Origin of the sequence: Bacillus sp. 3G2 (genome assembly GCF_044324725.1) — a bacterium.
Lineage (GTDB): Bacteria > Bacillota > Bacilli > Bacillales > Bacillaceae_G > Bacillus_A > Bacillus_A mobilis.
In genome coordinates this window covers 1,121,813-1,352,498 of record NZ_CP172246.1, presented here as the reverse complement: position 1 = coordinate 1,352,498, position 230,686 = coordinate 1,121,813, and the positions used below count along the sequence as shown (strand labels likewise).

General features: G+C 36.2%; 237 protein-coding genes, 1 tRNA gene, 3 pseudogenes, 2 riboswitches and 3 other annotated features (2 of these 246 cut by a window edge). Of the genes and pseudogenes, 82 read left to right on the top strand and 159 right to left on the bottom strand.

Annotation, left to right across the window (positions count from 1 at the left end; all coding sequences use genetic code 11):
* On the top strand, positions 1 to 148 hold the final stretch of the coding sequence (locus ACHZK0_RS06875; protein ID WP_395761364.1) for a GNAT family N-acetyltransferase. It extends 431 nt beyond the left edge of the window; the window shows 148 of its 579 coding nt (coding positions 432-579); its start codon lies beyond the left edge, outside the window; it ends in the stop codon at positions 146 to 148.
* 35 nt (positions 149 to 183) lie between these two features.
* Here ACHZK0_RS06875 and ACHZK0_RS06870 read toward each other — a convergent pair whose 3' ends face one another.
* Both ACHZK0_RS06870 and ACHZK0_RS06865 read right to left on the bottom strand, forming a co-directional pair.
* On the bottom strand, positions 184 to 786 hold the full coding sequence (locus tag ACHZK0_RS06870) for a histidine phosphatase family protein (protein ID WP_262741056.1): 603 nt from the start codon (positions 784 to 786) through the stop codon (positions 184 to 186).
* Between the two features lie 88 nt (positions 787 to 874).
* Positions 875 to 1,033: a hypothetical protein gene (locus ACHZK0_RS06865; RefSeq protein WP_163097244.1), complete on the bottom strand. Its 159-nt coding sequence runs from the start codon at positions 1,031 to 1,033 to the stop codon at positions 875 to 877.
* A 260-nt stretch (positions 1,034 to 1,293) separates the two neighbouring features.
* Between ACHZK0_RS06865 and ACHZK0_RS06860 the strand changes: the two genes are divergently transcribed.
* Positions 1,294 to 1,479, top strand: coding sequence for a YkvS family protein (locus ACHZK0_RS06860; protein ID WP_001165081.1), 186 nt, complete (start codon positions 1,294 to 1,296; stop codon positions 1,477 to 1,479).
* A 55-nt stretch (positions 1,480 to 1,534) separates the two neighbouring features.
* Here the strand turns inward: ACHZK0_RS06860 and queF are convergent, their stop codons facing one another.
* Genes queF through queC form a run of 4 tightly spaced genes read right to left on the bottom strand, consistent with a single transcriptional unit; the run spans position 1,535 to position 3,913 of the window.
* On the bottom strand, positions 1,535 to 2,032 hold the full coding sequence (queF, locus tag ACHZK0_RS06855; protein ID WP_000918895.1) for a preQ(1) synthase: 498 nt from the start codon (positions 2,030 to 2,032) through the stop codon (positions 1,535 to 1,537).
* Between the two features lie 18 nt (positions 2,033 to 2,050).
* Entirely contained in the window at positions 2,051 to 2,767 is a 717-nt protein-coding gene (queE, locus tag ACHZK0_RS06850) for a 7-carboxy-7-deazaguanine synthase QueE (protein WP_073517446.1), read from the bottom strand.
* A complete protein-coding gene (gene queD, locus ACHZK0_RS06845; RefSeq protein ID WP_000368410.1) occupies positions 2,760 to 3,251 on the bottom strand; it encodes a 6-carboxytetrahydropterin synthase QueD in 492 nt (163 codons plus the stop codon). The genes queE and queD overlap by 8 nt, the downstream gene beginning before the upstream one ends.
* Positions 3,251 to 3,913, bottom strand: a complete 663-nt coding sequence (gene queC / locus ACHZK0_RS06840; RefSeq protein WP_000711596.1) for a 7-cyano-7-deazaguanine synthase QueC — start codon at positions 3,911 to 3,913, stop codon at positions 3,251 to 3,253. Before queC ends, queD begins: the two co-directional genes overlap by 1 nt.
* 93 nt (positions 3,914 to 4,006) lie before the next feature.
* A riboswitch (PreQ1 riboswitch) is annotated at positions 4,007 to 4,050 on the bottom strand.
* A 207-nt stretch (positions 4,051 to 4,257) separates the two neighbouring features.
* Here queC and ACHZK0_RS06835 point away from each other — a divergent pair.
* Positions 4,258 to 5,466: an ATP-binding protein gene (locus ACHZK0_RS06835; RefSeq protein WP_262741001.1), complete on the top strand. Its 1,209-nt coding sequence runs from the start codon at positions 4,258 to 4,260 to the stop codon at positions 5,464 to 5,466.
* 11 nt (positions 5,467 to 5,477) lie between these two features.
* Here the strand turns inward: ACHZK0_RS06835 and ACHZK0_RS06830 are convergent, their stop codons facing one another.
* The 4 genes from ACHZK0_RS06830 to ACHZK0_RS06815 all read right to left on the bottom strand — a co-directional run bounded on the left by ACHZK0_RS06830 (position 5,478) and on the right by ACHZK0_RS06815 (position 8,667).
* Complete coding sequence (locus ACHZK0_RS06830) at positions 5,478 to 5,594, bottom strand: DUF6254 family protein (RefSeq protein WP_000038254.1); 117 nt, start codon at positions 5,592 to 5,594, stop codon at positions 5,478 to 5,480.
* 100 nt (positions 5,595 to 5,694) lie between these two features.
* The gene (locus ACHZK0_RS06825; RefSeq protein WP_262741000.1) at positions 5,695 to 6,228 is read right to left on the bottom strand and encodes a DinB family protein; all 534 of its coding nucleotides are present in this window, start codon (positions 6,226 to 6,228) and stop codon (positions 5,695 to 5,697) included.
* A 137-nt stretch (positions 6,229 to 6,365) separates the two neighbouring features.
* Positions 6,366 to 8,060 (bottom strand): M3 family oligoendopeptidase, encoded by a 1,695-nt coding sequence (locus ACHZK0_RS06820; RefSeq protein WP_262740999.1) that lies wholly within the window; start codon positions 8,058 to 8,060, stop codon positions 6,366 to 6,368.
* A gap of 160 nt (positions 8,061 to 8,220) precedes the next feature.
* Positions 8,221 to 8,667 (bottom strand): MarR family winged helix-turn-helix transcriptional regulator, encoded by a 447-nt coding sequence (locus tag ACHZK0_RS06815; RefSeq protein WP_000203340.1) that lies wholly within the window; start codon positions 8,665 to 8,667, stop codon positions 8,221 to 8,223.
* 193 nt (positions 8,668 to 8,860) lie between these two features.
* Here ACHZK0_RS06815 and ACHZK0_RS06810 point away from each other — a divergent pair, with 193 nt between their 5' ends.
* Positions 8,861 to 10,357: a DUF3149 domain-containing protein gene (locus ACHZK0_RS06810; protein WP_270342318.1), complete on the top strand. Its 1,497-nt coding sequence runs from the start codon at positions 8,861 to 8,863 to the stop codon at positions 10,355 to 10,357.
* Between the two features lie 29 nt (positions 10,358 to 10,386).
* On the opposite strand, the gene ACHZK0_RS06805 is transcribed toward ACHZK0_RS06810, so the two are convergent.
* Entirely contained in the window at positions 10,387 to 10,668 is a 282-nt protein-coding gene (locus ACHZK0_RS06805) for a Spo0E family sporulation regulatory protein-aspartic acid phosphatase (RefSeq protein ID WP_395761363.1), read from the bottom strand.
* A 397-nt stretch (positions 10,669 to 11,065) separates the two neighbouring features.
* On the opposite strand from ACHZK0_RS06805, the gene ACHZK0_RS06800 reads away from it, so the two are divergent.
* On the top strand, positions 11,066 to 11,836 hold the full coding sequence (locus tag ACHZK0_RS06800; protein ID WP_262740997.1) for a divergent polysaccharide deacetylase family protein: 771 nt from the start codon (positions 11,066 to 11,068) through the stop codon (positions 11,834 to 11,836).
* 61 nt (positions 11,837 to 11,897) lie between these two features.
* On the opposite strand, the gene cbpA is transcribed toward ACHZK0_RS06800, so the two are convergent.
* The 11 genes from cbpA to ACHZK0_RS06745 all read right to left on the bottom strand — a co-directional run bounded on the left by cbpA (position 11,898) and on the right by ACHZK0_RS06745 (position 24,406).
* Positions 11,898 to 12,521: a cyclic di-AMP binding protein CbpA gene (gene cbpA / locus ACHZK0_RS06795; protein ID WP_395761362.1), complete on the bottom strand. Its 624-nt coding sequence runs from the start codon at positions 12,519 to 12,521 to the stop codon at positions 11,898 to 11,900.
* Positions 12,522 to 12,646: 125 nt separating this feature from the next.
* Positions 12,647 to 13,276 carry a class II aldolase/adducin family protein gene (locus tag ACHZK0_RS06790; protein WP_061678866.1) on the bottom strand — a complete coding sequence of 210 codons (630 nt, stop codon included), beginning with the start codon at positions 13,274 to 13,276 and terminating at the stop codon, positions 12,647 to 12,649.
* 248 nt (positions 13,277 to 13,524) lie between these two features.
* Positions 13,525 to 15,807 carry an NEAT domain-containing leucine-rich repeat protein gene (locus ACHZK0_RS06785; RefSeq protein WP_395761361.1) on the bottom strand — a complete coding sequence of 761 codons (2,283 nt, stop codon included), beginning with the start codon at positions 15,805 to 15,807 and terminating at the stop codon, positions 13,525 to 13,527.
* Positions 15,808 to 16,235: 428 nt separating this feature from the next.
* Positions 16,236 to 17,018, bottom strand: coding sequence for a DeoR/GlpR family DNA-binding transcription regulator (locus ACHZK0_RS06780; protein ID WP_097816688.1), 783 nt, complete (start codon positions 17,016 to 17,018; stop codon positions 16,236 to 16,238).
* 40 nt (positions 17,019 to 17,058) lie between these two features.
* Positions 17,059 to 18,243: a saccharopine dehydrogenase family protein gene (locus ACHZK0_RS06775; protein ID WP_270606062.1), complete on the bottom strand. Its 1,185-nt coding sequence runs from the start codon at positions 18,241 to 18,243 to the stop codon at positions 17,059 to 17,061.
* The gene (gene phnW / locus ACHZK0_RS06770; protein WP_270606061.1) at positions 18,240 to 19,337 is read right to left on the bottom strand and encodes a 2-aminoethylphosphonate--pyruvate transaminase; all 1,098 of its coding nucleotides are present in this window, start codon (positions 19,335 to 19,337) and stop codon (positions 18,240 to 18,242) included. The genes ACHZK0_RS06775 and phnW overlap by 4 nt, the downstream gene beginning before the upstream one ends.
* Before the next feature lie 15 nt (positions 19,338 to 19,352).
* Positions 19,353 to 20,147, bottom strand: coding sequence for a phosphonoacetaldehyde hydrolase (phnX, locus tag ACHZK0_RS06765; protein ID WP_262740992.1), 795 nt, complete (start codon positions 20,145 to 20,147; stop codon positions 19,353 to 19,355).
* A 21-nt stretch (positions 20,148 to 20,168) separates the two neighbouring features.
* On the bottom strand, positions 20,169 to 21,926 hold the full coding sequence (locus tag ACHZK0_RS06760) for a putative 2-aminoethylphosphonate ABC transporter permease subunit (RefSeq protein ID WP_262740991.1): 1,758 nt from the start codon (positions 21,924 to 21,926) through the stop codon (positions 20,169 to 20,171).
* The gene (locus ACHZK0_RS06755; protein ID WP_061678860.1) at positions 21,927 to 22,928 is read right to left on the bottom strand and encodes a putative 2-aminoethylphosphonate ABC transporter ATP-binding protein; all 1,002 of its coding nucleotides are present in this window, start codon (positions 22,926 to 22,928) and stop codon (positions 21,927 to 21,929) included. It abuts the gene before it with no gap.
* A 20-nt stretch (positions 22,929 to 22,948) separates the two neighbouring features.
* On the bottom strand, positions 22,949 to 24,025 hold the full coding sequence (locus ACHZK0_RS06750) for a putative 2-aminoethylphosphonate ABC transporter substrate-binding protein (protein ID WP_088095647.1): 1,077 nt from the start codon (positions 24,023 to 24,025) through the stop codon (positions 22,949 to 22,951).
* A gap of 228 nt (positions 24,026 to 24,253) precedes the next feature.
* Positions 24,254 to 24,406: a hypothetical protein gene (locus ACHZK0_RS06745; RefSeq protein ID WP_000240799.1), complete on the bottom strand. Its 153-nt coding sequence runs from the start codon at positions 24,404 to 24,406 to the stop codon at positions 24,254 to 24,256.
* Positions 24,407 to 24,554: 148 nt separating this feature from the next.
* On the opposite strand from ACHZK0_RS06745, the gene ACHZK0_RS06740 reads away from it, so the two are divergent.
* Positions 24,555 to 24,890: a DUF3905 domain-containing protein gene (locus tag ACHZK0_RS06740; RefSeq protein ID WP_262740989.1), complete on the top strand. Its 336-nt coding sequence runs from the start codon at positions 24,555 to 24,557 to the stop codon at positions 24,888 to 24,890.
* Between the two features lie 38 nt (positions 24,891 to 24,928).
* On the opposite strand, the gene ACHZK0_RS06735 is transcribed toward ACHZK0_RS06740, so the two are convergent.
* From ACHZK0_RS06735 to phaR, 5 genes are all read right to left on the bottom strand, one after another.
* Positions 24,929 to 26,278, bottom strand: coding sequence for a TrkH family potassium uptake protein (locus ACHZK0_RS06735; protein WP_063261890.1), 1,350 nt, complete (start codon positions 26,276 to 26,278; stop codon positions 24,929 to 24,931).
* A gap of 23 nt (positions 26,279 to 26,301) precedes the next feature.
* Positions 26,302 to 27,495 carry an NAD(P)/FAD-dependent oxidoreductase gene (locus ACHZK0_RS06730; protein ID WP_395761360.1) on the bottom strand — a complete coding sequence of 398 codons (1,194 nt, stop codon included), beginning with the start codon at positions 27,493 to 27,495 and terminating at the stop codon, positions 26,302 to 26,304.
* 95 nt (positions 27,496 to 27,590) lie between these two features.
* Positions 27,591 to 28,676: a class III poly(R)-hydroxyalkanoic acid synthase subunit PhaC gene (phaC, locus tag ACHZK0_RS06725; RefSeq protein WP_000206842.1), complete on the bottom strand. Its 1,086-nt coding sequence runs from the start codon at positions 28,674 to 28,676 to the stop codon at positions 27,591 to 27,593.
* Between the two features lie 83 nt (positions 28,677 to 28,759).
* Positions 28,760 to 29,503, bottom strand: coding sequence for an acetoacetyl-CoA reductase (locus tag ACHZK0_RS06720; protein ID WP_000250414.1), 744 nt, complete (start codon positions 29,501 to 29,503; stop codon positions 28,760 to 28,762).
* 152 nt (positions 29,504 to 29,655) lie between these two features.
* The gene (phaR, locus tag ACHZK0_RS06715; protein WP_395761359.1) at positions 29,656 to 30,138 is read right to left on the bottom strand and encodes a polyhydroxyalkanoic acid synthase subunit PhaR; all 483 of its coding nucleotides are present in this window, start codon (positions 30,136 to 30,138) and stop codon (positions 29,656 to 29,658) included.
* Between the two features lie 198 nt (positions 30,139 to 30,336).
* Between phaR and phaQ the strand changes: the two genes are divergently transcribed.
* The 7 genes from phaQ to ACHZK0_RS06680 all read left to right on the top strand — a co-directional run bounded on the left by phaQ (position 30,337) and on the right by ACHZK0_RS06680 (position 35,812).
* The gene (gene phaQ, locus ACHZK0_RS06710) at positions 30,337 to 30,789 is read left to right on the top strand and encodes a poly-beta-hydroxybutyrate-responsive repressor (RefSeq protein ID WP_000903018.1); all 453 of its coding nucleotides are present in this window, start codon (positions 30,337 to 30,339) and stop codon (positions 30,787 to 30,789) included.
* A 42-nt stretch (positions 30,790 to 30,831) separates the two neighbouring features.
* Entirely contained in the window at positions 30,832 to 31,356 is a 525-nt protein-coding gene (gene phaP / locus ACHZK0_RS06705) for a polyhydroxyalkanoic acid inclusion protein PhaP (RefSeq protein ID WP_061678855.1), read from the top strand.
* Positions 31,357 to 31,457: 101 nt separating this feature from the next.
* Entirely contained in the window at positions 31,458 to 31,901 is a 444-nt protein-coding gene (locus ACHZK0_RS06700) for a MaoC family dehydratase (RefSeq protein ID WP_001067916.1), read from the top strand.
* 147 nt (positions 31,902 to 32,048) lie between these two features.
* Entirely contained in the window at positions 32,049 to 32,234 is a 186-nt protein-coding gene (locus tag ACHZK0_RS06695) for an alpha/beta-type small acid-soluble spore protein (RefSeq protein ID WP_000241212.1), read from the top strand.
* Between the two features lie 114 nt (positions 32,235 to 32,348).
* Positions 32,349 to 33,668, top strand: a complete 1,320-nt coding sequence (locus ACHZK0_RS06690) for a TrkH family potassium uptake protein (RefSeq protein WP_061678854.1) — start codon at positions 32,349 to 32,351, stop codon at positions 33,666 to 33,668.
* 38 nt (positions 33,669 to 33,706) lie between these two features.
* A riboswitch (yybP-ykoY riboswitch) is annotated at positions 33,707 to 33,871 on the top strand.
* Positions 33,872 to 33,962: 91 nt separating this feature from the next.
* Positions 33,963 to 34,757, top strand: coding sequence for a TerC family protein (locus ACHZK0_RS06685; protein WP_262740987.1), 795 nt, complete (start codon positions 33,963 to 33,965; stop codon positions 34,755 to 34,757).
* 203 nt (positions 34,758 to 34,960) lie between these two features.
* On the top strand, positions 34,961 to 35,812 hold the full coding sequence (locus ACHZK0_RS06680) for a formate/nitrite transporter family protein (protein ID WP_061678852.1): 852 nt from the start codon (positions 34,961 to 34,963) through the stop codon (positions 35,810 to 35,812).
* A 26-nt stretch (positions 35,813 to 35,838) separates the two neighbouring features.
* On the opposite strand, the gene ACHZK0_RS06675 is transcribed toward ACHZK0_RS06680, so the two are convergent.
* The 9 genes from ACHZK0_RS06675 to ACHZK0_RS06635 form a co-directional block, all read right to left on the bottom strand.
* Positions 35,839 to 36,150 (bottom strand): cyclic-phosphate processing receiver domain-containing protein, encoded by a 312-nt coding sequence (locus ACHZK0_RS06675; protein ID WP_262740986.1) that lies wholly within the window; start codon positions 36,148 to 36,150, stop codon positions 35,839 to 35,841.
* A gap of 14 nt (positions 36,151 to 36,164) precedes the next feature.
* Positions 36,165 to 36,887 (bottom strand): prepilin peptidase, encoded by a 723-nt coding sequence (locus tag ACHZK0_RS06670; protein ID WP_262740985.1) that lies wholly within the window; start codon positions 36,885 to 36,887, stop codon positions 36,165 to 36,167.
* Between the two features lie 112 nt (positions 36,888 to 36,999).
* Positions 37,000 to 37,710, bottom strand: a complete 711-nt coding sequence (locus tag ACHZK0_RS06665; protein ID WP_262740984.1) for a LutC/YkgG family protein — start codon at positions 37,708 to 37,710, stop codon at positions 37,000 to 37,002.
* On the bottom strand, positions 37,710 to 39,131 hold the full coding sequence (locus ACHZK0_RS06660) for a LutB/LldF family L-lactate oxidation iron-sulfur protein (protein ID WP_000061923.1): 1,422 nt from the start codon (positions 39,129 to 39,131) through the stop codon (positions 37,710 to 37,712). The genes ACHZK0_RS06665 and ACHZK0_RS06660 overlap by 1 nt, the downstream gene beginning before the upstream one ends.
* A 16-nt stretch (positions 39,132 to 39,147) precedes the next feature.
* Positions 39,148 to 39,867, bottom strand: coding sequence for a (Fe-S)-binding protein (locus ACHZK0_RS06655; RefSeq protein ID WP_061678849.1), 720 nt, complete (start codon positions 39,865 to 39,867; stop codon positions 39,148 to 39,150).
* Between the two features lie 168 nt (positions 39,868 to 40,035).
* The gene (locus ACHZK0_RS06650) at positions 40,036 to 40,725 is read right to left on the bottom strand and encodes a FadR/GntR family transcriptional regulator (RefSeq protein ID WP_254913065.1); all 690 of its coding nucleotides are present in this window, start codon (positions 40,723 to 40,725) and stop codon (positions 40,036 to 40,038) included.
* A 210-nt stretch (positions 40,726 to 40,935) separates the two neighbouring features.
* Entirely contained in the window at positions 40,936 to 42,336 is a 1,401-nt protein-coding gene (locus ACHZK0_RS06645) for a sensor histidine kinase (RefSeq protein ID WP_270606057.1), read from the bottom strand.
* A gap of 3 nt (positions 42,337 to 42,339) precedes the next feature.
* Positions 42,340 to 43,011: a response regulator transcription factor gene (locus tag ACHZK0_RS06640; protein ID WP_262740982.1), complete on the bottom strand. Its 672-nt coding sequence runs from the start codon at positions 43,009 to 43,011 to the stop codon at positions 42,340 to 42,342.
* Entirely contained in the window at positions 43,004 to 43,978 is a 975-nt protein-coding gene (locus tag ACHZK0_RS06635; RefSeq protein WP_262740981.1) for a YncE family protein, read from the bottom strand. The genes ACHZK0_RS06640 and ACHZK0_RS06635 overlap by 8 nt, the downstream gene beginning before the upstream one ends.
* 136 nt (positions 43,979 to 44,114) lie before the next feature.
* Between ACHZK0_RS06635 and ACHZK0_RS06630 the strand changes: the two genes are divergently transcribed.
* From ACHZK0_RS06630 to ACHZK0_RS06615, 4 genes are all read left to right on the top strand, one after another.
* Complete coding sequence (locus ACHZK0_RS06630; protein WP_262740980.1) at positions 44,115 to 45,230, top strand: CdaR family transcriptional regulator; 1,116 nt, start codon at positions 44,115 to 44,117, stop codon at positions 45,228 to 45,230.
* 116 nt (positions 45,231 to 45,346) lie between these two features.
* Positions 45,347 to 46,759, top strand: coding sequence for a glycolate oxidase subunit GlcD (gene glcD, locus ACHZK0_RS06625; RefSeq protein WP_063261882.1), 1,413 nt, complete (start codon positions 45,347 to 45,349; stop codon positions 46,757 to 46,759).
* Positions 46,756 to 48,084: a (Fe-S)-binding protein gene (locus ACHZK0_RS06620; RefSeq protein ID WP_262740979.1), complete on the top strand. Its 1,329-nt coding sequence runs from the start codon at positions 46,756 to 46,758 to the stop codon at positions 48,082 to 48,084. The genes glcD and ACHZK0_RS06620 overlap by 4 nt, the downstream gene beginning before the upstream one ends.
* A 452-nt stretch (positions 48,085 to 48,536) precedes the next feature.
* Entirely contained in the window at positions 48,537 to 49,358 is an 822-nt protein-coding gene (locus tag ACHZK0_RS06615) for a CAP domain-containing protein (RefSeq protein ID WP_395761358.1), read from the top strand.
* A gap of 40 nt (positions 49,359 to 49,398) precedes the next feature.
* On the opposite strand, the gene ACHZK0_RS06610 is transcribed toward ACHZK0_RS06615, so the two are convergent.
* The 11 genes from ACHZK0_RS06610 to inhA1 form a co-directional block, all read right to left on the bottom strand.
* Entirely contained in the window at positions 49,399 to 50,004 is a 606-nt protein-coding gene (locus ACHZK0_RS06610; protein ID WP_395761357.1) for a DUF1648 domain-containing protein, read from the bottom strand.
* Positions 50,005 to 50,095: 91 nt separating this feature from the next.
* Complete coding sequence (locus tag ACHZK0_RS06605; RefSeq protein WP_395761356.1) at positions 50,096 to 51,019, bottom strand: RluA family pseudouridine synthase; 924 nt, start codon at positions 51,017 to 51,019, stop codon at positions 50,096 to 50,098.
* A 98-nt stretch (positions 51,020 to 51,117) separates the two neighbouring features.
* Positions 51,118 to 51,534, bottom strand: coding sequence for a hypothetical protein (locus tag ACHZK0_RS06600; RefSeq protein ID WP_061678834.1), 417 nt, complete (start codon positions 51,532 to 51,534; stop codon positions 51,118 to 51,120).
* 101 nt (positions 51,535 to 51,635) lie between these two features.
* A complete protein-coding gene (locus ACHZK0_RS06595; RefSeq protein ID WP_395761355.1) occupies positions 51,636 to 53,828 on the bottom strand; it encodes an MMPL family transporter in 2,193 nt (730 codons plus the stop codon).
* Positions 53,829 to 54,040: 212 nt separating this feature from the next.
* Positions 54,041 to 54,688 (bottom strand): phosphatase PAP2 family protein, encoded by a 648-nt coding sequence (locus ACHZK0_RS06590; RefSeq protein WP_395761354.1) that lies wholly within the window; start codon positions 54,686 to 54,688, stop codon positions 54,041 to 54,043.
* A gap of 59 nt (positions 54,689 to 54,747) precedes the next feature.
* Positions 54,748 to 55,797, bottom strand: coding sequence for a spermidine/putrescine ABC transporter substrate-binding protein PotD (gene potD, locus ACHZK0_RS06585; protein ID WP_395761353.1), 1,050 nt, complete (start codon positions 55,795 to 55,797; stop codon positions 54,748 to 54,750).
* A 38-nt stretch (positions 55,798 to 55,835) separates the two neighbouring features.
* Positions 55,836 to 56,636: a spermidine/putrescine ABC transporter permease PotC gene (gene potC / locus ACHZK0_RS06580; protein WP_061678819.1), complete on the bottom strand. Its 801-nt coding sequence runs from the start codon at positions 56,634 to 56,636 to the stop codon at positions 55,836 to 55,838.
* 6 nt (positions 56,637 to 56,642) lie between these two features.
* Positions 56,643 to 57,491, bottom strand: coding sequence for a spermidine/putrescine ABC transporter permease PotB (gene potB, locus ACHZK0_RS06575; protein WP_061678818.1), 849 nt, complete (start codon positions 57,489 to 57,491; stop codon positions 56,643 to 56,645).
* The gene (gene potA / locus ACHZK0_RS06570) at positions 57,488 to 58,471 is read right to left on the bottom strand and encodes a spermidine/putrescine ABC transporter ATP-binding protein PotA (RefSeq protein ID WP_262740972.1); all 984 of its coding nucleotides are present in this window, start codon (positions 58,469 to 58,471) and stop codon (positions 57,488 to 57,490) included. The genes potB and potA overlap by 4 nt, the downstream gene beginning before the upstream one ends.
* A gap of 236 nt (positions 58,472 to 58,707) precedes the next feature.
* A complete protein-coding gene (locus ACHZK0_RS06565) occupies positions 58,708 to 60,075 on the bottom strand; it encodes an aldehyde dehydrogenase (protein WP_270606050.1) in 1,368 nt (455 codons plus the stop codon).
* Positions 60,076 to 60,247: 172 nt separating this feature from the next.
* The gene (inhA1, locus tag ACHZK0_RS06560; protein ID WP_262740970.1) at positions 60,248 to 62,635 is read right to left on the bottom strand and encodes a M6 family metalloprotease immune inhibitor InhA1; all 2,388 of its coding nucleotides are present in this window, start codon (positions 62,633 to 62,635) and stop codon (positions 60,248 to 60,250) included.
* Positions 62,636 to 62,977: 342 nt separating this feature from the next.
* On the opposite strand from inhA1, the gene ACHZK0_RS06555 reads away from it, so the two are divergent.
* Together ACHZK0_RS06555 and ACHZK0_RS06550 are read left to right on the top strand one after the other, a co-directional pair.
* Positions 62,978 to 63,112, top strand: a complete 135-nt coding sequence (locus ACHZK0_RS06555) for an anti-repressor SinI family protein (RefSeq protein WP_000276217.1) — start codon at positions 62,978 to 62,980, stop codon at positions 63,110 to 63,112.
* A gap of 79 nt (positions 63,113 to 63,191) precedes the next feature.
* The gene (locus ACHZK0_RS06550; RefSeq protein ID WP_071722219.1) at positions 63,192 to 63,515 is read left to right on the top strand and encodes a helix-turn-helix domain-containing protein; all 324 of its coding nucleotides are present in this window, start codon (positions 63,192 to 63,194) and stop codon (positions 63,513 to 63,515) included.
* A 69-nt stretch (positions 63,516 to 63,584) separates the two neighbouring features.
* Here ACHZK0_RS06550 and calY read toward each other — a convergent pair whose 3' ends face one another.
* The 6 genes from calY to ACHZK0_RS06520 all read right to left on the bottom strand — a co-directional run bounded on the left by calY (position 63,585) and on the right by ACHZK0_RS06520 (position 68,803).
* The gene (gene calY, locus ACHZK0_RS06545) at positions 63,585 to 64,178 is read right to left on the bottom strand and encodes a biofilm matrix protein CalY (RefSeq protein ID WP_076536050.1); all 594 of its coding nucleotides are present in this window, start codon (positions 64,176 to 64,178) and stop codon (positions 63,585 to 63,587) included.
* Between the two features lie 572 nt (positions 64,179 to 64,750).
* Entirely contained in the window at positions 64,751 to 65,563 is an 813-nt protein-coding gene (locus ACHZK0_RS06540) for a DUF4047 domain-containing protein (RefSeq protein ID WP_270342406.1), read from the bottom strand.
* 156 nt (positions 65,564 to 65,719) lie between these two features.
* Positions 65,720 to 66,310, bottom strand: coding sequence for a TasA family protein (locus ACHZK0_RS06535; RefSeq protein ID WP_270342412.1), 591 nt, complete (start codon positions 66,308 to 66,310; stop codon positions 65,720 to 65,722).
* A gap of 62 nt (positions 66,311 to 66,372) precedes the next feature.
* Positions 66,373 to 66,942: a signal peptidase I SipW gene (sipW, locus tag ACHZK0_RS06530; RefSeq protein WP_071722212.1), complete on the bottom strand. Its 570-nt coding sequence runs from the start codon at positions 66,940 to 66,942 to the stop codon at positions 66,373 to 66,375.
* A 191-nt stretch (positions 66,943 to 67,133) separates the two neighbouring features.
* On the bottom strand, positions 67,134 to 68,420 hold the full coding sequence (locus ACHZK0_RS06525) for a D-alanyl-D-alanine carboxypeptidase family protein (RefSeq protein WP_262740966.1): 1,287 nt from the start codon (positions 68,418 to 68,420) through the stop codon (positions 67,134 to 67,136).
* Positions 68,421 to 68,575: 155 nt separating this feature from the next.
* Positions 68,576 to 68,803: a hypothetical protein gene (locus tag ACHZK0_RS06520; protein WP_149213241.1), complete on the bottom strand. Its 228-nt coding sequence runs from the start codon at positions 68,801 to 68,803 to the stop codon at positions 68,576 to 68,578.
* A 365-nt stretch (positions 68,804 to 69,168) separates the two neighbouring features.
* Here ACHZK0_RS06520 and ACHZK0_RS06515 point away from each other — a divergent pair, with 365 nt between their 5' ends.
* The 3 genes from ACHZK0_RS06515 to ACHZK0_RS06505 all read left to right on the top strand — a co-directional run bounded on the left by ACHZK0_RS06515 (position 69,169) and on the right by ACHZK0_RS06505 (position 70,707).
* Positions 69,169 to 69,924 carry a class I SAM-dependent methyltransferase gene (locus ACHZK0_RS06515; protein WP_270342426.1) on the top strand — a complete coding sequence of 252 codons (756 nt, stop codon included), beginning with the start codon at positions 69,169 to 69,171 and terminating at the stop codon, positions 69,922 to 69,924.
* 297 nt (positions 69,925 to 70,221) lie between these two features.
* Positions 70,222 to 70,446, top strand: a complete 225-nt coding sequence (locus tag ACHZK0_RS06510; RefSeq protein ID WP_262740964.1) for a hypothetical protein — start codon at positions 70,222 to 70,224, stop codon at positions 70,444 to 70,446.
* Between the two features lie 188 nt (positions 70,447 to 70,634).
* Positions 70,635 to 70,707 (top strand) — tRNA-Val (locus ACHZK0_RS06505).
* Between the two features lie 63 nt (positions 70,708 to 70,770).
* Here ACHZK0_RS06505 and ACHZK0_RS06500 read toward each other — a convergent pair.
* The 7 genes from ACHZK0_RS06500 to ACHZK0_RS06470 form a co-directional block, all read right to left on the bottom strand.
* Positions 70,771 to 71,367 (bottom strand): DUF5105 domain-containing protein, encoded by a 597-nt coding sequence (locus tag ACHZK0_RS06500; RefSeq protein ID WP_262740963.1) that lies wholly within the window; start codon positions 71,365 to 71,367, stop codon positions 70,771 to 70,773.
* 158 nt (positions 71,368 to 71,525) lie between these two features.
* Positions 71,526 to 72,071 (bottom strand): hypothetical protein, encoded by a 546-nt coding sequence (locus ACHZK0_RS06495; protein WP_262740962.1) that lies wholly within the window; start codon positions 72,069 to 72,071, stop codon positions 71,526 to 71,528.
* Positions 72,072 to 72,201: 130 nt separating this feature from the next.
* Complete coding sequence (locus ACHZK0_RS06490; RefSeq protein WP_395761352.1) at positions 72,202 to 72,474, bottom strand: hypothetical protein; 273 nt, start codon at positions 72,472 to 72,474, stop codon at positions 72,202 to 72,204.
* 18 nt (positions 72,475 to 72,492) lie between these two features.
* The gene (locus ACHZK0_RS06485; protein WP_270342452.1) at positions 72,493 to 72,849 is read right to left on the bottom strand and encodes a hypothetical protein; all 357 of its coding nucleotides are present in this window, start codon (positions 72,847 to 72,849) and stop codon (positions 72,493 to 72,495) included.
* Between the two features lie 134 nt (positions 72,850 to 72,983).
* On the bottom strand, positions 72,984 to 73,166 hold the full coding sequence (locus ACHZK0_RS06480; RefSeq protein ID WP_016088828.1) for a DUF3976 domain-containing protein: 183 nt from the start codon (positions 73,164 to 73,166) through the stop codon (positions 72,984 to 72,986).
* Positions 73,167 to 73,194: 28 nt separating this feature from the next.
* Positions 73,195 to 73,572: a permease gene (locus tag ACHZK0_RS06475; RefSeq protein ID WP_088095605.1), complete on the bottom strand. Its 378-nt coding sequence runs from the start codon at positions 73,570 to 73,572 to the stop codon at positions 73,195 to 73,197.
* 2 nt (positions 73,573 to 73,574) lie between these two features.
* Positions 73,575 to 73,784, bottom strand: coding sequence for a helix-turn-helix transcriptional regulator (locus tag ACHZK0_RS06470; RefSeq protein WP_000428506.1), 210 nt, complete (start codon positions 73,782 to 73,784; stop codon positions 73,575 to 73,577).
* 816 nt (positions 73,785 to 74,600) lie between these two features.
* Between ACHZK0_RS06470 and odhA the strand changes: the two genes are divergently transcribed.
* The 6 genes from odhA (at position 74,601) to ACHZK0_RS06440 (ending at position 85,093) form a co-directional block, all read left to right on the top strand.
* A complete protein-coding gene (gene odhA, locus ACHZK0_RS06465) occupies positions 74,601 to 77,468 on the top strand; it encodes a 2-oxoglutarate dehydrogenase E1 component (RefSeq protein WP_395761351.1) in 2,868 nt (955 codons plus the stop codon).
* Positions 77,469 to 77,602: 134 nt separating this feature from the next.
* Entirely contained in the window at positions 77,603 to 78,862 is a 1,260-nt protein-coding gene (gene odhB / locus ACHZK0_RS06460) for a 2-oxoglutarate dehydrogenase complex dihydrolipoyllysine-residue succinyltransferase (RefSeq protein ID WP_073517495.1), read from the top strand.
* Between the two features lie 125 nt (positions 78,863 to 78,987).
* Positions 78,988 to 80,907: a putative thiazole-containing bacteriocin maturation protein gene (locus ACHZK0_RS06455; RefSeq protein ID WP_395761350.1), complete on the top strand. Its 1,920-nt coding sequence runs from the start codon at positions 78,988 to 78,990 to the stop codon at positions 80,905 to 80,907.
* Positions 80,904 to 82,853 (top strand): TOMM precursor leader peptide-binding protein, encoded by a 1,950-nt coding sequence (locus ACHZK0_RS06450; RefSeq protein WP_270606428.1) that lies wholly within the window; start codon positions 80,904 to 80,906, stop codon positions 82,851 to 82,853. The genes ACHZK0_RS06455 and ACHZK0_RS06450 overlap by 4 nt, the downstream gene beginning before the upstream one ends.
* A gap of 16 nt (positions 82,854 to 82,869) precedes the next feature.
* Positions 82,870 to 84,411: a SagB family peptide dehydrogenase gene (locus ACHZK0_RS06445; protein WP_395761349.1), complete on the top strand. Its 1,542-nt coding sequence runs from the start codon at positions 82,870 to 82,872 to the stop codon at positions 84,409 to 84,411.
* A gap of 91 nt (positions 84,412 to 84,502) precedes the next feature.
* The gene (locus tag ACHZK0_RS06440) at positions 84,503 to 85,093 is read left to right on the top strand and encodes a class I SAM-dependent methyltransferase (RefSeq protein ID WP_395761348.1); all 591 of its coding nucleotides are present in this window, start codon (positions 84,503 to 84,505) and stop codon (positions 85,091 to 85,093) included.
* A 30-nt stretch (positions 85,094 to 85,123) separates the two neighbouring features.
* Here the strand turns inward: ACHZK0_RS06440 and ACHZK0_RS06435 are convergent, their stop codons facing one another.
* The 3 genes from ACHZK0_RS06435 to ACHZK0_RS06425 form a co-directional block, all read right to left on the bottom strand.
* Entirely contained in the window at positions 85,124 to 85,534 is a 411-nt protein-coding gene (locus tag ACHZK0_RS06435) for a DUF3908 family protein (protein WP_262740953.1), read from the bottom strand.
* Positions 85,535 to 85,833: 299 nt separating this feature from the next.
* On the bottom strand, positions 85,834 to 86,322 hold the full coding sequence (locus tag ACHZK0_RS06430) for a GNAT family N-acetyltransferase (protein ID WP_395761347.1): 489 nt from the start codon (positions 86,320 to 86,322) through the stop codon (positions 85,834 to 85,836).
* Positions 86,323 to 86,422: 100 nt separating this feature from the next.
* Entirely contained in the window at positions 86,423 to 87,757 is a 1,335-nt protein-coding gene (locus ACHZK0_RS06425) for an FAD-dependent oxidoreductase (protein WP_395761346.1), read from the bottom strand.
* A gap of 200 nt (positions 87,758 to 87,957) precedes the next feature.
* Here ACHZK0_RS06425 and ACHZK0_RS06420 point away from each other — a divergent pair, with 200 nt between their 5' ends.
* The gene (locus tag ACHZK0_RS06420) at positions 87,958 to 88,380 is read left to right on the top strand and encodes a hypothetical protein (RefSeq protein WP_262740950.1); all 423 of its coding nucleotides are present in this window, start codon (positions 87,958 to 87,960) and stop codon (positions 88,378 to 88,380) included.
* Between the two features lie 44 nt (positions 88,381 to 88,424).
* On the opposite strand, the gene ACHZK0_RS06415 is transcribed toward ACHZK0_RS06420, so the two are convergent.
* Both ACHZK0_RS06415 and ACHZK0_RS06410 read right to left on the bottom strand, forming a co-directional pair.
* Positions 88,425 to 89,660: a TcaA 3rd/4th domain-containing protein gene (locus ACHZK0_RS06415; protein ID WP_395761345.1), complete on the bottom strand. Its 1,236-nt coding sequence runs from the start codon at positions 89,658 to 89,660 to the stop codon at positions 88,425 to 88,427.
* A 19-nt stretch (positions 89,661 to 89,679) separates the two neighbouring features.
* Positions 89,680 to 90,465, bottom strand: a complete 786-nt coding sequence (locus ACHZK0_RS06410) for a zinc ribbon domain-containing protein (RefSeq protein WP_395761344.1) — start codon at positions 90,463 to 90,465, stop codon at positions 89,680 to 89,682.
* Between the two features lie 196 nt (positions 90,466 to 90,661).
* Here ACHZK0_RS06410 and ACHZK0_RS06405 point away from each other — a divergent pair, with 196 nt between their 5' ends.
* Positions 90,662 to 91,495: a hypothetical protein gene (locus tag ACHZK0_RS06405; protein WP_395761343.1), complete on the top strand. Its 834-nt coding sequence runs from the start codon at positions 90,662 to 90,664 to the stop codon at positions 91,493 to 91,495.
* A 14-nt stretch (positions 91,496 to 91,509) separates the two neighbouring features.
* Here ACHZK0_RS06405 and ACHZK0_RS06400 read toward each other — a convergent pair.
* The 11 genes and pseudogenes from ACHZK0_RS06400 to trpE form a co-directional block, all read right to left on the bottom strand.
* Positions 91,510 to 92,130, bottom strand: a pseudogene (locus tag ACHZK0_RS06400) (DUF2278 family protein); the annotation flags it as partial.
* Positions 92,131 to 92,265: 135 nt separating this feature from the next.
* Positions 92,266 to 93,405, bottom strand: a complete 1,140-nt coding sequence (locus tag ACHZK0_RS06395; RefSeq protein WP_050842894.1) for an RNA-guided endonuclease InsQ/TnpB family protein — start codon at positions 93,403 to 93,405, stop codon at positions 92,266 to 92,268.
* Positions 93,406 to 94,198: 793 nt separating this feature from the next.
* Complete coding sequence (locus ACHZK0_RS06390; RefSeq protein ID WP_395761342.1) at positions 94,199 to 95,698, bottom strand: L-lactate permease; 1,500 nt, start codon at positions 95,696 to 95,698, stop codon at positions 94,199 to 94,201.
* Between the two features lie 110 nt (positions 95,699 to 95,808).
* The gene (locus tag ACHZK0_RS06385) at positions 95,809 to 96,168 is read right to left on the bottom strand and encodes a DUF4029 domain-containing protein (RefSeq protein WP_262740945.1); all 360 of its coding nucleotides are present in this window, start codon (positions 96,166 to 96,168) and stop codon (positions 95,809 to 95,811) included.
* Positions 96,169 to 96,242: 74 nt separating this feature from the next.
* Positions 96,243 to 97,019: a tryptophan synthase subunit alpha gene (gene trpA, locus ACHZK0_RS06380; protein ID WP_262740944.1), complete on the bottom strand. Its 777-nt coding sequence runs from the start codon at positions 97,017 to 97,019 to the stop codon at positions 96,243 to 96,245.
* Between the two features lie 3 nt (positions 97,020 to 97,022).
* Positions 97,023 to 98,216: a tryptophan synthase subunit beta gene (trpB, locus tag ACHZK0_RS06375; protein ID WP_262740943.1), complete on the bottom strand. Its 1,194-nt coding sequence runs from the start codon at positions 98,214 to 98,216 to the stop codon at positions 97,023 to 97,025.
* Complete coding sequence (locus ACHZK0_RS06370; protein WP_270606433.1) at positions 98,213 to 98,827, bottom strand: phosphoribosylanthranilate isomerase; 615 nt, start codon at positions 98,825 to 98,827, stop codon at positions 98,213 to 98,215. The genes trpB and ACHZK0_RS06370 overlap by 4 nt, the downstream gene beginning before the upstream one ends.
* Positions 98,824 to 99,585: an indole-3-glycerol phosphate synthase TrpC gene (trpC, locus tag ACHZK0_RS06365; protein ID WP_270606434.1), complete on the bottom strand. Its 762-nt coding sequence runs from the start codon at positions 99,583 to 99,585 to the stop codon at positions 98,824 to 98,826. The genes ACHZK0_RS06370 and trpC overlap by 4 nt, the downstream gene beginning before the upstream one ends.
* A 1-nt stretch (position 99,586) precedes the next feature.
* A complete protein-coding gene (gene trpD, locus ACHZK0_RS06360) occupies positions 99,587 to 100,612 on the bottom strand; it encodes an anthranilate phosphoribosyltransferase (RefSeq protein ID WP_270342771.1) in 1,026 nt (341 codons plus the stop codon).
* Positions 100,609 to 101,196, bottom strand: a complete 588-nt coding sequence (locus tag ACHZK0_RS06355; RefSeq protein ID WP_073517514.1) for an aminodeoxychorismate/anthranilate synthase component II — start codon at positions 101,194 to 101,196, stop codon at positions 100,609 to 100,611. Before ACHZK0_RS06355 ends, trpD begins: the two co-directional genes overlap by 4 nt.
* Entirely contained in the window at positions 101,193 to 102,611 is a 1,419-nt protein-coding gene (gene trpE, locus ACHZK0_RS06350) for an anthranilate synthase component I (protein ID WP_262740939.1), read from the bottom strand. The genes ACHZK0_RS06355 and trpE overlap by 4 nt, the downstream gene beginning before the upstream one ends.
* Positions 102,612 to 102,663: 52 nt before the next feature.
* Positions 102,664 to 102,908: a binding site (T-box leader), on the bottom strand.
* A gap of 42 nt (positions 102,909 to 102,950) precedes the next feature.
* Positions 102,951 to 103,188 (bottom strand) — a binding site (T-box leader).
* 306 nt (positions 103,189 to 103,494) lie between these two features.
* Here trpE and putP point away from each other — a divergent pair.
* Both putP and ACHZK0_RS06340 read left to right on the top strand, forming a co-directional pair.
* Positions 103,495 to 104,973 carry a sodium/proline symporter PutP gene (gene putP / locus ACHZK0_RS06345; RefSeq protein WP_270342778.1) on the top strand — a complete coding sequence of 493 codons (1,479 nt, stop codon included), beginning with the start codon at positions 103,495 to 103,497 and terminating at the stop codon, positions 104,971 to 104,973.
* A 160-nt stretch (positions 104,974 to 105,133) separates the two neighbouring features.
* Positions 105,134 to 105,532, top strand: coding sequence for an Ig-like domain-containing protein (locus ACHZK0_RS06340; RefSeq protein WP_061678764.1), 399 nt, complete (start codon positions 105,134 to 105,136; stop codon positions 105,530 to 105,532).
* 24 nt (positions 105,533 to 105,556) lie between these two features.
* Here ACHZK0_RS06340 and ACHZK0_RS06335 read toward each other — a convergent pair whose 3' ends face one another.
* Positions 105,557 to 105,952 carry a PH domain-containing protein gene (locus ACHZK0_RS06335; RefSeq protein ID WP_262740937.1) on the bottom strand — a complete coding sequence of 132 codons (396 nt, stop codon included), beginning with the start codon at positions 105,950 to 105,952 and terminating at the stop codon, positions 105,557 to 105,559.
* 87 nt (positions 105,953 to 106,039) lie between these two features.
* Here ACHZK0_RS06335 and ACHZK0_RS06330 point away from each other — a divergent pair, with 87 nt between their 5' ends.
* Positions 106,040 to 106,711, top strand: coding sequence for a DUF4386 domain-containing protein (locus ACHZK0_RS06330; RefSeq protein ID WP_270342782.1), 672 nt, complete (start codon positions 106,040 to 106,042; stop codon positions 106,709 to 106,711).
* Here ACHZK0_RS06330 and ACHZK0_RS06325 read toward each other — a convergent pair.
* Positions 106,701 to 107,276 carry a Crp/Fnr family transcriptional regulator gene (locus ACHZK0_RS06325; protein ID WP_395761341.1) on the bottom strand — a complete coding sequence of 192 codons (576 nt, stop codon included), beginning with the start codon at positions 107,274 to 107,276 and terminating at the stop codon, positions 106,701 to 106,703. The genes ACHZK0_RS06330 and ACHZK0_RS06325 overlap by 11 nt on opposite strands.
* A gap of 76 nt (positions 107,277 to 107,352) precedes the next feature.
* Positions 107,353 to 108,264, bottom strand: coding sequence for a DMT family transporter (locus tag ACHZK0_RS06320; RefSeq protein ID WP_063260262.1), 912 nt, complete (start codon positions 108,262 to 108,264; stop codon positions 107,353 to 107,355).
* A gap of 203 nt (positions 108,265 to 108,467) precedes the next feature.
* Between ACHZK0_RS06320 and ACHZK0_RS06315 the strand changes: the two genes are divergently transcribed.
* The 6 genes from ACHZK0_RS06315 (at position 108,468) to exsF (ending at position 113,684) form a co-directional block, all read left to right on the top strand.
* A complete protein-coding gene (locus ACHZK0_RS06315) occupies positions 108,468 to 109,199 on the top strand; it encodes an alpha/beta hydrolase (protein WP_001076845.1) in 732 nt (243 codons plus the stop codon).
* A gap of 92 nt (positions 109,200 to 109,291) precedes the next feature.
* Positions 109,292 to 109,810 carry a YjcG family protein gene (locus tag ACHZK0_RS06310; protein WP_061678759.1) on the top strand — a complete coding sequence of 173 codons (519 nt, stop codon included), beginning with the start codon at positions 109,292 to 109,294 and terminating at the stop codon, positions 109,808 to 109,810.
* 1 nt (position 109,811) lies between these two features.
* Entirely contained in the window at positions 109,812 to 110,234 is a 423-nt protein-coding gene (locus ACHZK0_RS06305; protein ID WP_000543311.1) for a GNAT family N-acetyltransferase, read from the top strand.
* Positions 110,235 to 110,333: 99 nt separating this feature from the next.
* Positions 110,334 to 112,400 carry an ATP-dependent helicase gene (locus tag ACHZK0_RS06300; RefSeq protein WP_270342791.1) on the top strand — a complete coding sequence of 689 codons (2,067 nt, stop codon included), beginning with the start codon at positions 110,334 to 110,336 and terminating at the stop codon, positions 112,398 to 112,400.
* 142 nt (positions 112,401 to 112,542) lie between these two features.
* A complete protein-coding gene (gene cotY / locus ACHZK0_RS06295; protein WP_262740932.1) occupies positions 112,543 to 113,013 on the top strand; it encodes a spore coat protein CotY in 471 nt (156 codons plus the stop codon).
* Positions 113,014 to 113,180: 167 nt separating this feature from the next.
* Positions 113,181 to 113,684: an exosporium protein ExsF gene (gene exsF / locus ACHZK0_RS06290; RefSeq protein ID WP_000492946.1), complete on the top strand. Its 504-nt coding sequence runs from the start codon at positions 113,181 to 113,183 to the stop codon at positions 113,682 to 113,684.
* Positions 113,685 to 113,760: 76 nt separating this feature from the next.
* Here the strand turns inward: exsF and ACHZK0_RS06285 are convergent, their stop codons facing one another.
* Both ACHZK0_RS06285 and ACHZK0_RS06280 read right to left on the bottom strand, forming a co-directional pair.
* Positions 113,761 to 113,946 (bottom strand): hypothetical protein, encoded by a 186-nt coding sequence (locus ACHZK0_RS06285; protein WP_033656000.1) that lies wholly within the window; start codon positions 113,944 to 113,946, stop codon positions 113,761 to 113,763.
* 101 nt (positions 113,947 to 114,047) lie between these two features.
* Complete coding sequence (locus ACHZK0_RS06280) at positions 114,048 to 114,407, bottom strand: DUF1360 domain-containing protein (protein WP_000899662.1); 360 nt, start codon at positions 114,405 to 114,407, stop codon at positions 114,048 to 114,050.
* 125 nt (positions 114,408 to 114,532) lie between these two features.
* Here ACHZK0_RS06280 and exsY point away from each other — a divergent pair, with 125 nt between their 5' ends.
* Positions 114,533 to 114,991: an exosporium assembly protein ExsY gene (gene exsY / locus ACHZK0_RS06275; RefSeq protein WP_262742201.1), complete on the top strand. Its 459-nt coding sequence runs from the start codon at positions 114,533 to 114,535 to the stop codon at positions 114,989 to 114,991.
* Positions 114,992 to 115,051: 60 nt separating this feature from the next.
* Here the strand turns inward: exsY and ACHZK0_RS06270 are convergent, their stop codons facing one another.
* From ACHZK0_RS06270 to ACHZK0_RS06225, 10 genes are all read right to left on the bottom strand, one after another.
* Positions 115,052 to 115,612, bottom strand: a complete 561-nt coding sequence (locus ACHZK0_RS06270; RefSeq protein ID WP_395761340.1) for a spore coat CotO family protein — start codon at positions 115,610 to 115,612, stop codon at positions 115,052 to 115,054.
* 141 nt (positions 115,613 to 115,753) lie between these two features.
* Positions 115,754 to 116,524 carry an enoyl-ACP reductase FabI gene (gene fabI / locus ACHZK0_RS06265; protein WP_002158869.1) on the bottom strand — a complete coding sequence of 257 codons (771 nt, stop codon included), beginning with the start codon at positions 116,522 to 116,524 and terminating at the stop codon, positions 115,754 to 115,756.
* Between the two features lie 109 nt (positions 116,525 to 116,633).
* Positions 116,634 to 117,488, bottom strand: a complete 855-nt coding sequence (gene rfbD / locus ACHZK0_RS06260) for a dTDP-4-dehydrorhamnose reductase (protein ID WP_395761339.1) — start codon at positions 117,486 to 117,488, stop codon at positions 116,634 to 116,636.
* A gap of 11 nt (positions 117,489 to 117,499) precedes the next feature.
* Positions 117,500 to 118,471, bottom strand: coding sequence for a dTDP-glucose 4,6-dehydratase (gene rfbB, locus ACHZK0_RS06255; RefSeq protein ID WP_262742204.1), 972 nt, complete (start codon positions 118,469 to 118,471; stop codon positions 117,500 to 117,502).
* A 16-nt stretch (positions 118,472 to 118,487) separates the two neighbouring features.
* Positions 118,488 to 119,033 carry a dTDP-4-dehydrorhamnose 3,5-epimerase gene (gene rfbC / locus ACHZK0_RS06250; protein WP_061678750.1) on the bottom strand — a complete coding sequence of 182 codons (546 nt, stop codon included), beginning with the start codon at positions 119,031 to 119,033 and terminating at the stop codon, positions 118,488 to 118,490.
* An 8-nt stretch (positions 119,034 to 119,041) separates the two neighbouring features.
* Entirely contained in the window at positions 119,042 to 119,779 is a 738-nt protein-coding gene (locus ACHZK0_RS06245) for a sugar phosphate nucleotidyltransferase (RefSeq protein WP_262742205.1), read from the bottom strand.
* 14 nt (positions 119,780 to 119,793) lie between these two features.
* The gene (locus tag ACHZK0_RS06240) at positions 119,794 to 120,474 is read right to left on the bottom strand and encodes a glycosyltransferase family protein (RefSeq protein ID WP_061678748.1); all 681 of its coding nucleotides are present in this window, start codon (positions 120,472 to 120,474) and stop codon (positions 119,794 to 119,796) included.
* A 12-nt stretch (positions 120,475 to 120,486) separates the two neighbouring features.
* Complete coding sequence (locus tag ACHZK0_RS06235; RefSeq protein WP_262742207.1) at positions 120,487 to 121,173, bottom strand: glycosyltransferase family protein; 687 nt, start codon at positions 121,171 to 121,173, stop codon at positions 120,487 to 120,489.
* Positions 121,170 to 121,859: a class I SAM-dependent methyltransferase gene (locus ACHZK0_RS06230; protein WP_262742209.1), complete on the bottom strand. Its 690-nt coding sequence runs from the start codon at positions 121,857 to 121,859 to the stop codon at positions 121,170 to 121,172. Before ACHZK0_RS06230 ends, ACHZK0_RS06235 begins: the two co-directional genes overlap by 4 nt.
* A 140-nt stretch (positions 121,860 to 121,999) precedes the next feature.
* Entirely contained in the window at positions 122,000 to 123,097 is a 1,098-nt protein-coding gene (locus ACHZK0_RS06225; RefSeq protein ID WP_262742210.1) for a glycosyltransferase, read from the bottom strand.
* 165 nt (positions 123,098 to 123,262) lie between these two features.
* On the opposite strand from ACHZK0_RS06225, the gene ACHZK0_RS06220 reads away from it, so the two are divergent.
* The 7 genes from ACHZK0_RS06220 to ACHZK0_RS06190 all read left to right on the top strand — a co-directional run bounded on the left by ACHZK0_RS06220 (position 123,263) and on the right by ACHZK0_RS06190 (position 130,544).
* Positions 123,263 to 124,096, top strand: coding sequence for a BclA C-terminal domain-containing protein (locus tag ACHZK0_RS06220; protein WP_395761338.1), 834 nt, complete (start codon positions 123,263 to 123,265; stop codon positions 124,094 to 124,096).
* Between the two features lie 122 nt (positions 124,097 to 124,218).
* The gene (locus ACHZK0_RS06215; protein WP_270606442.1) at positions 124,219 to 125,064 is read left to right on the top strand and encodes a TylF/MycF family methyltransferase; all 846 of its coding nucleotides are present in this window, start codon (positions 124,219 to 124,221) and stop codon (positions 125,062 to 125,064) included.
* A 140-nt stretch (positions 125,065 to 125,204) separates the two neighbouring features.
* On the top strand, positions 125,205 to 125,963 hold the full coding sequence (locus ACHZK0_RS06210; protein WP_395761337.1) for a class I SAM-dependent methyltransferase: 759 nt from the start codon (positions 125,205 to 125,207) through the stop codon (positions 125,961 to 125,963).
* A gap of 6 nt (positions 125,964 to 125,969) precedes the next feature.
* Positions 125,970 to 126,905 (top strand): glycosyltransferase family 2 protein, encoded by a 936-nt coding sequence (locus ACHZK0_RS06205; RefSeq protein WP_395761336.1) that lies wholly within the window; start codon positions 125,970 to 125,972, stop codon positions 126,903 to 126,905.
* 146 nt (positions 126,906 to 127,051) lie between these two features.
* Positions 127,052 to 128,212, top strand: a complete 1,161-nt coding sequence (locus tag ACHZK0_RS06200; RefSeq protein WP_262742220.1) for an FtsW/RodA/SpoVE family cell cycle protein — start codon at positions 127,052 to 127,054, stop codon at positions 128,210 to 128,212.
* Between the two features lie 74 nt (positions 128,213 to 128,286).
* Positions 128,287 to 129,027: a bis(5'-nucleosyl)-tetraphosphatase PrpE gene (prpE, locus tag ACHZK0_RS06195; protein ID WP_262742222.1), complete on the top strand. Its 741-nt coding sequence runs from the start codon at positions 128,287 to 128,289 to the stop codon at positions 129,025 to 129,027.
* Positions 129,028 to 129,155: 128 nt separating this feature from the next.
* Positions 129,156 to 130,544: a peptidase G2 autoproteolytic cleavage domain-containing protein gene (locus ACHZK0_RS06190; RefSeq protein ID WP_262742223.1), complete on the top strand. Its 1,389-nt coding sequence runs from the start codon at positions 129,156 to 129,158 to the stop codon at positions 130,542 to 130,544.
* Between the two features lie 49 nt (positions 130,545 to 130,593).
* Here ACHZK0_RS06190 and ACHZK0_RS06185 read toward each other — a convergent pair whose 3' ends face one another.
* Genes ACHZK0_RS06185 through ACHZK0_RS06170 form a run of 4 tightly spaced genes read right to left on the bottom strand, consistent with a single transcriptional unit; the run spans position 130,594 to position 133,359 of the window.
* On the bottom strand, positions 130,594 to 131,487 hold the full coding sequence (locus ACHZK0_RS06185) for an RluA family pseudouridine synthase (RefSeq protein ID WP_270342805.1): 894 nt from the start codon (positions 131,485 to 131,487) through the stop codon (positions 130,594 to 130,596).
* Positions 131,488 to 131,502: 15 nt separating this feature from the next.
* Positions 131,503 to 132,300, bottom strand: coding sequence for an NAD kinase (locus ACHZK0_RS06180; RefSeq protein ID WP_000673186.1), 798 nt, complete (start codon positions 132,298 to 132,300; stop codon positions 131,503 to 131,505).
* An 18-nt stretch (positions 132,301 to 132,318) separates the two neighbouring features.
* On the bottom strand, positions 132,319 to 132,957 hold the full coding sequence (locus ACHZK0_RS06175; protein ID WP_001081480.1) for a GTP pyrophosphokinase: 639 nt from the start codon (positions 132,955 to 132,957) through the stop codon (positions 132,319 to 132,321).
* A gap of 30 nt (positions 132,958 to 132,987) precedes the next feature.
* Positions 132,988 to 133,359 (bottom strand): hypothetical protein, encoded by a 372-nt coding sequence (locus ACHZK0_RS06170; protein ID WP_016088885.1) that lies wholly within the window; start codon positions 133,357 to 133,359, stop codon positions 132,988 to 132,990.
* Positions 133,360 to 133,503: 144 nt separating this feature from the next.
* Here ACHZK0_RS06170 and ACHZK0_RS06165 point away from each other — a divergent pair, with 144 nt between their 5' ends.
* The 4 genes from ACHZK0_RS06165 (at position 133,504) to ACHZK0_RS06150 (ending at position 135,958) form a co-directional block, all read left to right on the top strand.
* A complete protein-coding gene (locus tag ACHZK0_RS06165) occupies positions 133,504 to 134,082 on the top strand; it encodes a CYTH domain-containing protein (protein ID WP_076535994.1) in 579 nt (192 codons plus the stop codon).
* A 180-nt stretch (positions 134,083 to 134,262) separates the two neighbouring features.
* Positions 134,263 to 134,661, top strand: a complete 399-nt coding sequence (locus tag ACHZK0_RS06160; protein WP_262742225.1) for a globin — start codon at positions 134,263 to 134,265, stop codon at positions 134,659 to 134,661.
* Positions 134,661 to 135,554 (top strand): ClpXP adapter SpxH family protein, encoded by an 894-nt coding sequence (locus ACHZK0_RS06155; RefSeq protein ID WP_395761335.1) that lies wholly within the window; start codon positions 134,661 to 134,663, stop codon positions 135,552 to 135,554. Before ACHZK0_RS06160 ends, ACHZK0_RS06155 begins: the two co-directional genes overlap by 1 nt.
* A 230-nt stretch (positions 135,555 to 135,784) precedes the next feature.
* On the top strand, positions 135,785 to 135,958 hold the full coding sequence (locus ACHZK0_RS06150; RefSeq protein ID WP_046957017.1) for a hypothetical protein: 174 nt from the start codon (positions 135,785 to 135,787) through the stop codon (positions 135,956 to 135,958).
* Positions 135,959 to 136,085: 127 nt separating this feature from the next.
* Here the strand turns inward: ACHZK0_RS06150 and pepF are convergent, their stop codons facing one another.
* The 4 genes from pepF to mecA all read right to left on the bottom strand — a co-directional run bounded on the left by pepF (position 136,086) and on the right by mecA (position 141,588).
* A complete protein-coding gene (gene pepF / locus ACHZK0_RS06145; RefSeq protein WP_000003387.1) occupies positions 136,086 to 137,912 on the bottom strand; it encodes an oligoendopeptidase F in 1,827 nt (608 codons plus the stop codon).
* Between the two features lie 50 nt (positions 137,913 to 137,962).
* Positions 137,963 to 139,207, bottom strand: coding sequence for a competence protein CoiA (locus ACHZK0_RS06140; protein WP_262742232.1), 1,245 nt, complete (start codon positions 139,205 to 139,207; stop codon positions 137,963 to 137,965).
* Between the two features lie 80 nt (positions 139,208 to 139,287).
* Complete coding sequence (locus tag ACHZK0_RS06135; RefSeq protein ID WP_000799208.1) at positions 139,288 to 140,832, bottom strand: cardiolipin synthase; 1,545 nt, start codon at positions 140,830 to 140,832, stop codon at positions 139,288 to 139,290.
* Between the two features lie 72 nt (positions 140,833 to 140,904).
* Entirely contained in the window at positions 140,905 to 141,588 is a 684-nt protein-coding gene (mecA, locus tag ACHZK0_RS06130; protein WP_000350711.1) for an adaptor protein MecA, read from the bottom strand.
* A gap of 340 nt (positions 141,589 to 141,928) precedes the next feature.
* On the opposite strand from mecA, the gene ACHZK0_RS06125 reads away from it, so the two are divergent.
* Positions 141,929 to 142,603 (top strand): TerC family protein, encoded by a 675-nt coding sequence (locus ACHZK0_RS06125; RefSeq protein ID WP_098596768.1) that lies wholly within the window; start codon positions 141,929 to 141,931, stop codon positions 142,601 to 142,603.
* 49 nt (positions 142,604 to 142,652) lie between these two features.
* Here ACHZK0_RS06125 and spx read toward each other — a convergent pair whose 3' ends face one another.
* Complete coding sequence (gene spx / locus ACHZK0_RS06120) at positions 142,653 to 143,048, bottom strand: transcriptional regulator Spx (RefSeq protein ID WP_000258267.1); 396 nt, start codon at positions 143,046 to 143,048, stop codon at positions 142,653 to 142,655.
* A 592-nt stretch (positions 143,049 to 143,640) separates the two neighbouring features.
* Between spx and ACHZK0_RS06115 the strand changes: the two genes are divergently transcribed.
* Positions 143,641 to 143,844, top strand: a complete 204-nt coding sequence (locus ACHZK0_RS06115) for a hypothetical protein (RefSeq protein WP_000559978.1) — start codon at positions 143,641 to 143,643, stop codon at positions 143,842 to 143,844.
* A gap of 29 nt (positions 143,845 to 143,873) precedes the next feature.
* On the opposite strand, the gene ACHZK0_RS06110 is transcribed toward ACHZK0_RS06115, so the two are convergent.
* On the bottom strand, positions 143,874 to 145,520 hold the full coding sequence (locus tag ACHZK0_RS06110; RefSeq protein WP_262742235.1) for a peptide ABC transporter substrate-binding protein: 1,647 nt from the start codon (positions 145,518 to 145,520) through the stop codon (positions 143,874 to 143,876).
* Between the two features lie 352 nt (positions 145,521 to 145,872).
* Here ACHZK0_RS06110 and ACHZK0_RS06105 point away from each other — a divergent pair, with 352 nt between their 5' ends.
* Positions 145,873 to 147,318, top strand: coding sequence for an MATE family efflux transporter (locus ACHZK0_RS06105; RefSeq protein WP_395761334.1), 1,446 nt, complete (start codon positions 145,873 to 145,875; stop codon positions 147,316 to 147,318).
* Positions 147,319 to 147,427: 109 nt separating this feature from the next.
* Here the strand turns inward: ACHZK0_RS06105 and ACHZK0_RS06100 are convergent, their stop codons facing one another.
* The 5 genes from ACHZK0_RS06100 to ACHZK0_RS06080 all read right to left on the bottom strand — a co-directional run bounded on the left by ACHZK0_RS06100 (position 147,428) and on the right by ACHZK0_RS06080 (position 153,119).
* Positions 147,428 to 148,363: an ABC transporter ATP-binding protein gene (locus tag ACHZK0_RS06100; protein WP_000166352.1), complete on the bottom strand. Its 936-nt coding sequence runs from the start codon at positions 148,361 to 148,363 to the stop codon at positions 147,428 to 147,430.
* A complete protein-coding gene (locus tag ACHZK0_RS06095; protein WP_000854348.1) occupies positions 148,356 to 149,399 on the bottom strand; it encodes an ABC transporter ATP-binding protein in 1,044 nt (347 codons plus the stop codon). Before ACHZK0_RS06095 ends, ACHZK0_RS06100 begins: the two co-directional genes overlap by 8 nt.
* A gap of 18 nt (positions 149,400 to 149,417) precedes the next feature.
* Positions 149,418 to 150,434, bottom strand: coding sequence for an oligopeptide ABC transporter permease (gene opp3C, locus ACHZK0_RS06090; RefSeq protein WP_063260237.1), 1,017 nt, complete (start codon positions 150,432 to 150,434; stop codon positions 149,418 to 149,420).
* Complete coding sequence (gene opp3b, locus ACHZK0_RS06085) at positions 150,431 to 151,360, bottom strand: oligopeptide ABC transporter permease (protein ID WP_063260236.1); 930 nt, start codon at positions 151,358 to 151,360, stop codon at positions 150,431 to 150,433. Before opp3b ends, opp3C begins: the two co-directional genes overlap by 4 nt.
* 127 nt (positions 151,361 to 151,487) lie before the next feature.
* Positions 151,488 to 153,119 carry a peptide ABC transporter substrate-binding protein gene (locus ACHZK0_RS06080; protein ID WP_098654958.1) on the bottom strand — a complete coding sequence of 544 codons (1,632 nt, stop codon included), beginning with the start codon at positions 153,117 to 153,119 and terminating at the stop codon, positions 151,488 to 151,490.
* Between the two features lie 319 nt (positions 153,120 to 153,438).
* On the opposite strand from ACHZK0_RS06080, the gene ACHZK0_RS06075 reads away from it, so the two are divergent.
* Together ACHZK0_RS06075 and trpS are read left to right on the top strand one after the other, a co-directional pair.
* On the top strand, positions 153,439 to 153,819 hold the full coding sequence (locus tag ACHZK0_RS06075; RefSeq protein ID WP_262743062.1) for a DUF3899 domain-containing protein: 381 nt from the start codon (positions 153,439 to 153,441) through the stop codon (positions 153,817 to 153,819).
* Positions 153,820 to 153,924: 105 nt separating this feature from the next.
* Positions 153,925 to 154,141, top strand: a binding site (T-box leader).
* A 75-nt stretch (positions 154,142 to 154,216) separates the two neighbouring features.
* Entirely contained in the window at positions 154,217 to 155,206 is a 990-nt protein-coding gene (gene trpS, locus ACHZK0_RS06070; RefSeq protein ID WP_061678727.1) for a tryptophan--tRNA ligase, read from the top strand.
* Between the two features lie 310 nt (positions 155,207 to 155,516).
* On the opposite strand, the gene ACHZK0_RS06065 is transcribed toward trpS, so the two are convergent.
* The 7 genes from ACHZK0_RS06065 to ACHZK0_RS06035 all read right to left on the bottom strand — a co-directional run bounded on the left by ACHZK0_RS06065 (position 155,517) and on the right by ACHZK0_RS06035 (position 161,602).
* The gene (locus tag ACHZK0_RS06065) at positions 155,517 to 156,263 is read right to left on the bottom strand and encodes a YjbA family protein (protein ID WP_000966126.1); all 747 of its coding nucleotides are present in this window, start codon (positions 156,261 to 156,263) and stop codon (positions 155,517 to 155,519) included.
* A gap of 143 nt (positions 156,264 to 156,406) precedes the next feature.
* Positions 156,407 to 157,195: a DUF2268 domain-containing protein gene (locus ACHZK0_RS06060; protein WP_262743061.1), complete on the bottom strand. Its 789-nt coding sequence runs from the start codon at positions 157,193 to 157,195 to the stop codon at positions 156,407 to 156,409.
* A gap of 106 nt (positions 157,196 to 157,301) precedes the next feature.
* Positions 157,302 to 158,540: a beta-ketoacyl-ACP synthase II gene (fabF, locus tag ACHZK0_RS06055; RefSeq protein ID WP_262743060.1), complete on the bottom strand. Its 1,239-nt coding sequence runs from the start codon at positions 158,538 to 158,540 to the stop codon at positions 157,302 to 157,304.
* Between the two features lie 31 nt (positions 158,541 to 158,571).
* Positions 158,572 to 159,504, bottom strand: a complete 933-nt coding sequence (gene fabH / locus ACHZK0_RS06050; protein WP_001100533.1) for a beta-ketoacyl-ACP synthase III — start codon at positions 159,502 to 159,504, stop codon at positions 158,572 to 158,574.
* Positions 159,505 to 159,735: 231 nt separating this feature from the next.
* Positions 159,736 to 159,912, bottom strand: a complete 177-nt coding sequence (locus ACHZK0_RS06045; protein ID WP_001986215.1) for a ComZ family protein — start codon at positions 159,910 to 159,912, stop codon at positions 159,736 to 159,738.
* A gap of 53 nt (positions 159,913 to 159,965) precedes the next feature.
* Positions 159,966 to 160,838, bottom strand: a complete 873-nt coding sequence (locus ACHZK0_RS06040; protein WP_270342834.1) for an NAD-dependent epimerase/dehydratase family protein — start codon at positions 160,836 to 160,838, stop codon at positions 159,966 to 159,968.
* Positions 160,839 to 160,867: 29 nt separating this feature from the next.
* On the bottom strand, positions 160,868 to 161,602 hold the full coding sequence (locus ACHZK0_RS06035; protein WP_061678725.1) for a hydrolase: 735 nt from the start codon (positions 161,600 to 161,602) through the stop codon (positions 160,868 to 160,870).
* Positions 161,603 to 161,758: 156 nt separating this feature from the next.
* On the opposite strand from ACHZK0_RS06035, the gene ACHZK0_RS06030 reads away from it, so the two are divergent.
* Positions 161,759 to 161,941, top strand: coding sequence for a YjzD family protein (locus ACHZK0_RS06030; protein WP_061678724.1), 183 nt, complete (start codon positions 161,759 to 161,761; stop codon positions 161,939 to 161,941).
* 37 nt (positions 161,942 to 161,978) lie between these two features.
* On the opposite strand, the gene clpB is transcribed toward ACHZK0_RS06030, so the two are convergent.
* Positions 161,979 to 164,579 (bottom strand): ATP-dependent chaperone ClpB, encoded by a 2,601-nt coding sequence (gene clpB / locus ACHZK0_RS06025; protein ID WP_270342838.1) that lies wholly within the window; start codon positions 164,577 to 164,579, stop codon positions 161,979 to 161,981.
* Between the two features lie 211 nt (positions 164,580 to 164,790).
* Entirely contained in the window at positions 164,791 to 164,970 is a 180-nt protein-coding gene (locus tag ACHZK0_RS06020; protein WP_061678721.1) for a YjzC family protein, read from the bottom strand.
* Between the two features lie 492 nt (positions 164,971 to 165,462).
* On the opposite strand from ACHZK0_RS06020, the gene ACHZK0_RS06015 reads away from it, so the two are divergent.
* The 3 genes from ACHZK0_RS06015 to ACHZK0_RS06005 all read left to right on the top strand — a co-directional run bounded on the left by ACHZK0_RS06015 (position 165,463) and on the right by ACHZK0_RS06005 (position 166,716).
* Positions 165,463 to 166,272 (top strand): Cof-type HAD-IIB family hydrolase, encoded by an 810-nt coding sequence (locus ACHZK0_RS06015; RefSeq protein WP_270342843.1) that lies wholly within the window; start codon positions 165,463 to 165,465, stop codon positions 166,270 to 166,272.
* A 105-nt stretch (positions 166,273 to 166,377) separates the two neighbouring features.
* Positions 166,378 to 166,518 (top strand): hypothetical protein, encoded by a 141-nt coding sequence (locus ACHZK0_RS06010; protein WP_000516816.1) that lies wholly within the window; start codon positions 166,378 to 166,380, stop codon positions 166,516 to 166,518.
* The gene (locus ACHZK0_RS06005; protein ID WP_000527404.1) at positions 166,519 to 166,716 is read left to right on the top strand and encodes a DUF3813 domain-containing protein; all 198 of its coding nucleotides are present in this window, start codon (positions 166,519 to 166,521) and stop codon (positions 166,714 to 166,716) included.
* Between the two features lie 25 nt (positions 166,717 to 166,741).
* On the opposite strand, the gene ACHZK0_RS06000 is transcribed toward ACHZK0_RS06005, so the two are convergent.
* Positions 166,742 to 167,599 carry a YitT family protein gene (locus tag ACHZK0_RS06000; RefSeq protein ID WP_270342851.1) on the bottom strand — a complete coding sequence of 286 codons (858 nt, stop codon included), beginning with the start codon at positions 167,597 to 167,599 and terminating at the stop codon, positions 166,742 to 166,744.
* Between the two features lie 100 nt (positions 167,600 to 167,699).
* Between ACHZK0_RS06000 and ACHZK0_RS05995 the strand changes: the two genes are divergently transcribed.
* Positions 167,700 to 167,831: a DUF3941 domain-containing protein gene (locus ACHZK0_RS05995; protein WP_001120851.1), complete on the top strand. Its 132-nt coding sequence runs from the start codon at positions 167,700 to 167,702 to the stop codon at positions 167,829 to 167,831.
* 130 nt (positions 167,832 to 167,961) lie between these two features.
* A complete protein-coding gene (gene prsA, locus ACHZK0_RS05990; RefSeq protein ID WP_262743055.1) occupies positions 167,962 to 168,819 on the top strand; it encodes a peptidylprolyl isomerase PrsA in 858 nt (285 codons plus the stop codon).
* Between the two features lie 53 nt (positions 168,820 to 168,872).
* On the opposite strand, the gene ACHZK0_RS05985 is transcribed toward prsA, so the two are convergent.
* Positions 168,873 to 169,727, bottom strand: coding sequence for a S1 RNA-binding domain-containing protein (locus ACHZK0_RS05985; RefSeq protein ID WP_000281274.1), 855 nt, complete (start codon positions 169,725 to 169,727; stop codon positions 168,873 to 168,875).
* 359 nt (positions 169,728 to 170,086) lie between these two features.
* Here ACHZK0_RS05985 and ACHZK0_RS05980 point away from each other — a divergent pair, with 359 nt between their 5' ends.
* Positions 170,087 to 170,578, top strand: a complete 492-nt coding sequence (locus ACHZK0_RS05980; protein WP_061678717.1) for a YajQ family cyclic di-GMP-binding protein — start codon at positions 170,087 to 170,089, stop codon at positions 170,576 to 170,578.
* A gap of 501 nt (positions 170,579 to 171,079) precedes the next feature.
* Here the strand turns inward: ACHZK0_RS05980 and ACHZK0_RS05975 are convergent.
* From ACHZK0_RS05975 to ACHZK0_RS05965, 3 genes are all read right to left on the bottom strand, one after another.
* Entirely contained in the window at positions 171,080 to 171,982 is a 903-nt protein-coding gene (locus ACHZK0_RS05975) for a helix-turn-helix domain-containing protein (protein ID WP_395761333.1), read from the bottom strand.
* A gap of 307 nt (positions 171,983 to 172,289) precedes the next feature.
* Complete coding sequence (locus ACHZK0_RS05970; protein ID WP_262742337.1) at positions 172,290 to 172,475, bottom strand: hypothetical protein; 186 nt, start codon at positions 172,473 to 172,475, stop codon at positions 172,290 to 172,292.
* 239 nt (positions 172,476 to 172,714) lie between these two features.
* Positions 172,715 to 174,010 carry an alpha-amylase family glycosyl hydrolase gene (locus tag ACHZK0_RS05965; protein WP_395761332.1) on the bottom strand — a complete coding sequence of 432 codons (1,296 nt, stop codon included), beginning with the start codon at positions 174,008 to 174,010 and terminating at the stop codon, positions 172,715 to 172,717.
* Positions 174,011 to 174,229: 219 nt separating this feature from the next.
* Here ACHZK0_RS05965 and ACHZK0_RS05960 point away from each other — a divergent pair, with 219 nt between their 5' ends.
* Entirely contained in the window at positions 174,230 to 175,465 is a 1,236-nt protein-coding gene (locus ACHZK0_RS05960; RefSeq protein ID WP_097863892.1) for an ammonium transporter, read from the top strand.
* 120 nt (positions 175,466 to 175,585) lie between these two features.
* On the opposite strand, the gene ACHZK0_RS05955 is transcribed toward ACHZK0_RS05960, so the two are convergent.
* The 11 genes from ACHZK0_RS05955 to asnB all read right to left on the bottom strand — a co-directional run bounded on the left by ACHZK0_RS05955 (position 175,586) and on the right by asnB (position 188,526).
* On the bottom strand, positions 175,586 to 176,227 hold the full coding sequence (locus ACHZK0_RS05955) for a DUF1232 domain-containing protein (protein ID WP_262742331.1): 642 nt from the start codon (positions 176,225 to 176,227) through the stop codon (positions 175,586 to 175,588).
* A gap of 176 nt (positions 176,228 to 176,403) precedes the next feature.
* Entirely contained in the window at positions 176,404 to 176,640 is a 237-nt protein-coding gene (locus ACHZK0_RS05950; protein ID WP_088023078.1) for a hypothetical protein, read from the bottom strand.
* A 20-nt stretch (positions 176,641 to 176,660) separates the two neighbouring features.
* Positions 176,661 to 177,341 (bottom strand): sporulation membrane protein YtaF, encoded by a 681-nt coding sequence (gene ytaF / locus ACHZK0_RS05945; protein ID WP_395761697.1) that lies wholly within the window; start codon positions 177,339 to 177,341, stop codon positions 176,661 to 176,663.
* Between the two features lie 51 nt (positions 177,342 to 177,392).
* On the bottom strand, positions 177,393 to 177,626 hold the full coding sequence (locus tag ACHZK0_RS05940; RefSeq protein WP_395761331.1) for a hypothetical protein: 234 nt from the start codon (positions 177,624 to 177,626) through the stop codon (positions 177,393 to 177,395).
* Positions 177,616 to 177,912 carry a hypothetical protein gene (locus tag ACHZK0_RS05935; RefSeq protein WP_073517563.1) on the bottom strand — a complete coding sequence of 99 codons (297 nt, stop codon included), beginning with the start codon at positions 177,910 to 177,912 and terminating at the stop codon, positions 177,616 to 177,618. The genes ACHZK0_RS05940 and ACHZK0_RS05935 overlap by 11 nt, the downstream gene beginning before the upstream one ends.
* A 13-nt stretch (positions 177,913 to 177,925) precedes the next feature.
* A complete protein-coding gene (locus tag ACHZK0_RS05930) occupies positions 177,926 to 182,464 on the bottom strand; it encodes a cation-translocating P-type ATPase (protein ID WP_395761330.1) in 4,539 nt (1,512 codons plus the stop codon).
* 45 nt (positions 182,465 to 182,509) lie between these two features.
* Complete coding sequence (locus ACHZK0_RS05925; protein ID WP_395761329.1) at positions 182,510 to 182,860, bottom strand: YtxH domain-containing protein; 351 nt, start codon at positions 182,858 to 182,860, stop codon at positions 182,510 to 182,512.
* 722 nt (positions 182,861 to 183,582) lie between these two features.
* The gene (locus tag ACHZK0_RS05920) at positions 183,583 to 183,888 is read right to left on the bottom strand and encodes a hypothetical protein (protein WP_395761328.1); all 306 of its coding nucleotides are present in this window, start codon (positions 183,886 to 183,888) and stop codon (positions 183,583 to 183,585) included.
* Positions 183,889 to 184,006: 118 nt separating this feature from the next.
* Entirely contained in the window at positions 184,007 to 185,473 is a 1,467-nt protein-coding gene (gene katB, locus ACHZK0_RS05915) for a catalase KatB (RefSeq protein ID WP_262742324.1), read from the bottom strand.
* Positions 185,474 to 185,531: 58 nt separating this feature from the next.
* Positions 185,532 to 186,491, bottom strand: a complete 960-nt coding sequence (gene hemH, locus ACHZK0_RS05910; RefSeq protein WP_395761327.1) for a ferrochelatase — start codon at positions 186,489 to 186,491, stop codon at positions 185,532 to 185,534.
* A gap of 187 nt (positions 186,492 to 186,678) precedes the next feature.
* Positions 186,679 to 188,526 (bottom strand): asparagine synthase (glutamine-hydrolyzing), encoded by a 1,848-nt coding sequence (asnB, locus tag ACHZK0_RS05905; protein WP_270342076.1) that lies wholly within the window; start codon positions 188,524 to 188,526, stop codon positions 186,679 to 186,681.
* Positions 188,527 to 188,765: 239 nt separating this feature from the next.
* Here asnB and ACHZK0_RS05900 point away from each other — a divergent pair, with 239 nt between their 5' ends.
* Entirely contained in the window at positions 188,766 to 189,320 is a 555-nt protein-coding gene (locus tag ACHZK0_RS05900) for a DUF2777 domain-containing protein (RefSeq protein WP_097816575.1), read from the top strand.
* Between the two features lie 59 nt (positions 189,321 to 189,379).
* Here the strand turns inward: ACHZK0_RS05900 and ACHZK0_RS05895 are convergent, their stop codons facing one another.
* A complete protein-coding gene (locus ACHZK0_RS05895) occupies positions 189,380 to 189,745 on the bottom strand; it encodes a YisL family protein (RefSeq protein WP_262742320.1) in 366 nt (121 codons plus the stop codon).
* Between the two features lie 150 nt (positions 189,746 to 189,895).
* On the opposite strand from ACHZK0_RS05895, the gene rocD reads away from it, so the two are divergent.
* Together rocD and ACHZK0_RS05885 are read left to right on the top strand one after the other, a co-directional pair.
* On the top strand, positions 189,896 to 191,086 hold the full coding sequence (gene rocD, locus ACHZK0_RS05890; RefSeq protein WP_395761326.1) for an ornithine aminotransferase: 1,191 nt from the start codon (positions 189,896 to 189,898) through the stop codon (positions 191,084 to 191,086).
* A gap of 110 nt (positions 191,087 to 191,196) precedes the next feature.
* Positions 191,197 to 191,481, top strand: coding sequence for a hypothetical protein (locus ACHZK0_RS05885; RefSeq protein ID WP_262742317.1), 285 nt, complete (start codon positions 191,197 to 191,199; stop codon positions 191,479 to 191,481).
* Between the two features lie 33 nt (positions 191,482 to 191,514).
* Here the strand turns inward: ACHZK0_RS05885 and ACHZK0_RS05880 are convergent, their stop codons facing one another.
* The gene (locus tag ACHZK0_RS05880) at positions 191,515 to 192,414 is read right to left on the bottom strand and encodes a fumarylacetoacetate hydrolase family protein (protein WP_262742316.1); all 900 of its coding nucleotides are present in this window, start codon (positions 192,412 to 192,414) and stop codon (positions 191,515 to 191,517) included.
* 246 nt (positions 192,415 to 192,660) lie between these two features.
* Between ACHZK0_RS05880 and ACHZK0_RS05875 the strand changes: the two genes are divergently transcribed.
* The 7 genes from ACHZK0_RS05875 (at position 192,661) to gerPF (ending at position 194,922) form a co-directional block, all read left to right on the top strand.
* On the top strand, positions 192,661 to 192,840 hold the full coding sequence (locus ACHZK0_RS05875; RefSeq protein ID WP_000462840.1) for an aspartyl-phosphate phosphatase Spo0E family protein: 180 nt from the start codon (positions 192,661 to 192,663) through the stop codon (positions 192,838 to 192,840).
* Between the two features lie 96 nt (positions 192,841 to 192,936).
* Complete coding sequence (gene gerPA, locus ACHZK0_RS05870; protein ID WP_001111187.1) at positions 192,937 to 193,158, top strand: spore germination protein GerPA; 222 nt, start codon at positions 192,937 to 192,939, stop codon at positions 193,156 to 193,158.
* Between the two features lie 14 nt (positions 193,159 to 193,172).
* The gene (gene gerPB, locus ACHZK0_RS05865; protein ID WP_001012508.1) at positions 193,173 to 193,379 is read left to right on the top strand and encodes a spore germination protein GerPB; all 207 of its coding nucleotides are present in this window, start codon (positions 193,173 to 193,175) and stop codon (positions 193,377 to 193,379) included.
* Positions 193,380 to 193,446: 67 nt separating this feature from the next.
* Complete coding sequence (gene gerPC, locus ACHZK0_RS05860; RefSeq protein WP_063263235.1) at positions 193,447 to 194,061, top strand: spore germination protein GerPC; 615 nt, start codon at positions 193,447 to 193,449, stop codon at positions 194,059 to 194,061.
* Positions 194,062 to 194,067: 6 nt separating this feature from the next.
* Complete coding sequence (gerPD, locus tag ACHZK0_RS05855; protein WP_001052807.1) at positions 194,068 to 194,262, top strand: spore germination protein GerPD; 195 nt, start codon at positions 194,068 to 194,070, stop codon at positions 194,260 to 194,262.
* Between the two features lie 15 nt (positions 194,263 to 194,277).
* Positions 194,278 to 194,664: a spore germination protein GerPE gene (locus ACHZK0_RS05850; protein WP_262742315.1), complete on the top strand. Its 387-nt coding sequence runs from the start codon at positions 194,278 to 194,280 to the stop codon at positions 194,662 to 194,664.
* 42 nt (positions 194,665 to 194,706) lie between these two features.
* The gene (gene gerPF, locus ACHZK0_RS05845) at positions 194,707 to 194,922 is read left to right on the top strand and encodes a spore germination protein GerPF (protein ID WP_001141570.1); all 216 of its coding nucleotides are present in this window, start codon (positions 194,707 to 194,709) and stop codon (positions 194,920 to 194,922) included.
* Between the two features lie 80 nt (positions 194,923 to 195,002).
* On the opposite strand, the gene ACHZK0_RS05840 is transcribed toward gerPF, so the two are convergent.
* The 6 genes from ACHZK0_RS05840 to ACHZK0_RS05815 all read right to left on the bottom strand — a co-directional run bounded on the left by ACHZK0_RS05840 (position 195,003) and on the right by ACHZK0_RS05815 (position 204,819).
* Positions 195,003 to 195,290, bottom strand: coding sequence for an RNA polymerase alpha subunit C-terminal domain-containing protein (locus tag ACHZK0_RS05840; protein ID WP_262742314.1), 288 nt, complete (start codon positions 195,288 to 195,290; stop codon positions 195,003 to 195,005).
* A gap of 12 nt (positions 195,291 to 195,302) precedes the next feature.
* Positions 195,303 to 199,028 carry a helicase-exonuclease AddAB subunit AddA gene (gene addA, locus ACHZK0_RS05835; RefSeq protein ID WP_395761325.1) on the bottom strand — a complete coding sequence of 1,242 codons (3,726 nt, stop codon included), beginning with the start codon at positions 199,026 to 199,028 and terminating at the stop codon, positions 195,303 to 195,305.
* Positions 199,025 to 202,540: a helicase-exonuclease AddAB subunit AddB gene (gene addB / locus ACHZK0_RS05830; RefSeq protein WP_262742311.1), complete on the bottom strand. Its 3,516-nt coding sequence runs from the start codon at positions 202,538 to 202,540 to the stop codon at positions 199,025 to 199,027. Before addB ends, addA begins: the two co-directional genes overlap by 4 nt.
* A gap of 116 nt (positions 202,541 to 202,656) precedes the next feature.
* Positions 202,657 to 203,220 (bottom strand): signal peptidase I, encoded by a 564-nt coding sequence (gene lepB, locus ACHZK0_RS05825; protein WP_061676503.1) that lies wholly within the window; start codon positions 203,218 to 203,220, stop codon positions 202,657 to 202,659.
* A 56-nt stretch (positions 203,221 to 203,276) separates the two neighbouring features.
* Positions 203,277 to 203,870, bottom strand: coding sequence for a TVP38/TMEM64 family protein (locus ACHZK0_RS05820; RefSeq protein ID WP_043936619.1), 594 nt, complete (start codon positions 203,868 to 203,870; stop codon positions 203,277 to 203,279).
* A 367-nt stretch (positions 203,871 to 204,237) separates the two neighbouring features.
* The gene (locus ACHZK0_RS05815; RefSeq protein WP_063263210.1) at positions 204,238 to 204,819 is read right to left on the bottom strand and encodes a competence protein ComK; all 582 of its coding nucleotides are present in this window, start codon (positions 204,817 to 204,819) and stop codon (positions 204,238 to 204,240) included.
* A gap of 285 nt (positions 204,820 to 205,104) precedes the next feature.
* Here ACHZK0_RS05815 and ACHZK0_RS05810 point away from each other — a divergent pair, with 285 nt between their 5' ends.
* Together ACHZK0_RS05810 and ACHZK0_RS05805 are read left to right on the top strand one after the other, a co-directional pair.
* Positions 205,105 to 205,290, top strand: a complete 186-nt coding sequence (locus ACHZK0_RS05810) for a hypothetical protein (RefSeq protein ID WP_262742309.1) — start codon at positions 205,105 to 205,107, stop codon at positions 205,288 to 205,290.
* 317 nt (positions 205,291 to 205,607) lie between these two features.
* Positions 205,608 to 205,808 carry a hypothetical protein gene (locus tag ACHZK0_RS05805; RefSeq protein ID WP_270342066.1) on the top strand — a complete coding sequence of 67 codons (201 nt, stop codon included), beginning with the start codon at positions 205,608 to 205,610 and terminating at the stop codon, positions 205,806 to 205,808.
* 193 nt (positions 205,809 to 206,001) lie between these two features.
* On the opposite strand, the gene cspA is transcribed toward ACHZK0_RS05805, so the two are convergent.
* On the bottom strand, positions 206,002 to 206,205 hold the full coding sequence (cspA, locus tag ACHZK0_RS05800; protein WP_000301522.1) for an RNA chaperone/antiterminator CspA: 204 nt from the start codon (positions 206,203 to 206,205) through the stop codon (positions 206,002 to 206,004).
* A gap of 365 nt (positions 206,206 to 206,570) precedes the next feature.
* On the opposite strand from cspA, the gene ACHZK0_RS05795 reads away from it, so the two are divergent.
* Entirely contained in the window at positions 206,571 to 207,362 is a 792-nt protein-coding gene (locus tag ACHZK0_RS05795) for a phosphotransferase (RefSeq protein WP_395761324.1), read from the top strand.
* Between the two features lie 121 nt (positions 207,363 to 207,483).
* On the opposite strand, the gene aceA is transcribed toward ACHZK0_RS05795, so the two are convergent.
* From aceA to ACHZK0_RS05740, 11 genes and pseudogenes are all read right to left on the bottom strand, one after another.
* Complete coding sequence (aceA, locus tag ACHZK0_RS05790; RefSeq protein WP_395761323.1) at positions 207,484 to 208,761, bottom strand: isocitrate lyase; 1,278 nt, start codon at positions 208,759 to 208,761, stop codon at positions 207,484 to 207,486.
* A 23-nt stretch (positions 208,762 to 208,784) separates the two neighbouring features.
* Entirely contained in the window at positions 208,785 to 210,374 is a 1,590-nt protein-coding gene (aceB, locus tag ACHZK0_RS05785; RefSeq protein ID WP_262742306.1) for a malate synthase A, read from the bottom strand.
* A 191-nt stretch (positions 210,375 to 210,565) separates the two neighbouring features.
* Positions 210,566 to 211,225 (bottom strand): S-layer homology domain-containing protein, encoded by a 660-nt coding sequence (locus ACHZK0_RS05780; protein ID WP_270342063.1) that lies wholly within the window; start codon positions 211,223 to 211,225, stop codon positions 210,566 to 210,568.
* Between the two features lie 467 nt (positions 211,226 to 211,692).
* Positions 211,693 to 212,349 carry an S-layer homology domain-containing protein gene (locus ACHZK0_RS05775; RefSeq protein WP_395761322.1) on the bottom strand — a complete coding sequence of 219 codons (657 nt, stop codon included), beginning with the start codon at positions 212,347 to 212,349 and terminating at the stop codon, positions 211,693 to 211,695.
* Between the two features lie 411 nt (positions 212,350 to 212,760).
* Positions 212,761 to 213,417, bottom strand: coding sequence for an S-layer homology domain-containing protein (locus ACHZK0_RS05770; protein WP_395761321.1), 657 nt, complete (start codon positions 213,415 to 213,417; stop codon positions 212,761 to 212,763).
* A gap of 135 nt (positions 213,418 to 213,552) precedes the next feature.
* Positions 213,553 to 213,980, bottom strand: a pseudogene (locus ACHZK0_RS05765) (EamA family transporter); the annotation flags it as partial.
* Positions 213,981 to 214,090: 110 nt separating this feature from the next.
* Entirely contained in the window at positions 214,091 to 215,356 is a 1,266-nt protein-coding gene (locus ACHZK0_RS05760; RefSeq protein WP_395761320.1) for a M48 family metallopeptidase, read from the bottom strand.
* A gap of 134 nt (positions 215,357 to 215,490) precedes the next feature.
* A complete protein-coding gene (locus ACHZK0_RS05755; protein ID WP_395761319.1) occupies positions 215,491 to 215,679 on the bottom strand; it encodes a hypothetical protein in 189 nt (62 codons plus the stop codon).
* An 11-nt stretch (positions 215,680 to 215,690) separates the two neighbouring features.
* Entirely contained in the window at positions 215,691 to 215,990 is a 300-nt protein-coding gene (locus ACHZK0_RS05750; protein ID WP_262741172.1) for a hypothetical protein, read from the bottom strand.
* 31 nt (positions 215,991 to 216,021) lie between these two features.
* Positions 216,022 to 216,378: a hypothetical protein gene (locus ACHZK0_RS05745; RefSeq protein ID WP_149237065.1), complete on the bottom strand. Its 357-nt coding sequence runs from the start codon at positions 216,376 to 216,378 to the stop codon at positions 216,022 to 216,024.
* A gap of 1 nt (position 216,379) precedes the next feature.
* Complete coding sequence (locus tag ACHZK0_RS05740) at positions 216,380 to 217,228, bottom strand: CPBP family intramembrane glutamic endopeptidase (RefSeq protein WP_395761318.1); 849 nt, start codon at positions 217,226 to 217,228, stop codon at positions 216,380 to 216,382.
* A gap of 139 nt (positions 217,229 to 217,367) precedes the next feature.
* On the opposite strand from ACHZK0_RS05740, the gene ACHZK0_RS05735 reads away from it, so the two are divergent.
* Positions 217,368 to 218,072: a response regulator transcription factor gene (locus ACHZK0_RS05735; protein ID WP_262741170.1), complete on the top strand. Its 705-nt coding sequence runs from the start codon at positions 217,368 to 217,370 to the stop codon at positions 218,070 to 218,072.
* A 9-nt stretch (positions 218,073 to 218,081) separates the two neighbouring features.
* Entirely contained in the window at positions 218,082 to 219,824 is a 1,743-nt protein-coding gene (locus tag ACHZK0_RS05730; RefSeq protein ID WP_395761317.1) for a sensor histidine kinase, read from the top strand.
* Positions 219,825 to 220,057: 233 nt separating this feature from the next.
* On the opposite strand, the gene ACHZK0_RS05725 is transcribed toward ACHZK0_RS05730, so the two are convergent.
* Together ACHZK0_RS05725 and ACHZK0_RS05720 are read right to left on the bottom strand one after the other, a co-directional pair.
* Positions 220,058 to 220,423 carry a VOC family protein gene (locus tag ACHZK0_RS05725; RefSeq protein ID WP_262741168.1) on the bottom strand — a complete coding sequence of 122 codons (366 nt, stop codon included), beginning with the start codon at positions 220,421 to 220,423 and terminating at the stop codon, positions 220,058 to 220,060.
* Between the two features lie 59 nt (positions 220,424 to 220,482).
* Entirely contained in the window at positions 220,483 to 221,385 is a 903-nt protein-coding gene (locus ACHZK0_RS05720) for an AraC family transcriptional regulator (RefSeq protein ID WP_395761316.1), read from the bottom strand.
* Positions 221,386 to 221,522: 137 nt separating this feature from the next.
* On the opposite strand from ACHZK0_RS05720, the gene ACHZK0_RS05715 reads away from it, so the two are divergent.
* On the top strand, positions 221,523 to 222,008 hold the full coding sequence (locus tag ACHZK0_RS05715; RefSeq protein ID WP_262741166.1) for an RNA polymerase sigma factor: 486 nt from the start codon (positions 221,523 to 221,525) through the stop codon (positions 222,006 to 222,008).
* Positions 222,009 to 222,013: 5 nt separating this feature from the next.
* Entirely contained in the window at positions 222,014 to 223,132 is a 1,119-nt protein-coding gene (locus tag ACHZK0_RS05710; protein ID WP_395761315.1) for an anti sigma factor C-terminal domain-containing protein, read from the top strand.
* A 39-nt stretch (positions 223,133 to 223,171) separates the two neighbouring features.
* On the opposite strand, the gene ACHZK0_RS05705 is transcribed toward ACHZK0_RS05710, so the two are convergent.
* A complete protein-coding gene (locus tag ACHZK0_RS05705; RefSeq protein ID WP_395761314.1) occupies positions 223,172 to 224,551 on the bottom strand; it encodes an MFS transporter in 1,380 nt (459 codons plus the stop codon).
* A gap of 135 nt (positions 224,552 to 224,686) precedes the next feature.
* Between ACHZK0_RS05705 and ACHZK0_RS05700 the strand changes: the two genes are divergently transcribed.
* Positions 224,687 to 225,019, top strand: coding sequence for a winged helix-turn-helix transcriptional regulator (locus tag ACHZK0_RS05700; protein WP_262741163.1), 333 nt, complete (start codon positions 224,687 to 224,689; stop codon positions 225,017 to 225,019).
* Between the two features lie 39 nt (positions 225,020 to 225,058).
* On the opposite strand, the gene ACHZK0_RS05695 is transcribed toward ACHZK0_RS05700, so the two are convergent.
* From ACHZK0_RS05695 to ACHZK0_RS05675, 5 genes and pseudogenes are all read right to left on the bottom strand, one after another.
* Positions 225,059 to 226,036: an HD domain-containing protein gene (locus ACHZK0_RS05695; RefSeq protein WP_395761313.1), complete on the bottom strand. Its 978-nt coding sequence runs from the start codon at positions 226,034 to 226,036 to the stop codon at positions 225,059 to 225,061.
* Positions 226,037 to 226,263: 227 nt separating this feature from the next.
* The gene (locus ACHZK0_RS05690; RefSeq protein WP_395761312.1) at positions 226,264 to 227,370 is read right to left on the bottom strand and encodes a metallophosphoesterase; all 1,107 of its coding nucleotides are present in this window, start codon (positions 227,368 to 227,370) and stop codon (positions 226,264 to 226,266) included.
* Positions 227,371 to 227,516: 146 nt separating this feature from the next.
* Positions 227,517 to 227,741 (bottom strand): annotated as a pseudogene (locus tag ACHZK0_RS05685) (alpha/beta hydrolase); the annotation flags it as partial.
* 284 nt (positions 227,742 to 228,025) lie between these two features.
* Positions 228,026 to 228,337: a hypothetical protein gene (locus tag ACHZK0_RS05680; RefSeq protein ID WP_074594671.1), complete on the bottom strand. Its 312-nt coding sequence runs from the start codon at positions 228,335 to 228,337 to the stop codon at positions 228,026 to 228,028.
* A gap of 64 nt (positions 228,338 to 228,401) precedes the next feature.
* On the bottom strand, positions 228,402 to 230,686 hold the final stretch of the coding sequence (locus tag ACHZK0_RS05675) for a DNRLRE domain-containing protein (protein ID WP_395761311.1). Its footprint extends 4,363 nt past the window's final position; only the last 2,285 of its 6,648 coding nucleotides appear in the window; its start codon lies beyond the right edge, outside the window; it ends in the stop codon at positions 228,402 to 228,404.

The window sequence follows — 230,686 nt, the reverse complement described above, 5'->3', positions numbered from 1 at the left end:
AATTGCATTACTTGTTAATTTAGAAAACAAGCGTGCCTATTCACTATATGAGAAGCTAGGTTATAAAAAAGATCAAATCGTTATGCTCGTAGGCGAACCTTATGCACATCTTGTAAAAACATTAAACATCAAAGTTTCTATATCTTAAAAAGAAAGCACACGATTTATATAAATCGTGTGCTTTTATGTTAAATTTGTATGTAATGCATTACCATCCATCGCTTCGTGGAATGTATAGGTTGTACATCCCCATGGCTTCCTATGTAAAATAGGAGAACCAGACCATCCCATCGCTCTCAGTTCCGCACCAACCATTGCATTCATGTAATTATGACCTATAAGAGCAATACTTCCGTGTATGAGAGCGTAACGATGTAATAAGTAGGCCGCTTGCCTTGCCCTCTCTCTTACTTCCTTATAAGACTCAACATCTTTATGGTAACCAAGTATCCATAATGTTCGTCCGATAAACATCCATACGTTAGGTTTACATTTCAACCATTTCGGAGCATAAAAACTCGTCGGAACTTCAGCTTCCCTAAAAAGAGCATTTTGCATAAAGGATAAAGAATCCATTAATTCAGCTGCTGACTGTACAGCACACCTTTGATCACTCGTTACAATCAATTTTGCTGCTTCAACCGCTTCCTTTGTTTCCATTGGTATAGGTGCTTGTTCAGTTGTAGTATGTAAGTCATATCCTTTCATCCATTCATGAAAAGATGTAACCGTCATTGGTTCTATAGTACGATCTAAGCGACCATGACGAATAAAAGAAATCTTCATTCTTTCCACTCTCCATTCATCACTTACGAACTCTATTATGTACTATTTTTAAATATCATACCACGCAAAAAAAGAAAGTTATACACCTTTACATATCCCCGCCACTTTCATTTGTGACCCCAGCATGGATACCATCCATCCCATCAAAATATGTAGTCGTTTCATGATGACGAATCTTTTTTAAATTTATATAAGAAAATACAAATAAAGTTAATGCTATAACACTCCCCACAAATTCAAACATCATTTTACCGCCTCTAATTTCTCCCACTTTAGTAGGTTATTGTATATTTTTTATTATACCCCTATATAAAGATGTTCGCATTTAAACCGTTCTTTTTTCTATTAACATGGAGTTCTTGCATATTTTCTTACAAAATGTGAATATTTTTCGAATTTTTACTTTGGAAACATTTACAAACTGGACAATATGGTTCAAAATAGGAGGAAATAAAAAAAAACCAAAATTATTCTTTTTTGGGAAAACTGTAACAAGGAGAGTTGCTTATGCAGATCGCAGAAACTGGAGATATCATTGAATTTAAAGGTGGAATGCAAGGCCGTGTTCAAAAAGTAAATCAAAACTCCGTTATTGTAGATATAACAATTATGGAAAATTTTAGAGAACTAGATATGGAACCTCTTACAGTTGTAAGTCATAAAAACTATACTGTCATTAATCAAAATGCATAATATAATAGAAAGAAAGGATCTGTATAACATACAGATCCTTTCTTTCTATTATATATTAACGATTATCAATAGTTTCTGGATATAGATCATGGTTCATCATGCGGTAGTCTGCCATTTGTTCATATTTCGTTCCTGGGCGACCGTAGTTGCAGTAAGGATCAATTGAAATCCCTCCACGTGGTGTGAATTTACCCCATACCTCAATATAACGTGGATCCATTAATTTAATTAAATCATTCATAATAACGTTCATGCAATCTTCGTGGAAGTCACCGTGATTGCGGAAACTAAATAAATATAGCTTTAAAGATTTACTCTCTACCATTCTTTGTTCTGGAATGTAGCTAATATAAATTGTCGCAAAATCTGGTTGGCCTGTTTTCGGACATAAGCTTGTAAATTCAGGGCAATTGAATTTCACAAAATAATCACGGTTTGGGTGATTATTATCAAATACCTCTAAAATTTCTGGGCTATATTCAAATAAATATTTTGTATTTTGATTTCCTAGTAACGTTACATCTTTTAAATCTTCATCTAATCTTCCTGCCATTTTAAACATCCCTTCTCCTTATACTCCGCGTTTATTTCCCCATACTAACGCATGAAGCTGCGGCAATACTTTTGCATCATTCATTTCTTTACAATTTACAGCTTTATCAATAAGCCACTCATACTTATCTAATAATTTTTTAATCAGCATCGCATCATCCACTGTTTTTGTATCATCATTCCCTACTTGTAAGAAAAATGGTACATCTGGATAACGTTCATGCATCTTAACTGCATACTCAAAGTCATAGTCGTCAAATACTACTACCTTTAAACTAATATCTTTTCCTGCTAGTTTCTGAATAACAGCATCTAACTTCTGAAAATCAGTATTCATTGTCGAACTTGGTGGTTTTGGAGAAATCGTTATCTCATCAATTTGAAGTAACCAATCTTGCCATTTACTCCCTTGTGTTTCGATTGCCGTCCGCATTCCATTCTCTTTTAATATAGAAAGAAGAAACTCAATATTTTTCAACAATGCTGGATTTCCACCTGAAATCGTAACATGAGAAAAATTTTCGCCACCAATTTCTACAAGCTCATTCCAAACGTCCTCTGCTGTCATCTGTCTAATTTGATCCTTAGCCGATCCATCCCACGTAAAAGCAGAATCACACCATGCACAGCTATAATCACAACCTGCTGTACGGATAAACATCGTCTTTTGTCCCACAACCATTCCTTCACCTTGAATAGTCGGACCAAATATTTCTAAGACAGGGATTTTACTCATCGAGCATCCACTCCCGTCTTACTTCCGCATAACTAGTTGGCGTCTCGAAAAGACGAACAAATTCAACGCGAGCTCCTTTATATTCGTTCGCACGATTATCTTTTATTAATGCTTCTGCCATCTTTTCGTAAATCCAAACGACCATGTTTTCAGCAGTCGTATTCATCGCTGGTAACGTTTCGTTTAAATAACGATGGTCTAAATAAATTTCTATTTCATTCTTCCAAATTTCTTTTATATCTCCAAAGTCAATCGCAAGACCTATTTCATTCACATATCCACTAATACCAAATACAACTTTATATGTGTGACCATGTAAGTTTTTACATTTCCCTTCATAACAGTGTAAATGGTGTGCTGCATCAAATGTAAATTCCTTGCTGACCATTACTCTTTTATTATGATATTTAAGCTGTTTACGCTGAATATCCTTGTCCATTTTTTGCAAATTTTCTACGATGCGAAATCCAAAGAAGTTATCCATTAGTTACTCGCTCCTTCGCGCTCTTGTAGGTACGTATCTAATCCTGCTTTACGAAGTTGACATGCTGGACATTCACCGCAACCATCCCCAATGATTCCGTTATAACATGTTAATGTTTTTTCTCGAACAAACTCGAATGCTCCAAGTTCATCTGATAATTTCCATGTTTCCGCTTTATCAATCCACATCAGTGGTGTATGAATTACGAACGGATAATCCATAGATAAATTTAAAGTAACGTTTAACGATTTCACAAACACGTCACGGCAATCTGGATAACCACTAAAATCAGTTTCACATACACCCGTTACAATATGACGTGCTCCAACTTGTTTTGCTAATACAGCAGCAAATGATAAGAATAGTAAATTTCGTCCATCTACAAACGTCGATGGCAATTCACCTTCTTCATGTGTAATCTCCATATCCGTTCTCGTTAACGCGTTTGGAGCAAGTTGATTTAATAGACTCATATCTAGTACCGTATGTTTAATTCCTAGCTCTTTTGCAATTTCCGCTGCACAATCAATTTCTAGCTTATGACGTTGATTGTAATTAAACGTTACAGCCTCTACTTCTGCAAACTGCTCTATTGCCCAAAATAAACATGTCGTACTATCTTGTCCTCCACTAAAAACAACAACTGCCTTTTCTTTTTTCATTTCACTCATTCTCCTTCTCTACTACGAATAAGAAGAAAGAACGTTCTTGAACTGTCACAATAAAAAAACAAAACAATACCTAAAGATATTGTTGTTTCCATAGTTTTTTATAGAGGGAGTTCGCGAACCTCTCCCGTGCAATGCACGGAATTCCTTCTTTCATTGACAAAGCTTATTGTAACATATTGTATACTATCAGAAAAAATTTCTGACTTTTCAGCTATTTCCCATTTCATTTCTTTCATTTTATAGTATGATTAATTTAATGTGAGAAGAGAGGAGGCATCCTACTGAAACCCTTTATTATTTATCTCTTTTTAAATATATTATTCATCCTTGTTACCATGCTCGTATACCATTTATTTTGGAATCAAAAAGGGAAACGCTCCCCTAAATTAAATTCAGCTATATTTATTACATTGTGTTGCCTCACTACCATACTATGTATTACTTTCGGAGCAAAAACAAATTATGGATTTCAATTTGATATGCGCCATATCGTATTAATTGTCGGTACATTAACAGGAGGACCTATTGCTGGTGCTTCCATCTTAGCTGTATTAAACATATACCGCTTCTTATTAGGGGGAATAGGTGTATTTCCATCCCTTATCGCTTCGGTTTTACTGTTTATTGTTCTACTATTAACGTACAAACTATTTAACCGAAGTTCTAATCGTATAAAAATAGCACTCGCTATCTTTTACAGTCTCATATTTGGCTTAGGGTGGATACCATCTTTCCTTTCAGAGATTACAAATAGTGCAGATTACATACCACATATTATCGTATACGAAATATGTACAATAATTGGAACAATCCTTACTTTATATTTGCTACATATACTTCAAATGCAAGTTCGTCTTCAAAACGAACTTATGAATGCTGAAAAATTCCATTTAATTGGCGAAATGGCCGCGTCCATCTCACATGAGATTCGCAATCCATTAACTTCAACAAAAGGATTTTTACAACTTTTGCAGTCGAATACATGTACTGAGCAAGAACGAAAATTATATATCGACATAGCCATCAACGGAATCGAACAAGCAAATCATGTTCTTACAGATTACTTAACTTTTGCGAAACCAAGTATTGAAAAAGAACAACAGTTACAAGTAGAGGAAGAATTATTGCATGCCTTATCTTTAATCACACCTCTTGCTAATTTAACAAACGTTCGTATCCACTACATCAAACAAAGTACATCTTTCTATATCGCTGGTGAAAAACAAAAACTGAACCAATGTTTATTAAATATTTTAAAAAACTGTATTGAGGCTATGCCTAAAGGCGGTGATCTCGTACTTACTTTAGTTCCAGATCATAAGCATATACAATTGTATATAAAAGATACCGGAGTTGGTATGGATCAAGAACAAGTAAAACGACTTGGATCCCCTTTCTACTCAACGAAAGAAAAAGGGACTGGTCTTGGAATGATGGTCGTATTCAGTGTTGTGCAAGCTATGAACGGAAAAATTGATATTATAAGCGAAAAAGGGACTGGGACAACCTTCTTATTAACTTTTCCACTCATACAAAAAACGTGATGAAATAATCATCACGTTTTTTCTGTTCCTTCAACTAATTCAGCAAAGGCTTTCACTTTTCCATGTGGTTTTTGATTTTCTTTACGTGCTTTCCAAGCGCGCTCTTCTTCTTTCTTTTTCTTGGACATACTTTTCAACTCCTTCTCTTCTTTCTCCATGTAGTATTCCAAAATAAGAAAGAAAACTATGCACGTATCAAAAAAGAAGTGGTCTCCCACTTCCTTCTAATTATCGCTGTAAAATTGCGTGTTTTGCCTCTTTTAACTGTGTAAGATGTCTTTGTTCATGCAAATCAAGAAATTGAACCCACTGGTACAAATTCAGATCATTAAAAACCGGATGCTTTAATCCATTTTCAAATAGATCTTTTTCATCTAGCACACTATGAAGCGCGTGTAATAGTTCTTGTCGTGAATGTTCTAGTAATTGAATTCCTTGCTGTTTTTTCATTAACGTTTCTGTTGGCTGCATTTGCTGAGGAGCTTCTCGTTTATGTGTGCGATCAAGCGTAAGTTGGAGGTCTTTAAATGGAGTCGTGTTTCTTTCATTTTTTTGTAAACCATATACAAGGGCAGACGTGACGGATTGTTCAACTAAATGTAAATGATGCAAAATTTGAATAATACTCCATTTATCACGGCGCGGTTTTACATTCACTTCTGTATCATTTAACATTTCAATTTCTGATAATAGCGTGCTTCGGGTAGACTGTAACGAGTTCAACAAACTTTCTAAACTCACATCCATATTAGATTGAAGCATACTTCTTTCCCCCCTTTTTGTTGGTGAAAAAAGGTGCTCCTATTAGAAACACCTTTTAGTATTCTGAATTTTCTTTTATTATCTCATCATTTTCTCGCTATGTCGATGTTAAACATGTGAAAAAAAGCGCATGTTTTTTACAATTTTGTGTCGTCAATCGCATGTAGCCACGCTTCTATTTCTGTAATGACACTCTTCACACAACCTTCAGCAAATGGTGATGTTAAATTTGCAACTTCTACTAATTCCAGGAATGATTTACTTCCACCTTGTTGGCACAGAGTTACATAATCCTCCCACGCCTCTTGTCTATTATCTCTTGCACGTTTCCAAAATTGCAGTGCACAAATTTGTGCTAACGTGTAGTCGATATAGTAAAACGGCGAGCTATAAATATGTCCTTGACGTTGCCAGAAACCACCGCGCTCTAAATAATCATTATCTTCATAATCACGATGCGGCAAATACTTTTTCTCTATATTACGCCATGCTGTCTTACGCTCTTCTGGTGATGCTTCTGGATTTTCATATACATAATGTTGATATTCATCAACAGATACACCATACGGTAAAAACAGAAGCGCTGAACTTAAGTGAGAGAAATAATATTTATCTGCATCTTCTTCAAAGAATGACTTCATCCATGGCCATGTAAAGAATTCCATACTCATAGAATGAATTTCACATGCTTCATACGTTGGCCAATTGTATTCTGGAATTTCAAACTTACGGCTTTCATATACTTGGAAAGCATGACCAGCTTCATGTGTTAATACATCAATGTCGCCAGATGTTCCATTGAAGTTTGAGAAAATAAATGGCGCTTTATAATTCTCAATATATGTACAATATCCGCCACCAGCTTTTCCTTTTTTCGCAACTAAATCTAATAAATCATTATCCAGCATGAAATTGAAAAATTCATCCGTTTCAGCCGATAACTCTTTATACATCGTTTTCCCATGATTAACAATCCAATCCGCATCTCCTTTTGGAGTTGGATTACCAGTAGCAAACTCAAAGTTTTCGTCGTAATACGCTAACTTCTCTACACCGATACGTGCTTGTTGTCGTTTTCTTAATTCCGTTGTAACTGGAACGATATAATCAAGTACTTGCTGACGATAATTCGCCACCATTTCCGCATTATAATCTGTACGGTACATTCTTGCATATCCAAGTTCAACAAAGTTTTTGAAACCTAAAGATTTAGCGATTTTCGTTCTCACTTTAACAAGCTCATCATAAATACGATCTAACTCTTCCTCATTCCCAGCTAAAAATCCGTAATATGCTTCACTTGCTACTTTACGTTCACTTCTTTCTTTCCCTTGCATAAATGGAATAAGCTGCGATAACGTTCTTTCTTCTCCTGCAAAGTCAATTTTTGCAGATGCTAATAACTGCGTATATTGTGAAGACAATTTATTCTCTAATTGTAAATCTTTCACGACATCATCAGAATATGTTTTTAAATCACACTCCGCTAAAGCAAATAATTGCTTCCCGTAATACGCTTCTAATTCTTCACGGAATGGAGAATGTATTAACGCATGATAATACTTTGTACCATATCCTTGTACAACTGGAGAGAATTCATCAAAGAAATCTTGCTCTTCCTTATAAAAAGCATCTGTCGTATCGACAGAATGACGAATGTAGCATAGATTCCCCATTGTACCGAAGTCGTTGCGAATTTCGTTAATTGAGTTGATGACTTGTTTTTGCTCTTCTACCGTTTTGGCGTTATCAAACTTCTCTAAAGCAACAGTAAACTTCTCTTTTAATTCTTCAATATTTGGCCGTTTATATTCATAGTCTTTAAATGACATGAACGAGCCTCCTCTCCATTATGTGCATCCTTACTATAATTCAATGCTTACTTACAAATCTCCTCTTATTCTTCAGCAAAATACGGCAGATCTTGCCATAATTACATATAAACAAAAAAGCCTTGGATTTCATTATCCAAAGCTCCTTTGGAACATACTATTACTTTTCATACTTTCCAATCTTTTTTAATAGATCAAGTAATTCATCCTTTTCCTCTTTCGTTAACATTTCAAAAGACTGATGTATAACTTGTTCATGCCCTGGAAAAATAGAAGCAATAAAGTTCTCTCCAGACTCAGTTAATTGTGCATAAATAACACGTCTGTCATTCGGGCACGGAATTCTTTTTACTAGTCCCTTTTTCTCTAGCTTATCTACAACATATGTAATGCTGCCACTCGCTATTAAAATACGCTCACCAATTTGCTGAAGTGGTTGACCACCTTTATGATATAGCAGTTCTAATACAGCAAATTCAGTTGGATTTAACCCGTTACTTTGTATAGATTTATTTGTAGTATCCATAACAGAACGATGTACACGAGATAATGCAATAAATACTTTTAGAGATTGAGAAATATCTTCTCGTTCATTATTTGATGTCATACAACTTTCAACCCTTCACTTAAATTCTCAGTAATAAAAAGAAAAACAGTTTAGTACTTCATGTAAATTCCGAATGAGTATTCACTCATTCATTACCTCTCCCCAAATATATTATGAATGATTCTTGAATAAAAACATGACAATTTTAACATAGTTTATATATAATGATAATAAAAAAGAAGGAGTACCAAATTTGAAAGTCAAATTTCACAGCATAGTTTTATATATATTGCTTGTTATCCTACCAACGATAGGGATTGGTGCTACATTTTATTCATATCATTCTTATAAAATGAAACAGGAAAACAAACTATCTGCTCACACGGTTCTCTTTTTATATAGAGACTATTTAGATCATCACCTTGGTGAAGCAATTTCCGCATTAGAAATGCTCTCAAAGGTCGTAGGAACCGAGACTGGGAATATAAATGGAGTAAAACAAATTGTACATGATACTGATGAAAACGATGCACGCTTTTCTGGTTTATATTACGCTACACCAGGAGGTATCATTACAGTCGCATCCGAAGGCGACCGACCACCTGTTGATGTCTCAGATCGTAAATATATTCAAGACGCGTTACAAACGAAGAAAACAACTATATCATCAGTCATTACGGATCGTGTTCTTGGACATCAAGCTATTATAATTGCTTCTCCCATTTTCAATAAACAGAAGGAAATCTCAGGCTTATTGTTAGCAAGTTTACGCTTTGACTACATTTCAGCATCTTTAAATGCCATTAAGCCACAATACCACTTTGAAGTAACTGATAAGTATGATGTAGTTTTTCTCACCGATGATAATAACGAAACAAGTGATGCGCATTCTAATATGCTTACTACCCCACTCCAAAGATTAAATTGGAAGGTCTCTGTTTCTCCATTGCCTATCCATCAAAAAACATTATATCAGTGGGTTTCAATAGAGTGTATAGCTACTTTATTTTTAATGTCTATTTTATTTTTACTTGCTCAATATATGTTGTTAAAACGTCAAACAAAACTGGAAAGACAACAAAATGAACTACAAAAAATTGAATTGGTTGGCACTTTTGCAGCTAGTACAGCTCACGAAATCCGCAATCCCCTTACCGGAATTAAAGGACTCGTTGCTCTATTAAAAGAGAAATATAAAGATGAACAAGATCAGTTCTATTTTTCCGTCATCGAACAAGAAATAGAACGGATTAATGAAATTGTAAGCGAATTTCTTATTCTTGGAAAGCCAACTGCTATCATTGAACAAACATATGATGTGAGAAACATTCTAAATGAGGTAGCATTAATTATTCAATCTGAGGCGAATCTACATAACATTGTATTCCATTTACATTTACCAGACCATCCTGTTCATATCCGTTGCTCAAAAGACCATATGAAACAAGTGGTTTTAAACATTACAAAAAATGCAATTGAAGCCATGACTTCTGGTGACACACTAACTATTTCCGTAACGAACAATGAAACACACGCACAATTGCAAATTATAGATACTGGAAAAGGGATTCCAAAACATATTCAAAAACACCTCTTTCATCCGTTCTTTACTAATAAAGATACTGGAACAGGTCTTGGACTTGTCATATGTAAACGAATTGTAGAGATGTACAATGGGCATATTTTTATCGACAGTATAGAAAACGAAGGAACGACCGTTCATATCGAAATTCCGTTACACCTAGTATAATTATCCTTCTCCCAAAAGGGTAATTATACTTATTTCATAAAACCAGCTACAAGCATTCGCCAAAAATTACTCGATTTCCCTTCATACCCAATTTGAAAAATAGGTACCTTTATAATTGATAACAATTTTGGTGTTTGTTTTTCTTTATAACACTGGTACTGTAAAATAAGCTTGTCCAATTCTTGACTCACTTGAATCGTCTCCATACTATTTAACCCACTCGTTAAACCTAATTGAATCATTTCTTCACGTTTCATATGAATATCACGTGAAAGCTTTTCTAATGTGTACTTCCTTTTTACAGTAAACATTCATATCCCCCTTATTATACTTCCATGCTCTCTACTTCACTTCTCCATCGGCCTTTTAAATACTTAATCATATTTGAATTTGAAGAATCAGAAAATTTAACATTTTCTCCCTGTAATTTACAAATCTTTACCCTCACTTTGAGAATTATTACAAATTATTCTATCTTTGTAAATACATTCGCAATAATAGACATTTTTTTCATCTTCTTTTTTTACAAATACCAATTAAATAGCGGATTCTCTATTTTCCATATACTTTTCTTCGACATTTTTTGTTTAATTTATATAAAAACGCAAAACATAATGATGATTGATAAAGTGAAATTTAATCATTGGGGATTTTGTTCATTCCTCACTGCTCGCAAATAGCGGGATAAAATAGAAAGGAAATATTTATATGCGCAAATATACGATTGCATTGCTTATGTTTACGATGTTCTTACCATCCTTCTTGTTTCCTGTTCAAGCAAAGGCACATACAAACAAAGTAGCTATTGTCATTGATGACTTCGGTAATAATATGAAGGGGACTGATAAGATGTTATCACTTCCTATACCACTAACTGTTGCCGTTATGCCTTTTCTCCCTTCTACAAAGGAAGATGCGATAGCGGCTCATAAGAAAGGTCACGAAGTTATTATACATATGCCAATGGAACCTATTAAAGGTAAAAAAGAATGGCTTGGACCAAAAGCAATTACAACTGATTTAAGCGACGAAGAAATAAATAACCGACTCGAACAAGCGATTCAAGAAGTACCGCATGCAATTGGGATGAACAATCATATGGGATCCAAAGTGACCGCGGATGAAAGAATTGTAAGGCTGATACTTGCAGCTTGTAAAAAACACGGTTTATTTTATTTAGATAGCAAAACAAATCCTAAGAGTGTTGTCCCAAAAATCGGGAAAGAATTAGGAGTGCCTATTATTGAAAACCAATTATTTTTTGATGATGTGTATACAGCGGCACATATTTCAAAACAAGCCCAATTACTCATTAAAAAACTTCAAGAAAAACCGATTATGGTAGCTATCGGACACGTTGGACCTCCAGGTGAAATTACATCACGTGTTATAGAGTCTTCTATTCCTAACATTCGCGCCCATGCAGATTTTATTTTTTTATCTGATTTAGCATTATCTCCGCCTCCTGTTTCAAAATAAGATTCATTACTCACACTAAAAAAGGACCAATCTGCATATAGCAAATTGGTCCCTTTTCAGATTAAATATAATCTACATGACTCACCCTGAATCCTTTTTTCTCTATTTTCCCGATTAATTGCTTCAATCTTTTTTCATTTAACTCATCCGTTATATTTACGATAACGCGGCGAATATATTGATCACCGTTATCTAGCGTAAATAGTCCACCGATATTAAAAGATTTCAACAATGTCCCAAGTTCTTTAATCGTTCCCTTACAATCTTGTGTTGCAATTGTTAATATATAACCACCCGTCCGCATACCGAATGAATCTTCAATAACATCAAATATATTGGAATGCGTTAAGATACCGACAAATTCATTATAGTCATTTAGCACAGCTAAAAATGGAAGCCGACGAATAACATAAAATGCTCTAAAAAAAGAATCCTTTTCAAAAATAAATGCAGAGGAATCTTCCAGCATATGTTCCGTACTTAATTTCTCTAATCCGCTTTCACACTTTTTTTCTAAAAGATCTACTTTATAAATAATCCCCATGAATTTCTTTTCATCTTCTGCTAATACAGGGATTGCTCGAAATCCCGTTTCATTCATAATGTGCAAAGCCTCTTCACCTGAATCGCTTATTTTGCAAAATGTTACTTGCTGTTTTGGCAGAAAATGATATTTAACTCGCAAAATATGTTCCTCCTTACATGTCAACATGTAACCTATATATAATAAGGAGACCTATATTTTATGAGTAAAATTATTTTTAAAACGCTTTCATTTGTTTATTGGCTTGTAACGACATCACAAACATTTTATATAACAGAGCTCTTTGCACCTTTTATCATTAACAACTTTACATGGTAATTCATTAAATATTCTATACCCTCTAGCCATTTTTTCGCTTCTTCTGGCGTTTTCCCCCACACAATCATGCCATAATTATGAACAAGAACTACTCCTCCACCCTCAATAAAATTCGGTACATTATTTTCTAATAAATCAGCAAATTTCTTCTCATCTTCTACAATGGGAATTGTCATTTCTGTTATACCTTCTTTTCCAAAAACACGTTCCACACTACGTTTATCAAATGTTACTTCCCCTTCTTCTCCATATAACTCTGATATTAAATGGCTATCTACAGTCTGCACTTGTAAAATACATTCTGCACTACTCTTTTTATAAATATCTGCATGCATAAACGATTCTACAGCTGGTTTTTCTTCATTTTCAAATACTGGCTCACACATACAATTAACAACAATAAAGTCTTCTTCTGAAAATAACCCTTTATCTCTTCCCTCAACGTTTACTAAAAAAGTTAACGGCTCTTTTGACGTACAGAGTGATAAACTAATTTTTGTACCATAAAACCAATCACGAAGTGCCAATTCAGATTTCACATCTTTTAATTCATTCCATTTCTTTAGAAAAAATAACATTTCGTCACCCCCGGCATAATATTTATATAATGTTCGAATCCTTTCTATGTAAAAGGAGTATTTTTTGATTATTCCAAAAATTTAATTGAATTATCACACGAGAACGCCTTTTTGTCAATATAGTTTCACAGCTCTTCTTTAAAATGGGCCATTCATCTATCTATACTCCTGTCTATTGCCTATTTCATTTTGTACATAAAAAATACGTTATTCTTATTAAATCAAAGAATAACGTATTTTCTCATCTTTTATTTCATTATCGCGTTATATAAAAACTGTGCATATTGTTCACGTGTTACGAAATCATCACCTAAAAAGTTTCCTTTTCCATCACCTTTTGATATATTATTATCCGCTAACGCTTTCACATATCCTTCTGCCCAATGACCAGTCGGTACATCTGTAAAGTTCACTTTATTATTTCCATCTTCTTTTAACTGAAATACTTTATGTAATACTACAGACATTTCGTATCGAGTTAATACTCCATCTGGACGAAACTCCCCAGTACCATCACCTTGCATAATTCCAGCTTGCGCAACTGTAGCAATATCATGCTCAAACATATGCCCTTTCGTATCTGTAAATCTCTCTTTCTGCTCTCCTTTATTTTCTAATTTCAAGTACCTTTGTACTAAAGACGCAACTTGTCCACGAGTAATACGATCTCCAAATCCAAATTGCCCATTTCCATATCCCTTGAAAATATTTTCTTTCGCTAAATAATTAATTGCTTCTTCTGACCAATGTCCTTTTGGTACATCTTTAAATTCTACTACTTCTACTTTTTCATCTTCTTTAGAAGTATTATCCCCTTTACCTTCTACCACATTTTGAATTACCGATCCTGTAAAGAAGATTCCTGTATCCGCAAATGGATCTTTCACTCCAAACTCATATACTTTCTCACCTGGTGTGTTCCATTTCACTACACCATTACTATACGTACCACCATCACTCTTCAAACGGATTTTTGTAGATACCTCGCCGTCTTTTTCGTATATAGGTACTTTTACTTCTTTATTTACTTCTGTATCCTCTAGAAAGACTTTTTGGTTTTGAACATTAATATAAGCCTTCTTACTTAGTTCGATTACTGGTCTAACATCGCGAATTTCATTTGCAACAAAACTTAAATATACTAACTTATTCAACTTACTAACTGGCGATAAGTCTGAAATATAATTTGCTTCTAAATCAAGTTTTTGTAAGTTTACTAGACTAGATAATGGCGTAATATCTTTTAGCTCATTGTTAGGTAAATCTAGTTCTGTAAGTTGAGTCATTTTAGTAAGTGGTGTCACATCTTCTATTTGATTTTTTCCGATAAATAATTTATTTAATTGATTCATTTGATCAATACCCGATAAATCTTTAACTTTATTACGCGTTAATACTAAGTCCTTTAAAGGTAATGAATATAACGGTTTAATATCTTCGATTTGATTACCAGCTAAAGTTAAGTATGTTACATTTTTCAACGCGCTTAATGGAGCAACGTTCGTAATTTTATTATTCGCTAAATTCAAGTAATCTAGTTGTTCCATTTTCGATAATGCTGTTACATCTTCTATTTGGTTTCCTGATAGATATAAACTTTTTACATTTTTCATCTCAACTAATGGTGCAACGTTTGTAATTTTATTATTACTTAAATCAAGAGATTCTAAATTATCCATCTTAACAAGTGGCGTTACATCTGAAAATTCATTACCACGCAAAGCTAAATGATTTAATTGCTTTAAGTTCGCAAAGAACGACGGATCTGTTATCTTTGCATTCGCAACTGTTAAAGATTTTAAATTTGGCATATATTTTAATGCACTATAATCAAGAATCTCATTCGTATTTAAAAACAAGTCCTTTACTTGTAATAACTCTTCTTTCGTAATTGGTGTATTTAAATCTTTTCTATTAAATACTTTTTTATTAACAAGTTCTCTTAATTTGTTATCTGTTATCATATTTTGATTATCAACTGGATTATCCGTTCCCGTATTGCCTGAATTAGAGTTATCATCTGGTTTCTCTGCTTCTTTGTCACCTACAGTTGGATCTTTTATTTCAAATTGGACTTGATATTTGTGGTCGTATCCAATAGCCGGAATAAGTATATGCATTTGCATATTGTGCTTCTTCTCAAACTCGCCAATTTCAAATTGAACTACTTTCGTTCCATTTTTCCTCTTATCTTCTGACAAAACTTTCACATCATGAAATACACCTGGTTGGTTTTTATCTTCTATTCTAAGATATTGAAAATAATCGCTATCTTGTATTGTTACAGTAACAATTTTTTTCCCGTCTGCAATCGCTACTTTAGGATCTTTTATATATTGAGAAACCATAGATGGCTCGTCTTTTTGGTCCTTATATATTTTAATCTCAGTATCGTATGTACGTTCACTAACTGCTACCACCGACTGATTTGCTTCAACTTTTAGTGCCGCTAATGCTGGAGTAGAGTATGCAGCAAATGGAATTGCTAATGTTGTTGCTACTACTAACGCTTTCATATATTTTTTTTTCAAAATAATATCCCCTATCATATATAATTTTACAATTGATAACACTTATCAATTACCTACAAATAAATGATAATGAATATCATTATCATTGTCAATGAGAATATTACATTAAATTTATATTTCCAAAGAAAAAAATAAAAAGGCCCTTTATTCAAAGGGCCTTTTTACCTATCGTATGAAGAATTTCACTTTTTTCTTTTTCATTAATAAAACCAATTTTTTGCAAAATATTTGCATACAATACAAGTTTATTATATATCCGTTCTGACATACTTTCCCCTTCTTTCCTTCGACCAACTTTTTTTGTATTGGTAAATTATATGAAAGAGATGAGAAAATGTGTCCACTTTTTGCATAAATCCAAATCTTTTATCCCACTTTTTGCGGACAGTAAAACTCCCACCTCAAAATCAGGTGGGAGTTCAATTTATTTAGCAAATTGTCCATTGAATATTATGCCTTTTGACTTCCTCTTCAAAACTATAGGGCATTTTCTTATCACAAATTACATGTTGAATACGCGAAAACGCTGCTATTCGGTAATTTCCTTTTACCCCTACTTTTGTATGATCACATAAAATATATGTTTTCTCTGCTAATTTCATCATCGCTTCTGACAGCTTTGCCTTTTCTAATTCAAAACTAGAAACCCCAAAACCAGGTAACAATCCATCAATCGACACAAATGCTTTATGAAAATGAAATTGCTGGATTACTTGCTGCGAAATAGACCCTGACACACGTGAATGCTTTGGAGATATTTTTCCACCAATAAATAAAACTTCACCATGAAACATCTTTTTATTAATAGAAGAAATTAATTGTGTGGCTACTGGAAATGAACTTGTTACAATTGTTAAATTTTTACGATGAACAAGATATGGCACCATTTGAAGTGGTGTACTTCCGTCATCAATCGCAATCACATCTCCATCTTCCACAAACGTTGCTGCTTTATACCCAATTCTCTTCTTCTCTTCTATATGCAGCATCTCTCGTTCTAACATTGGTGCCTCTATTCCAGCTCCCGGAAGTTGGACGGCTCCACCATACACTTTCTTCAACTTCTTTTCACGATCCAATTCTTCTAAATAACGGCGAATCGTCTCTGTCGATACAGCAAACTCTCTCGCTAACTCTGAAACTTTTACTTTCCCTTTAAACTCTACCTTCTCAAGAATGGTTCGCTTTCTTTCTTCACCTACTACAGACATAGCCTCACCCCATTGATTTCTACCTCATAAACTACCTTACTTATACAAAGTTATAACTTTCTTTTTCAGTAAAAACTTCTTCATGAATATGAATACCACGCTTTACTAATTCATCAAAAATAATTTGTGGCTTTACAAAAGCTTCCTCAGGTGTCACAACCCCAACTTTATTTACATTTCCATTTGCGATTAACTCTGTAACAATTCCAAATGGAATACCGACGTTTCTCGTATAAGCTCTTAATTTTTCCCATCCTACAACAGATCCATCAGATAACGGGTGTGTATGATATAATACGTGCCTTTGTTTCTCATTATTTTTCATACCTATTACTTCTACATGAAGTGCATAACCGTAAGTTTCTGTTTCTTGTCCCTCTTTCGATTGCAATAAATACTTCGAAATACAATCCATAATGCCGATTTCTTCCCCATTTATTTCAACTTGATCATTACGCAATATACCGTAATCATATAACGCACGTACGAGTTGCATATTTTGCTTTGGCCAAGTCCCTCTCGTCTCTATCAGTTTGACGCCTTTATTTTTCAGTGCTTTTGCTAACGTAATCGTTTCAGAATGCGGGATTATATACTGCGTTGCCTTACCATAAGGCGCCGGTAATTCTATTTCTCTCGGGCGCGCAAACGGAGGTACTTGCTTAAACTCACCATCTTCATACACTGTACGCGATGGTAAATGTGGATCGTATTCATATGTCGTTGTTTCTGTAATTGATGCAGAAAAAGCAATCGGACGATACGAACCGTGGCTGACACGAACTGATTCTACAGTATCTAGCTGATTTGCTGCATGCATTGCCATCATTTGGGTTACACCTGGCGTCATACCAAAGCCAGGTAAACAAGTTTTTCCGTTTTGAACAAATATAGAATGTGAGTCATTTTCTTCACCAAATCCATTCAAATTCACACCGTGACAACCTGCTTCTGCAATACATCGAGTTGACAAACCATTTAGCTTTATCGTCGTGCCATCCATTACAATGTCATAGCCCTTCATTTTTGCAACTGTATCCTCATGATTCGTTACATCTACTTTCACAAAATCAACGCGAGGATCGTTGAGCCATTCTACTACTTTCAGGCCCTCTTCTTCATTAAAATCAGCTACTGTAATCGTCTCAAAAGATGAAAATTGCACCAAATCTAAAATTGCTTCACGACAAATTTTACCTGCTCCACCTAAGCAAAATACTTTCAACCTATAACAACTCCTTTAGCAATACTATCAACTAAACGATTAATATCTGCCTCATGTACATCACCGATATTTCCAATGCGGAATGTATCTACTTTTGAAATTTTACCTGGATAAATTACAAATCCATCACGCTTTAATTCATTGTATAATTGCCCAAAATCAAACCACTCTTCTGGATAAATAAAAGATGTAATAATTGGCGATTGATATTTTTCATCTACTAGTGACTTAAATCCGATTTCTCTCATTCTATTCACTAATAGTTTTTGATTGTTATAATATCGATTGTAACGCGCTTTTACTCCGCCCTCTTTTTCTAATTCAAGTAGTGCTTGATAAAAAGCGTGTACAACATGTGTAGGTGACGTAAAACGCCATTTTCCATTTTGATTTTCCATCGTCTCCCACTGATCGTATAAATCTAATGATAATGAACGTGCCTGCCCTTTACATTTCAACAATTCATCGCGCTTTGCAATAACAAAGCCAAACCCAGGAACCCCTTGAATACATTTATTCGCACTACTAATTAGAAAGTCAATTTGCAACTCAGCGATATCTATTTCAATACCACCAAAACTACTCATTGCATCAACTAGTGTTACTTTTCCATATTGCTTCCCTAATTTACACACATCTACAATTGGATTGATAATACCTGTTGTTGTTTCACAATGAACAACTGCAATATGTGTAATCTCTTTATCTTGTTGTAATATCTTTTCTACTTCTGCAATATTAGTAGGCTCCCATTCTTCCGTTTGACTAACCACCACATCTATATGTAACATCTCTGCCATTTGTACAATTCGCTTACCGTACGCACCATTTGTACAAACAAGCATTTTTCCATTTTTAGGAATAACAGAACCGATTACTGCTTCAACTGAAAACGTACCGCTTCCTTGCATGAGAACAGTCGTATATTTCTCTTCTTCCTCCGTTGCTAACGATACAAGTTTAGCTCTTACATCTTGCACCATCGTGTTATATTCAGCATCCCACGTACACCAATCGTATAACATAACTTCTTTTACCGTTTTTGTTGTCGTTAATGGTCCTGGTGTTAATAATAAGTAGTGATTTTCAGTCATGATCCTATTCCCCTTTTATGAAATAATAAGTTCTTGTTTCTCGATATGTTCCATTACGCTTTCGAGTTCCTGCATCGTTTCTATCGTAAAGTGCGCTCCATTTTCAACGAAACGATTGCGAACTACTTCTATTTTTTCACGAAGTTCTACCGAATCCATATTCTCCACTTCTTCTTCCGTTAAACCAAGATCGCTACTGCCAAGAATTACACCAACTGTCCACATTCCAGCATTTCTTCCCTCTTTCATATCCGATACCGTGTCTCCAACTTTTATCATATGATCCATTGGATATACACCAAGTTCCATCGCATTTTTATAACACATCCACGGATATGGACGACCCGCTGGAACATCATCTGGCGTTACAAGAAAATCAGGTTTATACCCTTGTAGCGCCGCTTCTCTTGCTACAATATCCATCATTTCTCTCGTATAACCAGTTGTTGAACCAATTTTAATTCCTCTTTCACGTAAAGAAGCAATCACTTCTTTTACTCCATTAATCGGTGACGCATAGCGCGGTAAAATAGCGAAAAGAATTTCTTCAAATTCTTCATACATCTCCTGAATATCTGCTTCTGTTGGTAATTGTCCGAAAACACGATTCCACTCACTCGCAATACGAGGCATCTCTGTTAATGCCCTAACATGATCAATTTTCAATAACCCCATTGGCTTACGAGCTTCTTCCGCAGTAATTTCAACACCACGTTTATGGAAAATCTCCATAAATACTTCCAGTGGTGCAAAACATCCATAATCAACTGTCGTACCCGCCCAATCAAAAATAACTGCTTCTATTTTCATTCAATCCATCACCCTTCTTATTTATCTTTTTTGCCATTGTGAAGTTCGGTTACGAAGCGCTTTCGTTCCCCATTCATATACAACTCTTACTACAATATTTGTAACAACAATAAGTACACTCATTGCAGCTGCTGGTGCTACATTTCCTGCATCATCCATGTTTACAATTGATACAGCAGCTAGTTTAAAATCAGCTGCGTATAGGAATACGACTGCCGAAACAGTTACCATTGAATTTACGAAGTAGTACATTACCATTTCTAAAATCGCCGGTAAACACATCGGTACCGTTACACGAAAGAATGTTTTATAAAACGGAATTCCCATCGACTGTGAAACAAGTTCAAACTCTCGATCTAATTTCTTTAAAGCTGTCGTTGCCGTAACAAATGTTACAGAATAAAAATGAATGATATTGACTAGTACGAGCACAGCGATTGTTCCGTATAGAGAATGAAACGGATTCGTTACGGAAAGTCCAAAGATTTGTATGGTTGGTTGACTAAAGAAGAAGACATAGCCTAACCCAAGTACTAAACCTGGTATCGCTAAAGGGACGATAGAGAAAAAGTAACCTGCTTTTCGGAAAAATTGTAGCTGATCTATTTTCTCAATCGCATAAGCGAACATAAATGTTAAAACCGCTCCAATAACCGCTGTGATTGCTGAAACAATTACGCTGTTTTTAAACGCTTCAAGTCCATCTCCTGTTAAACTAGAAAAGTTAAAATGCTCAAATGTAAAGCTCATATTATATGGCCATACTTTCACACTTGCTGCAATACCAACTGCCACAAATAATAGAATGATCATAAGCGTTACTACGCTACAATATACGAATGAAATAACATCTCGTTTCTTATTATTTATTATTCTGTAAGGTACTGATTTGGAAGATAAGAGATTCGCCTGCTTTCTTTGCGTAATACGATCAACTGCAAATGCAAATATAGCAGGGATTAATAAAATCATTCCGACAGTTGCACCCATCGGCATATTTTGTTGCCCAATTACTTGCTTATATACATCAGTAGCAAGTACATTATATTGTCCACCAACAATTTTTGGTGCCCCAAAATCAGTGAAACTAAGTGTAAACACAACGAACATCGCACTAATTAATCCGTACTTTACACTAGGTAAAGTAACAGTGAAAAATTGCTTTGTTTTACTCGCTCCTAACATATTAGAAGCTTCATATAAACGATAATCAGAGCCTTGAAAAGCAATTAATAATATAAGAAATGCTTGTGGAAATGTATACATGACTTCAGCCATTACAATTCCTACTGGTCCATATAAAGGGATTTGTATCCCTTCAAACAAACCAAACATTCCTTTCGTTACTAACCCTTGATTACCAAATAAATATGTCAGTGCGATACCGTGCATCATCGTTGGTGCGAACAGTGGTAACAACGCGACATATTGAAATACACGCTTTCCAAACACATTCGTACGAGCAATTGCATAGGCGTAAGCGAAAGCGAGTGTCACTGCAATAATTGTTGTCGCGCCCGAAATCCATATCGTATTTTGTAATGATTGAACTAGCGTTGGTGTTGTGAAATATTTACTGAAATTCGCAACACCAATGAAAGCTCCATCTTTATCGTAAAAAGCTTGTGTAAACAATTGTAATAGAGGTAATACAAGCATGATCAAAAAAGCAAGAAGCATACCAATAATTAATAGTCTTTGTATCCACTCTTCTTTACCAATACGTCTCTTAATCTTTTTTTTCGTACTTTCTACCTTGAAATTTTCTAACATCTCCATCTATACAATGACCTTCTTTCCATATGACAACATATGATTTTCTGAGAAAGAGATTTGAATCGGCTTTCCTTTTCTAATAGCGGTTTTTTCTACTTCTGATGCCAATATATCCACTACAATTTTCTCGTTATAAAGATGTGTTTTCTCTTCTACGACTCGCACTTCTGTCCGATATACAGATCCACGAAATTCCATGCTTTCCACAACCGTTTTAATCCCATCATTTTGTACAATTGTTACATGTTCAGGACGAATTGCATGTTCTTCATTATTTTTCGAAAAGAAATTAATAGAACCAATAAAATCTGCCACAAACGGATTGGCTGGTCTTTGATAAATCTCCTCTGGTGTTCCAATCTGCATAATTTCCGCATGATTCATTACAACAATTTTATCAGCCATCGTTAATGCCTCTTCTTGATCATGCGTGACCATAATAGTTGTTACTCCTACTTTTTCTTGCAAATCACGCATTTCTCTACGTAACTTTTCACGTACTTTTGCATCTAAAGCAGATAACGGCTCATCCAGTAACAAAATATCCGGAGACAGAGCGAGTGCACGTGCAAGTGCCACTCGCTGCTGTTGTCCACCAGACATTTGAGCAGGATATTTATCTTTTACATTCAGTAAATCAACTAGTTCCAACGCCTCTAGCGCTTTCTCTTTTACTTCTGCTTTTCCATATTTTTTTGTCTTTAAGCCGTATTCAATATTTTCAAGTGCTGTTAAATTCGGAAATAATGCATACGATTGAAACACCATTCCGAAGTTCCTCTTTCCAGGAGGTAATGCTGTAATATCTTTTCCATTCACAGCTATACTACCTGTTGTTGCCTCTTCTAGCCCTGCTAAAATTCGAAGCAATGTCGTTTTCCCACAACCACTTGGGCCTAATAAACATACAAACTCATTTTTTTTCACAGTAAAAGAAATATCTTTTAACGCTGTAAATGCATCAAACTGTTTTTGAATGTGTTGAATTGATAAATATTCGCTCATTTTTTCTCTCTCCCACTCACTTACTTTTTCGGTTCTGCTTTTTGGCCAAACTCTTTTTCCCATTTTTCTAAAATTTTGTCGCGATTTTCTGCTGCCCATTTAAAGTCATTCTTTTTGTATAACTTTTCTGTTACATCTTTAGGGAATCCATCTGGAAGTTTATAATCATTTTTAATTGTCGCAAATCCATTTTTCTCGAAGTATAACTTCATTACATCATCAGTAATTGCCCAATCTAAAAATGCTTGCGCTAATTTTTCATTTTTTGCATTATCTTTTTTAATAAGTGCGTTCGCTTCTACTTCCCATCCTAATCCTTCTTTCGGCAATACAACTTCAACTGGTGCACCTTTTTGTTTCTCTTTCAAAGCACTATAAACCATCGATACGCCCACTGGATATTCACCCGCGCCTGCTAATTTCGCTGGTTTTGATCCTGAGTGAGTATAAGTTGCCATATTATCATGAAGTTTCTTCATGTAATCCCAGCCTTTATCTTCACCCATAATTTGTAACCATGCAGAAACTGTTAAAAATCCTGTTCCAGAAGAAGCCGGATGTGGCATAACAAGTGTTCCTTTATATTCTGGTTTCGTTAAGTCTTCGTATGATTCTGGCATCGGTAAATTTTTCTTCTTTAATTCTTCTTTATTTACAGCAATCCCTGTCATAAATGCCGTATTACCTACCCATTTTTCTGGTTGCTTATCATCTTTAAATTGCGGAAGAACACGATCTGCTCCTTTTGGAGAGTATCCTTTTAACATATCTTTTTTATCTAAAGCTAGTAGACTAGACGCTGCTGTTCCCCATACAACATCTGCTTGTGTATTTTTTCCTTCAGCTAGCAATTTCGCTGTAATAACTCCAGTTGAATCACGAACAATGTTCAGTTTTACATCTGGATACTTCTGTTTAAAAGAATCAAGATAAATTGGTACAAGTTCTTCTTCAATCGCTGTGTAAACAGTCAATGATCCAGATAATTTATCATCTTTCACTTTTGCCCCAGCACTTTCTTCTTTCTTTGCACCACACCCCATTAATAACGAAAATACCATTCCAGTTGCTACAGCTTTAAAGATTGTTTTTTTCACTGTCTCTCTCTCCTTTTATAAATCTTATGTACAACTCAAATATAAACAACTAGTGTAAAAGCAGTATTAAACCAACATTAATCTTTTGTTTGTTGTTTGTTTTTGTGTAATACGTTGCTACTTCTATGTTTTTTCGCATTTTTCTGCTAATAATGAACATTAAATTTACAAATAATTAAAAAAACATTTATAATCCCACAAAAAAATGAGGCGTTTGTAAAAAACGCCTCATTTTTGTTTACCTTTTTTTGAATTACGATTTGCATACTTCGCGCTATTTTCTCCTTCATACTCTAATGCAAATTCTGCATCCGGTAAGCTTTCTTTCGGAGTTTTATTATTGTTGATTGCCGCATTTTGTTTCACTTTTCTTTTTACCAATACCTTCACCTGCTCTCAAGGATTCACTTTCTACTCTAGTTTGAAGCAAGCTGAAATAATTATTACTGGCAAGTGTTAACAAGTACATAAGAGCCGCTAGATGGAAATACTACCTATGAAGAAATCATTATAAAAAGGAGCGATTATTATGAAGAAGAAAGATAAAATTCAGTCACCAATTTTAGATGAAACGCTCCCGCATCAAATGAATTTCCCATCTTTTAAAGGAACAGGGAAGAAGATGCAACAACCTTTCATAAATCAATATGACGTCGTAATTGGAGACAGTAAATATGATTCCGAAAATAGTCCACTTCACAATTGGAGTGATGAAGTAGATCCTGCCATTATGGCTGGAGAAGAATGGATCCATCCTACAAATGATATTGGGTGGATTTCAGAAGAAAATCAAGAGTTGCTAAAAAAAGAAGGAAATAATAAGAAGGACGCTTTTATGCATCCGCAATTTGGCATTAACGACTAAAAAACCATTCTACCTAACGTAGGTAGAATGGTTTCATATTATCCAATAATAATTCTCTCTTTCGGGTATTTATAGCGAGGTGGCTGTTCTCTTCCACCACTAGCTAGTATAAATGTTAAAATACCGACACGCCCGATAAACATAAGTACAATGAGTACAAGTTTACCAACCGTTGTTAAATCTGGCGTAATACCTGTCGATAGGCCTGTCGTCCCGAAAGCCGAACACACTTCAACAATTAAACTCATAAGCGGTACGTTTTCCGTAATGGATAAAATAAATAGCGCTGTGGCACATAATAAAATCCCCATCGTCATAACGACAGATGCTTTCAGCACGTCCTCTTCATGTAGCTGACGTTTGAAGACTCTAACCGTTCTTCCGCCTCTTGCGAAAGTGTATAACGATAATATGCTAACAGCAAATGTTGTTGTACGTATTCCGCCCCCAACCGAACTTGGAGATGCTCCTATAAACATTAATATACTCATAAATAAAAGCGTCGGTTGTGACAATTCACGTATATCCATTGTAGCCAGTCCACCACTTCGCGTCGTCACAGATTGGAATAATGTATAGAAAACTGTTTCATGCCATGATTTCCCTGCTAAAAAATGATTTCGTTCTAGTAAAAAAATCATGATTGTTCCCACGACAACGAGCGCAAAGAATGTTGTTGTCGTCAATTTTGTAAATAATGAAAAGCGAAATAGTTGCTGTTTCCTTTTACTAAGGAATTGTTTCACTTCCATTAATACAGGGAAACCAATTGCTCCTAAAATAATAAGCAACATATGAATCATTTGAACAATGTAATCTTTTTTATACGGAATTAGTGATTGTCCTGTTAAATCAAATCCGCCGTTCGTAGTTGCACTAACAGCCGCAAAGAAACCGTGAAAATAAGCTTCTTGCCAAGTTGGAAAGTAAAGTAAGAATCTTGTACCTAATAATATTGCTCCAATAAGTTCTATCGAAATAATTACAATTAAAATAGAACGCATCAATTCTACAAGGCCTGATAAATTGCCTTGATTATGGTCTGCCATAATGAGCCTTCTTCTCTGCAAACCAATCTTTTTCCCTGTTATAATCCAAACGAACGTACCAAGTGCCATAATTCCTAAGCCGCCTAATTGTAAAATAAGGGCTAACATAATAATTCCTGCCGTAGTAAATGTATCTGAAATCGTAACAACAGACAATCCCGTAACACTTACCGCACTAACAGATGTAAAGAGGGCATCGATAAATGTCCATTTCACACCAGCCTTCGTAACAAACGGGAAACTAAGCAATATCACCGATACAACTACTGCTAATAAATAAAACAAAACAATGAGTTGTACAGGACGTAATTTTTGTAAAAACTTTTTTATATCTCTCATTCCATCACTTCGCTACCTTTTTTCTATCGATTAAATAAAGAAAAATCTTCACTTTCTTTATTTGTAAATAACTGCTCAAATAATTTGGCAAATACCATTCCATACACAGTTCCATTACCTCCATACGGTAATGCGTAAAACAAATTATGTATCTTTTTGTCTTCTTTTAAAATAGGGAGACCATCATGACTACCACCAAATGCTGCCGCCCAATAGTAGTCTGCCTGTATATTCTTATACTGCGGGAACATCTCTTTTACAATGTTAATAAGGAGATCACGCTTATGCAATAATTTCGTATCACCGATTGTTTGAATTTGCATCGCTGCATCTAATCCACCTACAATAATACGGTTTTCATACGTTCGAAAATATAAGTAAGGCCGTGCTGTTTCCCAAATTAATGATTGTTCATGCCAGCCTTCAAATGAATCTACCTTATTTGTCACAACTGCATATGATGTTTCCACTGTTGTATTTTTTTCTTTCTTTCCGAAAAGTGCTTCATAACCTGTCGCCATAATAATATTCTTTGCTACAATTTGATTTCCTGTTTTCGTGTAACAAATTAAATCATTTTGGCGTTTTTTTATATGTACAGCCTCTGTATGCTCATGTATAGTAGCACCCATTTGATTTGCTTTATGCAAAAGGCTATGCGCTAATAAATACGGATTCACCTCGGCATCACCATGCGTATATAACGCTGCTTGTTTTGTGAATGAATACTTCTTCATCATATGTGAATCGGTAAAATATTCAACCGGGAATCCATAATGGCGTAACGTATTATATTCTTCTTGTAAAAACGATACGTCCTCATTGCTACTTGCATAATACAAACTACTTCGCGGAATAAACTGGGGATCAATATCGAGAGTCGGTACAACTTGCTCCATTGTCCGTAACGCTTCGTAACAAAGCTTATATGCTCGTACCCCTTTTTTTTCACCAAATGTATGGATCAGTGAGGTTAACGATTTATCATGAAGAAATTGGAGTAAACCTGTATTAGCAACTGTGCTACCACATGCGATTGCTCTTTTTTCAATGAGCGTAACACGCATTCCAATTTTCGCTAACGAATACGCTATATGAGCACCTGCTTCTCCGCTTCCAACTATAAGCACATCACATATCATATCATTTTCTAATGATGGATAACAAGGTATAGAAACTCCTGTATTCCAAAACAACTTACCAGTCATAAGTTTCATAATTATACTCCTAAAATATAAATTTCTCCTTTCTATGTTTTGTTATTTCCCATAAAAAAATCCAACTAACATACGCTAGTTGGATTTTTTTATTTTTAATTAGAACGCTCCTCCAGCCAATTTCCAACCGTCGGATATGTTTGTTTTACCGCTGTTCCACCGTAAACGATCGACATATGTCCCGTTGGTAAACATACATATTGTTTATCTGTACTAGAAATATGATCTAGCAACGCTTCTACTTGGCATGGCAGTGCGATATGATCACGTTTCGCAGAAATATTTAAGACATTCGCCTTAATATTTGCAAGGTCTACCTTTTGTCCGCGAATAACGAGTTCACCTTTCACTAATTTATTATTTTGATAAAAATCGCGAATCCATTGTCTATACGATTCACCTGGGAATGGGATACCGTCACCAACCCACTTTTGAACTAATTTCCAGCTTTCGACGAAGCGCTCATTTTCTGAACGATCGAGTAAAGCGACATATGGACCTACAAAGTTTGTGATTGGTTTTAACATCTTATTTCCGAAATCAATCATTTCTGGCGGAATATTTCCGAATGTATCAACCGCTTTATCTAAATTGAAATATTTCTCATCTAATAAAGGACCGTATAATCCTGTTTCAGAGAAATCAAAAGGACTTGTCATAAAGATTAAGTTACGAATTGGCATGTGTGGATGAAGTGCTGCATAAATAGAAGTTAGCGTTCCACCCATGCAATAACCAAGTAAAGAAATCTCGTCCGATTTCGCAGTTCGCATTACTTTTTTCACTGCTTTTGCAATATAGTCGAACACGAAATCATCAAATTTCAAATGACTATCTTCTAAACCAAATGTGCCCCAATCAAGCATATACACATCAAAACCACGATCTACTAAATATTCCACTAAACTATTTCCTGGAGTTAAATCCATAATATACGGCTTATTAATAAGCGCGTATATTAATAGGATTGGAACTCGCTGTGTTTTTTCTTGTTTTGGAATGTAACGATACAGCTTCGTTTTATTCTTCGTCCAAATAACTTCTTTTGGTGTTAAACCAACTTGTGGTTCTGGTTCGCGTAATAAAACTTCGCTCGCTCTTTTCACACGGCGATATGCTTTACGATATTCTTCTGGGTACAACTCCAATTGCTTTTCCCATTCCGTTACGAATGTAGTCATTTTTCTATCTCCTTTTTGGTCGATTTCTTTCTAAAAAAAAGAAGTGCATTCCTGCTATGGATATGCACTTTTTTCTTACTTCATTACATGTATAATCCACCGTTAATGTTTAATTGCTGACCTGTGATATACGCACCGTCACGGCATAGGTATACTACACCTTTTGCAATTTCATCAGCTTGACCAAAACGTTTTTTCGGGATTTTCGCAACGATTTTTTGACGTACTTCTTCTGGTACTTCTGCTACCATTTCAGTATCAATAAATCCTGGGCAAATTGCGTTTACAGTTACATTTGTTTTTGCAAGTTCTAACGCTAATGATTTTGTAAATCCTAACATACCTGCTTTTGCTGCAGAGTAGTTTGTTTGTCCAAATCCACCAGCTTGACCAATAATAGAAGAAATACTAATGATTCTTCCTTCTTCAGCTTCCGTTATGTATGGAAGTACAGCACTTGTCGTATTAAATACGCTGCTTAAGTTCACGTCAATTACGCGCTCCCAATCTTCACGATTTAACTTTTTGAATGTACGATCTCTTGTAATACCAGCATTATTAACAAGGATATCAACTTTACCAAAATGATTCACAGTTTCTTCTACAAGTCGGTTTGCATCTTCTACTTTCGAAACATCCGCTTGAACTGCATAAACGTCATGTCCTTCTTTTCCTAATTCATTTACTAAGTTTTCAGCTGCTTCTTTACTGCTGTTATAGTTAATAACTACTTTTGCTCCCTCTTGTGCTAATGCTACTGTAATTGCTTTTCCAATTCCTTTTGCCCCACCTGTTACGATTGCTACTTTTCCATTTAATTGAACCATTTCTTTTCCCCCTTAAATGAATTTGTGAACGATTGTTATGAATCATTTTGGTACTCATATGAATAGAGTCCATATATTAATTATGTTTCGTTGTTTATACATGAAAAAGAGATTCTCCCTTCCCTTTTACAAGTTATAAACAAACGCTATTATCATTTTTTATTTTCTGGCTTATTCGCAGGCTTTACTTCTTCTTTTACAGGTACTTGTAGTTTCGCTAGTGCTGCATTTTGCTTTTCTAGCAATTCCAGAATTTGATCAACTTTCGTTTCTAATGTGCGAATATCTTGTTTTACTTTCGTAACATCACGCTTTAATGTAGGAGCTTGTCCTAATGAATCCACTTTCTCTTCTAGAACTTCCTCAATGTTATCAACTTTATTTTCTAAGTTGATAACAAGCGTAGCTACTCTAGCAATATCCTCTTTCGTAGGCACATTCACCTGTTCTAAATAACTTTTTGTTGTATCATTTAACGCTTTTTGATAAAACAAATTCAAGTCTAGAACGCTGCCCATCCAAGCAGAATATTCTTCTGTTTTAATTGTTTCATTGAGCGCTTTTCCCCAAAATGTTTCGGTTTGTTCATAAGCATTTTTCCATGCTTGCAATGGATCGAATTTTTGATCAATCACTTCGCCTACACTCCCTTTTTTGTTTTTGAAACAATTCAACCTATTCACTATTTTCTAATATTCTGAATAAAACTTCAAGTCTATATTTTATTTTTCTTTATTTTCCAATAAATGTGTTGACATTAAAAACAGATAGGTGTAAATTGCACTTATAAGCAAAAAATTCCATCTAACTGATTCATGAGGTGATGCACAATCATGCTACATAATGAACCAGAACACCCAGAAAGTTTGGAAAAAAACCAAGCGAAACAACCAAACTCCATGCCCAAAAACTTCTTAGTTCCTTTCTTACTTCTCTGTCTAAAAGACTGGAGTCTTCATGGTTACAAACTCATTCAAATGCTAATGGACATCGGCTTTTCTTCTGTTGACCAAGGTAATGTGTATAGAACATTGCGCAAGTTAGAAAAAGAAAACCTTATTTCTTCTACTTGGGATACAAGCGAAGGCGGGCCAGCGAAACGAATTTATTCTTTAACAGAATATGGAGAGCAATATTTAACAACATGTGCGACTTCTTTTGAACATTATCAAAATATGTTGCGGACGTTTTTTACGTTATACACCAATGCATTCTTTCCATTTTCTACTTCTCCAGAAAAGGATGAAAAGGATTCTTCATCTTCACCTGGTGGTACAGCAGAGTAATCTGCGTTCACAATATGCAAAAAAACATTTGGAGGTCAAACAATGGAAACTAAGCCATACGAATTAGTCGATGCATTTTGGAAAAACTGGTCTCAATCTCTTTCCCTCTTCTCTTCAGCTGGGAAACAATTAGAGCAACTTACTTTAGAAACTTTAAAACAACAACAAGACGCTTTGCATAAATTAACATCAGGAGTAGATGAACTAGAAAAAGAACTACAACAATTCACTGCTCAGTTCAATAACCAATATACAGATTACGTGAAGCAATTAACTGGAAACTCCTTAAATGATCAAATTAACGAGTGGCAAGGGAAATGGAATGAACTTTCTACTCAAATGCACCAACTTACTGTTTCTCCTACGAAAACATCGTTGTCTATTATTACTCAAACTAGCGGTCAATTTGAAGAAACAACAAAACAATTTATTGAACAACAACAAGTACAACGTGAAGAGGTTCAAAAACAGTTAGAAGTTTTTTTGGGAGAGTTCAAGTCCAAACAACTAGAACTCGCAAAGCAGTTCGAGGAAAACTCAAAAAATTTATTTACTTCCATCAAGTAAGAAAAATGTGGGAGCTAACTGCAGCACAAACAAAACTCTTTCTTCCTCCTACTACATCAAGATGGCTGGCATTTTTCGATATGGAAAAGAAGGAGGCCCAAATGAATCCATTTCAAGAAGCACAAACTGTTCCGGAGCTTCGTTATGATGAGATTCAAGTCGGTGATCAAGCATCCCTTACAAAAACGATTACGGATGAGGACGTTATCAATTTTGCAAAATTAACTGGAGATGTGAATCCTATTCATATTTTAGATTCTTTTGCAAAAACGACAATGTTTAAAGAACGTATTGCTCATGGCATGCTCGTTTCCAGTTTCATTTCGACGATTCTTGGAACGAAACTCCCTGGCAAAAACACGATTTATTTATCTCAAAACGTTTCATTCCGTGCTCCTGTCAAAATTGGCGATACACTTCGCGTTGTGGCAGAAGTCATCAAAAAACGTGACGATAAAAAAATCATTACGTTGCAAACAAACATATATAATCAATCAGATGATATTGTCGTGGAAGGTACAGCGACAATACTGAAAAAAGAGTAGCAAATTTGCTACTCTTTTTTCTATCCAATAACTTCTAATCACACCGATTACTTCCGCGTATGAGTACTTCGTTTCCACATAAAATAACGTTACCAGTTCAGATAAGTACTTAGCTGAACTGGACTACTCATAAGGATGTGTATCAACATGGTAAAAACAAACAAATTACTAGTTCCAGGTGCAGAACAAGCGCTTGAACAATTTAAATATGAAATTGCACAAGAATTCGGTGTTAGCTTAGGTTCTAATACAGCATCTCGTTCTAACGGTTCAGTTGGCGGTGAAGTAACGAAACGACTGGTTGCTTTAGCTCAACAACAATTACGTGGATAATACTATAACATATGGCTTAGAGGCAGATATTCTCTGCCTCTTTCTATTTTTAACATACATAATTGTGTTTTTTCACATACTAGTAAGAGCAAACTGAAAGGAACGATACGTGACATGAAACGGATTAACATTCGCATGAGTCCTCCCCGTGTTCTTACTTTATCTTTTATTATGTTATCCATTATCGGTACATGCTTATTAAAGCTACCAATTGCTACAACAACATCTATTTCATGGCTCGATGCTTTATTTACAACCGTTTCTGCTTGTACGGTTACAGGGCTTGGTGTTGTGGATACGGGGAAAGTATTTACCTTATTTGGCCAATGTGTCATTTTAACGCTTATACAAGTGGGCGGGCTTGGCATTATGAGCTTTGCCGTTTTAATTGCGATTATGCTCGGCAGAAAAATTGGTCTTCAAAACCGAATTTTACTGCAACAAGCGTTAAATCAAACGAACATTGGTGGTGTCATTCGTCTTGCCAAAGCATTATTTTTATTCTCTTTTACAGTCGAATGTATCGCTACTTTGATTCTTTCTTTTGAATGGGTACCAAAATACGGTATTGCTAAAGGGATCTATTATAGCTTTTTTCATTCAATCTCTGCTTTTAACAATGCTGGTTTTTCTGTGTGGAGCGATAATTTAATGTCCCATTCTCATAGCATTCTTGTCAATCTCGTTATTTCTTCCCTTATTATTTTAGGAGGGATTGGTTTTACAGTAATTATAGATATAAAAAGAAAGAAAAATTTTAAAAACCTTACATTACACTCAAAACTTATGCTCTCTTCTACTCTAATCGTCAATATTATTGCGACTATTTTTATTTTCATATTCGAGTTCCACAATTCTCTTTCTATGAGAGGATTTACCCCCTTTGAAGAAGGAATGGCCGCTTATTTCCAGGCGGTTTCAACGCGTACTGCCGGGTTTAATACAGTTGATATTTCTGCATTATCAAAGCCTTCCCTACTATTAATGATGCTCCTTATGTTTATTGGCGCTGGTAGTGCTTCAACCGGTGGTGGAATTAAGTTAACAACCTTTTTAATCATGTTTTTTGGGGTATTTAAATTTTTACAAGAACAAGATGATATTGTAGTGTTTAAAAAATCTATTAAAGATACTCTCATTGTCAAATCATTGACCATCACTATTATTTCCATTTCATTTATCTTTTTTGCTATTTTAATTTTAAGTATTACTGAGCGAGTTCCTCTATTGATGAGTGCTTTCGAAGTATTTTCGGCATTTGGGACTGTCGGTCTTAGTATGAATTTCACACCACACTTAACTATGATCGGAAAAGCTATTATCATCTTTATGATGTTTTTCGGGAAAATGGGACCTTTAACATTGGCTTTTTCTTTTGCACGTAAAAAGAACCGAAAAATAAAATATCCGAATGAAGATATTTTAACAGGTTGACAACCGTATAAATTATCCATATAATGAGAGTACAATAGCATATCTCCAAAGGGGAGTAGCGTCCAAGAATATTTCTTGGAAACAAAGTCGTCATTACGTAGAACTTAGTTCTTCCGGCTTTGTTGGCATTTTCATTACATATGTCTAGCAAGACCTTTGCCTATTAACGGCAGAGGTCTTTTTTGTATTCATTACCAAATTCTTCCAAAATTAATAGGCAGGAGTATGGGGAAACTAAATAGTGGGGAAATTCTTCACTTATTTAGTACTTATTGAAATGAGAGGAGAATGTACATGGATGTATCATTATTATTGGAGTATGGTTGGGTATTACTCATCCTAATTGCACTAGAGGGAATTTTAGCAGCTGATAACGCTCTTGTTCTTGCAATTATGGTAAAACATTTACCAGAAGAAAAACGAAAGAAAGCACTATTTTACGGATTAGCGGGGGCATTTGTTTTCCGTTTCGGATCATTATTTATGATTTCGTTCCTAGTCGACGTATGGCAAGTGCAAGCAATCGGTGCTATTTACCTTATGTTTATCGCTGGTAATCACTTATTTAAAACGTATGTTAAAAAGAATACGGATGAAGAATCAGAAGAAAAAGAAGCAAAGAAAAAACAAGAGAACTTTTGGTGGACTGTATTTAAAGTTGAGGTTGCTGATATCGCCTTCGCAGTTGATTCAATTTTAGCTGCTGTTGCATTAGCAATGACTTTACCGAAAACAGGATTAGGTACAATTGGTAGTCTTGATACTGGGCAATTCGTTGTTATCTTTGTAGGTGGACTTATCGGATTAATCATTATGCGATTTGCAGCAACTGCTTTCGTACAAATCTTAAAACGTAAGCCAGGACTTGAAACTGCTGCATTCTTGATTGTAGGTTGGGTTGGTGTGAAACTAGCAGTCTATACATTAGCACACCCTGCATTAAATGTAATTCCGCATTCATTCCCAGAATCTACGCTATGGAAGCTTACATTCTGGATTGTATTAGTTGGAATCGCAGTTTGTGGTTGGTTCTTCTCGAAAGAAGTAGAAGTAAAAGTAGAAAAGAATTTAGACGAAAAAGCGCTGTAATTACAGCGCTTTTTCTTTTTTCATTCCTCCTTCTCAGTGTCCAGAAAAATTTCTATTATACTATCTTTTGTAAACGTTTTCTTAATGTATGTATGTCCTTTTTGTGAAATATTGCACAAACTTATTGAAACTACGACCGAATCCATGTACTTTATTCATATAAGGAGTATTTATAGATGATGTATTAAAGGAGCGTATTACTCATGCTAGAACAAGGATTAGATTATGTTGTCAAACTGGCTAAGAGCAAAAAACAAATGCTAGATACAAACCCGATGCAATATTTCATTCGTGCCGCACTTGCGGGTATTTATATCGGTTTTATTATTGTACTATGTTTTAAATTAGGTAATTTCTTTCACATTGCAGATTCACCAGCTACTTATTTAGCTGCTTCTATGTTTTTCGGAATTGCCCTCGTACTTATTATATATGGCGGCGCTGAATTGTTTACTGGAAACACAATGTACTTCACTGTAGCAACTTTAAGAAAAGAAACAACGATTTCTGATACACTTCGTAACTGGGTCGCTTGTTATGCAGGGAATTTAGCTGGAGCATTATTCTTTGCCTTACTATTTTATGCAACTGGAATTTTCGAAGCAATTGATCACGGTCATTTCATGAATAAAGTAGTAGAAGGAAAAATGAATACACCTACAATGCAATTATTCTTTAAAGCAATTTTATGTAACTGGCTTGTATGTCTTGCGTGTTTCTTACCTTCTCAAGTGAAAGGTGATACAGCAAAAATTATGATGATGATGCTACTCGTTTTCACATTCTTCTTATCTGGTTACGAGCATAGCATTGCAAATTTATCACTGTTTGCTTTATCTTTAGTTTCACCGCATCCGGAGACAATTTCTTTTGCAGGTGCTATTCATAACTTAATTCCAGTTACAATCGGTAACATTATTGGCGGGTCTGTATTTGTCGGTATGGTTTACCATTACTTAACAAAGAAAGCACCTGACGTGAAACAAGAAGAAACTGAATTAGTAGCAGCTCAACAAGAAGAAATCATTCCGTTGCAAGCTCATATGAAACATTAAAAACTCCAAAGTTTACTTTGGAGTTTTTAGCTCCCAACATATTTAACAACAAAGTGAGGATTAATTTCCCCTTCTTCCTTTCCCTTATTAATCCTCTGTTTCATCTTGTGCATACCGATGACATCATTCGTATGAAGGTGCATTTCATTTACATATAAACCCTCTTTACAAAAAGCCTCTACAAAATCTAATCCATTTTTTTCTCCCCAACCCATGTTAAAATCAAGGGAAAGAATATTTACCTCATAATCCCGAACCATTTGCAAAGCACATTCTACTGTAGTGGCGGGTACATACCCGTACGGACAACTTCTTTGATCATCCATATATACATTCACATTCTATCCCCTCTCTATTTTGCATATGCGACCAGCATGTAACATATTGCCCCAAGGCTAATAAAAGGACCAAACGGAATTTGGCTCCTCATTTTCATACGTTTTAATACTATAGCAGCTCCAAAGAAACAAAGACTAAAGCAAGATGCTAAAAATAAAATCATAAAAATCCCTTTCAGTCCCACTATAAATCCAAGTAGCGAAAGTAATTTTATATCCCCTCCACCCAGCCCTTCTGGATATATCTTTTGCATGCAATATAACAAAATGAATATAACACCACTACCAACTATACTATCTGTCCAAGTGACTAACGGTACAAAAATACATTCTAAAATGAGTAAACAGGCAAACCAAGCTAAAATACGATTCGGGATTAACATATATATGTAATCTGTAACTGAAATAATAAGAAGTAATGAAAATAGCGATAAAATGATGATAAGCTCTCGTTCCACCCCAATCATATATACAGTAAGTAGAAATATCATTCCGGTTACAAGTTCAAATACTACGTACAAAATTGAAATCGTCCTCTTACAATTCGTACAACATCCCCTCTGTATACAAAATGAAATGATTGGGATCAATTCTTTTGGCTTTAGCACATACTTACAATAATGACAATGTGAACGCGGGGTAATGATAGACTCACCTAGTGGAACTCTCATCGCAATTACCATAAAAAAAGAACCAAACACCATCCCCGCTAACAATGCATATAAATAAGTGAACATCCCTTCCTCTCCTTTCCAGAAGAACATAGCAAAAAAAGGAGAGAACTTCTACTTCATATTATCTCTATTCTATTAAAAAAGCAGGCCATTTTCTGGCCTGCTTTCCCCTCTTTTATACGATGAAATATACTGCTTTTAATGGTCCATGTACGCCGACAACAAGATTCATTTCAATATCTGCCGAGTTACTAGGCCCTGTAATAAAGTTAATACAAGATGCCACTGTCTCGCCACTTTCTACACGTGTGTTCATATCCTGAACTGCTTGTGTAATACGAGGTACAAGTGTTTCACGTGGAATAATAGCAAAGTATACAGTCGGTAAAAAGTGTAAAGAACGCCCTTGACCTTTATGACTTTGTACAACAATCGTACCAGATTCAGCTAAAGTATAATCACTAAATGCGATTCCAATATTCGCTCTTTCTGCGATACGCATATTCTCTTCTTTTTTCTCAGGATCCCATACATTCACTTCAACATTTTGCTTTGGAAGCTCTTCTTTAAATAACGAAGTCAATCCATAAGAATCAAAACGTTCATCTGCCGATAACATAATAGGTCCCCCGCCGTTTTCCACGATTACTTTTTGAATATCTTCACGTAAACGGTCGTTTGTCGTTTCCACTACAGTTGTATGAATGTTTGTACATTGATTTTTAAATACTTCTAACAATTCTTCTTGTGAATAATCTTTTAGCGTTTCTACATTCACATTACTTTTCCACGCTGGACGCTTTACGCCTTCCGTTTTCCTCTCACGTCCAAGTTCTTTTGCAATATTATCTAGAAAGGACTCACGGTTTTGAATTAATCCTGTCATTATTTGTCCCCGCCTTTCTTATGATCTTTATACCAATCACGGAATCGTTCTTTACTTGGAGCCGGGAATTCACGAATATCTGTCCAGTTTTTAAGTGGCCCAACACCTTTTGATACACGGTTACCAGATGTAAATGGACTCATTGCTGCTGGTGCCATTTTTGATCCCATTTTATATAAAGCAGCTGAAGAAGCACCCATACTAAACATTTTCATTGCTAATTTTTCTGCAAGTGGAGCACGTCCTTCTTGCTCAACAATTACTTGACGATGTTTTAATAATAAATCATGCAATGGTATTTTTACTGGACAAGCTTCTGTACATGCTCCGCATAAACTAGATGCATAAGGAAGCTCTTTGTAATCGTCATATCCGCCTAAAAGTGGAGTTAATACTGCACCGATTGGTCCTGAATATATAGAGCCATATGAATGTCCACCAACGTGACGATATACAGGACATACGTTAACACAAGCAGCACAACGAATACATTGCAATACTGATCGGAATTCCGATCCAAGAATTTGAGATCGGCCATTATCAACAACAACTAAGTGGAATTCTTCAGGTCCATCTACTTCCTCTTCTTGAATTGGTCCCGCTACAGTTACATAACTTGTTAATTTTTGCCCTACTGCACTACGACATAGTAAACCAACTAAAACATCTAATTCTTCCATTGTCGGAACCATACGTTCCATACCCATTACTGCAATTTGAGTTTTGGGAATCGACATAACAAGATCGGCATTACCTTCGTTCGTTACTAAACAAAGAGATCCCGTATTTGCAACAGCGAAGTTACAACCTGTCACACCAATTTCTGCATCCATAAATTTCTCACGAAGTTGTTTACGAACAAACTTTGTCATTTCGTATGGATCATCAGAATTTTCATAGCCAAGTTTTTCTTTAAATACATCACGAATTTGAGCTCTATTTTTATGAAGTGCAGGCGCAATAATATGTGAAGGTGGATCGTTATCTACTTGCAAGATATACTCTCCTAAGTCACTTTCTAACACTTCACAGCCAATCTCTTCAAGGGCATGATTCATACTAATTTCTTCAGTTACCATTGATTTTGATTTTACAACTTTCTTCGCTTGTTTCTTTTTTGCAACGTCTTGAATATACTTTGCTGCTTCCTCTTTCGTTTTCGCAAAGTACACATGTCCGCCTCTTTTTGATACATTTTCACTTAACTGCATTAAGTAATAATCAAGATTTTCTAACGTATGTTGGCGAATTTGTTCACCTAGTTCACGCCACTCTTCCCAATTTCCTAATTCGTCCGCTGCTTTTAAACGATTCGTATATAAGCGCGTTTGTGCAGAAGATACTGCTCCGCGCATAAACGAATCTTGAATTCCATCACCAACGCGATCATTAAATTTTTTCTCACTGATTTTCATAGACATAGCTTATGTTCCCCCTTCATGAGCGACTATTCAGTACCTCAGCAATATGCATTACTTTTATTTCTTTTCCTAAACGCTCAATACGTCCGCCAATGTTTAACAAACACCCACAATCTGCACCGATTAAATAATCAGCACCTGTTTCCATTGCACTATCTACCTTTTCATCTACCATTTGCTCAGAAATTGGAGTCATCTTCACTGAAAACGTTCCCCCAAACCCACAACAATTTTGCTCGTTTGGCAGTTCTCTCACAGTTAATCCTTTGACGTTTGATAATAAAATTCCTGGCGCCTCTTTTACTCCAAGCAGGCGTGTCATATGACAAGATTTATGAATAGTAGCGATACCTGGTAAGCTTGCACCAACATCTGTAACTTTTAAAACATCTACAATAAATTGTGTCAATTCATATGTTTTATCAGCAACCTTTTGTGCACGTTTAGCCCACTTCGGATCATCTTTAAAAACATGCGGATACTCATGAAACATTGTCGCACAAGAACCAGATGGTGTAACGATATATTCTGCATCTTCGAAAGTTTCAATCATATGTTTCATCGCTTCTTTTGCTGCTTCTACATGGCCACTATTATAAGCAGGTTGCCCACAACAAACTTGTGCTTCTGGAAATTCAATTTCACAACCTAAACGCTCCAACACTTCAACTGTTGCTTTGCCGACGTTTGTTTCAAACATATCGACTAAACAAGTAACAAATAAAGTAACTTTCATAACTATTACTCCCCCTTTTTACAACTCCACTAACAAACATATGGTCATCAGATGACTAAGAAAAGAAGAAGTAGGCTCAACCATGGCCTATCCTCTCCCTCTTCTAAAGAAAACGCTTACTTAATCTCTCTCTATTTTATCAAAAAATTTGATTTTTAAAAGATTAAATTACGAATTTATATCGTTTTTACCTGTGACAATATGTTCTACATTTGTTAAATGATCTAGCATTGCTTGCTGCGCTAATTCTACATCTTGCTTTAACACTGCATCATATATAACTTGATGCTCTTCTATAAGTCGTTCTGATGTTGTTTGTTCACCATATAAAATAATGCGTCTCGATTCACCAATCGTTTCAGCAATCATCTCTGAAACGTGATTCATGAGTTCAAGCAAAATGTTGTTATGCGAAGACTCCGCAATTCCCATATGGAACTGAAAATCTGCTTTTTCACCAGCCTTTTCATCTCCAATGCTCTTTGCCATTTCATCTAACCAATGCTTCATATTTTGCAAATTATCTTCCGTACGTTTTGCCGCAGCTGCTCGAACTGCCCCCACTTCAAGCACCTTTCGTACTTCTAATAAGTTCAAAATATCTTCTTTCTTCATTAATAATTTATTGTTTAATGATTTTGTTAATGAAGAAGAATCGAAATTCTTCACATATGTACCTTCTCCTTGTTTCATCTCAATTAGGCCCATTGCTCTTAGCGCACTTAACGCTTCACGAACAGCAGATCTACCAACTTGAAACTGCTCAGCTAATTGATGTACAGGAAGTAGTTTGTCACCAGGTTTTAACGTACCATTTTTAATCATTGTTAAAATAGCTTCAGATACTTCTTCGTAAATTTTTTTCGGTTTAATAGATTTGTACTCCAGTTAAATCACCTCAGTATCTTCCAAACAACAATTGAAACGATTTATAAGAACTTTGCATCATAACTATTTTAGAACGAATTGGTAAGAAGTACAAATGTTTTGTTCATAAAATCGTCAAATTTTTAATATTTATTTGATATTAATTTATATGTATTCATGAAGAAAAGCATGTCCTTCACGTTAGAACATGCTTTCTTCAACTTGTATTTTTAATTTAATGCTAACCGTCGTTCCATTCCCTTTTTCACTTTCAATTCGCCACTGTCCATCATGTATATGAACAATCTGTCTTACAATAGCAAGGCCTAAACCTGTTCCACCATGTTGACGACTTCTCGCTTTATCAACGCGGTAAAAACGTTCGCCAAGGTTTTCTAAATGCTCTGTTTCAATACCGATTCCTGTATCTTTTATGTTCAATTCACAGTAATCATCTATCTGCCTGAGCGTTATCATAATATCCCCGTTTGGATTTGTATACCGTATCGCATTATCTAACACGTTATGAAGCACTTGTTGCATACGATCCTCATCAATCATTACAATGATTTCTGGATTTAAATTTGTTGAAATACGAATTTTCTTTTCTATAAACTTAATCTCATACGTGTCTAACACATCTTCAATGAGTTGTGAAAAAACGATAGGTTGTTTCTTTAACGGAAAATGTTCACCTTCTAATTGTGCTAAATCTAATAAATCATGAACGAGACGCTGCATACGCCCCGCTTCTTTATGAATGAGCTGTGTTACTTTTTCCTGCTGCGGTCCCTTCGCTACACCATCTAAAATCGCCTCGCTATATCCTTTTATATAACTAAGTGGTGTTCTAAGTTCATGCGAAACGTTAGCTAAAAATTCCTTACGCTTTACGTCTTCTGTCTCTAAAGAATTTGCCATTTTATTAAATGCTTTTCCTAACCGTCCAATTTCATCTTCGGAAGAAATTGTAATCCGTTCTGAGAAATCTCCCGTAGCTAAATGATTGGCCACTCGTTCCATTTGCGAAAGCGGTCTCGTAATAGCGATAATAATCTTTCTCCCAATCCATATTGTTAGTAAAGTCATAGCAAGTGCTAACGGTGCTAAAATAAGGCCCATATCATATATTAAGTCTTTTATACTTTTTAAAGGAATATAAGAATATACAATGCCAACTAACTTTTTATTTTCTAAAACAGGGATGACAACCCCCATAATATTACGGTCAAAATGTTCCTCATACCCTATCTTTGTCACCGTTTTTCCATCTAATAATGTTTGCCTGTCCCCTTCACTTATAAGAGAATGATGATGCACATCAAAAGGTAAACATGCGCTTAAATCACGTGGGTTTGATACGAAAAGAACGTCTGAACTAGATATTTGATCAAATGCTCTTACTTTCTCTTCAAAAGTTGCTATTCCTTCACTCTTATCATATTGCGCAGCAAGACCCTTCCCTTCCATGACTAATGAATCTTTTAAATTATCAACGTATAGTTTTTCATACGAATATAAAGATACAAAATAAAGAAAGGAAACTGTTACAAATACTGCACATACTACTGTCAGCCAAAGCTTCTGTACCATCGTAAACATACGTTACACCTCAAATTTATAGCCTACACCCCAAACAGTTTGAATGTAATTCCCACTTTCTCCAAGCTTCAAACGCATCGTTTTCACGTGCGTATCCACTGTTCTTGTACTTCCGGCATAATCATATCCCCATACCTTTTCCAACAATTGTTCCCGGCTAAATACTTGCCCTGTATGTTGGCAAAGAAAATAGAGTAAATCAAACTCTTTTACAGTAAGAGAAATCGGCTCACCATCAGCCTCAATCTTCCTACTTTTTTCATTAATAAGGATTGGTCCAAACTGAATCTCCTCTTGTTGCTCTTGCTTTGTATAACGTCTTAACACAGCTTCCATACGAGCAATTAGTTCTCCAGGACTAAATGGCTTTACAATATAATCATCTGCTCCCATACGTAATCCGTTCACCCTATTCCACTCTTCACCTTTTGCTGTTAAAAATATAATTGGCACATCTGATGTTTTTCTAATTTCTTTACAAACTGAAAGTCCATCCATCTCTGGCATCATAATATCTAATACAACGAAATCATAATGATCCGTCTCTAATTTTTTTAGCGCCTCTTTTCCATCTTCAGCTTCTCCCCACTCGTATCCGAAATTATCTAAGTACATTCCAACGAGCTGCCTCATATCACTTTCATCATCTACAACTAGCACCCTATATTTACTCATTGTCCTTCCCTTCCCTCTCTATGAGTTGAAACGGCCCTTTTCCGACTTTAATTGTTTGTTTGATTTTCAAATTCTTCATATCCATGACACACACTTCATCACTATCATAGCTTGCTACGTATCCTTCTGCTCCGCTCTTCAAAAATGCAAATGGGTTCGACCCTACTTCTACAGAAGCTACCTCTTTATACGTGCTAACATCAAACTGTCTAAGCGTATTCGAACCGTGACTTAATGCATATACATACTTATTATCCTTCGTTATATTCACAGGCATAAACGGAGCATGTAAAGAACGTACCATTTCTCCGCTCTGCAATGAATATACTAATACTTTTTCATTGACTTGATTTCCATCACCATGTCCGCCAATCCATATTTCTTTCCCATCTGGGCTAATTGTCGCTCCTGTTGATGCTGGGGGAATCATAAAGGATTGTATCACTTCTTTTTTCTTTGTATCAATTGTCGTTAGCTTCGTATCATAAAAGTTTAATACAGATAACTGGTTATGGTACTCTACCATCGTTATCGGTCCTTTTCCTGTTGATACACTCCCTGTCTCTTTCCCTTTTATCGTAAAGAACCTTACCTTTTGGGCAGTTTGATCGGCAGCAAATAATTGCTTTTTATCTTCGGATACAATCACATTTACAATGCCTTTTCCAGTTTTATACTTGTCCACTTGCCGTCCCTCTGCTAGTGAATATACATACATGTACTCTAACTGCTTGCCATATACAAGTATATCCTCGCCGTTTGGAAGTAGTGCAACTCCTGCAATTGGTTCATTAAGTTCCCATGTCGTAATTAACTTTTTAGTTTGTTTATCAACAAAACTGATACTACCTTCTTTTATATTCGTTGTTATCATAACACTTTTATCTTTAGCAATCGGTGTATATGTACTTCCTTGACACCCTACTAATAGAAATAAAAAACAGAGAAGAAAAACATACTTTCTCAAAAGGTTCCCTCCATCTTCGGATGATTTCGTTATAATTGTAAAATAACAAATAAATGTGTGGAAAGTGTGAAATTTTCCTTTCTTACTTCATTTACATATATAATGTACAACAAATAGAATTTGAGGTGTGCAAATTATGCTTTTTCCTGATTTAGCGAATAAAATTGTACGAGAAGTACGCAGACTAATTAAAGAAAATATTATTATCATTAATATAGAAGGCGTTATTATCGCAAGTACAGATGTAGAAAGAATCGGTCAGTTTCATGAAGGCGCACTCCGATGTGCAAAACAAAAGAAAACTGTCATTATTACAAAAGAAGATGAACGACGTTTGCAAGGTGTAAAGGCGGGTATGAACCTCCCCTTACTATTCCATGACGAAGTAATTGGTGTCATTGGAATTACAGGCGAACCTGAAAATATTTCACAATACGGAGAAATATTACGTAAAATGACCGAACTACTCATTCATGAAAACTACTTTTTAGAACAACTAGAACTTGAACACCGTTCTTATGAAGCATTTGTCTTTGATTGGCTTCAAAATACAGACTGGTCTCCAAGCTTTCTCGATCGCGCAAAAACACTTGGTATTGATTTATATAAGAAGAAACAACTTATTTTGTTCTCTATCGATCAAAATGACACGATGCTTCAGCGTAAAATTTGGCAACACGTACGCAATCTATTAACAAAGGAGCATCTATTTGTTCGCTGGGGAAATGATCGATTCATTTTATTTACAGCCACGATTTCCAAAGAACAAACGTATCAATTTTTAACACGATTAAAACAAGACTGTGAAAATTCGTTTTCTATTCCTTTATATATCGGGATTGGGCAATCCGTTACGCCAAGCAATATGAACTTATCGTACGAACAAGCATTGCAAGCTCTTTCCGTATCACTTGAAACGAAACAAATTGTATTTAATGAAGATTTACGTTTAGAAATGTGCTTACAAGATATTTCTGCAGAAACGCGGGAACAGTTTCTAAGGCGCACGATCGAAAACTTACTATCATCTCCTGAGCTTATGCACACTTTACGCTTATTTATCGATTATAACCAATCCTATAAACAAACAGCTGAACAATTACATATACACATTAACACATTGCATTACAGACTTAAAAAGGTTGAGGAGCATACAGGACTTGATCCGAAACAATTCAAAGACTTACATATTTTATACTTCTCGCTCCTCTTATTAGATAATCATACAAAAAAGAACGATAAAATAGAGTAATCTTTAGATGATTATACATGGAAAGAATTCCCCAACTTTTTTATCATTATAATGAAAGCACTGTGACAACGTTTTTATAATGACTAAATACGTTAACAGTTTGAGGGGGATTTCCAATGTTAGAAAAGCAAATTATTCATTCATTCGTATCCATTGTTGGCGAAGATAATGTAGATACATCCAATATGGGGCGTTTAACGTATAGTTATGATGCCACTCCAAACTTCCAAGCAATGCCTGATGCAGTCATTGCTCCTCGTAATACAAATGAAGTAGCAGAAGTGTTAAAAGTATGTAACACTCACAACATTCCTGTATATGTTCGTGGCTCTGGAACAAACCTTTGCGCAGGAACATGTCCACTTGAAGGCGGTATCGTCCTTATCTTCCGTCATATGAATAACATTTTAGAAATTGATGAAGAGAATTTAACAATCACAGTACAAGCTGGTGTGATTACGCTTGATATTATTAAAGCGGTAGAAGAAAAAGGTTTATTTTATCCACCAGATCCAAGCTCGATGAAAATTTCTACAATTGGCGGTAACATTAATGAAAACTCAGGTGGCTTACGCGGATTAAAATATGGCGTAACACGTGATTATGTGATGGGTCTTGAACTTGTCTTACCGAATGGCGATATTATTCGCACTGGTGGTAAATTAGCAAAAGATGTAGCTGGTTACGATTTAACTCGGTTATTTATCGGTTCTGAAGGAACACTTGGCGTCGTAACAGAAGCAATTTTAAAACTTGTTCCTATGCCTGAAACGAAGAAAACGATGCTTGCGCTCTATGAAGATATTAATGAAGCTGCTCGTGCTGTTTCTTCTATTATTGCAAATAAAATCATTCCAGCGACACTTGAGTTTTTAGACCAACCGACAATTGAAGTAGTAGAAGAGTTTGCTCAAATCGGTTTACCAACTGACGTAAAAGCAATTTTATTAATTGAGCAAGATGGTCCGCCTGAAGTTGTCAATCGAGATATTGAAAAAATGGCTAACGTTTGTCGTTCTATGAATGCAGTTGATGTTCGCGTTGCAAAAGATGAAGCAGAAGCAGATGCACTTCGAACAGCTCGCCGTAGTGCACTATCAGCACTTGCAAGATTAAAGCCTACTACAATACTAGAAGATGCAACGGTACCACGTTCACAAATCGCTCCAATGGTTGAAGCGATTAATGCCATTGCAAAAAAATATAATATTCCTATTTGTACATTTGGACATGCTGGTGATGGTAACTTACACCCTACTTGTATGACAGATGCTCGTAATGAAGAAGAAATGCACCGGGCTGAACAAGCATTTGCTGAAATATTTGCAAAAGCAATTGAACTTGGCGGCACGATTACTGGTGAACATGGTGTTGGTGCGATGAAAGCTCCGTATTTAGAAATGAAATTAGGTAAAGAAGGTATTGCTGCTATGCAAGGGATTAAACAAGCCTTCGATCCAAATAACATTATGAATCCAGGAAAGATGTTCGCGAAGGACACTCGTAAAAGAGTGGTGGTTGAGCGATGACAACATTAAATAAAGAAAACATTCAAAAGGAATTTAAAGAACGATTAAGTGAAGATGAACTACTAAACTGTATGCGATGTGGTTTCTGCTTACCAACTTGTCCTACTTATATTCAATCTGGATATAAAGAATCACATTCACCACGTGGACGTATCGCATTAATGAAAGCGGTCGTTGACGGTTTAATTGAGCCAGATGAAGATGTTGAAAACACATTAAACGTTTGCCTCGGCTGCCGTGCTTGTGAACCTGTTTGTCCATCTGGTGTAAATTATGGACATTTATTAGAAGAAGCTCGTGATATTATAAATCAAAACAAAAAGTTCTCAGTGCCAGTGAAAGCTGTTCGTAAAGTCGTTTTTGAAGGACTATTCCCGCATCAAAATCGAATGCGAACATTAACAGGGTTAATCGGATTTTACCAACGTTCCGGTTTACAAACGCTAACACATAAAACAGGAATTATGAAGTTATTCCCTGAAACACTTGCAACGATGGATCTCGTTTTGCCAAAAGTCCCAAAAATGAAAGCAATGAAAGATCGTCCTGCATTTTTACCTGCTGAAAGTACAAAGAAGAAACAAGTTGCATTCTTCACAGGTTGTTTAATGGATACGATGTTTTTAGAAACAAATAACGCAACGATGAAACTACTTCAGTTAGCTGGTTGTGATATCGTTATTCCGAAAACACAAAGTTGCTGCGGGGCATTACATGGACATGCTGGTGAGAAAAGTGGAGCAAAAGAATTAGCGAAACGTAATATAAAAGCCTTCGAAGATTTAAACATCGACTATATCATTACGAATGCTGGTGGTTGCGGAGCTTACCTCGTAGACTACGATTACCTTTTAAAAGACGATCCACAGTGGGCTGAACGTGCGAAGCAGTTTGTTTCTAAAATTAAAGATATTACTGCTATTCTAGTAGAACTAGATTTCCATAAACGGAACGACTTACGACTCAATCCGCAAATTATTACGTATCAAGACTCTTGTCATTTACGCAATGTTATGCGAACATCTTCAGAACCTCGTATGTTACTAGAAGCAATTCAAGGCGCAACATACCGTGAAATGAAAGATGCGGATCGCTGCTGTGGTTCTGCTGGTATTTACAATATTGTTCATTCAGAGTTATCCATGGAATTTCTAGATTATAAAATGGATCGCGTGCATGAAACAGAAGCAGCAACCATTGTTACTGCAAATCCAGGTTGCTTATTACAAATGAAATTAGGCATTGAGCGAGAAGGTCTTTCTCATAAAATGAGAGGAATTCACATTGTAGATTTATTATTAGAAGCAATTGAAACCAACTCGTAATAACTCGTAACATACGTAATAATAAGAAAACGGCTATCTCCTTCGTCTACGTAAAGAGATAGCCGCTTTTTTGTCTGCTACAACATTAAAAATATGTTACTTTATTATAAAAAAGAACAACAGAAACATTACAGTTTTGTAAAAATCAATCCAGTATATTCCTCGAAAAAATGCTCAAACCATTGATACAATGGGATTCTTCATTTTTAATATAGGTACATTTTTCCAAAAACCCCCTCTTAAAACTAAGTATAAAAATGCTGAAAATTCCTTTTATACTCTATGTTTCTCTTATTTTTCCCCATTTCCCCTCTTAGGATAAATTAGGTAAATTTTAAGTCTATGAATTTTTTTCCATCTTTTTTCTCACAAAATCTATGCTACGATGAATTTGTCAGTTAGACGGCTGGCAAAAAACAAATAAAAACATAGACAATATGGGGGCAAACATTATGAAAAAACGTGTTCTATTATCTGTAGCTGCTGCAACAGCACTTACTTTAGGAGTATCTTCTTTAGATGCACAAGCTGCAACAGTACAACCATCTAACATAAATGTTCAAAATATTCAGCATTCTAAAGTGATGATGAAGCAAATGAGCCAACAAGAATTACAAGCATTCTTACAATCTATGGGAGTTGAGTCATTCGCACAATGGCAACAAGGAAACTTCCAACCAAACTGCTATATTCCTGGTCAACAACCTAATGGAAATGTTGTAACTGAACAACCAACAGCTAAACCAGTAGCTCCAAAGCCTACTGAACAAAAACCTGTTGAGCAAAAGCCTGCTGAGCAAAAACCAGAAGCTCAAAAACCAGCTGAAAACAACAATACTCAAAAACCTGCTGAACAAAAACCTGCTGAGCAAAAGCCTGCTGAAGAAGCAAAATCTTTAAGCCAATTCGAACAACGTGTTGTTGAATTAACAAACGCTGAGCGTACAAAACAAGGCTTACCAGCATTACAAATCGATACTGAATTAAGCAAAGTAGCACGTATCAAGTCTGAAGATATGCAAAAAAACAACTACTTTGATCATAATAGCCCTACATACGGGTCTCCGTTTGACATGATGAAGAAATTTGGTATTTCTTATAAATCTGCAGGTGAAAACATCGCTCAAGGTCAACGTACACCTGAAGAAGTAGTACAAGCTTGGATGAACAGTGCTGGACACCGTGCAAACATCTTAAATAACAGCTTCACTCACATCGGTGTTGGCTATGTAGAAAGCGGCAACTACTGGACACAACAATTTATCACGAAGTAAATAGATTAAAAGAGTCTTCTCATAATGAGAAGACTCTTTTTTACGTTTCATAACTTTCTATTATGTATGAATACATTATGTAGAACATAAACAAAATAGAGCCACAGCTTATTACACTAAGTAACACATAAAATCCCCATTTCAAGTTCAAAAACAATGAAAACAATATACTACATGCCATCACTTGAAAAATCCGCCTACTCACTAAACGAATTTTTTGTAATTTAATTGGGTCTTTTTCCGTACTCTTAACTGTTTTAAAGCCTTTACTAAGCATAAAAAGAAACATACTAATTCCAATCGTTAGTCCTGTCTGAAAAGCTATCCTACTTCCAAAATTAATAAAGAGAATGAGCATATGGATAAACACCATAAATAAAGTAATCGTCTTTAGAAATCCACTTATAATGACATGCTCACCTTCATTAAATTTATATATATTATGTGAAATAATATACACGAAGCCATGTAAAAAAATAATAAGACAAGGAATAAATGCTATAACAACTTGTTTACTCATAAACTCGTTTGGCTCACCATTTTCATTCCAATGTATTGCCATAAAATCCGGTAAATATGGATAGAGGCATAGAGTAACTAAAAGACAAGCGAAAAATATTCCTAATATATATTTATATTTGATCAAGTGATTCTCACCTCTCTTTTCTCTTAACGGCTTCGCTTCTTTTAGAGAAATTCCTGCAAAAATCTACTTTTCTCAAACTTATACTTACACTTTACGCATTCATTCTTTGAAATTCTTTCATTGTATTATTTAATTTCACAGGAAATGGTACATCCACTTCGATCTCTTCTTTCGTAATTGGATGTAAGAAATGAATCTTCATCGCATGTAATGCTTGCCCTGTCATATGTTTCGTTTGTCCACCATATAATACATCTCCAACTAATGGATTACCATGATAGCTCATATGAACACGAATTTGATGAGTTCTACCAGTTTCTAATTGTAACGTTACGAGCGTAACATTTTGTTTTTTAAAATATTTCTCTACTTTATAATATGTGATTGCTTGATCTCCTTTTGGAGAAACACGTCGTCTCGTCGCATGATGACGATCTCTTCCAATCGCTGCGTCAATGGTTCCTTGCTTATCTTTTACTTTCCCTTCCACAAGCGCCGCATATGTTCTTTTAATTTTTCGTTCCATTAATAAACGATCCATAATTGCACCAGCAATTCTATGTTTAGCAAACACGACACCGCCTGTCGTATCTTTATCTAACCGATGAATATGACGAACCTTCGTCTCTAAACCTTGCATTTGAAAATAAAAGGCAACAAGGTTTGCAAGTGTTCCCGTTCCACCTTTTTCAGCAGGATGTGTATCCATCTTCTCAGGCTTATTTACGATGAGTACGTGATCGTCTTCATATACTACATGTAATTCACCATATTCAGGCTCTACATCGTATTCTTCCTCCACAAACATATGCACTTGCAACTTATCGCCTTCTTTTAAAAGCTCATTCCATCTTCTTTGTTCTCCGTTAACGGTAACACCTTTTTCCATACGAAGCTGATGTAACAACTTTTTCGGTATTTCCCATTCTATTTTTAATAACGAATCAATACTTATACCATTCCATTTCGCTGGAACAGTAATTTCGCACCATTCGCCCTTTTTCTTCGTTTCCATACTGTATCACCTTATTTCTATTGATTCTCTCATTGTAACGGAAAATACACTTTGATGCACCGTCAAAAATAGAGGGCAGTCTTATAGTAGACTGCCCCTCACGCTCTACGCCTTTTCATTTCTTGCAATACTTCTTCCGCTTTTTGCTCATACGATAAATCTTTAAAGAAATCCGCCAGTCTTTTATAATCATTATACGTATCTAATAAATCATCCATCTTTTCTACTTTCATCACATGTTGTTTTTGCTTCATTTTTACTGGATAACGATAGCCCGATACCTCTTGTATTTTGTAATACTCATCCTCTACTTGAATAACCTTTACAAGTTCCTCCTCTTCCGCATCCATCGTATATCCATCAAAATCTCTCAGCAATTCATAAATAATATGAGTCCATTCATCTTTTGGATAAAATCCTTTTTCTAACCGATAACCGACAATGCGATACATATGCCCATCGTTTTCTGCAAACTGTACTGTATCATTTAGCTTAAACTTAAAATAACGAAACATTGCCTTCACCTACTTATATGTAATCTTCTTATCACATACTATTTGCAAAATGTAGGTCTTGCTATTCATAAAAAAATACTCATCTTATAGATGAGTATTTTTTACGATGATTTTTCTCTTTTCTTTCGAAATGGTAACCACCAGTTCCAGTCTCCAAACAATTTCATTAAACTTGGTACGAGCATAAGACGAATAATTGTTGCATCAAGGAATATCGCTAATGCAACGCCAAGCCCCATTTGCCGTACTGGTAAAATATCAGTAAAGGCAAACGCACCAGTTACAACAATCATAATTAACGCTGCTGATGTAATGATCCTACTTGTTGACACAAGTCCTTCTAACGTAGCTTGATCGTTATCTCCTGTTTCTTCATATAGTTCATGAATACGTGAAATAAGAAAGACTTCATAATCCATGCTAAGCCCAAATACGAGACCAAAAATGAAGATTGGTAAGACAAATAGAACAGGACTCGCTTCTAAACCAAAATGCCCACCTTCAAATAACCAAACAACAATTCCAATTGTTGCGCTTAAACTAAGTATATTCATAATAATTGCCTTAATTGGAATGAGTATAGATCTGAATGCGAATAATAATATAACAAAGGTCGATCCAAATATAACGGACATACCAATTGCAACTTTATCTTTAATTTCGTCTTCTAACTCTTGTTGGAACGTCGTCATCCCGCCTAAATAATACGTAACATCTGTTTCTTTATAATTTTGTTTAAAATCACGAACCCATTGTTTAGCAGTTTCAGTACGTGGTTTCGTTTTTAGAAAAACTTCTATCGTCGTCTTATTCCCTTTCGTATATGCTTCAAATACAGGAGCTAGTTTCGCTGCTTCTGGCGACGCTAATATTACAGCAACTTGATCTGCTTTCATACCTGTTAACCCGTCATATAAACTTCTTACTTCATGCACTTTCTTATCGTCTTTTAACTTTTGAACGACTTCTTCAACCTTTTGTAAACTTTCTTTTTCTTTCATATCTTTTTTCGTCTCTACCACTAACGTAACATCAGCATGTGTTTTTGCCGTTTTATTAAATGCTTCTTCATACTTCTCATATGCAATTCTTGTATCACTTTGTTTCGGTAGAGCTTCCACGTCAGGGAACTGCAAATTAGCTGTACGTAATGGTAATAAGCAAATAACAATAAATGTTGTAACGACAATAATCATCGCAATTGGATGTTTCATTACAAATTGTGCAAATTTACGCCACGCCTTTGCCGGTGTATGTGCTACTTGATTCTTTTTTAATATTCGTTTCCCAATTAATGATAATAGCGCCGGAAGAAGTGTGAGTGAAAATAAAATACTCATAATCACAACAATCATTCCGCTAATTGCGACAGACTGAATATAATCGATCTTAAAGAAAAACAAACCGGATAATCCAACAAATACACATAATCCTGAAAATACGATTGCACGCCCTGCTGTCTGATATGTAATTGCTATCGCTTCTTTTACCGTTCGCTTTGCAACTTCCTCTCGAAAACGATTTACAAATAATAGCGCAAAATCAATAGATAGCGCAAGTCCAATCATCGGTGCAACATTTAACACAAAGATAGATAGTTCCTTATCGACACCTATAAAGTATAATATGCCCATCGTACTAATAACACTAAGTGCCCCATTTACAATTGGTAAAATAGATGCCAAAAGGCTACCAAATGAAAATAGTAATACGAGAAATGCAATCGGTAACCCAATCATTTCTGCTACTTTTAAATCATTTTGCGTTCTTTCATTAATCTCTTTATTAATTTTTGGAAATCCTGTAGGCGTCACTTTTAACGCTGCATTACTTTCCTTTTCGATTTTATCAGCAAATTGTAATGTCTTTTCCATTCGTTCCTTATTTGTTTTCCCGGAAAATAAAATTGTCGCATAGCCGATATCATCTTGTAACATTTCTTTATTTTGCACTGGGTGATGGAAAGATTCATAAGTCTCTTTCTCTTGTACATTTTTTACAATTCCCTCTACTTGCTTTTGAAATTCTTCATGTGAAACACCTTTATTTTTTTCAAAAACGAGTAAAAGTGTATCTTGAGACCGCTTAAAATCTTTATCTAAAATTTCTTTCGTTTTTTGATAGTCCCCTTCTGTTTGGAAACCGTCACCACCTAATACTCCTGGTAGCTTTGGAGCAAAAATACCAAGTGCGATCGCAAGCAATAGTAATGCTACAATTACTGTATAACGAAACTGATACAAAAAAGCTCCTAACTTCCCCCACTTATCTACTTTATGTACATTTGTCTTCACACATTTTCACCTACTTTAAATAATTCAATTGTCATTTATACTGTATCACATCTTCGTACAAACAAAAAACGTCTAGAAACACTATAATGATAGTTTTTCTAGACGTTTTTTATCCCGCTTTAATGGGCAGTAAGACCCCCACCTCAAAATTCAGCGAAAGCAACGAATTTAGGCGGGTGATGAAGAAAACCCCCACTGATTAAAGTTTCACTTTATCTCTCTTTATTAAGCCTCAATCTCTCGGTAAGTAAACGATGACAGTAAATCGCTATAATTAACAAAATACCACCTACGCAATAACCAGCTAAAATATCAGTTGGATAATGTACATTTAAAATAACTCTGCTTAACCCAATCGATACAATGACTATTCCCATCAAGATTGTTATAACATATTTCCCTGTTACACTCTTCAGATTTGCCGCAATGATATAAGCCAGAAACCCGAATGTCATAATAGATAACATTGCATGCCCACTAGGGAAACTATATCCAAGTGCATCCAATGCTTCATTTAACGACGGACGTTCTCTTTTCACAATTTCTTTTATCCCTTTATTCACAAGATGCGTTATTAAAATACCAACTGGATACACGATCATCGCAGCATAATAACGTTTTCTCCAAAAAACAAGTAAACTTATAACGAGCGTAGTTACGATTCCAATGGCAGATCCTAATTTTGTATAGTATGAGAAAAATGTAAGCGAATCTTCTGTTTGTAATCCTTTTACTAATGCTCGGACATATGTATCCATCACTGTAACGCCACCAGCTTGTACGCGCCAAGCAACAATGCCAAATACAGCAAGTAATAAAACGATACAAACTACCTCATATTGATGCAACTTCTTTTTCAAGCGATTTCCTCCTACTATGAAAAAATGCGATTTCTATTTTAGAAACCGCATTTCCTTACTTATTTACCTTTTGTTTTTAACTCTGTCCAGTAACGATCATAGTCTTTTAGCTTATCGTCTACATCAACAAGCCATTCTGTACGATCTAATTCCTCTTTCGTTAAGAAAATCATATGGTTGTCACGATATTCTTTACTATGTAGAGGATGAGCTTTTTCATTAGGATTACTGTATCCAATTGACTCGTAGTTTTTCACACTTACTTTTTCATCTAATAAGTAGTTCATAAACTTCTCTGCAAGCTCTTTGTTTTTCGCACCTTTTGGAATTGCTAACGTATCAGCCCAAATTGTGCCGCCTTCTTTTGGTACAACGTACTCTACATCTTTATTATCTTTTGCGATAAATGCTGCATCTCCAGACCAAACTGTTCCGATCCAAGCATCTTCTGTAATGAATTTTTGTTTAATATTATCTGTATCAAATGCTAATAAGTTTGGAAGTAGCTTCTTTAAATCATCTGCTGCTGTCTTTAACTGTGCATCATCTTTCGTGCTGTTTGAGAATCCATGCTTTTTAAGACCCATTCCTAACACTTCACGAGAATCATTTAATAAAGTTACATGCCCTTTATATTTCTCATTCCATAGATCAGCCCAGCTTGTAGGAGCTTCTTTCACATACTTTTTATTGTATGCAATCCCTGTTACACCCCAAGTATATACTAAAGAATATTTATTCTCTGGATCAAACGCAGGTGTTTTGAAATTAGAAATCATATTTTCGATATTTGGGATATTCTTTTTATCTAACGGGGCTAACAAGCCCATTTTTGCCATTGTTTTAACCATGTAATCAGATGGCTGAATTAAATCATACTTCGCGCCACCAGCTTGTAATTTCGCAAGCATTTCTTCGTTACTTGCGTACTTATCATAGTTAACTTTCACGTTATATTTCTTTTCAAAATCTCTTAGCACTTGCTCATCAAAATTGTCAGCCCAGCTATAAATGTTTAATTCTTCTTTCTTTTCACCACAACCAGCAAGTACACCGGCAACAAGGCTAAAGCTAATTGCTGCGCCGGCTAATCTTTTCATTAATTTCATCGGTTTATTACCCCCTCGTACTTTCTATATCGTTCGTATTATAAAGGAAGGTGTCCTCCAGAGTTTTCTTCACCATCTGCACCTTTGTTACGAAAGATTTCAGATAAAACCATTAATCCTACGATAGCTACAATTAAAATTGTAGAAAGTGCATTAATTTCTGGTGATACTCCGCGCTTAACCATACTGTAAATGTATAATGGCAATGTTGTTGATCCTGGTCCTGATACGAAGAAACTAATTACAAAATCATCAATTGATAATGTGAATGTTAATAATGCGGCTGAAATAACTCCTGGTGCAATTGCTGGGAACGTTACATAACGGAACGTTTGCCACGGCGTTGCTCCTAAATCATTTGCAGCCTCTTCTAAATCACGTCCCATACCAGAAAGACGTGCTGCTAAAATAACGACAACAAATGAAATACTAAATGTAATGTGCGCAATAATAATTGTTGTTTTGCCAAGTTCCATACCTAATTGACTAAATAAGATAAGTAAAGATAATCCCATTAAAATATCAGGAATTAAAATTGGTAAATACACAAGACCGTTAATAGCCCCTTCATAACGATATTTATAACGATGTAGTGCAATTGCAAAAATCACACCAAGAACTGTCGTTACAATCGTCGTTACGATCGCAATCGTCATACTATTTACAAACGCATCAATAACATCTTGCTTTTGAAATAAATCTGTATACCAATGAAGTGTAAAGCCTTCCCATTCCGCATTAATGCGAGAATCATTGAAGGAATATACCATTAAAACCATCATTGGAAAATACAAGAACAATAAAATTAACCAAGAATAAGAAACTAAAAACTTCTTCATCTTTGCCTATTCCCCTCCGTTCCCATCATATTTATATACTTTCGTTGCACGATAATATAAGTAAATTAACAGAACAGAGAATAGAACAACAATCATAGATAACGCAGATCCAAACGGCCAGTCACGCGCTCCTAAGAATTGATTTTGAATTACGTTTCCGATTAATGCTACCTTCGATCCACCCATAACGTCTGATACAACAAACATTCCGATAGAAGAAACAAACACTAAAATAGAACCAGTAGCAATCCCTGACATCGTCATTGGTACTGTTACATTCCAAAATGCCTTTGCTGGTGTTGCACCTAAATCATAAGCTGCTTCTAGCTTACGCTTATCAAGCTGCTCAATCGCTGCATACACCGGTAAAATCATAAATGGTAATAAAGAATAGACCATTCCGAGTACTACAGAAGGTGTATTATATAGTAAATTTAAAGGTTCACTAATAATCCCTAGTTTCAATAGCAATGTGTTTACAAGACCTTGTGAACGTAAAATAACAATCCATGCGTATGAACGAACAAGGAAGTTAATCCAAAACGGGATCGTTGCCAATAATAAAAGAATGGAACGATATTTACGATCAACAATTGTAATTGTATATGCAAATGGATAACCAATCAGTAAACATAGCACTGTCGTAATAACCGCAATTTTCACTGTTTCCCATAACGTCCCCATATATAATGGGTCAAACACACGCGCTATGTTCTCTAATGTAAATTGCATTTCCACTGTCCCATATGCCCCGCGCTGCATAAAGGCAAATGCCAACACAAACAGAAGGGGAATTAGGAAGAAGATTAACAGCCACGCGACTGTCGGTAGTGCGAGTAATTTCCCTTTTTTCAATTTAAGGTCACCTCGTCCTCTTGCTCCCAGCCTACGTATACATTATCTCCAATGCTCCACTGCGCTGCTTCTTCAGCAGTTTGATATGCCATTAGTAATTCTGATGTTTTCTCGTCACGTACATACAGCTTTTCCATATTTCCAACAAACTCAACGTCTTCAATATGTCCAAGATGGTATTCTTTTAAAATCGGATCTTCAACCGAACGTACCTTTACGTTTTCAGGGCGAATTGCTACATAGCCTTCCCCGTTTTTCACAATATTATTTTCACCGATAAATGTCGCAACGAACATCGTTTTCGGCTTATTGTAAATTTCTTTCGGCGTTCCAATTTGTTCAATATGTCCTTTATTCATAACGACAATACGATCACTCATGCTCATCGCTTCTTCTTGATCGTGCGTTACGTATATGAACGTAATTCCTAAATTACGTTGTAAGTTTTTCAATTCACGTTGCAAATCTTTTCTTAACTTAAAGTCTAACGCTCCAAGTGGCTCATCTAGTAATAATACACGCGGGTTATTTACAATCGCTCTCGCAATTGCTACACGCTGCTGCTGTCCACCAGAAAGCTTTGCAGGTTTACGATTACGGAACTCAAGTAACTGCGTTAAACGCATTGCCTCTTCAGCACGCTCTTTCTGCTCTGCTGCCGGTACTTTCTGCATTTTCATACCGAAACAAATATTTTTCTCCACATTCATATGTGGGAATAGCGCATAATGTTGGAACACTAAGTTCATATGACGCTTATATGGCGGCAAATCGTTAATCTTTTCATCATCTAATAAAAGATTCCCTTTAGTTGGCGTTTCAAAACCTGCGATCATACGAAGTAACGTTGTTTTCCCGCAACCACTCGGCCCTAAAATCGTTAAAAATTCCCCTTCTTTAATGTCTAAAGAAAGAGGTGGGATAATCACTTGATTTCCAAAATGTTTTTCTACTGCTTCAACTTTAATAATCTTTTTCATTTTCCCGTCCTATCTACCTTAAATTTAAATTTTTATATTCATGAATAAATATTTATGTTCTATAGACTATTTTTTGTTTCGATCCAAACAAAAATGATTGTTTAGCAGCGTTCTCTTCTATTCTTTATGTAGTATGTTTGATTCATTTTCGCACGATACATGTGTCGAACAGAAAAACCCCTTCCATTGCGAAGGGGCTATTATCATACGGCTACGCCTACTGATAAACACCATCATCATTTTAACAACTTTCGTATGAATTTTAAAGCACTTTTTGTAGAAGAGTAACGAATTTTCATATCGAATGCCGTAGATTGGGCTAAAATGCTTTTATAATGTGAAAAAGTCCGAAAACTTTCTTCCCCATGATAACTACCTAATCCACTACTTCCGACGCCTCCAAAAGGTAAATATGGCGTTGCAAGATGATAGACAACATCATTAATACAGCCTCCGCCATATGAAATATTACTCGTCACTTTCTTTTGTACTTCTTTATCTTCAGAAAATACATATAACGCTAACGGCTTCGGATGTTGCTGAATTGTGCCAATTACCTCTTCTATATTGTCGTATTCTATAATTGGTAAAATCGGACCAAAAATTTCATCTTCCATAACAGTACTTTGCCATGTAACATTCGTTAACACTGTTGGTTCTATATGTAACGTTTCTTTTTTATAGTTCCCGCCGATTACCGTTTTACCATCTTTCAAAAATATACATAAACGTTCAAAATGACGTTCAGTCACAATTCGTACATAATTGTCGTTGTTCAGTGGATTTTTTCCATACTGCTCCGCTATCTCGTGTCGTAATGCCTCGATTAACTGTTCTTTCACCGAAGTATGCACATACATATAATCAGGCGCTACACACGTTTGACCTGCATTTAAAAATTTTCCCCACACAATTCTTCTTGCTGTTACATCTATTTTTGCATCTTTATGTACAATACATGGGCTTTTTCCGCCAAGTTCTAACGTAAGTGGGGTCAACCGTTTCGCAGCTGCTTCCATCACAACTTTTCCAACACCAACACTACCTGTAAAGAACATATAATCAAACGGTTCCTTTAACAATTCCGTACTCTCTTCTACACCGCCTTCTACTACCGCTACAAGCTCTTCTTGGAATAATTCTTCTAACATTCTCGTAAGCACTTTGGAAACGTTTGGCGTTAGCTCTGACGGCTTTAAAACAATTGTATTTCCAGCCGCCAACGCTCCTACAAGAGGTGCAATTGCTAATTGAAATGGATAGTTCCACGGCGCAATAATAAGTGTCACACCGTACGGTTCAGGCACTACTTTCCCCTTTGACCCAAGATGAGTGAGTGCTGTTCGAACTCGCTTCGGTTTACTCCATGATGAAATATGCTTCAATTGAAAGGAAATTTCTTTTAATACATATCCAACTTCCGTTGTAAATGACTCATGAGCCGACTTATTTAAATCTAATTTCAATGCCTTAAATATTTCTTCTTCAAAACGCTGAATGCCTTCATAAAGCTTCTTCAAATTATTCTTTCTCACTTCTATACTTCTCGTATGGCCATTATAAAAATATGCCTTTTGTTTATTTACAATAGAAGAAACACTCATTCATTCACCTTCTCCCACTATTTTTATCCAATTCTTTCATTATTTATATAGACCTCATACTATAATAAATTTCAATTCGTAAAGTTACATTATATATAATTTCTTCTTTTATATAAAATTCATTGCTCACAAAAAAACTACCGAAAGAAAATCTTTCGGTAGTTTTACTTTATTAACGATATAAACGAACAGCACCTGCAGAATTATCATCAGCTTGTCCTACTACTTCAAACTTCAGGCCAAGATTCGGTAAAATACGTCCTGCATCTGGAATCTGTTTATTAATATACGTTTTCGAATCATCAAACTTCGGTACGCCTGCTAAGCCATTATACGTATACGTTCCACGCGTTGGAGATACAACTTTCCAAGCTGGCGTTTTATCGAATGAAAACGCCGCATCAGCGATTTGGAATCGTGTACTACTTGCCACTGTTGGTTTACCATTTAAAGTTCCAACAATCGCTTCTGGATGAGAATCAACTACGCCAAGGAAACCGTGTCCTGGATGTAAACCAACCCAGTTATCTGTGTAAGCTGAATCCGCATACCATACAACCATACCAGTGTTGTATTCTGGACCGCGAGCATATTTCAATGCGTTATCTGAACCAGCATAGTTTCTCCACTCTACATAGTAGTTATGTTTTTTCTTCTCTGTTCCATTAGATACAGCGAATCCATCTAACTTGAACTGCGGTGTACCTTCTGCATCATCAGAGAATACTACTTTACCATCTACATTTAGTGATGCATTATCAAGTAGGAAGCCGTTTAATGCTAACCCACCATCTGTAATGTACTCAAATGTTAACTTTACTTTCTTGCCTTTGAATTGGCTTAAATCGTATGATTTATCAATCCATTTGCCATTTGTTGAATCGGCATTTCCACTATTTGCTTTCTCGCCAAGTTTTTCGATTAATGTTTTTTGGCCATCTTCTGTTACAGCATGCACTTCAAGGAAATCATACTCTGCTTCAATTTCATACAATGACTTGAAATCAAATTTCGCAGTCGTTGCATTTGTCAAATCGAATAGTGGCGTCTCCATTTTTGTATGAAGATTGTCACCTTTTGTGCTGTAGTAATACTGCTTACCAAATGCTGGCGCAATTGTTTTTATATCTTTATCTGGTAAGTTAACACGAATCATACCTGGTCTTGCTGATTTCGTAACACTTTGGTCTAAATATGTTGCTAGACCGATACCTTTATTTAATTTCTCGTAATCTACTTCTACGATATTTGCCCAGTTACCACCGATTGTTTTTTGGAAAAACTCTTTATTTTGCGGTGAGAAACTCGTTGGCGTTGTTCCTGCAATGTTACCCGCCCAGCTTCCGCCACTCATAACAGACCAAGCTTGAATTGGTTCACCGTCACCAGTATAGTCTGTATCATACTCATCTGGAAGACCTAAATCATGACCATATTCATGTGCGAATACACCAACTGCGCCATCTTCTGGTTCAATTGTGTAGTCGAATGCTGCGATCTTTCCGCCCCAATATGGAACTTTTGCTTGTGTCCCTTCAATTGGGAATGGTTTTGGTCCAACAGTCCAGCGATGTGACCAAATTGCATCGTCACCTAATTTACCACCGCCGGCTTCTTGTCCAACACCCGCATGAATAATCATTAAGTGGTCAATTAAACCGTCTGGTTGTTTTTGATTTCCATCACCATTTACATCGTACTGATCGAACTGGTCAAACTCTGATAAATCAATACCACTATCTACAGCTGCTTTTAATGCATCTTTTACTAAATCACGTGGTCCTTTTGGTCCTTTATTATCATGACCTGTCGCACCATCTGCACCGTAATCAGCAGCTTTACCAGGAACTGTTAACCATTTTGTAACTGTTCCGTCTACTGTATAACTACCGCCAGATTGCTCTTCGTAATATTGTTTAAACGTCTCGATTTTACTTCCATCCTCTAATGCGAATGGCTCATCACCGAATAACATTTTCTCATAATGTTCTTTGTTAAAATCGTCAGTATACATATAACCAGGTTCTTTATCAATATTGTTATGTTTAAAGTCAGCGTACTCTACAAGTAAAACGAGTACTTTATCTTTACGAACTTCACCGTTATATTCTTTTCCCTTTGCTGGAGAAGTTGGTACTTTACCATTTAGACCACCCTTAACTGGTCCTGTCGCTGCAGGTGTTCCTGTTGCTGGTTTGTCTAACTTTTCTTTCGTATCTGCTTTCGCATCTTTCACTTTCTTTAAAAAGTCAGATGCTTCTTTCGTAAGTGGGTCCCCATTTGATACTTCTTTCCCAGGATTTTCACCCTTTTTGTTCTCTACGTATTTTTCGACAGCTTTCTTTGTTTCTGTCTCGGAAGCCTTCGAATCAATTACCCCACGTTTTTTTAACGCATTTGCTAAACGTTCTTCTGGAATTAAATGATCATCAACTGGGCTCGTAGCTGTCTTATTCACAGGTGTTTCAGCATATACAGACTGGCCACCCGCTCCGAATGAAAGACCTAACACAGCTGTCAAAGCGATTGATGACAAAACTTTGAACGGTTTCTTGTTCATCCCTTATTTCCTCCCCTAATAAATAATATGTATTACAAATTGAATTTTATTAAAAATTCAATATTTTTTCAATATTTAGTCATATTATGTAATGTTTTTAATATATTTGTAAAAATTCCATAGTTAGCATACGAATATATCACAATTCAACAATGTTTTCTGAAAATATTGAAAATATTTGTCAGAAACTTTATAATCGCCATAGAGGGAATTTAATGGGGATTTTATCTTTGTTTTATCTACAAAATATTTGATAATTCACTATATAAAACACAAAATGCAATTGCATTATCATATATTCTGTAGCAGCAGTTATGACCGATAATTAGGGAGGAATTACATTTGTACAAAGATAAGACTGACGCACTGGACCAAGAATGGATTGATTTAATACTTGAAGCTCTAGACGCTGGTATCGCCCTGCAAGATATCGAACATTTTTTCCAACGTATGAAGCCATCCAGTCAGGCTCAATAGGTTTGTTCTTTTTAACGAAGTTTATGTTATAATAATGACATCATAAGACGACGACATATTGATAGAAAGGTGCGCAAATATGATTGGAGAACGTATAAAACGCCTTCGCTTACAAAAAGGTATTTCATTAACTGAACTTGCCGAAAAAGCTGGCGTTGCTAAATCTTACATTAGTTCTATAGAACGAAATTTACAAAAAAACCCTTCCATTCAGTTTCTTGAAAAAATCGCAGCAGTTCTACAAATTCCAGTTGACACTCTACTTCATGATGAAACAACAAAGGAAAATCATTTAGACTCCGAATGGACACAACTCGTTAAAGATGCGATGAGCTCAGGTGTCTCCAAAGAACAATTTCGTGAATTTCTTGAATTTACAAAATGGAAGCACGATAATAAATAGAAAGAAGTGCTTACAACCGGCACTTCTTTTTTCTTTATAAAAAAAAGCGGGGGATACCCGCTTTTTGATTTATTCTCTTGATTCGCCTTCTCCTTGATGAGCATTGAATGTCCATTCTAAGCTCAATGAATCACCTTGGAATTTATTTTGATCACCTTTATCTTCGAATTCAAATTCTACCCATAAGTAATCGTCAGTACCAGCTGCTAAACCACCACTTTCTCCCCATTCAGGAGCAAAGATTGCTTTAGCTAAAACATCTGGATTTTCTTTTTGTAACTCAGCTAATGTTGTTGAGTATACAGGCTCACTTTGTTTATCCCAATTCCAAATGAAGTTCACCTTAATGTGCTGACCAAAGTCTTCACCGGCATTATCTTTTTTCAAGTCAGTCACAGTATACTTTGTCGCTAATTGTACATCTTTAATTGCTAACGAACCGCTATTCTTTAATAAGAACTCTTTCTTTACTTTATCCCCTGGTTTTAAATCTTTAATATCTACAAGCGTTTTAGGGTCTAATGTAAGATCTAACGTCCCAGCTGCAAATGTATTATTCGATACTTCTTTATCGCTAAAGTATGCAAATGTTCCTCCACCAATTAAAGATAACCCCAGTGCCGCTGATGCAACTCCCATACCTAATTTCTTTTTCAGACTCACAATCAATTCCCCCTAGCTGTTTTTTATATTTTTACCCCTTTATTTTTCAATAAGGGACAGAAAGAAAACTATATTAGCTTAGCTAATGTTTGTTCTCTTTTAAAAACCTTAAGTTCATTATAACGAACAACACTATATAAATACAACATTTTTTTATTAGTATTTTCAGTTATTTTTATTTCTCAATATCATTTTAAATTTTCTAAAAAATATTGAGAAATAAATAAAAACATGAATTGATTTTCACTATCTATACTTATTATTATCCTTCACCATCATGCTGCCAACCAGTTTTCTCGTATCTGCTAGATTTTGGCGTGTATTGTTACAATAAAGTGAAACTTTAATCAGTGGGGGTTTTCTTCATCCCCCACTGATTATTAGCCTTCACCAATCGGACTTTTATGGGCAGACCGCCCCCCGCCTAACTTCTTTGCTTTCGCTGAATTTTGAGGCGAGGGTCTTACTGCCCATTAAAGCGGGATAAAGAAGACACGCCGAATAGGTGAGTCGCAATGCTCTCTCACCTATTCGGCTGTATACCCTCTATTCCCTCTGAAATGTTGCTGTATTTACTTGCTATCTTTATTTTTCTGTTCTTCTTGTTTCTTCTTCTCTTCCAGCTTTTTTGCTTCTTCCTGTTTCTTCTCTTCTAGCTTTCTCGCCTCTTCTTGCTTCTTACTCTCCTCTAGCTTTCTCGCTTCTTCTTGCTTCTTACTCTCTTCTAGTTTTTTCGCTTCTTCTTGTTTCTTACTCTCTTCTAATTTTTTTGCTTCTTCTTGTTTCTTACTCTCTTCTAGTTTTTTTGCTTCTTCTTGTTTCTTACTCTCTTCTAGTTTTGCTGTTTCCTCTACTAGTAATTTCTCGAAATCTTGAATTTGTTTATCGATCGCCTGTAACTTTACCTCTTTATCAACATACTCACAATTGTCTTTCACTATATGGAAGCCAGCATTCACATACGAGAATACTTGCTTATTCGATTCATTTTTATTTCCTTTTAACGCTTCTTGCACCTGATTAAAAGGACCTTCTATTGATACATATACTTTTTGTAACAATTCTCTCTCAGCAACTATTTTCTCCCGCCCTTGCTTCCACGTAACAAGCGTCTGTTCTAACTCTTGAGTGGAAGTAGCAGTTACTTTTGATTTCATTCCTTCATACTCATGCAAAATAACTTCCTTATGTTTCTTAGCTTGTTCTGTTAATTGATCAACTGTTTTTGGAAAAATACTTGCTGTCGAAATGGTAGCCTTTACTTGCGTTTCATGAACGAAAGCCGCTTCTGTATAAGTCATCATTTGAGAGCCTAAATAAAAAGTAATCGAACACAAACATGGCAATATAAGCATCTTTTTGAATTTGCGAGGTGGCTTCAGCATTTTAATCTCTCCTATCGAACAACTTGTTCTTTATCAAGAACTATACCTTTATTATAATAAAGTGAATTATAAAATGATATAAGAAATTATCTTTCTTTTTACATTTCCCTTTTAGCAAAAAAGGAGACTATCATTTTTGATAGTCTCTTTTTCTGCTTATTTTTTCTCCACTCCATCGCCTTGTTGTGCTTCAAATGTCCATTTTAATTGAAGTTTGTCACCTTGGAATTCATTTTGAGGCTCATTTTTATTAATAAAGTGGAATTTCACTTTAAATGAATCATTAGTTCCTGCTTTAATACCTTTCTCAGGCCATAACCAACTTACTAAATCATTTTCTGCAGCAGTCACTGTTTTATTCTTCAAATCTTTCAATGTCGTTCTCTTAATTACTTCATCTTTTTTATCAATATTTTTCAAGAAAACTACTTCAATGTCTTCGCCAAAGTCTTTCTTATTATCCTTCTTCACATCTTCTACATCATACTCTGTAGTTAATAATACTTTTTTAATATCTAATGTACCTTTATTCTCTAATTTAAACTCTTTTTCAATTGTGTCACCTGGTTTTAAATTATCCACTTTCACAATTGTTGATGGATTCAGCGCTAAATCCAGTGTTCCAGACGCAAATGTATTGTTTGACACTTCTTTATCGCTAAAGTATGCAAATGTTCCTCCGCCAACTAGTGCTGCTCCTAATACTGCTGATGCGATACCCATCCCTAATTTTTTCTTTAAAGTCATGTCCATATCCCCTTGATTTATATATTTGTCAACTTCCTAAACGGAAAGTATAACCAAATGAACTAGACGGATTGTTCTACTTTTTTCTCTTTCTTTTCTCCGTCGATGCTACGAATCGCACTAAAAATAGAAATCGCTGAATAGCCTAGTAAAAAGATTCCTGGAATAATAAGAAGTAAAGCAGCTCCAGCTTTTGAATTCGCATAATTTAATGCATACCCTGCATAAGGAACTGTAATATCCGCATATTTCCCAATGACATTCTCCGCAAGTACTGGTTCTAAATCAGCACCGTTGTTGTTATCCCCTTTTGTTTCATACATTACTTTTCCATTTGTATCTTTCACACCGATAATACGGTGAGTGATAATTTTTTCGTCTTTCTCTTTAAAGGTAATAACATCGCCTTTTTGATATTTAGAACCATCTTTCGTTGGCTCAATCGCAATGATTGATCCTGTTAAAAATGTCGGTTCCATCGATCCTGATAACACTGATTTAAATTGATATCCCATCACCGTTGGATCCCCACCGCTCGCTTTTGAAGAAATAACTACAAAAGCTAAGCAAATCATCAATGCAAATAAAACAAATGAGATAACGTTGCTAATAATCTTCCAAACGAATTTCATCATTTCTCTCCCTCTCCGTTGTTTTATATTATTTGAAGTATATAATACCCATCTTGTTCTTTAACGAGAACACAACTAAATAATATAACGAACAACACATAAATGCAATAAGAAAATTTACAATTATTAGTTATTTCAAACATATAAAAAAGACTGTGACAAAGTCTCTTCACAGCCTTTTAACTAGTAATTTATTTTTCTTCTGATTTCATTCCTTTTGTATTTCGGCGTAGCACTACAAATAAAATGGCTCCAAATAGTACAGCGGCGCCTATCCCAATGCTTATTATTTTCACATTTGATTCATTTACTTCAGGCTCAGCCATATCTTTTTTAGGCATCGCAAAAGTAACATCTTCTTTAGAAAGAACATTTACCGTCGCAATTGTTTGATTATTTTTCGTAATATCAACTGCCCCAACTACTTCACCACGATGAATTCCTTTATGATATAAAGAATCTTTATCTAATGAAGCTGCACGGAAAATCGTCCTCACATTTTTCCCTTCATCTTTCTTAAGCATAAGCTCTGCACTTTTTTCAAGCTCGCTATCGATATCTTTATTTAAATACGTTGCCTTTTGATGCCAGCTATGTTTATCTAGTACAGTTTGCTTCACAAATTGACCGAAAGAGTAGTCCGCCATCTGCTTCAAATCTTCATAAATTTCAGGTCTTTGAGAAGCCATTACTACATTTATAATACGATTGCCATCCTTCTCATTTAATAAAACGAGTGTATTACGCGCTTCATTTGTAAAACCCGTCTTCCCGCCAATGCTATATGGATTTTCAAAATAAGTAGACTTGTTAAAAATAGACACAGTCTGTCTAGATGTCGTAACTGTCGTTCTTTTCGTATTCATTGCTTGCAAAATTTCAGGATACTTTTGCACACCTCTCGTAATCATAGCCATATCAAATGGTGTTGTATAATGATTCGGATCATGCAATCCATTTGGTGTGACAAAGTGACTATCTGTAGCCCCTAATTGCTTCGCTTTCTCATTCATCATATGAGCGAAATTCTCAACACTTCCGCCAATACGCTCCGCAATCGCATACGACACATCATTCGCGCTCAGCACCATTAAAATCATAAGCGCAGTATTACGATTAATCGTCTCACCAGGTTGAAACTCAATTTGATAATTACTCTTCTCTTGATCTAATGCTAATTGTGAAAACGTAAATTGATCCTCTGGCTTTGTATGCTCCATAAGTAAAATCGCTGTTAACACTTTCGTCATACTTGCTGGAAATGCGCGATGATGTGCATTTTTGTCATACAAAACATCTCCTGTTTTCGCATCAATCGCAGTTGCAAACTGACTAAAAACATTTGGTCCTTCCGCAGGTGGTGGTGCCACTTGCTCTGGATTCACTCCAATATTCGTCTCAGCACGTAACGTCATAGGTGTCAAAAAAAATAAACAAATAACGGTAATAAAAGCCAAAATTTTCTTAAAATTTACCATATGACTCTCCCTTTTCACTATACTCTCACAGCTAAAAAACTGAATCTACCAATCTATATGTAATTTGTATTAAATTGGAAGAACATTCGCTGTTTTTTACTATATCATACTTTTACGATGAAGAACATAAATATACAGTAAAAAATAAGAAGGAATTATTCTTTCTTATCCTTCTCATCAACCAATGAATCTATTAAATTTTGACTAGCTTCCTCGGGTGTAATCTCATCTGTCATCCCCATAAACGACCAGCCTTTAGAATCGACCCACTCAACAAACTCTTGTAAAAATTCATCATGTGTAACATCCACATCAAGAATCGAGCCATTAATCGAAATCGTTCTATTTCTAGATACGCGCATCTTGAACGTTTTCCTTACCATTACAATAATTCTCCCTTTACTTCTGAATAATTATAAAATAATCTTGTATCTCTGTTATACATGATTTTAAGTAAATTGTAAAAAGGATATATTGGCCAATTGGGATATTGAAAATCGAAATCTATTACCCTACATAACCTACGTGCGATATGGAAGTGGCCATATTATTCAACAATTTGACCATTTAGATGAATAAGAAATCATGGTCTTTTGGAAGATATCATGTAAAATAGTATAATTTGAATAAGTGAACTAAGGCAGCTCCATTTTGCTGGACTCTTACGTTGTAGACTTAGAGTTTGATGCGAAAATCACTATTTTCTTCCTATTTTTATACATAATATCATTGGAAAGAAGGTCGTACTGTGAAAACAACAGAAAATTTTACTGACAAGGCCGATATATATGCGAAATATCGCCCTAGTTACCCCAATGAATATATTGATTATTTACTTTCGGCTAACGAACTAAATGAGAATCAAATTGTGGCCGATATTGGTTCAGGTACGGGGATATTTAGCCACCAACTACTTGAAAGTGGTTTGCATGTTATTGGAGTTGAGCCAAATGATGACATGAGAAAAATGGCAGAACAATCGTTAAAATGGTATCCTCGTTTTCAATCCATAAAAGCAACTGCCGAACATACCACTTTAAGAGAAAATAGTGTAGATTTAGTAACTGTTGCTCAAGCATTTCATTGGTTTAATAAAGAAGCTTTCAAAATCGAATGCCAACGAATTTTGAAACAAAAGGCAAATGTTGCTCTTGTTTGGAATAGTAGAGATTTAACTAACACGATTATTCAAGAGAATGCAGAAATTTGCCAGAAAACCTGCCCAAACTTCAAAGGATTTAGCGGTGGAATAGAAGAAACTCCAGAAATTTTTAAAAGCTTTTTTAAGGATGGAAAGTATGAGTTTAAAGAATATCAAAATGATTTATTTTTTGATTATGAAGGCTTCTTAGGAAGAAATTTATCAGCGTCCTATGCTCCGAAAGAAAATGACGAAGAGTATAAAAACTTTGTTTCTCTCCTATCAGAGTTATTCGAAAAATACAGTAAGAATGGAAAAATTATTCTTCCAAACTTAACGCGAAGCTATATGGGCAATGTGTAAACAGCCGGACATAAAGTAGAACTTTAAACAGTTCTCACCAATCGGGCACGATCATTGAATAAACCTTAGCTTTATTGTTATATGTTGAGTACAATGCCGTACACTATATTTAAAATTAAACAATTATATTTTAACCCCGTCCTAAATTCAGAACGGGGTTATGCTTGTTTTAGGTAATGAAATGTAATAGCTTTATTATTTTTTACAAAAAACTTATATTTTATCACACCAATACACTTGACTTTATTACAACGAAATAGAATATATTAGGTAACAACTGTAACGAGGAGGGATTTCATGGCGCGTTGTACGTATTGTAAAACGAAATGGAAAGTAAAAGATGTATGGTCGATACTCGTGACATTTGAAAAAGATTGTCCGTATTGTTTAGGAAGGCAATATCTATCAAAGAAAACAATAAACGCTATGCCAGAACTTTTAAGCTTACCTTTACACTTCTTATTACCTTTTCTTGTTGATTTGAGTGATGAAGGGCCTTTAGATTGGTATCGGAAGTCATAACACCTCAGTACCTTCTATTTATTAGACATAAAAACATACATACTAATGCACCTCTAAAATAAAAACTATCTTCTATTACACTACCTCTTTAAAAACTTACTACACGAAAAATATTGTAAATTTTCAGTCAATTGTATATAATTGCTTTAACATAATGATTAAAAGTGCAAGTACATAATGATTTTGAAGATCCCGTAGCTCAGCAGGGAGAGCGCCACCTTGACAGGGTGGAGGTCGTGAGTTCGAGCCTCTCCGGGGTCATAAAAAAAGAGAAACCATATCAACCTTCTACGTGATATGGTTTCTCTTTTTTATCTAAGCTAATTACTTCCCACCAAACATCTTCTCCAAAGACTTCGCATTAGCAAACAATACTTCTTTCAAGTTATCATCTGCAACGATTTTATAGTCACCATCTTTGTTTTTCTTTAAGTTCAATGTAACTTCGCGAGTTGCCATGATTGCATCTTTATCTGATAAGTGTTTGACGATTGCTGATGTCATCGTTTTTTCAATCGCTTTTTCAGATTGTTCTTTGTCTTCGCTAAAGGCACTAGCGAAGGCCATTGGCATAACTTCTCCCACTGCTTTTGTTACAGCAACGGATAGATCTGCAGATGTAATTTTCACTTTCACTTCTGCTTTGTCATCTTTTTTCGATACTTCTTCTAACTTTTCAAATTTAAAGTTTTTCGTAATTGCACTCAGCATTGCTTTTGCCTCAGCATCATCTGTTTTTTCATTTAGTTTATTAAATTCTTTGTCACTCTCAACAAATGTACGAGCCTTTTCTACATCACCTTTTTGTATCGCTGTTAAAAATTCTTCTGTAGTATCTTTCGGATTTGCACATCCTGCTAAAACACCTACTGTTAATCCTACTACCATTATTAACAGCAATAATTTTTTTATCTTTTGCATGCTCATTCTCCTCTTATCTTTTCTAGTAAGTCAGCATTATATAATAGTATGAAACTGACATTACAAACATTTTTTAGTATAGCATTTATATGATTCACTTTCTATTCATTCCCAAAAGATAAAGAGCCTTGCAGCATTCCTACAAGGCCCCGCTTCTATCAATCCGTATCCGTAGCACAAATGAACCACATTTTCTGCTCCTTACTATCTAATACCATCCAAGTAGCATCCCATGCAACATCGTAAAACCAATCTGTCCAAGGAGCATGACTTTCGAATACTATAATATCCTCATACCGATCTTGGAACATGTATTGGCATACATCGCTCGCTAATTGCTTCGCGATTACCATTCTATCTGGAAAGTATTTATATGCTCCTCCTCTTATAATTTGAAATGCAATACTCCCATCAAGCATTACCGCGCTTCTATATTGAAATTGAAACTTATATTTTTCTGACGTATGTATTTTTAACTCTTCTAAGTTATGCATTATATCTAAAGAGTTGAAGATTCTTCTAAAGAAGTGCTCGTATCCATCTTTCAAATGCGGTATTTCTTTGAAAAAATTTTCGTTATATACTTTAAAACAGCTTATTATTGCGCCACCATTTAAGTTTTGTGCCTTAAACGTGTTTATAAGTTGCTCAATAGATGAGTCATTCGTTTCGATTTTTTCAAACGTTCCCTCTTTCCATCTCATAACTCCCACTACTCTCTATTAAAAATTTGTTTCTTCATTATAAAGTGAAACTTTAATCAGTGGGGGTCTTACTGCCCATTAAAGCGGGATAAGTAGCAAAATAAAAACCAACACCTTCAAGGTTGCTGGCTTATCTCTTATTCATATTCGAAACAACAATCACAATTGCTCCCAGCACATAATGTCCCGCTACCATCCACATACTCCTCCACTCAAAGATCATAAGCGATAACCAAAGCGATATATTAATAGCAGCAAATAATAAGTATAAAATGAAATCTTTCTTTTGTAGCGCCTCTCTATTCATTACAATGAAAATCGCACCGACTGGCGGAAGGATAAAGCAAAGGAAAAAGACAAACGTTTTTCTTAACGACCATGGATATGAAGTTACTGTCTGCATATGAGTCTCCTTTTCACTTTATAGTACATGTAACATCGGTCTCACTATTCTATATTCGTCACTATGAGGCTCCTTTATGATTAAAGGTGAGTGAGGACCTTTTTCTTCTACCATTGTGAATACTTCTGTTTTTTCTTGTAATATGTTGGATTCACTATTTTTAGTAGGTTTTTTACTTGTTTTGATTTTCTTCGTTACTTCTCCGAGCCTTTTTCCAACTTTTTCAGCTTCGGCAGGTTCATTCGTAACGTAGTATTCTTGATTCTCCCATACTAACATAGGTGGCACTTGTTCTCGTTTGTTACATATTATATAAGTAATACTAGCTATAAGTAGTAGACATGTTAATAAAAAGAAGATAGTTTTTTTATTCATATACTATTCTCCCTATCTATCATTTTATTAAATTATATAATATCAATTATATGTAGTAAATGGATTTAGTGGGATTTTTAGGGTTTTACACAAAAAGAAAAAACCTTACTAAAGTAAGGTTCCATTTTTTAATTTTATAGTGACTGATTTATTAAAACGATCATTACGATAATCGCTATAAACATAACAACTAAACAGCCGATCATTTTATAAAAGCCTCTTTTCGTTAACGTCCCACCTTGCACGTCTTTACGAATAAACAAGAATACGGCTAAAAATAATACAAGCCCCATTCCAAAAGCATACAACATTTGCATATGTTAATCTTCCTTTCTTTCTTCCATCTTAATATCTTTTCGCTAAAACAACAAATGAGATAAAGACGGTACTCATCGTAAGTGCCATAAGTATGTTCAATAGTTCAGTAGCAGATAGTGTAATTATTTTTAAGTTTAAGCCGAAAGAGAAAAGAAGATAATATGCTGTTAACGCAAAAAAGCTAAAGAACATGCCTTTATAACGAATTAATTTCATCCGCTCGTCTTTTTCTTTAAATTGTGGATGTAAGTAACTTAAGCAAAAGCACATGATCATCATCGCAAGCACTGTATACGTTGGAGTTGGTGGTGCGGAATGCGTCATAATACCTGATAATATCATAAATCCACTCATGAATAGAAAAATAACACCCATAATAACAAAATACTTTTGTGAATAATTCATCCCTATTCCCCCTCTTCTTTCCCTTCATAAATAAATACATGTTCTATCGTTGTCTGAAATGTTTTTGCTATTTCAAATGCTAACGGAAGTGATGGATCGTATTTTCCCTTTTCAATTGAAATGATGGTTTGCCTAGAAACTCCGAGTTTCTCAGCCAATTTTTCTTGAGATAGTCCAAATTTTTTGCGGTATTCGACCATTTTATTTTCCAAGGAAATTTCTCCCTCCTTCCTTATACCGAGTATATATGTAAAGTAAACTTTACGTCAAGTTTCCTTTACATTCATTTTTCGTTCTATTTATATAGAAGAAACTTTTTCAGTTTCAGCACGTCTATTTTGAAATGAAACGCGGAACACTGTAAATAACCGTTACTATATCTCCTCCTCTCTTTTTTTAAAATTTAATATCTCCCTATTTGTTTTATCCTTTCAAAATATTTCATTTATCTCTTTATTCCACGAAATGCGTTACCCGTTTTACAGTGTTTTTCGTCATATTTATAGAAACTAACTGTTTATGAAGCATTTTTTATGTTTAACAACTTTTTTTGTAGAAATCCTTCACTTTCCTTTCGATATTTAACACTATCTAAATAAAGTTTACGATAAATTCATAATTTTTTATTTTTTATACTATATTCCGTTATATTGTTGTATAATATCAATGAAAGCGCTTATTATTTCAATATACATAATTCGAACTCATTTTTATCGAAACATTCTAACTATTATACTTATATTTACATGCAACAATTTTAGTTATTCGTATAGGTATACCAAATATATCCACCCCATTTTTCTGTAAAATTACTTTATAACATGAAAGATTAACTTGGGTGATAAGTTATTGTGAATGTTTTTTTACAAAACAGATAAGTAATAGTGTTTGGTATTATGTAAATTATTGTAATAACATAAGAGTAAAGAAAACATTTACATTGATTCTTGGTTCATCAATTATTGAAAAGAGCAAAATGCACCTTTTTGTATGGAAAAAGGATTATATGCATTGGGAGGTTTAAACAAATGACGAGGAAGAATACAACGACAAACCCTTGGGCCAAGTTCCACGGTCCGAACCTTGGTTATGTTATTGAGCAGTATGATCTTTACGTAACTGGAGCAGGTTCTGTTGATCCGGAATTACAAGAGCTTTTTGAAATTTTTGGAGCTCCTTCGTTTCAAGATGATGTCGTAACAGGGGACAACACAGCAACACATTTTTCTCCTCAAAACACAGGGAACATTGAAAAAATTCTTAAAGTCGTTCAGCTTGTTGAACAGATTCGTTCTTTCGGGCATACGTTGGCTCACATCAATCCGATGGAAGATGCTGCAAATGGACAATCTCTTCTTGAGAAGGCAATGAACGAACTGAGCGATGCTGACTTGAAAGCGATTCCAGCAAAGACAGTATGGCAAGATGCACCAGAAGGTATTCACACTGCACTTGATGTAATTCATAGATTAAAAGACGTTTATACAAAATCTTTAGCTTATGAATTTTCTCATATACAAGATAGTGAAGAACGCGCGTGGTTGCATCAAATGGTGGAATCAAATTCATTGCGTCAACCACTATCAAATAAAAAACGAACTGCTCTTTTAAAACGTTTAACAGCTGTTGAAGGTTTCGAGCAATTCTTGCATAAAACATTCGTTGGGCAAAAGCGTTTCTCTATCGAGGGCGTTGATATGCTTGTACCTGTTCTAGATGAAATTGTGCTAGAAGGTGCTAAAAATGGCGTAGAAGATGTCATGATTGGTATGGCTCACCGCGGTCGTTTAAGCGTACTTGCACACGTATTAGAAAAACCATATAGTCACATGTTTGCTGAGTTCAAACATGCAAAAATAGAAGGCGCAGTGGCTAACTCTGGCTGGACTGGCGACGTGAAATACCATTTAGGTAGAGAACAAGTCGTTAGTAACGAAGAAGTTAGCACTCGCGTTACATTAGCAAATAACCCGAGTCACCTTGAGTTCGTTAACCCTGTTGTGGAAGGTTTCGCACGTGCAGCTCAAGAGAATCGTAAAAAATCTGGTCTTCCAGAACAAGACACTTCAAAATCATTCGTAATTTTAGTTCATGGTGATGCTGCATTCCCTGGTCAAGGTATTGTATCTGAAACATTGAACTTAAGCAGATTGAACGCGTACCAAACAGGCGGAACAATCCATGTTATCGCAAACAATGCAGTTGGTTTTACAACTGATAGCTATGATTCTCGTTCTACGAAATATTCAAGTGACCTTGCAAAAGGTTTCGATATTCCAATTGTTCACGTGAACGCTGATGATCCAGAATCTTGTCTTGCTGCTGCTAACCTTGCGATTCAATATCGTACATTGTTCAAAAAAGACTTCTTAATCGATTTAATTGGTTACCGCCGCTACGGTCATAACGAAATGGATGACCCAGCAGTTACGCAACCACAAGTGTACAAAAAAATTAAAAACCACCCAACTGTAAGAGCGATTTATGCAGACCAATTACAAACTGCTGGTGTTCTAAATGCAGATGAGGTTGAAACAATTACACAGTTTATACAAGAGCAATTAAAATCTGACTATGCACAAGTACCACCAGCTGATACGAGCGATGCAACAATTCATGTTAAAGTACCAGATGTTGTTGCAAAAGGCATTCAGCCAATTGATACTGGTGTTGAGATTGACTCACTTCGCGCAATTAATGAAGGTCTACTATCTTGGCCAGAAGGCTTTAACGTATATCCAAAAGTGAAGAAAATTCTTGAGCGCCGTAAAGATGCTCTTGAAGAGAACGGTAAAATTGAATGGGCACTTGCTGAGTCATTAGCATTCGCTTCTATTTTACAAGAAGGTACGCCAATTCGTTTAACTGGTCAAGATTCACAGCGTGGTACATTCGCGCACCGTCATATCGTATTACACGATACGGATACAAATGAAACATATTCACCATTGCATCGCTTACCAAACATTAACGCTTCATTCTCTGTTCATAACAGTCCGTTATCAGAAGCTGCTGTTGTTGGTTACGAGTATGGTTATAACGTATTCGCTCCAGAAACTCTTGTTATGTGGGAAGCGCAATACGGTGACTTCTCAAATACTGCGCAAGCATTATTTGATCAATATGTTTCAGCTGGAAGAGCAAAATGGGGTCAAAAATCTGGTTTAGTTCTTCTATTACCACACGGTTATGAAGGTCAAGGACCAGAGCACTCTAGTGCACGTCCAGAGCGATTCTTACAGTTAGCTGCTGAGAATAACTGGACAGTTGCAAACTTAACGAGCGCGGCACAATACTTCCATATTTTACGTCGTCAAGCATCTATCTTAGGAACAGAAGCTGTTCGACCGTTAGTATTAATGACGCCGAAGAGTTTATTACGTCACCCACTTACGCTTTCAACTGCTAGTCAGTTAAGCGAAGGACGTTTCCAACCTGCTCTAGAACAAGAAAACCTTGGCACGAAACCAAACAAAGTAAAACGTCTTGTTTTAAGCACAGGTAAAATGGCGATTGACTTAGCTGCAGAAATTGAGTCTGGTAAACATGAGTACAACTTAGATGAAGTTCATGTCGTTCGTATTGAACAGCTGTACCCATTCCCTGCTGAGAAAGTTCAATCTATTATTAAACGCTTTAAAAACTTAGAAGAAATTATTTGGGTTCAAGAAGAACCTCGTAATATGGGCGCATGGCATTACATGGCTCCAATTCTGTTCGAACTTGCTGGAGATAAAGTGAAAACAGGTTATATTGGACGTCCAGATCGCTCTAGCCCATCTGGTGGCGATCCATTCGCTCACAAAGCTGAGCAAGAACTAATTGTTGCACACGCTTTAGATGTGAAGTATAACTTCCGTCAAGATAAACTAGAAATTGAAGTTTTCAGCAACTAAAAAGTAACAATGAAGATTTCTAGCTTGCTCCCCGGACGGATACTCTGCCCGAGGGGCGGGCTAACAAATGGAGATTACCGAAGACAAAAGAAGAAAAAACACACCGTTAGGCAAATAAGGGGAGGACATTTAAAATGATCGAAATTAAAGTACCTGAGCTTGCAGAATCTATTACTGAAGGAACTATCTCACAATGGCTTATCAACGTAGGCGACAAAGTTGAGAAAGGTGGCAGCGTTGTTGAGCTTGAAACTGATAAAGTCAATGTAGAAATCATTGCAGAAGATTCAGGTATTGTATCGAAGTTACTAGGCGAACCTGGGGATACAGTTGAAGTTGGCGCAACTATCGCAATTTTAGATGCAAACGGAGCACCAGTTGCAGTAAGTACACCTGCACCAGTGGCTGAGCAACCAAAACAAGAAACAACTGAAGCACCGAAAGCTGCGGCTCCAACTACTGAGCAAGCTGCAACTTTACAAGGTTTACCAAATACGAACCGTCCTATCGCATCACCAGCTGCTAGAAAAATGGCTCGTGAATTAGGAATCGACTTAAATGACGTACGTAGCACAGATCCACTTGGACGTGTGAGACCACACGATGTACAAGCTCATGCTGCAGCACCAAAAGAAGCACCAGCTGCTCCAAAAAGCCCAGCTCCTGCTCCAGTTGCAAAAACGGAATTTGAAAAACCAGTTGAGCGCGTGAAAATGTCCCGCCGCCGTCAAACAATTGCAAAACGCCTTGTAGAAGTTCAACAAACATCTGCAATGTTAACAACATTTAACGAAGTTGATATGACTGCAATCATGGAATTACGTAAAGAGCGTAAAGACGCTTTCGAGAAAAAACATGATGTACGTCTTGGCTTCATGTCATTCTTCACAAAAGCAGTTGTTGCAGCATTAAAACAATTCCCATTATTAAATGCTGAAATTCAAGGCGACGAGCTTATCATTAAAAAATTCTATGATATCGGTATTGCAGTAGCAGCTCCAGATGGATTAGTTGTTCCAGTTGTACGCGATGCTAACCAATTAAACTTCGCTGAAATCGAAAGTGAAATTCGTAATTTAGGTATGAAAGCACGCGATAACAAACTTTCATTAAAAGAACTACAAGGTGGTACATTCACAATTACAAACGGTGGTGTGTTCGGTTCTCTAATGTCAACACCGATCCTAAACAGCCCACAAGTTGGTATTTTAGGAATGCACAAAATCCAAGTACGTCCAGTTGCAATTGATGCAGAACGTATGGAAAACCGTCCAATGATGTACATCGCTTTATCTTACGATCACCGTATTGTTGATGGTAAAGAAGCAGTTAGCTTCCTTGTTGCTGTTAAAGATATGCTTGAAGATCCAAAATCATTATTATTAGAAGGTTGATAGATTAATAATCTATTAAAGGCTGTAGAATGAATCATTCTACAGCCTTTTTTTATTGCGTTCATACGGGACAAATTTCATAACATAAGCTAATAATGTATGCTTAAAACGTAAGGAGGATTAAAATGAGTAACCTTCCAATTGATGCAAAGCTTAAAGCTAATAAGGATACTTTCTTCCTCCCCGACTCAAACGGGGGTGTCTATTTTCGAAATAACGCCAGTTCATTTCGTATGGACGGTGATGGAATTTACAACTGGATTGAAAAATTAATGCCAATGTTTGACGGTAATTACTCTTTAGCAGAAATAACCGACGGTCTCCCTCTCCCCTATCAAAATCGTGTATTTGAAATCGGAGAGATTTTATATGAAAATGGTTTCGTTCGGGATGTAAGTCAAGATGCACCTCATGAATTAAATAGCGCATTACTTGATAGATACGCTTCACAAATTGAATTTTTAGAAGCTGATTCTCATTCAGGTGCTCTAAAATTTGAAACGTACCGTTCGGCAAACGTCCTTATAATTGGTTCTGGAGATATGCTTACTTCCTTAGTTTCTTCTTTATTAGAATCAGGATTACCTACCTTTCACTACCTTGTTACAGATTATACGGAAACGAGTTACGACCGCATTCATGAACTAGTAGAACTTGCATATGAAGTTGATGATACTGTCCTTGTTCAAGAAATTGATACGACAATTGATCGTCCCCTGCATGAAGTGTTCGAGCCTTTCGACTGGATTTTGTACGTTTCTCAAAATGGAGATATTGAAGGTTTAAGAGCAGTTCACATGATTTGTAGAGAGATAGGAAAGAACTTCATACCAGCCGTCTGTTTATCAGCACTTGGTATAGCTGGCCCTATCGTAACAGCTAATCATGAAGAATGCTGGGAATCCGCATGGCACCGGCTACATGAAACGACTTTACAAAATGAACATTCATCAGCATCCTTTTCACCACTTACATCTGCAATGTTAGCAAATGTAATCGTATTTGAATTACTTAAGCATGTCGCTGATGATTCTTACCGAGAAAAAGAACCACAATTCTTTTTATTAAATTACGAAACACTCGAAGGGGCATGGCATCCTTTTATAAAACATCCTCTCGCAACTGATGAAAGTTTTACAATTGATACGATAGAAAATCTTTCTGAACAACTTGAGCATCGGTCCAACCAACATACCTCAACTGATTTATTCCGCTTTTTCGACTCATTAACTTCTAAAGAAGCTGGTTTATTCCATGTATGGGATGAACAAGATCTATATCAATTACCGTTATCACAATGCAATATTCAAGTAGCTAATCCACTATCAGATGGTCCTGCTTCCCTCCTGCCTCTTATGACTTGTGGTGGTTTGACTCATAATGAAGCACGCCGAGAAGCTGGTTTAGCAGGAATTGAAACTTATGTCGCGGAAATTATGCACCGCCTTATTCCTGAACATAATGATATCGGTATTGGCGCTGGAGAAACGATGACAGAAGGTGTATACCGGGCGCTACAACAACATTTAAATAATAAATTGTATGAGCGACAGTCACATATGCTAGAAGAAATTACGACGGTTGACTTAACCGAAATTCATGATACACATTGTAGATTTTATTACGATGCTCTCGCTACAATTCATGAAACACCTAAAATAGCAGTAAGTGAAGAGATTCTGAGCTTTCCAGTCGTTTGGGTCGGTATAAATGATCGATGGTACGGCGCATCTAATATTAATACAACGTTAGCGTTACGAAACGCACTACAACTATCCCTTCTTCATATCCAAAATGAAGAGACTCCATACAGAGCTAATATCTTACCGGAATCTTCTATTATTTTATATGACACGGATTCTTTTAGGTTAGAAATACAAGCAGAAGAAGAAATTCCAAGCACGCAATCTGTACAGCTTGCCTTGCAACATTTAGAAGAACATAATTTTTATCCATTCGTGTTTGATTTAGCTATTGAACCATTTTTGAAAGAAAACTTAGATGGTGTGTACGGGGTATTAATTGCAAAGGAGGACAGTCTATGAATCAAAATATATTGCTTATAGGAGATGGCTTACTTGCAAACTATGTACATGATCAACTATGCAAACAATATTCTATCATTCGTCAACATAGCCTTACAGAAGAACTCCCAGAAAATATTCATCTCGCTCTCGTACTACATGATGGCTCTCCTTCTTCTATTCATCATGATGCCGAGCTAATGTTTCGATCGAATCATATTCCATGGCTACGTGCATTCACTTCATTTGGTGAAGGTATTATCGGTCCTTACATTCATCCTCTTGCAACTGGCTGTTCCAACTGCTCTGATGGACGCCGGTTTATCGCTGGCTTTGATCAACAAGAAATGTGGGAACTACAGCGTAAATATGCGTTAAAGGCAGATAATGTCACAAGGCGTGATGTACGCGCCACCCAAAATGGGATGTTACAAATGTGCCATCTTATTCGTGCAGAAACAGAGAAAATATTAACTCATCACCATTCTTCTTTAGAAAATGAACTCATTTTACTAAACTTACAAACACTGCAATGTACGCGGCATTCTTTTCTTCCCGATCCGCTCTGCCCTGTATGTAGCAATTTGCCTGATGATACAGCAGATGCAGCAGCGATTTCGTTACAACCGAGCTTAAAAACAAGCGAAACAACGTATCGCTGTCGTTCCATTCATGAACTAAACACATTTTTAACGAGAGATTATTTAGATTATCGGGTCGGTATGTTAAACGGAAAAATGCAGCATTCTTTATTACCATTTGCTGACGTTATTATAAACATGCCATTAATGTTTGGAAATGAAGGTGTCGCAGGCCGAACTCATTCATTTGCAATAAGTGAAGCAACTGCTATTTTAGAAGGTTTAGAACGATATTGTGGTATGTCACCTCGAGGAAAAAAGACGAATGTACACGGCAGTTTTCGTGAGTTAGAGGATCATGCACTGAATCCCCTCTCACTCGGTGTACATACAAGTGAACATTATAATCGTAATAGTTTTCCGTTTAAACCGTTTGATCCTGACTATGAACAAAACTGGGTATGGGGCTACTCTTTATTACAAAACCAGCCGATTTTAATTCCTGAATCAATCGCTTATTATAGCCTCGGTCATCGAGATGCTTACGTATATGAAACATCAAATGGATGTGCTATTGGTGGTAGTTTAGAAGAAGCAATTTTTCACGGCATTTTAGAAATTGTAGAGCGTGACGCCTTTTTGCTCACTTGGTATGCGGAATTACCTCTCCCCCGCCTTGATCTTAGTTCAGCAAATGATACGGAATTACAATTAATGATTCAAAGGCTGTACACGATTACTGGATATGAGTTACATGCTTTTAACGCAACGATGGAACACGGGATCCCAAGCTTATGGGTAATTGCGAAAAATACGCGTGAAAATGGAATGAACGTTGTTTGTGCGGGAGGCTCTCATTTAGACCCTGTCCGCGCTTTAAAGAGTGCCATTCACGAAATAGCAGGTATGTTACTAATAACAGACGATGAACTCGAACAAAAAAGAGAGCACTACGAAAACTGCTTACAAGACCCTTATCTTGTAAATAAAATGGAAGACCATAGTATGCTGTACGGATTGAAAGAAGCGGAAGAACGTCTTCACTTCCTTTTACGTGACGATGCACCCGTGCAAACGTTCCAAGAAATGAACGGGTTACAATCATTTGATCTAGATTTAACATCCGATCTTCATCAACTTTTAAACCGTCTACAGCAAGCTGGACTTGAAGTAATCGTTGTAGATCAAACAGTACCTCTTATAGAAAAAAACGGATTACATTGTGTAAAAGTCATTGTTCCAGGCATGCTACCGATGACGTTCGGTCACCATCTCACTCGGGTTACAGGACTAGATAGAGTGTATACCGTACCGATGACGCTTGGATATAGCGCTGAGCCTTTAACGAATGAACAATTAAATCCACATCCGCACCCGTTTCCATAGTAAAGGAGGGGATTCTATGCAGCTGGATACTTTTTTACATCATCTCCATTTTGCTATAGACGAAATTATGCCGAACCATGAAGTGGACTGGGAAGATGCACCACTTCCTTATAAATTATATCGAAATGTACCTGTCATCCCTCTCCCTTTAGAAATCCCATTATCTTTACCTAACTCTTCTACTACAACTACTTTGAAGGAGATTGGTCATTACCTTTGGTACTCATTTGGTTTAACCCAGTTATGTCAGCTAAATAGCGAGAAAATTTTATTCCGAAGATCTATCCCTTCTGGCGGCGCTTTATATCCGAATGAATTGTATATATATTTAAAGATTAACGATTATCCAAACGGCATTTACCATTACGACGCCGCGCACCACCGACTTATTTTACTTCGCGAAGGAAATTTCGATTCTTATCTTTCGGAAGCACTCGGCAATCGTTGTAACATACAGTCTTGTTTTGGTGCTGCATTTGTATCTACTATGTTTTGGAAAAACTTCTTTAAATACAATAATTTTTCATATCGTCTTCAAGGATTAGATAGTGGTGTTCTCATCGGACAATTACTTGCATGTGCCAAACAATTCGGTTACACAAATGGCGTATATTTTCAGTTTCTAGACCGTGCAATCAATCATTTACTCGGACTGTCAGAAGGCGAAGAAAGTGTGTATGCTGTTGTTCCTTTAAGTACAAAACCGCAAAATGATTGGTTTCACAATGATGATCATGATACTAACACGGTTACTTCTCATGAATTACTGCAGCAAATTCCGCCGTTAGCACACGAACATTTCGTTCGATCAAAACAAGTAGATAAACATCCTATGATAACAAAAATAAATGAAGCTTCTATGATCGAATCAACAGCACACTTCCACACACTACATCATGAAGAGCACTATCAACATCATGCGCATGCTGGACAGTTGCCGCAAGTAGAACGGTTATCGTATGATTTCTTACAACTTTGTAAAGAACGATATTCCCCTGATGCTGACTTTACTGTAACGAAATGGGATGCAGCAGGGCTCGCTACTTTACTACAAGAAGCGAGCCTCTCCTTCCCTTATTACAACGACCTTGATGGTCAGTATGTAAATGAAAATGCACGAGTCTCCTTATATGGATGTTTTTATAACGTAAAAGATATAGAAAACGGCGCTTATGCTTACAACAGTAAAAATCATTCCATACAACCACTTCGATATGGAGACCTTCGTTATCCCCTTCAATCCAGTATGACGATGGATAACGTAAATCTTTTTCAAGTACCGCTTTGCCTACATGTGGTCGGAAAGAAAGATTACTATACAAATGCATTAGGCTATAGAGGATATCGCATTCACCAAATGGAAGCTGGTATACTCGTTCATAAACTCGTTTTTACAGCGACCGCGATGGGGATGGGCGGGCATCCTTTACTTAGTTTTGATACAAATTCATGTGATCAGTTATACGGGATAGATACTAGAAATGAAACGTCTCTCATTCAAATTCCTGTCGGGGCATATCGAGCGCGAAATTGGTTAAAAGGGGATTTACGTAATTAGAAGCACGCCGGTGAACGGCGTGCTTTTTTAAAGGACTTAATTTATAAAAAGCGAAATGAGTATATATTCTTACACAAAAGGAGAGTTTAACTTGAGTATTTTACAACGATTAATCCAGCAAGCAAAAAAACCTCGTGGAACAATTGGTTCTTCCATGCTTTGTATTATGAACACTGCACATACGAGGCTAACAAATTGGGCTTTACAAAAAATACATATACAGACAGATGCGGTCGTATTAGATATCGGCTGTGGCGGAGGTAAAACAATACATACTCTTTCAAAACGAATTCCGTTTGGGAAAATATACGGAATTGATTACTCCGGTCAAGCTGTAAAAAATTCTATACAGACGAATATAAAAGATGTTCAAAACCAAAAAGTCATTGTTCAACAAGCCAGTGTCTCTTCTATTCCCTATCATACGAACTTCTTCGATCTCATTACCGCTTTTCAAACACACTACTTTTGGCCTGATGTGGAACAAGATATAAACGAAGTATTTCGCATCTTACAACCGAACGGATCCTTTTTATTAGTGGCTGAAACTTTCAAAATTCAATATCATATGGAGAAATGTAATACGACTGAAGAATTAATAAACCTATTTTATAAAACAGGATTTACAAGCGTAAAATGTTTCGAAGAAAGAGGATGCCTTTGTGTAATAGGAAACAAGTAAAAAGCAGACCTTTCAAGGTCTGCTTTTTTACTAGATTAATTTAAAAATACTCTTAATTTGTCTTGCAAATAACCAGTTTTTCGTACCGTAGTTATCATTTAAACTATCTAAATTGATAGATTGTCCGTTAGCAAACTTTAATTGTAACGTTGTATTTTTATCATTTGTTTTTAAGTTGCTATTTGTAATAGCTTCATACTTTAATTTTTCAATTTCAACATATTCATCTTTTTCTTGTCCGATCACGACATGATCTTGGAAGAAGAACAATACTTCTACTTTCTTACCGAAACAAAATACATTTTTCGTATAAATTAATGTCGCATTATCAAGTCCGACGCATACTTCTTTCATCTCTTCCACAACATTTCCAAAGTCTTCTTCCTGTCTTGCGTTTGATTCAGCAATCCATTCTTCGATTGTTTTCATGTTAATTGCCATACTGTGCCCCCTGGTTCGCCCATTGCTTTATTTAAAAATAAATACTATATGAAAATATAAGCGATAAGTACTATGTTTTCAAGGGTGAACGGTATATTCGCAATAAAGTGAAACTTTAATCAGTGGGGGTTTTGTTCATCCCCTACTGATTATTAGCCTTCACCAATCGGACGTTTACGGACAGTTGATCTCCCACCTAACTTCTTTGCCCCAACTGAATTTTGAGGTGGGAGTTTTACTGTCCGTTAACGCGGGATAAAGTTAAGTTTCAAAGTAATATACTAGGAGCATCGATTTCATTATATTTTAAACGTTTGAACGAGACATTCTTCATCATCGATTAACTGTGTTTTCTCATCAAATTCGATGTTTAGCTCCCTATATACTTTCTTCCAAAAAGAAACTGCTGGTACATTTTTCACAAGCTCGATAACGAAATATTGTCCCCTTTTCTCTTTTAATACATTCTCAATAACTTGTTTACCAATTCCTTTCCCTTTGTACTGATTCAATATGAAAATGTCATTTATGCCAAAGTCGTTTTCCTTCTTCAAAAACGGGCGTTCCAATAGTAATAAAAATCCTACAATATCATTATTACCTTTAATAAAATACGGAGTAATTCCATCATTTTCCCAAAACATGTGCAAATCTTCGTATTCAAAAAAACCATTTTCCCCAATCTTTATATTAGGAGTGAATGTCGAGAGGTCATGAAGATATAGTGCATACAAATTACGCAATATTTCTTTTTCTGATTCTTGAACTGTTTGAAGTGTTACAAACATTTTTTATGATCCCCTTCCTTGTACGTAACTATTTCCAATCCTCTTCATTCGACAAAAATGATGATTCCCCTTTAACGAAAAAAATAGCACTTAAAAAGTGCTATTCTGCTCGCCTTGCCGCTTGCTGAATTGGATCCCAAACGCTGTTATATGGTGGTGCGTAACTCAAGTCAACATCTTCTAACTCGTGAATACTCATTTTATTGAAAAGTGCCATTGCGATCACATCAATCCGTTTATCTACACCTTCTTCTCCAATTACTTGTCCGCCTAATAATTGTTTCGTGTCAGAGCGATATAGTAATTTCAAATAAAGTGGTTTCGCATTTGGATAATAGCCCGCCATATTTGTAGAATCTACTTTGACTGTTTTATACGGGATATGTAACCCTTTTGCTTCTTTTTCATTTAAGCCTGTTCTTGCCAGCGTCAAATCCATAAATTTAATAATACCTGTACCTAACGTACCTTTAAAGGTTCTTCGTTTATCCAACATATTTAGTCCAGCAAGTCGCCCTTGTTTATTCGCAGTCGTTCCAAGCGGGATATGGTCATGAATTTCTTTTATAACGTGGTAATGTGTTGCGCAATCACCAGCTGCATATACGTCCTGCACATTCGTTTGCATATATGCATTTACTTCGATTGCCCCTTTATAATTTGTACGTATATTTGTTCCTTCAAGAAAATCAGTATTTGGCTTCACTCCAACCGATACTAAAACAAGATCTGCTTTATACGTTCCTTTATCCGTTTCAATTTGTTCCACTCTTCCATTTCCTTTAAATGCTTTTACATTTTCATTCGTTAAAATTTCAATATGATGTTTATCTGCTTCTTTATGTATATATGCAGCCATATCTGCATCATAAATCGTACCGATATGATCATTTCGCTCAATCATTCTTACTTTCTTACCAAGTTCGACGAATGTTTCTGCCATCTCCAGTCCAATCGCACCGCCACCAATAATGGTTACATTCTCAATTTTGTTTGTTTCTAACGTTTTTAATATGCGCTCAGCATCTGGAATTGTTTTTAAAAGATGAATGCCTTGCAAATCTCGACCTTCCCATTCTGGCATAACAGGACGCACTCCAGTCGCAATTAATACTCGATCGTACGGAAATTCAAAAACATCTTTCGTCTTCGTATGCTCTGCGTACACAATTTTCTTTTCCGTATCTACTTTCGTTACTTCATGTCGCACTTTCGCATCAATTCCATATTTATCACGAAACGTCTTTACATTACGCGCAATTAATTTTTCCGTTGAAGCGATAGCACCACTAATGACATACGGTAATCCACACTGCGCGTACGAATAAATTTCACCTTTTTCTAACGTCATAACATTTGCAGTTTCATCGTTTCTAACAATTTGCATAGCTGCACTCATACCAGCTGCATCTCCGCCAATAATGACATAGTTCACTTTACCACTCCTTCTTTTTTTACATACTCTTTACGTTTTCCATATTTTATAGAAATAACACCTACTTCCATTGTAAAGAAAGAAAATTTCATCTTCAAATTTAGTGCACAAACCTATGCCTGAATAGGTAGCCGTCGTGTCTTATAAACAACATGTTTAATATGCTATAACAGTAGCTATGGAAAGTAGGTGAAACATACATGTGCGCTGGCCTTCTCGTCCAGCTTCCAGAGGAACCGATAGAACCGAGACCTGCCCTCCCGCTTGAACAAGAGTTTTCCATTAACACAACTTTATACAGTGCTCGTGCTTGGCTATCTGACAATGACCCTTTCTCACAAACTATTTGGAAAGCGACTCGCTTCGCTTCTGCATCACACGCTGGCAAATCGATTTTCCCAGTCGGTACTGTTAAAATTGTAAATTTTTCTGAGGATACAATAACAGTTACTATATCCTCAGAATCAGATGATGCTCTCAACATAATCGTCCCTCCTCGCTCCGAAGCTGCTTTAACGTCTAGCTCTTTATCTGATGTGCAAGCAAGTACGTCAGGAGGAGCAAGCAAAGTCACATTCCTCTTTCATATCTTTTTCTCAAGGGATCCTGGCCCAGCTAAATAATCATAGAAAAGGTACAGCTATGCACTGTACCTTTTTCACGTGTTTTATTCTCTTGATTTGATTAGTTCCACATTATAAGATTCAATATCCGTTAGCTTTCCTGTAAAATACGGATTTTCTCTATACCAAGACTGTTTTGAAAAGTACGCTTGCATATCTTTCGTTTGAAAAATATGTCCATGTCTTGCGTATATTTCGTTTCTCGCTATTTTCAATTGTTCTTTCGATACATATGCTAAGTCTACACTCGTTAGTTTTCGAATATCACTATCCGGGAAGATGAAACCATTGTATACATACCGAGTCGTGGGCGTTGGAGTAACATTATAAACAACTGTTTTTTCTGTACTTTTCTTTTGGAATGGAAGATTATAAGACGGAAGTGCCGTTACCGTTTCTACCTTCGTCGTTTCCCTCCCACTTTCTCCATTTCGTTCTAAATAAATCGTCGTACTTCCATCAGTTGCTACCGGTCCCCACGTAATTTCTTCTCCCGCTAGCGCTGTAACTGGTTTTTGATTCACGTACAATGTTGCACCAGGTGCGTTCGTTTGCACTGTAATATATTGCCCTTGCAACGTTAAATCTATCGTTACGTTATTTTGACCTTGTTTCATAAGTACAACCTTTTCTTCACGTGATAGTTTCACATAGTCATTTTTATATTCTGCTTGAAACACTTGAGTACCTGGAAGAAACGGCCCATATTGCTTCTCAAACTTTTTGTCATCTGTTTTATCAATTTCTTTTCCGTTCATTTTTAAAGATGTACCTTTTTCATTTGAAAGTAAAGTCGTATAATACGTCTTCGCTTTCAATTTATACCGATCAAATAAAAAGAAATACTTCCCGTCTTTCGTTAACGAAAAATCTGCTCTTTCGATTCCGTCCCCTCGTTTTTCACCTTGCCTCAAGTAGTTTTTCAATTCATTCACGTACGATGGATTTTCTTTTATATACGAAAATAGTGGCATTAAGCTCTCTCTCGTTACAATAACTGATGGATCATCTGCCGTGACGATTTCAGCTAACTTCTCCCCGTCCCGCTCTTGTACAATAGTAATCATCCGATCTACTTGCGCAGACTTCGTATAATACGACGATCCATATACATATAAACCGACAATCGCTACAACAAGTAGTGCTAAAAGTGTAATGCCAACTTTTGTACCGCTGCTCATTTTCTTCTTTATTACAGGGTTTTCCCTTTTCTTACCGCAGTTTTGACAAAATTGCACATCGTCTTCAAACTGAGTCCCACACTTTGTACATACATTCATCCATTCAACCACCTTTTCGTTAGAAGCCAGTTAATCCTCCCGTAAATGTTTGAATTATCATGTTAATGTAAGACCAAAATATGATACCTATTGCAATTCCGTTTAAAATATTTGCGATAAGAAGAGTGTAAACAAGATCTAATCCACCGTTATCTAGTTTTACTGTAGCTACAATAATACTAATTCCCACATACGTTGTAGCCAGCCCTAATAAGATTGGTAAGAAAAAGATTAATAAAAAGCTAAAAAGAAACGAAAGAACTAATATCGCAATAGCTGGCGTCGCTATCGTTCCCCATATACCGAATACTTCAAGAAACGAAAAAGATGATTTCATCATTTTCCCACTTACAAAAATAATAAATCCGACAAATAAAGTTAAAATTAGTAAAAATAAAAAGACCTTTATAGACTCCCCAAAGAAAGAAGGCGTAGATACTTCCGGTGCAAATGTTCTTGTAACATTCGCCGCTGCGCTCATTATTCTATAAAAAATACACGCTCCTAAAAAACAAATAAGTACAAGGCTTGTAATTCCATTTCGTACTTCAACATTTCCACTTTTCATAATCGCTGTCGGTGCTTGTAATGCGTGTTTAAAGAACTGAAAATAGCCACTTGCAAACCGCTTTGCTTGCTCTACCGTTTCATTTGATCGAGTTTCCTTTGCTTGTGCTACGCGTGCTTGTTGCTCACCTTCTTCCTGTGCACCACTCGCTACTACTTCCTCCGTCAACGAATGTCCACAATTCCCGCAAAACTTTGCCTCTGCTGCATTTTCCGTCTGACACGCCGGACATTTCATTCTCTCATCCCTCCTTGAGCATATACCATATAGGGTGTTACAAATTCAATATATGACTTTGGACATAAAACATGACTACAAGAAAAAGATTATGAAATCCTTCTTTCAAAAGAAAATATATATGCTAGCAATCTTGAAAAATAATGCTATTATGAAACAGAACAAATAACATTTTTAACAGATTGGATGACTAGCAATGGAATTGGTAAACTCAATTTTTCAACTACTCCTTACAAGCGTAATCCAATTATTTTCTTTAATTGGCGTTATCATTGTAATTGGATTTCTATTAGGCTATTTAGAATCTCTCACACGCATGTATTGGTCGAGAGCTTTCGGAAGAAAAGGATTCCTTTTAACGGCGTGGATTGGTGTTCCGATTCACGAACTTGGACATGCCATTATGTGTGTACTATTTCGTCATAAAATTGTAGCAACGCAGTTTTTCCCAACAGATACAAGTCAAGGTGCTTTAGGCTACGTACAACATCAATACAATCAAAAAAGTATATATCAACGAATTGGGAACTTCTTCATTGGAATCGGTCCTATTATTTCTGGTATTACTGCGTTAATCCTTTTAATGCGCTATTTCGTACCAAATTCATATTTCTTATTTAATACAACTCTCGAAAAAACAATTGCTTCTACTTCTATTAATATAGAAATGGTTCAAAACATGCTCTTGTCGACGTTTGTATTATTGAAAAGCTTATTTACAATAAGTAATGTATTGAATCCTTCCTTTTGGCTATTTTTATTTATCGCCATTTGTATTTCTGCACATATCGCTTTAAGTAAACCAGATATTAAAGGATCAATAGACGGTGTGATCGTCATGTTTATCGTGTTATTTTTATTCAACATAATCGCAGGACTGTTTCAGTTCGACAGTAACCAGCTCATCGGCAAAGTGATGAAATATAATATGTACCTCATTGCGTTTTCTAGTGTGGCACTGTTGTTCTCTTGTCTTTCTACACTTGTTAGTTTTGGGTTTTATAAAATAAGAGGAGGGCGTTCGTTTTGAACGCCCTCCTCTCCTCAATTATTCCTCTTATAATCACAATGCTCAACCGGAACACGTGCATGTCCACCTTCGTCGGTACACCATGACTGCGACTGGAAGGCAAGAAAGATACCGATCCATTCTTCCTCCTTTTCGAAGTGAATGAGTATTCCTCCGTCTTGCCATATACCATTATCACCTTTCCATTTTTCTACATTCCCTTGATTCATATGAATATCGTGTATACCGTTTCCTGGTTTGAAGTGAAAATAAGAATCGGGTGTATCTTCTTCTGGTCCCCATCTTTCACCAAACGCGTAAATAATCGCTTTTTCTTCTATTGCTCGTTTTATATAACGTTCTATTTTTTCATTTAAATCATTATCTACTCCTGCTTTTTCAGCAGGTAAAGGAATCATTTGTTTCGAATCAAATACATTACCTCTTACGTAGTCTAAAGCTACTTTCGGTTCATTGTTTTTTATTTCTGTAAAACCGAATGGTAATGTCGGTAAAATATGAATTGCTTCTGAATGAATATTGTCGCTCGCAAAATATAAAACTTCTGACGGATAACTTTGCGATTTCACGTTAATTGCAATACGATAATCTACTCCTGCTTCATCTTGTAAATGAACTTGATAATGAGGAGTTTTCCGATACGATAAACTTAACTAAATCTATACAATTCAATCAAATTTACACAAGTTAGTGCTTCAAAGTGTTCTCGCAACCCCAAAGGGACGAGGGGTATAACACTCCACACGAGGCAGTATCGTTACCTCCTATTATCAAGCATTTAATTTTACCCATCTTGATAAATTTATCGACGCATTTACATCCCGATCGTGATGGCTATTGCATGAAGCACAACACCACTCACGTATTTTTAAACTCCACTGTCCTTCTGGTTGAACTGAATGGTCGTATTTCACGCCGCAACATGAGCAAATCTTGCTTGAGGCGAACCATTTATCAGCTTTTACATACGCAATGCCATACTTCTCGCACTTGTATGATAAACATTGAAAGAAGAAGTTTAATTTTTGAAAGGAAAATGCTTTCGATAGTTTTTTGTTTTTTAACAGGTTTGAGATAGATAAGTCTTCCACAACAATCCTCATTGGTTTGGTTTTCACCAATTTAGCTGTTGCTTGGTGGATATGGTTATTTCGGATATTCGTAATTTTCCTAGATAACCGCAGGTGCTCAGCTTTCGCTTTTTCATATCCGGCAGATTGAATTTTTACACCTTTTTTAAATCTCCTAGACATATCTCTTTGTGCTGACTTTTTCCTTTTCAAAAGTTTTTTAACCTTGGCATCTTTGTTTATATTTCGTTCTTTCATACCATTAGAAGCTACAAACAGCTCTTTTAACCCAACATCCACACCAATCGACTCATTGGTTAGTTCTTGGAATTCAAAATCTTCTTGGAACCCCACACTAATCCACCAGTGACGACCGTCAAATGTAACTCTTGGATTGGATGGTTTTTTGTTTCTTGGTAGTTGTTGGCTTGTTTTCACTTCTCCAATAGACTGAATATGAACTACTTTCTTTCCTATAACTAGTCTTTCATAATTGGCATAAAATCCTTGGATTACATCTTTTTTGGATTTATAAGAAGTGTGATAACCATTTTTGTACTTTTTGAACGAATGTTTTCTCGCCATATCAAAATCTTTTGAAGCCTGTTTTGGCACTTGTGCATTAATGCCTTTTAACCACTCATATCTCTTTCGCTTCTTGATCTTTGTAAATCGTTTCTGTAAAGCTAACTGTGAAACAGATTTTCCAAATAGCTTATAGTATCTATCACTCATTCTTTTACAATAGTTATAAGTAAATCTTGCAGCATCAGCATGGTTTCTCAGCACTTTTTCTTGTTCAGGCGTTGGAATCAGTCTAACTTTCTTCGCCAATATCATCAGAATGTAACTCCTTTAATGAAAGATTTGTTCTTCTGAATCGTAGCGTGTTCCACCAGCATTCTCGTAAGACTCCTCGGATGCAAACCTGTTAATTCTGATACTTGACTAACTCGTAAAAATTTCATTATTATTCTTACCTCATTAAACTTATCGTAGCACATATGTTCGATAGGTTCAATGAGATTTGATAGATTTAATCAAATGTATCTCGTTCAACTAAGGGCGCAATTCCTTAGCCAGTTCTCTTATGAACTTCTCATATTTTCACATGAGCGCAGACTATATGTTTATCTACTTAGAGATAGAGGATTTTCCCACCACCATAAGCTTGTGATGTACTCTCGTCAGTTATACGAGATAGTCGTTGAACGTTCATCTTATCCATTTTGACTTAGATGATTCGAGGCGGAAGATCCATTGTTCTAGTGTTTAGGATTTAACCTTGCGCCATCTGATTGATTTTTTCTGATTTCGCAGCATGCACGTTCACCATTTCTAGCCACGTTGTTGTTCAATCATATTTAGAAATTGCCCGCAGTTCCCCCGCCCGCTAGCCAACCACTTGACTGGCAGGGCTTACTGATATATTTAATTCACTTTAGTTATAATTAGCTAAATAAATTGTAACAGTTAGTTACCCTTTTCCAATCTTTGATTGTATAGCTGTACCTTTTAACACGCCGTAGTTTTTTAGGGGCATACATTTCATCTCCTATTCATTTAATAGAAGCTATTCATGTTTAAAACATTATCCAATCATAAAAAAAATCCTCCTACGCTAGGAGGATTTTTAATTTCTCAACATATACCAAACAACAACCTCTACCACTATAAGCAACACCGCACCAAAAATCATTAACGTCGTCTTCTTTAATAGTTCATTTTCACGATACGGGATGTTACATAAATACGCACCTAGCGTAATACGTGATGGGCAAGCGATTGTCGCTACTGATGATGCGGTGTTTTGAAGCGTTGTGACGTATTGCCACGGAAGTGCTACGTTTTGCGCCGTTTGCATTTGTAGTTTTATAAACATCGCATTTGATCCGGCGTTACTACCTGTTAAAAAGCCACCAATTCCGCCGATAAACGGAGCAACGAAAACGAAAAATGTACCGAATGTTTCACCAGCTGTTTTTGCCAGTAATGAATGCATGCCGGATGCACCCATTAGTTCTGAAATGGCAATGAACATTGTCGTTGTAATAGCAAATGGAATCCATTGTTTTATCGTTTGCGAGAGTGATTGTTTAATAATATGAGATGGAATGCGGAAGAAAATAATCGTAAATAAGCAAGTCATACCAAGCCAAAATCCTGGTGAATATAGTAGCTCCAGTTTATAAGAGTATGATTTTAAATCAAGGACTGCATATGATTTGAATACATCATGTAATGCTGGTACGAGGCGAGAAAGTAAAATACAAACAGTTAAGAATATATAAGGGCTAATAATTTTTATAATAGATACTTCTCTCTCCGTTGCCGCAGCATGTTCTGTCATTAAATTTTGCTCACTTTTTCCTTTTAATTTAATGATAAGAAAGCCAAATGTAATTGTAACGATAGAACTTAATATACCTGCTAGTTCAACACTTACATATGCGTTAGAAAGATAGATTCCGAGAGAGAATAATAGAAAAAAACCGAATCCTTCTTTCCACTTTTCCTTAACGGCCCGCCAGCCACCAACAACGTGTAAAGAAAGAATGACGAAATAAGCAAACATCGGAATGCTTAGTAGTGCCGTATTTGTGCCAAGTGTTGTAAGCGGCATATTTATAAGCTGCGAACCGATAATCGTACCAGTTGCCATTGCGCCCCATGAACTAGCTAGTAAACCAATAAATGAAAGTAGTACAGCTTGAAACGGTTTATAGCCTAATGATAGAAAGATAGGTGCTGCAACCATAAAGCCAATTCCGAATCCACTTACCGATTCAATTAGCGGACAAATACCAAAACACATGAGAAGCATTTGTAATAAACGATCGTGCGTCACTTCTTCTAAAAAACGCGCTACTTGATCGATGTACCCCATTTGGTTCATGAGGTGAAATAAAAAAATACCGAAAAACAAAACGTACCCGACAATAAAACAAATTAACCAACCTTTAATCGTTGCATGCACAGTTTCACTTATCCCTAATTGAAACGTTGGCGAGAGTAAAACGATTCCAACAGACACAACGTAAGCAATTAAAGAGGACCGTAATGACGTTTGTTTAAATAAAAATAAACAAATGAAAATCATCATAATTGGGATAAGTGCCAACAATATGGCCATGTTATCATCTCTTTTCATTAAAAATACAATTTTTAACTATTATATAACAGATGTCATAATTTTCAATTGTTTTTAAAACAGATTCAAAAAAGAAGCCAAATGACTCCTTTTCATTCCCATTTTCTATTATCATGAAAAACGCTCTGCTGCCTGATTATTTTGTCTAACACAACAAACACAATATAAGCACATATTACTTGCAATACAACATTTCCAAATTTCATTAATTCAAATGAATGGATCCAGCGAAATAATTCGTTTAATAATACAATCGAAACGATACTAAATAGTTCTATACTAATCGAAAATATACATATTTCTAAAATAGATTGCTCTTGAATACGATTTAAGTTGGAAAAAATGAATACATATCCTAAAAATAGAGCCATCAACTCTATTTTCGTCATGCTAATGAGCCAAGCGTATAGTGGTACAGTTAATAGAAGATATAGTATTTTCCGTCTTAGCATGCTTTCTCACCCTCTAAGATATATGTATTTTCTGTATATTTTAACATTTATTACGTAAAACAAAAAGAAGAGACTTATGCCTCTTCTTTTTGTTTTGTTGCCTGTATTAATTCACATATTTCTTCTCGCTTTTCATTTTCTAACAGCTCGATGACTTTACTTCCAACGACAACTCCATCACATATTGTAATCATTTCTTCTACATGTTCCTTTGTTGAAATACCGAACCCTGCCACGACCGGTAAATGTGTATGGGATTTTACTTTTTCTAAGTAACTATGAATCTCACCTTTAAAGTTTTGACGTACTCCTGTTACGCCCGCTACTGTAACGGCGTAGACGAATCCTTCTGATTCACTCGTAATTTTTTCGATTCGCTCAATTGGGCTCGTTACTGTAACGAGTGGAATTAGCGCAATGTTTGCCTCTCGAAGTAACGGGGCAATAATATTTTGTTCTTCATACGGTAAATCCGGAACGATCATACCGTCTACCCCTGCTTCTATACAGTTTTCGATGAATCGTTCTTTTCCGAATGCAAGTACCGGATTTAAATATGTCATGAGTACAAATGGAATTTGTACTTCTTTCCTTACCTCTATTAATGCTTGAAAAATGCCTTTTAATGTTACACCGCTATCTAGCGCTCGTTTCCCAGCTCTTTGAATCGTTGGACCGTCTGCGACTGGATCTGAAAACGGAATACCTATTTCAACGATGCTTGCTCCTGCTTCGTCTAAAAAACGAATTCTTTCTTTTAATTTTTCAAGGCCACCATCTCCGCCCATTACGTACGGAATAAATGCTTTTTTACCATTTTCAAACGCTGCTGTAATTTTTTCTACTCCCATTTTTTACACCTCTTCCATATAACGTTTTATACTCTCTACATCTTTATCGCCGCGGCCAGATAAACAAATGACAAGTCCTTCTTCTTTCTTCATTTGCGGCGCTAATTTTAATGCATATGCGACAGCGTGCGAGCTTTCTAAAGCCGGAATAATCCCTTCTTTTTTCGTTAATAATTGAAATGCTTCTAATGCTTCATCATCAGTAATGGAATGATAAGAAACGCGGCCAATATCTTTTAGCAAGCTATGTTCTGGTCCAACACCCGGGTAGTCGAGTCCTGCTGAAATAGAATGAGCTTCTTGAATTTGTCCTTCTTCATTTTGCAGAAGGTACATCATCGATCCGTGTAAAACGCCAACGCTTCCTTTCGTTAAAGTCGCTGCGTGCTTTTCTGTATGAACGCCTTTTCCAGCTGCTTCGACGCCGTAAAGAGCAACTTCTTCATCGTGTACGAATGGATAAAACATGCCCATCGCATTACTACCACCGCCAATACAAGCAACGACTGCTTCTGGTAATTTCCCTTCTAACGCTTCATATTGTTTTTTCGTTTCGTTCCCAATTACACTTTGGAAATCACGAACAATTTGCGGGAATGGATGCGGTCCGAGAACAGATCCCATAATGTAGTGCGTATCATGCACGTGTGAAACCCAGTAACGAAGCGCCTCGTTTACCGCATCTTTTAATGTGCCGCTACCTGCCGCTACACTCTCTACTTTCGCTCCGAGTAATTCCATTCGGAACACATTTAATTTTTGACGTCTCACATCTTCTTCTCCCATAAAGATGACGCATTCTAATCCGAGTAGGGCACATACAGTAGCTGTTGCCACTCCGTGTTGCCCAGCACCTGTTTCAGCGACGACTTTTTTCTTGCCCATTCGTACTGCAAGTAGTGCCTGACCGATTGTATTGTTAATTTTATGAGCTCCTGTATGGTTCAAATCTTCACGTTTTAAATAAATCTTTGCACCGCCGCAATACTTCGTCATATTTTCAGCGAAATAAAGCGGTGTTTCTCTTCCGACGTAAGTTGTTAAATAATGATTTAATTCCTTTTGAAACACTTCATCTTGCATCGCTTCTTTATATGCTTCTTCTAGTTCTAATACAGATTGCATTAACGTTTCTGGAACGTATCGTCCCCCGTATATACCGTAGTGACCTTTTTCATCTGGATATGTGTAGTTCATTTGGAACACTCCTTTGCTTTTATAATAAATTGTTTTATTTTCTTTAGATCTTTCTTTCCTTCTGTCTCTACCCCGCTACTTACATCGACCATGTACGGCTGAATAGTTCGAATCGCTTCTTCTATATTAAGAGCGTTTAATCCACCAGCTAATATCGTTTTCTCTCGCAACTCTTTTGGCATATGCGTGAGTAACTCCCATGAAAATTTCTTTCCATTTCCTCCGTGAAACTTTTCTTTCGGGCTATCAAACAATATATAATCCGTTTCATATGTTTGAGCGTTTTTCATATCGTCCTCTGAAGTTACTCCGAGCGATTTTATAGACGGAATATTCAATCTTCTGATTTGGTGATTATCTTCATCCCCATGTAGTTGCACATGTGTTAACCCGCACTCATCTGCAATTTTCTGGATCACTTCTACTGATTCATTTACGAAAACACCGATTTTTAATATGTCCGCCGGAATCTCCTGAATGATTTTTTTCGCTAGCCCCGGGGTAATGTTCCGCTTACTTTCTGCAAAAACAAATCCGAGTGCATCAGCTCCGTATTCACAAGCACGTTTTGCCGTTTCAACATCAGTGATGCCGCAAATTTTCACTTTCATATATTCACCTTACAATCTTCAAAAAAGGTACGAATAGAAGATGATGTCATAAGTGCTTCTCCAACTAATACACCTTTCGCTCCAGCTCGTTTGACGCGAATAATATCTTCTTTTGAATGAATCCCGCTTTCACTAATCCAAAGTAATTTCTCCTCGTTTAATCGTTTTCCAAGCTTTTCTGTTTGGCTTAAATCGACTTCGAATGTTTTTAAATTACGGTTGTTAATACCGATAACGTGCGGATTTAATTGAATTGCAATTTCTAATTCCTGTTTATCATGAACTTCAACAATTGCTTCTAATCCTTTTTCTAGTACGTAACTGTATAACTCTTTTAACTTCTCTTTCGTTAACGCCGCTACGATTAGTAAAATAATATCTGCACCAGCTTCATACGCTCTATCAATTTGAATCGTATCGATTATGAAATCTTTGCATAAAAGCGGAATGTTACTTTCTGCTCTTGCCGTTTGTAAATCATGAAACGACCCTTTAAAAAATTGACCGTCTGTTAAAACAGAAACTGCTCCTGCGCCGCAGTCTTCATATGTTTTTACTTGTTTTCGTACATCAACGTGTAAATTGATATCTCCTTTTGATGGTGATGCTCGCTTTACTTCTGCAATGACAGTAAACTGCTGTAATGCTTCTACAAGTGAATGTGTCTTTCTACTTTCTTTTAATGGTGTATACGTTTCATATAATGCCGCAACTTCCTTTTTCTTTTGGTCTACAATTTTGTCTAAAATCGTCCCCACTTTAATTCACCCTTTCTAATTTTTCATGACTTGCTGCAATTAATAAATTTAGTTTGGCTAATGCTTTTCCGGAGTCAATACTATGTGCCGCGAGTGTAATTCCTTCTTCAATCGTTTCTGCTCTTCCATTTGCGAAAAGGGCTAAACCTGCATTGAATAAAACGGTATCGCGGTAAACACTCTTTTCTCCGCTTAATACCCCGAGCGTAATCTTTGCATTTTCTTTCGAATCTCCGCCTCTGATTTCTTCGTTTTTCACTATTGAGAAACCATATTTCTCAGGTTCAATACTCGTTTCTACTATTTCATTATCTTTTAAAATGACAACATGATTTTCTCCTTGCAATGATGCTTCATCTAAAAATCCACTTCCATTTACGACAAGTGCTTGTTTTCTTCCCAGTTTCTGTAATACTTGCGCAACTGGTAGTAACATATCTCGTTTATAAATGCCGACAAATTGTGTTTCTAAATTCACCGGATTCGTTAAAGGACCAATTAAATTAAAGATCGTCGGCACATTTAATTCTTTTCTTATTTTCATAATGCGCCTTAATGCTGGATGCATCGCTGGTGCGAATAAAAATGCGATCCCGACATGCTCTAATAAATAATCAATTTCGTTTGGCGTACTGCTAATATTTACACCGAGTTCTTCTAATAAATCTGCACTTCCTGTTTTACTAGAAACAGCTCGGTTACCGTGTTTTGCAACCTTTACGCCAGCTCCTGCCAGTACAAATGCCGATGTTGTACTAATATTAAACGTTTGGGCACCGTCACCACCTGTCCCGCAATTGTCCATTGCTCCTTGTATATGGTTCGAAAACGGTAATGCCTTTTCACGAAGAGCTCGAACGAGACCGTATATTTCTTCTGCCGTTTCACCTTTCGCTTTTAGTAAGACTAAGAAGGCTGCAATTTCACTTTCCAATATGTTTTCATTTAATAAAAGAAGCCCTGCTCTATACATCTCCTCTTCTGTTAAATGTTGTCCCTCCACTAATTTACGAAGATAGTTATTCATACTCTTTCCTCCTCCTTCACTTCTGTTAAAAAGGCACGTATTAACTTTCCGCCTTCTTCTGTTGCGATTGATTCTGGATGAAACTGTAATCCGAATAGCGGATAATAATTGTGACGAACTGCCATAATTTCTCCGTCATCCATCGCTGTCGCTAGTATGTCAAAACACTGTGGTAAACTCGTTTGCGCTGCAACAAGGGAATGGTAACGCATCGCTGTTAACGGCTGGGTAACATATGAAAAAATTGACGTTCCGTTATGTTTCACACGGGATGTTTTTCCGTGTTTAATACGTTCTGCCCTTACAATGTCTCCTCCAAATGCTGATATAATTGCCTGATGGCCAAGGCAAATACCTAATATGGGAACGTTCTTATAAAAATGACGAATCACTTCGATACAAATACCAGCATCCTCTGGTTTTCCTGGTCCTGGTGAAAGCACAATTCCTGTTGGATTCATCCCTTCTAGCTGTTCTATCGTTATTTGATCATTCCTTACGACAACAATATCTTCTTCATATTCGCCTAACAGTTGATACAAGTTATATGTGAATGAATCATAATTATCAATTAGTACAATCATTTCATTACCTCCAATAGTGCTCTTGCTTTATTTAACGTTTCTTCATATTCAGCTACTGGGTCTGAATCATAAACAATTCCCGCTCCTGCCTGAACGTATGCTTTTTCATCCTTGACGACCATCGTTCGAATGGCAAGCGCCATATCAAGATTCCCTGAAAAACTAACGTATCCAACTGCACCCGCGTATACATTTCTTTTTTCATTCTCTAGCTCATTTATAATTTCCATCGCTCTAATTTTCGGAGCACCTGAAACTGTTCCTGCTGGTAGGCAATACGCTAATGCATCAAATCCACTCATATGTTTTCGCAATGTTCCGTAAACTTCAGATACAATATGCATGACGTGGGAGTATTTCTCTACTTTCATATATTTATCTATCGTAACTGAGCCAATTTCACTCACTCTACCTATATCATTTCTTCCAAGATCCACAAGCATCATATGCTCCGCTCGCTCTTTCTCATTTTCTAACAGTTCTTTTTCAATCTCCGTATCTTCCTGCTTCGTTTTCCCTCTCGGCCTCGTACCCGCAATTGGATTCGTCATCACCTTATCCCCTCTTACCGATAACAAACTTTCCGGCGAAGAACCGAGTACAACATAATCTTGAAAATCGATATAGAACATATATGGTGACGGATTTGCAATTCGAAGTTTTCGATATAACGCGAATGGATCACCAATACATTCACTTTGCAAACGCTGAGATAATACGACTTGGAATATGTCACCGGCTTGAATGTATTCCTTCGCCGTTTCTACCATCGCGCAAAATTCTTTTTCTGTTATAGAAGAAGTGAATGATAATGTTGATCTTATTTCAGTTACTTCCGCTTCTTCTCCCCTCAGCACTTCCTCTTTGTATACTTGCAACCTTTCATCTACTTCTTCATAAGAAGAGGAATCGTCTTCCCTGCATACATATACAAAGGATAATTTTTGGCGTAAGTGATCATACACGATAAACTCACGGTACAGTAAAAGGTGTACTTCTGGAATATTTAATGGATCGTGTAAATCTGCGCCAATGTTTTCATACTGCCGAATGACGTCATAGCCAATATAACCAACTGCCCCTCCGCAAAATGGGAATGGACTGTCTACTTGAGCTGATCGGGTTTCTTTTTCTAACACTTGTAGTACGTTACCTTGCAACTTTTCGGTTTGGCCGTAAATCGTTCGTTCCACTTCCGTACCAACGCTTTTCATTTCGCCATATGGATTACATCCTAAGTAAGAATAGCGTCCTTTATCTTGATGAAGCTGGGAGCTTTCTAATAAAAACTTTTTCTTTCCCTTCATACGTCTATATAAAGAAATTGGCGTAATGCTATCTCCTTCTTCTTCTGTAATTACTAAAAAGGTTTTTTCTTCTCTTTTTCGTTTCATAAATTCTTCTTTCGTCATCATGTCCTTCACCTCACCCTGAAAAATAAAAAAGTCCTCTACATATCGAAAATATGTAGAGGACGATAAATTTACCGTGGTACCACCTCATGTTGGACGCAAAAGCATCCCGCTTTGTTCAGGTACAAAATATATACCTTATCCTTGTAACGGCGGAACCCGGGTTGCCTACTGAAAATAATTGTTCAGCATACCTCTCGTAAGCCCATTCCGTATATGGCACCGCACCGGGCTCCCACCTATCCCCGGCTCTCTGTAACGTCTCCAATATACGTACTCTTCTTACTTCAACGATTTCATTTATTTAATTTTTTGTACACAAAAAGGGAGTACTCATCCTATAGAAAGGACGGGTACTCCCGTGGTGCCACCTTAATTCGTTACGAATGTAACGCACTTTACCGTATCAAAAACAATACGTGTCTCTTGTATCGATGAGATCATGTCGCCAAAGCCTACTTCTTTCGTTTCGGTTTGGAAGCTCCGAAGCCCATTCCACATCAATCCCATACTGATTCGCACCAACCATCAGCTCTCTGACATGTTCATCATGTGTACTCTTCTTCATCAACGCTTGCATTTTTTTAAGTTGCACTCATTATAGACCTAACTTTTTTCATAAGTCAATACTTTTAAAAGAATTTTATTTTTCTCTCCTTTCAATATTATATTGACAAAACAACCTCTTTTTATGTAAATATAATAAATACTCTATTAAAAATAAGGTTTTTTGTATGAATATTATATATTAAAAAAGTAAAATGATATCAAAAAACGCTTACATTTCTGAAAATTCGTATTTCTGTATGGATTTTTCAGAATAATCATGATAGATTATAAATATGCATGACGCATCAAAAGACATGACAAAAGGAAGGGGAACTTCATGAGTACGCAGATGTTAACTTTAACTTCTATCTCTATTTACATGCTCGGGATGTTAGTAATTGGCTATTTCGCCTATAAACGAACGTCCAACTTAACAGATTATATGCTTGGCGGGCGTACACTAGGCCCCGCAGTAACAGCATTAAGTGCTGGAGCATCTGATATGAGTGGTTGGCTTTTAATGGGATTACCCGGTGCAATGTTTAGCGTTGGATTAAGTAGTAGTTGGATTGCGGTCGGCCTAACACTAGGCGCATACGCAAACTGGCTTTATGTCGCTCCTCGCTTACGTACCTACTCTGAAATTGCAAACAACTCTATTACTATCCCAGAATTTTTGGAACACCGTTTCCACGACAAATCTCACATGCTACGCTTAGTATCGGGACTTGTTATTATGATTTTCTTTACTTTTTATGTAGCTTCAGGACTTGTTTCAGGCGCTGTATTATTTGAAAATTCATTTGGTATGAACTATCACGTTGGATTATTCATTGTTGCAGGCGTTGTTGTCGCTTACACATTATTTGGTGGTTTCTTAGCAGTAAGTTGGACAGACTTCGTGCAAGGAATCATTATGGTAGTTGCTCTTATTCTTGTTCCTATCGTAACAATTATGAATTCGAATGGACTGGGACCTGCATTTGATACAATTCAATCTGTAGATCCAACACGTTTAGATATTTTTAAAGGTGCCTCTACTTTAGGGATTATTTCTTTATTTGCATGGGGCCTTGGTTATGTTGGACAACCTCATATTATAGTACGCTTTATGGCGATTTCTTCTGTAAAAGAAATTAAAAGCGCACGAAGAATTGGTATGAGCTGGATGATTTTTTCTGTTGTCGGAGCTATGTTTACTGGCCTTATCGGTATTGCTTATTACTCACAACAAGAGTTAACATTATCTAACCCAGAAACAATTTTCCTTGAACTTGGAAAAATTTTATTCCATCCACTTATTACTGGATTTTTATTAGCAGCTATTTTAGCAGCTATTATGAGTACAATTTCATCTCAGTTGCTCGTTACTTCTAGTGCTATAACAGAAGATTTATATCGTACATTCTTTAAACGTTCTGCTTCTGATAAAGAGCTTGTATTTGTCGGTCGTATGGCTGTACTTGTTATTGCCTTAGTTGGGTGCGCTTTAGCGTTTAAACAAAATGATACGATTTTAGCTCTTGTTGGATACGCTTGGGCTGGATTTGGTTCTTCATTCGGACCTGCTATTTTATTAAGCTTATATTGGAAACGTATGACGAAGTGGGGCGCACTTGCTGGTATGATTTCTGGTGCCGCTACAGTAATTATTTGGACTCAATTCGAATTCTTAAAAGAATTCTTATATGAAATGATTCCTGGTTTCACTATTAGTTTACTAGTAATCGTAATTGTTAGTTTACTAACACAACCTTCAAAAGAAGTTGAAGAACAATTTGAGGATTTCGAAAAACAACATAGTCATAATCTATAAAGGGAAAGCTCTGCTGCTATGATAACAGCAGAGCTTTTTTATTACAGTTCGACAATCTTCTTCTCAAATTTAACAAATTCTTTATGTTTCGTTAAATTTAACATAACACTACTCCTTTATAGTATGAGTATCAGCACTTATACAGAAAGGGGACTCCAACATGTTAGCAGCTTTCCAGCAACAACAAACACGAAAATTTTCACCTATCACAAATACTTCTGCGTCTTGTTTAAACATACAACCTAATCCACCAAAAATTACAATTGCTCCTTCTGTTATTTCAGTCATTGGTGTTCATATGGAAAAAAATAAGTTGAAAGTAAGAACTGGACAAAGCACTGAGTTATCAGCTTCTGTTTTGCCAGTGCAAGCAACGAATACAGAACTTATTTGGACAAATATGAATGCTGATGTTATCACAATATATCCAAAAGGTGATACGGTAACGATTACTGGAAAAAGTGCCGGAAGAGCAGTCGTAATTGTCACAACTGCTGAAGGAAAGTTCCGTGACCTATGCATGATTCATGTACAACCTTATATGACAAATCCAAAGTAAAAGAGTGGCTACGTAGCCACTCTTTTACTTTGTTTCAATGTGTGAATTTTTACTTGTAACGAGATTGATGAATTGCTCTTTATCTTTAGGAGAAATAATTTCTGTTTGATGTGATCCATAAATAATTTCAAGTCGATCAAATGATAAGGCATGAGCTGCTACTGGATTTTTCGTATTTGAAATTTGTTTTATATCTCGTATAAATATGCGCTTTTTAACGAAACCAGATTTAATAGTAATTGTTTCTTCTCCAACGATATATCTTGTCGAAAACCAGCTCCAAATAAATAATATGGCTAATGGAATCGTAAAAAATAAAAGAAGATACTCTCTCCCTGCAAAGAGAGGAGCAAAACACGCTCCAATGACAACGAAAAAAATCGGATATAACCATACATCTTTTTTTGATGGAAATTCCATTACACTTCCCCTCTCTTGATTTAAGTCAATGCTTCTCCTCCTCTTTCCTTTTACAATGAAAACAACATTAGAATAGGAGGACGTATTATGACTGAACGAAAGTATGCCTTATTTGCTGGCTTTTCTCTTCTTGTTATGGCATTCATTGCATTTTTTTCTTACGGCTTTGTTCATGGAAATCTCGTTGTACAAGAAGATGCAAGCGCAACATTCCATAATATCCAAACTTCACATTCACTTTTCAAAGCGGAAATCTTCGGTTGGATTATCATTTTCATTACTGATATTGTCGCCGCGTGGGCTCTTTATTTCTTTCTAAAACCAATTCATACTAGCCTCTCATTACTAGCTGCCTTGCTTCGTCTTATGTATACAGCGATACTTGGAATCGCCATATTCAATCTAATATTGGCATTGCTACTTTCAAAAAGTACGATTGCGAATCCAGAAACATATGTGATGTTGTCTCTCAGTACATTCGAATACATTTGGTCTGTAGGGCTAATCATTTTCGGTTTACATCTTTTCGTTTTAGGTTATGTAGCTTTCCTATCTAAACATATACCGAAATGGATTAGTATACTACTATTCTTCGCGTCTATCGGTTATATCGTCATTCACGTCATGAATACGATGTTTTCACAATACGATACGATGATCTCAATCGTACAAACACTGTTCCAATTGCCAATGATTGCAGGTGAACTCGGATTTAGTATATGGCTATTGATTCGAGGTGGAAAAAACGCTACTGTTTGAGTCTTTTCTTAATTCTGCTTAATGATTCTGGCGTAATACCTAGATAACTTGCCAATTGATATTGAGGAACACGATTGATTAAATGAGGTCGTTTTTGTAATAATGATTTGTAGCGCTCTTCTGGTGTCGATGCAATAAATAAGGAACGTTCTTCTTGTACCTCACCGAAGTTATATTCAATCATGTGCCGTGTCATTTCTTCTAATTGTGAATATTTCTTATACATGTCCTTTTCACTATGCAGGTCGCCAACTACAACTAGACAATCTTCTAAACACGTTAACGTATGCGGGGATGATTTATCTTGTTTATGATGATTAAAATTTGCGATTGCTTGTTCTTCTGTATAAAAATTTGATGTAACCTCTTTCCCTGTTTCATCTATACAATGTTGCCTAATGCATCCTTGTAATACAAAATAACATTTCGAAGGAACATCTCCTTGCCTTAGGAGCACTGTTCCTTTTTTATATTCTTCAATTTGTAATTCACTGAGAATCATGTGCTGCTCTTCTTCACTTAGTGTTGTAAGTTTCTGCATATACTGCTTTAATATTTCTTCCATTTTCCTCCCCCTTCTTCCTCTGTATTTCTATAAAACAAAAAGAGAAGTATCACAACTTCTCTTTTCTCCTCTAACATTATAATTCCTGTGTATACGCCGGCTCGTTTACTACATTTTTTGCTGTTCGTTTTTGTTGCTGTAGTAAGAAAACAGATACACCAAACAATACGAGCATGCTACCGATAATTTGCATTACATTTAGTCTTTCACCGAGTAAGAAGAACGCTAGTATAGATGCTCCAACGGGTTCTCCTAAAATACTCATTGAAATTGTTGTTGCATTTACGTAGTTTAATAACCAATTATTAATGACGTGTGACACTGTCGGAACAACCGCAAGTAAAAGAAAAACGGTCCAATCCCACTTCGTATAACCTGTAAAAGGCACTTGCAACACTATATTATAAATCCCCATAAAAATACCTGCGAATGCAAAAACTGTAAAGCTGTAAATCCAGTGTGATACTTTCTTTACTGTCGTTTGCCCGATAAATAAATAACCGACAACCGCTATTACACTTAAAAAGGATAATATATCTCCATAAATTGCTTGTTCACTTAGCCCTAAATCTCCCCAACCAATACACATTACGCCTAATATCGCAATTCCCATTGTTGCAATAGCTGAGTATGTTGTTCTTTCTTTAAATAAGAAAAAACCTCCAACTAAAGATACGATTGGTTGAAGCGCTAAAATAATCGTCGAACTAGCAACTGTCGTATGCTTTAAAGATTCAAACCATAAAAGAAAATGTAGTGCTAAAAAGAAACCAGATCCAATTAAAAATCCCCAATCTTTTAGTTGAATCTTACTAAATTCTTCCCGTTTTTTCCAAACGATAGGCAGCATAATAAGTACGATAATCCATAATCGGTACATACTTAATATGGAAGATGGTGCTGAGGACATCTTTACAAAAACTGCTGCGAATGAAATGGCTATAATGGAAATGGCTAATGGTAGTGCGATTGATCTTTCTTGTTTCAAATTCCGTCTCCCCTCTCACCTGTCAAAAATCCCACTTCATTATATCCGTTTTCTTTCATAACTTAAATACTAATTTTTTAGATTCTTCGTACCATTATGGTAAAATAGAAACGAAAGCACCTATTAGTGAATATTTCTTTCTTTTTCACTACAAGCGTCGCTCTTACAATCATTACAGTAAATTTTTATTTAGGGGGATCTACATGAATCAAACAATCGGGAGAATTGAAGAAATTTCATTTTATAGTGCATCACTTCAAGAAGATGTTACACTTCTCGTTTACTTACCGGTAAATTACACACCACTGCACAAACATACAGTTGTAATTGCACAAGATGGTAGAGATTATTTTCAGCTTGGTAAAGCGCACCGTGTAATTGAGCGCCTTCGTGAAACTGAAGAAATTGACCGTACAATTATTGTCGGTATTCCATATAAAAATGTACACGATCGTAAAGAAAAATATTTCCCAAATGAAGTAAAAAACGCTGCATATATTCGTTTCCTTGCTCATGAACTTGCACCATATATCGATGAAAATTATCCAACGTACCAAATGGGAAAAGGTCGTGTGTTAATTGGTGATTCTCTTGGCGGAACAGTTTCCTTCATGACTGCACTTATGTATCCGCATACATTCGGTAAAGTCGTTATGCAATCACCATTTGTGGATGAAACAGTGATGAACTTAGCAAAAGACTTCAAAAATCCGGAGGCGTTAGACCTTTATCACGTCATTGGGACAGAAGAAACAGCTGTAAAGCGCACGGATGGACAAGTATCTGATTTCGTACAACCGAACCGTGAGCTTAATACGCTTCTGACAGATAGAAATTTCATCACGCATTACGAGGAGTTTGAAGGTAACCACACGTGGAAATATTGGCAAACTGATTTACCGAAAGCTTTCTCTCATATTCTATCAATGAAATAATAGAGAGCAGTATTCAGAATAATTTGATATAATAGATTAAGAGAGTTGTTTTCTCAAAATCTAACTAGACTTACAAAGGGAGGAATTGGAACATGAAATTAGGCATTGTAATTTTTCCATCTAAAATGATTCAAGATAAAGCGAACGGATTGCGTAAACGTTATGATCCGCACTACGCATTAGTTCCGCCACACATTACATTGAAAACACCCTTTGAGACGCAAGATGAACACTTAGAATCGATTGTAAACGAGTTACATACAATCGCAAGTAAAACGAACCCTTTCACCCTTCATGTCGGAAAAGTTGGTTCATTCGCACCTGTTAATAATGTTCTTTATTTTAAAGTAGAAAAAACACCTGAACTTACTTTCTTAAATGAAGAAATGCATAGTGAATTCTTTACACAAGAACGCGAATATGCTTTCGTACCTCATTTAACAATCGGACAAGGCTTATCAGATGCAGAGCATGCTGATGTATTAGGTCGATTACGTATGAAAGATTTCTATTATGAACAACCAATTGATCGCTTCCATCTTCTATATCAATTAGAAAATGGAACATGGACTGTACACGAAACATTCCACCTTGGAAAGGGGCACAACTAATTTGCACGCACAGATCGTACAAACGGACAAACAACTAAGAGACGCATTCTCTGTACGTAAGCAAGTATTTGTGAATGAACAACAAGTTTCTGCTGAAGAAGAGTATGATGAGTTTGAAGAAACTTCAACACACGTTGTTATATATGATAATGATGTTCCAGTTGGTGCTGGTCGTTTTCGCATACTGGATGGAATAGGAAAAATGGAACGCATTTGCGTACTAGCTTCCCATCGTAAAAAAGGGATTGGAAAAATTGTTATGGATGCACTTGAAGCGTATGCGAAAGAAAACTCGCTACCAAAATTAAAGCTGCATGCCCAAACACATGCTGAAGATTTCTATAAGAAACTTGGATATGTAACGAATTCTAATGTATTCATGGAAGCAAATATTCCTCACATCGTTATGATAAAAGAATTGTAATTTGAAAACAGGAGGTATCCCCTCCTGTTTTTTACATTGCTATTTTCTTTTTCTTCCGCTAAAGTTAAATGTTGATGCTATAGTTTTGAAGGTGAATATATGACACAAGAAAAATTTTCACAAAAATCATTAACGCACGCTGATATTCCGCGTGCAACATATCATATTCCGAAAACATCTACCCATTTAATTATGGAAGAAGATGCGGATGCAGCGTACTTCCGCGCTCTCGAGCAACAAAATGTATTTTTAAATGAAAAACAATTAGAAGCCGTGCGAACGACAGAAGGCCCTGTCCTTACATTAGCTGGTGCTGGAAGCGGGAAAACGTCTGTTTTAACAACTCGCGTAGGTTATTTAGTAAATGTAAAACAAGTTCATCCGCGCAATATTTTATTACTTACATTTACACAAAAAGCAGCTGAAGAAATCCGAAATCGTGTAGCGAATTTACCAGGTATGAATCGTGCTGCAAGTAGCTACGTTGTTGCTGGTACATTCCACTCTGTCTTTTTAAAATTGCTTCGTAGTCAAGGATATAATCAGCAAATTTTAGCAAACGAAAAACATAAACAAATTATGATAAAGAAAATTTTAAAAGAGTTACGCTTAAAAGACGATTATGATGCTGAAACGATGCTCGCTATGATTTCACTTGAGAAAAACAAATTGAATCGTCCGAAAGATGTAAAAGCAAAAACACCCGTTGAACAAGAATTTAAAGAAGTATACGAGCGTTTTGAAGAAGTGAAACAACGATATAATTATATTGATTTCGATGACATCTTATTAGAAACGTATTATATGTTAGAAAATAACGCTCCTTTACTTACCCAATTACAACAACGTTTCCACTATATTGAAGTAGATGAGTTCCAAGATACATCGTATGCACAATATGAAATTGTAAAATTGTTAGCCACGCCAAGAAATAATTTATTTATCGCAGGTGATGACGACCAGGCGATATACGGCTGGCGAGGAGCAAGTCACCAAATTATTTTATCTTTTCCAAAAGAATTTGATAACACTACGATTATCGCACTGAATACAAATTATCGATCCAATCCTTTTATCGTCGGACTTGGAAATGAAGTTATCAAACTAAATCAAGAACGTTTTGATAAAGAGCTATATTCTGTGCGCGAAGAAGGTGTACAACCTTTTTACGCAAGACCTGCTACGACTCTTGATGAAGCAAATCAAATTTTGCAGCTCATTCAAGAAAAAGTAGATAGCGGCGAACGTAACTTTAAAGATTTTTGTTTACTGTATCGCACACATTCTGTAAGCCGTTCGTTACTTGATCAGCTTACCATTCACAAAATCCCGTTTATTAAGCACGGGGCGAGTCAATCATTTTATGAACATTCTTTAATTAAGCCTGTATTAGATCATTTAAGACTGGTGATTGAACCGTTTCGATTAGAATCACTTTCAAATATATTGCCAACGATGTATATTGGGCGTGATGATTGTATTTCATTTATTGAACGTGAACAATGGAAATATGGTGAGGGCCGCTTCCCTTCTCTTCTTCATTTCTTATTATTAAATCCGAGCTTAAAACCTTTTCAAGTGAAAAAGGTAAATGAGCGTATCGATTTTATTAAATTTATAAAAGAATTAGAACCGAAAAAAGCATTAAAAGAAATTATTCATGGTAAAGGAAAGTATTTAGAGTACTTACAAAGTAATGATCGCTCTTCCTTTACGATGCATAAAGATATACAAGAAGAAATGTTAGAAGAATTAATGGAGTCTGCAACTCGCTTCACCGATATTCCAGCATACTTACAATTTATTGATGAAGCAATTCAAGGTCAAAAAGAAATGGAAACATTAAAAACAATGCCGGAAAAAAATGCTGTTTCGCTTATGTCTATTCATAACGCAAAAGGTCTTGAATTTCCATGCGTCTTTTTACTTGGAGCGAGCGATGGTATTCTCCCCCATACTTCTTCTTTAAAAGATGCCAATGATCGTGTTACAGAGACTTCTGAAGCTTTAGAAGAAGAACGTCGATTACTTTATGTCGCAATTACACGTGCAAAAGAAGAACTTTACATTTCCTCTCCGCAATTTTTTAGAGGAAAAAAATTAGATATCTCTCGTTTTTTATATACTGCGCGAAAAGATTTACCTGAAAAGACATCCACTAAATAAGGATGTCTTTTTTTATATTGCATTATGTACATCCCTACTATATAAATTCCCTGCTTTTATCGTAAGAATTAACGTAATATCAACCATATCTCATTCATATTGTAATAGTGTATGTCAGAACTCACGATAAGGAGTGAACATAATGAGCTGCAATTGTAACGAAGACCATCATCACCATGATTGTGATTTCAACTGTGTATCGAATGTCGTTCGTTTTATACATGAATTACAAGAATGCGCAACTACAACATGTGGATCCGGTTGCGAAGTTCCATTTTTAGGTGCACATAACAATGCATCAGTAGCGAATACACGTCCTTTTATTTTATACACAAAGACTGGAGAACCTTTTGAAGCATTTGCACCATCTGCAAGCCTTACTAGTTGCCGATCTCCCATTTTCCGCGTAGAAAGTATAGATGATGATGACTGTGCTGTATTACGTGTATTAACTGTAGTTTTAGGTGATGGTACCTCTGTACCACCTGGTGACGACCCAATCTGTACGTTTTTAGCTGTACCAAATGCAAGGCTAGTGTCGACATCTACTTGTATTACTGTTGATTTAAGTTGTTTCTGCGCTATTCAATGCTTACGCGATGTTTCTATATAAAACTAAATATTAATTTAAGCATGGATTGGGTGGCAGAGTTTTCTGCCACCCAATCCATGCTTAAAAGGTATTATTATGTATTTTTCATAAAATTGGGAACTTGTCTAGAACATAGAACCTGTCCTTTTCATTAACTGAAAGTAGAAACAGATAAAGGAGTGAAAAACATGTTCTCTTCTGATTGCGAATTTACTAAAATCGATTGTGAGGCGAAACCAGCTAGTACACTGCCTGCATTCGGTTTTGCTTTCAACGCTTCCGGTCCTCAGTTCGCTTCATTATTCACACCATTACTATTACCTAGCGTAAGTCCAAACCCAAATATTACTGTTCCTGTAATAAACAATACAGTAAGTGTCGGAGATGGCATTCGAATTCAAGTAGCTGGTATTTATCAAATCAGTTATACATTAACAATTAGTCTTGATAACGTTCCTACCGCACCAGAAGCTGGTCGTTTCTTCTTATCATTAGGTACGCCGGCTAACATTATTCCTGGATCAGGTACAGCGGTTCGATCTAACGTTATTGGTACTGGTGAAGTAGATGTATCCAGTGGTGTTATTCTTATTAACTTAAACCCTGGTGACTTAATTCAAATTGTACCAGTTGAACTGCTTGGAACTGTGGACATCCGTGCTGCAGCATTAACAGTTGCACAAATTAGCTAGTAAAAAGCGGTATTTCTCCTTTGAAATACCGCTTTTTATATGTATAATAAAAAACACTCACAGTAACATGAGTGTTTCATTCTTCATATTGTTTTATTGTGTTCTTCTTTTTCCCGCAATTACATCCCTTTTTCTTCACAAATCCTTGTTGTTGTAATTGTTCTTGATATGCCTGTTGTTGTGCTTGGTGTTGTTGCTGCATGTAATACCATTGCTGCAGGTCATATGAATTTTGCCTTGGATTATTGCTCACAGCAAACATCTCCTCTACTGTCAATTCTGTCTATTTACTATATGAACAACTCTTTATTTCCGTTCCCTCATTCTTTTAAACTCCGCTTTTTCTAGTATTATGAAAATATATTATTCTCCCATAAAATATCCTGTAATCGTTTCAATGATTGCTGCTGCTCCTGCAATAGCTAATAATGCAAGTAACGGCTCTGCAACGATAGGGATCCAATTATATAAAACTAATAAAAAAGCACTAACCCATACACCTGTACACCAATAACAGCTTAATAATTCGCCAATCCACTTTCTTAATCCTTTACCTTTTACTTTTGTAAAAGTTGATACACTTCCATCTGGCTCTGTAATCTCTAATTCATCAATAAACGGTCTTCGCAAAAAAGCTGTAATTTTATCATACACAATTAAACGGGTGAGCCTAAAAGCAGCTAACGCGAAAATAAAGAATAAAAGCCAACTTGTAAACAGCATGATTCCACCTTCCCTTATCTTCTTTCGCCTATTTAAAAAAAAAGGTCTTGAGATTGTGACCAAATCTCTCCGACTCCAATATCTTATTAATGTAAATACAAACAAGAAGATAAGGAGTGACATTAATGAGTTGTAACGAAAATAAACACCATAGCTCTTCTCATTGTGTAGTTGACGTTGTAAAATTCATCAATGAATTACAAGATTGCTCTACTACTACGTGTGGATCTGGTTGTGAAATCCCATTTTTAGGAGCACACAATACTGCATCAGTAGCAAATACACGCCCTTTTATTTTATACACAAAAACTGGTGAACCTTTTGAAGCATTTGCACCATCTTCAAGCCTTACTAGCTGCCGATCTCCAATTTTCCGTGTGGAAAGCGTAGATGATGATAGCTGTGCTGTCTTACGTGTGTTAACTGTAGTATTAGGTGACGGTTCTCCTGTACCGCCTGGTGACGATCCAATTTGTACGTTTTTAGCTGTACCAAATGCAAGATTAATCTCGACATCTACTTGTATTACTGTTGATTTAAGCTGCTTCTGTGCGATTCAATGCTTACGCGACGTTTCTATCTAATAAATAAAGTGAACTAAAAAACTATTGGGGTGGTAGAAGCTTTCTACCACCTTTACATATTTAAAAGCCGGCCATATCAATCGATTTGATGTCTTCTATGGCTAACCTAATATCTCTCATACTATTTGGTGGCATAATAGCTACAATTCCATTACGATACGAGATAATCGATCCAATATAAGAAACGGTAGCCGTTTTTATTCTGCACCTTACTTTTGGAATATAATGAGGGCGGTTTAATAAAAAATGAATTTTCTCTTCATTATTCATATCCTTAAATGATTTATTATACGGGACTGTTCTCACTGGCTCTTGCTGTTCTTGCTGTTCTTGCTGTTCTTGCTGTTCTTGCTGTTCTTGCTGTTCTTGTACTTGTTCCTCTTCTTCTATTTCTTCTACTTGCTGCTCTTGTTGTTCTATTACCTCTTCCACAGCACTACTTACAGCATTTTCATTTTTATTACTTTCTTCTCTTCGATCCTCATTTTCAAAGTTTGTTAAGATGATCCTTTTTATTTTCGGTGCAGCAAGTTCCAAACTTACTTGCGCAATATATAACAACGGTTTTCCAACTGTTGAACTTTTATTTTTATTCTTCACACTCGTCCCTCCCACTTCCATACGTAGCTGAATAAATCGTGTACTATTATAGTTATATTCATAACGTGGTAAGAACTTTCGTTAAAAATCGTTCTTTCTAAGAACAAATAAAAAGGACAATCTCAACATGTAGAGATTGTCCTTAAAAAATTACTCTTATATTTATCCTAGGATATGATACCCTGAATCAACGTGAATGTTTTCTCCTGTTACGCCACGTGCTAAATCACTGAATAAGAATACTGCTGTATCCCCAACTTCTTCTGGAGTTGTTGTACGACGAAGTGGTGCGCGCTCCTCAATTTCTCTTAAGATTGAGTTAAAGTCGCCTACACCTTTTGCAGATAACGTACGAATTGGTCCTGCAGAAATAGCGTTAACGCGAATGCCATGTTGGCCTAAATCGTTAGCTAAATATTTCACGCTTGCTTCTAATGAAGCTTTCGCAACACCCATAACGTTATAGTTTTTCACAACGCGCTCGCCGCCAAGGTATGTTAACGTTAAAATATTTCCGCCTTCTGTCATTACTTTCTTCGCTTCTCTTGCTACAGCTGTTAAAGAGAATGCACTAATATTTTGTGCAAGTAAAAATCCATCGCGAGAAGTATCTACAAATTCACCTTTTAAATCATCACGATTTGCAAAAGCAATACAGTGTGCAACACCGTGAATTGTACCAACCTCTTGCTTGATTGTTTCAAAGCAAGCTGTAAGTTCTTCATCATTTGTTACATCACAAGGTAATACAAGTGATTCTTGTCCTTCTAATGTGTCCGCTAATTCACGAACGTTTCTCTCTAAACGTTCTCCTGCAAATGTGAATATTAATTTTGCACCTGCATTATGCAAAGAGCGAGCAATTCCCCACGCAATACTTCTTTGGTTCGCAACGCCCATAACAACAAATGTTTTCCCTTGTAATAGTTCCATGATATATCCTCCCAGAATTGCTTATACTTGTTATTAGTACCTGATACTATAATTATAGTACCATAAAACCTCTTAAAGGCAAACAAAAAAGTCATTAACTTAAATTTTGTTAATGACTTTTTGTTTCTATAAAAAAACGCTCTAATCCTTCTTCCCAAGAAGGCATTTGTGAAAAACCATTTAATCGTAGCATGTTATGTTGGAAAATAGAATATTTCGGTCTCGCTGCCGCTGATCCAAATTCTTCGGTTGAAACAGGTAATACATTCACTTTCATATTTGCATCCAAAAATATTTTTTTTGCAAATTCAAACCAAGAACATGAACCTCTATTTGACACATGATACGTACCGTATAAAGAAGTACGAATGAGCTTATTAATCATTACATTTAAATCCGCCACATAAGTAGGAGAACCGATTTGATCTGCTACAACAGATACTTCTTCTCTTTCTTTACCTAATCGCATCATCGTTTTCACAAAATTATTTCCATACTTACCATATAACCACGATGTACGAACGATAAAGTATTTATTATGTAGCTCTTTAACGAACTGCTCTCCAGCATACTTAGAAGCTCCGTATATATTTATCGGCGCCGGATTATGAAATTCATCGTATCCCTCCGGTCTGTCGCCCTGAAATACATAATCAGTGCTAATATAAACTAACTTCGCCCCTACTAATTGGGAAGCAACCGCTACATTTCGAGCTCCTATTGCATTTATTTTATACGCAATATCTTGTTCTTTCTCTGCATGATCAACCTTCGTATACGCTGCACAATGAATAATGATATGTGGCTTTATTTCTTGTACCACTTGCTGCATTCGGGATATATTTGTTATATCTAGTAACTTTTTATCAAATGGATATATGTCATATTCTTCAGGATTTAACTCTTCTTGTAGTTGCTTTCCCAATTGACCGTTTGCTCCTGTTATGATAATCCGTTCTTTCATTTATATGCCCCTTACTTTTCTTTTAGTGGTTTCCACCATTCTATATGATGTTCATACCATTCCACCGTTTCTTTCAACCCCTGTTCAAACGTATACTGCGGTTCCCACCCGAGCTCATTCTTCATCTTTTGTGCATCAATCGCATAACGACGATCATGTCCTAAACGGTCTGTAACATACGCAATGTCTTTTTTCGTTTTTCCTAAGAGAGTCATGATTTGTTCCACAACATCTATATTTGTTTTTTCATTATTTCCACCTATATTATATACTTCCCCTACACGTCCCTTATGCAAAACGACGTCAATCGCACTACAATGATCCGTTACATGTAACCAATCTCTTACATTTAATCCATCGCCATATAACGGTAATTTTTTATCTTCCAACACATTCGTAACCATTAATGGAATTAACTTTTCAGGATATTGATACGGTCCATAGTTATTGGAGCAACGCGTTACTATAACTGGTAATTGATATGTTTTATAATAAGATAAAGCTATCATGTCGGCGCTCGCCTTACTGGAAGAATATGGACTATTTGGAGCTAACGGGGTTTCCTCGGTGAATCGCCCTGTTTTCCCTAAAGAGCCGTACACCTCATCTGTTGATACTTGCACAAGTTTAATATGTGGATATTTTTTTACTAATTCTAATAAGGTGACTGTCCCAATTACATTTGTATCATAAAAAGGAATCGGATTTTCAATGCTACGGTCCACATGTGATTCAGCTGCGAAATTAACAATTACTTGTACGTCACGCTCCTTAATAACATGCTCCAACAGCTCTCCGTTTTGAATTTCCCCTTTTACAAAAGAGTAATTCGGATGATTTTGAAGAGACTTCACGTTATTTAAATTCCCGCTATATGTTAATGCATCGAAATTAATAATTTTATATGTTTCATAGCTTTGTAACATGTAATGAACAAAATTACTTCCAATAAATCCGGCCCCACCTGTTACTAATATATTCATATAACAACTCTCCTACTCAAAAGCTATCTTCACATTCCTGAAGTAACGGTAATATTCGATCTTTATCAGACAAAATAGGACTTGTTACCGGCCATGGAATTGCTAATTCTTTATCTTCCCAAAGTAACCCTGAGTCATGCTCTGCGCTATAATACTCATCTACTTTATACATAACAATCGTATGCGGGACAAGTGTACAAAAACCATGTGCAAATCCTTTTGGCACTAATAATTGCCGGTGATTATCAGCGCTTAAAATATATCCTCTCCACTGTTTAAACGTTGGTGAATCTTTTCGCAAATCAACGATAACGTCATAGATTGCCCCTTGCATAACTTGAATAAGTTTCGTTTGTGCTTTCGGATTTTTTTGAAAGTGTAATCCCCGAATCGTTCCCGCTTCTGCCGAATAAGAAACATTATCCTGTACAAATGAATACGTAACTCCTAATGTTTCTAGTACCTTCTTATTATAACTTTCTGTAAAAAAGCCACGCTCATCTCCAAATAACCTCGGTTCTAACAATTTTGCGTCGATAAAGTTTGTTTCTACAACTTTCATATTCTCACCTATTCTCCGTTAAACTGTTTACCAAAGTTTATATCCCGTGCTAACGTATTCGCCCTTTGAAGAGAAACATGAGTTCCCGCATCAGTCCACCAACCGCCCATTTCATTATAAGTAAGTACCTCTCGTTTTAAATACCAATTATTGATATCTGTAATTTCAAGTTCTCCCCTTGCGGAAGGTTTTAATTCTTTTATATAAGAAAAGACTTTCGAATCGTACAAATAAATTCCTGTAACTGCATAGGAACTTTTCGGCTCTTTCGGCTTTTCTTCAATTTCAATTATTTTTCTGTCTTGAATGTGCGCTACGCCAAATCTCTCCGGATCATCTACAGATTGCAGCAGTACTTTCGCACCTTCTTTTTGATTTGCAAACTCTTCAACGTACGGACGAATGTCATCTGAAAAAATATTATCTCCTAATATAACTACCATACGATCTTTCCCGACAAAATCTTCACAAAGTCCTAATGCTTGTGCAATTCCCCCAGCCTTATCTTGCACACGATACGTAAAAGACACGCCAAACTCTTGACCGCTTCCTAAGAAACTAACAACATCTCCCATATGATCTTTCCCTGTGATAATCATAATATCTGTAATATCGCATTGTTTCAGCTTATATACTGCATGATAAATCATTGGATAACGTCCAACAGGAAGCAAATGTTTATTCGTTACTTTCGTTATTGGATATAATCTCGATCCAGTTCCACCTGCTAAAATAATTCCTTTCATCCTACATCTCTCCCTTATGATGGAGATAGTATATCTTTGTAATGTTCTACAAACACTTTCCGATATTTCTCATATGTATCCGCATCAAACTCATCCCCGTTGTAGTGAATACACCATAAATTTGCTTGATTAGGGATACCAATTAAATAACCCGCCTTTTGAAATTCTAAAGACTGCGACACATCATAAAAGTGGAATCCTTGAAACAAGTCTTCTCGCCACGGAATATCATATTGTGTGGCCATTAATAATCCATCAATTGCCTGAACTGACATAAATGATTGATTCCCATAAAACAGCTGATCTAAATTTAACAATTGATAATTTTGTCTTCTGTACTCAATCACTTTCCCCACTAAATTTTTCCCTTCCCACCATATCCCGTTGCTCGGTAAAAACTGAGCACCAGCTACGCCAATTAAACCAAGTTTTTCGTTATCTTTAAAAAGAGAAATGAGTGTATAAAACATCTCTCGATTAATAAGGTAAGTATCTTGATGTATATAAACCTTATACTTCGCGGGATATGAAAGTGCCCGGTTATATGCACTTGCCATACTTTTCGCATCTCGTATCGGAAAAATTTGTACGACATAACCAGGGGGAACAAAAAGATTTCTTATTTGTCTCTCGCATTGTTCAAATAAATCTTCATTATTTATACAAACAACGACTAATATTGTATGATCCTTCATCTTGTAGCCCCTCTATTCGTCTTGATTTACATCTGACATATAGTGCTCCACAAATATCTTTCTATACTTTTCATAGTTGGTCATATTCACATCAAAATGATAATGAATACACCACGCATCACGCTGTACAGGAACCCCAACTGTATAGCCAGCTTTTCTAAATTCAAATGATTGAGATACATCATAAAAGTCAAATCCATCAAACAAGTCTTCTCGCCACGGAATATCGTATTGCGTTGCCATCAATAAACCATCAATACATTCAACTGGCATAAATGTTTTTGAGTCATGGTACGGCTTTTCTTGAGTTGCCATATAAAATAAATCATTCATATAACCAATTACTTTCCCAACAATTTCCCTGCCTTCATTCCATATCCCGTTTGGAGGAACATATTGGGCTCCAATCATTCCAATCATTCCAAGATGTTCATGTTCATTAAATAATTGAAGTAATCCGTATAAAAATGCCACATTCATAATGAAAACATCTTGGTGTATATATACTTTATATTTCGCTGGATGCGAAATCGCTTGATTATATCCGCTCGTCATACTTTTCGCATTCCGAATTGGCATAAATTGTACAATATACCCTGGAGGCACTGCTAAGCTCAATATATGTCGTACGCACTGTGCATACATTTTCCGATCATTTATACATGTAACAAATAATATTGTTTTTTCAGCAGCACTCATAGCTGGGATTTTTCTGCTTCAATAATATACTGAAATACGACCGTCTCAGCCATGAAGCCACTTCCAAGACGATATTTTTTACAAATTCCATATAATTCCTCAATAAGTGGTTCGTACATTTTATGATCAACGTATACACGATCTACTTTACTAATCGAATAACCTGCTTTTAAAAACATTCGTAGCATTTCATTAAATGTAAAGAAACGAATATGTGTTTTATCTAATAAACCATATTCTGTATACGTCCAATTTCCAGCTAGTAAAGGAGCTAATACTGAGATATGAGAAACGTTCGGTATACTAGCTAAAATCACACCATTTTCTTTTATATATGGCTTTACTTTTTCTATTACAGCCCACGGATCAAATAAATGCTCTAATACATCCCCAAATATGACGCAATCAAATTGCTCCTCCTCATAAGGAAGATCTATTTTTTCTATATCTCCTAAAATAACATGATCAAGTCTTTCTTTTGCTTTTTCTGCCGCCTCTGGGAATGCTTCAATTCCAGATACACGTGTGCCATTTTCTTTTATAGTCGCTCCCAATGCACCGCCCGAGCAACCAATATCAAGAACTTCTTTCCATTCCTTTTTTATGTGCTTTAATAAATTCGGATTCGCTGCATTGTAATAATGCTCGGACTTTTCTTCATATAGGGAATTTTTTTCACGATTCATTTTACACACTCCTTATGCAAATTGAATTTGAAATATAAATCTCATTCATCAAATACCGGTTCCATTACTGATACACTAATATATAACCAATCTATTAGAGTTAGAATAACGATAAACCATTTCTAACAAAACGAAACTTATTACACTTTATATTGTTTATTAAAAACATCCCGAAAATATTTGCGGTTATATTCGATTGCAGCATTATTTGGAACATAAGCAGCTGCTAATTCGTTGTAATAATAAGCTTTATCTTGCTCTCCTAACTTGCTATAACAAATACACATTTGTAAATAGGGAAGCCATGTGTAGCTCGCTGGACTATGAAACGGACTCTCCGTCGCCATTGGTACTTCCGTTGCAAGTTTAAACCAAAATATCGCTTCGTTATATTTTTGTTGTTCCATATATATATATCCTATCCTTGTACAATTCTCTCCTCTAGGAACATCATATCGAAACGACTTCACGCAAGATTCAATTGCCTTTTCCCATGATCCAAGCTTTGCATAGCAATCTCCTAACTTACCACATGCATAAATTTTCTCTTCATACCATCCTTCGTCTTGATTAAGGAATGTTTCATATAGCATAACTGCATCATCATATTTTTGGTTATCCATAGATTCATTTGCGTAATAAAATAAATCTCTCGGACTCAATTCTTCTCCTGCAGCTACAGCATTTTGAAAAATTTTCAAATTACGATTTGTTACCTTTTTTTCTTTTTTATGTGTAATAGCAACATTACTACTAAAAGTTTCACCAGAAATAGCTAAATACTCATGAACCTTTCCAAACCATTGAAATTGTTTTTCACGCTTTACAAGTCGATTTCTTTTTGTACAATATAAAGGTTTCCCGCTAGAATCCATTGCAAGATGATAAGGCATCGAAACAGCATCAATTTTAGGATCCAATTCTCTTTTTAAGAGTTTCAATGCTTCTTGAGCATCTTCTAATAATACGTCATCTGCATCTAGCCACAATATATACTCTTGCGTTGCTTTTGAAAAAGAAAAATTTCTTGCTGCCGCAAAATCATTAATCCATGGAAAGTCATATATGTTAGAGGTATATTGAGCTACAATTTCTTTCGTTCGATCAATGGAACCTGTATCAACTATAATAATTTCATCAACAATTTTTTCGACTGCATCTAAACATCGACCTATTGTATCTTCCTCATCTCGAACAATCATACATAAACTAATTGTAATTCCTTGCTTGTTCAACATAATCACCCTCTTCCAAATCAATCATATGTTATACATACAATAAACTTTCCACTTTTTTAACTTGCACAAGCAGTTTAAGATTTCTTTTCAATAATTCAAATGTCCGTGTCATTTTCTTTCGGTTTTGCATCTACTATATAATGAACGCTTTATGGAGGTGAATTTATGTCAAATAATAATTATTCAGATGGATTGAATCCCGATGAATCTTTATCAGCTAGTGCATTTGACCCTAATCTTGTAGGACCAACATTACCACCAATACCACCGTTTACCCTTCCTACCGGACCTACTGGACCTACTGGACCTACTGGGCCTACTGGGCCTACTGGGCCTACTGGACCTACTGGACCTACTGGGCCTACTGGTTCAACTGGTACGACTGGACCTACTGGGCCTACTGGATCAACTGGACCTACTGGGCCTACTGGACCTACTGGATCAACTGGTACGACTGGACCTACTGGGCCTACTGGTGACACTGGGGCTACTGGACCTACGGGGCCTACTGGTGACACTGGGGCTACTGGATCTACTGGGCCTACTGGTCCTACTGGACCTACTGGACCTACTGGGCCTACTGGACCATCCGGCCTAGGACTTCCAGCAGGATTATATGCATTTAACTCCGCTGGGATTTCTTTGGATATTGGACTTAATGCTCCAGTACCATTTAATACTGTTGGATCTCAGTTTGGTACAGCAATTTCTCAATTAGATCCTGATACTTTCGTAATTAGTCAAACTGGATTCTATAAAATCACCGTTATCGTATACACTGCAGCAGTAAGTCTATTAGGAGGACTTACAATCCAAGTAAATGGGGTATCTGTTCCAGGTACTGGGGCCACTTTAATCTCAGTTGGAGCACCTATCGTTGTTCAAGCAATTACGCAAATTACGACAACTCCATCATTAGTTGAAGTAATCGTTACAGGGCTTGGGCTATCATTAGCTCTTGGTACAAATGCATCTATTATTATTGAAAAAATCGCTTAATTTTTTACTTAGCAGTAAAACTGATATCAGTTTTACTGCTTTTTCATTGGTAAATTCAATCATTAAATCCTTCTTTTCTACATAGTCATAATGTTGTATGACATTCTTCAGGAGGCACTTATATGGAAAATAAATCGGCTGTCCAGCTTTATCTTGAGTTATTAAAGAAAACAATTTTATTTGAAATATGGTTGGAATACGAACCATACTTACCTGCTTCGTTACATATATCTAAAGAACTATCATATGAACCAGTTACGGTTCCACTTCCTTTATTTCTTAAGCAGTATATAGAAAATCACAATTTAAAAATCGTTAATCCTAACGTTTCAAACAATGAGCGTCAAGGTGGCAAGGATTGGCCAAGAGCTGCACACAGTATGGTTGGTCGAAAACGTATGAATCAATTACAAGAGGCGATGGAAACTGTAGTCAGGGAAAATATAGAAGGCGATTTTATTGAAACTGGTGTATGGCGCGGAGGATCATGCATTTTTATGAATGGGTTTTTACAAGCAAACAACATTAAGGATCGTACTGTATGGGTTGCCGATTCGTTTGAAGGTCTGCCCGCACCTAACTTAGAACAATATCCGAAAGATTACGGTGATTATTTGCACACATTCGATTACTTACGAGTTTCTTTAGAAACAGTGCAAGAAAACTTTAGAAAATATGATTTATTAAATGATCAGGTGAAATTTTTAAAGGGTTGGTTTAAAGATACATTGCCTTCAGCACCAGTAGAAAAAATTGCAATTGCTCGCCTTGATGGCGATATGTATGAATCAACGATGGATAGTCTTGTAAACTTATACGACAAAGTTTCAACAGGTGGCTTTATTATTATTGATGACTACGGATTAGTAACATGCGCAGAAGCTGTAACAGATTTCAGAAAGGAAAGAAACTTACAAGCTCCTATTACTAAAATTGATGATTTCGGTATTTATTGGCGAAAAGAATAGAATATATTTTTATTTTTTAAGGGGTTCTATTACACTACTTATTCATAAAAACTAATTGTGTAAAGTTCCCCTCACTATAAATGATTCATGTATATATACGATGGAAATCCCCTACTTTACTACAAGGACGGAGTGAATATATGAACGAAAATGAGAAAGAAATCACATTAATCCCACCCCCAGAACTCGTTCAATATGTAGGTGGTGACTTTGAAGAAGTTGGAAAAGAGTTTATGCATTATTTTATTGAAATTGGCAATTTAAAATCAAATGAAACAGTGTTAGATGTAGGCTGCGGCATTGGCCGAATGGCGGTTCCATTAATGAATTATTTAAGCGATGAAGGTACTTATTATGGATTTGACTTATTCAATGCGGGAATTACATGGTGCAAAAATAACATTTCTACACGCCGTAACAATTTCCATTTTGAACATATCGATGTATATAATCAATTCTACAATCCCGATGGAAAAGAAGATGCCTCCCAATACAAGTTTCCATATGAAGATGAATCCTTTGATTTTATTTTTTTAACGTCTGTATTTACCCATCTCCTTCCGAAAGAATTAGAACATTACGTATGCGAGATTGCACGAGTTCTGAAAAAAGATGGGAGATGTTTTATTACTTTCTTTTTAATTAATCCTGAATCTTCCTATTACTTAAATGCAGGACTAAGTACGTTAGGTTTTTATCATCAAATTGACAATTGTTATGTTCTAAATAAAGATATACCGAATTTCGCAGTTGCCTATCCTGAGGAAGATATTCGTACTCTATTAAATAAATATGGGCTAGAAGTACAGACTCCTCCCCATTATGGTTCATGGTGTGGCAGAACTGAACACACCAGTTATCAAGATATTATTCTTACACAAAAAATTTCTGAAAGGTAGTTGTATATGGAAAATATAAAAAATTCACCTCTCGTTTCCATCCTGATTCCTACCTATAATCGACCACATTATTTTAAAATTGCTCTAGAAAGTGCATTAGCACAAACGTATCCCAATATTGAAATTATTGTAGGAGACGATAGTACAAATAATGAAACAGAAAAATTAATATACAGACATTATTTACATAAGTATAAACATATAACGTATATTCGAAATACCTCTACTTTAGGACAATTTCATAACTCCCTTATGCTCTTAGCACAGTCAAATGGAGAGTACATAAATTTCTTAATGGACGATGATATATTTTATAATAATAAAATTGAAAAAATGATGTTTCATTTCCAACAAGACTTAAATAAAAATCTTGCACTTATCACATCCTATCGCACTTGGATTAATGATAATGGAGATATAATTGAACAACATCCCTCCATGAAAAAATTATATGGTGAAGATACACTACTAAATGGGAAAGATTTTGGAAACCATATGTTTTTAGCGGGACAAAATATTATCGGCGAACCTACAATCGTACTCTTTAGAAAAAGTCTATTAACAGAGCCTTTCGGCACTTTAAATGGTAGAAAATATGGTTGTAGTGTTGATATGGCCTCTTGGATCCATTTACTTTCAAAAGGTGATGCCATGTATATCACTGAGCCTTTAAGTTCCTTCCGCGTTCATTCTGGACAGCAAGTACGTCACAAATTCCTTGAAGGCTGTGAAGATTTTTCTCATCTCGTTTTAACCTCAAAAAAGTATGGTTTCTTACAAGACCCTAAACATTATAAAAAGGGTTTGATAAGAGCTTATGGATGGTATAAAAATGCGTTCAAATATTACAATCTATTTCCGAACCTCATTCCAGATATAAATACACATGCACGTCTTTCCTATTGTTTAAATATAATTACAAAAGAACTCCGTGCCATATAGTCCATCACAAGGAAGGAGCTATTCCTTCTTTGTGATGTATGACTTCCCACAAATAGTGGAATAAATGTATGCATAGTCTGCTTGTATATTATTTTTATCATGACATGATTCATACACTTACTAGGCGATAGAAAGGAATACATACATTGAAAGACCCAAATTCTCAATATCAAATAGACTACGTTTTACTATTCATCTTATTTGCCATTGGGACTGTTAGTTGCTTTGCAATTGCAAGTGCACAAGCTTCTTTACCACCATTTTTGCAAAGCGTAAATTTTGTATTAAAGCAAATCCAATGGTACTTCATTGGATTTATAGCCATTGGTGTCATTATGATTATTGATTTCGATCGTTATCAAAAAATTGCTTGGTATTTATATACCTTTGCATTGGTACTACTCATTGGACTAGAACTTCAAGTACCAGGTGCCGTCACAATTAAAGGTGCGACCGCTTGGTACAGGCTCCCAGGCATCGGAAATTTCCAGCCTTCTGAAATTATGAAATTGTTTTTAATTCTCGTCACCGGACGAATTATAGCAAATCACAATGAGAAATATTTTTCCCGAACAATACACGACGATTTTTTATTACTCGGAAAAATATGTGCAACAAGTTTGCCACCTCTGCTACTTATTGCAAAGGAACCTGATTTAGGAAACACGATGGTAATTTCAGCTATGCTCGCAGCAATGATATTGGTTTCTGGTATACGTTGGCGTTTTATTTTCGGATTAGTTTCTGGCATTTCTGCAGCTGGCGTTACATTAACTTATATTTTTTTTACTCATACAACATTCTTTAAAGCACACATTTTACAAGAATATCAACTAAATCGCTTTTACGGCTGGTTAGCTCCATACAAATATGATGCGCAAGGCTATCAATTAAGACAAGCTTTCTTAGCTACTGGATCAGGAGAAATGCAAGGAAAAGGTTGGGAAAATGGACAAGTATACTTTCCAGAACCACATACAGATTTTATTTTCACTAATGTCGCTGAACAATTCGGCTTTTTAGGCGCAAGTGTCATTATTGCACTTTTTTTCCTACTTATTTTCCGCATGATTCATATCGCTTTAGAAAGTAATGACCCTTTTGGTAGTTACATTTGCGCTGGTACAATCGGAATGTTTACTTTTCAAGTATTTCAAAATATCGGGATGACCATCGGATTACTACCTATTACAGGAATCACACTACCCCTTATGAGCTACGGAGGAAGTTCCTTACTCACATACATGATAGCGATTGGATTTGTTTTAAACGTTCGCTCAAGGACGAAAATCTTTATGTTTAAATGAAGTAAAAAAACGGTATATTTTTATCTCTATCCTTTTTTAGATATACTAATGGAAAATATGATGGAGGTTTAAATATGAAATATGACATTATAGGGGATATTCATGGATGCTTCCAAGAGTTTCAAGATTTAACAATGAAACTCGGATATAAGTGGAATAGTGACCTGCCGATTCACCCTGATCAACGTAAGCTTGCATTTGTTGGTGATATTACAGATCGCGGTCCTCATTCATTACGTATGATTGAAATTGTATGGGAACTTGTCATAAATAAAAAAGTAGCTTATTACGCTCCGGGAAATCACTGTAATAAACTATACCGCTTTTTCCTCGGGCGTAACGTATCAATCGCTCATGGACTCGAAACAACAGTTGCCGAATATGAAGCACTGCCTTCTCATAAACAGAATATTATAAAGGAAAAATTCATCACACTTTATGAGCAATCCCCTTTATATCACATACTCGATGAAAAAAGGTTAATTGTATGTCACGCCGGAATTCGGCAAGATTACATAGGAAAACAAGATAAAAAAGTACAAACCTTTGTATTATATGGCGATATTACAGGTGAAAAACATGCTGACGGCTCTCCTGTCCGTCGCGACTGGGCGAAGGAATATAAAGGACAAGCTTGGATTATATATGGACATACACCTGTAAAAGAACCTCGCTTTGTAAATCATACAATTAATATTGACACTGGTGCTGTATTTGGCGGGAGTTTAACTGGATTACGTTATCCCGAAATGGAGACTGTTTCCGTTCCTTCCTCCCTACCTTTTGTCCCAGAGAAGTTTCGCCCAATTTCATAACTTACGAGAGATTACCATATCATTTAGGCCGCTCTCCTATAAAAACTAGGTAAAGTAATGAAAAAAAGATGCAATAAAGTGCATCTTTTTTTCATTACACGGCATATACTGTCGCAGGAGGTGACAGAATGAAGAAAAAATCTTCTAAACAAAAAAGAAAATGCCCGCCTTTTTATCTGCCCATGTACGGAATTAACAACTGGTGCAGCATCCGAGCTGCAGCTTTAGAAGAACTGGAAGGACAAGAGGCATCCCCCAAAAACAAAGCTAGACCAAAATATGTCTCTTTAGAAAATGCTGTAATGAGCCGTATAATTGATAATAGAAAAACAAAGATGCAACAAAAAAATAAACCTCTCTCTACTCATAATGAACAGATTGTGCCCTCTGAGCAAACAGAGAAAAATATAGAAGAAAATATACCTGTAGCAATAAATAAAAAAACAGAAGTAGAAATTCCAGCTGCTATTATCAATCAAGTGAAGAAAATAAAAGAAGCATTAGCACCATCCAATGATATACAAACGGAAAAAACGATCATAATTCAAACCCCTACACCTGAAAATACAAAAGTAAAAAAAGGTGGGCGGTATGCATATGCAGAGGGGCTTCACTCTCATGCAGAGGGGGCAGCTTCACATGCAGAAGGACTTCTTACACACGCAAAAGCTTCTTTCTCTCATGCAGAAGGATCAAAAACGAAAGCAACTGGACATAGTTCCCATAGTGAAGGAAGTGAAACGACAGCAGGCGGATCTTATTCTCATGCGGAAGGTAAACATACAATCGCTTTAGGCGAAGCAGCACATGCAGAAGGAACTGCGACTATCGCTAACGGATTCTCTTCTCATGCGGAAGGTAATCATACATCAACGGCTCATTTTGCAGGTAGCCATATTATGGGGCGCTTCGGCACAGCAGAAGAATCTTATTCTTGGTTTATTGCTAACGGTACAAATGAAACCGATCATCATATCGGTGCAAAGTGGCTTGCTCATAATGGGGAAATGTATATTGATGGCGCTTCTTACAATGCAAGTGGAACTGATTTTGCACAAATGTTTGAAACAGCAGACAATAATCTTATTGATGTAGGTTATTTCGTTACATTTAGTAGCGAAGAAAAAATTCGGATCGCTACTTCAAACGATGCATTCATTTTAGGAATATCTAGCGCAACCCCGGCACTTATAGGAAATAGCGGTGCTTTAAGTTGGCAGAAACGCTACAAAACAGATAGCTTTGGAAAACGTCAATATGTATGTGCGGAATCGCAAGACATACAACCTCTTTTAAATACAGAATGGGATCCAGCTTGCAAATATATAGCAAGAAAAGATCGTGCCGAGTGGCTTCCTGTCGGATTAATTGGACAAATGCTAGTACGCGATGACGGAACTTGCGAAACGCATGGATATTGTCGTCCAAATAACGATGGCATTGCAACAAAATCCGAAAGTGGATTTTTCGTTATAAAGCGCACGGGTGAAAATCAAATTTTAATATTATTCCGCTAAGAAAAAAAGGGAACAAAATTCTTCATTACATAAGAATTTTGTTCCCTTTTTAAGTATGCCTTACTACCTCCTGCATATCGCTTGGAATCGTTGTAGTGAAAGACATTTCCTTCTCTAAAACAGGATGATAAAACGTCAATGATGTACTGTGAAGTGCTTGTCGTTTCATTTCATCCCTTTTCCCACCATATAAAGTATCGCCAAGTAACGGATGTCCTATATGAGCCATATGTACACGAATTTGATGCGTTCTTCCTGTTTCAAGCTCAAGTGATACATGCGTCTTATGATTAGCGCTATCCATCACTCTAAAATGAGTAACTGCTCTTTGCCCATCTTCACAAACTATTCGCTCAATAATGCTATCCGATTTTCGTCCAATCGGTGCGTCAATTGTTCCTTCTCTTTCGATCATCTCACCATGAACGATTGCTTCATATGTTCTTTTCACAGCTTTTTGTTGATGCTGTTTCGATAAAAGATGATGCACGAAACGATTTTTTGCAATGAGCATAAGCCCTGAAGTATCACGATCTAACCTTGTTACGATGTGCACTGTACTTGCAAGATGCTGCTTATCATAATGAGATAAGAGCGCATTTGCAACACTCCCTGCCGGATGTTCTCTAGACGGAATCGTTGACATGTTCGCCTCTTTGTTTATGATGAGAACCGCATTATCTTCATATACAATACACAAAGGGATATCTTCTGCAATCATCCCTTCACTTCTTTCCTCTACTGGAAAAAAGACACGTAATTCTTCACCAGCTTGCAACTGATGACGAACGCTCGCATGTTGATCATTTACTTCAATAGCTCCGCCGTGAAATTTTATATCCGTTAATGCGGCTTTAGAAATCCCTTTTGTTTTTAAAAATTCTCTAACTAAAGTTCCCTCTTCAGCCGATTCTATATCCCATTTCAATGTAAATCTGTTCAAATATATAAACCCTTTCTATTTATCTGCAACAAACGAGTCACGAACTCGTTTCCAGAACGGGAATGGACGGAAACGGACAAATCGTACTTTCTCGTTTGCAACGCGATACTGGATTGATTTCACATCTTGATGAACCATCGTTAAATGGTCCACCGTAATTTGTAAGTTCATTCCTGCAGCCGGCTTCAACACACATGTATGATGCTTCGGCAGTACGAGCGGCGAACCTACCGTACGAAACACACGATTATTAATAGATGCCATTTCTGCAATTTGAATCGCTTCAATAGAAGGGTGAATAATCGCTCCGCCAAGCGCCTTATTATACGCAGTACTTCCAGAAGGAGTAGAAATACAAAGACCATCCCCGCGGAACGTTTCAAAGTACTCTCCGCGTATTTCCACTTCTGTTACTAATGTACCTTCCGCACTTTTAACAGTTGCTTCATTCATCGCCAAATACTGTGACTCTTTACTCCCATTCACATAGCGAATAATCACTTCTAAAAGTGGATATTCCACCACTTGGAATGGTGTTTTAGCAATTGCAATTACTAATTTCTCTACTTCTGTCGGTAACCAATCTGCATAGAAACCTAAATGCCCTGTATGTACACCAACAAATGCTGTTTCATCCAATCGATTATAATAACGATGAAACGCATATAAAAGCGTTCCATCTCCCCCAACAGAAATTACAATATCGGGTTCCTTTTCATCCATTATAAATCCAAAATCTAGCAAGTACTCTTTCATCGTACCTGCCAATGTATCTGATGATTGATCTCCCTTTGACATAATTGTAAATTTCATCGCCCAACACCCTTTAGTTTATGATTCGGAATCTTTCGTTTCTTGTTTTCTTGAAAAAGCTTTCTGCGCTTCTTGAATCTCAAGACGAATAGAAGACATCTCTTCATCTAATAAAAACGCGGCTTCCGCTGCGCGTTGCAAGCGTATTTTAATATCTTCAGGAAAACGTCCACTATATTTATAATTTAAAGAATGCTCAATTGTTGCCCAAAAATTCATTGCTAACGTGCGTATTTGGATTTCTACCAATACTTTTTTTTCTCCCTGAATCGTTTGAACTGGGTAACTAATGACAACGTGATAAGAACGATAACCGCTATCTTTCTTTTGCGTGACATAATCACGTTCTTCCACAATTTCAAAGTCATTTCGTTTTCGAAGATATTCTACAACAGGCTTAATTTCATCAACAAATTGACACATCATACGAAGGCCCGCGATGTCTTGCATATCTTCTCTTAACCGGTCTAGCGGTACATTTCTCTTCTCCGCTTTATCAATAATACTTGCAACCGATTTTACCCTTCCTGTTACAAACTCAATTGGAGAATGCTCTGTTAACATTGCAAATTGAGTACGCATTCCTTTTAGTTTCACTTTCAGCTCTGCCACCGCTTGATGGTAAGGTGCTAAAAATTCTTCCCAATTTCGATTCATTTCAACCACCACCAAAATCAATCCATTTGCTTATAGAAATACTTTTTCTACAGCAGTTACTAGTTCTTCACCGTAATTTGCATTACCTTCAATATTTTCAACTAAATATTCTACTTCTTCTTTTAAACTTTCTAATTCCATTTCAACGTCATTCACACGAACGAACATTGCCATATCTTTATTCATCGCTTCATGCATTGCTTCCCAGCATGTGTGCGGAATACTTACATAAATGAAAGATGATTCGTTTTCTAAGATATATAAAAATGATAAATTGTCTGAGTCTACAAGTACGTGATTACGCGCACTTAACTCCTTTACCTCTATTTCATTATTTTCCGCACAAAAAATAAGAGCATTCTCTCTCTTTTCTACGCTCTTAACTTGAATTTTATTTTGCATGCTCTAACTCCTCCATCTCAACTTCCTGTCTTACTTAACAGTATTATTGTATCATAACATGGACGCAAACAAATAAAACATTGAACCAAATTTGTGAAAAAGCGATAATGTGTAAAGAATTATTTTTCAAAAGGAGCGCATACAATGACACAAGAAATTGAAATTGAATTTAAAAATATTGTTACAGAAGAAGAATTCGATACATTATGTAAATCATTCTCTATTGAGGTATTTACGAAACAGGTGAATCACTACTTTGAAACACCAGGCTTCTCATTAAAAGAAGCTGGCTCTGCACTTCGTATTCGTCATAAAGGGGAAACTTATACATTAACATTGAAACAACCTGCAGAAGTCGGCTTGTTGGAAACGCATCAAGTCGTAACAGAAGACGAAGCAAGAATGATGATGGAAACAAACGTAATCATTCCAGGGGCTGTAATGGATCAACTACACAAATTACAAATTCCTGTTTCCGCTTTAACTTATATGGGTAGTTTAACAACTGAAAGAGCAGAAACGTTATTTGAAGGCGGAACACTTGTCTTTGATCATAGTTTCTATTACAATCACGATGATTATGAAATTGAATTTGAAGTGCAAGATGAGGAAACAGGCAAAGCTGCATTTATTCATTTATTAAAGCAGCACGACATACCAATCCGTCATACAAATAATAAAGTAAAACGCTTTTTCCTTGCCAAACAAAACAAAGCACGCTAAAGTGAAAATTCCACTAGTGAATACGTTCTACTAGTGGATATATCTCACTTTTTAACAGTAAAAGATTCTTTTACATCTGTAGAATAAGCAAAGAACGTTATGAAGGCTATTTATTTGCCCTCTGGAACATTCCATTGCTACAATAGATATACATTTCATGGAAAAAGGAGTTTATAAAGGATGAGCAAGCAACCGATGACACCATTTGAAGCAATTGGCGGTGAACAATGCATTGCAATATTAGTAGATACATTTTATTCCTATGTCAGTAAACACCCTGACCTATCTCCCATCTTCCCGGATGATTTAACAGAAACCGCTAGGAAGCAAAAACAATTTTTAACGCAATATTTAGGTGGTCCTAATTTGTACACTGAAGAACATGGTCATCCTATGTTAAGAGCACGCCATCTTCCGTTTGAGATTACTCCAAAACGAGCAGAGGCTTGGCTATTATGTATGGAGCAAGCAATGGATGACACAGGAGTGCACGGTCATATAAGAGAGTTCGTTTTTGAACGTTTAGCATTAACTGCTCAGCATATGGTTAATACTCCAAACGAAACAGGTGAAGTGTAATGGATAAGCAGGAAGCAAAGCATATCAATATGCCATCTCCTTCCGCATGTGAGCATAAGTCTGTAGAAGCATATTTATTTATTGATCCACTTTGTAAAGATTGCTGGGAAATTGAGCCCTTTATTATTAAACTATGGCTTGAATACGGGAAATACTTCTCTATTCGTCATATCGTAACAGGAAAAGTGGACGGAACGAACGCTTCCTCACACAAATGGAATAAACCTGCTAATATTCGATTTGTGTGGGAAAAGACAACAAGTTTACAAGGTTTTTCATGTGATGGAAAGGTACATATGCAAGAGGCATCGTCAACACCCTATTTAGTTTCGATGGCAATTAAGGCAGCGGAGTTGCAGGGCCGAAAAGCAGGTTCGAAGTTTTTGCGAAAACTCCAAGAATACATTTTCCTTGAAAATGTATCAAACCCTGACTGCGAATTATTACTTGCATGTGCAAGAGATAGCGGTATTGATGTAGCAGAATTTAAAAAAGACCTACATTCCACTAGCGCAAAAAAAGCTTTCCAATGTGACTTAAAATTCACAAATGAGATGCACATTACAGAAATACCTTCTCTCGTATTTTTTCATGCGAATTCAGATGAAGAAGGTATTAAAATCGCTGGAACTTATTCCTACGACGTATACGTACAATTATTGAAAGAACTTGTAAAATGTGAAATCGAGCCAGAACCATTACCACCTTTAGAAGTGTTATTAGAAGCAGCGCAATTTATATCTTCAAAAGAAGTAGCATTTATATATGACTGCTCGCAACAAGAAATCGAGCGCGAACTGAAAAAGTTACAACTAAAAAGAAAAGTACAAATGATTGACGTAAAATGTGAGCGTTATTGGAAATGGATAGCAAAAGAAAAAGACCTGGTGTAAAACACCAGGTCTTTTTCTTTACGGCTTATAAAAATATTAAAGGGGATGGGAGAAATTTTCACGTTCAAACAAAGGGGTATATGTTTGTATGTGAATTCGTTCACGCTTATTATATTACAAGATTCGACGTCAGATGACAACCCCTTTTGTCGAATTTCACACTTTTGTCACATTCTAAACGTTTTCATTTCTGAATAAGCTATAAAAAAGCTATTTTGGAGGTGTTCTGTATGAAAAAAACATATATCTTACTTATCTTACTAGCTGTCATCGTTTCTTTTTTCTTGTACATCCTCTCTCTACTACAAGCTTTTCCTAAAATTATTGCCTTCCCTCTTTTATTTGGAGTCATTGTCATCGCCCTCTCTTATTTCAACCATAAAAAACGATTTAAAGGGTTTTAACTACAAAAAAAATCACAAAACTGCCTTCTGATTTAGAAAAAAGAAGGAAATTCACTTTATTTTTTCGACAAATATCGACAAATATATTTAAAACAAAAAAGACGAGGTAAATTCCTCGTCTTTTCTCTTACTTCTCTTCAAATAATAATGCTTCTAATTCATTTAATTTCTCTTCAAACACTTGCAATGCTTCTTTTACCGGTTCTGGAGATGCCATATCTACTCCAGCTTTTTTCAGCACTTCAATTGGATAATCTGAGCTTCCTGCTTTTAAGAACTCATTAATGTAACGTTCTACTGCTGGTTGCCCTTCTTCTAAAATTTGTTTAGATAAAGCTGTTGCTGCACTAAATCCTGTTGCGTATTGATATACGTAATAGTTGTAGTAGAAGTGCGGAATACGAGACCACTCTAAACCAATTTCTTCATCGATTACTAAAGCATCACCGAAATATTTCTTATTTAAATCATAGTAGATCTCCGTTAACATGTCTGGCGTAACCGCATGTCCCTCTTGTACTTTCTTATGAATAATATGCTCAAACTCTGCGAACATCGTTTGACGGAATACAGTACCACGGAATCCTTCTAAATAATGATTTAATAAGTATAGACGCTCTTTCTTATCTTCTGTCGTTTTTAATAAATAATCGTTTAGAAGCGCTTCATTACAAGTTGATGCTACTTCTGCAACGAAGATTGAATAATCACCGTATACGTGCGGCTGCGTTTTTCTTGTGTAGTAACTATGCACAGAATGACCGAACTCATGAGCAAGTGTATATAAATTATTTACATTATCATGCCAGTTCATTAAAATATACGGATTTGTTCCGTATGCACCAGATGAATATGCTCCGCTTCGTTTTCCTTTATTCTCATACACATCTACCCAGCGATTTTCATATGCTTCTTTTAAAATGTCAACATACTCATCACCAAGTACGTTTAAAGACTTTAATAACATGTCTTGTGCTTCTTCATATTTCACGTTCATTTTCACTTCTGGTACAAGTGGTGTATATAAATCATACATATGAAGCTCATCAAGCCCTAGTGCACGCTTACGAATATCAATGTAACGATGTAGCAAGTGTAAATTATCATTTACAGATTCAACAAGTTGATCATACACAGCTTCAGGAATATTATTATTACTTAATGCCGCTTGACGTGCAGAATCGTATTTACGAACACGGGCGTTGAAATTATTACGTTTCACAGCTCCGCTTAACGTACTTGCAAATGTATTCTTATATTTTCCGTACGTTTCATATACAGCTTTGAATGCATCTTCGCGCACACGACGATCATCACTTTCTAAAAATTGAATGTAACGACCATGTGTAATTTCTACTTCTTCTCCATCCTCACCTTTAATAGATGGGAATTTCAAATCCGCATTATTCAACATACCAAATGTATTACTTGATGCACTCATTACTTCAGATGCTTCTGCTAATAGAGCCTCTTCCGCTTCAGATAATACGTGCGGGCGTTGACGCGTAATTTCTTCTAATGCATGTTCATATACACTTAAGTCTCTATTTTCTTTCAAAAATGTTTGCAGTGTATCTTCTGAAATCGATAAAATTTCAGGCACAATATATGCTGTGCTACTAGATACTTGTGAATATAAATTTGTCGCGCGGTCATTTAACGCTTGATACACAGAGTTTGTTGTATCTTGATCGTAACGCATATGTGCATATGTATATAGCTTACCTAATCGCATTGAAATTTCATCTTCATATTGCAATGCTTCAAGTAAATTGTTCGCAGAGTCACCAAGTTTCCCTTTAAATTCAGTTAACTTCGGTAATAGCTCTTTAATGGCTTGGAATTCTTTTTCCCATTCTGCATCTGTTTGGAAAATATCTTCTAATCGCCACGTACTTGATTCTTCAATTTCTTTGCGATCTGGTAATGTTTTTGCTGTGTTTTGTTCAGACATCCTTTAAGCCCTCCTTTAAATATCTCTACTTACATACAATTCGATTTTTCTTATGTAATTCCTTCACGATCAGTCTTTATTATATCCCCTTTTCCTTCTCTCATGTTGTACTTTGCCTCAAATAAAGATAAGGCATACGCTAAGCAAATTTCATCATATTTCATAACTTCCTCCTCTGTTTTCAGTATGACTACACCCCTTTTTTTCCGGTACTTATAATCCTCCACTTTCTGCAATACACCTGCATAACATAGAAATACCATATATTCAGTAACTGCCACTTTCCATATATGCTGTGAAAAGTACGGGAGCATACGCCTTTTCGTATACTTTTTCACATAACTACACACATATTGAAGGGAAATATAATCGCCTACCGCAAGCTCGCCTATACACTTCATATATAGAAAAGCTTGCCATATAAATGGATTTGTTTGAAAAGCAAATGAGGACGGGAGCGGCACACCAATTTCAGAAGGAAAATTCGCTGGGGTACATTTACATTGATATAAGAGGCGTAATAGTGACTTATGATTGTAATTCCAAATCGGTAAAGCATTTTTCCGAAAGTAGCTCTTTCGCTTTTTCCATTCCTCACCTAATGTTTCTTTTCGGAAAAAGACGGGAGAAAAGAGCATTTCAAAAGTAGTCGTTTCAGATGGTAAATATATAATATGTGAGAAAGAGATGCTTGTAGAAAATGAAGTGAGAAACGCGCATTTCATAAATAATTTTTGTTTCGGACAGAAAAAAATGAGAAATGGCTGAGGATAAGACTGTAAGGAGAAAGCCATAAGTGAGGAGAATTTCATCCAATATGCAGAGTGCTTTTTCAATTGATTTCCACCAATGATCCAAATGACCTGTATACCAGCTTGCCAATACGAATATGTTCGTTTGTACAGCTGCTCTATAGAAAGATTTGCACATTGGTATTCAATCGCAATTGTTCTCCCTGCTCTCTCTATAAAAACATCTGGTCGTTGCTGAATCTCTGGAAGATAGTGCTCTATATATACAGGGAAGTTTTGACGTTTGAACCACCTATATAACAATTCTTTACCGTGCATATGATACATAGATTCCGCTTCATAAAAGGCAAGACACCCGTCCATTTTCTTATGAGCAAAATGCCAACTTTTTTGTTTCCCTAATTTCATTTGCACTTCTTTCCCGCAAGCTATGCAAAAGAAGCTTTCCCTTTTACGCATACGATGTAAAAGCCCTTCATCATGATGATAGAGTAGATGAATTTTTTCTCCGTTTTCTCTTTTAGCGATAAACATCAGAATCACACCCTTTCAGCTCCTTATATTCTACAATTTATTACAAATTCCTTTTAAAAAAGAGATGTCCCAATTTCGGACATCTCTTTTTATAATAAAGGTGATAATAATCGATACGTCGATTCAACAATTCGTCTATGAAGACGCCTTTTATGAAAACGATCGACATGAATTTCACTTGATTCTTCTATATCCTCTTTAAAATCTTGAACGAGTTTTCGAATGCTGTCTGTATCATATAAAAAGGCATTTACTTCAAAGTTCAAATGAAAACTTCTCATATCCATATTAGCTGTCCCAATTGAAGCTAAATCAGAATCGACAATGACAACTTTACTATGGAGAAAACCTTTTTCATATTCATATATTTTTACCCCTGCATCTAAAAGCTCTGGGAAGTACGATCTCGATGCGTAAAAGACGGTGCGCTTATCAGGCTTACTCGGCATTAATAAACGAACATCAATACCAGCAAGTGCAGCTACCTTTAATGCGGATAAAATATCATCATCTGGAATAAAATACGGCGTCGCAATCCAAATAGATTTCCGTGCAGAAGAAATCATGGCAAAATATAAATGTTTAATTGTTTCCCATTTATTATCCGGTCCACCTGCAACGAGCTGCACGCCTCCCCAATGATCCCCCTCAACTGCTTTCGCTTGTAAATATTCAGGGGCTAGCACAGCCTCTCCAGTCATATAAAACCAATCTTGAAGGAAGATAAGTTGTAAGCTTTGAACAGCTTCACCACGCAAATATAAATGCGTGTCTCGCCAAAAGCCGAAGTACTTATCCTTCCCTAAATATTCATCACCAATATTTAATCCACCTACAAAACCTTCATTCCCATCAATAATAACGATTTTTCGGTGATTTCGATAATTAATCTTATCGTTTAAAATCGGAAAGCGCACAGGGAAAAACGGAATCATTTCAACACCTGCGTCGTTTAATTCTTCAATATACGAATTCGATAATCTAAAACTTCCAACCGCATCATATAAAAAACGAACAACTACGCCTTCTTTTGATTTTTGTATTAAAATATCTTTAATTTCTGTTCCAAGCTTATCATCACGCACAATGTAATATTCCATATGAATGTGATGTTTCGCTCGTTTTAATCCATCTAAAATGGCCTGAAACGTTTCATCTCCATTTGTTAATGTTCTCGTTTCAGTTTGAAATGAAATATTTAAAGCGCCTAAACGGTCCGCTAAACGAAATAACAGCTCTTGATGCTTATGATTGCGCAAAATCCGTTCTTCATAATCTTCATGTCCCTTATATTGTAAAAACGCTTGTTCATCGAGCAACGCCTTCTTTTGGAACATTCTCTTCCTCCGAAAGTTCTGTCCAAATAATAAATAAGCGAAGAATCCAAATACCGGAAAAATACCTAACACAATGAGCCATGTAAGTGTTTTTGACGGATGACGGTTCTCTAAGAAAATCACGCAGCCAATTAAAAATGCAGATACTGTAAATAAAATACTAATAATACCTAGGATCGACACATCTTTTATCCCAATCACATCCGAATAAAATGCTACATCAATAAACATACGTAACGAAACAAATAATGCGAACAATAGTAAAACAAAGAAAATCAACTTTAACGTATTTTTCATCTCTTACCTCCTTACTAAGAAAGCTTTCCTATTCTTCATATAAAAAGCCGATTTCATACTACAGAAATCGGCCTACGTTTTAGCAGGAAAATTATTGCGAATTGTTTCAAGCGCATGCTCTTTCACAATTTGTTTCCCATACTCACTTACACGATGAATTGTTAATGTTGATTCTTCTCCGTACTCTAAAACAATACTTAAAATACGATCGATTTCTTCTTCATCATGTAGCACTTCATCGAATTCCACATATACATAATAGCGGTTCTCAAATGAATACAGCTCATCTTTTATATCTTCAAAGATAAGACGGTGGCTTAATGAAATGACATCTTCAAAATCATTAAACTTAATTAAAAAACCAAACGTACCATCTTCGTTAAAGTTTGTTCCTGCTTGCTCCTCTACCTCTTCCACTAATTCTTGCTGGAATAATGATTCAATGCCTTCATCTAGAGGAATGTCTATGATTTTATCTACACCTATTGGTAGTTCTAACTTTTGTCCATCCTTTGAAAGCTCTGCTTTCGTTACAAGTACTTCAATCCCTTTATCGACTGCTTGCACTTGAATCCATAACGGCCCATCAATAAAGAAATCGTCATGATCACGAGCTTCGTCCATCATCTCCCAAAAGAGCTCTTCACTTCGTTCGCGATCGTACCAAATCTCTTCACGATTAAACCCTCTATCCTCTATATCAATGTACGTAATAAAAAATTTCATCGTATGGTCATTAATTCTTTCAATATCCAAAATACAACTCTCCCTTCCTGTTTGGAATTGTTATGAAGGGATTCCCCACTCATATGACAAATCAATAGATTCTTGTACTCTCATTTTATGATAAGATTCTCCAGAATGGAAATAAAATCGATTTATTTTACAAAAATAGTTATATGCCTATCTTTATTCGATTGTCTACACAAATATATCATTATAGCGATTTCTTACTCAAAAAAAATTTGGACATACATTTCCACCTTCCCCCGTACACTGTAATAAAGTGAAACTTTTATTAGAGAAGATGATTTACTCTCTCTTCACCACATACATATAGTTCGCTTATTAAAACATCATAAATGGAGGCAGACGAATGGACTTAGAGTTTTTAACATCTGTACTAATGATTGTCGGTATCGATGTTGTATTAGGTGGTGACAATGCAATCGTTATCGCACTAGCTAGCCGAAATTTACCTGAATCGAAACGAAATAAAGCCATTTTGATTGGTACTCTTTTAGCAATCGTACTAAGAATTATCCTTACTATACTAGCTGTCTATTTACTCGACATTCCATTTCTGCAACTTATCGGAGGCGTTTTACTTACATTAATTGCAGTAAATTTACTAACTGATAATAGCAACGATCTTTCTGCTATTCAGGGGAAAACAACTTTATTTCAAGCTGTGCGTACAATTGTATTCGCGGACCTTGTTATGGGATTTGACAATGTTATTGCCATTGCAGGTGCAGCTCACGGAAGATTTTTACTCGTAATAATCGGCTTACTCATTTCTATCCCGATTATTATTTGGGGCAGCAAACTTATTTTAATACTTATGGAACGCTTTCCATTTCTCATTTATTGCGGGGCAGCGATTCTCGCCTATACAGCCGGAAAAATGGTCACACATGAAGACCGACTTGCAACCTTTTTTCATAACAACCCAAGTTTCACTGCAGGCATTCCTTACTTATTTATTTTCACCATTTTATGCATCGGTATTATCGTGCAACGAGTTCGATTACGGAATGTGAAACATTAAAAAAAACCTTCTACTATATAATAAGTAGAAGGTTTTCATATTATTATAATTAATTTACAAGACGCTGTGCTTCACGTAATTGGAACGTTCTTACTGTACGTGGTAAGAAACGGCGGATTTCGTCTTCATTGTAACCTACTTGAAGGCGTTTCTCGTCAATCATAATTGGACGACGTAAAATCCCTGGATAGTCACGAATCATCTTATATAAATCTTGAAGTGGTAAAGACTCTAAGTTTACATTTAATTCTTGGAAAACTTTCGAACGAGTAGAAATAATCTCATCCGTTCCGCTTTCTGTCATACGTAAAATCTCTTTAATTTCCTCAATCGTTAATGGATCTGAGAAAATATTACGTTCTGTATAAGGAATATGATTTTCCTCTAGCCATAATTTCGCCTTTCTACAAGACGTACAGCTTGGAGAACTATATAATGTTACCATACAAAGCTCACTCTCCTTAAAGAGTACAAATTCTGTACTAATTACAGTTTAAATTTCTAATTTCAGCAATTTTTTGCGATACCTTGTCTTAAAACAAAGTGCAAAAATCGCATTTCATGTAAGCAACAACTTTTAGCAAACAACAATTACTTTTAATAAGTAACTTCTATAATCATTATACAATAGATTTTGCAAGAAATATACAGTAAATTTCCTTCTAATTGAGAAAACTCTTCCGTGTATTCCACTGCTATGTAACATAATCACACTCGCTTTATCTGTACCTTAACAATACCTCCAACCCTCTTAACACTTGCTTTTCATAGATTATTCATATGGTATATAGTTATTCTTCCAGAATCTTTCCTATAAAAAAGAGAACGTTTTCTTACCTTTTCTTGATAAATCAATTAAGAAATGTAAGACTATACAAGTGAGAATAAAAAGGAACATTTGTTCTTATTTTAACAAACATTCTCCTTCATGTCTATACGATTTCTAAAATAAATCAATAATTTTTCTGACATTTCTTTCTTTTTTATCTTTTATCTCATACAATAAACATACAGACAGGCAAAGGGGGAATTTGCAAATGATTGCTTTTTTTATTGATTTTGTCACGGTTGCTGCCCTCATCATCGGAATAACAGCATTGATTGGTGTCATTACAAATAGCATTGGTGAAAAACTCTTTGGTGGAAAAGAAAAGATGAAGTTTGTTAATAAAAGTTTGGATGTGCAATCCGGTTGGAATCAAGTTGGCGGGAAAGGTATTTATAAGAAACGTACGTATTAAAAAAAGCAGGCGGTTAGCCTGCTTTTTTCTTATTTCTCTACTGACGCCCATTTAAAGCTTAAATCGCCGCCATATTTATGGTTGTACATATTTTTAATTGATTCCCTTTGTATATATGCTCTACCACGTTGATATACTGGAACAATCGCAGCGTCATCAAGTAACATTTTCTCTGCTTCTAGTAAGTTTTTCCAACGTGCATTTACATCGCTTCCATCTTTCTTCGCTTTCATGATAATTTCATCGTATTTCGGATTAGAGTATTTCATTTTATTTTGCGCTCCGTCCGTCACAAACATATCAAGGTATGTAACTGGATCTGGGAAGTCTGCACTCCATCCAGAGAATGACATCACATAATCGCCCGCATCTTCTAGTTTTAGTTTTTGCGCGAATGGCTGTTGTTTAATTTTCACTGTTAAACCTGGTAAATTCTTTTCTAATTCACCTTTTAAATATTCACCTGTTTTCTTCGATAATTCAACATCTTCATTTAATAACTCTAATTCGATTTCATTTTTACCAAGCTCTTTTTTACCAGCTTCCCAATATTTCTTCGCTTCTTTCACATTTGGTTTTACAATATCTCCATTTACTGCACGGAAGTCTTTCTTATCTGGCCCTTTAATGAAGTTATCAGGAATTAATCCTGTTGCTGGCTTAGAACCGTTATTTAATAATGTATCAACGAACGGCTTACGTTCAAAAGCAAGTGAAATTGCTTTACGAATATTTTTATTTGCTAAAGCTGGGTCTTTTTGATTTAAACGAAGGAAGAACACAGATGTATCTTCTACTGTTTGAAAATCTGGTTTTCCTTTATATTTATCGATGAACTCTGCTAATAACGTCGCTCGATCGACTGCGTTTGTTTCATATAAATTAATTGGCGTAGACGTATCTTTTACAATATTAAAGTTTACTTCCTCAATCTTCACTTCTTTATTGTCCCAATATGACGCGCTCTTTGTCATTTTAAAGCTACGTTCATGTTGCCAATCACTTAATGTAAATGGTCCGTTATAAAGTGTTGTATTCGCTTCCAAACCAAACTTCGTACCTTGCTCTTTCACAAACTTTTCATTCACAGGATAGAAGATTGGATATACCATTAAATCTACAAGGTATGGAATTGAATTGTCTAATTCCACTTCTAATGTATGATCATCAATCGCTTTCACGCCTAATTGATCTGGACTCATCTCTTTTTTATTAATTTTCTCTGCATTTTTTATATCATACATAATGTACGCTGATTTCGCAGCTGTATCTGGGTTAATCGCTCTTTGCCATGCGTATACGAAATCCTTCGCCGTCACAGGCTCACCATTTGACCATTTTGCGTCTTCACGTAATTTAAATGTATATTTTTTACCGTCTTCTGACTTTTGGAATTCCTTCGCTACACCAGGAACTAGCTTATCATCTTTCCCTAAACTGTATAAGCCTTCCATCGTATTAGTCATTACTCTTGAAGAAACTGCATCAGCTGATAACGCTGGGTCCATCGTTGGAATTTCTTGTGTTTCAATTAAGTTAATAACTTGCTTCGCACCGCTTTTCCCGCTATCCCCTTTTGCGTTCGCTTGCGGTTCATCTTTTTGGTAGCTACATGCCCCTAACATCATGCTCATCGCTACTGTTGACGCTACAAAAACTGGTATCTTTTTTTTCATACTTCCACCCTCCAAAAAAATGTTAGCCCTTTCATTTTCAAACAAATAGAAATATATATATGTTCTAACAATTCATATTATACACACAAATATATTTTTTGTATATTTATATTTCTATTTTATTAAAATGTTCTGTTAAAAAATAAACCTTTGTAAACGTTTCATATTGTTGATTATCCTTACTAAAGTGTTGAAAATGAATATTTTTCTATTTTTCTAAATTATCAGAGAAAAATAAAATTTATATCTGATAATACTTTGTGCATAATTATCCTTCTCTTTTTATCATAAAATAGCGCTTTCTTCATAATAAAGATATGTAGGTTAAAATGAGTGCAAAGGATAAGAAAGTATGTTACGATACATTTTGCTAAAAATAGATATCGGTAAAGAGGGGACGGACATGACAGCAATTCAAGCAAAAAACGGGCCGACAGAGAAATTAAGTTTATTCTTATTAACATGGCCTATTTTTCTAGAAGTTTTTCTATTTATGTTAATGGGGATCGCTGATACTTTCATGTTAAGTGCATTATCAGACGATGCTGTATCTGGGGTTGGTGCAGCGAATCAATATCTCCATATCGCTATTTTGGTACTAGAAGTCATCGGGAACGGCGCTGCGATCGTCGTATCTCAATACCTCGGTTCCAAACGTTTTATGGAAGCATCTAAAATATCAGCATTAGCCGTCACATTAAATTTAGTGGTCGGACTCATTATAAGCGCTGGTTTTCTTTTATTTTCAAAACATATGATGATGGCAATGAACTTACAAGGCGATGTACTCATGTATGCGCAAAACTATTTATCCATCGTCGGAGGCGCTATTTTCCTTCAAGCTATTATTAATTCATTAGCCGCAATTATCCGCGTACATGGCTTCACAAAGCAAGCGATGTTTATTTCTCTTGGAATGAATATTATTCATATCGCTGGAAACTACGTACTCATTTTCGGAAAATTTGGTTTCCCAGAGCTCGGTGTACAAGGGGCTGCCATTTCTTCTGCTGTCAGCAGATTAATTGCACTTATCGTTTTCTTCTGGTTACTGTACCGCGTTATGGAATACCGTGTGAAATTACAATATTACTTCACCTTATCAAAAGAATACATCGGGAAAATTTTAAAGATTGGGATTCCATCTGCATTTGAGCAGGTTATGTATCAAGCTTGCCAAATTGTCTTCTTATACTATGCAACATACTTAGGAACAGAATCATTAGCGGCGAGACAATACGCTACGAACATTTCTATGTTCACTTATTTATTCGCGATTGCGATCGGTATGGGAACAGCCATTATTATCGGACGCCTCGTTGGCGGTGGTGAAAAAGACGAAGCGTATGAACGCGTATGGAAAAGTGTAAAGTGGGCAATTGGAGTCACTTTATGTATGGTCGCTCTCGTCATTACATTCCGTACACAATTAATGGGACTATTTACAGATAATCCGCACATTATTGCGTTAGGTGCGTCAGTTCTTTTACTAAGTGTACTACTTGAAACGGGACGTACGATGAACATCGTCATTATCAATTCACTTCGCGCAGCTGGTGATGCAAAGTACCCCGTTTTAATCGGCGCATTCTCTATGGTGTTAATGAGTTTACCACTCGGTTACTTCTTCGCCTTCCATTTAGATATGGGGCTCGTTGGTATTTGGCTAGCGATTGCTATTGATGAATGGACACGTGCCATCATTATGTTCTTCCGCTGGAAAAGTAGAGCGTGGGAACGTTATGCACTCGTTAAACCGGAAGAACAAGAAGAGATTGTTTCTGTTCAGGCACAGTAATACTCATTTAATCAAAATGCATGTATTCACTTACAAACAAATATTAACAATAAAACTGTTTATATAGTAGAAAAAAGCCAATCTTCCATAACGGAAGATTGGCTTTTTATTATTGATAAATCTCTTTATATTTCTTATACTCCGCTTCAGAACATAGTACGAAATGTCCTGGGCGAATTTCACGCATCGTTGGTGCTTCACTAGCATAATCATGCTGAGATGGATCGTATACGATACGTTTACGATTGCGCTCATAATCTGGATCTGGAAGCGGAATTGCTGATAATAGTGATTTCGTATATGGATGAATTGGATTCGCATATAACTCTTCACTTGTTGTTAGCTCAACGATTTGACCACGGTACATTACGCCGATTCGGTCACTAATGTATTTTACCATTGATAAATCATGGGCAATGAATAAGTATGTTAAACCTTTTTCTTTTTGTAACTTTTTCAGTAAGTTTACAACTTGCGCCTGGATTGAAACATCAAGTGCTGAGATTGGCTCATCGGCAATGATAAATTCCGGTTCTACAGCAAGTGCGCGAGCGATACCGATACGTTGACGTTGTCCACCTGAGAATTCATGCGGGAAACGGTTTGCGTGCTCTTTATTTAAACCAACTGTGATTAATAATTCATGAACACGGTCCATACGCTCTTTTTTGCCTTTTGCTAGTCCGTGAATATCAATACCTTCTGCAATAATATCCCCTACTGTCATACGAGGGTTTAATGATGCATATGGATCTTGGAAAATCATTTGCATTTTACGGTTGAACTTCTTCAGTTGTGCACGTGATTTTTTACCATGTACATTTTCACCATCGAACAATACTTCACCAGCAGTTGCATCATATAAACGAATAATCGTTCTTCCAGTTGTAGATTTACCACAACCTGATTCTCCTACAAGACCAAATGTCTCTCCGCGGTAAATATCAAATGAAATATCATTAACCGCTTTGACAACACCACCACTCACGTCGAAGTGCTGCTTTACATTTTTTACTTCAATTAATTTCTCACGTTGTTTAGTCATGTTGTTCACCTGCTTTCATTTGAAGAATGCGTTTTTCAACAACTGCCGGCGGTCTTACTTCTGGAGCTTGCTCGTGAAGTAACCAAGTTGCCGCGTAGTGTGTATCACTTACTTTAAATAAAGGTGGGTCCATTTCAAAATCAATTTTCAGCGCCTGCGGGTTACGTGGTGCAAAAGCATCTCCCTTTGGCGGCTTTAATAAATCTGGAGGCGTTCCAGGGATTGCATATAACTCTTCTTCTGAACCATCTAAACTTGGCATAGATGCGATTAGGCCCCAAGTATACGGATGTTTTGGATTGTAGAAAATTTCATCAACCGTTCCAATTTCAACAACTTTACCAGCGTACATAACTGCTACGCGGTCCGCAACGTTTGCCACTACACCTAAATCATGCGTAATGAAAATGATTGCTGCTTCTGTTTTTTGCTGAATGTCCTTCATAAGTTCTAAAATTTGCGCCTGAATTGTAACGTCTAGCGCTGTTGTCGGCTCATCGGCAATTAATAATTTCGGGTTACAAGCTAACGCCATCGCAATAACTACACGCTGTCTCATACCACCTGAGAATTGGTGAGGATATTGTTTTAAACGTGCTTCTGGATTTGGAATACCTACAAGGTCGATTAATTCTAATGCAACTTTACGTGCATCTGCTTTACTCATCCCTTGGTGTTTAATAAGGCCTTCCATAATTTGATTCCCAATTGTCATCGTTGGATTTAATGATGTCATAGGATCTTGGAAAATCATTGCGATATCTTTACCACGAACTTGTTGCATTTCTTTTTCTGTTAATTTCGTTAAGTCACGACCTTCAAATACGATTTCACCGTTTTTAATACGTCCTGGAGGATTCGGAATTAATCCCATTAACGCTTTAGAAGTAACTGATTTACCAGAACCAGATTCTCCTACAATCGCTAATGTTTCTCCTTTTTTCAAATCAAAAGTAACACCGCGTACAGCTTGTACTTCACCTGCATGTGTATCAAAGGAGACTTGCAAATCTTTTACCTCTAGCAATGTTTTCATTTTTACTTCTCCCCTCTTTTACTTACGCATTTTTGGATCTAACGCGTCGCGTAATCCGTCTGCCATTAAGTTGAATGCTAAGATTAACATACTGATGACAACCGCTGGGATGAACATCATATGTGGATACGTTTGAATTGATTTATAACCATCATTTACAAGAGAACCAAGTGACGCAAATGGTGGCTGAATTCCTAAACCGATGAAACTTAAGAACGCTTCACCAAACACCGCTGATGGAATTGTAAACATTGTCATTACGATGATAGGTCCCATTACGTTTGGAATTAAATGTTTCACAATTAATTGTGTATTTGTTGCACCTAATGTACGAGATGCTAATACATATTCTTGGTTTTTTAACTTTAAGATTTGTCCACGAACAATCCGCGACATCCCTATCCAGCCTGTAATCGCCATTGCAAGTGTAATTGACCATATACCAGACCCCATAATGATTACCATTAAAATAACGATGATTAAGTATGGAATACCGTTAATAATCTCCATAACACGTTGCATAATATTATCTACTCTACCGCCATAGAACGCTGAAATACCTCCGTATGCAACCCCAATTACTAAGTCAATCGCCGCTGCTAAAAGAGCAATATATAACGATACGCGCGTACCTTCCCATGTTCTTGTCCATAAATCGCGTCCAAGATCATCTGTACCAAACCAGAAATACTCTTTAATATCACGTTTTTCATATTGGTCAACACCATATTGATCTGTACCGTCAAATGGTAGCCAATGAACATTTTCAATAACAGGAATTTTCGGTGGTAATTTCGCACGACCTAAGTCTTGCTCTTTATAAGAGTGTTTACTTACCATCGGCCCAAAAATTGCTAGTAATACAATAAGCGCTAATAAAACGAAACCTAACATTGCTCCTTTATGTTGGAACAAACGTCTTCTTACATCTTGCCAAAACGTTAAGCTTGGACGGGCAATGACTTCATTATCCACATTATTTTGATTGGCTTGTTGAAATAAATCTGGAGATAATTTTTGTACATCTTTCATCATTTTTTCCCTCCCGCTAAACGAATTCGAGGATCAATAATTCCGTATAAAATATCAACAATGAAAATAACTAAGATGAAAATCGCACTATAGAAAATTGTAGTTCCCATAATAACTGTATAGTCATTCACTGTAATAGATTTAACGAACTGTTCCCCTAGTCCTGGTACTGCATAAATTTGCTCGATAACGAGTGTTCCTGTAATTAATGCCGCAACCATTGGTCCTAAAATTGTTACAACTGGAATTAGCGCGTTACGAAGTGCGTGTTTTACAATGATAACGCCTTGACTAATCCCTTTTGCTTTCGCTGTTAAAATGTAGTCAGCTTGCATAACTTCAATTAACTCTGCACGAGAGAAACGTGCGATTGTTGCTATAACTGCCATCGATAAAGCGATCGTAGGCATCACTGTAAACTCTGGCCCTTTCCAGAAGGCTACTGGGAACCAACCAAGTTTTACCCCTACGAAATATTGTAGTAATGCGGCGAATACGAACGATGGTACCGACATCCCGAGTACGGAAATAATTGTCGCCCCATAATCGACCCACGTATTGTTACGAAGTGCCGCAACGATTCCTAAAAGTAAACCGATAAATGTTCCTAATATAATCGCTTGTAAACCAAGTTGTGCTGATGGTCCAATGCGATCCACAATCATATCTGTTACTGGACGGTTATCATATTGGAATGATACCCCTAAATCACCTTTTGCTAAGTTACCTAAGTAACGTGCATATTGAACTGGTACTGGATCATTTAAGCCATATTTTTCAAGAATGATTTCTTTTTGTGCCGGTGATAGTTTCTCCTGGTTTTTAAGCGGAGAACCCGGAAGTAATTTCATCAAAAAGAAAGTCAGTGTAGTAATTAAAAATAATGTCAAAGCCATGTACACGAAACGTTTTAATACATAACGTCCCATAGTCAAGCACCTCCCCGTTTTTCTCAAAAGCAATAAGATAGTTTAAAATATTCTTACTTTTATTTTTTTAAAATAAGAGCATACGCCCATCATAGGCATATACCCTTATTCATGATGGAAACCATTTTTAGTTTTTGAGTTCAACCCACTTATAGCTAAATTCTCCGCCATATTTATGTTCTAATAGGCCAGTAATTGAGCCACGTTGTAAATAAGCTTTTCCTGGTTGATATACTGGAGCAATCGCTGCATCTTCAAGCAGTTGTTTTTCCGCTTGTAATAATGCATCCCAACGAGCTTGTACATCAACTTCTGTTTTCGCTTTTTTAATTAAGTCATCATACGCTGGGTTTGCATAATTTACTTTGTTTTGCGCATTACCTGTCGTATACATTTCAAGGAATGACATTGGATCCATATAATCTGGACTCCATCCCGCATATGACATTGCATAATCTCCACTTGCTTCCAGTTTTAATTTTTGTGCAAATGGCTGCATTTTTGTGGAAACTGTTAAACCTGGTAAGTTCTTTTCAAATTGGCCTTTTAAATACTCTCCGATTTTTTTAGCATCATCAGTATCAAAGTTTAATAGCTCTAACTCTACTTTGTCTACACCAAGTTCTTTTTTACCAGCTTCCCAATATTTTTGAGCTTCTTTCATATCCTCTTTTATAAGCTTTCCGTTCTCTTCACGGAAGTCTTTTCCATTCGGACCTTTTGCTAAGCCTTTCGGAACAAAACCATATATCCCCTCTGAACCATCGTTTAAGATAACTTTTCCGATATTTTCACGTTCAAAGGACATTGCAATTGCTTTTCGGATATTTTTATTTGCTAAAAATTTATTCTTTTCATTTAAGCGAATAAATTGTGTAGATGGTCTCTTAATCGTTTTAAAGTCAGCATCTGATTTGTATTTGTCTACAAACTCTGATGTTAAGACTACACGATCAATTGCTTTCGTTTCATATAAATTTATAGCAGTTGAACGATCCTTAACAATATTGAAGTTTATTTCCTCAAGTTTTACTTCTTTATTTTCCCAATACGTTGGATTCTTCTTAAGTTGGAAACTTTGTTCATGCTTCCATTCATTTAATACGAATGGACCATTATAAAGTGTCGTATTGGATTCTAATCCGAATTTTGCTCCTTGTTCTGTTACAAACTTCTCATTCAAAGGATACAACGTCGGATAGACTGTTAAACTTACAAAATAAGGAACAGGGTTATCTAATTCCACTTCAAGTGTATGATCATCAATTGCCTTTACACCAAGCTCTTCAACTGGCAATTCTTTCTTGTTAACTTTCTCCGCATTTTTAACATCAAATAGTATGTAAGCAAACTTGGCACCTGTGTTTGAATCTACAGCTCTTCGCCAAGAATAAACGAAGTCTTTCGCTGTTACAGGTTCACCATTAGACCATTTCGCATCTTCACGTAACTTAAACACATACTTTTTGCCATCTTCTGATTTCTCATAAGATTTAGCGACACCTGGAACAAGTTTATCGTCTTTCCCCAGACGATATAATCCCTCCATTGTGTTATTCATGATGTTAGAAGATGTTGCATCCGTTGATAACGTCGTATCCATAGTTGGAATTTCAGCTGTCTCAGTTAGATTTAACGCTTGCTTGTTTGAGGATTTTTCTTTTGCACCTGCTTTATTATCCTCTTTTTGGTAACTACAAGCTCCTAACATACTGACTGTCAGCGTCGATGCAAGTAATAACGGTATCTTTTTCTTCATGTTGTGTTGCCTCCCCTAATTGCACTTCCTGTACCCTCACTTGTAAAAAAGTAGAATTGAAAGAATAATCTCCAAGTTTCTACAATTTTCATTATACATATAATATAACAATTGTGAATATAGTTTTTTGTTTTTTTGTTAAAATTTTTAATAAAATGTTTATTTTTTTATTTTTTTGTAAAGGGATACGTTAACATTGCTACCATCATCTTGAAATCAGACCTTTAATTGCGTATAATTTTCAAAAAATTAATTCTAGTACATATTATAGCTTTTATAGTATAATAATTCTAGTAATATTTTGACGGAGGGGAACATTTTGAATAAAGTTTTTTTTCATACTTGTATACTAATTTTCATAGCGATAATCGCTTCTAGTATTGGCGCAATCCTCGTTTCATCGCAATTTTTGTTGAATTTTGTCAATATATCGTTTTATGCTGCACTATTTTTTATTCTTGTCGGCGGTTTTTTATTCATATTTCAAAATGGATTTTTTAACGTAACAATTTACGCCTTTCAAAGAGTGTTTGGTACGAACAAAAAAATTGACTCTTTAATTGAAGAAGCAGAGGAACCTGTCGATAAGAAAGAACGTATTTATAAAACATATTCATTCAAATGGACGTATCCAATTTGTATTACAGGTATCGTTCTTGGGTTGTTCTCAACCCTCATTAGCTTTACTATTTTGATGTAGTTTGCAAACACTATCCCATATGATATAATAATCAGCAAAACATTTTGTTATAAAACTTTAGTTCTTTCATATTAAAAGAGCTCAGGTAACAATAAATAAATTTATATGTATGCGATGATAAAGAAGAGTACATATTGAGGCAATTTCAGAGAGCTTGTGGCTGGTGTGAACAAGTAATTGCGCAGTGTGGAATGGGCTTTTGAGCACCAAACCGAACCGAAAGTAGTAGGCTTTGGCGTTATATCCAAACGTTATTATGGATTAGAGAGATTTCACAGTAGTGAAATAATTAGGGTGGTACCGCGGTCCATTCGTCCCTATAGTTTTTTGGGATGAATGGGCTTTTTTGTTTGCCTTCTCTTCCCTATCACGCATTCAAATTTAGGAGGAATTACTTATGTCAGTTATCTTTTCTGGTATTCAGCCGAGTGGAACGATTACACTTGGGAACTATTTAGGAGCTATGAAGCAATTTACAGAGCTTCAAAATGAACACGACTGTTATTTCTGTATTGTAAACCAACATGCGATTACAGTACCTCAAGATCCCGTACAACTTCGTAAAAACATCCGCAGTCTTGCTGCGCTTTATGTGGCATGTGGCATTGATCCTGAAAAAGCTACTTTATTTGTACAGTCAGAAGTACCAGCACACGCTCAACTAGGATGGATTATGCAATCAGTTGCTTACGTTGGAGAATTAGAGCGTATGACGCAATATAAAGATAAAGCATCAGGTAGAGACTCAGTTCCAGCTGGATTACTAACGTACCCACCATTAATGGCTGCTGATATTTTACTTTACAACACTGAAATCGTACCTGTTGGTGATGATCAAAAACAACATATGGAATTAACACGTGACCTAGCAGAGCGTTTCAACAAGCGCTTCCGTGAAGTGTTCACTGTTCCTGAAATTCGTATTCCAAAAGTAGGAGCTCGCGTTATGTCATTAACAGAACCTACGAAGAAAATGAGTAAATCTGATCCGAATCCAAAATCAATGATCAGCATGCTTGATGAACCAAAAACAATTGAAAAGAAAATTAAGAGTGCTGTAACTGATTCTGAAGGTATTGTGAAATTCGATAAAGAAAACAAACCTGGCATCTCTAACCTATTAACAATCTACTCTTCATTCTCTGGAAAAACAGTAGAAGAAATCGAAGCAATGTACGAAGGAAAAGGATACGGAGACTTCAAAGGCGACCTAGCACAAGTAGTCGTAGATGCAATTCGTCCAATCCAAGACAAATATAACGAACTGATCAGCTCACCAGAACTAGACGAAATTCTAGACAAAGGTGCCGAAAAAGCAAACCGCGTTGCATTCAAACAACTACGCAAAGTAGAAAACGCAATGGGATTAAGTAGAAAACGTAGGTAACTTATATAAAGCGGAGGCGGCTCGTTCAGAATGTGAGGGGGATGGAGCTCCTGACGTAGAGGCGCTTTTTGCCTCGCAGGAAGGCGCGAAGCCACCGAACATTCTTGCCGCTGGAGCTGGATTACTATATAAAGCGGAGGCAGCTCGTTCAGCTCTGACTGGCTAAGGTTCTTTCGCATAGAAGACGCTTTTCGTCTTCTTATGCGGAAGGTTCTTAGACACGAAGAGCTTGCTGCCGGAGCTGGATTTCTTAGAATGCTCGCTGAAGCCAAGTTACAACAAATAAAAAAAACCGCCAATTGGCGGTTTTTTAATTTACCTTCTGCTCGTTTTCCATTTCCCATAACTTTTCAAAGAATGGCTGTCCTTTTACGAGACGCTCACATAATTGTTCGTGCTTCTCAGACCAGCCTGTTTTCGCTTCATCATACAGTTTAGCCCAAATATCTTCAAATTCCATATGTTGAACCATTCCGTATGCTGATGGATCCCACTCTGTGAACCAATAGCGAATTTCTGCTGTGTTTTTCGTTGTATGTAATTGATCTAACGCCATAAATAATAATTGTTTAAGCTGTCGTTCTTTACGAGTTAAGCCATTCATAATGAAAGGTGATGGTGATAAAATATGATGTTCTTTTTCCATTTCTTCTACTTGGAACTCATACTTTTCTGCTTGTACGTTTTCTACCATCTCATATACCATCTGCTCTTGGCGCGGTATAAGTCTGCTCTTTCGAATTGGCACATTGTAACCAATTGTGTCGATCGCAATAATTCCTTTTCCATCTGTAACTACAAAGCAATACTCTTGCTGCAAACGTTCATGATTTTTACGAATATAAGCCTTATGATGTACGTCTTCCAACATTTTTTGCGGAAGCTCTAACAATTCGTTCTCGATGTAATGATATAATGTGGCATCTACTTTTAATAATGGCACTTGATCTAATAGCTCAATCGTATCATCTTTCCGCCATTCGTAAAAATGACAAACGTTATACCCATTTTCTTCACCTTCAAACCAATTTACCCATACATCATGTAGATATAACATTCACTACCCCTCACTTCACTACTGTTTGTATCAATCATTATGTTCAATTTTTCTTAACTTTATTCCACCTAAGGAAATATATTCTAATTATTATTTTTTCTTCTATTAATACTAAAAAAAACAGGAAATAGGGATCCTGTTTTTTATATATGGAATGTATTTGCTTTATCCAATATTTCTTTTGCATCTATAGGTAATAAAGAAAGCGTATCTTCTCCTTCTGAAGTTACACAATCTTTGACAATATGAAATCCAAGAGTATAGCCAAGCATCTTCGGATAAGAATGAAATCCATTTAATAAGATGTCATGCTCCCTTGTTCCTCGTTTTATACTTATTCTTTCGTGTACAACGTTTTCCCAATAATAAATAGCCTCTTCTTTTGAAAGATACGTCGTCCACGGTGCATTGTTTTTTTCTGAATATCTTTCCGTTACCGCTTGCTCAGCTAGCCCTTCCATAATCATCGTATCAAGTAATGTATATTCTGTTTCTTTCGTCTCAATTTGATGTAACCTGCATATGTGATGATATTCATGCGCCAATAACACTTTTAATTCTTCTACCGAATTCCGTCCGCATACGAATAAGAAAATAACGTGACGCATAGATAATCCAGCCCTGCCGTTATACTCTTCTTGTACAGTTCGATTATAGGAATCTGATAATAAAATAAAGACAGGGACATCCGGACCTTTCAACCAATTTTTCAGTTTCTCATACTCAATACGTAATTCTTTCCAAACTTCCTTTTTCTCTAACTCTTTAATTTCTTGTTCTCCTCGCATAACCGGGCGATACATACCTTTAGAAATTAAAAAGCGATACAATCTTTCTTTTGGCAGCGGGATATACTTCGTAAACTTCTCACACAGCTTTTCTGGCCGTCCATAATATCGATGTAACCACTCAGCAGTTTCAACAACCCCCATCTTTATCCCTCCTTTTTCTTATGTATATGCAAAAGGAGAAAAAGGCGTAAAAATAAATAAGGAGTTTTTTCGCAATATGCTACGAAAAAACTCCTTATTTCATCTATTATTTATACGATTTAAATACTAACACTGCGTTATGACCACCGAATCCTAGTGAGTTACTTAATACTGCATTTACTTCTTGTTGTCTCGCTTTATTCGGTACGTAATCTAAGTCACATTCTGGATCTGGTGTTTCATAGTTAATTGTTGGAGGGATTACTCCGTCTGTAATTGATTTAATCGAGAAGATCGCTTCAACAGCACCAGCTGCTCCTAATAAGTGACCTGTCATTGATTTCGTTGAGCTAATTGCTACTTTATACGCGTGCTCACCGAACGTTTCTTTAATTGCCATCGTTTCATACTTTTCATTCGCATCCGTACTTGTACCGTGCGCATTAATGTAATCAATATCTTCTGGCTGTAGACCTGCATCTGCTAAAGCTTGACGCATTGCACGCACGCCGCCTTCACCACCAGGAGCCGGCATTGTAATATGGAATGCATCACCAGTTGCACCGTAACCAGCGATTTCCGCATAAATGTGAGCACCACGAGCTAATGCGTGCTCTAATTCTTCAAGAATTAAAATACCTGAACCTTCACCCATTACGAAACCGCTACGATTTTTATCGAATGGACGGCAAGCTGTTGCTGGATCTTCATTAAATGTTAATGCTTTCGCTGAGCTAAATCCTGCAAATGCCATACTTGTTAACGGCGCCTCTGCTCCCCCTGTAATCATTGCATCCGCATCGCCACGCTGAATCGCTTTAAATGCATCACCAATTGAGTTTGCACCCGATGCACAAGCTGTTACAGAACAAGTGTTAATCCCTTTTGCTCCTGTTGCAATCGATACTTGACCTGCTGCCATATCTGGGATCATCATTGGTACGAAGAATGGGCTCACGCGGCGCGGGCCTTTCTCAGTAAAAATCTTAAATTGTTCTTCGTATGTTTCCATACCACCAATACCAGAACCAATCCATACACCAATTCGAGGTCCGTTTTCTTCTGTAATTTCAAGCTTTGCATCCGCAACTGCCATTTTCGCTGCTGCTACTGCATATTGTGTAAAGCGATCCATACGGCGCGCTTCTTTTTTATCAATATATTTCTCGACTTCAAAGTCGTTAATTTCTGCTGCTACTTTTGCTGGAAATAGTTCCGGATCAATTCTTGTAAGTCGTCCGATTCCAGATACACCCTTTTTAATGTTTTCCCACGCTGTTTCAACATCTGTACCGACCGGTGTAACAGCTCCTAGTCCTGTAATTACGACCCTCTTTTTTTCCATACAAAATACACTCCTTTTTTTCTCTCAGTCCTTATTTACCCCAACGAAGAGCGACTGCTCCCCATGTTAATCCGCCGCCAAAACCAACAAGTATAATTAAATCACCATCTTGAATACGTCCGTTTTGCAATTCCTCTACCATTGCAATTGGAATTGAAGAAGCTGATGTATTACCAAACTTTTCAATTGTCATACTCATTTTTTCTTGTGGTAAATTTAATCTCTCTCTTGCAGATTCCATAATACGAATATTCGCTTGATGCGGTACTAAGAAATCCACATCCTCTTTCGTAAGACCAGCCTTATCCAGCACGCGAAGACAAGATTCACCAAGTTGACGAACGGCAAATTTAAAGACTTCTCTGCCATTCATCATAACATACTCGTCTTGATATAGATGCTTACCGCCACTTCCATCTGCTCCTAATTCGAAAGATAGAACGCCTCTTCCTTCTGAAACAGCCCCCATTACGATAGCACCGGCTCCGTCTCCAAATAGTACTGCTGTATTGCGATCATTCCAGTCTACAATTTTAGATAGTTTATCACTACCAACTACTAATACATTTTTATAAGTTCCCGTTTGAATAAATTGCTGCGCTGTAATCATTCCGTACATAAAACCAGCACATGCTGCACCTACATCCATTGCAGCTGCATGTTTTGCTCCAATCGCTTCTTGAATGACACACGCTACTGCTGGAAACGCGCGATCTGGTGTTACTGTCGCCACTAAAATAAGATCGATATCTTCTCCGCTAACCCCTGCATCTTCAAGTGCTTTTTTAGCAGCCTCTACAGCCATATATGAAGTATCTATTGTATCATCGGCAATGCGTCTTTCTGCAATTCCCGTTCTCGTACGAATCCATTCATCGGATGTATCCATTATTTTCTCTAAATCGTGATTTGTGACTACTTTTTCCGGCACATATCTTCCGATCCCTAAAATGCCCACGTTCACATCGCAGCCCTCCGTTTTATATCAATTATTATGACTTGGTACTAATTTTAAAACATAAATGTATTTTTGTCTAGAATATATTTCAGCTAAAACATAAAGCTAGGCATTATTCACTTTATTGTTTATTAAAAGAAACAGAAACATACCTTTCCTGTTTCTTTTGAAATATAAAAAGGCCCGAACCGCTTCTATTCACGGTTCGAGCCTCTCTTCCATCTAAAAAAGAAGGTTTTATTCTTTATCTGCTTTCCCAAGCTCATATGCTTCGTTCATAACTTTCATCAATAACTCTAATACTGGTTGTGCTTTCTCCATATCAAGCGCAATGCCATTATCATCTAAAATGGCCTTTGCTTCTGGTAAATGCTTCATTGCGATTTGTAAAAATTGCATGCTTTTCTCATTCATATTATGTTCTTCCTCTCCATTAAAACTTTCACATACATAGTGTAACACGCTCGCTATCCTTCGTATAACTCTTTATATTTTTTCATATGTGCCAATTGTTTATTTAAACCGTATTCTAACGGAGTATTTCTTTTTATCAAAATAACCTCGACAGTATCATCTCTTTCTTCCTCATTCTCTTTATTCACTTTATCCTCTGCACGTAAAAGGTTCATACCTTTTTTCCATAATGATTTTTTACCACTAAGTAAATTGTATATACCGAGATGCTCCTCGTTCATTCCATTTTCCCATAAGTATTCACATACATCTTCCACGTACAGTAGATCACTTCCGTTTTCCTCACTCACATAATGGCACTCTTTCTCATCCAGTTCTGATAAAATGAGCTGATGATACATCATAAAAGATGGTTGCCACGGCCCGTATAATGTAGGAACTCGAAATACACTATACTGTACCTCTCCTTTTTTCAATCCTTCTTCCACTTTCGAAAATAAACGTTTATTTTCGGATTCATCTGCGTTTCCTAATTTAATAGAAGAAATTAGATTTAACTTCACTTTATGTTCTGCACACAATCTTATAATCCGCTTTAAATACTGTAATATGACCCTTTCATTTCGAAAGCCACTTTGTTGATTTGGCTCATACAGGCAAAAGTAAACCGTATCGAACCTCTCTCCTTCTACTGATTTCCATCCATCTTCATCTCTTATCGAGTAATACGTAAATAACGCATTTCGCCCAATTAACAATAACTTCTCTTCATTAATTTTTGTCATATTCTCGAATTCATCAAAATCAAGACCGTACACTTCTACTTCTTCTGCAATCATTTTATTCACAAGGTGATAACCTACAAACGTAAGTGCACCTACAATTAGCACGCGCTCCATACCACCAACCCTTTCTCCTTGAAACAAATAGCTCCTCATTTATGTATATGGGAGCTTCACAATTCTTCTTCATATTTTTTAAAGAAATCAGTCGTTTGCCTAACCATTTTATATTTCACATCTTGCAGATGGAATAAGACAGAAGTATCGCATTGATTGAATTGCCTCATTTTCTCATATTTACGTAACAACTGTTTTCTTCCTCTTTTTTCTTGTGTTGATACGAAAACTTTAACAGGTACACAAGACGGAAGAAGCGTAAATGTTTTCTTATTTATTTTGGACTCCAATTCTTCTTCTTTGGAATCATACGCCAAACTTAATTCCTTCACTAATCTTTTGTAAAAAAACTTATGCTCTTTCTCAAACTCCACATATTCTGGTAAATCTAAACACGGATTTAACATAATGACTGAGCGTATACATTCAGGGTATTTGTTCATCATTTCAAGTGCTACAAGTGCCCCCATACCGTCTGCCATAATGTGCATTTTCGCATTTAATGTCTCTTTTCTCAAAACAACGTCATATAAGCGTTTTGCTAGACGAACAGATTGGTCGTTTCCCCAATGTCTTCCGTATAAATTAGAAGAAAAGACCGTGTAGCCTTCCTCAATAAGGCCATGTAAAAAATAAGATCTACCTGCATGCTGTGTCCATAAACTTGTACCATTCTCAATAAAGTAGTTGTAATCACCAAGAAGCATTACAGAAAATCCATTTGGCTTCTCCGGTAAATAAATGACACATGGTTCTTTTTCCAAGTAAAAAAAACGTTCCGTAATACTCATTTTTCCCCCGCCTTATTTTCTAAACGTATAAAAGTACTCTTCTATAATGTATGAACGGAATGCAAATTTGCGTTGAAAAATCTACAAATATTTTTCTATATTCTTTTTTCAATTGTGTTACAATAAGGACAGATTGAACGAATAGAGGTGTAAAATATGCGTTTCATTTGGGCATTTATTTGGTCGTTCGCGCTTGTACATATGATGAGCTACGTAATTGGTTCTATGACTGGCGGTACATACGATTTTAACCAAGCGTCTATTTTCTCAGTTGTTCTTGCGGTATTAGTACTGGCAATTTCAGCTGCAATTCCAAACGAGCCAGTAGAACAACACTAAAAAAAGAGTCCGGATTTTATCCGAACTCTTTTTTATTTTATTTCACATGAACGACTAGTTCGTTATTTTCTACATCAACAACTACGTGACTGTTATCAGTAATCGTTCCTGCAATTAATTCTCTCGCTAATTTCGTCTCAACTTGACGCTGTACATATCGTTTTAATGGGCGAGCTCCGTACATTGGATCAAAGCCAGCTTCTACAACAAATTCTTTCGCTGCGTTTGTTAATTCTACTGTAATATGACGGTCAGCTAAACGACCTTGTAATTCTTTTACAATTTTATCAACAATACCTTTAATTTCATTCGTTGTAAGAGGTTTGAATAAAATAATTTCATCGACACGGTTTAAGAACTCTGGTCGGAAATGTCCTCTTAATTGCCCCATTACAAGTTCTCTTGATTCCTCTTTAATGGAACCATCTGCTTCTAATCCATCTAACAAATGAGCAGATCCAATATTTGAAGTCATAATAATAACCGTGTTTTTAAAGTCTACTGTACGTCCTTGCGAATCTGTAATGCGTCCATCATCTAACATTTGTAATAAAATGTTGAATACTTCTGGATGTGCTTTTTCGATTTCGTCTAATAAAATAACGGAATACGGTTTACGTCTTACCGCTTCTGTTAATTGACCGCCCTCTTCATATCCTACATATCCAGGAGGCGCACCAATTAAGCGTGACACAGCGTGTTTCTCCATATACTCAGACATGTCGATACGAATCATTTGCTCTTCACTATCGAATAAAGACTGCGCTAACGTTTTTGCAAGTTCTGTTTTACCAACACCTGTCGGTCCTAAGAAGATGAAGGAACCAATCGGACGATTCGGATCTTTAATACCAGCGCGTGCACGAAGAACTGCGTCTGATACTAAACTTACCGCTTCCTCCTGTCCGATGACACGCTCTGATAAAATTTGCTCTAAGCGTAGTAATTTCTCGCGTTCACCTTCTACGAGTTTTGCAACAGGAATACCAGTCCAGCGTGAAACAATATCAGCAATCTCTTCTTCACTTACTTCCTCACGTAATAAACGATTTTCTTGTTTATTATGTGCGCCCATTTCTTCTGCTTCTTTTAACTCTTTTTCAATTGCAGGAATTTTCCCATGTCGAAGTTCCGCTGCTTTATTTAAATCGTAATTACCTTCTGCTTCTTCTAATTCACGGCGCAGACGCTCTAAATGTTCACGTAAGTCACGAACTTTGTGAATATCTTCTTTTTCTTTCTCCCATTTCGCTCTCATACCACTTGCAACTTCTTTTAAATCCGATAATTCACGTTGCAACGTTTTTAGACGTTCTTGGCTACCAAAGTCCTTCTCTTTTCCAAGAGCTGCTTCTTCAATTTCCAGCTGCATAATGCGGCGCGTTACTTCATCTAATTCTGTTGGCATAGAATCAATTTCTGTTCGAATCGTTGCACACGCTTCGTCAACAAGATCAATTGCCTTATCTGGTAAAAAACGATCCGAAATATATCGATCTGACAAAACAGATGCTGCTACAATCGCGCGGTCGTGAATATTTACACCGTGATAAATTTCAAAACGCTCTTTTAAACCACGTAAAATAGAAATTGTATCTTCAACAGTTGGTTCTTCTGCTAATACTTGTTGGAAACGTCTTTCTAACGCTGGATCTTTCTCAATATATTTACGATATTCATCGAGCGTCGTCGCCCCGATACAATGCAGTTCACCGCGAGCAAGCATCGGTTTTAACATATTCCCTGCATCCATCGCACCTTCTGTTTTACCAGCGCCGACGATTGTATGAAGTTCATCAATGAATAATAAAATGCGTCCTTCACTCTTTTTAATCTCATTTAATACAGCTTGCAGGCGCTCTTCAAATTCACCACGGAATTTCGCTCCAGCTACGAGCGCACTCATATCTAATGCAAAGATTGTTCTATCTTTTAATCCTTCTGGTACATCCTTCTTCACAATACGCTGTGCTAACCCTTCAACGATTGCTGTTTTACCAACACCTGGCTCACCAATTAAAACCGGGTTGTTTTTTGTTTTACGTGAAAGAATGCGGATTACGCGGCGAATTTCACTATCGCGGCCGATTACAGGGTCAATTTTTCCCGCTCTTACTTCCGCCACTAAATCACGGCCATATTTTTCTAACGCTTCATAAGTTGCTTCTGGATTTTGACTAGTCACTCTTTGATTCCCCCGAACTGTCATTAAAGACTGTAATAAGTTATCTTTCGTAATATGAAATCTTGTGAATAATTGGCCTATATCGCCTTTTTCTTCAGTAAAAGCAAGCAATACATGTTCAACTGAAATGTAGTCATCTTGCAATTTTTCTGCTTCTTTTCCTGCTCTTACAAGTAGTTGCTGCAGAGCACCAGTTATATATAATTTACCTGCTTCTGCACCGCTTCCCGTTACAGAAGGCTTTTTCTTAATTAAACTTTCAGCGCCTTGTTTTAACGCTTCTATATCGACATTCATTTTTTGAAAAATACGTACTGCTAATCCATCTTGCTCTTCTAATAATGTAGACAAGAGATGAACAGTATCTACTTCTTGATGATGATGAGATACCGCTAAAGATTGGGCACTCATAATCGCCTCTTGTGTTTTCGTTGTCATTTGATTTAAGTCCATCTTTACAGTCCTCCAAATGTTTGACTTTCTTTGACCTTTGATTTGATTATACGCCAACTGACTTTTTTATACAATAATTTTGCTTATGTATTTTCAAACTTATTATTGGAAAAAGAAAAAGAGTGCATTCATTATACAGGTTAAAACGTTACGGTAAATGAGATTACAATGCCCCATAACAAAAAAGCCGCAATAATGATTGCGGCTTCTGTTACGGTCTTCTTTTATATGTCCATTGACGGTTATGATTTGTGTTATCTGGAAACTTTTCACCGGCAGTTAATTTCACCATTTGCGGATCTTTTACCATACTTCCTGTTTCACCAATCTCTACATAAATGCCATCATTTGGCGCTTTTTGTCCAGAACGAAACCTGCGATTTTGTCCCATTTCCATTCTCCTTCCATGACGTCTTTGCCTCATTAGTATATCCATTTTCAAAGAAAGCTTTTCTGTCATGTTTAGGAAACAAGTACTACATTTCGTTCTTGTACATATACATGAATGACACAAGCTTAGGAAGGAATTTCGTTCCTATTTGTAGAAAAAAAAGAAACCAACCTACTATAGGCCAGTTTCAAAGGAGAGTCAAACATATACGAGAAGATTACATGTTCATTATAAGCTTCCTCACACGAGCAATGTAACCCTTTTCACAATTTGTACATAATGAAAGAAACTTTGTTTGAACTTTCTAAAAAGACGTTGACTTTTCTTAATTTCCAGCGAGAAATAGTAGACACCGTAGCGCTTTGCGACGTAAGATGGATATATAGTGAAGTTTCCATCTTTGGTGTTCTCACCCAGCTTAACCTCTTATTTCTGCATATTAAAAACGGAAATACAGATAGAAACAAAAAAATTATTATAAGAGGTGAAATTATGAATAAACAACATTTAATCGCATTAGACTTAGACGGCACTTTATTGACAGACAACAAAATAATTTCCACTCGAACGAAACATACAATTGCAAAAGCAAAGGAACAAGGACATATTGTCGTTATTTCAACAGGGCGTCCATTCCGTGCTAGTTTTGATTACTATAAAGAACTCGGTCTGAGTACACCAATCGTAAACTTTAACGGTGCTTACGTACATCATCCCCTTGATTCAAAGTGGGGCACACATCACTCTCCTCTTGAGCTAGCAACAGCCCAAGAAATTGTCCGAGCTTGCTTTGATTTTGGTGTAAAAAATATATACGCTGAAGTAATGGACGATGTGTATGTCCGTGAAATTGATGAAGATAAAAAACATATTTTCGAATTCGGTTCTCCAAAGATTTTTACAGGAGACTTATTAAATACTTTAAACGATCATCCAACTTGCTTATTAATTGACGCACATGACGAACATTCTAGCGCAATTCGTCAACATTTAACTGATATGCATGCTGAAGTAATCGATCATAGAAAATGGGGCGCACCTTGGCCGATTATTGAAATTGTAAAAAGCGGGTTAAATAAAGCTGTCGGATTACAAAAAATTTCTAGTCATTACAACATTCCACAAGAGCGAATTATCGCTTTCGGTGATGAAGATAACGACTTTGAAATGATTGAATTTGCTGGTCACGGCATCGCAATGGGTAATGCTATTCCTGAATTAAAATCACTCGCAAACCATACGACGTTAACGAATGAAGAAGATGGTATTGCACTTTATTTAGAAGAGGTTCTTGGGTTGTAATCTAAAAATTCCCTGCTTATAGTTTCTCGCCAAACGCTCATACTATTATTAGACGCACAAGTCAGCGCGTCGATTGTTTTCAGCTAAATAAAGGGGGTTTTTCGAATGGGTAAAAAGAACAAATCAAAACGTTTTATCCAACAAGGAGCCGATGCTGTAATGAAGCATGATGCAAGATTCCCGTACCGTGGTACATTAGCTGAGGCAGAAAAAGCGAGAAGTAACTCTTCTTTTGGAGGGGTTTAAATGGGGAACTTACTATTCCAACAAGCTAGAGATGCTGTTGCAAACGCCGTAACTTGTTCAAGCGGTGCTGAGCAACAAGATCTCGTATATAGAGCAAAAAACGCTTTGCACTCTGCTTATGCAAACTCTTCAACAGCTGAAAAAGTTCAGCTACGTGAAATGCAGGAGCAGTTGCAAAACATTACGAATTTGCATTAAAAAAGAGGACCAGCTTTGGTCCTCTTTAATCTTTTCGAAACAATCCAAACACCCCGACCGTTTGCAGTACGTTTGTAAATGCACTTGGGTCCACTTGTTTAATAACCCTCTCTAATTCATACAGTTCATAACGAGTAATAACAATCATTAACATTTCTTTATTTTCATTTGTATAAGCACCTGTTGCTGGGATAGTTGTAATCCCTCTCACTAAACGTGAATGAATCGCCTTTCGTACATCTGCCCCATTCTTCGTAACGATTAATGCTGTAATCTTCACATGCCGCGTATGAATCGCATCGATAATTCGCGTCGAGACATACAAAGTCACCAAAGTATATAATGCTTTTTCCCAGCCATACACATAGCCAGCAGCGATAATGATCAGTGCATTAAAGAAGAAAAAATATGTACCGACAGGCTTGTCTTTTATTTTAGATAAAATCATAGCGATAATATCTAAACCACCTGTAGAAGCCCCCCACTTCAACGCCATACCTACACCGATTGCTGAAATAATCCCGCCAAAAATCGCATTCAATATGATGTCGTTTGAAACCGCTCTAACTGGGATAATTTCTAAAAACAAAGTCATAAATATAACGCAAAGAAAACTAAAGAAAGTAAAGGCCTTTCCAACCTTCTTCCACGCTAAAATAACGACAGGAATATTGAACAAACTAAACAATACCCCCGTTGATATGTGAATAGATAAAAAGTCACCTAATATTTGCGATAACAATTGAGACAACCCAGCAAATCCACTCGCGTACACTTTCGCCGGCGTCAAAAATAAATTCATTCCAATCGCATTTAACAAACCTGCGACGATTACAACGATTAACTTCTTTATAAGTTCGGTATAATTCAACTTCAAATCCATTTCTAATCCACCCTTATTATTCATGAATGCACTGCTATACATAGTCTTTACGAAAAAGGAAATGATAAACGTACAACGTTTAGAAATGGAGTTGATACATATGCCACATACGAGCGATAACGACAAAAAAGCACGCGATAATAATGCAAAGCGTACGCAAAAAAATGAGCAAGAACAAAAAAATATTCAGCAAGGTAAACGTGCCTATTCTAAAAAGACCGATCACCTTTGATTCCATTGTACATCAACAGTATTGTTGATGTACTTTTTTTTACATTTTACAGGAAAAAACATTGAAAATTCACTTCATGTTCACTTCTATATTCTACAATAGCGATAACATATTCGGATGAGGTGTTGGCATGAGAGGGAAACACATTTTCATTATTACTGCACTAATAAGTATATTAATGCTAGCTGCTTGTGGACAAAAAAACAGCTCAGCTACAGTCGCTACGGCAACAGACTCAGCCATTACGAAGAGCGACTTCGAAAAGCAGTTGAAAGATCGTTATGGAAAAGACATGTTATACGAAATGATGGCACAAGACGTTATCACGAAAAAATATAAAGTATCTGACGATGATGTAAATAAAGAAGTACAAAAAGCGAAAAAACAATATGGCGATCAATTCACAACTGTACTAGAAAACAATCGTTTAAAAGATGAAGCTGATTTCAAAAATCAAATCAAGTTCAAACTTGCTATGAATGAAGCGATTAAGAAAAGTGTTACAGAAAAAGACGTGAAAGATCACTATAAACCAGAAATTAAAGCGAGTCATATTTTAGTAAGTGACGAAAATGAAGCGAAAGAAATAAAGAAAAAATTAGATGCTGGCGCTTCATTTGAAGAACTAGCAAAACAAGAATCGCAAGATCTACTATCAAAAGATAAAGGCGGAGACCTTGGATACTTCAATTCCGGTACAATGGCTCCTGAATTCGAAACCGCTGCCTATAAACTAAAAATCGACCAAATTAGTGAACCCGTCAAATCACCAAATGGCTATCACATTATTAAGCTAACTGGTAAAAAAGATTTACAACCTTACGATGAAGTTAAAGGTTCCATTCGTAAAAACTTAGAAGCAGAACGTATTGCCGATCCTACATTTAGTCACAAATTGCTACAAAAAGAATTAAAAAAGGCAAATATTAAAATAAACGATAGTGATTTGGAAGATACGTTTACTCTTGCGCATGAACAAGGAAATTAAAAAAGCACCGTCTTATTTTTTATGACAAAATAAGACGGTGCTTTTTATTTCATTTACTTCTTAAAGTACGTCCAGCCTTCTTCTTGATAAATCTTTTCTTCTTTCATCAACTTACCAAGCGCGCGCTTAAATGCAGCTTTACTCATGTTGAAGCGTTCTTTAATGTCTTCTGGGTGGCTCTTATCCCAAAACGGCATTGCTCCGCCTCTTTCTTCCATATATGCGTAAATTACAGCCGCATCGTCTTCCATTCCTTCTTCTTTACGAGGAAGAAGTGAAATGTTAATTGTACCATCATCTTTTACGTCAATAATACGGCCCGTTACACGTTCACCGATACGTACTTGTTCTTTTCTTTCAGTATGGTGTAAGAAAGCACGGAAATGCTCATCAGTTAGTATGAATGAACCAACTTGAAGTGAACGATACACACGTCCATTTACGTTTTTATTACGCATAGATGGCGTCGCATCTACGATAATTTCTTGCATATCACTATCTCTTGCCGGAAGAGCAATAAGTCGATCACGATTCGTTAATTTTAACGTACAATATAATTCGTCTCCAACCTCTGGCCATACTGGCATGTAAATCGGGAACTCATCAGCTGGGATTAGTATATCTTTTGATACACCAATATCAACAAACACACCTAAACTAGGAATAACTTCTACAACTTTTACCCAGTTCCAATCAAAAGTTGTAATAAGTGGCTCCTTCATTGTTGCTGAAACACGATTTTGATGATCAAGGTATAAAAATACATCAATCTTATCACCTTCTTCAATTTCTCCAACTAATTCGTTTTTATGTAGGAAAATTTCTTCTTCTTCATTCCCAACCATATATCCGATTTCAGTTTCACGTAAAACAGTTACCTGTTCAATCGCTCCTAATTGTAAATACATATTTTTTAATTCCCTTCTCTATATAAAGTGAAACTTTAATCAGTGGGGTTTTTGTTCCTTCCCACTGATTGTCAACCCTCACCAATCGGGCGTTTACGGCAGTGGATCTCCCACTTAACTTCTTTGCTCTAACTGAATGCCCGTTAATGCGGGATAAAATTATCTTTTTTATCATTCCAAACAAAAGTTAATTATAACACGATTTTCCCTTTATTTGTCCAACTGCCCAAAATTCACTATAATAAAATGAGGTTACATGATTATAAGTATGAAAACACTTAAGTCTAAGCTCGTTTTCAGCTATACTTTAGTATGTACAGTACATAAAAAGATTAGAAATTTATTTGGAGGTGCTAACTATGGCAAAAGAGAGTTCTTTTGACATCGTTTCGAAAGTAGAATTACCTGAAGTAACAAACGCAATTAACATCGCATTAAAGGAAATCCAAAACCGATATGACTTTAAAGGAAGTAAAAGTGATATTAAATTAGAAAAAGAAGTACTAGTTTTAACTTCTGACGATGAATTCAAATTAGACCAAGTAAAAGACGTTCTAATTGCTAAACTTGTAAAACGTAACGTTCCAATTAAAAACTTGGATTACGGAAAAGTTGAAGCTGCGACTGGTAACACTGTTCGCCAACGCGCAACACTTCAACAAGGTATCGATAAAGATAACGCGAAAAAAATTAACAACATCATTAAAGAAATGAAATTAAAAGTAAAAACACAAGTACAAGATGACCAAGTACGTGTTACAGCGAAAAGCCGTGATGACTTACAAGCAGTTATCGCAGCAGTTCGCAGCGCTGACTTACCGATTGACGTACAGTTCATTAACTACCGCTAAAAAGAAAAACATCCTCTGTGTAGAGGATGTTTTTCTTTTTAGCGTGTAGGGAGAATATTACATCGCAATCGGATGGTTAGAATGGGGATTTGATTATTATGCATAAATCAAGAAGGCCTTTTTGAAAATCGAGGAAAAAACCTCCCGCCCCACTCAAATGTAACAATTTATGAGTATAAGAATATTTTCTACCCTTTCATGTGATGTAAAATTAGTAAGGAATTTATTTTATGAAAAAATGTTAATTAAAAAAGAGTTAGAAGTGGTTATTTGAAGAAATTAATACTATGTTTTTTATTAACTACATTCTGCCTACATATTGCAGGATGTTCTAATAATATGGATACGCTTAATGATAAGTCTAAAACTTCAACACCTGCGAAGTGTAAATACATCAACAAAGCTTGGTATAAGAAACATATATAATGCAATTTAATAGTATAAGTCATAAAAATAGACATCATAAGGTGCCTTTTTTTATAGAAAATAATGCGATGTTCATCAGAAATTATGAGTAATTTTTTTATTTTGATTTTCAAAATAATTTTCTTTAACTATTTTTATCAGATTTTCTTTTTCTGTTAGTTCAAATATAAATAATGCTTTTTTCATGTAATCAGCTATATCTTCTTCATTATATTGTTTTTGTTTTAGCATGTTCCAAGCTTTTCCATAATATAATTCACCTAATAAATATAAAGTGTTTAAATTAATAGCTAATTTAATACCCATATCATTGTATTTTATTGCCTCTTCATGTTGATTTGCATGACCTAAAATTTTTGCTAAATTAAAAATAATTTTTAATTTAATCTCTTTATCCCTAGGAAAATCTAACTTATTAAAATTAGTTAAACATCTTCTTAATATAGTAATACTCTTTTCATATTCTTTATTTGCCCAATGAAATATAGCCATTGACTGCATAATATCTATTTCTCTTTCTGATAAAAAATTACCATTCGTTACAGTTAGTTTTAAAGCACTATGTAAAAGATTTAAAGCAGTTTTTATTGATTTATTTACATAAAATATAGCAATTGCTTCATGCCATATTAGAAATTGTTTATCTTCTTTTAACTGGAAATTATTTTCGTTTTTCTCTTGTTTCACTATTTCGTAAAGTTCATTATATTGTTTTTGTTTTGTACAATCTCTCATTACATACTTTACATTTTCTACATATTTTAGTTTTTTGTTTTGACTTAGTGCGAAAATATTATTTGGATCAATACCAAGTCTTTCAGATAACTGATATAACAATATACTAGATGGATAAATCATACCTTTTTCTATTTTACTAATTTGACTTTGTGAACATATTCCATGACACAATTCAGATTGTGATATATTCTTTTTCATTCTAAGTTCTTTAATGGTAATACCCAAATCGTAAAATTCCATTGTTCCTCCTCAAATATAGCCCTCAATGAGTATCAGAATATTTTTCACCCTTTAATGTAATGTAAAATTAGTATAGTTGCAATTATTGTTTGTTCTAAAGATCTTTTCACTTCTTTGCTCAGCTGATTTCGAGGTAAGAGTCTTACTTCACACAAATAGTAGAATGAAATGAAAATGAGGTTGCGGAACTAATCCTTCTATAGAGACTAATACATATACATCATAAGGATTTTTTATCGGTTCCCACACAAAAACAGGCTAGGGGAAAAGTCTCCTCCTTAGCCTGCCCCCCGAGATTTCACCTTTATTAAGAGCAACACCATATCGCTTTATTAAATGATTTTTCAGGAATATATACTTTATCATTGTTGATTTTATATTTTATATCGTTTCTCTTCAGAACTGCCATATCAACAGAATGAACACTATCGCCCCACCGAACAAATTCCCCATCATCACGGTTGTCCCAAAGATAAAGTGAAACTTTAATCAGTGGGGGTTTTCTTCATCCCCCACTGATTATTAGTTGAACCAATCGGACTTTAATGGGCAGTTGATCCCCACCTAAATTCTTTGCTTTCGCTGAATTTTGAGGTGGGGTTCTTACTGCCCATTAAAGTGGGATAAAAACTTACGAATACGATAAAAACACATAAGCATAGAGCGAACCACTTCTTTTTCCGCAAATACCTCACCACCTTAAACTGAAGAAGAACTACTAAAAAACGTTACTCATTTCCGTCTCTTTTTAACCGCAATTAAAAACGCAATAAATAATACATTCACACCGACTATTAAGGAGATAAATAACCAATTCACGCCTGTTTCCCCGTTAACTTTATACACATTTGATTCTTCACGCTTTAAAACGAGATAAAACTTTCCGTTTTCTTCTCTTATAATTTCATCTTCTAACAATCCTCTTAATTCTTGTTTTTCACCAATCGTACTTACAGGTACAGCCACTTTTTGTGTTTCTTTCGTATTATTAATCGCTACTAATGTGACTTCATCTTTATACTTTCGTTTTAGTATACTCATTCCATCTTTATCATACAAAAGTTCAAACGTACCGCGTCGTAGAGATGATCTCGTTTTTCTAAGTTCACCCAGTTTCGTTATGTGCTGCATAAATTTTTCATCTGATTTGAAATCCATTAATCGTCTATTATCCGGAGTATCTCCTCCATCTAATGCAATTTCAGTCCCGTAATAAAAATTCGGAATACCCGGTGATGTTAATAAATATGTGAGAGCTAGTTTCAAACGAGATGGCGGATAATTCATATGCTCTTTTGCAATACGAGCATATCTTTTTGTATCTTGATTATCTAAAAATATAATGGATTCCCCGTCTTTTTTACTCACATCATATAAAGGTTTCACCGATACATCCGCTTTTGAAAACGATTCTACTATTTTTTCGTTATACTCACTATCTCCCTCTGTCATAATACGAAAATCTTTCTTTATCGCTTGCATGTCCTTTTGTACGCCATCCCAAAAAGCATCCGACTTTTTTTCACTATGTATCACATAACTTCCATCTAAATCAACTTCTTTGCCCCACCATTTCATCGCATCGATGACTTGTTGTTCATTTTCCCCAAGTGGAAATTGAAGTATAACTTTCATTCCTTTTGCGTGCGCTTTTTGTACAAGTTCTTTCACATCATTTTCTGTTCCGAAATGTTCATTTACCTTTTGAAAATTACGCACATCTACCCCATCATACGTTCCACTTTCAAAAAGCGGAGAAAGCATAACAGCGGTAAAGCCCATTTCTTTTATGTAATCCAGTCTTTTTATAATCCCTCTTATATCTCCGCCCTGATATCCTTCCAAATTTCCAACTTCTAACTGTTTGTCATTTTTCGGTTCTCCATTATTGAAACGATCAATCATAATGGAATAGATAACTTCGTCTCGCCACTCTCTTTTTTCATCCGCAAACGTATGTATTGGTACAAACAAAACGACAGCTAAACAAAAACAAATGAATAGTTTCCTAGTCCGTATTTTCCTCACACGCATCCCCCATATTTTTTAATTGTAAGAATATTATACCAATTTTCCAGACGAATCGCATACGTTGATTTCTTCCTCCGCAAAATACTTCATGTCAGTTTTCCTAACATGAAGTATAAAGTTTTCTGAATTTTTAGTTGATTTTATGTTTCATTTCGAATATGATATGAAACATAACAAGTTGATGTTATTTTTTCTAACATTATAGGAGGAGAGAGAATGAATACAGGAGATACGGTTTTTATGTTTGTAACGACAGTAATGGTCATGTTAATGACACCAGGATTGGCACTTTTTTATGGGGGCATGGTTCGCAGTAAAAACGTACTCAGTACGACAATGCATAGTTATAGCGCAATGGCTATCGTTTCGATTCAATGGATTTTGATTGGCTATTCTTTATCATTCGGACCAGATTGGCACGGACTTATCGGTACACTCGATTGGTTCGGTTTAAACGGCGTTACCTACGCACCAAATCCAGACTACTCATCTACTATTCCTCACAACTTATTTATGATGTTCCAACTCATGTTCGCCATTTTAACTCCTGCTTTAATTTCAGGTGCATTCGCCGAAAGAATGCGATTTTCCGCTTTCCTTATTTTCATCCTTCTATGGACAACAATCGTTTACAATCCTGTCGCTCATTGGGTATGGGGCGTTGGCGGGTGGCTTAGAGAGCTTGGCGCGTTAGACTTCGCTGGTGGTAATGTCGTTCATATTACATCTGGCGTGGCTGGCCTTGTATTAGCTATTTTTCTCGGAAAACGAAAAAACATAAACGGTTCGTCTCCTCACCATTTACCATTTACGATGTTAGGCGCAGGCTTACTATGGTTCGGCTGGTTCGGTTTTAACGTCGGAAGTGCATTATCTTTAAATGATGTAGCTTTAACCGCATTTATTAATACAAATATAGCCGCGGCTGCCTCCGCATTAACCTGGATGCTTTCAGAATGGTTCTTCCAATCAAAACCGACTGCGATGGGAGCTGCTTGCGGAGTTGTTTCCGGTCTAGTCGCTATTACACCAGCTTGCGGGTTCGTTACACCTTTCTCGGCTCTTCTTATCGGAGCAATTGGCGGCGTATTATGCTTCGGAGCAGTCTTTTTCTTAAAAACAAAATTCGGATATGATGATACACTTGATGCATTCGGATGCCACGGCATCGGCGGAACTTGGGGTGGCATTGCGACAGGACTATTTGCAACTACTACGGTAAACAGTGATGGCGCTAACGGATTATTTTACGGAAACGCTGCTTTACTGTTTAAACAACTTGTAGCAATCGGCGCAACATATGCATTCACGATCATCATGACGTATGCCATTATTAAAGCAATTAACTTCTTCCTCCCTGTTCGGGTAGACGAACACGAAGAACATATGGGACTTGATATTTCGATGCACGGAGAGAAAGCTTATGAGTATGTAGAAAAATCCGCTAATTAAAACGAAAAAGGTGTACTCCGTTCTAACACGGGGTACACCTTTTTCGTATATTCATAACGATACAAGTATTCCAAACTATTGGTATATAAATATCTTTATCTGTCTATTCATATAAACATCTTACCTTTTCATTAGTGCATTTAAAACGAGCTGCACCGCAACCGCATCATCTAAATAACCGATTGGAAATATATAATCTGGAATTACATCGACCGATAATATAAAGTAAATGAGCGCACTTCCCATTAAAGCAAGTTCTGCAGCCGTCCCCTTCTTCTTCGTAAACCTCTCGTACAATTCTTTCAAATCATTAATAAACGGGCCAATACTGCTTACCTTTTGAATCTTTTCAAGAAACCCCTTTTCAATCGTTTCTTTCCCTTCTTCAGTTTGCGAATACTGTTCATAATTCGCTAACTGCTGCTCTACATTCGATATACTAAACTTTTGATCATAGAGTTGGGCAGATTCAAGTAAGTGTTCAATGTTATTAATGGAAACGTGAATATCAGATTGCTCCTCCTGTTTCGTTTCAATAGAATAACCTGCCGCCACAAACAAATCACCTACCGGAACATCAAGGCTCTCTGCGAACTTTTGCAAATGCTTCGGATTCGCCTTTCGCTTACCATTTACGATCATTGAAATAGTAGCGGTATCAATATCAGTAAGCGAACTAAGTTTTCGCATCGATAAAGACTTTTCTTTAAGTAACTTTTTCAACAACAATCCAAGATTACTTCTTTCATTATCTTGAGACATATCTCATTCCCCTTTATTCACGAGAATAACCATAGTTATTATAAGAAAAATAACTACAACCTCTATACACTTTATATTAACAAATTTTTCTGACCATTTACAAGATAGAAGTCCCTTTATATGTTTACATTTTGCAAACAAAAAAGCTATCTTATATTCAAGATAGCTTTTTAAAATCATTTTAACCATTTCCGCAATAATAAAAATACACTACCGCAAATTATGTAAGAACTCACGAATATAACGATTGCCATAAAAAATGAATGATGTAGAGAAAAGGTTAGTATCATCAATAAGAAAGATACAAAGAGTAAATCTAACAAAATAAAGTATCCTGAAGTTAAAACACTTTCTACTAATTGCAACTCCGACTCTAACTCCGAGTACTTTAGCCTTTTATACAGTAATCTCAATTTCACTCACCTTCTATGAATTAATCAAAAAGTGCAGCAAACGCAATAACTAATAATAACGTTCCACTAATCAATGTACCAAACTGACCTAAAGTGAATTTACCAATGCGAACGTGAGCGATTTTTCTCCCTAACGCAACTCCGCCCCACACTGTAATAAAACTACCAACTGCAGCTGCAATACAAATAGCAATTGGATTTAAACCGAATAACCCTGCTCCTAAGCCGTTCGTTAGTGCATTCGCGGACAAACCAATCCCAAGAAAAATAGACTCTGCAAAACCGATTTCACCAGATTTACCGATATTTTTCGTTAAGCCATTTATTTCTGCACTTGCCACTTCCCCCTCAGTCTCTTGCACCGGAACCTTACGAGGAATTGCTAGTAAAATAATTCGGAGACCAATTATAACTAATAAGAACGAGCCAATTACAACTGGCATAATCCCAGGTAAAATTTTTGATAACCATAAACCAAAATATATTCCTACTACACTAAATAAAAAACAAATTATCGAAATAATAAAGTTTGATAGATGACTAATTTTTATATTTCGAATGCCGTAAGAAATTCCTACCCCTAAGTTATCGATACTTGATGAAAATGTTAATGCCAATACCATTATCCATGCTGCCATTCCGTTCACCCCTTCATATTGTTGAACATTCCGGAAACTAACGTGACATACATAGTACGGAATATGGATAAGGGAGAAAAAACTCCCTCTATCCCTCCCCATTAACAACTCTTTTTAAAAGCGAGGTAGCGTGAACCACTTCATTATATTCATGCGATTCACTTTTCCTTTTTCACGAACAGATTGAAAAATTTCTCCTGTAAAAGACCCCATTTTATTCGCAATCTCTTTTTGCATTGCTTTATTTTCTAATGCCGCCTTTACACTCAAGTCTAGCGCCTGTTCAAAATGCTCTAACGCTTTTTCTAAATGATAATCCACGTCTTGCTCAACAGCTTTATGCGTCATTTCTTACTTCCTCCATTTCTTCAACCTTTGCAGCCGCTTCTATTACCTCTTGCTCTTCAGCATGATCATCTTCAACGTAAGAAAGTTCTTTCTCAAATTGTTTTTGCATTCTATCCATTTTCGCTTCTACAATAATATCTTCTACTTCTTCTTTAATCGTTTCAAAAGTAGATTTCACACCTTTTGCCCCTGATTCAACAAGTGGACGAAGTGTATTTCTTACAACAGGTAATAAAGCGGCACTCGCTAATGCTAAAGTAGATCCAATAACAATTTTTCGTATCATTTTCATTGCTCCTTTACACTGTTTTTAATAATGCTAGTTCATTGACTACCGGTTTTGCCGAGTCATCATTCTTATATGAAATTAAATTAATAATAGGCTTCGAAATTTGAGATACTGTGCCCGCTACAAGAAGAACAGGTATCCATTGCATAAGCGTTAATGGCACTGTATGGAATATACGAGCAAATGACGGAACATATATAGCTGATAATAATACAAGCCAAGACGTCCCTAACGCTGTTACAAAGAAACGATCTTTTGACCAATCACGCATTGTTTCGTCCGATCCTTCTTGCCTCCAAGAAAATGTTTGAATGAGTTGACCTGCAACTAATGTCGCAAATGCTGATGTTTGCGCTACTACAAGAGGCACACCAGCAGCTAAACTCATACCGAATAAAGCAAGCGATCCTACTCCTAGCAATATACCTCGCGTCACAACCTTTTTGTATAGCTCTTTATCCACAATATCTTGGCGTTTCGTTTGCTTCGTTTTGTTTCCAGGATTTACAGCTAAAATCATTGCCGGTAAAGCATCCGTAATAAGGTTCATTAATAAAATTTGAATTGGCACTAACGGAATCGGCATCCCTGCAATAACAGCTGCACTTGTCACCAATACTTCAGCTAAATTTCCCGTTAATAAACAACCAACTGCTTTACGAATATTACCAATGATCGTTCTACCTTCTTTTACCCCTTCCACAATGGAACCGAAGTGATCTTTTTTCAATATAAGATCTGCAGCTTCTTTCGTTACTTCTGTTCCTGTTTGCCCCATCGCAATACCGATATTCGCTTTCTTTATAGCAGGCGTATCATTCACACCATCTCCAGTCATCGCAACAATTTGACCGTCGGCTTGATATGCAGTTACTATGCGTAATTTATGGGCCGGTGTTACTCGTGCAAAGACAGAAGTGTTTTTCACGATATTTTTTAGCTCTTCATCTGTTAAATTATCAATCTCTATCCCAGTTAAAACACGATCATCACGATTCCAAATACCAGTCTGCTTCGCAATAGAGATCGCTGTGGTTGGATGATCCCCAGTAATCATGACTGGCTTTACACCAAGTTCAATCGCTTCACGAATACTTTCTTCTACTTCAGGCTTCGGAGGATCAATCATACCAACTAACCCAACAAAAATAAGATCATCCTTCTCACCATCACTGTATGCAAAACCTAATACTCGTAACGCCTGTTCTGCAAAACCTTCATTTTGTTGTAAAATAACTTCTTTTTCTTGTTCACATAACGGATAGATTTCACCATTATGTTGATACCATTTACATCTAGTAAGAATCGCCTCTACAGATCCTTTCGAAAACTTATACAGTGATTCATTTTCCTTACAAACAACACTCATAATTTTCGTTTCAGAGTCGAACGGTTCTTCATGATGTCGTTCAAATGATTTCATATCTTCATGTGACACGCCCGCTTTAGAAGCCAAACTTAACAAAGCCCCCTCAGTCGGGTCACCTTTCACGATCCACTGATTCTCTTCTTGTTCTAATTTACTATTGTTACAAAGGACACTAATTTGCAGAACGCGAACTAAATCTGGATTTTCTAACGGTGTCTTTTCACTTTCATGATAAGTCACTTCTTCTACTTCCATCTCTACAGCAGCGGCGACTTTAGATGACGTTACATCCGAAATCTTACCTACCGGTTCATATCCATCACCTGATACACTCCATACACGATTTGGCGTAGCGATCACTTTAACCGTCATTTCATTCTTCGTAAGAGTACCTGTTTTATCAGAGCAAATAACAGTTGTTCTGCCTAACGTTTCTAAACTGGAAAGCTTCCGAACGAGTGCATTTTGCTTCTGCATACGGAATATCCCTGCGCTTAAAGCGATTGTAATCATAATCGGCAAACCTTCTGGAACAGCTGATGCTGTAAGAGCAACCGATGTTGTAATCATTTGTGTAATCGGCAAACCTCGTAGTAATCCTGCCACAAGTACGATACCACCAGCTATAAATGCCCCTTTAATAAATGTTTTACTAATAGACGTCACCTTTTGCTGGAGTGGTGTAGGCTCTGTTTCTTCTCCTTTCATTAAGGAAATCATATAACCCATCTCTGTACTCATCCCTGTTTCCACTACTATTGCTCTCGCTTTTCCGCGCGTTACGGACGTACCCATAAAGAGCATATTATTCCGCTCCGCTAACGAACATTCTTCTCCTATAGCATCCTCTTTCTTTTCAACAGGTAAAGACTCACCCGTTAACATCGCTTCATTAACTTCTAAATTCCAAGAATGTATAGTACGAAGATCAGCAGGCACACGGTCTCCAGCCTGAAGACAGACAATATCTCCAGGAACGAGCTCACTACTGGCTATTTCTACTTCTTTTCCTTCTCGGATTACCATACAATTCGGCACACGAAATTGATTTAAAGCTTCCACTACTTTTTCGGCCTTCCGCTCTTGAAGCGTTCCAATTACCGCATTCACAATAAGGATGGTCCCCATTGCCAATCCATCAAACACCCCGCCTGATAATACAGACAAGCCAGCTGCTCCAAGTAAAATAAGCGATGTGAACTCTTTAAATTGCCCCATAAATGACACAATCCAAGGGACGGACTTCTTTGGTTCCATTCTATTCATTCCATACTTTTCTTGTCGCATTTGCACTTCTCTATCACTTAATCCTTGCTGTTTTTCCACTTGCAATTCATTTATTACGTCTTCTTGCGAGAGTGTATACCATTTCATAGAAGGTTCTCTCGCTACGGATTCGTTCCTATTTACTATCTCTTCATTAGAAAAAATCTTCTCACTCACTCGCTTCGCTCTAGATAAAAACGTTAAAGATAGAGCGTTCGCCAATAAAGCGATAACAGGCGCCGTAAATATAGACCAAACAGCCAGCATCTCACCGGCAATATTCCACATTTTTGCTACTCGAAAATGTTCTCTCACCAATAAATCGATTCGTTTTGCATAGGCCATTGATTGAAAGACATTTTTCATTTCATAGTGAGATATTGACGGGAATTCAATCTTTTCCTCACATATAAATAACACTTCTTCCCCATTCAAACGGATACGCTCTACACGTTCTACAACATCGCTATGTTGCCAACTTGTATCAATGCCGTATTGCGTAAGAACACTCTCATTCATATTTAAACTATTTCCCATAACAGCTATCGCACATTTATTTTCGTTTAACTTATAAAAGATATTTGCAAAATCAGGAACAATTGCTATTTTTGATCCAACTAACAATCCGAGGCATTTTTGACCTTTCGCAACAAACTGAACGTTAAATCCTTCTTTGCTCAGTCTCTTCGCTTCTAACGCATAAAGGCTTATATCTACACCATTTCGTTCTGTAAATTCTTTACTACCGGCAAAAGATGGGATACCTTGTATTTCACCTTTTATCCCTTCTTCATCAATCTCGATTTCAAAAGCCTTTCTTAACGTCCTTCCTGTTTGCTTCGCTCGTTGCACAACCTCATCTTTCCAATCATGCTCACTTTTCTCCAGTAATGAGGCTGCCGTGCACAGAACTTGCCCTTCATCTTCTGAAATACAGCTAATCTCCGCTTCTTCATTACGGAATATACGAGATACATCGTCAAATACAATTGTTCTCGTTCTGGACAATTGAGATAACGATCCTTCATTTGGAATAAGGTATCCTCTTTCTCTCGCAACGAGATCTCCTTGTCGCCATGCATACTCAGCAGACGAAACAGCCGGTTTCGGATTCGCAGCTAATAAGACCGCCATTCCGCGTAACGGATTTCTCGTAAATGCCCATGTTGCTCCGCCAAAAAGCATGCCCCATTTCGATTGCTTTTCACTATATGCTTTAATCTCTGGGGATAAAATTCGTTCTTTATACGAATCTGTTTCTTCATTTATGTTCGCTTGACTACGCTTCCAATTTAAATAGTTTAATAGACTAAGTCCCGCTAGCACGACAATATTTTCTCGCGCAAGCGCTAGCGCTAACGTTCCTATGCCAAGAACTAGATCAGAATTCACCTTTTTGCTAGCAACCATTTTTTTGAATCCACGTTTCAGAAACGGATATCCCGTCACAACAGATAAAGCACCTGATACGTAAAAAAGTCCTGGGCTTCTAGCTAAAGCAGATCTTCCCATAAATAATTGTTTTATACCGAAAGCACCTAATCCAACGACAGAAAGCGCTAGCGGTAACGGAACATCTTCACCTTTTTTCTCGTAAGAAATTACACTAGATGAAGAATCTTCTACTTTCTTCGTTTCTTCCATATTATTAAGGTTATTATTCTTTGTAATTTGTTCTTCTAGGAGTTTAATTATTTCACAAATTGTATGTAGAGAGGTCTTGTTGATATCGTAAGTAATAAGGGCTCTTCCTGTAGAAATAGAGGGACTCACTCGATAAATACCTTCCACGTCACGAAAACGTTCTACTATCAAGTTCGCAAAATTCATATTGTATTTCAGTTTATATATTTCAATTCGAATTCTTCCAGGTAACGATCGTATAAATCTCGGTTTCAATGATTTACTCTGCATCATCATCCTCCTTATCCTTATAAATGAAGTAACATCACTTACTATTTAAGGAGTGACAGGTATGCTTTCGTAATCTACACTCTCATTGGAATGATATGCATTTATATGAGATGCCCATTTTTCCTGAAATTTAGAAATCGTATTCGGAACCGCTTCTACTGCTCCAATAATTGGGGATACTGTTTTTACTACCACTTTACGTGCCGTTTCTTTCACTTTCGGCAGAGCTTCTTCCATTTCTGCACCAGCACTTTGCATTTGTTCTTTTGCACCAAGAAAAGCAGATACTGTTTTTACCGCTAGTTTTCTTAGTCCCTTTCTCGCTTTCGGTGACGCCAATATAACCGCCGCTACCCCAACCGCTATACCGATTGGTGATTTCATAAATCGAAACATGTACATTTCCCCTCACTTAATTTTTTTCGAATCCATAAAATAGACCAAGCCTATACAGCTAAGTACACATGTAATCCGCTTTATCACATCCTTTTTTTGTAAAAAGTATATATCGAGTATATATTTTCGTTTGTATTATTTCAACAATTTATTAGTTTTTTGTAAATTTTATGTTAATTCAGAAAAGTGTTTTGTGAATTTTTCTATTCTTATGCAAGAGGTCAGGTAATATATTCCATATTATTCTTACTCAATTGTTGAGATTATATTGAGAAATCATTTTGTTTTTTTACAAATTACAAACTAAGACATGCACTTTTACGAAACAAATTTTATATACTATAAAAAATGCCTCAAGGAGTGATTTTCATGAGCTTATCTTATTGGAAATACGCTATTCTTAATCATATTACTGCAAATTTTCGCACCTTCTTATTCAATATCATTGTCGCTATTTTAGGCGAAATCGCACTCTTTCTTGCCCTCAGTTTTATCCCAAAAAGATTTCATAAATTTTTCGCATAAAAAAGCCTGAGTTCCTATCTACTGTAGAACTCAGGCTTTTTAGCTTTATTAAATATAGGGACTTGTTACATAGTGTTTATATTTGCGCCTCGAAATACCATAGCTGGTATTACTAAGAATATATCGGCGTTTTTTTAAATATATCGATATATCAATAAATTCCGACATAGCGAACCCGAAAAATACCCCGGTATAACTTACGAATCACCGTACTTTCTTTTATTCGTACTTAAAATAATAAGAAATACCACAGCTATTACAGCTAAAAAGCGAACTGGATTAAACGGCGTTCCTACCGTTTCATTAAAACGATGATAAATAAACGGGATCATCTCAAGTACCATTAGCCCCATCGTAATTTGAAACGTCTCAGCCATCGCTTTGTTTTTTATAAACGTAGCACGCTCATCACCTTGTTTCCCAATCGCTATAAACATTTTTATAATAGCAAACAATACAAATAAAAAGACACTTAACGCAATAATAAAAATTAAAACATCCATCAAAATACACCTCTTATATGTAAAACTTATTTGACAAGAGTATAACATCTTTCACCCCGCATGTAAAACATCTTTTACATATAAAAAAGACGACCGTTTAACAGTCGTCTTTTCCTATTTATTTCGGAGCATTCCCTACGTATTGCGTAATATCAACATTTAAAGACTGCGCTAAACGCATTCCGTACTCTTGATCTGCACGGAAAAAGTTACAAACAGCTAGTAATTTCGTGCGCTCATTTACGTCTTTTAAGTCATTTGTTAAGTTTGCAATTAAGTTGTCTTGTTCTTCTTTAGAGAATGAACGGTAACGCTCACCTGCTTGTTTGAAGTCATTTGGTTTGTCAATTTTTTCACGAGATACATAGCCTTCTACTTTCATAGTTGAATCGCGATAAGCTTTGTCTTCAACTGGATTTTCAGCATGACGGCTCGGTTCGTAGTTAATTGTAGATGGATTTTGATTGATTTGCATCGCACCATCACGTTGTTGGTTATGAACAGCTGCGTACGGGCAGTTTACAGGAATTTGTAAGTAGTTCGCACCAAGACGGTAACGCTGTGTATCTGGATAAGAGAATAAACGACCTTGTAATAACTTGTCTTCAGATGGTTCAATACCATTTACAGTTGCACTTGGAGAAAATGCCGCTTGCTCTACTTCCGCAAAGAAGTTTTTCGGGTTACGATTTAACGTCATTGTCCCTACTTCGATTAATGGGAAGCGATCTTCTGGCCATACTTTAGTCGGGTCTAATGGATCAAAATCTAAAGAATCCGTTTCTTCTAGTTGCATCACTTGTACGTGTAAATCCCATTTCGGATAATTTCCTTTTTCAATCGCATCGAACAAGTCACGAGTTGCATGGTTAAAGTCTTTTCCTTGTACTTCTTGCACTTCTTTTGCGCTTAAGTTACGTACACCTTGCTGTGGTTTCCAGTGATATTTAATGTAGACAATTTTACCTTCTGCATTAATCCATTTAAATGAATGTACACCGAAACCTTCCATTTCGCGGTAGCTTGCTGGTGTACCATAATCAGAGAACACCCATGTCATCATATGTGTAGATTCTGGCGTTAACGTCATGAAATCCCAGTAACGATCTGGTGTTTGAATATTTGTATCAGGTGCTGGTTTTAAAGAATGCACCATATCAGGGAATTTAATTGCATCACGAATGAAGAAGACTGGTAAATGATTACCTACGATATCGTAATTTCCTTCTTCTGTATAAAATTTAACAGCGAACCCACGTGGGTCACGAGCTGTTTCCGGAGAACCTTGACCATGAATAACCGTTGAAAAACGAACGAATACAGGTGTTTCAGTTCCTTCATTTTGTAAAAATGCTGCCTTTGTATATTGCTTCATGCTGTTTTTCGTTACGAATACACCGTGAGCACCTGCACCACGTGCATGCACAACGCGCTCTGGAATACGTTCACGATCAAAGTGCGCAAGTTTTTCTACTAAATGATAGTCTTCTAACAATACCGGTCCACGGCGACCAGCTGTACGAGAATTTTGGTTATCTCCAACTGGAGCACCTTGGTTTGTTGTTAAGCGATTATTTGGATTCATCATGGGGATCCTCCTCTTTATCTTTTAGGAATTATTATTTATTTAAAATTATTATAAACTAATTATTATTCAAAACTAAGTTCTTGTCAACTATTTCCTTCATTTTTTTTGAAACAATTTCAGCTAAGCAATTGATAAATACAGATTGTGCATTTGGCATATTTGGTCTAAAGTATGCGACGTTTAATTCATCAGTTACAACTTTACATTCATAATCATTGTCATATAAAACTTCTAAATGCTCTGCCACAAAGCCAACTGGACAATATATGAAAGATCTAAATCCATGCTCTTCATATAAATCTCTCGTTAAATCTTGTACATCCGGCCCAATCCATGGATCAGGTGTATTTCCAGCACTTTGCCAACCAATTGTATAGTGTTGAATATTTGCAGCCTCTGCAATTAAATCCGCTGTATGCTGCAATTGCTCTACATAAGGATCACCAGCCGCAATAATTTTTTCTGGTAGACTATGCGCTGAAAAAATTACGACAGCCTTCTCTTTGTTTTCAATCTTTGTAAATGTTTCTTTTATTTGCTCTGCCCAATACGAAATAAATTTCGGTTCATCGTACCATTGTTCAATTGGTTCAATAACAGGACCACCGATTTCTTCTGAAAGACGAATAGCACGGTCATTATACGCTTTAATGCTAAATGTAGAATAATGCGGAGCTAATACGATGCTAACTGCCTGCTCAATCCCATCACGCTTCATCTCTTCTACTGCATCCTCTATAAATGGAGCTATATGTTTTAATCCTAAGTAACAACTAAATTCATACTCTGTAAACATATTATTCATTGAATCTGTTAATTTATGCGCTTGCTCTTTCGTAATTTTTGCAAGTGGTGAAATTCCGCCAATTGCTTTATAGCGCCCGATTAAGTCTTGGAGTGCTTCTTCGGAAGGTTTACGCCCGTGGCGAATATGTGTATAGTACGCTTCTACATCATCTAATGATTCGGGCGTTCCATACGCCATTACGAGTAAACCTATTTTTTTCTTTGTCATCTATATAACACCTCAATTTCATAAATGAGAATCTTTTTCAAGAACATTTGTTTCCAATTATAACAACTAATAATAAGTACGTCAAAATAATTATTCTAAATAAATATTATTTCTAATATGATTTTGAATTTTATTTGACAATTTATTTAATAAAAAGCGACTTACATAAAAGTAAGTCGCTTTTCTTCTATTCCTTAATATTTACCCCATACTCTTTAAACCAAACATGAATTTGCGCTAAATGAGCTAAAAGCTGAGGACCAGTCATTAATTGACCGAACCAAGGGGATTGAAATGCACTGCCACCTGACTCAATTAATCCGCTCAGCTGTTCTTTATCAAATAGTTCGTGTAAAATTGATCCTTTATCCGTTAATAAATCTTGTAGCCATACTGTTACTGCTTTCGTATAGTGCGGATTATGCGTTTTCGGGTATGGGCTCTTCTTTCTATATAAAATGTCATTTGGAAGTAACCCTTCTAACGCTTTACGCAATAGACCTTTTTCGCGGTTTTTATACATTTTCATTTCCCAAGGAATATTCCACGCATATTCGACAAGTCGGTGGTCTGCAAAGGGAACGCGTACTTCTAAGCTTGCCCCCATACTCATACGGTCTTTTCTGTCTAATAATGTTGTCATAAACCATACCATGTTCAAGTAAAATAGTTGTCGTCTCTTTGCTTCAATTGGGCTTTCCCCTTCTAAAATAGGAACTTCTTGAATGGATTCTTCATAACGCTGCTGTACATATTGTTGTAAATTTAATTTATTTCTCCATTCTTTCTTTAGCAGTTGTTCACGCGCTTCTGTAGAGCGCATCCACGGAAACGCACTCGATTGTAAATCATCTTCTCTATAAAACCACGGATAACCACCAAATATTTCGTCTGCACATTCCCCAGATAAACCGACGACAAAATCTTGTTTAATTTCACGGCAAAACCATAATAATGACGAATCGATATCTGCCATACCAGGCAAATCACGAACGAGTACTGCTTCTGTTAAATACTGCGCTAATTGTTCATTTGAAATGACGCAGCGATGGTGGATTGTTTGAAACGTCTCCGTCATCAAATGAATAAATGGAGCATCTGAATTTGGCTGAAATGCATTCGCTTTAAAGTATTTGTCATTATCTTCATAATCAACAGAATATGTGTGTAATTGTCCTTTCCCTGATCTTTCATATTCTTTCGCAGCAATTGCTGTAATCGCGCTCGAATCTACACCGCCTGATAAAAAAGTACATAGTGGTACATCAGAAACGAGCTGCCTTGTAATCGCATCTTGTAATAAAAAGCGCGTTTTCTCTACTGTTTCTTCAAAGGAGTCTTCATGTTTTTTACTTTCCACATTCCAATATCTCCATATACATAAACCGTTCTTTGAAAATGTCATCGCATGACCTGGACGTAATTCTTTTATACCAGCATAAATACCATGACCAGGCGTTCTAGACGGCCCAAGACCGAATATTTCGGATAATCCTTCTAATGTTACTTCTGCCTTCACATCTGGATGAGCCAGTATCGCTTTTAACTCTGAACCAAATAATAATCGCCCACTGTCATATTTATAAAATAGCGGTTTTACACCTAGTCGATCTCGCGCAATAAATACTTGTTCTTTCTGTTCATCCCATACAGCAAACGCATATATACCGTTTAAATGATCGACACATTCTTCTTTCCATTCCATATACGACGCTAATAGCACCTCCGTATCAGAATGACCTTTGAACGTATAGCCTCTTCTTAATAATTCCTTTCGAATATCCTCTGTGTTATACAGTTCACCGTTATAGCAAATTGCATAATTCGTTTCATCTTTTAAACAAGTCATCGGTTGTTTCCCGCCCTCAGGGTCCACAACGATTAACCGTTTATGCCCAAATGCGACATTGCCTTTAATCCAAACTTTATTATCATCTGGGCCACGCTTTGCTAACGTCTCAGCCATCTTCGTAACGACGTCCCGCTCTCCCTCTAATGAGCGTTTATAATCCACCCATCCTGTAATCCCGCACATATAAATCATCCTTCCATCCTATTTCTTTTCCTAAACGAGCAGTAATCCCCACCCTACAAGGTGCGGATCAAAAAACGAAAAACTTGACGATAACCTACTATCCACATATGGAATAGCATTTTCACTCAGTAAAACGTGTTTTATTGTATGCCCACCTATGTCTAGATGTGTCTAGTTATAAAGAATGCACGAACTGTCTATAACAGAAATAACTACTTTTCATAAAGGAGAAATCGTGTATGATACAACGTAACCATATTTTATATAACCAGCCTCGCGCTCATACAGTCGGTAATGTAGAATATATAAACAATGAATGGGTATTCTTTGATGATGAAAATGATGAAGCATTTTTATTAGAAGATATTGCCGAAGATGGTTTTGAGATTTTATATAACAACAACTGGCTACCAGCTCGTTTCTATGAACAAGATGTATTACAAATCGCAAACGAACAGCACCACCTGCAAAACGGGGAAATGATAAGAATTCGAAAGAAATTACTTCTTAGCTATACGGAATGGCTTGAGGAATTACCTGACTCTGTCTTTGCATTATTAACGGAATCATTACAATCACTTCATTACTCTTTATATGATTGCATGTATTGTCATAATTATTTATCTTTCTTACCGAAAGAGGAAACGCGCGAAGGAGTAAATATTCTTTTGTTCGATAACGAAGAGATGATTTGTACACTGCAGCACCATTTCGTTCGTCACGCTACGTCAAATAAAAACATGTTTCGTTTTACGAAAGCAAATGGAGAAGAGTTGCATATCGATGCGACATAAAATAAAAAAACCACCTTATCTCCCAAATATTTGAGATTATAAGGTGGTTTTATTTTTTATTAGAATACTTGCCAGCCAATCGGTAATTTTAGTCCTAAGTATATTACCGCTACTAACGCAACAATAAATAAGCCCCAAACCGCCCCTGTTGGTTTGTTTTTACTCATTTTTACAAGAACCATTTCCATTCCACCGATAACTAAAATACCAGCTACCATTTTTAAGCCGTACCACATGTGCATGCTACCTGTTGCTGTCTTCACAATACTCATGTACAACATGAAGCCTGTCACAATAATGAAGATATACACTAGGCGAAGCCCCATATGTACACCTTTACCTTTTCTCCCTGCTGAATAAAGTGAATACGCAACGAAGAATAAAATTAAACCTAACGCCCATGCTGTAATATGCATATGTACCATCGTATCCCTTACCTCCTCTTTTCACACTTTTTCACTCTATATGATAACATGTTCATTTATTTTCAGGAAATGTTTCGCTTTTTTACATTTAAATGATATAATATTTAGAGTATTTACAAACTTCTTGTAATAACAAAAGGGGGAACAATCATGATTCAAACTAAGGATATTATCGAACTTACAGACACATACGGGGCAAATAACTATCACCCACTTCCAATCGTTATTTCTAAAGCAGAAGGCGTTTGGGTAGAAGATCCTGAAGGAAACCGCTATATGGACTTATTAAGTGCATATTCTGCAGTAAACCAAGGTCATCGTCACCCAAAAATTATTAACGCTTTAATTGACCAAGCTAATCGTGTTACGTTAACTTCTCGTGCTTTCCATAGCGATCAATTGGGTCCTTGGTACGAAAAAGTTGCGAAACTAACTAATAAAGAAATGGTACTTCCAATGAATACAGGTGCAGAAGCTGTTGAAACTGCAATTAAAACAGCTCGCCGCTGGGCTTATGATGTGAAGAAAGTAGAAGCAAATCGTGCTGAAATTATCGTTTGTGAAAATAACTTCCACGGCCGTACAATGGGTGCTGTTTCTATGTCTTCAAACGAAGAGTACAAGCGTGGATTCGGTCCAATGCTTCCTGGCATTATCGTAATTCCTTACGGTGATTTAGAAGCGTTAAAAGCTGCTATTACACCAAATACGGCTGCATTCATTTTAGAGCCTATCCAAGGTGAAGCAGGAATTAACATCCCACCAGCTGGTTACTTAAAAGAAGCTCTTGAAGTATGTAAAAAAGAAAACGTTTTATTTGTAGCAGATGAAATTCAAACAGGTTTAGGCCGTACTGGTAAAGTATTTGCTTGTGATTGGGACAATGTAACTCCTGACATGTACATACTTGGTAAAGCACTTGGCGGCGGCGTATTCCCAATCTCTTGCGTAGCAGCAAACCGCGACATTTTAGGCGTATTCGAGCCAGGTTCTCACGGTTCTACATTCGGTGGTAACCCACTTGCATGTGCTGTTTCTATCGCAGCTCTTGAAGTGTTAGAAGAAGAAAAATTAACAGAGCGTTCTCTTCAATTAGGTGAAAAATTAGTTGGGCAATTAAAAGAGATTGATAACCCAATGATCACTGAAGTTCGTGGTAAAGGTTTATTCATCGGTATCGAATTAAACGAGCCAGCTCGTCCTTACTGTGAACAACTAAAAGCAGCTGGTCTATTATGTAAAGAAACACACGAAAATGTAATTCGTATCGCACCACCTCTAGTAATCTCTGAAGAAGATTTAGAGTGGGCATTCCAAAAAATTAAAGCGGTATTATCGTAATAATAGAGAGGTTGTCCTACATGTTGGGACAACCTCTTTCTTTTTATATTGATTTATACTAAAATAAAGTTGTAATTTTCTGCCTTTTAAAATTGTAAAGGAGATTCGATATGTTATTAAAGTACGGCAAACATATTAACTATTTGGCTACATCTTTTATTTTAGTTACATTCTTTGGCTTCCTACTTTCCACAACATTGCTTATTAACTACTCAACTTCTACTACATTCACACTACTGAAAGCATCATTTTGGACTGCTGTTATTCTTACTATCATTGGTTTTGGACGAGAAAAAAGCGCACTTACCGTTATACTATTTGGCATTTGCACACTTGCATTCATTGGCCTTTACATTTTTTCTATTATTGATTACCTCTATAACCCAAGACCATAAAAAAGAGCTATCTTCGATAAGATAGCTCTTTTTTCATTTCACTACATTTCGCAAAGTACCAATACCTTCTACTGTAATGACAACTTCATCACCAGCATGTAAAAACTTCGGTGGTGTGAAACCTTTTCCGACTCCAGACGGCGTTCCTGTTGCGATTATATCTCCTGGTTCTAACGTCATACCTTTACTTATCGTTGAAATAATTTCTTCTATTGAAAAAATCATTTTATTTGTATTTGAAGTTTGCCTTACTTCCCCGTTTACTACCGTTTCAATGTGTAACGCATTTGGCGCTTCAACCATTGATTTATGAATTAAATACGGTCCCATCGGACAAAATGTATCGAAACTTTTTCCAAGGAAAAATTGTTTATGCTTCCTTTGAATGTCGCGAGCAGTTATATCATTTATAATGGTGTAACCAAAAACATGCTCAAGCGCTTTTTCTTTTTTTATTTGTTTCCCTCGCTTACCGATGATGATAGCTAGTTCTCCTTCATAGTCTAGTTCATTCGTTGCGTGGGGATGACTATTAATTTTTTCATCCATTCCAATAACTGTCGTTGGCGCTTTCGTAAAGATCATTATATTTTCCGGAATGGATTCTACTCCACCCATCTCTATCGCATGCTCACGATAGTTTTTTCCAACGCAAAGAATATTCTTCCTTGGCCTTGGAATCGGTGCTAATATTTTCACCTCAGTTAACGGATAATACGCGTTTTCCCCATGCTCTTTTGCCCAATTGACAATTTCACATACTTTCTCAAAGCATGTGGTCCCTCTTTCAATATACTCTAGCATTGTAATGGGGATTGTAACCTTTTCCCCCTTTTGCCTTTGCGCTTCTCTTAAATGCAATACCTTTTTTTCTTCTTCATCCACAATCCCTACAAATACCTTTTCATCTTTTTTTGCCGTTACCAAACGCAATATTTCCACTCTCCATCCTAAAACTCATACCCTTTAATTGTATTCGCATCCGTAAGAAAAAAACCTTCTCATGCACGCTAATTTTTACAATATTCTTCTCCTATCCTATTGGTTACTCCTTTACATTTGACATAAAATGTAGAAAATTTACTTTTTTTAGCGAAAGCATTTCTTTTTTATGGGGTTTTTGTATAATATGTACTACATATATACTAAAAATTTCATTTAGAGATGGAGCCGATTTCAATGTTTGAGCAAGCGATTGAAAAAAAACGTGAAAAAATGATTTATTTTGCTGAACGCTACGGAATGACTTCTCAAAAAACAGTGGATTGTAGCCAAGAACTGGACAGGCTCTTAAATGCAATTTGGCATGTACATACGGATTTTCACCCTAATCAAACACTCGATACACACACGCAATAACGCGTGTGTTTCTTTTATTTCAAAAAAACACACATTTTATTGAAAACGCCCATACAATAGTAGAAAAGAAAATTTTAAAAACGAAAGGTGTTTTGTATGCCAGCTATGGTCGGACATATTCGTATCGTCAATATTGGATCAAGTGGTATTTTTCATATTGGAGATGTATTTGCGATTAGGCCTATTAGTTATTCACGCGCTTTCGCTGGGGCCGGCTCTTTTAATGTTGGAGATAACGTTTCTGTCTACAATTATCAAAGCGCAACGACTGTTAATGACTCCGATGTAATTGATCAAGCGATAATTGGTTCAACTTAGAGGAGGCGATTACATTGAATTTTTACGTAAACCAAAGCATCATCATTAACAGCATTAAAATTGATAGCATTACAACCTCTTCTGTATTTCAAATTGGTACTGCTGGAAGTATTAAAGCTCTATCTAAGTTCTCAAATACTGGCGGATTTACAGAACCCCTTCGCCCATTACAGGCGAAAGGACAAATTATTTCTATCAAACCATCAACTAGTTCTTCTTAAGACATCCTTGTCATAAATATATAGCAGGAATATATTTACCCTCCCTATTGAAAAGGAGGTTTCACAAATGAATCAAGATATATATACTTACTTACACCAACTTCAGCAAGCTCTTCAAACACAACAAGCGGCCATCCTGAATTTAGAAGAACAAGTGCGTCAACTCCAAGAAGAGCTTAACGAATTAAAAAATCGCCCCTCCTCTTCTGTAGGAAAAGTGGAATACAAATTCGATCAATTAAAAGTAGAAAACTTAAATGGCACTTTAAATATTGGTTTAAACCCATTTTCAGCAAAAGGACAGCAAATCGAAGATTTCCAAGTAGATACAGAAACTTTGAAGGTCAATCCTGAGACTGACACAAATCCAGACTTTTACCAAGGGATTCTTCAAGAAATGCATCGTTACTTAGATGAAGAAGCATATAATCGAATTCTCCATTTTGAACAAGAAGAGAGAACGCCGCTCGATGAAATGTATCGACAAATGATGGTTGATGACATAAAAAAACAGATGGAGCATAGACTTCCTTATTATTTAACACAAGCGCAATCATATGAAGGGATTTCAACAGATCCAGACTATTTACGAGATATTATTATTCAAGCAATGAAACATGATATCGACAAAGCCTTCCTCTCTTTTATTCAACACATACCGGGCAATTTCCGAAAGGAGTAAGTATGTATGAATCTTAACGTTGTAAATCGTGAATTAAAAGTCGGCCAGATTAAAATGAACGGTGTATCGTCATCTGCACTCTTTTTAATTGGGGATGCGAATCTCCTCATTCTATCTTCTATTCTTGATACACCATTTGAAACTGTAACAGAGGGTCCATTTGTACCGTTAGTAACAGATGTCCCTCCTACTCCAGGTTAAGGAGACTGAGAAATTATGTTACATCATGTGTCTGTTGTCCAAAATGTTTCTATTATTTCTTTAGGGATTAGTGCCGTATTTCAAGTTGGAGATGCAAACCAAATGGAGTTAAAAAGTAGGGCTCTTGCCGTCCACCGGGAAATTCCTTGTTATATAAAAGGCGAAGGTCGCTTAGATGCATTTGAAATTTTTACAGATGAACACGTCACAATCCCAAAACGAACGACAGATGTAAAATTAAACATTGTAAATGAATGTCCTTTTATTGAAGTGAATGACGTTGAATTACGAACACTCTTAAATTCTGGTTGCTTTCAAATTGGAAATGTTGATTATGCTTTCAATAACTCTCGTATTATGCAAATCCGCCAATATATTACTGATGAACCTTCCGCTCCATAATTCATATAGTAATTAAAACGCTTAGTAAAGTAGGTGGATGGTATGCCTTCCGTTGTTGGAAATCTCGTCGTTCAAAACAGTAATGGTTCTTTTAATTTAGGGGATTTTTATAACGTATCTCCGAAAGAAAATACGAAAGCTTATAATGGATCCGGAGCTTCCAATGTTGGATTTGTCGTGAACACTTTTAGCGGCGTTAGTGCAACAAATACGTTTGATTCTGATGTGGCCGATCAAGATCAGATCGGAACAGCATAAAAAAAGTAGGAGATATTCTCCTACTTTTTTCTTTTATCTCATTCAAGATTCTCAAAAAAACCGCTGTTTACTGTTTCATTTTATTTAAATGATAATCCGCTCTCCTCCAAAGCCTTTCTAAGCTTCGGCATAGATGCAGGTCCCATCCCATGCAATTTCGAAATTTCTTTTTCACTATATCGTGAGAGTTCTTCTACAGTATGAATGCCATGATGTTCTAATGCCCTTCTTGCTGGTGCTGATAGAAGAGAGAGAAAACCTTCTTTCGGCGTTCTCTCTTTCTCACAAGCCGGGCAAGTTGGACAATCGCTACTTTTATAGTATTCATGTCCTTTTTCACACGTTCTTAACGTTTTTTCCGTTGCCATTTTCAAGTCCCTCTATTCTTCAATTTTCACAACATGATTGCCATCAAAGAAGTATAAGCATTTCTCTTTCACTGGGTGCTGCAAGCTTTTTTCAAGTGCCTTTGCATATAACGAAAGCTGTACTTTGTATCGATCTTCTAAAATTTGTTTCGCTTGATCGAATCCGCCTGGGAACTTCCCTTCAATCGTATCTGTTTTAAAGTCGATTAACGTAATGCCGTCTTCCTCTTCAATCATACAGTCGATAACCCCTTGGACGAGAATTGATTCCCCGCTCTGCCCTTGCCAATCTTGATATGCTTCTTCTGCTGCAAGCATCATCGTAAATGGTACTTCACGCTCAACACTTTTCGCCGCTAATACCCTTTTACCTAGATCACTGTCAAAGAATGAAATGACTTTTTCGATTGCTATTTCTTCGGCTTGTTCGAATGTTAATAGCTCTTTATTAACCATGCCACTAATTTGCTCCCGAATTATTTCTTCTGTAATTGGCTTCTTCAAATCAACATGTTGCATGACAGCATGAACTGCCGTACCTCTTTCAGCGTATGTTAATCCTTTTTTCTCCATAAAACGAGGACGTGTTTTAATTGGCGCACGCATTTTTTTAATAAAGGCGTTATCGCTACCTTCTTCAGATTGATAATTTCTCTTTATTTCTGTAACAGATTGTTTCGCGCGGTGAGATGTTGCTTCCTCATATCCGTACTTCCACATTAATCTATCGTACACTTCTTCTTTTCGTTCACTTTGCAGGGGAACAGCTTTTTTCTCACGAAGTGCTTCTAGTAATTCTTGTTTCTCTTCTTGAACCGGTTCTGGCGCAAGTAACGTGCTACCGTCTACAACTTGGACTTTCCAGCTCGTGTCATAGTCATAAATTTCACCCGGAATACTACCTTGTCCTAATTCAAGAAGCATTTCACTATCACGATGTCTATATAATGAAGGTGCAATCCAGTCTAAATAACAAGACGCTCCGGCACGTATATGATCTGGTAATAACCATCCACTATGCTCCCTCGCATCAAGCCATTTTTCCATTTCCTTATTTGCATCCTTAACCGTTCCGATTAAAATTAACTTTTCTTTTGCACGTGTTAACGCTACGTATAATACGCGCATTTCTTCGGCGATTAATTCCATTTTCATTTTACGCTTAATTGCTAGTTGCGATAATGTCGTATATTTAATACGTTTACGAGGATCGATAAATTGTGAACCGAAACCGAAATCTTTATGCAGTAAGAAACGTTTCATTAAATCTTGTGTATTAAAACGGCGACCAAGCCCCGCAACAAACACGACTGGGAACTCTAATCCTTTACTTTTATGAATCGTCATAATACGAACGACATCTTCTTGTTCACCTAAAGCTCTCGCCGTACCCATATCGTCACCGCGTTCTAAAATACGCTCAATAAAGCGTAAGAAGCGGAATAATCCTCTAAACGATGTTGCTTCATATTGTCTTGCGCGGTCATAAAGTACACGCAGGTTTGCTTGCCTTTGCTTTCCGGCTGGTAAACCACCAACAAAGTCGTAATAACCTGTCTCACCGTACACTTTCCAAATCAAATCAGAAAGAGATTGTTGACGCGCGAATTCACGCCACCCTTGCAGTAAATTATAGAACCACTCTAATTTATCATGTAGTTCTTGCTCTTCCTCAAGCGGTGCCCCTTTTAAGAATGAGCTCATTACTTCATAAAACGAACCTTTCTTTCCGTGAGCACGAAGCGTCGCAAGTTCTTCATCATTTAATCCAACGATTGGTGAACGAAGCACTGCGGCAAGTGGAATATCTTGCATTGGATTATCAATCACGCGGAATACGTTCATCATAATATTTACTTCTGTCGCTTCAAAGTAACCAGTCGCAAGATCAGCGTATACTGGAATTCCTTGCAGCTTTAACTCTTCCATAATTTGCGGCGCCCACGGCATAGAGCGAAGTAAAATAACGAAATCGCGGTATTGTACAGGGCGCATACTATCCGTTTTACGATCATACACTTCATAACCTGAATCAACCATCGCTTTAATGCGCTGCGCCATAAGACGAGCTTCAAGTTGCGCTTTTTCTACTTCTGCACCTTCTTCACCGTCTTGCACTTCTTCTTCCGTTTGCTGAATGCATAGTAGTTCTGCCGCTACATCTTCACCTTCTGGATAGCTAGCACCTAACTTTAATTCAGCGTCTGCATCGTAGTCGATTTCTCCGACTTCTTCGCCCATAATTTGTTTGAAGATAAAGTTCGTACCCGCTAACACTTCATGACGACTACGGAAGTTTTTCGCTAAGTCTATCTTCATTCCGCCGCCCGATCCTTCTTGTGTGAAGCGTTTATACTTTCCTAGGAATAAACCTGGTTCTGCTAGTCGGAAACGATAAATCGACTGTTTTACGTCACCTACCATGAACAAGTTTCCTTCACTCTCAGAATCCTTCGTTACAAATTTAATAATGGATTCCTGTACGAAGTTCGTATCTTGATATTCATCGACTAGTACTTCAGCAAATTTATTACGATATTGAAGCGCTACTGCTGATGGCTTCATCTCACCATTTTCACTTTGTTCACTTAAAATTTGTAAACAGAAATGCTCTAAATCGGTGAAATCGACCATTCCTTTATCTCGCTTCATCGCTTGGAAGCGCTCCGTGAATACTTTTACAAGTTGAACAAGCTTTTCTAATACAGGATGCATATCTTGAAAATCTCGTAAAAAACTTTCAGGTTTGCGGCTAAATAACTCTTCTTGTAATTTCTTCACTTCATCTTTCGCTTTATTACGAAGAGAATCTACTTGTTTTACAACATCTTCGTTGTAATCACTTTTCTTAATACGCTTTAACGTTTGCCACGATACTTTTTGCATCGCTTCATACACACTTGTCCACGATTCACGAGCAGCTGATGATAACGTTCCAAGTAAAACCGCATCAGCTTGCAAGGTTTCAACGCGAGGCGCCGGGCCGTCAGGAAGCATTGCGAGTTCGGTTGCTTTACGAATATGCTGTTCCGCTGTTTCAAGCTGGAATTTCACATCTTCTAATAAGTAAGAAGCATACACTAAATCTTCTATTGTCTTTCCTTCTACATCGTATGCTTCTACTAATTTATCGAGCCACTTTTCCGGATTTGGATGCGCTCTTGATTCTGTATGAAGCGCTAAAATCATACGCTGTAAGTCATCATCACTACGATCACTCGTATAACGATCAACGAGTTCAAAGAATATCGTATTGTCTTCAATTCCATACTCTGCTTCTAATATGTCATCTAACACTTCTTCTTTTAATAATTCATTTTCTGTTTGATTCGCAATACGGAAACGAGGATCAACATCAAGCATGTAGTAGTATCCTCTAATTACTTGTAAACAAAAGGAATGGATCGTCGAAATAGAAGCTTTATTTAATAAGCTCAGCTGCTTTCTTACGTGCTGAGAGCCTGGCTCATCAATTAATACTTTTTCTAACGCTTCCCCAATTCTATTTTTCATCTCTTGCGCCGCTGCATTCGTAAATGTTACAACGAGCAGGCGGTCGACATCGACTGGGTTTTCTTCACTTATAATCTTTTTAATAATACGTTCAACTAATACTGCTGTTTTCCCTGATCCAGCTGCTGCTGCGACTAAAATATCACGCCCGTTCGCTACAACTGCTTTCCATTGGTCATCTGTCCACTGACTACCTTCTGGTTTTTTAGGCCAATTTTCAATCATTCTCCGCCAACCTCCTCTCTAATTTTCTCCATCGCTTCGCTATCTTTCATATCTTTTAGCGTACGGAATTGATTATCTTCAAGTGATTCATCGAACTGACAAACAGATTTGAAGTTACAGAACGTACATGCCGCTTTATTCCCTTTTTTGTAAGGAGCAATATCGATAACACCTTCTGTAATATCTTTTCCGATATTTTCAAACGTATGGTGTACGTATTTTTGCAATACGTTAAACTCTTGTTCACTTGCAATGCTCGAACGCGCACTAAAGCTACCGTCTTTTTTCAGACCAGCAGAAATAATATCCGAGCTTCCTGTTGAAAGTTTGTTATCCATTAAACGAACAACGTCAGCATCGCCTAGCACGAGTCCTTTCATTTTAAATTTCTTTAAAATTTCTTTCTCAATTTCTGCTTCAGATGCGTCACCTTTCATCTCAACGATTGGGTTATGAATATGGAAGTACAGTACACCAGCCGGTGATGCCGTGCCTCCTTTTTTCATCCACGTATGTGCATTTGAAGTAACAACATCTAAATACGTTAACATTTGAAGTGCCAATCCGTAATACACTTCCGTTAAGTCTAACGCTTTTGAGCTTGATTTATAGTCAATAATACGTAGGAACGTACCACTTTCATCTTCTGCCTTATCAACACGGTCAATACGGCCAACCACTTCCATCTTCACGCCATTTGGTAATGAGAATTCCATTGGCGGAAGTGATCCTGTACCGCCCATACCGAATGGCACTTCTAAATCAACTGGTACGAAACCACTTGATTTCGCGTGCTCACGAAGAATGATTGACGTACGGAAAATGATTTGTTGTAGTTTTTGTTTTAAATAGAAATGACGGTTTGAACTTAATAAAATTTGTCTTTGTAATAACGGTGCAATCTCTTCTATTACTAAAGCAGAAAGATGCTCACACTCTTTTATTGATAAATCTGCCCAAGTACGATTTTCACGTAATAGCCTGTCTGCAATTCTCTTCAGCGCTGCATGGAATAGCTCGCCAATATCCGGTGCATCCAGCTTGAAAATATCACGCTCTCTTAATGATAAACCGTGCTGCGCGAAATGAGCATATGCGCAACGGTTAAATAGTTCCATACGAGAGACGCTTCCTTTTATTGTGTCTCCGTATAAATCTCTACTTACAACTGAACTTAGCTTTTGCGCACGATTTCGGTAGAATAAGCTTGATAATACGCGGCTACTTTTTTGCTTCCATTCATCTGAAGTAACGTAGAAGTTATATACGTCCCACCAAAAGTCTAAATTCCCTTCAAATCCGTATCGCTTCCACGTTTGAAGTTGCTGCATTACATATGACAACGTTACTTCTGGCGTTGCTACGTATGAAATTTGTTCCGAACGAGATAAATCATTTACGTCATTCGTAATAAATGTATCTTTCACATCAGGGAACATTCTTTTTATTTTCTTAATAAAGCTAGACGCAAGTAACGTCTTTCCTTCTTCATCTGCTAGCGGACAAGAAATATATAATTTCTCAGTCGCTCTCGTTACCATTTGGTACATAACGAACTGTTCTTCTAGTAGAGTTTGTCTCGTCGTTGGTGCTAATTCGATACCTGCACCACTAAGAACATCTCTTTCTTCATCAGAAAGCATACCTTCATCCATAGGTGCTGCTGGAATCACACCTTCATTTACGCCAATGACAAATGTTGCTTTCACATTTGATAATCTAGAACGATCAATATTCGCAATTAACACTTGGTCTAATGACGGCGGAATGTTTGCGAATTGAAGCGCCTCAAGACCTGTCGACATAACATCTGTGAACATAGAAAGTGACATTTTCTCTTCGCCAAGCATTTCAACGAACGTATCAAGAAGACTCATTACTTCTTCCCATACTTGCTCATGATCTGTCGCGAATAAGAAATCTCCGCTCTCTTCTGCACGAATACGTAATGCTTCTAGTTTTTTCGGAACGTCTAGCTCTTCTAAAAATAAGTAAACAGCTTCGCACATTTGCATAACTGTTCCCGCACGTTTCAGCCTTTTTTGCATACGAATAACAGGCGTTCTTACAACGTCGCGTAGTCGATTTATTTTCTCTTCCATTTCACGTTCACTGTCTGTAATCATCCCGTCTGTATCGTCAAGAGAACGATAGCGGCGATACATCCACGGATCTTCTGAAGTCCATCTCTTCCCTTGTACACCGTACGCTAAACAGTAGTTTTCAAACTCATCCATCTCTTCACGCATCGTTTCTTTTCTTACGTCTAATGGATATAAAAGTTCTGTTTTCACGCAGCGAAACACTGCATCATAACGCCAATTCCCGCTAATAATCTCTAGTGCAGAACGAATACATTCTACTAGCGGATGATGTGACATCGGGCGTTTTTCATCGATGAAGTGCGGAATATTATAATCTGTAAATAACGTTCGCATCACATCGTAATAACTTTCTCCATTACGAAGAAGAACCGCAATATCTCGGTAACGGTAGTCTTCATCCGCCACAAGTCTACGAATTTCACGGGCAACACCCTCTACTTCAGCTCGTAAATTCGCTGCTGTATGAATCGTTACACTCGCTTCCCCGTGAAACTTTTCATTCGGACGCGCTTCATAATGCGTTTCTAAATGCGCTAATGCTTGCGAATGAAAACGTGGTTGTTCCATAAGTGGAATCGTTTTTTCAATTTCTATCTTCTCTTCACGTGCTACTTGTTTTATTTTTTCATACGTTAATGTCGTTTCATAAAATAAATCTAGTTCATTTACTGGCTGCGCTAAGGTTTTTTCATCTATCGTTAACGTAATCGTAACTCTCGCTCCGCAAATCATAAGCTGTCTTACAATTTCTAGCTCTTGCGGTGAGAAAGAATGAAATCCATCTATATAAATTTCAGCCCCATTTACATATTCAGATTGCGGAAGCTTTTCCACTAGTAATTGCAGGTAGTCTTCTGAATCTAAATATTTTCCGATTAAAGCACGTTCAAAATCATCATATAATAGTTGTAGATCATACACTTTATTCGCTAATAGCTTTTGTTCGGCACTGCTACTATGTGCATCCAATTGTTGCCACATTTCATATACGTTAGATGGCGTCACGTTATAACGTTTAAACTCCGCAATCATACTACCAAGATGTTCAAAGAAACCGTTTTGCTCCGCTGCTTTTTGGAACACTGATAATCCATCTTTACGAGACTCTACAATTTTACGAAGTAGCATATGTACGCCCGCTTCATCAATGTGAAGACGACTCGCTCCGCCAACTTCTTGCAGCACCTTCCACGCTAACCGTGAAAAACTAAAAACTTGTGCCCGAATAGAACCTCTAACATCCTCACTACCAATTAACGCCTGCTGCGTTTGGAATGTCATCTGTTCTGGCACAAGATATAATATTGTTTCCCCTCTTGGGCGCTGCTTTAACTCTTCTTGCACTTCGTGTAAACAAAGTGTACTTTTTCCACTTCCCGCTCTACCAATCACAAATCGAAGTGACATGTAACCCCACCTTTCACTTACATAACGAACGTTAGTTTGCTACTATAATTGTATTATAGGACACGAAAAAAGACAAACGGAGTAGTTTGTCTTTTACTATACTTCTACCTATTATATCAACCTTTTGAAAAATTCGTTTGCACCTCTTTAATTGGCCAATATCGTAAATCAACTTTACCGACAACTGTATCAGCTTTTACAAATCCAAAGTGTCTACTATCCCAGCTTCCGAGACGGTTATCGCCTACTACAAAAATATATCCAGGTGGCACCGACTTTTCTTTCGTCAACTCTTCTAGTTTAAAATCACCTGTTAGTTGTCGTCCATTTATCTCTTTCTTATACGTCTCTAAATAAGGTTCATCCACGAATTGTCCGTTTATATACAGTTTATCATGCTTATATTCAATTTGATCCCCGGGTAAACCGATAATTCGTTTTACATAGTCCTCTTTTTTATTGGCATGAAACACAACAACATCAAACCTGTTCAAGTCCCCCACTTGATAACTCACCTTATTTACAACGAGCATATTGCCATCTTGCAATGTCGGCATCATTGACTTCCCCTCTACAACGTACGTTGAAAAGAAAAACGTTCGAAAAAATACAGCTAATAATACACCAATTAAAATTGTTCGTATCCACTCTATGCCTTCTTTTTTCAAAGTTTTCTTCATCCGCTTCTCCCCTTATCCTTTAATAATGAAGCCTACAATTATAAAGAAGACTATTCTTACTGTAGTTCTAACTTTACTTCGATTTTTTTACCAACATACCATAAAATAAAAATACCAATTGCTACAATGACTGATTTCACCGGATTATGAATAAATGACATTAAATCATGGCCGATATACGTTAAAATAAAAATCATCACAAGTTTTCCGAACGCGAGCGCAAGGCCAAACTGTTTTACACTAATGCGAGATAAACCAGCAACAACATTTATAAGCGCAGACGGTGTAAACGGAAAACAAAATATAACAAAAATCGGCGCGAACCCTTTCCTTTCAATCCATCCCATTGCTTTTCTTACTCTCTCATGCTTATTTACAAAAGAAAAGAAACGACTTCGGCCAAAATGGCGGATAATGAAAAAGACAAGTAAAGCACCCATTACTGATCCAAGCCAAGAATAAAGAAAACCGAGCCAAAATCCAAATGCAACAGCATTCGCCAGTACAAATACGATGAGTGGCAATGCCGGAATCAACGCTTCTATCATCGGTAAACCAATACCAAGAAGTGGTCCGAACGCTTTATAACTTTCAACAATATGATCCATATTTTCTGGTGAAAAATACTCTTTGATTGTCTGAAAATCCATTCTACACTTTACCCCTTTACTCTATGTACTACCTCTACTGTATCATCGCTTATATGAAAGAGGAAATGGTAGATACGACATATGGAGATGTAATTATTAAGTTTCCATATCTTTCATTAGAATTCCTTCATTATTATGCTATGATAATCTATCAATATTCGACAGGACGTGTCGCGATTTTGGAAGCGGTCCTTTTGTTTTGGTGACAAATTCCTTGGTAACTGAAATTATATCGACCGTAACTCACTTTTTATCAGCGATTTTTCAAATATATCAACCACAACTCGATTTTTATCGGCAATTTCTCGAATATATCGACTTACCGACAAAAACTGACAAATAAAAGGATGGGGGTTCCCCCATCCTCTCACACTTCACCTTCCTTAACGAAATACACTTTCTCATATGCTGGTTTCAGTCTAGATTCTTCAGTTTTATCAATCTCTTTAAAACAGGGGCTCCCCTGCTTTTTTCTACGATCTTCATATTCAGTACGCAATTTTGCCGTACGATTTAGTTGATTTTCAAAACTACTTTTTGATATTTCTAATTTCACAGCAAAGCCATTTATAAATCTAACAATAACATTTCCGTCCTTTGACTCTTTATTACTTTCAATATAAAAATGAGACAACCAAGCGCACTCTTTTCTAGAGTATGAATAAGTGGGAAAAAAATAAAGTTGATCTGTCGGACTAATCGCAATCGGTGCTTTATGTGTAATATGAGTTAACTCTTTCGTTCCTTCTTTTCTGCCTAAGAAACTAGAACCATGCTTGCGGCAACTTCTTTCTATAATATCTAGAGGCTTTTGAAATACGAAAAAGGAATCTTCCCTCTCAACAACTCGTGTAACAATTTTCTTCTCACTTAGAATAACAGGAAGTAAGGCCATTGTATTTTTATTTACCACATAGTTTTCGACATAACGTTCTACTTTACTTTCCATATTCTACTGTCTCCTTTTTTCCATTTATATTAGCAGCTGCATATATAATTTTAGCATCTATGAAAAGGAAATGGTTTACAAATTCCGCTTTTTTACAATACTTTATCATTTATCAAACATCCTTTAAATTATAAAATAATTATATAGTGATTTCGTAATAATAAAGTCGATACAAAATGCATTTATACTACCTATAAATATTTACAACTGCTTCCTCATTTCGCATCATTACGGCAATTAACTTTGCTATAATTAAAAGATAAATCCAATATATGGAGGTCCACTATGGAAGAAAAAGAAATGCAACCAACAATTCAAATGAAAAATAGCAGCATTGTAATCGTGAAAAACTCATCCAGCATTATATTCGGACTATTTTTCATTCTACTATTCTTCGTAAAGCCTTTTCGAAAATCGAAATGCCCTGAATGTAAGAAACGCGCGAAGAAAAAAATTGAAAAAGAAGAGTAAAAGGCCTTCCATTTTGGAAAGCCTTTACAATTCTTCGTATTTTCTTCCGAGTGTCTCTGTATCCCCTTTATTTTTTATATTATTACATATTAAAAAATGATAAGAATATTATCCACTTCTTTAAAAGTACTTGTACATGTTACCCGTTTTTAATTTCCATTAAGAACTTCAACTTTATACATCACTAGCAACTTTTTAATTCGTTAAATCTACAATATAAGTTTTGTATAGAATTCCATTTCAAAACACAAAATATGTAAGTGATTATTTATGATTACATTAGTTTTTTATGTAATTCCAAAAAGGAGCTTTATAATATGGAGAAAAAAAGTCTATTAAGCCAACATATTAATAGCGCCCCATCAGATGCTCTGAATACCCCTAGTAAAGAGCAAGAACAAATGTTAGAAACATCATCTCAAGACGAACAAAATTCTAACAAAAAAGATATTAATCAAAGCCTATATGGCGCAGATTTACCCATTTCAGATGTAGACAGAACAACAAATAAAAAATGAATTGCAAAGAAAAAATTAAGAACAAATAAAGTTTTACTTTCTCGTTTATAAAGTAAAACTTTATCCAACCCTCAATAATTGAGCGGTAACAAGCAGTTGATCTCCCGCCGAATTTTAAGATGAAAAGACTTTCTCCACAACAAAAAAAAAGGATGGCAGCAGCCATCCCTTTTTTCCATAATAAACTATAAAATTATAGTTTGATTACGTTTTTAGCTTGAGGTCCACGGTTACCTTCTTCGATTTCGAAGCTAACTTTTTGACCTTCTTCTAAAGATTTGAAACCTTCAGTTTCGATTGCAGAGAAATGTACGAATACATCGTTTTCGCCTGGAACTTCGATGAAACCGAAGCCTTTTTCGTTGTTAAACCATTTTACTTGTCCTGTTACTGCCATGATTATTTCCTCCTAAGAAAATACAAATTTTTAAATTTTTAGTCTTCCTGTCTAAAAAAAGAATCCACACATTATCAAATACGAAACATAAACTAATTCTCACATACTTTTTCTCGTTCGTTTTCAGCACTTGATAACATATGGATTGCTTAATTTAACTATTCAACTGGGACTATCATAGCACATTAAAATAAAATGTACAATCTTTTTTGAAAATAACTGACAAATCAGCTGGATTGTACATTCGTAAATAATTGATTTTAGTATGTGCGGATTTCACTTTAAAATGAGTACACACACCATTTGAATACGATTACATCCCTTATTCTGAAGTGTTACAATATAATTATATTGGAGGGGATTATATGTCAAACTACGCCAACGAAGAAAAGCTTACAGGGGGAAATATATCAAATGTGTATCGTTCTGAAAATACTGTTCTGCGAGAATTAAAGCCAGGTAGCGCAAAAATTCATACATTGTTACAACACCTAGAAAACAAAGGGTTTCATTATGCTCCAAAGTTTTTAGGTGTAGATGAAAAAGATAGAGAAATTTTATCCTTTATTGAAGGAGAAGCTGGGAATTATCCGTTAAAAGAATATATGCGGTCTAATGCTGTTTTAAAAGACATAGCAAAGATGCTCCGCCTTTATCATGATGCGGTAAGTGATTTTCCCTTATCAGATGAATGGCAACCGATGGATTGTACTCCAAATGACATTGAGGTTGTATGCCACAATGATTTTGCTATATATAACATTATTTTTAATCAAGAACAACCAGTAGGCATTATTGATTTCGATGTCGCTGCTCCTGGTCCAAGAATTTGGGATATCGCTTATACGCTTTATACTTGTGTGCCTTTAAGTAGAACGTATTATACAGAATCCGGTGAGGCAGTTCATTATGACTCATCGCAACATGCTGGCCATATGAAAGAAAGAGTGAAATTATTTGTCCAGTCCTACGGTAAAAGTATGGACGAAGATTACTTAGGAATGGTTTTACTACGATTAGAAGCTTTATGTACATATATGAAAAAAAAAGCACAAGAAGGCGATATGAATTTCCAAAGAATGATTGATGAAGGACATTTAGAGCATTATGAAAAAGATATGGCGTTTATTCGTGATCATGGAGCTGAGTGGATTTAATCATATTGTCCTTTTTATCGGTAAGTCGATATCCTTGGTCGAATCGTCGATATATTTTCATTTACTCTCGAATCGTTTAGAAAATAATAAGGGGCACCCTTCAAAAAGGTGCCCCTTCCTTTTATTTCGTAAACTGCGCTTCTTCCGTAGATCCTTTTAGCGCTGTCGTTGATGAAGTACCGCCTGTAATAACTTGTGCTACTTCATCAAAGTAACCTGTTCCTACTTCGCGTTGGTGACGTGTTGCGGAGTAGCCGTGTTTTTCTGCTGCGAATTCTGCTTGTTGTAGTTCAGAGTACGCTGCCATGCCGCGCTCTTTATAGCCACGTGCTAATTCAAACATACCGTAGTTTAATGAGTGGAATCCAGCTAGTGTTACGAACTGGAACTTATAACCGTAAGATGCGATTTCTTTTTGGAAGCTCGCAATTGTTTTCTCATCTAGTTTTTGTTTCCAGTTGAATGAAGGTGAACAGTTATATGCAAGTAATTTCCCTGGATGCTCTTTATGAATTGCATCCGCAAATCGTTTTGCATCTTCTAAATTCGGTTCAGATGTTTCGCACCAAACGAGATCTGCATAAGGAGCGTATGCTAAACCACGTGCAATCGCTTGATCAAGACCTGCTTTCGTACGGTAAAATCCTTCTAGAGTTCTTTCTCCTGTAATAAATGCTTTATCAACCGGATCAATATCGCTCGTAATTAAATCTGCTGCATCCGCATCTGTTCTTGCAACAATAATGGTCGGCACTCCCATTACATCTGCCGCAAGGCGTGCCGAAATTAAATTACGTACCGCTGTTTGCGTCGGCAGTAATACTTTTCCTCCTAAATGGCCGCATTTTTTCTCTGATGATAATTGATCTTCAAAGTGCACACCTGATGCACCTGCTTCAATCATACCTTTCATCAGTTCAAATACGTTTAATTGGCCGCCAAATCCAGCTTCTGCATCTGCTACAATCGGTACGAAATAATCTGTATCTTCGCTTCCTTCCATATGCTGAATTTGATCCGCACGTTGCAGCGTTTGATTAATTCGTTTTACTACAGCAGGTACGCTGTTCGCTGGATATAAACTTTGGTCTGGATACATATGTCCAGAAAGGTTCGCATCCGCCGCTACTTGCCATCCACTTAAATAAATTGCTTTTAGCCCAGCTTTCACTTGCTGCATCGCTTGGTTCCCTGTTAATGCCCCAAGTGCGTTAATGTAATCCTCCGTATGAAGCGATGACCAAAGCTTTTCAGCACCGCGGCGCGCTAATGTATGTTCAATATCAATAGATCCGCGCAGGCGAATTACATCTTCTGCCGAATATGGACGTGTGATCCCTTTCCAACGCGTATCTAATTCCCAGCTCTCTTGTAATTTCTCGATTCTTTCGTTTTTCATTTGTTCCATCCCCTTTTCAATTTTTATAAAATTTCATAACCTGGTAATGTTAAAAATGGTACGAATTCATCATTCCGAACGAGATTTGTAAACAACGTTGTCGCCTCTTGGAATCTCCCTTTCTTAAAGGCTTCTTTACCAATCTCTCTTTCTATTTTTGCTAGCTCTTCTTCCTTTAGCTCTTCCATCAGTTCAAGCGTAATATTACGACCGTCGTTTAGCTTTCCACCTTCATGGCGAATCCATTGCCATACTTGTGCTCTAGAAATTTCCGCTGTTGCAGCATCTTCCATTAAGTTATAAATTGGTGCTGCTCCCCGTCCACTTAACCAAGATGCGATATATTGAATGGCTACGCTAATATTTAGGCGAAGTCCCTCTTCTGTAATCGTTCCCACTGGTACTTCTAATAAATCCTTTTCTGTAACATGTATTTCTTCACGCTTTCTAAAAATTTGATTCGGTGTTTTCATAATGTGATTAAATACTTCCATCGCGACTGGTACAAGTCCCGGGTGGGCAACCCAAGTCCCGTCATGGCCGTCTAAAGCTTCGCGCTCCTTATCTGCACGCACTTTTTCAAAAGCTGCTTCATTCGCTTCTGGATTGTTTTTAATCGGAATTTGCGCTGCCATTCCTCCAATAGCTGGTGCATTACGGCGGTGACACGTTTGAATAACTTTCAAAGAATACGCGCGCATAAACGGCGCCGTCATCGTGACTTGCGCTCTATCTGGAAGTAAAAATTTATTATGATTACGGAAACTCTTTAGAAAGCTAAAAATATAATCCCATCTTCCGCAATTTAACCCAGCAGAATGATCTTTAAGCTCATACAAAATTTCATCCATTTCAAACGAAGCGTGAATCGTTTCCAGTAGTACCGTTGCTTTGATTGTTCCGTTTGGAATACCGATATATTTTTGAGCAAATAAGAAAACATCATTCCATAACCTTGCTTCTAAATGACTTTCCATTTTCGGTAAGTAAAAGTATGGACCGCTTCCTTTTGCTAAAAGAGCTTTCGCATTATGGAAAAAATAAAGTCCGAAATCTACTAAGCTACCAGACATATTCTTCCCATCAACTTGCATATGTTTTTCTTCTAAATGCCATCCTCTTGGACGCACAATTAATACTGCTGTTTTACTATTTAAACGATACTCTTTTCCGTTTTCATTTTTATGTGAAATCGTTCCCTGCACAGCATCTCGTAAGTTTATTTGTCCTTCAATTGCATTCTCCCAAGTTGGTGAATTCGAATCTTCAAAGTCTGCCATAAAAAGATGCGCTCCTGAATTTAAAGCATTAATAACCATCTTTCTATCTACTGGCCCAGTAATCTCTACGCGGCGATCCTCTAAATCTTTTGGCAACTTGGCAATTGTCCAATCCGCTTCACGTATGTGCTTCGTTTCTTCTAAAAACTTTGGAAACTCTCCTGCATCAATTCTCTTTTGTTTCTCCGCACGCTTTTGTAAAAGTTCTATGCGGCGCTTATTAAAATTTTCATGTAGTTCCTTTAAAAAACTAAGCGCCTCAGGTGTCAATATTTCGTTGTACGCTGGTAACATTTCTCCGGGCAATGTTACCCGTGAAGTTTGCGTCGACATATTAGCATCCCCTTCTTAAACTGTTTTATAACAGATTTGATTTTATGTTTTATATTATATAACAAATCTTCAGAAAAGGAAGTTTTTTTTGAAAATTTTATTGCTTTTTTTACAAAACTGTATTCTTCCACCCGTATTACACATAAAAAAAAGAAGCCGGTGTTGTATAACACCGGCTTCTTTTTTATTATTTATTCAAACATTGATTTAAATAAGAACTGCGCATATTGTTCACGTGTTACTTTCATATCCGGAGCGAAGTTACCCTTCCCATCTCCTACTGAAATACCATTTGAACCTACTGCATTAATCGCATTTTCTGCCCAATGTCCCTTTGGTACATCTTTAAATTTTGCTGTTCCTTGTACTTGTAATCCAAATGCTTTCGTAAGAACTTGCGCCATTTCTGCACGTGTTAACGTAGCTTTTGGTCTGAAGTTTCCTTTCTCGTCACCTGTAAAGATACCTAATTCTGTTACTGCTAACACTTCAAAAGGAAACATCGTTGAGTTATCATCAACAATATCATTATACGGACTCTCTAATACCTCATCTTCGCCAAATTCTTCATCAAGATCAAGTGCACGATAAATTAAAGCAGCTACTTGTTCACGAGTTACGTTATTTCCAAAACCGAACACACCATTTCCATAACCAAGCATAATTTCTTGTTCTGCTAAAATTTGAATTGCTTCATAAGACCAATGTCCTGCTGGTACATCTTTAAAGATCGCCTGGCTTGTTTGTTGTGGCTTCGGAGCTACTGCAGCATTTACTGTACCTTCAGCACTAAATGCTACTCCACCCATAATTGTTAAAGCTGTTGCTACTTTTAAAACTTTTTTCTTCAAAGTACTCTCTCCCTAATCAAAGCTTATTTTTTTCTAATATAAAGAATTAGCAAAAGAGTAACAATACATTTATTCATATAATTCTTGTCCAAATTGTGAATCATATTTCACTTACTTCCCTTTACACTTCATTGATAATCAAGGTGATACAGCATATTTTCTTTCGCATAAAATAGGTATATAACCAAACACTTTTCACGCTTACTTTTCTTTCTCTTGCTAATTTAGGGCGATAAAATCCTCACAAAAAAACTTGATAATACGCGAGTTTTTTTGAAGATCTACCACCCGTAAAAATCCGGTTATTTCCGATAATCAATCTACTTATATATAAGTATAAAAAAACATAATATAGACTAAAAATAAAAAAGAGGGAATGTGAAAAATCACATTCCCTCTCTTTATTCCTTATATCACAATATTATTTATAACCTATTATTAAATTAAACAATTTTTATATTTCAACTTTAATAATTCTCATCTTTTAAATTAAAATTAATAATAGCTTTATTTAAAAACGTTGCATATTGCTCACGTGTTACAACTTTATTCGGTTCAAATTTCCCATTTCCTGTTCCTACTATGACATGATTAGACTGTAGTGCACTAATCGCATTTTTTGCCCAATGATTATTTGGTACATCTTTAAATGTATGGTTCTTCTTCACCTCAAATGTAAATGCATTCGTAAGAATTTGTGCCATTTCTGCGCGTGTTACTGGTGCAGTTGGTCTAAAGTTTCCTTTTTCATCACCTTTAAAAATACCATGCTCTGTTAATACTAAAATTTCATCTAAAAACATTGTTGCTCTCTCAGAAATATCTTTGTATGGATTTTTTAAAGGTCCTTCTTTTTTCAAATTCAATGTACGATAAAGTACTGCTGCTACTTGTTCTCGTGTTACATTATCTCCTACACCAAACTTACCATTTCCATAGCCTAACATTACTTTATTGTATACTACGTCCATTATATCGTCATATGCCCAGTAATTTACTGGAACATCATCAAACACAATCATTTCTGGATATTCTTCTGCTTTTACGTTTGGTACATTTGTACTTACAAACAAGCCGCCCATAATAGTCACCGTTGCCATTATACGTAACATGTTCTTCTTCATTGCCCTCTCCCCTTTATCTCCATTTGAAAAAACGGAAAATAATAGACTGAAATCCTTTCCAATATTACATATGTTGCCTTCGCACCCATTATGCAATATATTACATTTAAAAAATCTATTATTGTGAAAATCACTACTAAAGGAGAGCCAATTCGCTCTCAATTTCAACTTTTATACCAAATTGTACGCAAATCCATTTTCTTTCCTGTATTCATGTAAAGGTGTTTCTATAATATAAATATTCTACTTTTTTTAAAAGAAATCCTTCACATTTTAAAAGTTCATCATCTAGACAAAAAATGCAATTATATCAACTTAACTACAACATACGACAATATTAACCTCTCTATTAATAAAAGCTCATAATGAGCGGAAGATACCTCTTCTACACACTATGAGCTTTCTCTTTATCTATTCCATTTTCCCTGGAGAATTATCAATCGATCGTTTTAAAAATTTCGCGAATTGCCCGCGTGTTACGAGCATTTCAGGCTCGAACTTGCCATCTCCCGTTCCAACCACAACTTTATTAGACTGTAATGCGCTAATTGCATCTCTTGCCCAATGGTTTTCTGGTATGTCTGTAAATGTATGTGGACTCTTTGTTTTCAACTCATATGCTTTTGTTAAAATTTGTGATAACTCTGCACGAGTCAGTGTTGCTTTCGGACGGAAATTTCCATTTTCGTCTCCTTTAAAAATACCAAGCTGTGTTAAGCGTAAAATTTCGTAAGGGAACATGGTTGATTTCACACTAATATCTCCATATGGATTCCCAATATCCGCAGTTCCTTTTACATGAAGTGCGCGGTATAATACTGCCGCCGCTTGTTCACGTGTTATATGATCTTCTACACCAAACTTACCATTTCCATATCCAAACATAATTCGATGATATACTAAATATTTAATATCATCACACGCCCAATGATCTGTTGTTACATCATCAAACTCTATCATCGAACCAGATTTTTGGATAACATCTGTATTTGCAGACACACCATTTGCACTTACAAATATTCCTCCCATTAAAGTTAATGATGTCATTATCTTTACTAGCTTTTTCATCTCTCTCACCCTCTTTTCCCTTTATTTTCCTGCAAATAATATTGTACAAAAAATTAGGGAATTATCAATAGAGCGCAAGTCAAATAATTTAAAATTACGAATATTTTTCTTTTATCGTTATTTTTTCTTCCTCCGTTTTTCGAGCGATAGACTTCCATCTACTCCAGCTACTAAAACGGTACCGATAAAACAAATGACAATGGACATAACCGCAAATACTGTAAGTCTCTCTTTAAATCAATACTACCAATCATTAATACGATAATGGGTGCAAGGTGGTACACTGAAATCGTAATTGTAATCGACATCACTTCAAACGCTTTAAATAAAAATACCCAGTTAAAAACAAGAAATACACCGTATGCTAATATTTGCATTACTTCTTTTTTATTCCATTTCTCACTTTTATACTGTCCTGTTACGAGCCAACATAATGCTAAAAATATAGTCGCACAAATGCAACGAACAAATACTAATTCAAAAGACGGTAAACCTGTTTGAACAGAACAAAATCCAATTGATCCGAAAATAGAAATCGAAAGGATTATTTTTATAGCCGGCATTGATTTTGAATGAAAAAATATTAACCTCCTGAAAATTTCACTGAATATTCTATATATTACACACTATAATTTTCCAAACTTCGAATGACGCATAAAAAAGAAGCAGTACACTACTGCTTCTTTTCTTTTTCATATTGCTCAAACGTATGAATTCTTTCGAAAATTGGTGGATGTGTGTATAAGAAAAACTTCACTAATGCAGGCGGATTTACTTGGCTTAAACTCGTTTTTGATAAATATTGAAACGTTTTTACACCAGATTTTCCGTCCTTCGTCATATCTAAAGCATATTGATCTGCCGCTCGTTCTTCTATACGAGAAACATAGTTTGTTGCTGGCTGTGATGCAAAAGAGAGTACAGAAGAAATTAAGAAAAATAAAGGTAAAATTGAGAAACATGCTACTTTTGACATTTGCAGCGTATCTCCCCATTTTCGAATACACATATTTATAATACGGCTAATGAGATACATCCCTATAAACGATAGCAGCACGTAACTCGCAACGCCCCAATATATATGTTTCATAACATAATGCCCCATTTCATGGGCCATTATAAATAAAATCTCTTTATCTTTTAATTGCTTAAGCGTTGTATCCCACATTACAATACGGGCGTTAGGACCAATTCCTGTTACATATGCATTTAACGCATTCGTTTTTTCTGACATATTTACTTCATACACGTGTTTAGCAGGAATGTCAGCTTTGTCTGCTATCGCTAAGATTTTCGTTTCTAATTCTTTATTTTTTAGCGTCGAAAAGTCGTTATACAGTGGATCAATAACGACAGGCTGTATAAATGTTAAAAAGATTGTAAATGGTACAGAGAGCGCCCACCCTGCTAGCCACCATCTCTTCGGGAATTTACGGATGAGCCATAATAGAACGGTAACTACGATTAACATCGTCGCATAACTCTCCCAAAAACCGATAACATGATCCTTTATCCAGCTTTGTGTACTTTGCGTTGAAATGCCGTAATCAACGGACACTTTTCGGCTAATCCATTGCATCGGCAGGGCAAGAACTGTTGTGAGTAATGATAAATAAAAGAAATAAATCGCAACTTGCAGGACACTTATTTTCGTCGTTTCCTTCGACCATTTCTCAAACTTTCTTGAAACACCGAGCACAAGTATAAATAATAAAATAATCCATTCAAGAGGCGTCGCTAAAAAGTACAGCAAGTTTTTCACGCGCGAATAATCTTGGCTTAGCGTAAGCTCTCTTGCATTCATAAATGTTTCTGGATCTGCCTTTGTTCCTTTATACATTTCCGGAATCAGTTCATGATTCCATCCAAATAAATACCAATATATAAGCAACGCAAACCCAACGTACAAAAAAAGCGACCACCCAATAACCTTCCTCACGCTATTCCCTCCTCTATGCTGCCTGTCTATTATTATTGTAAGTTCGTACATGCTAAATTAGAACAAGCTTATTACGCGAATTGCTCGAGAATCTTCTATTTATATAAAAAAACTCTTCTACAAAAAGAAGAGTTTTACCTATCTTTAGACACTTTCTTCGGTTCATACTCTGGGATAAGAAACGTACTTACAACCCAACATATTAAACCAGCGCCTTTTATATAGCGTATATATTCATAGTCTTGAAAAAATAAAGTCGTTACAATAAGCGTAAAAAATCCAATTAAAACTAGTACGTATCCTATTTGCTTCTTAGATAACATAACGTGCCCCCTTAAGGAAGTACATCCACTAATAAACTAAAATCTTGTAAAGAAAAAGAACTATATTTCATAATACCTTGTACAGCTAAAAGTAAAATAAGACCGGTCACACACATATAATTAACGCTTTCTTCACTCTTTTTTTCAGCAACTATTCCGCCGCTTATACATAATATCCCTAACAAATGGAGTGCTAAATACATAAAGAAATAAGCTTCCTCCCAGCGAAGAATAACATTGACTGTCGTTATCAGCACTATACTAAGCAAAATCAAATAAAAAAACTTATGTGATGATATTGTTTCATTCATATAATTTTATACATCCCTTTCAAATTTCGAATTAATGATGTTTCAAAGCTATAAAGTAAATGATTGTTTTCATACTATAAAACAAAAGGAAAGCCACTATTACTTTCTCGAATATTTTATGAACCCACATATACTTCTCTTCATTTCTTCTGAAGATGCGCTTCATCATTTCTTCTACAATTAGACCAAATATTAATAAAACCCCTAACACAATAAGAAGAGAAATAATATTTTCTTTTAAATGAGTACTAGAAAATAAGTAATACTCTGGAAACACAATCGTATCTACTACAGGTTGCACCCAATGACAAACGCTTTTATCACACATATCTGTAATAGACGTAGCATCTATAATGTCTTTCAATATTTTTTCAATCGTCTTCTTCATCTCATTTACTCTCCACTACGTCTGAAAAACTCTTTTCCTGCTCTACATATATAGCTGGCATTTCTTTACTCCAATACTTGCGGTTAACAAATAAAAAGATGAGTACTAAGTTTAATCCTGTTATAAAAATAATAAGCCCTGGAAAGAACGTCGTATAATTTGAGAAATCCGCAAAACTCATTATCTCTTCTTTATTTATTAGAAAAGAAGCACCGATTACAAATGCATTGTTTAACATGTGAATAGCAATTGGCATGAGTAAACTATTTGTACGAATATATACGATTGATAGTACAACACTAAATACTACTGCGCCTAAGAAATCAACATGTAGCAACGCAAACAACATCGCTACTACAACGATCGCTATACTCGTTCCCCATTTTGCTGCAAAGCGTTGCAGTAAAAATCCCCGAAAAACAAATTCACCAATAATTGGTGCGATGAATACGACCATAATAAACTGATATACAAATCCCCCTGTGCTATCTATAATCGGTTCACGTAACGCGTTCATAATAAATTCCGGTGTAATCCAAGCAAAGCTATACATGTACAAAATAAGATATCCGTAACTAAATACGCCTAACATAAGTGCAATGTATAAAACTTGCACCAGGTTAAATGTTTCCTTTTTACTAATAAATAATGAAAAGGAAACACGGTGTTTTCTATACTCAAAAAAAATCCACGTAATCGGAAGGATATAGAATATAAGAATATTTATAAAAGTAGAATTTTGCATATGAAATGTATTTTCTATCAATTCATTACTGACTCTTGCAACTAAAGTTAATAGTGCAAATACAATTAAAAAATATCTAGCTCGCATCGTTTGAAACGGATTCACACTCATCTCCCCCCTATGTTCCTTTTATCATATCATTTGATTCTTAATTTTTTGAGAAAGAAAACCTTAAAATTTCCTTAAAAATTCCATAAGTTACAGAAAGATGATATGATATTCGAGGAAATTAGGAGGGATTTTTATGTATGAAGCAAATATTTTACTCGTTGATGATGAAACAGCAATTTTACAATTACTAACTACCATTCTTGAAAAAGAAGGTTTTTCTCATATTACAACTGCAACATCCGCTGAAATAGCTTTATCTCTCACTCAGCAAAACAATTACGATTTAATTATTTTAGACGTCATGCTTCCTGGACAATCTGGTTTTGATATTTGTCCAATCATTCGCCAAAAAACAGATTGCCCTATCTTCTTCCTCACAGCTAAAACATCTGATTTAGATAAAATATCTGGATTTTCACACGGTGCAGATGATTATATTACGAAGCCATTTAATCCACTTGAAGTAGTAGCTCGTATGAAAGCACAACTCCGAAGACATATGAAACAAGCAGTACCAAATGAACAAAAAGCACACTCCAGTTCGTTTGGCAGATTTGAAATTGATCGATATTCCGCAGAACTTACAGTAGGTGGACATGTTGTCGAATGTTCCGCCCAGCTATTTCAGCTATTACTCTTCTTTTGCGAGAATCCGAACTACGTATTTTCGAAAGAAGAAATATACGAAAAAGTTTGGGGAGCACCTGCCTACAATGGCGATGACAATACCGTTATGGTCCACATTCGAAAACTACGTGAAAAAATTGAACAAGATCCAAGTAAACCAGAATATATAAAAACTGTTCGCGGACTTGGCTATAAGTTCATTACAAAGTAGGGTGACGATATGAACTTTAATAAACGACTTATTATCCAGTTTATTCTGCAACACGTATTTGTTTTAGTTACATTACTGATTGCTGTAGTAGCTGCTTTCACTTATTTAATTTTTCTTGTTACGAGTACTTCATACGAACCGAACATTCCAGATTCTGATACTTTTATGATTTCAAGATATATCTCTTCAGAAGATGGCGACATTTCGTTAAAAACTGAAGTAAAAGACTTAATTAAAGAAAAAAATGATTGGATTCAAGTTGTAGAGGAAAACGGAAAAGTTCTCTATCACTTTAATACACCAAATGACGTACCGACATCTTATACGAAAACATCTTTATTCTCATATATACAGAATCACATAGAAAGCCCTTATACATTTACATATTGGGAAATTGAATTAGAAGAAAAAAACGTACTTGTTATTTACGGCGGTATGTTAAAAAGTAATGAATTACTGAAATCAATCCAGAAAGAGCACCCTTCTGTATCTACGGATACATTCACATTAACAGAAGAAGAAAAACAGTTACTTTCTAAAGAAAAAGCAACGCTTCAAATCTTTAATAGTGGCGGCGAAGAAGTATTCTCCTATCCAAATGGAAAGAAAAAAACGTTTTCTGCCATACAGGCTGCTCTTAACGCAAAAGAACCGTGGAATCATAAAGAAAACACGTCTAGCTTTTACGACACAAATAGCAATCATCTTCTCGTTGTAACTGCCAAAAATGAGCACTACTACCCAGATGATGAAATAGAAGATATATTTGCTAAAAAGTTTCTAATCGGATGCGGATTAATCCTGCTTATCGTATTTGTTTATTTAGTCATTCTTTCTATTTGGTACGGTAATAAATTTGGAAAACCGTTATTGCATGCGATGCGCTGGCTTAAAAATATAGCTGGTGGAAAGTACGAAGAACCTGTTAGTAAAAAAGGGAAACCTGTCAGGTTCCGGCGATCCGGTAAAGAAAAATGGTCATTCCGCTTATTTAGTGATGTTACAAATTCACTAGAGCATCTTTCTATTACACTTAAAAAAAATGATGCAATGAGGCAAGTATTGCAGCAAACACGTGAAGAATGGATTACCGGTCTCACACATGATTTAAAAACGCCACTTAGCTCTATATATGGCTACGCATTATTACTAGAATCACAGCAGTACAACTGGACTGATCGTGACATTCAACAATTCGGCAGCGTTATGAAAGAGAAATCTCAATATATGACGACATTAATTGATGACTTAAGCTTAACGTATCAATTAAAAAATAACAGTCTTCCTGCGCAGCACGTAAACATTGAAATGAATCAATTCGTTCAAAAAGTATTATTACAATTCATTAATAATCCGACACTTCAAAATCAAAATATTGAATTCGTACCAAGCTCAAACAACATTCAATATTTCATTGAAGAAAAATGGTTCCAGCGTATTATCGAAAATTTACTCGTAAACGCTGTAAAACATAATAATGAAACGACAAATGTCAGCGTAAAACTTTCCCAAAACGCTACTTCATTTACACTCTCTATTTCAGATAACGGAAAAGGAATGGATGACAAAACGAAAGAACTTCTCTTTGAGCGATATTACAGAGGAACAAATACAGAAGAAAGCAACATCGGAACTGGACTTGGCCTCGCTATTACGAAACAACTTGTTCATGCTCATAACGGAACGATTTCTATCGATAGCGAACTAGGAAAAGGAACGACGATTATACTTGTGTTCCCGTTTCATTCGTAGGAAGGGCGCTGTGTAGCGTCTTTTCTTTTTTTCTATTCTGGGAGAGTTCAGTGATAAATGAAATTATGTAGACCATCTTTCTGAGTTATTTTAGCGGTATATGAAATTATACCGGCGATTTTCTAAATATATCGACTTACCGACAAAAACCGACAACACTACCTACTTTCCCTGCTATACAAATTAAAAATAACCTTCCATAACTCACTATGAAAGGTCACTCCATATTTCAGCTATTTTCCTACTAACACAAACACATTCTCATCAGGTGCTTCCATTACCGCAACGTGTCCTGATTCTGTTGGAAATGGTTCGCGGATCCATTTTACATCCTTATTATCTTTTAAACTTTCATACGTTTGTTGCACATCTTCTACTAATACTTCGACTTCCATAAAATTAATATCTGGATGATTGCTTACTACTAACTCCGAACTTTTCTCATCTGGAAACTTCAATCCTATTAACGTCCAAATAACCCCTTCTTCTAATTCTCTTTCTATAACCCAGTTTTGCTTCATTCCCATTTCTTTATAAAAAGAAACGGACTTTTCTATATCCGTCGTATGTATAGATACACATTCTAGTTTTTTAAACATCGTCCCATTCCCCCTTTATAAAAAAGCGAACCATTTCTCAATGACTCGCTCTCAATCTATTACTTCTTCTTCACCGGTATCCAAAGCTCTACTTGAGCGAACTCACTCTTATCTTCGTGACAACGCTCATCGTATAGTTCAAATTCATTAACGCCACAATGTTCGTACCCTGAATGCGGGAACCATTCTGAGAATACAGCATTCCAAGTTTGGTGAATAGACGATACCATTTCTTCATGAGGAACTTTCGGCGTTGTAAATACAGCATATGTCGCTGCTGGGAAAGTACGCTTCGCAACTTCATTTGGTACATTTTCAAAGCCTGTAACTTCCATTCCGATAATATAAGTGAAGTCGCCCGTTTCTAAATTAAAATCAGTACATAATCCAAGCTCTACCCATTGGCTCGTATCTTTACGATTCGGGATCGTTGTTCCAAGATCTTTCTGTAAATATTCTTGCCAAAATGCTGGGATGTCTTGATGGTTTTTCCCTTCTTTACTTGTCGTCTTCAGTTCATAACCCGCCACTAAAAATTCTGGTTTATTTACAATACGATATTCCATTTGTATGCCCCCTAAATACGGATTTAATTTTCTTTGCTTTACATTCACGCTGTAATACATCGGTGTTTCAATTTCTTGTTTTCGATATTCACTCGGTGTCATTTGAAATAATTTTTTAAAGGCTCTCGTGAACGTTTCATGAGATTGAAAGCCATGCTCAAACGCGATATCAATAACTTTTTCATCCGTATGAGAAAGTTGATAAGCTGCCTGGGCTAACCGCCTCTTTCGAACATACTCCATTACTGTATCACCTACTAACGCCTGAAATACACGATGAAAATGCGACTCAGAAAAACCTGCAATACGTGCTAAATTACGCAGCGTCTGTTTTTCCATTACATCTTCCTCAATATAATCAATTGACCTTTGAATTTGTGTTTCATAGCTTTCCATCTCTGTTCACCCGCCTTATATGTATTATGATAAAAGAGAATCCTATCCAATTCTTGACGTTTTTTACTATAATTTTAAAAACAAATGTAACTTTTTTATATGTATTTCGTTGTTATGTATGAAGGGAGGGAAATGTAGTGAAACATAAACAATCATTAGAAGACATTTACTCCGAGCATATGCAAGATTTATTTCGCTATCTTCTCTCCCTAACCGGGGACTCCCACTACGCGGAAGATCTCATGCAAGAAACATTTTACCGAATGCTCGTCCATATTGATTATTACAAAGGCGAAGAAATTAGACCGTGGTTATTTACAATTGCCTACAACGCCTTTATCGATTGGTTTCGAAAAGAAAAAAGATATACAACAACGACAATTACAGAATTCCATTTACCAAACGTACCAAGTACAGAGCACTCTTATTTCGTAAAACATGAGATTGCTAGTTGGTTAGACAGTTTATCTTCTCTTCCGCTCGAAAGACGAAATGTCCTACTACTACGAGATTACTACGGATTCGCCTATAAAGAAATAGCAGAAATGACCGGTCTCTCGTTAGCGAAAGTGAAAATTGAATTACACCGCGGACGGAAAGAAGCGAGAAACATAGAGGAGTGATACAGATGGGTTGTGCAGCATTTAATAAACTATGGGAAAAATACGAAAAAGGAACACTCACATGTGCTGAACAAGAAGAATTAGAAAGTCATATAGAGACTTGTGAGGAATGTGAAGTGTATTTGGATGAATTGCTTACGAAGAGTGAGCCGATCAAGAAAAGACTACCACCACAAAATCTTAATGTCCCGTTTTGGAAAATAAAATGGAGACAGCGTTGGCAAACCGTTAGTTTTGTCCTTGCGGTTTGTATAGCAATCTATTTTGCCGATCATTTTTCATCTTCTCTTTACTTCAATAATATGAAAAAGTTAGCTGAAGTAAATGAGATTCCAGCACTCGCACTAGAAGCAACAATTCCAAATAGTCGTTCCACTGGAGGCAGTACAAAAATCAAACCCTTTTTCCGTACAGAAAATGAAATAAATTTAGTTAAAACTGTCGGCAAAAAAGAAGTTCAATTCGGTACAGTAACAACGAAAAGCTTCTTATCGTCTGTAACTGTTACAAATAAATCTTGGGCAAACAAATTGAATCACTCTAATCTTTATTTTGTTCATCCAAAAATAAAACAAGGTGATCACTTAAAAGAATCGTCTAAAAAAGTGTGGGATACACTTGCAAAAGTACATGAGGGAACCGTTGCAGAAGTAGCGATATCTTTTGACAAACCTTACACTTTACAAGAATTAGAATCCATTCTATATAGCACATTTGAAGCACAAGAAATGCCACCAACTCCTGTATGGTACGCTTTAGACACAGGACAAGAGAGAATAGATGAGGAAGATTTCATCCTACATGGCGGAGAGGTTATCGGATTTCCAGAACATATAAACCTCCCTGATAGTGAAGCAGAACGACCGAAGACAAAAGAAGATGAGGTAATCGAAATGATGCGCATTCTTTCTGAGCATAAAAAAACTGTAAGTAAAACTACTTGGACTCCCGAAAAAGAGCTGAACTTAGATAAGCGTTATGAGTATGTAAAAGAGAACGGTGCAAAAGTATACGGGATCGTCATTACCGGACCGTCGAAAGAGTTATTAAAATTACAAAACTCGCCTCACGTTCGTTATGCAACTCTTGGGGATATTGAGGTTTGGAATTGGTTTGATCAGTGATGAGAAAAAGTAGAGCATCTAGGGGGATGCTCTACTTTTTTATTCCCTCTCCACAAACTTCCAAACTAAAAATGCTGCACATAGATAGGAAAGCCCAATAACTAAAAAGCTATAGCTTGCCCCCCTGTACCAATTGGATGATTCATTTAAAATGATTCCCATAATTGCTATACCGACTAATGCACCAATTTGACGATTTACATTTAAAGTTGCTCCAGCCATATTCCCATTTTCACGACCAGCAGATTTCATTACAATTGTAGTCATGGCAGGTACTGCTATACCGATTCCAAGATTAACAATACTGTATATGAATGCAATTCCTATATAACTCACATTATTTACTACAAGCATTAATAATAAAGACCCTATACTAGCTATAAATAACGCTATGAATAATAGCAATTTTGAGCCAAACTTAGTCACCATTTTCGCAAATAATACATTCCCAATAACAAATACACTCATCATCGGCAATAGTTGTAATCCTGCTACAAATGGACTTGCTCCATATGCTTTTTGTAAAAAGAGTCCAAACATAAATATGCCGCCAAATAACGCAAAGTTTATTAGAAATCCAACTATATTCGCCGAGGTAAATGTCTCGTTTTGGAACAACACTCTTGGTACAACTGAGTTTTTTGATTTTCGTTCTGCATAAACAAAGAGAATAGTGGTTAATACCGTCCCTACTATTCCTCCTAAAATTTGAGGCGAGGACCATCCGTAACTTGGCCCTTCAATTAGAGTAAATGCCAATAATGTTATTGTAATTATACCGATTAAATGATTTGCTACATTTATTTTCTCCTGTTTCGATAAAACATTTGGAATAATTACAAAGGCCATTAAAATACCGACCATCCCGATTGGAAGGTTTATAATAAAAATGCTTCGCCAGCCAAATGTATTTACTAAAATGCCACCAATAAAAGGGCCCGTACCAGAAGCAATAGATACAATTGCCGACCATATACCAAACATTTTAGCTCTCTTCTTTTCATCCGGAAATGATACTACTAATAAACTAAGTGAACTTGGCATAAATAAAGCCGCTCCAACACCTTGAAGTAATCGGCCAATAATGAGGGTATTCCCATTTGTGGCCATCGCACATAAAAGAGATGCGAATACAAAAATGATTAAACCAACCATATACATATTTTTTGCTCCATATTGGTTAGCCAATGCCCCTCCAGCGAGTAATAATGCCGCAAAAGATAAAATATATCCGTCGACAATCCATGTTGAACTATATAATGTCAGTCCTAATGTTTCTTGAATATTCACTACCGCAACATTTACTACTGTTACGTCTAATGTTGCCATAATAAAACCCATCGCCAAAGTTATTAAAATGACGATACCTGATTTCTCTTTTGTTTGAACATCTAAATTTCTACTAGCCACTCCATTCACTTGCTAACTCCCCTCTCAAAAATTAGTAATTTACCTATATATTCCTTTAGAACTATAATAAAGAAAGTACTTTAATTATAAAAGTACTGATTTTTTATATAGTACCTATACTTTTATATAGTAAGGAGCGTTTATATGGAAAATGTAAATGAAGAGATTTTATTAAAATGCCCCATTGAAAAAACAATGTCTGTAATAGGTGGAAAGTGGACTTTCTTAATTTTAAGAGATTTATTTTATGGTCCTAAACGTTTTGCTGAGCTTGAAAGACGTCTAAGTGGCATTAGCCCACGCACACTCTCTCTTCGCTTAAAAGAACTTGAACAAGAAAATATTATAAAGAGAACAATCTATTCAACTATGCCACCTCACGTGGAATATTCACTAACAAAAAAAGGAGCAACACTCCGTCCTATTTTTGACGCGATGAAGGACTGGGGAAATGAGTGGAAAATATTAGATAAATAGAAAGAAGGTATCATCTTATGTGATGATACCTTCTTTCTGTTAATTCGAAATCACTTTCACATACATCCCTCTCACCGCTTTTTCATAAGCGATCTCACTCATCTGTTTTATGTTTTCTGATACAACAGACGATGGAACAACTTCCCCTTCATGAAGTAACGGCGGATCAATAAGGCGTACTTTATTGTTCTGATATAAATCATAATCATTTCTATCTTCTTTTACTTTTACATTCGGATGGACTTTTCTTAATAAAGCATGTACTTCTGGATCACTCCAGTGCTGCAATTTCGAAATAAGCTCATCATCTTCAAGAAGGAAATCATCTGCATGAATAACCTTTTTATGAAGAGCTAACTTTAACGTCTTAGCTAACATATCGTTTCCGTAAATATTCATTGGTTTCATAAAGAAATCAATTACTTCTTTGTAATACGTTTCTGTAAACCATTCTGCTGCTTGGATACTTTGAAGAACCATCTTTCCATCTACTGCGATGACATCCTCTAAAAAACTGTGAACTTCTTCTAACGAAATATACCCATATGTATGCATATCTCGTAATGTATAATCCACTCGGTCTGCACATAATTCTGGTGCTGATTTTTCGAGTAATGTCCACTTCGAATCATCTAACAAAATGTCCTCATAGTTATAGCCATACTTTGAAAGAATCGCTGGAATTTCTGAGTTTTTCACGACAGAACTAAATATCTCTTCATGATAACTTTCATCCTCATTATCAAAAACGTAATCAATCACGTGAGAAAAAGCAGTATGCGATACGTCATGCAGTAAACCTGCAATTTGTTCTTCTACTGAACCACCGAGTTTTTTAATTAACAACATAGCCCCGACTGAATGATCGAAGCGCGTTACATTCCACTTCTCGTTCATTAAGTAGCTTGCGCCATTTTGATGAACACCTTTAAGTCTTTGCACAGACTTACTTAAGATTAATTCTTCTACTACTTGATCCACTTTAAACTCACCGTATATAACATCTGATATAACCACTTATAGTCCCCCTTTATTTCAGCAGAGTCTTTTAATCGTACCTTTTTTTATAAAATCGATATCAATATAAATTAAAAATCTAAATATATTGATATTAAATAATTAATATTGTATATTATACTTGTCTGTTATTTGTTTTAATTCATTTGTTTTTTATTGAGCGCTCCTTATGTGGAGCCTTTTTTTATTGAAAAAATAGAGAGCCCTTAGCTCTCTATTCTATACAACTATTCAAACGTAACTTCCACCTGCACAATCTCAGATCTACTTCCAAGTCGAAGCGGTGGTCCCCAGAATCCGAAACCAGAAGAAACAATCGCGTGGAATGCACCTTTTTGTGCGTATCCCCAGTCTAATTCGTACATTCTTCTCGTTACAATATGATTCGGCGCCATTTGTCCGCGGTGCGTATGACCGGATAATAGTAAATCGACGCCAGCATCCGCTGCTTGTTTCAACTCAAATGGTTGGTGATCCATTGCGATAACAGGCATAGATTTATTTACCGTACTCATTAAACTTTCAAAACTTTGGCGATCTCGCTCTGTTTTATCTCTTCTTCCGACGAGGTAAAATTGATCTTCAATTGTAATCACTTCATCTAACAGAATACGAATATCAATCTTATCCATCTCTTGTAAAAATTCAGGAACCGCTCGTCCGTAATATTCGTGGTTTCCTAACACACCATATACGCCTAGTGGAGCTTTCATTTGCTTCATAATTGGTCCCATATTTTTTTGAATGAACACACCTGGATGATCATCGATAATATCTCCTGGCAGTAAAATAATATCAGGCTCCATCTCATTTACATGACGGACAAGTCTTTTTAAATGCGCAACGCCAGATAATTTACCGAAATGCATATCCGAAGCCATCGCAATGCGTAAGCTTTTACGTCCCTCTACTTTTTTCGGGATGTGCACCTCATATTTTCTTACTACTGGGCTATATGCGTTGAATACTCCATACGCAAAAATAAAGATGAACGCAAGTAACACGGCCGTTCCTGTCCAAATAATTGCCGTCTCTTTCTCCACCCCAAACTGTAGAAGGAAAACTGTAATATCAGCAAGTGGCAACAACATAAGCGCGTATTGTATGACCGCAAACCAAATTGAACCGACCGTTCGTAGAAATGGCAAAAACTTAAACACTTGCACAAGAATATACGCATATGAAATAAAACCGACTACGAAAGCGTAATATCCCCAAGATTCCCAGCCAAATACCGCATGAAGCCAAACCCAGCCGTTCCAGCCGATGTAGAACATGAGTAGTGTGTATACAAGTAACATCGTAAATATATTGAAATAACGAAGATTTTTCACAGCCAGCCTCCTTCTTAATTTCTTCTATTATATCTTGTTATGCACGTTTAACGTAAATATTAAGCACAGCAATCTTCACAATAAAAACCTCTAACTGCTAGATGCAAACCTAACAATTAGAGGTGCAATTCAAAACAACATTACTTTTACAGATTTTCGTTATAGAAAATTGTTAATTTTTTAACTGCAATTTTTACTGGTTCTGGTTGGTCATATAAATCGTAATGACTCGCACCTTCCACAACAAGTAAATCTTTTTTCTCCGAAGCTGCTTTCTCATACAGCTCATGACCATCTTTATAAGAACCGAATGCACCTTGCTTATTGCCGACAATAATTTGTAACGGCTGTGTTAATAATGTATCTGCTAATGTTATATTCGTCATAAAAGGAAATATTAATTAGTCCTCACCAATCTGCTGGCTTTTCTATACAAAGTTTATACTCATCATACTTATTTTCTTTCACAAATGAAATGGCATATTAATTTATTTCACATTAGCTTAATAACAGTAATTCACGTACCTATTTTTACAATAAAAAAAGACTATCTAAAATTCAATTTAGAATAGTCCTTCTTTATTATCACTCTACAACTTGCGTTTTCCATCCATCATAACTATCACATGTCCCACTATAAATACCCTCTAATTATCTATACAGTTTTCGCATACATAATATGAAAATAACAGCTAAGACCATAAATAATAAGTGCAATCATTGTAATATACCACTTTCCCTCGTACTTCTTTACACACTGCATAATCCCCCAAAGGCAAAGTAATATAATTGATTGAATCACTAAGATATTTAGCGTCCCTAACAGGGTAGCTGCCGTAGGGTAAATGATCCATATGCTCAGCAATGAACGTATTACTAGAATCATTGCAAAGATTCTCTTATAATGAAACAGTCTTATACTACCTATGCAGTACTCTTGTAAAAATACGATAGATGCTACTAGCATATTCAAACCCAAAATTAATAAATATTCTAAAAGCTCTACCAATCCTAAATTCTCCTTCTTAAATTTATTTACGCTTTCCTATCGCATTAGAAATACGCATTAACTTTGCTTTTGTAGAATTCTTCTTCGCTTTAGCTAGCCTTTCTAATCGTGCACCTGGAAGCCTTTTAAAGTGTTTTTTCGGGTTTCCAATAAAACGAGACACGTTACGTCCTACTTGTTTAAACGGGATTAGCGCCCTTCCTTGAATAGTTTTTTTCACTACTCTTATCCCCCCTTGCATAGGAGTTATAAACCCAAACACTCTCCCTACACCACCACCAATCAAGCCAGTTAAAGCACCTTTCCCTGCAGCTTTCAAACCACCTTTCCAAGTATATCCAGTATTCCTATTTTGGTATAAATATTTAGCTACTCCAAAACCAGCACCAATTGCTGCACTACCAACCCACCAAGCTACATGCCCATCCGGATCAACCTTCATTACCGGATTATTGTCTGCATACGTATACCCATTCATTGTAACCGGATCATCTTCATCACCTGGATCAGGATCCACCGATAAGAACACACCATGCTCTGGGTTATAGTAACGGGCTATCAGATAATACGTGCCAATTTCTTTATCATACATGTATCCCGCATATCCAAATGGATTGTCTGCTGCGATACCTTTTGTGTCGCTCTTTAATACGTTACCCCATGAATCATATTCATACGTTGCTACAACTTCCTTGTCTTGATTCGTCATCGCAACGACATCACCACGAGGGTTGTAGTGATAGTATAACGTTTGTCCTTTTGATTTCATCGCTAGGCGCGTACCACTTGTTGAGTATACATATTGACGAAGTACAGTTCCACTACCATCCGTCTCATATAACGGATTAATGCTGTCTCCATCATAGAAATAACGTGTTACTTGACCATTCACACTCTTTTCAATACGACGATTATCATCATCATACTTATACGTTGCGAAGGCATTGCTTTCACCTTGTTTTGTGATAGCTACAATTTGGTCATGTTCATTCCATGTATACTTGTACTTTCCATCTGATGTACGATTGCCATTCGCATCATACGTTAACGATTCGTTTCCGAATTTGACAAGTTGATTTCCTTCATTGAAGGTTGCCGCTATAGACTTTATTTCTTTTCCATTCTCTACAACTTTAACACTTGTACGGTTTCCAAATCCATCGTATGTGTATGATTTAGTTGTTCCGTTTGGCAATGCTTCATTTAATAGTTGGTTGATCGGGTCATATACAAAGTTTGTTTCCGTTACTTTTCCGCCCGCGCCTTCATGTTTAATCTTCGTACGGTTACCCGCTTGGTCATATTCATATCGTTCAGATAGAAGAATACTGTTTGATGTACCTACTACTAAATCTTTAATTTTGTTCGCCTGGTCATAGTTGAAGGTAGAACCGGAACCATTACCAGCTGTATACGTACGAACATTTCCTTGATCGTCATAATCAAAGCGATACGTTTGCGAACCGTCTGTCACACGAATATTTTGATCTAACGTGTTGTAGTCATACGATACTTTATTTGTATATCCACCTTGCGTTACTATTTGTTCTTTTAATTTTTCTGTCTTACTGTTTGCTTTATCGTGATATGCCCAGTCAATTTTTCCGCCTCGGCTATCTGTTGCGCTTGTGACACGGTCTGCCTTATCGTATGTTTTCGTGCGTTCTACGCCATTGACAAGATCTTTCACTTTCGTAACTTGTCCATTTTGATCACGTTCAAATGTAAATGAATCTTTTCCGTTGCGCTTTTCACCAATGACACGGTCTGCTGTATCATATACAGACTCTAAAATAGAACCATTTGGCATTTTTGTTTTAATCTTGTTTGCATTTTCATCGTACGTGTTTTCAATACGACGGTTTAATGCATCGATATACACTGTATTTTTATTATCTACATCATATTCATATTTGTGTGTTTGTGTTTTCCCACCAAACATGACAGACTTTTCTGTTGTGTTTCCATTATGATCATAACGATAATTTACAGACGTACCATTCTTTAATGTAACCTTTGTTAATAGATTATCTTTGTTGTAATCATATAGTTTTGTATTTCCTTTTTCATCTATCTCGCTCTTTTTATTTCCTGATGCATCGTATGTGAAGGTGTTTTTCTGTCCTTCTTCATCATACGTCGCAACAACATTTCCGTCGTTATCGTACTCGTTTTTAATAAGGGCGTTACCTTCCAGTAAACGAACATCATCAAACCATACTTTTCCTTTGTTATTCTTTCTAAAGAGAAGGAATATTTCAATCTTTTGGATTGGTTTCTTTGCTGGAATAACAGCTGCACTACGGT

Excerpts from the sequence above, each read along its gene's own strand:
- ACHZK0_RS06660 (WP_000061923.1), bottom strand. The coding sequence starts at position 39,131 with ATGTCTATGAAAATCAGTGAGAAAAAATTTAATGATCGCGTTGGTGAT.
- exsF (WP_000492946.1), top strand. The coding sequence starts at position 113,181 with ATGTTCTCTTCTGATTGCGAATTTACTAAAATCGATTGTGAGGCGAAA.
- ACHZK0_RS06615 (WP_395761358.1), top strand. The coding sequence starts at position 48,537 with ATGAAAAAACGTGTTCTATTATCTGTAGCTGCTGCAACAGCACTTACT.
- ACHZK0_RS06695 (WP_000241212.1), top strand. The coding sequence starts at position 32,049 with ATGGTAAAAACAAACAAATTACTAGTTCCAGGTGCAGAACAAGCGCTT.
- ACHZK0_RS06095 (WP_000854348.1), bottom strand. The coding sequence starts at position 149,399 with ATGAAAACATTGCTAGAGGTAAAAGATTTGCAAGTCTCCTTTGATACA.
- ACHZK0_RS06860 (WP_001165081.1), top strand. The coding sequence starts at position 1,294 with ATGCAGATCGCAGAAACTGGAGATATCATTGAATTTAAAGGTGGAATG.
- ACHZK0_RS05930 (WP_395761330.1), bottom strand. The coding sequence starts at position 182,464 with ATGCAGAGTAAATCATTGAAACCGAGATTTATACGATCGTTACCTGGA.
- ACHZK0_RS06645 (WP_270606057.1), bottom strand. The coding sequence starts at position 42,336 with ATGTTTACGATGGTACAGAAGCTTTGGCTGACAGTAGTATGTGCAGTA.
- gerPF (WP_001141570.1), top strand. The coding sequence starts at position 194,707 with ATGCCTTCCGTTGTTGGAAATCTCGTCGTTCAAAACAGTAATGGTTCT.
- trpA (WP_262740944.1), bottom strand. The coding sequence starts at position 97,019 with ATGGGAGTAGAAAAAATTACAGCAGCGTTTGAAAATGGTAAAAAAGCA.
- ACHZK0_RS06060 (WP_262743061.1), bottom strand. The coding sequence starts at position 157,195 with ATGGGGGTTGTTGAAACTGCTGAGTGGTTACATCGATATTATGGACGG.
- ACHZK0_RS06000 (WP_270342851.1), bottom strand. The coding sequence starts at position 167,599 with ATGGATTTGAAGTTGAATTATACCGAACTTATAAAGAAGTTAATCGTT.
- trpB (WP_262740943.1), bottom strand. The coding sequence starts at position 98,216 with ATGAACTACACATATCCAGATGAAAAAGGTCACTACGGTATATACGGG.
- ACHZK0_RS06600 (WP_061678834.1), bottom strand. The coding sequence starts at position 51,534 with ATGTTTCGTTATTTTAAGTTTAAGCTAAATGATACAGTACAGTTTGCA.
- exsY (WP_262742201.1), top strand. The coding sequence starts at position 114,533 with ATGAGTTGTAACGAAAATAAACACCATAGCTCTTCTCATTGTGTAGTT.
- ACHZK0_RS06605 (WP_395761356.1), bottom strand. The coding sequence starts at position 51,019 with ATGGAAACGAAGAAAAAGGGCGAATGGTGCGAAATTACTGTTCCAGCG.
- lepB (WP_061676503.1), bottom strand. The coding sequence starts at position 203,220 with ATGAAGAAAACTTTGAAAAAAGAAGGCATAGAGTGGATACGAACAATT.
- ACHZK0_RS05955 (WP_262742331.1), bottom strand. The coding sequence starts at position 176,227 with ATGTCTCAAGATAATGAAAGAAGTAATCTTGGATTGTTGTTGAAAAAG.
- trpS (WP_061678727.1), top strand. The coding sequence starts at position 154,217 with ATGTCAGTTATCTTTTCTGGTATTCAGCCGAGTGGAACGATTACACTT.
- ACHZK0_RS06485 (WP_270342452.1), bottom strand. The coding sequence starts at position 72,849 with ATGAATAAAAAAACTATCTTCTTTTTATTAACATGTCTACTACTTATA.
- ACHZK0_RS06665 (WP_262740984.1), bottom strand. The coding sequence starts at position 37,710 with ATGACAGGATTAATTCAAAACCGTGAGTCCTTTCTAGATAATATTGCA.
- ACHZK0_RS06500 (WP_262740963.1), bottom strand. The coding sequence starts at position 71,367 with ATGCAAAAGATAAAAAAATTATTGCTGTTAATAATGGTAGTAGGATTA.
- queC (WP_000711596.1), bottom strand. The coding sequence starts at position 3,913 with ATGAAAAAAGAAAAGGCAGTTGTTGTTTTTAGTGGAGGACAAGATAGT.
- ACHZK0_RS05755 (WP_395761319.1), bottom strand. The coding sequence starts at position 215,679 with ATGTTATCTAAGAAGCAAATAGGATACGTACTAGTTTTAATTGGATTT.
- queF (WP_000918895.1), bottom strand. The coding sequence starts at position 2,032 with ATGGCAGGAAGATTAGATGAAGATTTAAAAGATGTAACGTTACTAGGA.
- ACHZK0_RS06490 (WP_395761352.1), bottom strand. The coding sequence starts at position 72,474 with ATGCAGACAGTAACTTCATATCCATGGTCGTTAAGAAAAACGTTTGTC.
- ACHZK0_RS06475 (WP_088095605.1), bottom strand. The coding sequence starts at position 73,572 with ATGAATTATTCACAAAAGTATTTTGTTATTATGGGTGTTATTTTTCTA.
- ACHZK0_RS06565 (WP_270606050.1), bottom strand. The coding sequence starts at position 60,075 with ATGAGTGTTTCTTCTATTGTAAATAAACAAAAGGCATATTTTTATAAT.
- ACHZK0_RS06830 (WP_000038254.1), bottom strand. The coding sequence starts at position 5,594 with ATGTCCAAGAAAAAGAAAGAAGAAGAGCGCGCTTGGAAAGCACGTAAA.
- ACHZK0_RS06805 (WP_395761363.1), bottom strand. The coding sequence starts at position 10,668 with ATGTTTACTGTAAAAAGGAAGTACACATTAGAAAAGCTTTCACGTGAT.
- ACHZK0_RS06455 (WP_395761350.1), top strand. The coding sequence starts at position 78,988 with ATGAGTAACCTTCCAATTGATGCAAAGCTTAAAGCTAATAAGGATACT.
- ACHZK0_RS06270 (WP_395761340.1), bottom strand. The coding sequence starts at position 115,612 with ATGGAAGTGGGAGGGACGAGTGTGAAGAATAAAAATAAAAGTTCAACA.
- ACHZK0_RS06685 (WP_262740987.1), top strand. The coding sequence starts at position 33,963 with ATGGATGTATCATTATTATTGGAGTATGGTTGGGTATTACTCATCCTA.
- ACHZK0_RS06245 (WP_262742205.1), bottom strand. The coding sequence starts at position 119,779 with ATGAAAGGAATTATTTTAGCAGGTGGAACTGGATCGAGATTATATCCA.
- ACHZK0_RS05820 (WP_043936619.1), bottom strand. The coding sequence starts at position 203,870 with ATGGATTTTCAGACAATCAAAGAGTATTTTTCACCAGAAAATATGGAT.
- rocD (WP_395761326.1), top strand. The coding sequence starts at position 189,896 with ATGATTCAAACTAAGGATATTATCGAACTTACAGACACATACGGGGCA.
- ACHZK0_RS05720 (WP_395761316.1), bottom strand. The coding sequence starts at position 221,385 with ATGGAAAGCTATGAAACACAAATTCAAAGGTCAATTGATTATATTGAG.
- ACHZK0_RS06385 (WP_262740945.1), bottom strand. The coding sequence starts at position 96,168 with ATGCTAAGACGGAAAATACTATATCTTCTATTAACTGTACCACTATAC.
- hemH (WP_395761327.1), bottom strand. The coding sequence starts at position 186,491 with ATGACAAAGAAAAAAATAGGTTTACTCGTAATGGCGTATGGAACGCCC.
- rfbB (WP_262742204.1), bottom strand. The coding sequence starts at position 118,471 with ATGAATATATTAGTAACAGGTGGGGCCGGATTTATTGGAAGTAATTTT.
- ACHZK0_RS06170 (WP_016088885.1), bottom strand. The coding sequence starts at position 133,359 with ATGCAAAATAAAATTCAAGTTAAGAGCGTAGAAAAGAGAGAGAATGCT.
- phnX (WP_262740992.1), bottom strand. The coding sequence starts at position 20,147 with ATGAAAATAGAAGCAGTTATTTTTGATTGGGCGGGTACGACAGTTGAT.
- cotY (WP_262740932.1), top strand. The coding sequence starts at position 112,543 with ATGAGCTGCAATTGTAACGAAGACCATCATCACCATGATTGTGATTTC.
- ACHZK0_RS05895 (WP_262742320.1), bottom strand. The coding sequence starts at position 189,745 with ATGGTACATATGCATATTACAGCATGGGCGTTAGGTTTAATTTTATTC.
- opp3C (WP_063260237.1), bottom strand. The coding sequence starts at position 150,434 with ATGATGAAAGATGTACAAAAATTATCTCCAGATTTATTTCAACAAGCC.
- ACHZK0_RS06210 (WP_395761337.1), top strand. The coding sequence starts at position 125,205 with ATGAACGAAAATGAGAAAGAAATCACATTAATCCCACCCCCAGAACTC.
- ACHZK0_RS06115 (WP_000559978.1), top strand. The coding sequence starts at position 143,641 with ATGATTGCTTTTTTTATTGATTTTGTCACGGTTGCTGCCCTCATCATC.
- ACHZK0_RS05985 (WP_000281274.1), bottom strand. The coding sequence starts at position 169,727 with ATGTATTTACAATTAGGAGCGATTGAACAGGTAACTGTTTTACGTGAA.
- ACHZK0_RS05700 (WP_262741163.1), top strand. The coding sequence starts at position 224,687 with ATGGAAAATGTAAATGAAGAGATTTTATTAAAATGCCCCATTGAAAAA.
- ACHZK0_RS06355 (WP_073517514.1), bottom strand. The coding sequence starts at position 101,196 with ATGATTGTACTAATTGATAATTATGATTCATTCACATATAACTTGTAT.
- spx (WP_000258267.1), bottom strand. The coding sequence starts at position 143,048 with ATGGTAACATTATATAGTTCTCCAAGCTGTACGTCTTGTAGAAAGGCG.
- ACHZK0_RS06205 (WP_395761336.1), top strand. The coding sequence starts at position 125,970 with ATGGAAAATATAAAAAATTCACCTCTCGTTTCCATCCTGATTCCTACC.
- ACHZK0_RS06525 (WP_262740966.1), bottom strand. The coding sequence starts at position 68,420 with ATGGTAAATTTTAAGAAAATTTTGGCTTTTATTACCGTTATTTGTTTA.
- ACHZK0_RS06165 (WP_076535994.1), top strand. The coding sequence starts at position 133,504 with ATGACACAAGAAATTGAAATTGAATTTAAAAATATTGTTACAGAAGAA.
- queD (WP_000368410.1), bottom strand. The coding sequence starts at position 3,251 with ATGGATAACTTCTTTGGATTTCGCATCGTAGAAAATTTGCAAAAAATG.
- ACHZK0_RS06035 (WP_061678725.1), bottom strand. The coding sequence starts at position 161,602 with ATGAGTATTACGGAACGTTTTTTTTACTTGGAAAAAGAACCATGTGTC.
- rfbC (WP_061678750.1), bottom strand. The coding sequence starts at position 119,033 with ATGAAAGTTGTAGAAACAAACTTTATCGACGCAAAATTGTTAGAACCG.
- ACHZK0_RS06390 (WP_395761342.1), bottom strand. The coding sequence starts at position 95,698 with ATGGCCATATTGTTGGCACTTATCCCAATTATGATGATTTTCATTTGT.
- ACHZK0_RS06100 (WP_000166352.1), bottom strand. The coding sequence starts at position 148,363 with ATGACTAAACAACGTGAGAAATTAATTGAAGTAAAAAATGTAAAGCAG.
- phaC (WP_000206842.1), bottom strand. The coding sequence starts at position 28,676 with ATGACTACATTCGTAACGGAATGGGAAAAGCAATTGGAGTTGTACCCA.
- potD (WP_395761353.1), bottom strand. The coding sequence starts at position 55,797 with ATGAAATTAATGAAAAGATTAGCCGGCGCAGCAATTAGCTTTAGCCTT.
- ACHZK0_RS06655 (WP_061678849.1), bottom strand. The coding sequence starts at position 39,867 with ATGAAAGTTACTTTATTTGTTACTTGTTTAGTCGATATGTTTGAAACA.
- ACHZK0_RS06155 (WP_395761335.1), top strand. The coding sequence starts at position 134,661 with ATGGATAAGCAGGAAGCAAAGCATATCAATATGCCATCTCCTTCCGCA.
- aceB (WP_262742306.1), bottom strand. The coding sequence starts at position 210,374 with ATGTCGACGCAAACTTCACGGGTAACATTGCCCGGAGAAATGTTACCA.
- ACHZK0_RS06190 (WP_262742223.1), top strand. The coding sequence starts at position 129,156 with ATGAAGAAAAAATCTTCTAAACAAAAAAGAAAATGCCCGCCTTTTTAT.
- ACHZK0_RS06865 (WP_163097244.1), bottom strand. The coding sequence starts at position 1,033 with ATGATGTTTGAATTTGTGGGGAGTGTTATAGCATTAACTTTATTTGTA.
- ACHZK0_RS06535 (WP_270342412.1), bottom strand. The coding sequence starts at position 66,310 with ATGACTTTAAAGAAAAAATTAGGGATGGGTATCGCATCAGCAGTATTA.
- ACHZK0_RS06325 (WP_395761341.1), bottom strand. The coding sequence starts at position 107,276 with ATGGAAGAAATATTAAAGCAGTATATGCAGAAACTTACAACACTAAGT.
- phaP (WP_061678855.1), top strand. The coding sequence starts at position 30,832 with ATGGAAACTAAGCCATACGAATTAGTCGATGCATTTTGGAAAAACTGG.
- ACHZK0_RS06015 (WP_270342843.1), top strand. The coding sequence starts at position 165,463 with ATGAATAAACAACATTTAATCGCATTAGACTTAGACGGCACTTTATTG.
- pepF (WP_000003387.1), bottom strand. The coding sequence starts at position 137,912 with ATGTCTGAACAAAACACAGCAAAAACATTACCAGATCGCAAAGAAATT.
- ACHZK0_RS06870 (WP_262741056.1), bottom strand. The coding sequence starts at position 786 with ATGAAGATTTCTTTTATTCGTCATGGTCGCTTAGATCGTACTATAGAA.
- phaQ (WP_000903018.1), top strand. The coding sequence starts at position 30,337 with ATGCTACATAATGAACCAGAACACCCAGAAAGTTTGGAAAAAAACCAA.
- addA (WP_395761325.1), bottom strand. The coding sequence starts at position 199,028 with ATGATTGAAAATTGGCCTAAAAAACCAGAAGGTAGTCAGTGGACAGAT.
- ACHZK0_RS05940 (WP_395761331.1), bottom strand. The coding sequence starts at position 177,626 with ATGACGCATAAAGCTGTTGAGCAAGACGTGGATTATCATTTAGAAAAA.
- ACHZK0_RS06030 (WP_061678724.1), top strand. The coding sequence starts at position 161,759 with ATGCGTTTCATTTGGGCATTTATTTGGTCGTTCGCGCTTGTACATATG.
- ACHZK0_RS06215 (WP_270606442.1), top strand. The coding sequence starts at position 124,219 with ATGGAAAATAAATCGGCTGTCCAGCTTTATCTTGAGTTATTAAAGAAA.
- ACHZK0_RS05935 (WP_073517563.1), bottom strand. The coding sequence starts at position 177,912 with ATGATACGAAAAATTGTTATTGGATCTACTTTAGCATTAGCGAGTGCC.
- ACHZK0_RS06160 (WP_262742225.1), top strand. The coding sequence starts at position 134,263 with ATGAGCAAGCAACCGATGACACCATTTGAAGCAATTGGCGGTGAACAA.
- ACHZK0_RS06480 (WP_016088828.1), bottom strand. The coding sequence starts at position 73,166 with ATGCAAATGTTGTATGCTTTTGGAATGGGGCTTGTATTATTTTTAGCC.
- ACHZK0_RS05805 (WP_270342066.1), top strand. The coding sequence starts at position 205,608 with ATGGAGAAAAAAAGTCTATTAAGCCAACATATTAATAGCGCCCCATCA.
- fabF (WP_262743060.1), bottom strand. The coding sequence starts at position 158,540 with ATGGAAAAAAAGAGGGTCGTAATTACAGGACTAGGAGCTGTTACACCG.
- trpE (WP_262740939.1), bottom strand. The coding sequence starts at position 102,611 with ATGATGACGAAAGAAGAATTTATGAAACGAAAAAGAGAAGAAAAAACC.
- odhA (WP_395761351.1), top strand. The coding sequence starts at position 74,601 with ATGACGAGGAAGAATACAACGACAAACCCTTGGGCCAAGTTCCACGGT.
- ACHZK0_RS06620 (WP_262740979.1), top strand. The coding sequence starts at position 46,756 with ATGACAACATTAAATAAAGAAAACATTCAAAAGGAATTTAAAGAACGA.
- gerPA (WP_001111187.1), top strand. The coding sequence starts at position 192,937 with ATGCCAGCTATGGTCGGACATATTCGTATCGTCAATATTGGATCAAGT.
- prsA (WP_262743055.1), top strand. The coding sequence starts at position 167,962 with ATGAGAGGGAAACACATTTTCATTATTACTGCACTAATAAGTATATTA.
- phnW (WP_270606061.1), bottom strand. The coding sequence starts at position 19,337 with ATGACTGAAAATCACTACTTATTATTAACACCAGGACCATTAACGACA.
- ACHZK0_RS06690 (WP_061678854.1), top strand. The coding sequence starts at position 32,349 with ATGAAACGGATTAACATTCGCATGAGTCCTCCCCGTGTTCTTACTTTA.
- ACHZK0_RS06300 (WP_270342791.1), top strand. The coding sequence starts at position 110,334 with ATGACACAAGAAAAATTTTCACAAAAATCATTAACGCACGCTGATATT.
- ACHZK0_RS06540 (WP_270342406.1), bottom strand. The coding sequence starts at position 65,563 with ATGCTGAAGCCACCTCGCAAATTCAAAAAGATGCTTATATTGCCATGT.
- ACHZK0_RS05885 (WP_262742317.1), top strand. The coding sequence starts at position 191,197 with ATGTTATTAAAGTACGGCAAACATATTAACTATTTGGCTACATCTTTT.
- cspA (WP_000301522.1), bottom strand. The coding sequence starts at position 206,205 with ATGGCAGTAACAGGACAAGTAAAATGGTTTAACAACGAAAAAGGCTTC.
- ACHZK0_RS06790 (WP_061678866.1), bottom strand. The coding sequence starts at position 13,276 with ATGTTATTTTTTCTAAAGAAATGGAATGAATTAAAAGATGTGAAATCT.
- ACHZK0_RS06430 (WP_395761347.1), bottom strand. The coding sequence starts at position 86,322 with ATGTTTGTAACACTTCAAACAGTTCAAGAATCAGAAAAAGAAATATTG.
- ACHZK0_RS05730 (WP_395761317.1), top strand. The coding sequence starts at position 218,082 with ATGAACTTTAATAAACGACTTATTATCCAGTTTATTCTGCAACACGTA.
- ACHZK0_RS06410 (WP_395761344.1), bottom strand. The coding sequence starts at position 90,465 with ATGAAATGTCCGGCGTGTCAGACGGAAAATGCAGCAGAGGCAAAGTTT.
- ACHZK0_RS06010 (WP_000516816.1), top strand. The coding sequence starts at position 166,378 with ATGGGTAAAAAGAACAAATCAAAACGTTTTATCCAACAAGGAGCCGAT.
- ACHZK0_RS05680 (WP_074594671.1), bottom strand. The coding sequence starts at position 228,337 with ATGCTAGTAGCATCTATCGTATTTTTACAAGAGTACTGCATAGGTAGT.
- ACHZK0_RS05735 (WP_262741170.1), top strand. The coding sequence starts at position 217,368 with ATGTATGAAGCAAATATTTTACTCGTTGATGATGAAACAGCAATTTTA.
- ACHZK0_RS06220 (WP_395761338.1), top strand. The coding sequence starts at position 123,263 with ATGTCAAATAATAATTATTCAGATGGATTGAATCCCGATGAATCTTTA.
- queE (WP_073517446.1), bottom strand. The coding sequence starts at position 2,767 with ATGAGTAAAATCCCTGTCTTAGAAATATTTGGTCCGACTATTCAAGGT.
- ACHZK0_RS06755 (WP_061678860.1), bottom strand. The coding sequence starts at position 22,928 with ATGAGCGAATATTTATCAATTCAACACATTCAAAAACAGTTTGATGCA.
- ACHZK0_RS06835 (WP_262741001.1), top strand. The coding sequence starts at position 4,258 with ATGCTCGTATACCATTTATTTTGGAATCAAAAAGGGAAACGCTCCCCT.
- ACHZK0_RS05920 (WP_395761328.1), bottom strand. The coding sequence starts at position 183,888 with ATGGATGTTTTAATTTTTATTATTGCGTTAAGTGTCTTTTTATTTGTA.
- ACHZK0_RS06405 (WP_395761343.1), top strand. The coding sequence starts at position 90,662 with ATGGAATTGGTAAACTCAATTTTTCAACTACTCCTTACAAGCGTAATC.
- trpD (WP_270342771.1), bottom strand. The coding sequence starts at position 100,612 with ATGAATAACTATCTTCGTAAATTAGTGGAGGGACAACATTTAACAGAA.
- ACHZK0_RS06680 (WP_061678852.1), top strand. The coding sequence starts at position 34,961 with ATGCTAGAACAAGGATTAGATTATGTTGTCAAACTGGCTAAGAGCAAA.
- ACHZK0_RS06315 (WP_001076845.1), top strand. The coding sequence starts at position 108,468 with ATGAATCAAACAATCGGGAGAATTGAAGAAATTTCATTTTATAGTGCA.
- ACHZK0_RS06235 (WP_262742207.1), bottom strand. The coding sequence starts at position 121,173 with ATGAGTGCTGCTGAAAAAACAATATTATTTGTTACATGTATAAATGAT.
- ACHZK0_RS06630 (WP_262740980.1), top strand. The coding sequence starts at position 44,115 with ATGCTTTTTCCTGATTTAGCGAATAAAATTGTACGAGAAGTACGCAGA.
- putP (WP_270342778.1), top strand. The coding sequence starts at position 103,495 with ATGAGTACGCAGATGTTAACTTTAACTTCTATCTCTATTTACATGCTC.
- ACHZK0_RS06495 (WP_262740962.1), bottom strand. The coding sequence starts at position 72,071 with ATGAGATGGAAAGAGGGAACGTTTGAAAAAATCGAAACGAATGACTCA.
- prpE (WP_262742222.1), top strand. The coding sequence starts at position 128,287 with ATGAAATATGACATTATAGGGGATATTCATGGATGCTTCCAAGAGTTT.
- ACHZK0_RS06230 (WP_262742209.1), bottom strand. The coding sequence starts at position 121,859 with ATGAATCGTGAAAAAAATTCCCTATATGAAGAAAAGTCCGAGCATTAT.
- ACHZK0_RS06740 (WP_262740989.1), top strand. The coding sequence starts at position 24,555 with ATGAAGAAGAAAGATAAAATTCAGTCACCAATTTTAGATGAAACGCTC.
- ACHZK0_RS06520 (WP_149213241.1), bottom strand. The coding sequence starts at position 68,803 with ATGGTAAGGAAAACGTTCAAGATGCGCGTATCTAGAAATAGAACGATT.
- clpB (WP_270342838.1), bottom strand. The coding sequence starts at position 164,579 with ATGGACTTAAATCAAATGACAACGAAAACACAAGAGGCGATTATGAGT.
- ACHZK0_RS06395 (WP_050842894.1), bottom strand. The coding sequence starts at position 93,405 with ATGATATTGGCGAAGAAAGTTAGACTGATTCCAACGCCTGAACAAGAA.
- ACHZK0_RS06330 (WP_270342782.1), top strand. The coding sequence starts at position 106,040 with ATGACTGAACGAAAGTATGCCTTATTTGCTGGCTTTTCTCTTCTTGTT.
- ACHZK0_RS06340 (WP_061678764.1), top strand. The coding sequence starts at position 105,134 with ATGTTAGCAGCTTTCCAGCAACAACAAACACGAAAATTTTCACCTATC.
- sipW (WP_071722212.1), bottom strand. The coding sequence starts at position 66,942 with ATGAAATTCGTTTGGAAGATTATTAGCAACGTTATCTCATTTGTTTTA.
- glcD (WP_063261882.1), top strand. The coding sequence starts at position 45,347 with ATGTTAGAAAAGCAAATTATTCATTCATTCGTATCCATTGTTGGCGAA.
- opp3b (WP_063260236.1), bottom strand. The coding sequence starts at position 151,360 with ATGGGACGTTATGTATTAAAACGTTTCGTGTACATGGCTTTGACATTA.
- ACHZK0_RS06310 (WP_061678759.1), top strand. The coding sequence starts at position 109,292 with ATGAAATTAGGCATTGTAATTTTTCCATCTAAAATGATTCAAGATAAA.
- ACHZK0_RS06065 (WP_000966126.1), bottom strand. The coding sequence starts at position 156,263 with ATGTTATATCTACATGATGTATGGGTAAATTGGTTTGAAGGTGAAGAA.
- inhA1 (WP_262740970.1), bottom strand. The coding sequence starts at position 62,635 with ATGAACAAGAAACCGTTCAAAGTTTTGTCATCAATCGCTTTGACAGCT.
- ACHZK0_RS06510 (WP_262740964.1), top strand. The coding sequence starts at position 70,222 with ATGGCGCGTTGTACGTATTGTAAAACGAAATGGAAAGTAAAAGATGTA.
- ACHZK0_RS05770 (WP_395761321.1), bottom strand. The coding sequence starts at position 213,417 with ATGAAAAAGCTAGTAAAGATAATGACATCATTAACTTTAATGGGAGGA.
- fabI (WP_002158869.1), bottom strand. The coding sequence starts at position 116,524 with ATGGAACTATTACAAGGGAAAACATTTGTTGTTATGGGCGTTGCGAAC.
- ACHZK0_RS06285 (WP_033656000.1), bottom strand. The coding sequence starts at position 113,946 with ATGTTTGCTGTGAGCAATAATCCAAGGCAAAATTCATATGACCTGCAG.
- ACHZK0_RS05710 (WP_395761315.1), top strand. The coding sequence starts at position 222,014 with ATGGGTTGTGCAGCATTTAATAAACTATGGGAAAAATACGAAAAAGGA.
- ACHZK0_RS06640 (WP_262740982.1), bottom strand. The coding sequence starts at position 43,011 with ATGAGTAAATATAGGGTGCTAGTTGTAGATGATGAAAGTGATATGAGG.
- katB (WP_262742324.1), bottom strand. The coding sequence starts at position 185,473 with ATGAATCCAAATAATCGCTTAACAACAAACCAAGGTGCTCCAGTTGGA.
- ACHZK0_RS05725 (WP_262741168.1), bottom strand. The coding sequence starts at position 220,423 with ATGTTTAAAAAACTAGAATGTGTATCTATACATACGACGGATATAGAA.
- gerPD (WP_001052807.1), top strand. The coding sequence starts at position 194,068 with ATGAATCTTAACGTTGTAAATCGTGAATTAAAAGTCGGCCAGATTAAA.
- ACHZK0_RS06280 (WP_000899662.1), bottom strand. The coding sequence starts at position 114,407 with ATGCTGTTTACAAGTTGGCTTTTATTCTTTATTTTCGCGTTAGCTGCT.
- ACHZK0_RS06110 (WP_262742235.1), bottom strand. The coding sequence starts at position 145,520 with ATGAAAAAAAAGATACCAGTTTTTGTAGCGTCAACAGTAGCGATGAGC.
- ACHZK0_RS05815 (WP_063263210.1), bottom strand. The coding sequence starts at position 204,819 with ATGGAAAGTAAAGTAGAACGTTATGTCGAAAACTATGTGGTAAATAAA.
- ACHZK0_RS06825 (WP_262741000.1), bottom strand. The coding sequence starts at position 6,228 with ATGCTTCAATCTAATATGGATGTGAGTTTAGAAAGTTTGTTGAACTCG.
- ACHZK0_RS06005 (WP_000527404.1), top strand. The coding sequence starts at position 166,519 with ATGGGGAACTTACTATTCCAACAAGCTAGAGATGCTGTTGCAAACGCC.
- addB (WP_262742311.1), bottom strand. The coding sequence starts at position 202,540 with ATGTCACTTCGATTTGTGATTGGTAGAGCGGGAAGTGGAAAAAGTACA.
- rfbD (WP_395761339.1), bottom strand. The coding sequence starts at position 117,488 with ATGAAAGAACGGATTATCATAACAGGAGCAAACGGTCAATTGGGAAAG.
- ACHZK0_RS05960 (WP_097863892.1), top strand. The coding sequence starts at position 174,230 with ATGAATACAGGAGATACGGTTTTTATGTTTGTAACGACAGTAATGGTC.
- ACHZK0_RS05925 (WP_395761329.1), bottom strand. The coding sequence starts at position 182,860 with ATGTTTCGATTTATGAAATCACCAATCGGTATAGCGGTTGGGGTAGCG.
- ACHZK0_RS06415 (WP_395761345.1), bottom strand. The coding sequence starts at position 89,660 with ATGAATGTATGTACAAAGTGTGGGACTCAGTTTGAAGACGATGTGCAA.
- ACHZK0_RS05775 (WP_395761322.1), bottom strand. The coding sequence starts at position 212,349 with ATGAAGAAGAACATGTTACGTATAATGGCAACGGTGACTATTATGGGC.
- ACHZK0_RS06420 (WP_262740950.1), top strand. The coding sequence starts at position 87,958 with ATGTGCGCTGGCCTTCTCGTCCAGCTTCCAGAGGAACCGATAGAACCG.
- ACHZK0_RS05875 (WP_000462840.1), top strand. The coding sequence starts at position 192,661 with ATGTTTGAGCAAGCGATTGAAAAAAAACGTGAAAAAATGATTTATTTT.
- aceA (WP_395761323.1), bottom strand. The coding sequence starts at position 208,761 with ATGAAAAACGAAAGAATCGAGAAATTACAAGAGAGCTGGGAATTAGAT.
- ACHZK0_RS06670 (WP_262740985.1), bottom strand. The coding sequence starts at position 36,887 with ATGTTCACTTATTTATATGCATTGTTAGCGGGGATGGTGTTTGGTTCT.
- ACHZK0_RS06450 (WP_270606428.1), top strand. The coding sequence starts at position 80,904 with ATGAATCAAAATATATTGCTTATAGGAGATGGCTTACTTGCAAACTAT.
- ACHZK0_RS06815 (WP_000203340.1), bottom strand. The coding sequence starts at position 8,667 with ATGACATCAAATAATGAACGAGAAGATATTTCTCAATCTCTAAAAGTA.
- ACHZK0_RS05810 (WP_262742309.1), top strand. The coding sequence starts at position 205,105 with ATGGAAGAAAAAGAAATGCAACCAACAATTCAAATGAAAAATAGCAGC.
- ACHZK0_RS06760 (WP_262740991.1), bottom strand. The coding sequence starts at position 21,926 with ATGGAGATGTTAGAAAATTTCAAGGTAGAAAGTACGAAAAAAAAGATT.
- ACHZK0_RS06370 (WP_270606433.1), bottom strand. The coding sequence starts at position 98,827 with ATGAAAGTGAAAATTTGCGGCATCACTGATGTTGAAACGGCAAAACGT.
- ACHZK0_RS06435 (WP_262740953.1), bottom strand. The coding sequence starts at position 85,534 with ATGGCAATTAACATGAAAACAATCGAAGAATGGATTGCTGAATCAAAC.
- asnB (WP_270342076.1), bottom strand. The coding sequence starts at position 188,526 with ATGTGCGGGATTACAGGATGGGTGGATTATAAACGCTCATTAGAGGGA.
- ACHZK0_RS06800 (WP_262740997.1), top strand. The coding sequence starts at position 11,066 with ATGCGCAAATATACGATTGCATTGCTTATGTTTACGATGTTCTTACCA.
- ACHZK0_RS05840 (WP_262742314.1), bottom strand. The coding sequence starts at position 195,290 with ATGGCAACGGAAAAAACGTTAAGAACGTGTGAAAAAGGACATGAATAC.
- gerPC (WP_063263235.1), top strand. The coding sequence starts at position 193,447 with ATGAATCAAGATATATATACTTACTTACACCAACTTCAGCAAGCTCTT.
- ACHZK0_RS06135 (WP_000799208.1), bottom strand. The coding sequence starts at position 140,832 with ATGAAAAATACGTTAAAGTTGATTTTCTTTGTTTTACTATTGTTCGCA.
- ACHZK0_RS06175 (WP_001081480.1), bottom strand. The coding sequence starts at position 132,957 with ATGAATCGAAATTGGGAAGAATTTTTAGCACCTTACCATCAAGCGGTG.
- ACHZK0_RS06125 (WP_098596768.1), top strand. The coding sequence starts at position 141,929 with ATGGACTTAGAGTTTTTAACATCTGTACTAATGATTGTCGGTATCGAT.
- ACHZK0_RS06335 (WP_262740937.1), bottom strand. The coding sequence starts at position 105,952 with ATGGAATTTCCATCAAAAAAAGATGTATGGTTATATCCGATTTTTTTC.
- ACHZK0_RS06700 (WP_001067916.1), top strand. The coding sequence starts at position 31,458 with ATGAATCCATTTCAAGAAGCACAAACTGTTCCGGAGCTTCGTTATGAT.
- ACHZK0_RS05980 (WP_061678717.1), top strand. The coding sequence starts at position 170,087 with ATGGCAAAAGAGAGTTCTTTTGACATCGTTTCGAAAGTAGAATTACCT.
- ACHZK0_RS05750 (WP_262741172.1), bottom strand. The coding sequence starts at position 215,990 with ATGAATGAAACAATATCATCACATAAGTTTTTTTATTTGATTTTGCTT.
- ACHZK0_RS06180 (WP_000673186.1), bottom strand. The coding sequence starts at position 132,300 with ATGAAATTTACAATTATGTCAAAGGGAGATCAATCATCAGATACATTG.
- ACHZK0_RS05745 (WP_149237065.1), bottom strand. The coding sequence starts at position 216,378 with ATGAAGAAGACGATTGAAAAAATATTGAAAGACATTATAGATGCTACG.
- ACHZK0_RS06020 (WP_061678721.1), bottom strand. The coding sequence starts at position 164,970 with ATGGGACAAAATCGCAGGTTTCGTTCTGGACAAAAAGCGCCAAATGAT.
- ACHZK0_RS06735 (WP_063261890.1), bottom strand. The coding sequence starts at position 26,278 with ATGAGAGATATAAAAAAGTTTTTACAAAAATTACGTCCTGTACAACTC.
- ACHZK0_RS05975 (WP_395761333.1), bottom strand. The coding sequence starts at position 171,982 with ATGGAATTTTACGATTTGGGTATTACCATTAAAGAACTTAGAATGAAA.
- ACHZK0_RS06105 (WP_395761334.1), top strand. The coding sequence starts at position 145,873 with ATGTTACGATACATTTTGCTAAAAATAGATATCGGTAAAGAGGGGACG.
- ACHZK0_RS06820 (WP_262740999.1), bottom strand. The coding sequence starts at position 8,060 with ATGTCATTTAAAGACTATGAATATAAACGGCCAAATATTGAAGAATTA.
- ACHZK0_RS06150 (WP_046957017.1), top strand. The coding sequence starts at position 135,785 with ATGAAAAAAACATATATCTTACTTATCTTACTAGCTGTCATCGTTTCT.
- ACHZK0_RS06730 (WP_395761360.1), bottom strand. The coding sequence starts at position 27,495 with ATGAAACTTATGACTGGTAAGTTGTTTTGGAATACAGGAGTTTCTATA.
- odhB (WP_073517495.1), top strand. The coding sequence starts at position 77,603 with ATGATCGAAATTAAAGTACCTGAGCTTGCAGAATCTATTACTGAAGGA.
- ACHZK0_RS06225 (WP_262742210.1), bottom strand. The coding sequence starts at position 123,097 with ATGTTGAACAAGCAAGGAATTACAATTAGTTTATGTATGATTGTTCGA.
- ACHZK0_RS05795 (WP_395761324.1), top strand. The coding sequence starts at position 206,571 with ATGTCAAACTACGCCAACGAAGAAAAGCTTACAGGGGGAAATATATCA.
- ACHZK0_RS06720 (WP_000250414.1), bottom strand. The coding sequence starts at position 29,503 with ATGGTTCAATTAAATGGAAAAGTAGCAATCGTAACAGGTGGGGCAAAA.
- ACHZK0_RS06445 (WP_395761349.1), top strand. The coding sequence starts at position 82,870 with ATGCAGCTGGATACTTTTTTACATCATCTCCATTTTGCTATAGACGAA.
- ACHZK0_RS06780 (WP_097816688.1), bottom strand. The coding sequence starts at position 17,018 with ATGTCTGTAGTAGGTGAAGAAAGAAAGCGAACCATTCTTGAGAAGGTA.
- ACHZK0_RS06240 (WP_061678748.1), bottom strand. The coding sequence starts at position 120,474 with ATGAAGGATCATACAATATTAGTCGTTGTTTGTATAAATAATGAAGAT.
- ACHZK0_RS06080 (WP_098654958.1), bottom strand. The coding sequence starts at position 153,119 with ATGAAGAAAAAGATACCGTTATTACTTGCATCGACGCTGACAGTCAGT.
- ACHZK0_RS05995 (WP_001120851.1), top strand. The coding sequence starts at position 167,700 with ATGCCACATACGAGCGATAACGACAAAAAAGCACGCGATAATAATGCA.
- potC (WP_061678819.1), bottom strand. The coding sequence starts at position 56,636 with ATGAAGAAGTTTTTAGTTTCTTATTCTTGGTTAATTTTATTGTTCTTG.
- ACHZK0_RS05850 (WP_262742315.1), top strand. The coding sequence starts at position 194,278 with ATGTTACATCATGTGTCTGTTGTCCAAAATGTTTCTATTATTTCTTTA.
- potA (WP_262740972.1), bottom strand. The coding sequence starts at position 58,471 with ATGAAAAAGATTATTAAAGTTGAAGCAGTAGAAAAACATTTTGGAAAT.
- ACHZK0_RS05900 (WP_097816575.1), top strand. The coding sequence starts at position 188,766 with ATGATACAACGTAACCATATTTTATATAACCAGCCTCGCGCTCATACA.
- ACHZK0_RS06045 (WP_001986215.1), bottom strand. The coding sequence starts at position 159,912 with ATGAATGAGAAAAGCATGCAATTTTTACAAATCGCAATGAAGCATTTA.
- ACHZK0_RS06550 (WP_071722219.1), top strand. The coding sequence starts at position 63,192 with ATGATTGGAGAACGTATAAAACGCCTTCGCTTACAAAAAGGTATTTCA.